The organism is Variovorax sp. GW822-FHT04A09 (genome assembly GCF_058801005.1).
The window spans coordinates 218,418-441,838 of record NZ_JBXAMV010000003.1; the positions used below are offsets into that span (position 1 = coordinate 218,418).

197 protein-coding genes (2 of these 197 cut by a window edge) are annotated in these 223,421 nt (G+C 69.0%); 98 read left to right on the top strand and 99 right to left on the bottom strand.

Annotated elements, in window-relative coordinates:
- Positions 1 to 553, top strand: partial view of a LysR family transcriptional regulator gene (locus AC1RLW_RS17510; RefSeq protein WP_493194181.1) — the 3' portion only. The gene continues 449 nt to the left of window position 1, outside the view; 553 of the gene's 1,002 nt are visible here — the last part of the coding sequence; its start codon lies off the left edge, out of view; the stop codon is at positions 551 to 553.
- Positions 554 to 557: 4 nt separating this feature from the next.
- On the top strand, positions 558 to 1,022 hold the full coding sequence (locus AC1RLW_RS17515) for a GNAT family N-acetyltransferase (protein ID WP_095744240.1): 465 nt from the start codon (positions 558 to 560) through the stop codon (positions 1,020 to 1,022).
- Positions 1,023 to 1,036: 14 nt separating this feature from the next.
- On the opposite strand, the gene AC1RLW_RS17520 is transcribed toward AC1RLW_RS17515, so the two are convergent.
- Both AC1RLW_RS17520 and AC1RLW_RS17525 read right to left on the bottom strand, forming a co-directional pair.
- Positions 1,037 to 1,381, bottom strand: coding sequence for a hypothetical protein (locus tag AC1RLW_RS17520; RefSeq protein WP_307637332.1), 345 nt, complete (start codon positions 1,379 to 1,381; stop codon positions 1,037 to 1,039).
- 76 nt (positions 1,382 to 1,457) lie between these two features.
- Positions 1,458 to 1,943, bottom strand: a complete 486-nt coding sequence (locus AC1RLW_RS17525; protein ID WP_493194183.1) for a DUF2165 family protein — start codon at positions 1,941 to 1,943, stop codon at positions 1,458 to 1,460.
- Positions 1,944 to 2,042: 99 nt separating this feature from the next.
- Here AC1RLW_RS17525 and AC1RLW_RS17530 point away from each other — a divergent pair, with 99 nt between their 5' ends.
- Positions 2,043 to 2,396, top strand: a complete 354-nt coding sequence (locus AC1RLW_RS17530) for a hypothetical protein (protein ID WP_493194184.1) — start codon at positions 2,043 to 2,045, stop codon at positions 2,394 to 2,396.
- A 6-nt stretch (positions 2,397 to 2,402) separates the two neighbouring features.
- On the opposite strand, the gene AC1RLW_RS17535 is transcribed toward AC1RLW_RS17530, so the two are convergent.
- The 6 genes from AC1RLW_RS17535 to AC1RLW_RS17560 form a co-directional block, all read right to left on the bottom strand.
- Positions 2,403 to 3,032 carry an FABP family protein gene (locus AC1RLW_RS17535; RefSeq protein ID WP_493194186.1) on the bottom strand — a complete coding sequence of 210 codons (630 nt, stop codon included), beginning with the start codon at positions 3,030 to 3,032 and terminating at the stop codon, positions 2,403 to 2,405.
- A gap of 79 nt (positions 3,033 to 3,111) precedes the next feature.
- Positions 3,112 to 3,537 (bottom strand): hypothetical protein, encoded by a 426-nt coding sequence (locus AC1RLW_RS17540; RefSeq protein ID WP_493194188.1) that lies wholly within the window; start codon positions 3,535 to 3,537, stop codon positions 3,112 to 3,114.
- 18 nt (positions 3,538 to 3,555) lie between these two features.
- Entirely contained in the window at positions 3,556 to 4,884 is a 1,329-nt protein-coding gene (locus AC1RLW_RS17545; RefSeq protein ID WP_493194189.1) for an adenylosuccinate synthetase, read from the bottom strand.
- Between the two features lie 10 nt (positions 4,885 to 4,894).
- The gene (locus AC1RLW_RS17550; protein ID WP_159274529.1) at positions 4,895 to 5,866 is read right to left on the bottom strand and encodes a VWA domain-containing protein; all 972 of its coding nucleotides are present in this window, start codon (positions 5,864 to 5,866) and stop codon (positions 4,895 to 4,897) included.
- Between the two features lie 40 nt (positions 5,867 to 5,906).
- A complete protein-coding gene (locus AC1RLW_RS17555) occupies positions 5,907 to 6,848 on the bottom strand; it encodes a protein kinase family protein (RefSeq protein ID WP_493194191.1) in 942 nt (313 codons plus the stop codon).
- A 16-nt stretch (positions 6,849 to 6,864) separates the two neighbouring features.
- Complete coding sequence (locus AC1RLW_RS17560) at positions 6,865 to 8,175, bottom strand: hemolysin family protein (RefSeq protein ID WP_095744233.1); 1,311 nt, start codon at positions 8,173 to 8,175, stop codon at positions 6,865 to 6,867.
- Between the two features lie 23 nt (positions 8,176 to 8,198).
- Here AC1RLW_RS17560 and AC1RLW_RS17565 point away from each other — a divergent pair, with 23 nt between their 5' ends.
- Positions 8,199 to 9,050 (top strand): symmetrical bis(5'-nucleosyl)-tetraphosphatase, encoded by an 852-nt coding sequence (locus AC1RLW_RS17565; protein WP_493194193.1) that lies wholly within the window; start codon positions 8,199 to 8,201, stop codon positions 9,048 to 9,050.
- A gap of 24 nt (positions 9,051 to 9,074) precedes the next feature.
- On the opposite strand, the gene AC1RLW_RS17570 is transcribed toward AC1RLW_RS17565, so the two are convergent.
- Positions 9,075 to 10,628: a M20/M25/M40 family metallo-hydrolase gene (locus AC1RLW_RS17570; protein WP_493194195.1), complete on the bottom strand. Its 1,554-nt coding sequence runs from the start codon at positions 10,626 to 10,628 to the stop codon at positions 9,075 to 9,077.
- Positions 10,629 to 10,756: 128 nt separating this feature from the next.
- Between AC1RLW_RS17570 and AC1RLW_RS17575 the strand changes: the two genes are divergently transcribed.
- A complete protein-coding gene (locus tag AC1RLW_RS17575; RefSeq protein ID WP_493194196.1) occupies positions 10,757 to 11,701 on the top strand; it encodes a LysR family transcriptional regulator in 945 nt (314 codons plus the stop codon).
- A gap of 2 nt (positions 11,702 to 11,703) precedes the next feature.
- Here AC1RLW_RS17575 and AC1RLW_RS17580 read toward each other — a convergent pair whose 3' ends face one another.
- Positions 11,704 to 12,219 carry a response regulator transcription factor gene (locus AC1RLW_RS17580; protein ID WP_493194198.1) on the bottom strand — a complete coding sequence of 172 codons (516 nt, stop codon included), beginning with the start codon at positions 12,217 to 12,219 and terminating at the stop codon, positions 11,704 to 11,706.
- A gap of 238 nt (positions 12,220 to 12,457) precedes the next feature.
- Between AC1RLW_RS17580 and AC1RLW_RS17585 the strand changes: the two genes are divergently transcribed.
- Positions 12,458 to 13,495 carry an AraC family transcriptional regulator gene (locus AC1RLW_RS17585; RefSeq protein WP_493194199.1) on the top strand — a complete coding sequence of 346 codons (1,038 nt, stop codon included), beginning with the start codon at positions 12,458 to 12,460 and terminating at the stop codon, positions 13,493 to 13,495.
- On the opposite strand, the gene AC1RLW_RS17590 is transcribed toward AC1RLW_RS17585, so the two are convergent.
- From AC1RLW_RS17590 to AC1RLW_RS17625, 8 genes are read right to left on the bottom strand one after another with little or no spacing between them, the layout of a single operon-like run.
- Positions 13,492 to 14,454 carry an ABC transporter substrate-binding protein gene (locus AC1RLW_RS17590; RefSeq protein WP_493194201.1) on the bottom strand — a complete coding sequence of 321 codons (963 nt, stop codon included), beginning with the start codon at positions 14,452 to 14,454 and terminating at the stop codon, positions 13,492 to 13,494. The genes AC1RLW_RS17585 and AC1RLW_RS17590 overlap by 4 nt on opposite strands.
- Positions 14,455 to 14,489: 35 nt before the next feature.
- Positions 14,490 to 15,632 (bottom strand): c-type cytochrome, encoded by a 1,143-nt coding sequence (locus AC1RLW_RS17595; RefSeq protein WP_493194202.1) that lies wholly within the window; start codon positions 15,630 to 15,632, stop codon positions 14,490 to 14,492.
- Position 15,633: 1 nt separating this feature from the next.
- On the bottom strand, positions 15,634 to 16,428 hold the full coding sequence (locus tag AC1RLW_RS17600; RefSeq protein WP_493194204.1) for an ABC transporter ATP-binding protein: 795 nt from the start codon (positions 16,426 to 16,428) through the stop codon (positions 15,634 to 15,636).
- The gene (locus AC1RLW_RS17605) at positions 16,422 to 17,489 is read right to left on the bottom strand and encodes an ABC transporter permease (protein ID WP_493194206.1); all 1,068 of its coding nucleotides are present in this window, start codon (positions 17,487 to 17,489) and stop codon (positions 16,422 to 16,424) included. Before AC1RLW_RS17605 ends, AC1RLW_RS17600 begins: the two co-directional genes overlap by 7 nt.
- On the bottom strand, positions 17,486 to 18,487 hold the full coding sequence (locus AC1RLW_RS17610) for an ABC transporter substrate-binding protein (RefSeq protein WP_493194207.1): 1,002 nt from the start codon (positions 18,485 to 18,487) through the stop codon (positions 17,486 to 17,488). Before AC1RLW_RS17610 ends, AC1RLW_RS17605 begins: the two co-directional genes overlap by 4 nt.
- A gap of 32 nt (positions 18,488 to 18,519) precedes the next feature.
- Complete coding sequence (locus AC1RLW_RS17615; RefSeq protein ID WP_493194209.1) at positions 18,520 to 19,344, bottom strand: class II aldolase/adducin family protein; 825 nt, start codon at positions 19,342 to 19,344, stop codon at positions 18,520 to 18,522.
- Positions 19,345 to 19,347: 3 nt separating this feature from the next.
- A complete protein-coding gene (locus tag AC1RLW_RS17620; protein WP_492734431.1) occupies positions 19,348 to 20,457 on the bottom strand; it encodes an LLM class flavin-dependent oxidoreductase in 1,110 nt (369 codons plus the stop codon).
- 33 nt (positions 20,458 to 20,490) lie between these two features.
- Entirely contained in the window at positions 20,491 to 21,489 is a 999-nt protein-coding gene (locus AC1RLW_RS17625; protein WP_493194211.1) for an ABC transporter substrate-binding protein, read from the bottom strand.
- 147 nt (positions 21,490 to 21,636) lie between these two features.
- Here AC1RLW_RS17625 and AC1RLW_RS17630 point away from each other — a divergent pair, with 147 nt between their 5' ends.
- The 4 genes from AC1RLW_RS17630 to AC1RLW_RS17645 are packed head-to-tail and all read left to right on the top strand — an operon-like array spanning position 21,637 to position 26,067.
- Complete coding sequence (locus tag AC1RLW_RS17630) at positions 21,637 to 22,869, top strand: acyl-CoA dehydrogenase family protein (RefSeq protein WP_493194213.1); 1,233 nt, start codon at positions 21,637 to 21,639, stop codon at positions 22,867 to 22,869.
- Positions 22,866 to 23,837, top strand: coding sequence for an ABC transporter substrate-binding protein (locus AC1RLW_RS17635; RefSeq protein ID WP_493194215.1), 972 nt, complete (start codon positions 22,866 to 22,868; stop codon positions 23,835 to 23,837). Before AC1RLW_RS17630 ends, AC1RLW_RS17635 begins: the two co-directional genes overlap by 4 nt.
- Positions 23,834 to 24,433, top strand: coding sequence for a cysteine dioxygenase family protein (locus AC1RLW_RS17640; RefSeq protein ID WP_390345733.1), 600 nt, complete (start codon positions 23,834 to 23,836; stop codon positions 24,431 to 24,433). The genes AC1RLW_RS17635 and AC1RLW_RS17640 overlap by 4 nt, the downstream gene beginning before the upstream one ends.
- On the top strand, positions 24,430 to 26,067 hold the full coding sequence (locus AC1RLW_RS17645; protein ID WP_493194217.1) for a rhodanese-related sulfurtransferase: 1,638 nt from the start codon (positions 24,430 to 24,432) through the stop codon (positions 26,065 to 26,067). The genes AC1RLW_RS17640 and AC1RLW_RS17645 overlap by 4 nt, the downstream gene beginning before the upstream one ends.
- A 71-nt stretch (positions 26,068 to 26,138) precedes the next feature.
- On the opposite strand, the gene AC1RLW_RS17650 is transcribed toward AC1RLW_RS17645, so the two are convergent.
- From AC1RLW_RS17650 to AC1RLW_RS17680, 7 genes are all read right to left on the bottom strand, one after another.
- Positions 26,139 to 27,608 carry a DEAD/DEAH box helicase gene (locus tag AC1RLW_RS17650; protein ID WP_062477554.1) on the bottom strand — a complete coding sequence of 490 codons (1,470 nt, stop codon included), beginning with the start codon at positions 27,606 to 27,608 and terminating at the stop codon, positions 26,139 to 26,141.
- Between the two features lie 130 nt (positions 27,609 to 27,738).
- The gene (gene ypfJ / locus AC1RLW_RS17655; RefSeq protein WP_062477550.1) at positions 27,739 to 28,626 is read right to left on the bottom strand and encodes a KPN_02809 family neutral zinc metallopeptidase; all 888 of its coding nucleotides are present in this window, start codon (positions 28,624 to 28,626) and stop codon (positions 27,739 to 27,741) included.
- Between the two features lie 112 nt (positions 28,627 to 28,738).
- Positions 28,739 to 29,305, bottom strand: a complete 567-nt coding sequence (dcd, locus tag AC1RLW_RS17660) for a dCTP deaminase (RefSeq protein WP_062477547.1) — start codon at positions 29,303 to 29,305, stop codon at positions 28,739 to 28,741.
- Between the two features lie 85 nt (positions 29,306 to 29,390).
- Entirely contained in the window at positions 29,391 to 30,677 is a 1,287-nt protein-coding gene (gene guaD, locus AC1RLW_RS17665) for a guanine deaminase (RefSeq protein WP_493194220.1), read from the bottom strand.
- A gap of 102 nt (positions 30,678 to 30,779) precedes the next feature.
- The gene (locus tag AC1RLW_RS17670) at positions 30,780 to 31,895 is read right to left on the bottom strand and encodes a BMP family ABC transporter substrate-binding protein (RefSeq protein ID WP_493194221.1); all 1,116 of its coding nucleotides are present in this window, start codon (positions 31,893 to 31,895) and stop codon (positions 30,780 to 30,782) included.
- Between the two features lie 132 nt (positions 31,896 to 32,027).
- Positions 32,028 to 32,861: an SDR family NAD(P)-dependent oxidoreductase gene (locus tag AC1RLW_RS17675; RefSeq protein ID WP_493194223.1), complete on the bottom strand. Its 834-nt coding sequence runs from the start codon at positions 32,859 to 32,861 to the stop codon at positions 32,028 to 32,030.
- A gap of 104 nt (positions 32,862 to 32,965) precedes the next feature.
- Complete coding sequence (locus AC1RLW_RS17680) at positions 32,966 to 33,913, bottom strand: GlxA family transcriptional regulator (RefSeq protein WP_493194225.1); 948 nt, start codon at positions 33,911 to 33,913, stop codon at positions 32,966 to 32,968.
- A 175-nt stretch (positions 33,914 to 34,088) separates the two neighbouring features.
- Here AC1RLW_RS17680 and AC1RLW_RS17685 point away from each other — a divergent pair, with 175 nt between their 5' ends.
- The gene (locus AC1RLW_RS17685; protein ID WP_493194226.1) at positions 34,089 to 35,354 is read left to right on the top strand and encodes an MFS transporter; all 1,266 of its coding nucleotides are present in this window, start codon (positions 34,089 to 34,091) and stop codon (positions 35,352 to 35,354) included.
- Here the strand turns inward: AC1RLW_RS17685 and AC1RLW_RS17690 are convergent.
- From AC1RLW_RS17690 to AC1RLW_RS17700, 3 genes are all read right to left on the bottom strand, one after another.
- The gene (locus AC1RLW_RS17690; protein ID WP_493194228.1) at positions 35,344 to 37,875 is read right to left on the bottom strand and encodes a penicillin acylase family protein; all 2,532 of its coding nucleotides are present in this window, start codon (positions 37,873 to 37,875) and stop codon (positions 35,344 to 35,346) included. The genes AC1RLW_RS17685 and AC1RLW_RS17690 overlap by 11 nt on opposite strands.
- Before the next feature lie 116 nt (positions 37,876 to 37,991).
- Positions 37,992 to 38,801, bottom strand: coding sequence for a helix-turn-helix domain-containing protein (locus AC1RLW_RS17695; RefSeq protein WP_493194229.1), 810 nt, complete (start codon positions 38,799 to 38,801; stop codon positions 37,992 to 37,994).
- An 88-nt stretch (positions 38,802 to 38,889) separates the two neighbouring features.
- Positions 38,890 to 39,843: a LysR substrate-binding domain-containing protein gene (locus AC1RLW_RS17700; protein ID WP_062477531.1), complete on the bottom strand. Its 954-nt coding sequence runs from the start codon at positions 39,841 to 39,843 to the stop codon at positions 38,890 to 38,892.
- Between the two features lie 106 nt (positions 39,844 to 39,949).
- Here AC1RLW_RS17700 and AC1RLW_RS17705 point away from each other — a divergent pair, with 106 nt between their 5' ends.
- Positions 39,950 to 41,263, top strand: coding sequence for an MFS transporter (locus AC1RLW_RS17705; RefSeq protein ID WP_493194231.1), 1,314 nt, complete (start codon positions 39,950 to 39,952; stop codon positions 41,261 to 41,263).
- Here AC1RLW_RS17705 and AC1RLW_RS17710 read toward each other — a convergent pair.
- The gene (locus AC1RLW_RS17710) at positions 41,224 to 42,291 is read right to left on the bottom strand and encodes an adenosine deaminase (protein ID WP_493194232.1); all 1,068 of its coding nucleotides are present in this window, start codon (positions 42,289 to 42,291) and stop codon (positions 41,224 to 41,226) included. The two genes, AC1RLW_RS17705 and AC1RLW_RS17710, sit on opposite strands and share 40 nt — an antisense overlap.
- Positions 42,292 to 42,525: 234 nt before the next feature.
- Between AC1RLW_RS17710 and fabA the strand changes: the two genes are divergently transcribed.
- The 3 genes from fabA to AC1RLW_RS17725 all read left to right on the top strand — a co-directional run bounded on the left by fabA (position 42,526) and on the right by AC1RLW_RS17725 (position 44,760).
- Positions 42,526 to 43,041 carry a 3-hydroxyacyl-[acyl-carrier-protein] dehydratase FabA gene (gene fabA, locus AC1RLW_RS17715; protein WP_056574156.1) on the top strand — a complete coding sequence of 172 codons (516 nt, stop codon included), beginning with the start codon at positions 42,526 to 42,528 and terminating at the stop codon, positions 43,039 to 43,041.
- A gap of 10 nt (positions 43,042 to 43,051) precedes the next feature.
- Positions 43,052 to 44,272, top strand: a complete 1,221-nt coding sequence (fabB, locus tag AC1RLW_RS17720; protein ID WP_493194233.1) for a beta-ketoacyl-ACP synthase I — start codon at positions 43,052 to 43,054, stop codon at positions 44,270 to 44,272.
- 95 nt (positions 44,273 to 44,367) lie between these two features.
- The gene (locus AC1RLW_RS17725; protein WP_493194235.1) at positions 44,368 to 44,760 is read left to right on the top strand and encodes a nuclear transport factor 2 family protein; all 393 of its coding nucleotides are present in this window, start codon (positions 44,368 to 44,370) and stop codon (positions 44,758 to 44,760) included.
- A gap of 6 nt (positions 44,761 to 44,766) precedes the next feature.
- Here the strand turns inward: AC1RLW_RS17725 and AC1RLW_RS17730 are convergent, their stop codons facing one another.
- From AC1RLW_RS17730 to AC1RLW_RS17780, 11 genes are all read right to left on the bottom strand, one after another.
- Entirely contained in the window at positions 44,767 to 45,144 is a 378-nt protein-coding gene (locus tag AC1RLW_RS17730; RefSeq protein WP_493194236.1) for a hypothetical protein, read from the bottom strand.
- Between the two features lie 84 nt (positions 45,145 to 45,228).
- The gene (locus AC1RLW_RS17735; RefSeq protein WP_062477516.1) at positions 45,229 to 46,398 is read right to left on the bottom strand and encodes a BMP family ABC transporter substrate-binding protein; all 1,170 of its coding nucleotides are present in this window, start codon (positions 46,396 to 46,398) and stop codon (positions 45,229 to 45,231) included.
- Positions 46,399 to 46,450: 52 nt separating this feature from the next.
- Positions 46,451 to 47,371 carry an ABC transporter permease gene (locus AC1RLW_RS17740; RefSeq protein WP_070061710.1) on the bottom strand — a complete coding sequence of 307 codons (921 nt, stop codon included), beginning with the start codon at positions 47,369 to 47,371 and terminating at the stop codon, positions 46,451 to 46,453.
- A 3-nt stretch (positions 47,372 to 47,374) separates the two neighbouring features.
- A complete protein-coding gene (locus AC1RLW_RS17745; RefSeq protein ID WP_062477508.1) occupies positions 47,375 to 48,538 on the bottom strand; it encodes an ABC transporter permease in 1,164 nt (387 codons plus the stop codon).
- Positions 48,525 to 50,072: an ABC transporter ATP-binding protein gene (locus AC1RLW_RS17750; RefSeq protein WP_095744201.1), complete on the bottom strand. Its 1,548-nt coding sequence runs from the start codon at positions 50,070 to 50,072 to the stop codon at positions 48,525 to 48,527. Before AC1RLW_RS17750 ends, AC1RLW_RS17745 begins: the two co-directional genes overlap by 14 nt.
- Before the next feature lie 99 nt (positions 50,073 to 50,171).
- Positions 50,172 to 51,569, bottom strand: a complete 1,398-nt coding sequence (locus AC1RLW_RS17755) for an NCS2 family permease (protein WP_062477503.1) — start codon at positions 51,567 to 51,569, stop codon at positions 50,172 to 50,174.
- Between the two features lie 76 nt (positions 51,570 to 51,645).
- The gene (locus tag AC1RLW_RS17760) at positions 51,646 to 52,641 is read right to left on the bottom strand and encodes a LysR family transcriptional regulator (protein ID WP_492745837.1); all 996 of its coding nucleotides are present in this window, start codon (positions 52,639 to 52,641) and stop codon (positions 51,646 to 51,648) included.
- Between the two features lie 94 nt (positions 52,642 to 52,735).
- Entirely contained in the window at positions 52,736 to 55,195 is a 2,460-nt protein-coding gene (gene xdhB, locus AC1RLW_RS17765) for a xanthine dehydrogenase molybdopterin binding subunit (protein ID WP_493194239.1), read from the bottom strand.
- A 2-nt stretch (positions 55,196 to 55,197) separates the two neighbouring features.
- Positions 55,198 to 56,811: a xanthine dehydrogenase small subunit gene (gene xdhA, locus AC1RLW_RS17770; protein WP_493194241.1), complete on the bottom strand. Its 1,614-nt coding sequence runs from the start codon at positions 56,809 to 56,811 to the stop codon at positions 55,198 to 55,200.
- Between the two features lie 186 nt (positions 56,812 to 56,997).
- Entirely contained in the window at positions 56,998 to 57,777 is a 780-nt protein-coding gene (locus AC1RLW_RS17775) for a sulfite exporter TauE/SafE family protein (RefSeq protein ID WP_083259231.1), read from the bottom strand.
- A gap of 273 nt (positions 57,778 to 58,050) precedes the next feature.
- Complete coding sequence (locus tag AC1RLW_RS17780) at positions 58,051 to 58,965, bottom strand: LysR family transcriptional regulator (RefSeq protein ID WP_493194242.1); 915 nt, start codon at positions 58,963 to 58,965, stop codon at positions 58,051 to 58,053.
- Positions 58,966 to 59,052: 87 nt separating this feature from the next.
- On the opposite strand from AC1RLW_RS17780, the gene AC1RLW_RS17785 reads away from it, so the two are divergent.
- The 4 genes from AC1RLW_RS17785 to AC1RLW_RS17800 are packed head-to-tail and all read left to right on the top strand — an operon-like array spanning position 59,053 to position 64,346.
- Positions 59,053 to 61,212: a thiamine pyrophosphate-dependent enzyme gene (locus AC1RLW_RS17785; protein ID WP_493194244.1), complete on the top strand. Its 2,160-nt coding sequence runs from the start codon at positions 59,053 to 59,055 to the stop codon at positions 61,210 to 61,212.
- Positions 61,213 to 61,229: 17 nt separating this feature from the next.
- On the top strand, positions 61,230 to 62,858 hold the full coding sequence (locus AC1RLW_RS17790; RefSeq protein ID WP_493194246.1) for an indolepyruvate oxidoreductase subunit beta family protein: 1,629 nt from the start codon (positions 61,230 to 61,232) through the stop codon (positions 62,856 to 62,858).
- Positions 62,859 to 62,889: 31 nt separating this feature from the next.
- The gene (locus tag AC1RLW_RS17795) at positions 62,890 to 63,879 is read left to right on the top strand and encodes a Bug family tripartite tricarboxylate transporter substrate binding protein (RefSeq protein ID WP_493194248.1); all 990 of its coding nucleotides are present in this window, start codon (positions 62,890 to 62,892) and stop codon (positions 63,877 to 63,879) included.
- A gap of 20 nt (positions 63,880 to 63,899) precedes the next feature.
- Positions 63,900 to 64,346 carry an acyl-CoA thioesterase gene (locus AC1RLW_RS17800; RefSeq protein WP_493194250.1) on the top strand — a complete coding sequence of 149 codons (447 nt, stop codon included), beginning with the start codon at positions 63,900 to 63,902 and terminating at the stop codon, positions 64,344 to 64,346.
- An 18-nt stretch (positions 64,347 to 64,364) separates the two neighbouring features.
- Here the strand turns inward: AC1RLW_RS17800 and AC1RLW_RS17805 are convergent, their stop codons facing one another.
- Positions 64,365 to 64,841 carry a low molecular weight protein-tyrosine-phosphatase gene (locus AC1RLW_RS17805; RefSeq protein WP_493194252.1) on the bottom strand — a complete coding sequence of 159 codons (477 nt, stop codon included), beginning with the start codon at positions 64,839 to 64,841 and terminating at the stop codon, positions 64,365 to 64,367.
- 199 nt (positions 64,842 to 65,040) lie between these two features.
- On the opposite strand from AC1RLW_RS17805, the gene AC1RLW_RS17810 reads away from it, so the two are divergent.
- The 5 genes from AC1RLW_RS17810 to AC1RLW_RS17830 all read left to right on the top strand — a co-directional run bounded on the left by AC1RLW_RS17810 (position 65,041) and on the right by AC1RLW_RS17830 (position 70,381).
- Positions 65,041 to 65,319, top strand: a complete 279-nt coding sequence (locus AC1RLW_RS17810; protein ID WP_235926727.1) for a hypothetical protein — start codon at positions 65,041 to 65,043, stop codon at positions 65,317 to 65,319.
- 289 nt (positions 65,320 to 65,608) lie between these two features.
- Positions 65,609 to 65,824, top strand: a complete 216-nt coding sequence (locus tag AC1RLW_RS17815) for a hypothetical protein (protein ID WP_493194254.1) — start codon at positions 65,609 to 65,611, stop codon at positions 65,822 to 65,824.
- A gap of 219 nt (positions 65,825 to 66,043) precedes the next feature.
- Positions 66,044 to 66,787, top strand: a complete 744-nt coding sequence (locus AC1RLW_RS17820; RefSeq protein ID WP_493194255.1) for a PA4824 family protein — start codon at positions 66,044 to 66,046, stop codon at positions 66,785 to 66,787.
- A gap of 23 nt (positions 66,788 to 66,810) precedes the next feature.
- Entirely contained in the window at positions 66,811 to 69,576 is a 2,766-nt protein-coding gene (gene mgtA / locus AC1RLW_RS17825) for a magnesium-translocating P-type ATPase (protein ID WP_493194256.1), read from the top strand.
- Between the two features lie 88 nt (positions 69,577 to 69,664).
- A complete protein-coding gene (locus AC1RLW_RS17830; protein ID WP_062480849.1) occupies positions 69,665 to 70,381 on the top strand; it encodes an MgtC/SapB family protein in 717 nt (238 codons plus the stop codon).
- Here the strand turns inward: AC1RLW_RS17830 and AC1RLW_RS17835 are convergent, their stop codons facing one another.
- From AC1RLW_RS17835 to xdhC, 4 genes are all read right to left on the bottom strand, one after another.
- Complete coding sequence (locus AC1RLW_RS17835; protein WP_062480847.1) at positions 70,382 to 71,824, bottom strand: NAD-dependent succinate-semialdehyde dehydrogenase; 1,443 nt, start codon at positions 71,822 to 71,824, stop codon at positions 70,382 to 70,384.
- Positions 71,825 to 71,999: 175 nt separating this feature from the next.
- Positions 72,000 to 73,340 (bottom strand): glycerate kinase type-2 family protein, encoded by a 1,341-nt coding sequence (locus tag AC1RLW_RS17840; protein WP_493194258.1) that lies wholly within the window; start codon positions 73,338 to 73,340, stop codon positions 72,000 to 72,002.
- Positions 73,341 to 73,409: 69 nt separating this feature from the next.
- On the bottom strand, positions 73,410 to 74,621 hold the full coding sequence (locus AC1RLW_RS17845) for a urate hydroxylase PuuD (RefSeq protein ID WP_159274485.1): 1,212 nt from the start codon (positions 74,619 to 74,621) through the stop codon (positions 73,410 to 73,412).
- Positions 74,622 to 74,837: 216 nt separating this feature from the next.
- Positions 74,838 to 75,644 carry a xanthine dehydrogenase accessory protein XdhC gene (gene xdhC / locus AC1RLW_RS17850; RefSeq protein WP_493194260.1) on the bottom strand — a complete coding sequence of 269 codons (807 nt, stop codon included), beginning with the start codon at positions 75,642 to 75,644 and terminating at the stop codon, positions 74,838 to 74,840.
- A 53-nt stretch (positions 75,645 to 75,697) separates the two neighbouring features.
- Between xdhC and AC1RLW_RS17855 the strand changes: the two genes are divergently transcribed.
- The gene (locus AC1RLW_RS17855) at positions 75,698 to 76,201 is read left to right on the top strand and encodes a hypothetical protein (RefSeq protein WP_062480839.1); all 504 of its coding nucleotides are present in this window, start codon (positions 75,698 to 75,700) and stop codon (positions 76,199 to 76,201) included.
- Positions 76,202 to 76,203: 2 nt separating this feature from the next.
- On the opposite strand, the gene uraH is transcribed toward AC1RLW_RS17855, so the two are convergent.
- Positions 76,204 to 76,554, bottom strand: coding sequence for a hydroxyisourate hydrolase (uraH, locus tag AC1RLW_RS17860; protein ID WP_070061690.1), 351 nt, complete (start codon positions 76,552 to 76,554; stop codon positions 76,204 to 76,206).
- 94 nt (positions 76,555 to 76,648) lie between these two features.
- On the opposite strand from uraH, the gene AC1RLW_RS17865 reads away from it, so the two are divergent.
- The 8 genes from AC1RLW_RS17865 to AC1RLW_RS17900 all read left to right on the top strand — a co-directional run bounded on the left by AC1RLW_RS17865 (position 76,649) and on the right by AC1RLW_RS17900 (position 86,324).
- Entirely contained in the window at positions 76,649 to 77,323 is a 675-nt protein-coding gene (locus tag AC1RLW_RS17865; RefSeq protein ID WP_056574067.1) for a GntR family transcriptional regulator, read from the top strand.
- 8 nt (positions 77,324 to 77,331) lie between these two features.
- Positions 77,332 to 78,294 carry an allantoinase PuuE gene (puuE, locus tag AC1RLW_RS17870; RefSeq protein ID WP_062480836.1) on the top strand — a complete coding sequence of 321 codons (963 nt, stop codon included), beginning with the start codon at positions 77,332 to 77,334 and terminating at the stop codon, positions 78,292 to 78,294.
- Complete coding sequence (uraD, locus tag AC1RLW_RS17875; RefSeq protein ID WP_159277981.1) at positions 78,291 to 80,078, top strand: 2-oxo-4-hydroxy-4-carboxy-5-ureidoimidazoline decarboxylase; 1,788 nt, start codon at positions 78,291 to 78,293, stop codon at positions 80,076 to 80,078. Before puuE ends, uraD begins: the two co-directional genes overlap by 4 nt.
- 23 nt (positions 80,079 to 80,101) lie before the next feature.
- Complete coding sequence (locus AC1RLW_RS17880) at positions 80,102 to 81,328, top strand: M20 family metallopeptidase (protein WP_493194263.1); 1,227 nt, start codon at positions 80,102 to 80,104, stop codon at positions 81,326 to 81,328.
- Between the two features lie 250 nt (positions 81,329 to 81,578).
- Complete coding sequence (locus tag AC1RLW_RS17885) at positions 81,579 to 83,072, top strand: NCS1 family nucleobase:cation symporter-1 (RefSeq protein ID WP_095946738.1); 1,494 nt, start codon at positions 81,579 to 81,581, stop codon at positions 83,070 to 83,072.
- A gap of 25 nt (positions 83,073 to 83,097) precedes the next feature.
- A complete protein-coding gene (locus AC1RLW_RS17890; protein WP_493194265.1) occupies positions 83,098 to 83,835 on the top strand; it encodes an aspartate/glutamate racemase family protein in 738 nt (245 codons plus the stop codon).
- A 14-nt stretch (positions 83,836 to 83,849) separates the two neighbouring features.
- Positions 83,850 to 84,611 (top strand): GntR family transcriptional regulator, encoded by a 762-nt coding sequence (locus AC1RLW_RS17895; protein WP_493194266.1) that lies wholly within the window; start codon positions 83,850 to 83,852, stop codon positions 84,609 to 84,611.
- Between the two features lie 222 nt (positions 84,612 to 84,833).
- On the top strand, positions 84,834 to 86,324 hold the full coding sequence (locus tag AC1RLW_RS17900; RefSeq protein WP_095946737.1) for a nucleobase:cation symporter-2 family protein: 1,491 nt from the start codon (positions 84,834 to 84,836) through the stop codon (positions 86,322 to 86,324).
- 17 nt (positions 86,325 to 86,341) lie between these two features.
- Here the strand turns inward: AC1RLW_RS17900 and AC1RLW_RS17905 are convergent, their stop codons facing one another.
- Positions 86,342 to 87,199 (bottom strand): aldo/keto reductase, encoded by an 858-nt coding sequence (locus tag AC1RLW_RS17905; protein ID WP_493194267.1) that lies wholly within the window; start codon positions 87,197 to 87,199, stop codon positions 86,342 to 86,344.
- Between the two features lie 273 nt (positions 87,200 to 87,472).
- Between AC1RLW_RS17905 and AC1RLW_RS17910 the strand changes: the two genes are divergently transcribed.
- From AC1RLW_RS17910 to AC1RLW_RS17950, 9 genes are all read left to right on the top strand, one after another.
- A complete protein-coding gene (locus tag AC1RLW_RS17910) occupies positions 87,473 to 88,564 on the top strand; it encodes a tartrate dehydrogenase (protein WP_070061680.1) in 1,092 nt (363 codons plus the stop codon).
- Positions 88,565 to 88,746: 182 nt separating this feature from the next.
- Entirely contained in the window at positions 88,747 to 89,697 is a 951-nt protein-coding gene (locus AC1RLW_RS17915; protein WP_493194270.1) for an ABC transporter permease, read from the top strand.
- Positions 89,694 to 90,578 (top strand): ABC transporter permease, encoded by an 885-nt coding sequence (locus AC1RLW_RS17920; protein WP_369644307.1) that lies wholly within the window; start codon positions 89,694 to 89,696, stop codon positions 90,576 to 90,578. The genes AC1RLW_RS17915 and AC1RLW_RS17920 overlap by 4 nt, the downstream gene beginning before the upstream one ends.
- Positions 90,579 to 90,584: 6 nt before the next feature.
- Positions 90,585 to 91,577 carry an ABC transporter ATP-binding protein gene (locus tag AC1RLW_RS17925; RefSeq protein ID WP_493194273.1) on the top strand — a complete coding sequence of 331 codons (993 nt, stop codon included), beginning with the start codon at positions 90,585 to 90,587 and terminating at the stop codon, positions 91,575 to 91,577.
- A complete protein-coding gene (locus AC1RLW_RS17930) occupies positions 91,574 to 92,401 on the top strand; it encodes an ATP-binding cassette domain-containing protein (RefSeq protein WP_493194274.1) in 828 nt (275 codons plus the stop codon). The genes AC1RLW_RS17925 and AC1RLW_RS17930 overlap by 4 nt, the downstream gene beginning before the upstream one ends.
- 52 nt (positions 92,402 to 92,453) lie before the next feature.
- Positions 92,454 to 93,947, top strand: a complete 1,494-nt coding sequence (locus AC1RLW_RS17935; RefSeq protein ID WP_493194276.1) for an ABC transporter substrate-binding protein — start codon at positions 92,454 to 92,456, stop codon at positions 93,945 to 93,947.
- Between the two features lie 7 nt (positions 93,948 to 93,954).
- The gene (locus AC1RLW_RS17940; RefSeq protein ID WP_493194277.1) at positions 93,955 to 95,355 is read left to right on the top strand and encodes an amidase; all 1,401 of its coding nucleotides are present in this window, start codon (positions 93,955 to 93,957) and stop codon (positions 95,353 to 95,355) included.
- A 36-nt stretch (positions 95,356 to 95,391) separates the two neighbouring features.
- Entirely contained in the window at positions 95,392 to 96,840 is a 1,449-nt protein-coding gene (locus AC1RLW_RS17945; RefSeq protein ID WP_493194278.1) for an aldehyde dehydrogenase family protein, read from the top strand.
- A gap of 4 nt (positions 96,841 to 96,844) precedes the next feature.
- Positions 96,845 to 97,741, top strand: a complete 897-nt coding sequence (locus AC1RLW_RS17950; protein WP_493194280.1) for an NAD(P)-dependent oxidoreductase — start codon at positions 96,845 to 96,847, stop codon at positions 97,739 to 97,741.
- 188 nt (positions 97,742 to 97,929) lie between these two features.
- On the opposite strand, the gene pyrF is transcribed toward AC1RLW_RS17950, so the two are convergent.
- Genes pyrF through AC1RLW_RS17965 form a run of 3 tightly spaced genes read right to left on the bottom strand, consistent with a single transcriptional unit; the run spans position 97,930 to position 99,582 of the window.
- On the bottom strand, positions 97,930 to 98,634 hold the full coding sequence (gene pyrF / locus AC1RLW_RS17955) for an orotidine-5'-phosphate decarboxylase (protein WP_493194281.1): 705 nt from the start codon (positions 98,632 to 98,634) through the stop codon (positions 97,930 to 97,932).
- A 41-nt stretch (positions 98,635 to 98,675) separates the two neighbouring features.
- Positions 98,676 to 99,002: an EthD family reductase gene (locus tag AC1RLW_RS17960; protein WP_492729014.1), complete on the bottom strand. Its 327-nt coding sequence runs from the start codon at positions 99,000 to 99,002 to the stop codon at positions 98,676 to 98,678.
- A gap of 37 nt (positions 99,003 to 99,039) precedes the next feature.
- The gene (locus AC1RLW_RS17965; RefSeq protein WP_493194282.1) at positions 99,040 to 99,582 is read right to left on the bottom strand and encodes a carboxymuconolactone decarboxylase family protein; all 543 of its coding nucleotides are present in this window, start codon (positions 99,580 to 99,582) and stop codon (positions 99,040 to 99,042) included.
- A 115-nt stretch (positions 99,583 to 99,697) separates the two neighbouring features.
- Between AC1RLW_RS17965 and AC1RLW_RS17970 the strand changes: the two genes are divergently transcribed.
- From AC1RLW_RS17970 to AC1RLW_RS17980, 3 genes are all read left to right on the top strand, one after another.
- A complete protein-coding gene (locus tag AC1RLW_RS17970; protein ID WP_206167852.1) occupies positions 99,698 to 99,964 on the top strand; it encodes a winged helix-turn-helix transcriptional regulator in 267 nt (88 codons plus the stop codon).
- Positions 99,965 to 100,104: 140 nt separating this feature from the next.
- Positions 100,105 to 100,551 carry a hypothetical protein gene (locus AC1RLW_RS17975; protein WP_493194284.1) on the top strand — a complete coding sequence of 149 codons (447 nt, stop codon included), beginning with the start codon at positions 100,105 to 100,107 and terminating at the stop codon, positions 100,549 to 100,551.
- A 144-nt stretch (positions 100,552 to 100,695) separates the two neighbouring features.
- Positions 100,696 to 102,825, top strand: coding sequence for a tripartite tricarboxylate transporter substrate-binding protein (locus tag AC1RLW_RS17980; protein ID WP_493194285.1), 2,130 nt, complete (start codon positions 100,696 to 100,698; stop codon positions 102,823 to 102,825).
- Between the two features lie 27 nt (positions 102,826 to 102,852).
- Here AC1RLW_RS17980 and AC1RLW_RS17985 read toward each other — a convergent pair whose 3' ends face one another.
- The 4 genes from AC1RLW_RS17985 to AC1RLW_RS18000 form a co-directional block, all read right to left on the bottom strand.
- A complete protein-coding gene (locus tag AC1RLW_RS17985) occupies positions 102,853 to 103,248 on the bottom strand; it encodes a hypothetical protein (protein WP_062479336.1) in 396 nt (131 codons plus the stop codon).
- A gap of 458 nt (positions 103,249 to 103,706) precedes the next feature.
- Positions 103,707 to 109,334 carry an alkaline phosphatase D family protein gene (locus AC1RLW_RS17990; protein WP_493194287.1) on the bottom strand — a complete coding sequence of 1,876 codons (5,628 nt, stop codon included), beginning with the start codon at positions 109,332 to 109,334 and terminating at the stop codon, positions 103,707 to 103,709.
- A gap of 30 nt (positions 109,335 to 109,364) precedes the next feature.
- A complete protein-coding gene (locus AC1RLW_RS17995) occupies positions 109,365 to 111,158 on the bottom strand; it encodes a hybrid sensor histidine kinase/response regulator (protein ID WP_493194289.1) in 1,794 nt (597 codons plus the stop codon).
- Complete coding sequence (locus AC1RLW_RS18000; protein ID WP_159277998.1) at positions 111,137 to 111,820, bottom strand: response regulator; 684 nt, start codon at positions 111,818 to 111,820, stop codon at positions 111,137 to 111,139. Before AC1RLW_RS18000 ends, AC1RLW_RS17995 begins: the two co-directional genes overlap by 22 nt.
- A gap of 208 nt (positions 111,821 to 112,028) precedes the next feature.
- On the opposite strand from AC1RLW_RS18000, the gene AC1RLW_RS18005 reads away from it, so the two are divergent.
- Positions 112,029 to 113,741, top strand: a complete 1,713-nt coding sequence (locus AC1RLW_RS18005; RefSeq protein WP_493194291.1) for a phospholipase D-like domain-containing protein — start codon at positions 112,029 to 112,031, stop codon at positions 113,739 to 113,741.
- Positions 113,742 to 113,909: 168 nt separating this feature from the next.
- On the top strand, positions 113,910 to 114,290 hold the full coding sequence (locus AC1RLW_RS18010; RefSeq protein ID WP_493194292.1) for a cupin domain-containing protein: 381 nt from the start codon (positions 113,910 to 113,912) through the stop codon (positions 114,288 to 114,290).
- Positions 114,291 to 114,419: 129 nt separating this feature from the next.
- On the opposite strand, the gene AC1RLW_RS18015 is transcribed toward AC1RLW_RS18010, so the two are convergent.
- Positions 114,420 to 114,653: an ATP-binding protein gene (locus tag AC1RLW_RS18015; RefSeq protein ID WP_095744159.1), complete on the bottom strand. Its 234-nt coding sequence runs from the start codon at positions 114,651 to 114,653 to the stop codon at positions 114,420 to 114,422.
- 176 nt (positions 114,654 to 114,829) lie between these two features.
- Complete coding sequence (locus AC1RLW_RS18020) at positions 114,830 to 115,948, bottom strand: hypothetical protein (RefSeq protein WP_493194294.1); 1,119 nt, start codon at positions 115,946 to 115,948, stop codon at positions 114,830 to 114,832.
- 465 nt (positions 115,949 to 116,413) lie between these two features.
- Here AC1RLW_RS18020 and AC1RLW_RS18025 point away from each other — a divergent pair, with 465 nt between their 5' ends.
- Entirely contained in the window at positions 116,414 to 116,911 is a 498-nt protein-coding gene (locus AC1RLW_RS18025; protein ID WP_493194296.1) for a hypothetical protein, read from the top strand.
- Positions 116,912 to 117,061: 150 nt separating this feature from the next.
- Here the strand turns inward: AC1RLW_RS18025 and AC1RLW_RS18030 are convergent, their stop codons facing one another.
- The 3 genes from AC1RLW_RS18030 to AC1RLW_RS18040 all read right to left on the bottom strand — a co-directional run bounded on the left by AC1RLW_RS18030 (position 117,062) and on the right by AC1RLW_RS18040 (position 120,574).
- The gene (locus AC1RLW_RS18030; RefSeq protein WP_493194297.1) at positions 117,062 to 118,834 is read right to left on the bottom strand and encodes a glycosyltransferase; all 1,773 of its coding nucleotides are present in this window, start codon (positions 118,832 to 118,834) and stop codon (positions 117,062 to 117,064) included.
- 111 nt (positions 118,835 to 118,945) lie between these two features.
- On the bottom strand, positions 118,946 to 119,224 hold the full coding sequence (locus tag AC1RLW_RS18035) for a hypothetical protein (protein WP_070061647.1): 279 nt from the start codon (positions 119,222 to 119,224) through the stop codon (positions 118,946 to 118,948).
- 462 nt (positions 119,225 to 119,686) lie between these two features.
- Complete coding sequence (locus AC1RLW_RS18040; protein WP_062472076.1) at positions 119,687 to 120,574, bottom strand: LysR family transcriptional regulator; 888 nt, start codon at positions 120,572 to 120,574, stop codon at positions 119,687 to 119,689.
- Between the two features lie 263 nt (positions 120,575 to 120,837).
- Between AC1RLW_RS18040 and AC1RLW_RS18045 the strand changes: the two genes are divergently transcribed.
- Positions 120,838 to 124,383 (top strand): indolepyruvate ferredoxin oxidoreductase family protein, encoded by a 3,546-nt coding sequence (locus AC1RLW_RS18045; protein WP_493194298.1) that lies wholly within the window; start codon positions 120,838 to 120,840, stop codon positions 124,381 to 124,383.
- A 25-nt stretch (positions 124,384 to 124,408) separates the two neighbouring features.
- Here AC1RLW_RS18045 and AC1RLW_RS18050 read toward each other — a convergent pair whose 3' ends face one another.
- Entirely contained in the window at positions 124,409 to 125,878 is a 1,470-nt protein-coding gene (locus AC1RLW_RS18050) for an HD domain-containing phosphohydrolase (protein ID WP_493194299.1), read from the bottom strand.
- A gap of 150 nt (positions 125,879 to 126,028) precedes the next feature.
- Here AC1RLW_RS18050 and AC1RLW_RS18055 point away from each other — a divergent pair, with 150 nt between their 5' ends.
- Positions 126,029 to 126,643 (top strand): DUF308 domain-containing protein, encoded by a 615-nt coding sequence (locus AC1RLW_RS18055; protein ID WP_493194300.1) that lies wholly within the window; start codon positions 126,029 to 126,031, stop codon positions 126,641 to 126,643.
- On the opposite strand, the gene AC1RLW_RS18060 is transcribed toward AC1RLW_RS18055, so the two are convergent.
- Together AC1RLW_RS18060 and AC1RLW_RS18065 are read right to left on the bottom strand one after the other, a co-directional pair.
- On the bottom strand, positions 126,612 to 127,586 hold the full coding sequence (locus AC1RLW_RS18060; RefSeq protein ID WP_493194302.1) for a metallophosphoesterase family protein: 975 nt from the start codon (positions 127,584 to 127,586) through the stop codon (positions 126,612 to 126,614). The genes AC1RLW_RS18055 and AC1RLW_RS18060 overlap by 32 nt on opposite strands.
- Before the next feature lie 97 nt (positions 127,587 to 127,683).
- Positions 127,684 to 129,474 (bottom strand): SulP family inorganic anion transporter, encoded by a 1,791-nt coding sequence (locus AC1RLW_RS18065; RefSeq protein WP_493194303.1) that lies wholly within the window; start codon positions 129,472 to 129,474, stop codon positions 127,684 to 127,686.
- A gap of 207 nt (positions 129,475 to 129,681) precedes the next feature.
- On the opposite strand from AC1RLW_RS18065, the gene AC1RLW_RS18070 reads away from it, so the two are divergent.
- From AC1RLW_RS18070 to AC1RLW_RS18105, 8 genes are all read left to right on the top strand, one after another.
- Complete coding sequence (locus tag AC1RLW_RS18070; RefSeq protein ID WP_493194305.1) at positions 129,682 to 130,923, top strand: 3-methyl-2-oxobutanoate dehydrogenase (2-methylpropanoyl-transferring) subunit alpha; 1,242 nt, start codon at positions 129,682 to 129,684, stop codon at positions 130,921 to 130,923.
- A 5-nt stretch (positions 130,924 to 130,928) separates the two neighbouring features.
- Positions 130,929 to 131,942, top strand: a complete 1,014-nt coding sequence (locus AC1RLW_RS18075; protein ID WP_062472230.1) for an alpha-ketoacid dehydrogenase subunit beta — start codon at positions 130,929 to 130,931, stop codon at positions 131,940 to 131,942.
- Positions 131,943 to 133,151: a dihydrolipoamide acetyltransferase family protein gene (locus AC1RLW_RS18080; RefSeq protein WP_493194307.1), complete on the top strand. Its 1,209-nt coding sequence runs from the start codon at positions 131,943 to 131,945 to the stop codon at positions 133,149 to 133,151. It begins immediately after the preceding gene.
- A 172-nt stretch (positions 133,152 to 133,323) separates the two neighbouring features.
- Positions 133,324 to 134,655: a C4-dicarboxylate transporter DctA gene (locus tag AC1RLW_RS18085; protein ID WP_493194308.1), complete on the top strand. Its 1,332-nt coding sequence runs from the start codon at positions 133,324 to 133,326 to the stop codon at positions 134,653 to 134,655.
- Between the two features lie 5 nt (positions 134,656 to 134,660).
- Positions 134,661 to 135,368 (top strand): GntR family transcriptional regulator, encoded by a 708-nt coding sequence (locus AC1RLW_RS18090; RefSeq protein WP_307637258.1) that lies wholly within the window; start codon positions 134,661 to 134,663, stop codon positions 135,366 to 135,368.
- Between the two features lie 161 nt (positions 135,369 to 135,529).
- Positions 135,530 to 136,639, top strand: coding sequence for an AI-2E family transporter (locus AC1RLW_RS18095; protein WP_493194310.1), 1,110 nt, complete (start codon positions 135,530 to 135,532; stop codon positions 136,637 to 136,639).
- A gap of 145 nt (positions 136,640 to 136,784) precedes the next feature.
- Positions 136,785 to 137,222, top strand: a complete 438-nt coding sequence (locus AC1RLW_RS18100; RefSeq protein WP_493194312.1) for a DUF2141 domain-containing protein — start codon at positions 136,785 to 136,787, stop codon at positions 137,220 to 137,222.
- Positions 137,223 to 137,234: 12 nt separating this feature from the next.
- Positions 137,235 to 138,734 (top strand): carotenoid oxygenase family protein, encoded by a 1,500-nt coding sequence (locus tag AC1RLW_RS18105; protein ID WP_493194314.1) that lies wholly within the window; start codon positions 137,235 to 137,237, stop codon positions 138,732 to 138,734.
- Between the two features lie 51 nt (positions 138,735 to 138,785).
- On the opposite strand, the gene AC1RLW_RS18110 is transcribed toward AC1RLW_RS18105, so the two are convergent.
- Positions 138,786 to 139,859, bottom strand: coding sequence for an aromatic ring-hydroxylating dioxygenase subunit alpha (locus AC1RLW_RS18110; RefSeq protein WP_493194315.1), 1,074 nt, complete (start codon positions 139,857 to 139,859; stop codon positions 138,786 to 138,788).
- A gap of 350 nt (positions 139,860 to 140,209) precedes the next feature.
- Between AC1RLW_RS18110 and AC1RLW_RS18115 the strand changes: the two genes are divergently transcribed.
- The 3 genes from AC1RLW_RS18115 to AC1RLW_RS18125 are packed head-to-tail and all read left to right on the top strand — an operon-like array spanning position 140,210 to position 142,621.
- The gene (locus AC1RLW_RS18115; RefSeq protein WP_493194317.1) at positions 140,210 to 141,238 is read left to right on the top strand and encodes an ABC transporter substrate-binding protein; all 1,029 of its coding nucleotides are present in this window, start codon (positions 140,210 to 140,212) and stop codon (positions 141,236 to 141,238) included.
- Positions 141,235 to 141,762 carry a nucleoside deaminase gene (locus AC1RLW_RS18120; protein WP_307586455.1) on the top strand — a complete coding sequence of 176 codons (528 nt, stop codon included), beginning with the start codon at positions 141,235 to 141,237 and terminating at the stop codon, positions 141,760 to 141,762. Before AC1RLW_RS18115 ends, AC1RLW_RS18120 begins: the two co-directional genes overlap by 4 nt.
- A gap of 28 nt (positions 141,763 to 141,790) precedes the next feature.
- On the top strand, positions 141,791 to 142,621 hold the full coding sequence (locus tag AC1RLW_RS18125) for an urease accessory protein UreD (protein ID WP_493194319.1): 831 nt from the start codon (positions 141,791 to 141,793) through the stop codon (positions 142,619 to 142,621).
- A gap of 20 nt (positions 142,622 to 142,641) precedes the next feature.
- Here the strand turns inward: AC1RLW_RS18125 and AC1RLW_RS18130 are convergent, their stop codons facing one another.
- From AC1RLW_RS18130 to AC1RLW_RS18140, 3 genes are all read right to left on the bottom strand, one after another.
- Positions 142,642 to 143,106 (bottom strand): hypothetical protein, encoded by a 465-nt coding sequence (locus AC1RLW_RS18130; protein ID WP_493194321.1) that lies wholly within the window; start codon positions 143,104 to 143,106, stop codon positions 142,642 to 142,644.
- 82 nt (positions 143,107 to 143,188) lie between these two features.
- The gene (locus tag AC1RLW_RS18135; RefSeq protein ID WP_493194323.1) at positions 143,189 to 143,608 is read right to left on the bottom strand and encodes a sel1 repeat family protein; all 420 of its coding nucleotides are present in this window, start codon (positions 143,606 to 143,608) and stop codon (positions 143,189 to 143,191) included.
- Positions 143,609 to 143,722: 114 nt separating this feature from the next.
- On the bottom strand, positions 143,723 to 144,775 hold the full coding sequence (locus tag AC1RLW_RS18140) for a YeiH family protein (protein WP_493194324.1): 1,053 nt from the start codon (positions 144,773 to 144,775) through the stop codon (positions 143,723 to 143,725).
- Between the two features lie 71 nt (positions 144,776 to 144,846).
- On the opposite strand from AC1RLW_RS18140, the gene AC1RLW_RS18145 reads away from it, so the two are divergent.
- A complete protein-coding gene (locus AC1RLW_RS18145) occupies positions 144,847 to 145,731 on the top strand; it encodes a LysR substrate-binding domain-containing protein (protein ID WP_492694334.1) in 885 nt (294 codons plus the stop codon).
- 52 nt (positions 145,732 to 145,783) lie between these two features.
- Here the strand turns inward: AC1RLW_RS18145 and AC1RLW_RS18150 are convergent, their stop codons facing one another.
- Together AC1RLW_RS18150 and AC1RLW_RS18155 are read right to left on the bottom strand one after the other, a co-directional pair.
- Positions 145,784 to 145,990 carry a YbdD/YjiX family protein gene (locus AC1RLW_RS18150; protein ID WP_062472123.1) on the bottom strand — a complete coding sequence of 69 codons (207 nt, stop codon included), beginning with the start codon at positions 145,988 to 145,990 and terminating at the stop codon, positions 145,784 to 145,786.
- A gap of 17 nt (positions 145,991 to 146,007) precedes the next feature.
- Positions 146,008 to 148,080, bottom strand: a complete 2,073-nt coding sequence (locus AC1RLW_RS18155) for a carbon starvation CstA family protein (protein WP_095744137.1) — start codon at positions 148,078 to 148,080, stop codon at positions 146,008 to 146,010.
- Positions 148,081 to 148,310: 230 nt separating this feature from the next.
- On the opposite strand from AC1RLW_RS18155, the gene AC1RLW_RS18160 reads away from it, so the two are divergent.
- The 9 genes from AC1RLW_RS18160 (at position 148,311) to AC1RLW_RS18200 (ending at position 158,401) form a co-directional block, all read left to right on the top strand.
- Positions 148,311 to 148,715: a type IV pilin protein gene (locus AC1RLW_RS18160; protein ID WP_492694332.1), complete on the top strand. Its 405-nt coding sequence runs from the start codon at positions 148,311 to 148,313 to the stop codon at positions 148,713 to 148,715.
- The gene (locus AC1RLW_RS18165; protein ID WP_493194326.1) at positions 148,709 to 149,269 is read left to right on the top strand and encodes a prepilin-type N-terminal cleavage/methylation domain-containing protein; all 561 of its coding nucleotides are present in this window, start codon (positions 148,709 to 148,711) and stop codon (positions 149,267 to 149,269) included. Before AC1RLW_RS18160 ends, AC1RLW_RS18165 begins: the two co-directional genes overlap by 7 nt.
- Positions 149,266 to 150,396, top strand: a complete 1,131-nt coding sequence (locus AC1RLW_RS18170; RefSeq protein ID WP_447741932.1) for a PilW family protein — start codon at positions 149,266 to 149,268, stop codon at positions 150,394 to 150,396. The genes AC1RLW_RS18165 and AC1RLW_RS18170 overlap by 4 nt, the downstream gene beginning before the upstream one ends.
- On the top strand, positions 150,393 to 151,010 hold the full coding sequence (locus tag AC1RLW_RS18175) for a pilus assembly PilX family protein (protein WP_493194328.1): 618 nt from the start codon (positions 150,393 to 150,395) through the stop codon (positions 151,008 to 151,010). The genes AC1RLW_RS18170 and AC1RLW_RS18175 overlap by 4 nt, the downstream gene beginning before the upstream one ends.
- A 26-nt stretch (positions 151,011 to 151,036) precedes the next feature.
- Positions 151,037 to 154,135, top strand: coding sequence for a pilus assembly protein (locus AC1RLW_RS18180; protein WP_493194330.1), 3,099 nt, complete (start codon positions 151,037 to 151,039; stop codon positions 154,133 to 154,135).
- Between the two features lie 16 nt (positions 154,136 to 154,151).
- Positions 154,152 to 154,676: a GspH/FimT family pseudopilin gene (locus AC1RLW_RS18185; protein WP_493194332.1), complete on the top strand. Its 525-nt coding sequence runs from the start codon at positions 154,152 to 154,154 to the stop codon at positions 154,674 to 154,676.
- 119 nt (positions 154,677 to 154,795) lie between these two features.
- Positions 154,796 to 155,644 carry a DUF6502 family protein gene (locus tag AC1RLW_RS18190; protein WP_493194334.1) on the top strand — a complete coding sequence of 283 codons (849 nt, stop codon included), beginning with the start codon at positions 154,796 to 154,798 and terminating at the stop codon, positions 155,642 to 155,644.
- A complete protein-coding gene (locus tag AC1RLW_RS18195) occupies positions 155,641 to 157,002 on the top strand; it encodes a DUF5666 domain-containing protein (RefSeq protein ID WP_493194336.1) in 1,362 nt (453 codons plus the stop codon). Before AC1RLW_RS18190 ends, AC1RLW_RS18195 begins: the two co-directional genes overlap by 4 nt.
- A gap of 106 nt (positions 157,003 to 157,108) precedes the next feature.
- Complete coding sequence (locus AC1RLW_RS18200) at positions 157,109 to 158,401, top strand: FAD-dependent oxidoreductase (protein ID WP_493194338.1); 1,293 nt, start codon at positions 157,109 to 157,111, stop codon at positions 158,399 to 158,401.
- A gap of 22 nt (positions 158,402 to 158,423) precedes the next feature.
- Here the strand turns inward: AC1RLW_RS18200 and AC1RLW_RS18205 are convergent, their stop codons facing one another.
- The 4 genes from AC1RLW_RS18205 to AC1RLW_RS18220 form a co-directional block, all read right to left on the bottom strand.
- Entirely contained in the window at positions 158,424 to 158,981 is a 558-nt protein-coding gene (locus AC1RLW_RS18205) for a C40 family peptidase (protein WP_354343237.1), read from the bottom strand.
- Between the two features lie 105 nt (positions 158,982 to 159,086).
- Positions 159,087 to 159,734, bottom strand: a complete 648-nt coding sequence (locus tag AC1RLW_RS18210) for a DUF938 domain-containing protein (protein WP_493194339.1) — start codon at positions 159,732 to 159,734, stop codon at positions 159,087 to 159,089.
- 160 nt (positions 159,735 to 159,894) lie between these two features.
- Positions 159,895 to 160,557, bottom strand: a complete 663-nt coding sequence (locus AC1RLW_RS18215) for a tRNA-uridine aminocarboxypropyltransferase (protein WP_493194341.1) — start codon at positions 160,555 to 160,557, stop codon at positions 159,895 to 159,897.
- Positions 160,558 to 160,902: 345 nt separating this feature from the next.
- A complete protein-coding gene (locus tag AC1RLW_RS18220; protein WP_493194343.1) occupies positions 160,903 to 161,115 on the bottom strand; it encodes a hypothetical protein in 213 nt (70 codons plus the stop codon).
- A 587-nt stretch (positions 161,116 to 161,702) separates the two neighbouring features.
- On the opposite strand from AC1RLW_RS18220, the gene AC1RLW_RS18225 reads away from it, so the two are divergent.
- Entirely contained in the window at positions 161,703 to 162,443 is a 741-nt protein-coding gene (locus tag AC1RLW_RS18225) for a Crp/Fnr family transcriptional regulator (protein ID WP_493194345.1), read from the top strand.
- Positions 162,444 to 162,455: 12 nt separating this feature from the next.
- A complete protein-coding gene (locus AC1RLW_RS18230) occupies positions 162,456 to 163,265 on the top strand; it encodes a Crp/Fnr family transcriptional regulator (protein ID WP_493194346.1) in 810 nt (269 codons plus the stop codon).
- Between the two features lie 19 nt (positions 163,266 to 163,284).
- Here AC1RLW_RS18230 and AC1RLW_RS18235 read toward each other — a convergent pair whose 3' ends face one another.
- Entirely contained in the window at positions 163,285 to 163,545 is a 261-nt protein-coding gene (locus tag AC1RLW_RS18235; protein ID WP_062472160.1) for a DUF1488 family protein, read from the bottom strand.
- A gap of 311 nt (positions 163,546 to 163,856) precedes the next feature.
- Here AC1RLW_RS18235 and AC1RLW_RS18240 point away from each other — a divergent pair, with 311 nt between their 5' ends.
- Entirely contained in the window at positions 163,857 to 164,147 is a 291-nt protein-coding gene (locus AC1RLW_RS18240; protein ID WP_157755132.1) for a hypothetical protein, read from the top strand.
- 800 nt (positions 164,148 to 164,947) lie between these two features.
- Here the strand turns inward: AC1RLW_RS18240 and AC1RLW_RS18245 are convergent.
- Together AC1RLW_RS18245 and AC1RLW_RS18250 are read right to left on the bottom strand one after the other, a co-directional pair.
- Positions 164,948 to 165,622 carry a response regulator transcription factor gene (locus tag AC1RLW_RS18245; protein ID WP_493194348.1) on the bottom strand — a complete coding sequence of 225 codons (675 nt, stop codon included), beginning with the start codon at positions 165,620 to 165,622 and terminating at the stop codon, positions 164,948 to 164,950.
- A gap of 5 nt (positions 165,623 to 165,627) precedes the next feature.
- Positions 165,628 to 166,992: a cache domain-containing protein gene (locus AC1RLW_RS18250; RefSeq protein ID WP_493194350.1), complete on the bottom strand. Its 1,365-nt coding sequence runs from the start codon at positions 166,990 to 166,992 to the stop codon at positions 165,628 to 165,630.
- Between the two features lie 158 nt (positions 166,993 to 167,150).
- Here AC1RLW_RS18250 and AC1RLW_RS18255 point away from each other — a divergent pair, with 158 nt between their 5' ends.
- Both AC1RLW_RS18255 and AC1RLW_RS18260 read left to right on the top strand, forming a co-directional pair.
- Positions 167,151 to 167,894 (top strand): LysM peptidoglycan-binding domain-containing protein, encoded by a 744-nt coding sequence (locus AC1RLW_RS18255; protein WP_139702767.1) that lies wholly within the window; start codon positions 167,151 to 167,153, stop codon positions 167,892 to 167,894.
- A gap of 125 nt (positions 167,895 to 168,019) precedes the next feature.
- On the top strand, positions 168,020 to 168,319 hold the full coding sequence (locus tag AC1RLW_RS18260; RefSeq protein WP_493194352.1) for a hypothetical protein: 300 nt from the start codon (positions 168,020 to 168,022) through the stop codon (positions 168,317 to 168,319).
- A 16-nt stretch (positions 168,320 to 168,335) separates the two neighbouring features.
- On the opposite strand, the gene AC1RLW_RS18265 is transcribed toward AC1RLW_RS18260, so the two are convergent.
- The 11 genes from AC1RLW_RS18265 to AC1RLW_RS18315 form a co-directional block, all read right to left on the bottom strand.
- A complete protein-coding gene (locus AC1RLW_RS18265) occupies positions 168,336 to 169,274 on the bottom strand; it encodes a VTT domain-containing protein (protein ID WP_062472168.1) in 939 nt (312 codons plus the stop codon).
- A 148-nt stretch (positions 169,275 to 169,422) separates the two neighbouring features.
- Positions 169,423 to 170,433 carry an aldo/keto reductase gene (locus AC1RLW_RS18270; RefSeq protein ID WP_095946666.1) on the bottom strand — a complete coding sequence of 337 codons (1,011 nt, stop codon included), beginning with the start codon at positions 170,431 to 170,433 and terminating at the stop codon, positions 169,423 to 169,425.
- A gap of 89 nt (positions 170,434 to 170,522) precedes the next feature.
- On the bottom strand, positions 170,523 to 172,073 hold the full coding sequence (locus tag AC1RLW_RS18275) for an alkaline phosphatase D family protein (RefSeq protein ID WP_493194354.1): 1,551 nt from the start codon (positions 172,071 to 172,073) through the stop codon (positions 170,523 to 170,525).
- Positions 172,070 to 172,747: a hypothetical protein gene (locus AC1RLW_RS18280; RefSeq protein WP_493194356.1), complete on the bottom strand. Its 678-nt coding sequence runs from the start codon at positions 172,745 to 172,747 to the stop codon at positions 172,070 to 172,072. Before AC1RLW_RS18280 ends, AC1RLW_RS18275 begins: the two co-directional genes overlap by 4 nt.
- 73 nt (positions 172,748 to 172,820) lie before the next feature.
- Positions 172,821 to 174,077 carry an MFS transporter gene (locus AC1RLW_RS18285; protein WP_493194358.1) on the bottom strand — a complete coding sequence of 419 codons (1,257 nt, stop codon included), beginning with the start codon at positions 174,075 to 174,077 and terminating at the stop codon, positions 172,821 to 172,823.
- Between the two features lie 109 nt (positions 174,078 to 174,186).
- On the bottom strand, positions 174,187 to 174,879 hold the full coding sequence (gene urtE / locus AC1RLW_RS18290) for an urea ABC transporter ATP-binding subunit UrtE (protein WP_493194359.1): 693 nt from the start codon (positions 174,877 to 174,879) through the stop codon (positions 174,187 to 174,189).
- Between the two features lie 262 nt (positions 174,880 to 175,141).
- Complete coding sequence (urtD, locus tag AC1RLW_RS18295) at positions 175,142 to 176,020, bottom strand: urea ABC transporter ATP-binding protein UrtD (RefSeq protein WP_354343221.1); 879 nt, start codon at positions 176,018 to 176,020, stop codon at positions 175,142 to 175,144.
- The gene (urtC, locus tag AC1RLW_RS18300) at positions 176,017 to 177,240 is read right to left on the bottom strand and encodes an urea ABC transporter permease subunit UrtC (protein WP_493194361.1); all 1,224 of its coding nucleotides are present in this window, start codon (positions 177,238 to 177,240) and stop codon (positions 176,017 to 176,019) included. The genes urtD and urtC overlap by 4 nt, the downstream gene beginning before the upstream one ends.
- Positions 177,237 to 178,784, bottom strand: coding sequence for an urea ABC transporter permease subunit UrtB (gene urtB / locus AC1RLW_RS18305; RefSeq protein ID WP_493194362.1), 1,548 nt, complete (start codon positions 178,782 to 178,784; stop codon positions 177,237 to 177,239). The genes urtC and urtB overlap by 4 nt, the downstream gene beginning before the upstream one ends.
- A 183-nt stretch (positions 178,785 to 178,967) precedes the next feature.
- The gene (urtA, locus tag AC1RLW_RS18310) at positions 178,968 to 180,236 is read right to left on the bottom strand and encodes an urea ABC transporter substrate-binding protein (protein WP_013543023.1); all 1,269 of its coding nucleotides are present in this window, start codon (positions 180,234 to 180,236) and stop codon (positions 178,968 to 178,970) included.
- A gap of 117 nt (positions 180,237 to 180,353) precedes the next feature.
- Positions 180,354 to 180,677, bottom strand: coding sequence for a nucleotide pyrophosphohydrolase (locus tag AC1RLW_RS18315; RefSeq protein ID WP_493194365.1), 324 nt, complete (start codon positions 180,675 to 180,677; stop codon positions 180,354 to 180,356).
- On the opposite strand from AC1RLW_RS18315, the gene AC1RLW_RS18320 reads away from it, so the two are divergent.
- A complete protein-coding gene (locus AC1RLW_RS18320; protein WP_260685005.1) occupies positions 180,660 to 181,355 on the top strand; it encodes a nucleotidyltransferase domain-containing protein in 696 nt (231 codons plus the stop codon). The two genes, AC1RLW_RS18315 and AC1RLW_RS18320, sit on opposite strands and share 18 nt — an antisense overlap.
- Positions 181,339 to 181,767, top strand: coding sequence for a hypothetical protein (locus AC1RLW_RS18325; protein WP_493194367.1), 429 nt, complete (start codon positions 181,339 to 181,341; stop codon positions 181,765 to 181,767). The genes AC1RLW_RS18320 and AC1RLW_RS18325 overlap by 17 nt, the downstream gene beginning before the upstream one ends.
- Here the strand turns inward: AC1RLW_RS18325 and AC1RLW_RS18330 are convergent.
- The 3 genes from AC1RLW_RS18330 to ppk2 form a co-directional block, all read right to left on the bottom strand.
- A complete protein-coding gene (locus tag AC1RLW_RS18330; protein WP_493194369.1) occupies positions 181,716 to 183,209 on the bottom strand; it encodes an MFS transporter in 1,494 nt (497 codons plus the stop codon). The genes AC1RLW_RS18325 and AC1RLW_RS18330 overlap by 52 nt on opposite strands.
- Positions 183,210 to 183,281: 72 nt before the next feature.
- Complete coding sequence (locus tag AC1RLW_RS18335; protein WP_070061595.1) at positions 183,282 to 184,316, bottom strand: extracellular catalytic domain type 1 short-chain-length polyhydroxyalkanoate depolymerase; 1,035 nt, start codon at positions 184,314 to 184,316, stop codon at positions 183,282 to 183,284.
- Positions 184,317 to 184,365: 49 nt separating this feature from the next.
- Positions 184,366 to 185,292: a polyphosphate kinase 2 gene (gene ppk2 / locus AC1RLW_RS18340; protein ID WP_174254434.1), complete on the bottom strand. Its 927-nt coding sequence runs from the start codon at positions 185,290 to 185,292 to the stop codon at positions 184,366 to 184,368.
- A 194-nt stretch (positions 185,293 to 185,486) separates the two neighbouring features.
- On the opposite strand from ppk2, the gene AC1RLW_RS18345 reads away from it, so the two are divergent.
- Positions 185,487 to 186,521 (top strand): transporter, encoded by a 1,035-nt coding sequence (locus AC1RLW_RS18345; protein WP_493194371.1) that lies wholly within the window; start codon positions 185,487 to 185,489, stop codon positions 186,519 to 186,521.
- Positions 186,522 to 186,534: 13 nt separating this feature from the next.
- Here the strand turns inward: AC1RLW_RS18345 and AC1RLW_RS18350 are convergent, their stop codons facing one another.
- Positions 186,535 to 187,476, bottom strand: a complete 942-nt coding sequence (locus AC1RLW_RS18350) for a LysR family transcriptional regulator (RefSeq protein ID WP_167394989.1) — start codon at positions 187,474 to 187,476, stop codon at positions 186,535 to 186,537.
- Between the two features lie 107 nt (positions 187,477 to 187,583).
- Between AC1RLW_RS18350 and AC1RLW_RS18355 the strand changes: the two genes are divergently transcribed.
- The 8 genes from AC1RLW_RS18355 (at position 187,584) to AC1RLW_RS18390 (ending at position 195,499) form a co-directional block, all read left to right on the top strand.
- Positions 187,584 to 188,570 (top strand): Bug family tripartite tricarboxylate transporter substrate binding protein, encoded by a 987-nt coding sequence (locus AC1RLW_RS18355; RefSeq protein WP_493194373.1) that lies wholly within the window; start codon positions 187,584 to 187,586, stop codon positions 188,568 to 188,570.
- 7 nt (positions 188,571 to 188,577) lie between these two features.
- Positions 188,578 to 190,152 carry a GMC family oxidoreductase gene (locus tag AC1RLW_RS18360; RefSeq protein WP_493194375.1) on the top strand — a complete coding sequence of 525 codons (1,575 nt, stop codon included), beginning with the start codon at positions 188,578 to 188,580 and terminating at the stop codon, positions 190,150 to 190,152.
- Between the two features lie 120 nt (positions 190,153 to 190,272).
- A complete protein-coding gene (locus AC1RLW_RS18365; protein WP_062482136.1) occupies positions 190,273 to 191,130 on the top strand; it encodes a 3',5'-nucleoside bisphosphate phosphatase in 858 nt (285 codons plus the stop codon).
- Positions 191,127 to 192,104, top strand: a complete 978-nt coding sequence (locus AC1RLW_RS18370) for a DMT family transporter (RefSeq protein ID WP_307694629.1) — start codon at positions 191,127 to 191,129, stop codon at positions 192,102 to 192,104. Before AC1RLW_RS18365 ends, AC1RLW_RS18370 begins: the two co-directional genes overlap by 4 nt.
- A 16-nt stretch (positions 192,105 to 192,120) precedes the next feature.
- On the top strand, positions 192,121 to 192,756 hold the full coding sequence (locus AC1RLW_RS18375; RefSeq protein ID WP_095744107.1) for an L-threonylcarbamoyladenylate synthase: 636 nt from the start codon (positions 192,121 to 192,123) through the stop codon (positions 192,754 to 192,756).
- A 43-nt stretch (positions 192,757 to 192,799) separates the two neighbouring features.
- Positions 192,800 to 193,471: a site-2 protease family protein gene (locus tag AC1RLW_RS18380; RefSeq protein WP_062482125.1), complete on the top strand. Its 672-nt coding sequence runs from the start codon at positions 192,800 to 192,802 to the stop codon at positions 193,469 to 193,471.
- 17 nt (positions 193,472 to 193,488) lie between these two features.
- On the top strand, positions 193,489 to 194,820 hold the full coding sequence (locus AC1RLW_RS18385; protein WP_062482122.1) for a tryptophan--tRNA ligase: 1,332 nt from the start codon (positions 193,489 to 193,491) through the stop codon (positions 194,818 to 194,820).
- Positions 194,821 to 194,896: 76 nt separating this feature from the next.
- On the top strand, positions 194,897 to 195,499 hold the full coding sequence (locus AC1RLW_RS18390) for a LuxR C-terminal-related transcriptional regulator (RefSeq protein ID WP_056578680.1): 603 nt from the start codon (positions 194,897 to 194,899) through the stop codon (positions 195,497 to 195,499).
- A gap of 73 nt (positions 195,500 to 195,572) precedes the next feature.
- Here AC1RLW_RS18390 and shkS read toward each other — a convergent pair whose 3' ends face one another.
- Positions 195,573 to 196,988, bottom strand: coding sequence for a surface-behavior sensor histidine kinase ShkS (gene shkS, locus AC1RLW_RS18395; RefSeq protein ID WP_070061585.1), 1,416 nt, complete (start codon positions 196,986 to 196,988; stop codon positions 195,573 to 195,575).
- Positions 196,989 to 197,186: 198 nt separating this feature from the next.
- Here shkS and AC1RLW_RS18400 point away from each other — a divergent pair, with 198 nt between their 5' ends.
- Positions 197,187 to 197,588 carry a phage holin family protein gene (locus AC1RLW_RS18400; protein ID WP_493194378.1) on the top strand — a complete coding sequence of 134 codons (402 nt, stop codon included), beginning with the start codon at positions 197,187 to 197,189 and terminating at the stop codon, positions 197,586 to 197,588.
- A gap of 63 nt (positions 197,589 to 197,651) precedes the next feature.
- Here the strand turns inward: AC1RLW_RS18400 and AC1RLW_RS18405 are convergent, their stop codons facing one another.
- Complete coding sequence (locus AC1RLW_RS18405) at positions 197,652 to 198,854, bottom strand: MFS transporter (RefSeq protein ID WP_493194379.1); 1,203 nt, start codon at positions 198,852 to 198,854, stop codon at positions 197,652 to 197,654.
- A gap of 144 nt (positions 198,855 to 198,998) precedes the next feature.
- Here AC1RLW_RS18405 and AC1RLW_RS18410 point away from each other — a divergent pair, with 144 nt between their 5' ends.
- Positions 198,999 to 199,940: a LysR family transcriptional regulator gene (locus AC1RLW_RS18410; RefSeq protein ID WP_095946654.1), complete on the top strand. Its 942-nt coding sequence runs from the start codon at positions 198,999 to 199,001 to the stop codon at positions 199,938 to 199,940.
- On the opposite strand, the gene AC1RLW_RS18415 is transcribed toward AC1RLW_RS18410, so the two are convergent.
- Positions 199,916 to 201,280: an amidohydrolase gene (locus AC1RLW_RS18415; RefSeq protein WP_493194381.1), complete on the bottom strand. Its 1,365-nt coding sequence runs from the start codon at positions 201,278 to 201,280 to the stop codon at positions 199,916 to 199,918. The genes AC1RLW_RS18410 and AC1RLW_RS18415 overlap by 25 nt on opposite strands.
- 182 nt (positions 201,281 to 201,462) lie before the next feature.
- Between AC1RLW_RS18415 and AC1RLW_RS18420 the strand changes: the two genes are divergently transcribed.
- From AC1RLW_RS18420 to AC1RLW_RS18435, 4 genes are all read left to right on the top strand, one after another.
- The gene (locus AC1RLW_RS18420) at positions 201,463 to 202,413 is read left to right on the top strand and encodes a LysR substrate-binding domain-containing protein (RefSeq protein ID WP_493194383.1); all 951 of its coding nucleotides are present in this window, start codon (positions 201,463 to 201,465) and stop codon (positions 202,411 to 202,413) included.
- Positions 202,414 to 202,610: 197 nt separating this feature from the next.
- A complete protein-coding gene (locus tag AC1RLW_RS18425) occupies positions 202,611 to 203,837 on the top strand; it encodes an efflux RND transporter periplasmic adaptor subunit (RefSeq protein ID WP_070061582.1) in 1,227 nt (408 codons plus the stop codon).
- Between the two features lie 9 nt (positions 203,838 to 203,846).
- Positions 203,847 to 207,011, top strand: coding sequence for an efflux RND transporter permease subunit (locus AC1RLW_RS18430; RefSeq protein ID WP_493194385.1), 3,165 nt, complete (start codon positions 203,847 to 203,849; stop codon positions 207,009 to 207,011).
- Positions 207,011 to 208,468: an efflux transporter outer membrane subunit gene (locus AC1RLW_RS18435; RefSeq protein WP_493194387.1), complete on the top strand. Its 1,458-nt coding sequence runs from the start codon at positions 207,011 to 207,013 to the stop codon at positions 208,466 to 208,468. Before AC1RLW_RS18430 ends, AC1RLW_RS18435 begins: the two co-directional genes overlap by 1 nt.
- Positions 208,469 to 208,480: 12 nt before the next feature.
- Here AC1RLW_RS18435 and AC1RLW_RS18440 read toward each other — a convergent pair whose 3' ends face one another.
- The gene (locus tag AC1RLW_RS18440; RefSeq protein ID WP_493194389.1) at positions 208,481 to 209,908 is read right to left on the bottom strand and encodes a short-chain fatty acyl-CoA regulator family protein; all 1,428 of its coding nucleotides are present in this window, start codon (positions 209,906 to 209,908) and stop codon (positions 208,481 to 208,483) included.
- 120 nt (positions 209,909 to 210,028) lie between these two features.
- On the opposite strand from AC1RLW_RS18440, the gene AC1RLW_RS18445 reads away from it, so the two are divergent.
- The 5 genes from AC1RLW_RS18445 to AC1RLW_RS18465 all read left to right on the top strand — a co-directional run bounded on the left by AC1RLW_RS18445 (position 210,029) and on the right by AC1RLW_RS18465 (position 216,326).
- The gene (locus AC1RLW_RS18445; RefSeq protein ID WP_070061578.1) at positions 210,029 to 210,430 is read left to right on the top strand and encodes an acyl-CoA thioesterase; all 402 of its coding nucleotides are present in this window, start codon (positions 210,029 to 210,031) and stop codon (positions 210,428 to 210,430) included.
- Positions 210,427 to 211,584, top strand: coding sequence for a bifunctional 2-methylcitrate synthase/citrate synthase (gene prpC / locus AC1RLW_RS18450; RefSeq protein WP_493194391.1), 1,158 nt, complete (start codon positions 210,427 to 210,429; stop codon positions 211,582 to 211,584). Before AC1RLW_RS18445 ends, prpC begins: the two co-directional genes overlap by 4 nt.
- Before the next feature lie 61 nt (positions 211,585 to 211,645).
- Positions 211,646 to 214,240, top strand: a complete 2,595-nt coding sequence (acnD, locus tag AC1RLW_RS18455) for a Fe/S-dependent 2-methylisocitrate dehydratase AcnD (RefSeq protein WP_493194393.1) — start codon at positions 211,646 to 211,648, stop codon at positions 214,238 to 214,240.
- 2 nt (positions 214,241 to 214,242) lie between these two features.
- The gene (prpF, locus tag AC1RLW_RS18460) at positions 214,243 to 215,433 is read left to right on the top strand and encodes a 2-methylaconitate cis-trans isomerase PrpF (RefSeq protein WP_493194395.1); all 1,191 of its coding nucleotides are present in this window, start codon (positions 214,243 to 214,245) and stop codon (positions 215,431 to 215,433) included.
- Positions 215,434 to 215,462: 29 nt separating this feature from the next.
- Positions 215,463 to 216,326 (top strand): isocitrate lyase/PEP mutase family protein, encoded by an 864-nt coding sequence (locus tag AC1RLW_RS18465; protein WP_095744092.1) that lies wholly within the window; start codon positions 215,463 to 215,465, stop codon positions 216,324 to 216,326.
- Positions 216,327 to 216,332: 6 nt separating this feature from the next.
- On the opposite strand, the gene AC1RLW_RS18470 is transcribed toward AC1RLW_RS18465, so the two are convergent.
- The 5 genes in view from AC1RLW_RS18470 to flhB are tightly spaced (at most 25 nt apart) and all read right to left on the bottom strand, a layout consistent with a single transcriptional unit that may run on beyond the window.
- Positions 216,333 to 217,067, bottom strand: a complete 735-nt coding sequence (locus tag AC1RLW_RS18470) for an RNA polymerase sigma factor FliA (protein ID WP_070061574.1) — start codon at positions 217,065 to 217,067, stop codon at positions 216,333 to 216,335.
- A gap of 25 nt (positions 217,068 to 217,092) precedes the next feature.
- Complete coding sequence (locus AC1RLW_RS18475) at positions 217,093 to 217,896, bottom strand: MinD/ParA family ATP-binding protein (protein ID WP_493194398.1); 804 nt, start codon at positions 217,894 to 217,896, stop codon at positions 217,093 to 217,095.
- Between the two features lie 5 nt (positions 217,897 to 217,901).
- Positions 217,902 to 220,223, bottom strand: a complete 2,322-nt coding sequence (gene flhF, locus AC1RLW_RS18480) for a flagellar biosynthesis GTPase FlhF (RefSeq protein ID WP_493194400.1) — start codon at positions 220,221 to 220,223, stop codon at positions 217,902 to 217,904.
- Positions 220,220 to 222,328 carry a flagellar biosynthesis protein FlhA gene (gene flhA / locus AC1RLW_RS18485; protein WP_493194401.1) on the bottom strand — a complete coding sequence of 703 codons (2,109 nt, stop codon included), beginning with the start codon at positions 222,326 to 222,328 and terminating at the stop codon, positions 220,220 to 220,222. Before flhA ends, flhF begins: the two co-directional genes overlap by 4 nt.
- Positions 222,325 to 223,421, bottom strand: the 3' portion of a protein-coding gene (flhB, locus tag AC1RLW_RS18490; protein WP_159274399.1) for a flagellar biosynthesis protein FlhB. It continues 46 nt past the right edge of the window; only the last 1,097 of its 1,143 coding nucleotides appear in the window; its start codon lies off the right edge, out of view; it ends in the stop codon at positions 222,325 to 222,327. The genes flhA and flhB overlap by 4 nt, the downstream gene beginning before the upstream one ends.

Here is a 223,421-nt window from a genome sequence, read left to right on the forward strand (position 1 = left end):
CATGAACCTGATCGTGCGCCGGCTGGTGCGCTTCGACATGGTAGTGTGCGCGTCGCCCGCCTACTGGGCGCAGCGCGGCATTCCGCAGGTGCCCGAGGACATGGCGCGGCACGACGTGCTGAGCTATTCGCCGATGCCCACCACGCACCTGCCTTTTGAAACCGACGGCCAGCCGCACGACGTGGCGGTGCACAGCCGCATGGAGGCCAACGACGCGGTGGCGCTGATCGAGCTGGCGCTGCGCGGCGTGGGCGTGGCCTACGTGCCCGAGCCGCTGGCGCAGTCGCACCTGGAGCGCGGCGCGCTGGTGCCGGTGCTGCGCGACCACATGCCGCACGAGCACTGGCTGTATGCCGCGTACTCGCAGCGCCGCCACAACAGCGCGGCGATGCGCGCGATGCTCGACTTTCTCGAAAAATCGATGGGGCCGGTGCCCGAACCCATGCCCGCGGCAGTGCCGGTGGCGTTGCCGGCCTGCCCTGTCAACGCCGCGACCACCGCCGCTGCCATCGCGGCGCGCAACACATCCGTGCCCAATGCAAAGGCCCCCTGACCTCATGACCACGCCCGCGCTCCTGATCCGCCCGCCCACGCCCGACGACTTCGCCGCATGGAAGCCGCTCTGGGACGGCTACAACGCCTTCTACGGCCGCGAGGGCCCCACGGCCCTGCCCGAGGCGATCACGCAGGTCACGTGGCAGCGCTTCTTCGATCCGTACGAGCCAGTGCATGCGCTGGTGGCCGAGCGCGAGGGGCAACTGGTGGGGCTGGTGCACTACCTGTTCCACCGCAGCACGACGCGCATCGAGCCCAACTGCTACCTGCAGGATCTGTTCACGCAATCGTCCGAACGCGGCCAGGGCGTGGGCCGGCAGTTGATCGAGGGCGTGTACGAACAGGTGCGACGCGCGGGTGCACACCGCGTGTACTGGCAGACGCACACGACCAATGCGGCGGGGCGGATGCTCTACGACAAGATGGCAAAGCACGAGGGCTTCATCGTCTACGCGACGATGGTCTGACCCCGTGCTGAAGATCAGTACTTGATGGTGACGCCGGCCTTCACGCCGGTGTTGGCCTTGCCGTCCGAATGCGCGCCGCCCGAGAAGGAGACGTCGCCGCCGGTCTTGGCGCCCACCGAATAGGTGGGCCGCTTGCCCGAGGTGTCGGTGCCGGCTTCGAGGGCGCTGCCGTCGGGGCGCTGCACGCCGACCGTGGCGCCGTTCGTGCGGGCCGAGGTTTCGGTGGAGTTCACATTGGGCGCGATGTAGGCCGTGCCCTTGTCGTCGCTGTCGACGGGCACTCTCACGGGCTCCGCGATGGCCGCCACGGCGGCAGCGCAGGCAACCCCACCCAGGAACGCAAGAATCACTCTGTTCATGAGGACCGATGGTGGATGCAGCGCGTCGCGCGGGCTGTGGGCGTGGCCTCACCGCGCGCGTAGGACGAAGGCGGCATCAGTGCCATGACAGGTTGAACAGGAAGAACGCCGCCAGCACCCACAAGAGCAGCACGAGGTGCGTGAGCTGCAGGCCCTCCTGCCGTATCCAGTAGCCGAACCACAGGCCGCCCAGGTGCATCGCGAAGAGGAAGGCAGCAAAGCCGGCCAGCCCCAGGTTGAGCCACGGCCGTGCGGCCGTCAGGTCGCCGCCGACCACCAGCATCGCGCTGCCGGCCCAGAACGCCAGCGCCGCCGCCAACTGCAGTGCCAGCACCACGCACAACGCCGCGCGGTGCAGCGCCACCGAGCGGATGGCGCGCGTGAGCAAGGGCGTGTCGATGGCCGGATCGACGCGCAACGGCGCCATCGACATCGTGCCGCCGACCGCAAACACCGAGCCCGCGAAGCCGCGCCAGTTGTTGCGCACGGCAATGGACAGCCACAGCGCCATGCCCAGCGCGTGGAGAGACTGGAACAGCCAGACGGAGGTAGGGAGATTCATCGGGGTGCCTGCGTTTTTAAATATCAAAGATTATTCTTTGATATTGACGCAACCGCCGGCCGGCGCTCAAAGTCCCTCAAGGAAGGTCGAACGAATGCCATGAACACCGCCACCACCCCACCCGGCCCCTCCCCCGAGGTGCTCGAGCGCCTGCTGGCCGCCGGCCGCGACGGCGCCCTGCTGCGCATGAGCCTGGCGCTGGCGCACCACCGGCGCGACGACGCGCCCACGGCGCTGATGCATGTCGAAAAGGCGCTCGCCTTCGACCCCGAGTTCACCGCTGCGTGGCGGCTGCAGGGCCTGCTCGCGCTGGCGCTCGGCGACGCAGCGAAGGCCGAAGCCTCGTTCGCGCAGGCGCTGGAGGTGGCGCAGCGGCGCGGGGAGCTTCAGCTGGTGAAGGAGCTCACCGTGCGGCTGCGGCGCCTGCGCACGCCGAAGCCGCCCGCCGCTTGACGGACCTCAGCCCATCTTCGCCAGCGGATTGAGCCCCGGCTCGCCGACGCGCGTGAGCGTGTTGCGGTCGGTGTGGTGAAAGGGCTCGGCCTGGCCCAGGATCTGCATCACGGTGTCCTGGTCGTACGACCAGGTGCCGTCGGCGTTGATCTTCACCGTGATGTTCCACGCCAGCGTGGTGAAGGCACGCTCCAGGAACGGGTTCGACACGATGCCGTTCACCAGGCTGCCGTGCTCGGCGCTGAGCGTGAACTCGGTGTCGCCGGGCTTCACGTGGCCGCTGGCCATGGCCACCTGCCCGCGCGGAATGGCCAGCGTGAGAAACACGGTGCTGGTGGCCGGCTCCCACAGCCAGTAGCCGACCTGGTCGTGGTACATCTTGGTGAGGCCGGGCTTGTGGATGTAGGTGTGGTAGCGCAGGCCGTACAGCAGCTGCGGGCCGTTGGTCTGCGCGTCGATGGGCTGCAGCTCGCAGTGCTCGACGTAGACCTGCGTCTTCGGGCCGTCTTTCTTCGGCTTGACGTCGACGCCCTTCGTGCCCTCCCAGATGCCCGCCATCGGCCGCAGCGGGCCCAGGTTGGCGAGCGTGTCGGGATCGGCGGGGGGTTCGGTGTAGATGTCTTCAGGAGTGGTCATGGTGTGTGTCGTGGGGGAAGGAAAACGGAGAGACGCTTGTCGGTTCTGATTCTGCTTGAGTGCCGCGGCGGCCAGATCGTCAGAGCGTGTCCCAGACCTGCGCGAGCCCGACGAGGTGCACCACGCCGTACACGAAGCACACGAGCGAGCTCCACACCCAGAAAGCACTGAGGCGGCGCCGGTCGAACAGCCACATCGCGACGGCGACAAGGCCGCGCAGCAGGTACACGGCGGTGATGGCAGGCAGCACCAGCGCCTGCAGCGGCAGTGGCTGCAGCACGCCGGCGCCTGCCAGCGCGTAGGCGGCCCACACGCCCAGCATGCCGGCGATGACCAGCGTGACGGCCACGGGGTACAGGTGGCCCGCCTCGGCGCTCGCGGCCATTCGCTCGCCCGCGCCGAAGAAGCGGTACCAGGCCGGGCCGCCGAAGATGACGCAGATGTGCAAGAGCGCGACGATGGCGCTCAGCACGGCACCGGCGATCAGGAAGAGGTTGGGGGTCACGCGGGCTTTCTCATCAGGTCAGCGCAGCAGGTCGCGCGCGCGGACGGCCTCGCGCACCGGGCCGAACGCACCGAAGCGCACGGGCAGGCCGCTGAGGGCTTCCACGCGCCGCACCCAATCGGGGGCGTGGGCGACGGATTGCGATTCGTACAAAGGTTGGGCGCCTTCCAGCAGGCGGGTGAGCGCGTGCTGGTGGTCCAGGTCGGTCGCATCGCCGAGTGGCAGCGACGACAGCGTGCGCCCATCGGCATCGCGGTAGCCGGCGCACCAACGCAGGTCCGCGTGCGTGAGCGCATCGAGGTGGCTGGCGAGCAGCCCGTCGAGCGGCCCGGCGGCGGCGAGCGCATAGCGCAGCAGCACCGCGTCGGGGTGGCCACGGCGGAACGCGCCCTGCCAGCCGTCGTCGGCGTTGTGCGGCTCGGCCAGCCGCGCATCGAGCGCGCGGTCGTGCGTGGGCAGCGGACCGGCGCCGTGCCGCGTGAAGTGGCTGCGCAGCACGCCCAGGTGCTGCACGGGCGCGGCGATGCCAGCATCACGCAACACCGCCTCGACGGCCGTGGTGGAGACGGTGCTCCAGGTCGTGTGCGGATGGAAGCCGCGCCACTCGTCGAGCAGCACGCCCTGCGCGCCTTCGAACAGCACGGTGCCGGCACGCGCGAGCCGTTCGCCGATGGCGTCGGCGCTCGCGGGCGGCGACTGGCGCAGGCAGGGCTGCACGGCGTCGAGCCAGCGTTGTGCGAGTGACGCGTCGGCGAGCACGGCCAGCTCTTGCGCGGCCTCGGTCGACGAAGGCAGCGCGTTCGCGAACTCGCGGTGCAGCGCGAGGCGCAGGGCTTCGAGTTTGTCGAGCGTGCGCGCGGGGTGAACAAGGTCGCCGTAGTGCAGCGTCATTTCAGGCGCGGCCAGCGCCTGCCGCACGGTCTCGCCCACGCCGACGCCGCAGCTGCCGTGCGCAGCGGTGCCGCGTGCCCATTCGCGCAGGCGGCCAGCAGCCTGGTGGAACGGCGTGGTCACGCGGCAGCGCGCATCGATGAACAGGCGCGCGAAGGCGTCGGGCACACCCGCGCGCTGCAGCACCTCGGCCTCGACACGCAACGCCGTCGGGTGCACCACCACCGGGCTGGCGAGCACGGTCGCCACGCCGGCATGGAAGCTGCCCGCGCCGAACTGCGAGAAGGTGTGGTGGCGGCCGTCGGCCAGCACCACGTTGTGGCCGGCCTGCGCGCCGCCGTTGAAGCGCACGACGGTGTGCGCGCCCCAGGCGCCGCACAGGAAGTCGGTGAAGCGGCCCTTGCCGCAGTCGCCGAAACCGAGGCCGAGCAGCGAGACGTAGCGCGTCGAAGTCAACGGCAGGCCGTCAGCCGAAGAGTCGCTTCCACCACGAGCTGCGCGCCCCGTTGCCGGCGGCCGGCGTGGCGCGGCGCGGTGCGGTCGGGTCGAGCAGCGCGGCGTAGCCGTCCAGCGCATGCAGCACGCCGCCCACGCGCTCCTTGGCCATGCCGGTGGCGGCCATCACCCCCGCCAGCGCGTCGAGGCTGGGCACGGCCTTCTCGGTGAGCGCGACGATGCCGGCCGCCACGGCGCAGGCGTCGTCGGGCGAGTCCATGCAGATCACGTGGTCGCCCAGCAGCTCGCGCCAGCGCGGCTCGCAGCGGCGACGGCGTTGCGCGTCGGGGATCAGGAAGAACAGGTGCGTGGTCTCGGCCGCGGCGGCGATGACTTCTTCGATGGGAATGTCCTCGTCGAGCTTCTCGCCGATGAGGCCTTCGACCTGGTGGCGCGACACGGCCGGGTACGGCAGCTCGTCGCCGGTGACGAACAGGTAGCCGCGCTTCTTGCGTTTCACCCAGCAGTCCATGTCGGTGTGCTGCGCCATGACGTAGAAGGCCAGCTCGTAGCTTTCTTCGCCGCTGCCCCCGCCGCCGCCTTCGAGGTAGCTCCAGGTGAGCCACTGGTCCATGAGGTTGGCGGTCGATTCGAACTGGCCCACCTGCAGCGGCGCCTGGTCGGAGGTGGCGTCGCCGATGGCCATGAACAGCAGCTGGGGGTCGGCCACGCCGCAGTCGGTCAGCAGCTTCATGAAGGTCGGCAGCTCGCGCCGCGCCAGGGTCTGCGGGATGTCGCCCATCGAGCCGGTGACGTCGAGCGCGAAAGCGATGCCCAGCGAGTTCGGGTGGTCGGCGTTGTCGCGCGACTCGCGCACCTTGAGCCCCTGCGGGTTCATTAGCGCGTGCGTGGCGGTCTGCGTGAAGACTTCGCTGCCGGACTTGGCGGCGCGGTCGGCCACGATGGCCGCGTGGGCGGCGTGCGAGTAGTTTCCGTAACCCATGGACGTGCTCCTTCGTGAGGAAAAAGTGAAAAGCTGGCGGCTAGCCGGCCGGCGCGGGGTCGAAGTGAACGAAGCGCGGCGGCCCGAAGGCCTCGCGCGAGGCGACCGACAGCGCCTGCTCGATGCCCTGCGCGCCCAGGCGCTCGCAGGCCACGGCGTCGTCGCTGCACTCGCGCAGCAAGGCGGCCAGCGGCGCGGAGGTGGCGCTGTCGGACAGCAGCGCGCGCACGCTGCGCGCCGACGCCATCAGGTCGCGCCCGATGGCGCCGCCCGACACGTCCTGCTTCGCCTGTGACCAGCCGATGAGCAGCACGCCGTGGTCGCGCGGATGCACGAGTGCGTGCGCGGGCACGAGCGCGCGGTGCGTCCAGCCGGCGCCGTGCACGAAGGCCAGCACCTCGAGCATGCGCCGCCAGAGCCAGACGGCATGGCGCGCATCGATGCCTTGCGGATTGGCCTGCTGCACTTCCTGCAGGCTGCCCCAGAAACCGGTCGGGTGGCGCAGCACGAGCGCCTGCCGTTCGCCATCGCCCAGGCCCAGCGCCACGCCCAGGCCCAGCGGCTGCGGCAGCCGCCGCGTGAAGTAGGCCGCGCCGGGCACCGACAGGGCTTGCAGCGCCTGCAGCACGGCGGCCTCGCGCGTCAGCACGACGTCGCCCGCCGCGTCGCGCGCGAGCTTGATCGTCACGCGCTCGGGCACGGCGCCCAGCCGTTCGGCCAGCAGAACCTCGCTGTGTTCGCCCTGGCCCAGCGGCGCGAGCACGCGGTAGTGCGCGCCGCGCCATTGCAGCAGCCGACCGGTGTCCGACAGCTGCGCCGCGTTGGCGCGGCGCCAGGCGGCGCGAAAGCTCTCGCGCTCGACGGTCTCGGTGCCGCGCGTGATGGTGGCGCCGCAGTAGCCGCAATTGACGGTGCGCCAGCGCGCCGCGCGCGGCAGCGGGGCCGAGCATTGGGGGCAACTCAGTGCAAGCAGCGACAGCATGGCCGCGCCCTCCTCTTCAGTCTTCTTGCGGCGCGGCCGGGTCCGGCGACGCCAGCACGCGGTCGATGCGACGCCCTTCGAGCGCCACGACCTCGAAGCACCAGCCCGCGCAGTCGATGTGCTCGCCCACGGCGGGCAGGTGGCCCGACACGGACATGAGCAGGCCCGCCACGGTGTTGTAGCGCCCGCGCTCTTCATCGGGCAGTTCGCGGATGCCCAGGCGCGCGCGCAGTTCCGACACGGGCATGAGGCCGTCGAGCTCCCACATGCCGTCGGCGCGCTGGTGGGCCCAGGCGTCGGCCTGCATGCCGGGCTGCAGCTCGCCCGTGATGGCCTCGAGCAGGTCGCGCGGGGTCATGAGGCCCTGCACCACGCCGTACTCGTCGACCACGAACACGAGCCGGCCGGCGCGCGTGCGGAACTGCTCGAGCAGCTCCATGCCGGTGAGCGTCTCGGGCACGAACACGGCGGGCGTGGCCTCCTGGCCGAGCACGCCCTTGTGGCCGGAACCCAGGCGCAGCAGGTGCGCCACGCTGATCACGCCGACCACGTCGTCCAGCGAGTTGCGGCACACGGGGTACCACGAATGCACGAGGTTGAGCGCCGCGGCGTCCGCCACCTTCTGCAGCGCCTGCGCCACGGTGTTGGAGGCATCGAGCCATTCGATGTCGGCGCGCGGGATCATGAGCGACGACAGGCGGCGGTCGTCCAGGTGGAACACGTTGCGCACCATCTGGTGCTCGTGCTGCTCGATCACGCCGGCGTCCACGCCTTCTTCGAGGCTGGCCGAGATTTCTTCTTCGGTGACCGAACGCGCGGCGTTGGCGTCGATGCGCAGCAGCTTCAGCGTGGTGGCGGTGGCGCCGGCCAGCAGCCACACGAAGGGCTTGGCGCCCTTGGCCAGCCCGCGCATGGGGCGCGACACGAAGCGCGCCACCGGCTCGGGGTACAGCTGGCCGATGCGCTTGGGCACCAGCTCGCCGAAGATGATGGTGAAGAAGGTGATGCAGGTCACCACCACCGCGGTCGACACGATGCTGGAGGTGCCGGCGCCCATGCCCAGGCCTTCCATCCACACCGCGAGCGGCGCCGCGAAGGCGGCCTCGCCCACGATGCCGCTGAGCATGCCGATCGAGGTGATGCCGATCTGCACGGTCGAGAGGAATTGCGTGGGCGATTCCATCAGCTTCAGCGCGGCCTCGGCCCCGGTGTCCCCCGTTTCGGCCAAGGCCGCGAGGCGTGCGCGGCGGCTGGTGGAAAGGGCCATTTCGGACATTGCGAACACCGCATTGAGGGTGGTCAGCAAGGCCAGCAGGAAGACATCCATGAACAGGGGGAGAGAATGAGGGAATGTCACTTTACTGTATCGGCGACGTCCAGGGCTGCGATGCCCCCCTGGGCCGGCTGCTCGACAAGATCGATTTCTCTCCCAGCCGCGACACCCTCGTGGTGCTCGGCGACCTGGTCAACCGGGGCCCCGATTCGGCCGCGGTGCTGCGCCGCCTGCAGGGCTACGGCGCCTCGGCGCGCAGCCTGCTGGGCAACCACGACCTGCACCTGCTGGGCGTGGCGCACGGCGTGCGCAAGGGCGGCCGCAAGGACACCGTGGCCGACCTGCTGGCCGCACCCGACAGCGAAGCGATGCTCGACTGGCTGCGCCAGCAGCACATGGCGCTGCACATGCAGATCGGCGGCGGCGACCTGCTCATGGTGCATGCCGGCGTGCTGCCGCAGTGGACGGTGGGCGACACGCTGGCGCTGGCGTCGGAGGTCGAGTCGGTGCTGCGCGGGCCCGCGCTGGGCGATTTCCTGCACGAGATGTACGGCAACACGCCCGACCACTGGGACGACGCGCTCACGGGCCATGCGCGGCTGCGCGTGATCGTCAACGCGCTCACGCGCCTGCGCTACTGCACGCCCGAGGGCGTGATGGAGTTCGAGAGCAAGGACGGCGCCATTCCCGGCCCCGAGGGCTACCTGCCGTGGTTCGACGTGCCGGGCCGCAAGACGGCTGCGGCCACGGTCGCCTTTGGCCATTGGTCGACGCTGGGCTGGCTCTCGCGGCCCGACCTGCTCTCGACCGACACCGGCTGCGTGTGGGGCGGCTGCCTCAGTGCGGTGCGCTTCGGCGCGACGCTGGACCAGCGCGAGCTGGTCCAGGTGAATTGCGAGCAGGCGCAGAAGCCCGGCAAGGGGGCCTGACGGGCACCCGCCCCGTCCGGGGGCTCAGAACCCGTGCGTCATCAACGCGTAGACCGTCTGCACGCCGGTCACGTAGTTGCCCATGCGCAGGTTCTCGTTCGCCGCGTGCTGGTTGTTGTCGGCGTTCACCAGCGGAATGATCGCGAACGGCACCTGCAGCACGCGCACGATTTCCGCCGTCGGCACGGTGCCGCCCATCATGCGGATGCGCACCGGCTCGGGCGTGGTGCCGAAGGTGTCGGTCAGCGCCTTGTAGGCCCACTGGCCGATGGGTGAGTTGATCGGCGAGCCTGCCGCGTCGGCGCCCTCGCTGCGGTAGCTGAAGCTGGCGATCTTGTCGTAGCGGGCGCGCTCCTCGTCGGTAGGTGCGCCCTTCGCGAGGTGGTAGCCCTGCTTGACGATGTGCGCCTCGATCAGCTTGCCCAGGTAGGGCGCATCGGAGTCGGGCGTGGTGCGCAGGTCCATCTCGGCCTCGGCCTTGTCGGGGACGATGTTCGCCACCTTGTCGCCCACGGCCGCCGAGGCCATGCCGCGCACGTTCAGCGAGGGGTACTGCATCGCCTCCTGGTAGTTGGCGCCGACCCGGTCGGTGCGGGCGATGCCCAGGCGGCGCTTGAGCGCGGCCTCGTCGTCGGGCACGGCGGCCATGATCTTGCGCTCGGCCTCGCCGATCTTCACGCGGTCGTAGTAGCCGGGCACGGTCACGCGACCCGTGTCGTCCTTCATCGTGGCCAGCAGGCTGGCCAGGCGCTGGGCCGGGTTGGGCGCGTAGTTGCCGTAGTGCCCGCTGTGCAGCGGCACCTTGGCGCCGTACACGGTGAGCCGCGCATCGGCCGCGCCGCGGTTGCCGAACACCAGCGTGGGCCGGTTGGTGGCGTGCATGGGGCCGTCGTGGATCACGATGGCGTCGCTGCGCAGCAGCTCGCGGTGCGCCTGCATGACCTGGCTGATGGACGGCGAACCCTTTTCTTCCTCGCTGTCGAGGATCACCTTCACGTTGACCGCCGGCTGGCCGCCGCCGGCCTTCAGCGCGTCGATGGCCGCCAGCAACATCATGATCGGGCCCTTGTCATCCGCCGAGGCCCGGCCGAACACGCGCCACTCGGGGTCCAGCGGGCCGCTGAAGAGCGGGGCCGCGTCGATCTCTTCCCACTCGCCCTTGTCCGTCCTGCGCTTGAGCACGGGTGTCCATGGGCTCTTTTGCGCCCACTGCGCGGGGATCACCGGCTGGCCATCGAGGTGCATGTAGAACAGCACCGTCTTGCGCGCCGGGTCGCTGCCCGGGAACTCGGCGTAGAGCATCGGCTTGCCGCTGTTGGGCAGCTGCTTTGTCGTGAAGCCGCGCTTGCGGAAGGCCTGCTCCAGCCAGTCGACGTTCTTGCGGATGTCTTCCGGCACGGTGGCGTCGTTGGGCAGGGCCAGCAGCTCGAAGTACTCGCGGTAGGTGCCCTGCGCATGGCGCTCGGCCTGGGCCGGCGAGAGTTCGGCCGACTGCGCGAGGCCGTGGCCCAGCAGCAGGACAGCCGTGGGCAGGAACGCCATCAGGCGGCGGGAAGAGCGGGAGGAAAGGTTGGACATGGATGGCGGCGCAGAAGGGAGCAGGACGGAGAACCGGGGATCTGCGCAGCATAAAAAGCGCATACCTTTTCAACAATTGCTATTTTCTTGAACTACCTTTGCATTCAGTGCAAACCTCACGTCACCCCATGCCCAGCCGCCGCCTGCAGGAAACCTCGCTGCGCTACTTCCTCGAAGTGGCCCGCACGGGCTCGCTCACCGAGGCGGCCGCGCGGCTGAACGTCAGCATCTCGGCCATCAGCCGCCAGGTGGCCGCGCTCGAAACGCTGGTGGGCGCGCCGCTGTTCGAGCGCCGCCCACGCGGCATGGTGCCCAGCGCCGCGGGCGAGCTGCTGGCGGCGCACGCGCTGCGCGGCGCACTGGAGGCCGAGCGCGTGCTGTCGGACATCCAGGCGCTGCAGGGGCCGCTGAGCGGGCGGGTGCGCATCGCCTGCTCCTCGGGTTTTGCCAACGAGTTCCTGCCGCGCACCATCGCGGCGTTTCGCGAACAGTACCCGGGCGTGCGCTTCCGGCTCGATGCCACCGGGCCGACGCAGGTGAGCGATGCCGTGCTGCTCGGCGAGGCGGACATCGGCCTGACCTACAGCCGCGCGGCGGTGCGCGGCATCCGGGTCGAGCATCGCCAGCCGGCGTCGGTGTTCGCGATCATGCGACCCGACCATGCGCTGGCGAAGTCGCGCAGCGTGACGTTGGCGCAGATGCATCCCTTCCCCATCGCGCTGGGCAGCCCCGAGAACACGGTGCGCCAGCTGTTCGACGTCGGCTGCAGCAACCGCGGCCTCGTGTTCGAGCCCGTGCTGGTGAGCAACCGTTTCGAGGCCCTTGCCAACTTCGTGCTGCAGGGCGGCGGACTGGCCATCACGGGCGAGATCACGGTGCGCGACCGCGTGCAGCGCGGCGAACTGGTGGCGGCCGAGATCCGCGAGCCCGGCATGCGCGGGCGTTCGGTCGAGCTGCAGACGCTGGCCGACCGCACGCTGCCCGAGGTCGTGCGCACCTTCCTGGCCTACCTGCGCGAGCAGTTGCCGCCGGCCGGTGGCACGCCCAGGGCACGCACGCGCAAGGCCGCCTGAGCTCAGCTGCGCGCGGGCCCGGACCCCGGGAAGCTGATCACCCGGCGCTGCGTCGCGCCCGAGGGGTGCAGCAGCCCGCGCCGCATGGCCTCGTGCACGGCCTGCGTGCGCGAATGGACCGACAGCTTGCGGTAGATGCTCTTGATCTGGCTGGCGACCGTGCTGTCGGAGCGGTGCAGCGCCTCGGCCACGCGCCGGTTGCTCCAGCCCTGGGCCACAAGCTCCAGCACCTTGAGTTCGCGCGGCGAGAGCAGGCCCTCGTCGCCGGTTTCTTCGTGCGTCCGGTCGAGCCCGTGCGCCGCCAGGGCCGCCTCCTCGATGTCGCACAGGATCTGCCGCGCCGTGCGCGCGGCCGCCCACACGTCGCCGCGCTCGACCGCCGTCATCAGGTTGGCCAGGTCCAGCTGGTTGGCCTGGGCAAAAAGCCGCGCCGCGGCGTTCGCGGCCACGGCGGGGCTCAAGGGCGGTGCGTCGTCCAGTTCCGAAATGGCACGCAGCTCGGCGCTTCCTTTGGACATGTCAATGCTCGCTCGGTCGATCAACGCTAGGGGAAAAAAGTAAACCCGGCGTCCCTCTGCCACGAAATGCGATGCAAGGACGCCTCTCGCGAGCCTGAGGTCGCTTTGTAAACAGCCTTGACCTTCCGTCTCAGTTCTTGGGAGAATTTCGCAAAATCTGTGATTTTTTAACGCTTGGTTAGTACTATTTGGCGGGCATGGACCCTCCAGCCCCTTGGCGCCGCTCCGACCTCGCCCTATGACGCACAGCGCCGCCACGGCCCCCGAACGCCCCCTCTGTCCTCCGGGCGTGGCGCACAGCCATTTCGACGTGCACGCAGAGCCGCCCGACCGGCAGTTCCTGGCCTGGCGCGCGCGCGTCGGCCATGTGATGGACGCCCTGCCCTCACGCGACGCACTCGAGCGCCCCTTCAACGCCGCGATCGACCGCTACGACGTGGGCGGCCTGGTCTTCACCGAATGCCGCTCCGACACGCTGGTGCTGGAGCGCTCGCTGGCCCGCGTGTCGACCGACAGCGTGCGCGACTTCGTGTTCCATGTGTTCGAGGAAGGCGGCGTGGACGACCTGCGGGTGCGCGCCACGCCGGGTGCACGCCGTAAGGGCGAACCGCCGCCCGCCCCCGCCGGCACGCCCACCATCCTTGCACTGGACATGAACCAGCCGGTGCGCATGCGGCGCCACGACTGCCGGGTCCACACCTTCTTCGTGCCCGGCACGCTGGTGCAGGAAAGCTTCCCCGACCCCGAGGCCATCCACGGGCGCATGCTCACCTGCACCACGCCGCTGGCACGGCTGGCGGCGGGGCACGCGATCTCGCTGGCGCGCCACATCGGCGGCATGACGCCAGCGGCGGCCCAGAGCGCGGTGCGCACGGGCGCGCAGCTCGTGGTGTCGGCCTTCGGCAAGCAGGCCGGCTTCGATGGCAACGCGCGCGCGGCGGCACGCGCCGCCATGTTCGACCGGGTGCGCCGCCATGTGCAGACGCACCTGCACCGCGCCGACCTCACGCCCGAGAGCGTGCTGGCCGCGCTGCAGCTGCCGCGCCCCACGCTGTACCGCATGTTCCAGCACGAGGGCGGGCTGGGCAGCTACATCCGCAGCCTGCGGCTGCGCCAGGCGGCGAGCGACCTGGCGCGCTACCCGCATGTGATGGTGACCGACATCGCCTACGGCGCCGGCTTTCGCAGCGCCTCGGACTTCAGCCGCGCCTTTCGCCGCGCCTACGGCATCGCGCCGCAGGACTTCCGCGTGCAGGCGCTCGAACGACGGTTCTAGGCCGCCGTGCCGAAGCCCGTGTCGAACGTGCCCTTCACGTCGAGCGGCTGCTTGATGAGCCCCACCTGCCGGTAGAAATCGGCCGTGCCCTGCTGGTCGGCGATGACCTGCGCGTCGATGGCCACCCACTGCTGCTGGCGGCGCTCGAACTGCAGCTTCGCCGCCTCGGGCGGAATGCCGATGATGCGTGCGAGCGTGGCCGAAAACGCATCGACGTTGCGGTACGACCAGCGCTGCGCCTTCACCACGCGCTGCAGAAAGTCCTGCAGCACCGGCCGCTTGGCGGCAATGGCCGCGTCGGTCGCGGCGAGGTAGCTCAGCCCCGGCAGCAGGCCGCGCCCGCTGACCAGCACGCGCGCATGGCGGCTGATTTCGGCCAACGCGGTGTAGGGCTCCCAGGTGGCCCAGGCATCGACCGAGCCCTGCGTGAGCGCGAGCTTGGCATCGGCCGGCGCGAGGAAGCGCAGGTTCACGTCCTCGGGCTTCAGCCCCGCCGCGGTGATCGCCTTCAGCGTGACGTAGTGGCCGATGGAGCCGCGGTTGGTGGCGATGCTCTTGCCCTTGAGTTCGGCAGCAGTCTTCAGCGGCGAATCGGGCCGCACCAGCACCGCCGTGCCGTACGCGTCCGAGCGGTTGGCGCCGATGGCCTTGACGCGCGTGCCGGCCGCCAGCGCGAAGATCAGCGGCGCATCGCCGATCGGGCCCGAATCGACCGCGCCCGCGTTGAGCGCTTCGGCCAGCGGCGCGGCGGCCGGGAACTCCGACCACTGGATGTCGTAGCTCAGGCCTTCGAGCCCGCCCGCCGCTTCGAGCAGCGCGCGCAGCCCGCCCTTCTGGTCGCCGGCCTTGAGCACCGGGCGGCCCTGCGCGCGGACGAAGGTGGGCAAGGTGGCGGTCGTGGCAGCGGCAAGGCCGCCGGCAAGCAGCTGGCGGCGCGATCGGTCGAGGTGCGAGGTCATGGGTTCGTTCTCCGTGGAAGCAGTGAAAAAAGAAATCAGTGGATGAAGCCGCCCTTGACGAAGCGCACCGGCTCGGCGTCCATGCGGGCGATGAGCGCGCCCAGGCCATCGGGTGGCAGCACGGCGCCTTTCGCCAAGGCCGCCGGCGGGCTGTCGCTGCGGCACAGCAGGTCGTCGTCGGACCAGCCGGCCTGCCCCGGCAGGCCGCGCACGCGCAGCCAGCCGTCGCGGTCGGCGATGAGCTGCATGCCCGCAAGCTGGTCGGTGCCCGCGATGAGCGCCAGCGCTTCCCACGCGGCCGGTGAATCGGCGACGCAATCGGCGGCAATGCCTGCGGCCTTCGCCCCGGGTGGCAGCAGCTGCACCGTCACCAGGCGCGGGTCTTCGCTCGGCGCGACCGCGCCCGCCACGACGCGCACGCGCTGCCCGCGCCACTGCGCGAGCGACCGGGGCGCCTGCGCGCCGCAGCGCACCGCCATGTCGGGCAGGCCCACGGGTTGCGGCCAGTGGCCCAGCGTACGAAGGCTCTGGCCCGCGCCCTGCGCCTTCATGTAGTCGATGAGCGCCCAGGCATCGGCCGCGTCGAGCGGGCCCTCAAATCCGGGCATGGCGGCGGTGCCGTGAAGCACGCGCCAGAGCAGGTCGCCATCGGCGCGGCGCCACAGCAGCGGGCCCGTGAGGTTCGGCGGCCACACGGTCAGCGAGGCGGCCAGCGGCCCTTCGCCCTTGCCGTCGGTGCCGTGGCAGCTCACGCAGTGCTGCGCGTAGAGCACGCGGCCTTGCGCGATCGATGTGGCCGTGAAGCCCGTCGGCGACGCGTGGAAGCTCGCCGGCGTCGCAGGCACGAGCACGACGTTCGCATGGGGCCAGGGCGCGGCGATCAGCAGCATCGGCACCAGCGCGAGCAGGTACCAGCGCGGGCGCCGCCAGAGCAACGCGATCAACAGCAGCAGCAAAGCAACGCCGACGCACGCCAGCGTCCACGCGAGGCTGCGCGCCTGCCCCAGGTCGATCAGCAGGTTCTCGCCTGACAGCCGGTGCGCCCACGGCCACGCCGGCTGGCCGTGCACATGGCGCACGAGGCCGAGCGCGTCGAACACGCGCAGCAACTGCAACTGGGCGCCCTGAAGCAGGCCGATCAGCAGGTTGAGCCAATCGGCCTCGGGCGTTGCGTTCATGTCACCAGGTGGCGTCGAGCCCCAGGTGGCGCAGCGCTTCGTGACGGAGTTCTGCCAAACGCGCATGGCCGCGATGGCGCGGGTACGGCAGGTCGACCACGAGCTCCGCCGCGATGCGCGCGGGCCGGTCGCTCAGCACGATCACGCGGTTGGCGAGGAACAGCGCCTCTTCCACGTCGTGCGTCACCAGCAGCGCCGAGAAGCCCGCGCGCTGCCACAGGTTGACCAGCTCGCTCTGCATCGCGATGCGCGTGAGCGAATCGAGCTTGCCCAGCGGCTCGTCGAGCACCAGCAGTTGCGGGTCGTTGACCAGCGCACGCGCCAGCGCCACGCGCTGCGCCATGCCGCCCGAGAGCTGGTGCGGAAAGGCTTTGGCGAAGTCGGTGAGGCCGACGAGCTTCAGCGCCTCGTCGACGCGCCCGCGCTGCGCCTTGAGCACGCCACGCGCCTGCAGGCCGAGCGCCACGTTGTCCCACACGCTGCGCCAGGGGTAGAGCGTCGGGTCCTGGAAAACGACGATGCGCGACGGGTCGGGCCGCGTGATGGGTGCGCCGTCCTGCGTGATGCGCCCGGCCGTGGCGGGCTCCAGCCCGGCCACGAGGCGCAGCAGCGTCGACTTGCCGCAGCCGCTCGGCCCGAGCAGCGCGACGAACTCGCCGGGCTTCACCGTGAGGTCGATGTCGTCGAGCACCTGCAGCGGCCCGGCCGGCACGTCGAACCAGTGGCTCACGCCCTGGATGTCGATCTGCGCGCCGGCCTGGCGCACACCCGCTTCGGCTTGCGCGGTGGCTACCATTTGACGGTCCCCTTCTGCCACGACAGCACGCGGTCGCGCACCTTGAACAGCAGCGTGATCAGGCCCGAGCACAGCAGCGCCATCACGATCAGCGCGGCGTACATGTTCGAGTACGAAGCCCAGCCCTGCGCCCACGAGAGGTAGAAGCCCAGCCCGGCCTTCACGCCCATCATCTCGGCCGTCACCAGCACCGAGAACGCGGCGCCCAGCCCCATGAACAGCCCCACGAACACCTGCGGCAGCGCGGCGGGAATCGCCACGCGCAGCACCAGGAAGCGCTCGCTCGCGCCCATGGTGCGCGCCACGTCGTAGTAGTTGCGATTGACGCCCGCCACGCCCGACCACGTCAGCACCGCCACCGGAAAGCCCGTGGCCAGCGCGATGAGGAACACGGCCGCCGCGTAGCTCGACGGAAAGAAGAAGAACGCCAGCGGCAGCAGCGCCGAGGCCGGCACCGGCCCCACGAAGCGCAGCACCGGATGCACCCAGTAGCCCGCGATGCGCGACCAGCCGATGGTCACGCCCGTGAGAAAGCCCGCGAGCGCGCCCAGCACGAAGCCGTGGGCGAGCAGCCGCGCCGAATGCGCCAGGCTTTCGCCGAGGCGCCGCCAGTCGTCGATGTAGGTTTCGATGAGACTCTGCGGCGGCGCGAAGAACGGCGTGGGCAGCAGCGCGAGCTTGGCGGTCGCGATCTCCCAGAGGGCGAACAGGACCGGCAGCGCCACCAGCCATGGCCCGGCCGGGCGCAGCGTGCGCGCCACGCGGCCGGCGCGCGTGCCGAGCAGCGCCACGAGCAGCAGCGCCGCGCCGATGGCGATGGCGGCAATGCCGAATTCGTCGGTGTAGGCCCAGTCGCTGAAGCCCACGGCCTTGTTGGGCCAGTAGACGGTGAGCAGGCCCAGCGCGACCCAGCCCGCGCTCGCGAGCGCGCCGGTGCGCCAGAAGCCTTCGGCGGGGCGCGCGAACACGGCGGCCGGCGCGGCCTTCTCGATGCCAGGGCGGCGCCAACTGCCCGGCGCCGGCGGCGGTGCCTCGAGCACCCGGTCAATGACGGCGCTCATGCCAGCGGATCAAAGGACACATGCTCCGCGAAGCGCACCGGATCGGTGGTCTTCTTGAGCACGCCGACACCGCGGAAGTCGCGCGCGTAGAACTCCACCTCGTCGCGCAGCTTGCGGCCCAGCGGGTGGTGGTTGTGCGTGAGCGTGCCCAGCAGCGCGCGCAGGTCTTCGACCGGCACCTTGGGCGAGTACTTGGCGAAGAGCTTGGCCGACTCGTTCGGGTTCTCGGCCACGTAGTCGGAGGCCTGCGCGATGGCGCGCACCAGCGAGGCGACGGTCGCCTTGTCCTTGCGCACCAGCTCGCCGCGCGCGCCGACGATGCAGCAGACCTTGTCCTTGTACTCGCCCGAGAGGTTGCTCGCGAGCTCGACGAAGGTGCCCTGGTTGCGCTTCTCGATGAGGTAGACGTTCGGGTCGCCGTCGGCAATGGCGTGGATCTCGCCCTTCTTCACCGCGATGTCGAGCAGGTCGGCCGGGTACTGGCGCCAGGTGACGTCGCGGTCGGCGTCGATGCCGTTCTTGGCCAGCAGGATCGAGAAGAAGTTCTTGCCCGGACTCGCGATGTCCGACACGCCGATGATCTTGCCCTTGAGGCTGGCCAGGCTGGTGGCGCCCGCGTCCTTGGCGCCCACCAGGCGCACGCAGCCGCCGTGCGAGCTGCCGACGATCTTCACGTCGAAGCCCGATTCGAGCGGCTTGAGCCAGCGGTGGATCATGCCCACGGCCGCGTCGGCCTTGGCGGTGGCGAGCGACTCGAGCAGCTGGTCGGTCGAGCCCGTGTAGTTGATGAGGTCCACCTGCAGGCCGTTGCGCTCGAAGTAGCCGCGCTCCTGCGCCACCACCACGGGCGAGAGGCAGAACGCGGCGGCGTTCCAGGCGAAGGTGAGCTTGCGCGCCTGCTGCGAGAAGGCCTGCGAGGCAATGAGGCCGCCCGAGGCGACCACGGCGGCGGCGGCGCCGGTGCGCAGCACGCTGCGGCGGGTAAGGGATGCGTTCATCGGGGAAAGGCTCCGGGGTTTCGTCGTCATCGTCAAAGCAGGAGTTCGGGTTCGGCCTCGACCAGGCCTTCGTACAGGCTGTCGAAGGAATGGATCGCGCCTTCGGGCCCGCCGATCTGGCCGTGCGTGTGGCGCGCGGTGGCCTCGTCGATCGGCTGCGGCGTGCCGGCCGCCTCGGCCAGCAGCTGCGTGTGGCAGGCGTTGTCCAGCGCGATGTACCACCACGCGGCGGCCTCCACGGTGGGGCCGGCCGTCAGGATGCCGTGGTTCTTGAGGATGGCGCCCTTCCTGTCGCCCAGCGCGCGGGCGATGCGATCGCCCTCGCTGGTGTCGACCACCATGCCGGTGAAGTCGTCGAACAGCGCCACGTCGTCGTGGAACACGCAGGCGTCCTGCGTGAGCGTGTCGAGTTGGCGGCCCAGCGTGGACCAGGCCTTGCCGTAGGTCGAGTGCGTGTGGGCAGCGGCCACGATGTTCGGGTTGTGCTCGTGGATCGCGGCGTGGATGGCGAAGGCGGCCTTGTTGAGCGGCCGGTCGCCGACGACCGTTTCACCCTTCGAATTGACGAGCAGCAGGTCGGACACCTTGATGCGCGAGAAGTGCACGCCCAGCGGGTTGACCCAGAAGTGATCGGTCAGCTCGGGGTCGCGCGCCGTGATGTGGCCGGCCAGGCCCTGCGCGAAGCCGAAGCGCGCGAACAGGCGGAAGGCGCCCGCCAGGCGCTCCTGCCGGTGGCGGCGCTCGGCCTGCACGGTGGGGCGCGGCGGGATGGGGTCGAACCAGTGCTTCTGCTGCGGGTTCGCGTGCAGCTTCAGCGGTTGGGCCGCGTGGCGGTCGATGGACAGGACGGCGCTCATGGCTCAGGCCGCCTTGCGCTGCGACTGCAGGCGCTGCGCGACCAGTTCGCGCGTGCGCGGAATCAGCGCGCGGCCGTAGTCCGCCGCGTCTTCGAGCGGATCGAAGCCGCGGATCAGGAAGGTGGTCACGCCCAGGTCGTAGTAGTCGAGCAGCGCATCGGCCACCTGCTCGGGCGTGCCGACCAGCGCGGTGCTGTTGGAGCGCCCGCCGATCTCCTGCGCGACCGCGGTCCACAGGCGCTTGTCCAGGCGCGAGCCCTTCTCGGCCGCGGCCAACAGGCGCTTGGCGCCTTCGCTCTGCTGCGGGCCGCCGCGGTTGTAGCCCTGCACCACGCGCAGGCGCTTCGTCTCCGCCAGGATGTTCTCGGCGCGCGCCCATGCCGCGTCTTCAGTCTCCGCCAGGATCGGGCGGAACGACACCGAGAAGCGCACGCTGCGCCCGTGCTTCGCGGCTTCGGCGCGCACGCGCGTCGTGAGCTCGCGCGCCTGGTCGAGCGATTCGCCCCACAGCGCGTACACGTCGGCGTACTTGCCTGCGACCGGGATCGCCGCCTCCGACGCACCGCCGAAGTACACGGGCACGTGCGGCTTGCCGTGGCGCGTCTGCACCGGCTTCACTTCGGAGAACGCGTTCTGGAAGCGGTAGTGCGCGCCTTCGTGGTCAAAGGGCTTCTCGGCCGTCCACACCTTGTGCAGCACCTCGAGGTACTCGTCGGTGCGGGCGTAGCGCTGGTCGTGGTCGAGCCAGTCGCCGTCGCGCTTCTGCTCTTCGTCGGAGCCGCCCGAGATGTAGTGCACGCCGAGCCGCCCGCCGCTGAACTGGTCGAGCGAGGCGAACTGGCGCGCCGCGAGCGTGGGCGCCACGAAGCCCGGGCGGTGCGCGAGCATGAAGTGGATGCGCTCGGTCACCGAGGCCGCGTAGGCCACCGTCAGCGTGGCGTCGGGGCTGGTGGAATGGTGCGGCACCAGCACGCGGTCGAAGCCGGCGTTCTCGTGCGCCTGCGCGAAGGCGCGCACATAGTCGCGGTCGATGGCCGGGCCCTTGGCGGCGTGGATCTCCGAGACCTTCTGGCCCTGGATCATGCCGATGAATTCAACGTCGTTCTGGCTCATGGTGTCCTCGTGGATGCGGATGGAATGAAGGGGTCAGGCGGCGGGCAACCGCAGCAGGTTCTCGAAGCGGCGGTCCCACAGCGGCTTCACGTCGGCCGGGCCGTCGAGCACGCCGATCTTCTGGAAGGTGTCGGCCACGTCCTGGTGGCTGCGCACCACGGCGTCGGTGACGGGGCCCAGGCTGTAGTCGCCGCTGCGGCCGTTGAACAGCTCGACCAGGTCGCCCACGGGGACGCGCGTCTCGGCCGACTGCGCGCGGGCGTAGGCCAGGAAGTTGCCGTTGATCCAGGCGAACGCGCGCTGCAGGCGCTGCAGCAGGTCGCCCAGCGCCGCGCGGCGCAGCGTGTCGTCGAGCGCGCGCGGGTTGGCGTAGATGGGGAAGTTGCCCGACAGGTAGCCCACGCCGGTCTTGAGCGTGCGCGCGCCGTACTGGGTGCGCGCGAGCTGGCCGTTGTAGCCATAGATGGCCCAGGCATCGAGGTCGCCGCGCGCGAAGGCCGAGAGGCCGTCGGCCGGCGTGAGGCTCACGGGCTGGATGTCGGCGAACGACAGGCCCGCCTCGGCCAGCTGCTTGGCCAGGTAGTAGTGCGAGGTGGTGGCACGCACATAACCCACGCGCTTGCCCTTGAGGTCGGCGATGCTGCGGATCGGCGCGTCCTTGCGTGCCAGCGTGGCCTGGTTGTTGAGGTCTTCGTGCGTCACGGCCACGAGCCGCACGCTCGACTTCTGCCGCGCCGCGAACACCGGCGGGATCTCGCTGCCCGAGCCCAGGTCGAGCGCGTCGCCGTTGATGGCCTCGATGTGCAGCACGCCGTTGTTGAGCTCGCGCCAGTCGATCCTGTAGGGCGTGTCGGCCTGGCCCGAGGCCGTGAGCAGCGGGCGCCACAGGCCCTTGTAGGTGCCCACGCGCAGCGTCACGCCCGACAGGTCACGCGAGGGCGCGGCGGCCTGCGCCACGCCCGAAGCCGCCACGCCCCATGCGGCGGCGGCCTGCAGCAGGCGGCGTCGGTCCAGCGGGAAATCGGGTGTCATGCCTTGTGTTCTTTCTTCTTCACTCACTCACGAGGAGAAGCGAGACCGTACCGAGACGGCCCCCGAAAACGAACGCAGAAAAACGAATTTGGATATGCGCGATGCATCCTTCGCGCGCTGGCAGCGGGCCTTTACCGTGCGGGCACCATGAGTGCACTCCCCTTGCGCCGCGCGCCGGCCGCTCCCGACACAGACACCCCGCCCTCCGTCGATTCCGCCGTGCTGGCCCGCCTGTCGGACCAGTTCGCGTCCACGGCGGCCGACCACGACCGCAGCGGCGCCTTTCCGCGCCAGAACTTCGAGGCGCTGCAGGCGCACGGCCTGATCGGCCTCGTCGCGCCTGCCGCATACGGCGGCGGCGGCGCCACGCTGGCCGCGGCGCGCCGCGTGATCGCGGCGGTGGCGCGCGGCGAACCCGCCACCGCGCTGATCCTCACCATGACCTACCTGCAGCACCAGGCGCTCGCGCGCCGCGAGAGCCGCTGGCCCGCGCACCTGCGCGAGCGCGTGGCGCGCGACGCGGTGGCGCACGGCGCGCTCATCAACGCGCTGCGCGTGGAGCCCGCACTGGGCTCGCCCGCGCGCGGCGGCCTGCCCGGCACCGTGGCGCGGCGCACGCCCGAGGGCTGGCGCATCGACGGCCACAAGCTCTACACGACCGGCATCGAGGGCCTGTCGTGGCTCGCGGTCTGGGCGCGCACCGACGAGGCCGCACCGCGCACCGGCGTGTTCCTGGTGCCGCGCGACGCGCCCGGCATCCGCGTGATCGCGAGCTGGGACCACCTGGGCCTGCGGGCCTCGGGCAGCCACGAGGTGGTGTTCGAGGACGTCGCCATTGCCGCCGACCACGCCGTCGACCTGCGCGCGCCCGCCGACTGGGCGCCCGGCGCCGGCAGCCAGACCGACATCGACGCCCATGCGGCGCAGCAGGCCTGGATGGTCGTGCTGCTGGGCAGCCTCTACGACGCCGTGGCGCGCGCCGCGCGCGACTGGCTGGTCGACTTCTTGAACCGGCGCGCGCCCGGCAGCCTCGGCACGCCGCTGGCCAGCCTGCCGCGCGTGCAGGAGCAAGTCGGCGAGATCGAGGCGCTGCTGCGCACCAACCGCGTGCTGCTCGACGACACCGCCACTGCGGTCGACAGCGGCCACACGCCGCCCGCCGCCGACAGCGGCCTGCTCAAGCACACCGTGACCACGCACGCCATCCGCGTGGTCGAGCTGGCGCTGCAGCTGAGCGGCAACCACGGCCTCACGCGCCAGAACCCGCTCGAACGCCATTACCGCGACGTGCTGTGCAGCCGCATCCACACGCCGCAGAACGACGCGATCCTGGTCGCGGCGGGGCAGCGTGCGTTGCAGGCGTCGGGAGGTGCCGCATGAGCGCGCTGCCCATTTCTCGCCGCACCTGGCTCGCGCAAGGCGCCGCGCTGTCGCTGGCCGTGGCCGGCCCGTTGCGCGCGGTGGCACAACCCCAGGCCACGCTGGTGCTCGGCGACCAGGCCGGTGGCCTGCGCTCGCTGTTCGAGGCCTCCAAGGCCCTCGACGACGCGCCCTTTGCCTACCGCTGGGCCAACTTCCAGGGCGCCGCGCCGCTGTTCGAAGCGCAGCGCAGCGCCGCGGTCGACACCGCGATGGCCGGCGACCTGCCGGTGCTCGCGGCGGCCGTCGGCAAGACGCCGCTGAAGATCGTCGCCACGCGCGTCGGCAAGGCCGAGTCGCTGGGCATCGTGGTGCAGCCCGACTCGCCGCTGCGCCGCGTGGCCGACCTGCGCGGCCAGACGGTGGTCGTCTCGTCGGCGCGCGGCAGCATCTCGCAGTACCAGCTCTACGGCGCGCTCGAAGAGGCCGGCGTGCGGCGCGACGAGGTCACGGTGAAGTTCGTGCTGCCCACCGACGCGGCGGCCGCGTTCGCGTCGAAGCAGATCGACGCCTGGGCCATCTTCGACCCCTACTACGCCATCGCGCTGCAGCAGGGCGGGCGCATCCTTCGCGACGGGCGCGGCATCAACACGGCGCTGGGCTTCATCACCGCGAGCGAGCATTCGCTGGCCGATGCGGCCAAGCGCGCGGCCATCGTGCAGTTTCTCGACCGGCTCGCCCGCGCGGGCGACTGGGCGCAGGCCAACCCCGAGGCCTATGCGCAGGCGTACAGCCAGCTCACGCGGCTGCCGATTGCGTCGGCACGCCTCATCACGGCACGCGCCTCGGTGGCGGGGCGGCCCGTGAGCGAGGCCGACATCGCCGCACTGCAAACTGTGGCCGACCGCTCGGCGCGTGACGGTATCCTTCCCACACGCGTGGATGTGCGCGCGATCACCGACACCCAACTCTGGAAACGCCCCGCATGATTGCTCCGCTGCGCGATTTCGTCGGCGCCTTCGGCCGGCTGCTCGACAGCCGGCCCGACGAGCCGCGCATCCTGTCCGAAGGCGGCGCGCTGCTGCGCACGCTGGTGGCGCGCGACGACTGGCTGCCCGACGCCTTCGCCGTGGCCGACCCGACCTACTACCAGCAGTTTTTGCTGCACGCCGACAGCACCGAGCGCTTCTCGGTCGTGAGCTTCGTCTGGGGTCCGGGCCAGGCCACGCCGATCCACGACCACACGGTGTGGGGCCTCATCGGCATGCTGCGCGGCGCCGAGTACAGCCAGCCCTACGCGCTCGACGCCGACGGCACCGCGCGGCCCCGGGGCGAGCCGGTGCGGCTCGATGCGGGCCATGTCGAGGCCGTGTCGCCCACCGTGGGCGACCTGCACCGCGTGCACAACGCGCACGCCGACCGCGTGTCGATCAGCATCCACGTGTACGGCGCCAACATCGGCGCCGTGCGCCGCCACACCTACCCGGCCGAAGGCGGGCGCAAGCCCTTCGTCTCCGGCTACTCCAACACGCTGCTGCCCAACCTGTGGGACCGCTCCGCCGAACTCCGAAACACTGCCGCATGACGACGACAACGACCGCCTCCTTTCCCCTGTTGCCCTTCGCCGCGCTGCGCGAACGGCTGATCGCGCGCGAGGAGACCGCGCTGCTCGACCTGCGCGAGGAAGACCCGTTCGCGCAGGAGCACCCGCTGTGGGCCGCCAACCTGCCGCTGTCGCGCATCGAGATCGAAGCGTGGCGACGCATCCCGCGGCGCGACACCTTCATCGTGCTGTACGGCGCGCACGACGGTGTCGATCTCGCCCCTCTCGCGGCACGCACCTTCGCCGCGCTCGGCTACACCAACGTGCACCTGCTCGACGGCGGCCTTGAAGGCTGGCGCGCAGCGGGCGGCGAGCTGTTCCGCGACGTCAACGTGCCGAGCAAGTCCTTCGGCGAACTGGTCGAGCACGAGCGGCACACGCCGTCGCTGTCGGCGCCCGAGGTGAAGGCGCTCATCGACAGCCGCGCCGACGTGGTCGTGCTCGACGCGCGTCGCTTCGACGAATACCAGACCATGAGCATCCCCTCGGCCACCAGCGTGCCGGGCGCGGAGCTGGTGCTGCGCGTGCGCGAGCTCGCGCCCGACCCGGCCACGCGCGTGATCGTGAACTGCGCGGGCCGCACGCGCAGCATCATCGGCACGCAGTCGCTCGTGAACGCGGGCATCCCGAACCCGGTCGCGGCGCTGCGCAACGGCACCATCGGCTGGAAGCTCGCGGGCCAGGTGCTCGACCACGGCGCGGGCCGGCAGGCACCGGCCACGGTGTCGGACGCGAACCGCGCGCAGGCGCAGGCCGACGCGCGCCGCGTGGCCGATGCCGCGGGCGTGCGCCGCATCGCCCTCGACGCGCTCCACACGCTCGAGGCCCCGGGCCGCACCGTGTACCGCTTCGACGTGCGCACGCCTGAGGAATACACCGCCGGCCACCTGCCCCGCTTCGCGAGCGCGCCCGGCGGGCAGCTGGTGCAGGAAACCGACCACCAGGTGCCGGTGCGCGGCGCACGCATCGTGCTGGCCGACGACAACGGCGTGCGCGCATCGATGAGCGCCTCATGGCTCGCGCAGATGGGCTGGGAGGTGTACGTGCCCGATGCGGTGCCGCCAGCCGCCGCGCTCAGCGAAACCGGCACGCCGACGTCGGTCTACCCGCCCGTCGCGGCCACGGTCGCCGAGATCGCACCCCAAGCCTTGGCCGAGTTGCTGAAGCAGCAGCCCGCCACCGCCGTGATCGACGTGACCACGAGCGCCAACTACGTGAAGCGCCACATCCCCGGCGCCTGGTACGCGATCCGCGCGCAGCTGGCGCAGGCGATCGACCGCCAGGCCCTTCCGTCCGCCCCGCGCTACGTGCTCACCTGCGGCAGCAGCCTGCTCGCGCGCTACGCCGCGGCCGACCTGCGCGCCCTGCTCGACGCACGCGGCCAGCGCGACGTGGAGGTGCAGGTGCTCACGGGCGGCAACACCGCCTGGTTCGCCGCCGGGCTGCCGGCCGAGACCGGCGAGACCCGCCTGGCCACGGCCCGCACCGACCGCTACCGCCGACCCTACGAGGGCACCGACGCACCCGCCGAGGCCATGCAGGGCTACCTGGATTGGGAGTTCGGGTTGGTGGAACAGCTGGGGCGCGACGGCACGCATCACTTTCGCGTGGCCTGAACGCGAAGAGCGCAGACGAAAAAAAGCCGGGCATGCCCGGCTTTTTGCTTTCGCTGTCGCGCAGCCCCGGCTCAACCCGGCTCGGCCGCCTTGAACAGTGCCGCGACCTTGCGCTTGCTCTTGATGTTGCTCGAGATACCGCGTGCGGGCGCGGCCTTGGCCGACGCTTCCCAGGCCGGCGCGGCTTCGCGCTCGCCGGATTCGTAGGGCTTGTCGAAGAACGGATCGCGCGGCGCGGACGGCGCGCGGTGCGGGCGGCCGCCACCGCTCATGCTGCGGCGGGTGTCGGCTTCGCGGCGTTCGCGCGGCTGGTCGAGCACGTCGCGTGCGTCGCCGGCTTCGCCTTCTTCGCGCCAGTGGCGGCGTCCGTCGTTGATGCGACCGCGCGGGCGGTCTTCTTCGAACTCGACGGGTTCGAGCTCGATCTTCTTCTTGATCAGCTTCTCGATGTCGGCCACCAGGCGTGCATCGTTGCCGCCGCTGGCGAAGCTCACGGCCAGGCCCGAGGCGCCGGCACGGCCCGTGCGACCGATGCGGTGCACGTAGTCTTCGGCGTTGAACGGGATGTCGAAGTTGAAGACGGCGGGCACGTCCTTGATGTCCAGGCCGCGGGCCGCGACGTCGGTGCACACCAGCAGGTCGACTTCGCCGGCCTTGAACGAGGCGAGCGCCTTCAGGCGTTCGTCCTGGCTCTTGTCGCCGTGCAGTGCTGTGGTACGCAGACCGTCGCGCTCCAGCGAGCGTGCGAGGCGCGCGCAGCCGAGCTTGCTGTTGACGAACACGAAGGCCTGCGTAATGCCGCGCTGCTTGACGATCTGCTTGAGCGCACGGCGCTTGTCGTCGTCGGAGACGCTATAGAAGTGCTGTTCGACGGTGGAGGCCGTTTCGTTCGGCCGTGCCACTTCGATGGTGACCGGGTTCTGCAGGTAGCTGCTGGCCAGCCGCTTGATCTCGGGCGAGAAGGTGGCCGAGAACAGCAGCGTGGTGCGCTGCTTGGGCAGGTAGCTCAGGATGCGCTGCAGGTCGGGCAGGAAGCCGATGTCGAGCATGCGGTCGGCCTCGTCGAGCACGACGTATTCGACCTGGTTGAGCACCGCGTTCTTGGCTTCGATGTGATCGAGCAGCCGGCCCGGCGTGGCCACGAGCACTTCGACGCCCTTCTTCAGCTCCAGCGTCTGGGGCTTCATGTCGATGCCGCCGAACACGACCGTGCTGCGCAGGTTGGTGTACTTGGCGTACAGCTTGACCTGTTGCGCGACCTGGTCGGCCAGTTCACGCGTGGGCAGCAGCACCAGCGCACGCACCGGATGCCGCGCGGGCGAGGTGGAGGCGTTTTCGTGCTTGAGCATGCGCTGCAGCAAGGGCAGCGAAAACGCTGCCGTCTTGCCGGTGCCGGTCTGCGCGGCGCCCATCACGTCCTGGCCTGAAAGCACGACCGGAATGGCCTGTGCCTGGATGGGCGTCATGGTCTCGTAGCCCATTTCGGCCACGGCGCGGGCCAGCGGTTCTGCCAGCGATAGATTGGAGAAGGACATTGTCATTGAGCCTTCTATTGTCGCATTGCCGCAAAAAACGGCAGTGACAACGAAACGACAACATCCGCGCAGGCCGAATTGCTATTTATTCAATAGCAAAGACCCCAATGAACTTGGGGCTCTCGGGAGACAATCTTTACAGATTGCGCGCGTTGAAGGTGTCGCAGGACTTCATTTCACCCGTCTGGTAGCCCGTGCCGAACCAGCGTTGGCGCTGTGCACTGGAGCCGTGAGTGAAGCTGTCGGGCACCACGGCGCGGCCTGCGGAGCGCTGCAGGGCGTCGTCGCCGATCTTCTGCGCGGCGTTCATGGCGGCCTCGATGTCGCCCGGGTCGAGCCACTTCTTCGACTCCTGCGAGTGGTGCGCCCACACGCCCGCGAAGCAGTCGGCCTGCAGCTCGACGCGCACGCTGACGGCGTTGTTCTGCGACTGGCTCAGGCGCCCGCGCATGCCGTCGACCTTGGCGGTGATGCCGAGTTCGTCCTGCACGTGGTGGCCCACCTCGTGCGCGATGACGTACGCCTGCGCGAACTCGCCCGGCGCGCCGAGCTGGTTCTTGAGGGTGTCGTAGAACGCGAGGTCGATGTAGACCTTCTTGTCGCCCGGGCAGTAGAACGGCCCCATGGCCGATTGACCGGTGCCGCAGGCCGTGGGCGTGGCGCCGCGGAACAGCACGAGCCGGGGCGCCTGGTAGTTGCCGCCACTCTTGCGGAAGAGATCGGTCCAGACCACCTCGGTGTTCTTCAGCACGGTGGAGACGAAGGCCGCCTCGCGGTCGCCGGTGGGCGGCTTGGGCGCGGGGCCTTGCTGCTGTTGCTGCACCTGGACCGGGTCGCCGCCGCCGCTGAGCAGGCTCAGCACGGTGAGCGGGTTGATGCCGAAGATCCAGCCGGCGATGAGCGCGACCGCGATGGTGCCGATGCCAATGCCGCGCCCACCGATGAAACCGCCGCCTCCGCCGCCACCCCCGCCGTCACGGCGGTCTTCGACGTTGTCGGATTGTTCGTTGCCTTCCCATCTCATCGCAGTCTCCTTGCCGGCTTGCTGAACGGCGTATTTGCCGGAACGTCGCAGGATGGTACTTGGCCCGGCCGCCCGGAACGTAACTGGCGGTCAGGATGCCTGTATCAGGCTGTCAGGTCTTGGGCAGCGTGACGCCGCGCTGGCCCTGGTACTTGCCGCCGCGGTCCTTGTAGCTGGTCTCGCAGACCTCGTCGCTCTCGAAGAACAGCACCTGCGCGCAGCCTTCGCCCGCGTAGATCTTGGCGGGCAGCGGCGTGGTGTTGCTGAACTCCAGCGTCACGTAGCCTTCCCATTCGGGCTCGAACGGGGTCACGTTGACGATGATGCCGCAGCGCGCGTAGGTGCTCTTGCCCAGGCAGATGGTCAGCACGTTGCGCGGGATGCGGAAGTACTCCACGGTGCGCGCCAGCGCGAAGCTGTTGGGCGGAATGATGCAGTAGTCGCCGTGCATGTCGACGAAGCTCTTCTCGTCGAAGTTCTTCGGGTCGACCACGGTGCTGTGGATGTTGGTGAAGACCTTGAACTCGGGCGCGCACCGGATGTCGTAGCCGTAGCTGGAGGTGCCGTAGCTGATGATCTTGTGGCCGTCGTTCTCGCGCACCTGGCCCGGTTCGAAGGGATCGATCATTCCTTCGTTCTCGGCCATGCGCCGGATCCATTTGTCGCTCTTGATGCTCATATGCGCTCGCTGATGCTGCTGCGGGGGAAATCGGGGCCGAATTGTGGCATGGGCGCCCTGCGCGCCCTCCCCCCGCAGGCGCCGCTCAGCCCGCCTGCGAAATCACCGTGCGCTCGACCAGCCGGTCGTCGCCCAGCACGATCATCGCGAACAGCAGCTCTTCGAGGTTGTTGGCCAGCGAGGTCTTGCGCGCCAGGAGCGGCGTGGCGGAGGGGTTGAGCACCAGGAAGTCGGCCTCGCAGCCCGGCTGCAGGTTGCCGACCACGCCGCCCAGCCCCAGCGAACGCGCCGCGCCGCCGGTGTGGTGCCACCACAGCCGCGAGGGCGCGATGCTCAGGCCGGTCTTGGTCTGGCCCTCGCGACCGACGTAGTAGGCGGCCAGCATGGTGTGGAAGGGGCTGAAGCTCGTGCCGCCGCCCACGTCGCTGGCCAGGCCGTAGGGTTGCTCGAGGCGGTCGGCCGCGCCGAAGTCGAAGAAGCCGCTGCCCAGGAACAGGTTGCTCGTGGGGCTCACGGCGGCGGCCGTCTTGGTCTCGTGCATGAGCGCACGGTCGGTGTCGTCCAGGTAGATGCAGTGGGCGTACACGGCGCGCTCGCGCAGCAGGCCGAAGTCGGCGTACACGTCGAGGTAGGAGCGCGACTTGGGGTACAGCTCGCGCGCCCACTTCACCTCGTCGCGGTTCTCGGCCACGTGCGACTGGATCCAGGTGTCGCCGTACGTCGCGGCCAGCTCGCCGGCGCCGCGCATCTGCGCGTCGGTGCTGGTGGGTGCGAAGCGCGGCGTGATGGCGTAGCCCAGGCGATCGACGTTGTGCCACTTGCGGATCAGCGCCTCGGTGTCGACCAGGCTCTGCTCGGTGTCGTCGCGCACGCCGTCGGGCGAGTTGCGGTCCTGCAGCACCTTGCCGGTGATCATGCGCAATTGGCGGCGCTGCGCGCTCTCGAAGAAAGCGTCGACCGAGGCGACGTGCGAGGTCGCGAAGGTCAGCGAGGTGGTCACGCCGTTGCGCAGCAGCTCGTCGAAGAACACGTCGGCCACCACGCGCGAGTGCGCGGGGTCGGCGAACTTGCTTTCGGCCGGGAAGGTGTAGTTCTCGAGCCAGGGCAGCAGGCCGGCGGCGGGCGCGCCGATGATGTCGGTCTGCGGGTAATGCACGTGCATGTCCACGAAGCCCGGCGCCAGGATGCGGCCCGGCAGGTGGGTGGTGTGGGCGCCGGCATGGCGCTGCGACACATCGGCATGGCTGCCGGCGTCGAGCACGCGCTGGCGGCCGGTGCTGTCGGGGGCGACGACCAGCAGGCCGTCTTCATCGAAGACGGGCAGGCCGGCGGCGTCGAATCGCAGGAGGGAGGCGCGGTAGGCTTTTTTCATCGTGGATGCGGAGGGTAATCCAGCCCCGGACGGCGGGAATTGCCCTGCGCGTATGAGTGCTATACGCGCAACGCTCTCTTCAGGCAGGGCAAAAGGCCGCGCTCAGCGCGCCACCCGCCCCTGCACGCCCTCGGCCAGCCAGTTCATCTGCAGGATCTGTTCGTCGCCCAGCTGCGCGCCCTTGGCGATCGCGACGCGGCCTTCGTTGTCGCGCACATCGGCCGCCACCGCGCGGAACGGCTGCAGTTTGCCCGCCGCGACGTCCTTCTGCCGCGCCAGCACCTCGTCCTGCACGGCCTTGGGTACCTTGGTGCCGAAGTCGCCGACGCGGATCATTCCTTCCTTCACGCCGCCCCAGAGGTTGCCGCTCTTCCAGGTGCCGTCGAGCACGGCCTTCGCGCGCTGCGTGTAGTAGCCGCCCCACTGGTGCGTGACCGCGACGATCTGCGCGTCGGGCGCGATCTTGCGCATGTCGGAGTGGTAGGCCACGGCCATCTTGCCGCGCTCCTGGGCGGCGGCCATCACGGCGGTGGAACCGGTGTGGAAGGCGAGCACGTCGGCGTTCTGGTTGAACAGCGCCATCGCCGCGTCGCGCTCCTTCGGCGGATCGAACCACTCGTTGAGCCACACCACGATCACCTTGGCCTTCGGGTTCACCGAGCGCATGCCGAGCGTGAAGGCATTGATGCCCTGCAGCACCTCGGGAATCGGAAAGCCCGCGACGTAGCCGGCCACGTTCGTCTTCGTCATGCGCCCGGCCGCGATGCCCGCGAGGTAGCGGCCTTCGTAGTAGCGGGCGTTGGCGGTCGCCACATTGGGCGCGGTCTTGTAGCCGGTGATCGATTCGAACTTCACGCCGGGAAAGTCCTTCGCGACCTTCAGCGTCGGCTCCATGTAGCCGAAGCTGGGCGTGAAGATCAGCTGGCTGCCCTGCTGCGCAAGGTCGCGGATCACGCGCTCGGCGTCGGCGCCCTCAGGCACGTTCTCGACGAAGACGGTGTTCACGCGGGGGCCCAGCGCGGCCTCGACAGCCTTGCGGCCTTCTTCATGCTGGCGCACCCAGCCGGCATCGGTGACCGGCGTGACATAGACAAAGCCGATCTTCAGCGCGTCCTTGGCCAGGGGCGGCTTCGGCGGTGCGGTCTGTGAAAAGGCGGGGGATAAAAAACAGGCGGTCACCCACGCCAGAACGGCGCGGCCCGCGAGGTTTTTGTACATGGTGGTCCTCTACATGGCCCCGGAAAAGCAAAACCCCGCAGCAGGCCGGGACGCCCTGCTGCGGGGTGGAGATTTTAAGCGCCGGGGCTCAGCGAGCCCTGCTCGCCGCCCACAGCCACGCAGGCACAGGTGTCATGCCCGCGCCGCCGCATCCGCTCCGTTCGCCCGGTAGCGCGCCGCCGGCGCCGTGCTCGACAACCGCCCCGACATCGCACGCCGCGCCGCATCGAACGCATCCCACTCGGCGAGGTCGGGCAGCGCCGGAATCGTGACCTGCTCGCCCTGGTCGAGCCCCGCGAGGGCCGCGTCGACCATGTCCTGCGCCGTCATCACGATCTCCTTGGGCAGGTGCGCCATCGGCACGCCCGCAACGCCCCAGAACTCAGTGGCTGTCGCACCGGGCAGCACCGCCTGCACGCGCACGCCCTTGTCCTTCAGCTCGTGCTGCAGTGACTGGCTCAGCGCCAGCACGAAGGCCTTGGTGCCGCCGTACACGCCGTTGAGCGTCTCGGGCGAGATCGCCACGATGGAGGCTATGTTCACCAGCGTGCCGGCACCACGTTCGACGAAGCCGGGCACGGCCGCATAGGTGAGCCGCGTGAGCGCGCTCACGTTGAGCTCGATCATGTCCTCCATCTTGTCGATGTCCGAGCCGAGCAGCGGCGCGGCGGCGCCGAAGCCGGCGTTGTTCACCAGCAGGGTGATGTCGCCGCGGGTGCGCAGCACGGCTTCCACGGACGCGATGTCCTTCCGGTCGGACAGGTCGGCCGGAAGGACATCGACCTTGCGCCCGGTCTCGTCCGAGAGCTTCGCGGCCAGCGCGGCGAGGCGCTCGCGGTTGCGCGCCACCAGGATCAGGTCGAAGCCGCGCCGCGCGAGACGGTCCGCGTACACGGCGCCGATGCCCGACGACGCGCCGGTGATGAGGGCCGTGCCCTTGTTCGGATTTGCTTGGGTTGCAGTCATGGAGTTTCCTTCGTCGCCACGGGTGTGTGGCCGTGGGGAGAAGTCTCTTCCTGCAAGGCGATGGCGTAAATGTCATATAAGCCACCTTTCAGGACATACGCTGCTCAAGCCGTCGCGGCCTCCCGACGGGCCACGCGGCGCACGCTCTGCGGCGGATGCCCCAGCGTGCGCAGGAAGGCGCGGCGCATGCGCTCGGGGTCGCCGAAGCCCGTTTCGCGCGCGACCACGCCGAGCGCGAGGCTGCCCTCGTCGATCAGCGTGCGTGCCGCCTCCACGCGCAGGTTCTCGACCGCGTGCGCCGGCGACTGCCCGGTCTCGGCCTTGAAGGCGCGGCTGAACTGGCGCGGGCTGAGGTGCGCGACCTCGGCCAGTTCGTCCACCGACAGTGTCTCGCGCAGGTTGGCGCGCGCATGCACCAGCGCCTTCTGGATGCGGTCCGACTTGGGCGCCAGCTCGAGCAGCGCGGAATGCTGCGACTGCCCGCCCGCGCGGCGGTGGTACACGACCAGCTTCCTCGCCGCGAACCGTGCCGCCTCCACGCCGAGGTCTTCTTCCACCAGGGCCAGCACGAGGTCGATGCCCGCCGTCATGCCGGCCGAGGTCCACACCGGCCCGTCGTTGATGAAGATGCGGTCGGGCTGCACCTTGACGGCAGGGTGGCGCTTCTGCAGCTCGCCCGCAAAGGACCAGTGCGTGGTCGCCCGGCGTCCGTCGAGCAGGCCCGCATCCGCCAGCCCGAAGGCGCCGGTGCAGATGCTGGTCACGCGGCGCGCGTTGCGCAGCCCCGCGCGCAGGAAGCGGCACATCTTCTCGGACGTGGGCGCGATGAAGAGCGCGCCGCTCATCACCAGCGTGTCGAACTTCCCCGTGCCGAAGCGCTTGCTGTCGGTGACCACGCCCGACGAGCTGGTCACGGGGCCGCCCTCTTCGGACAGCAGCTCGACCTGGTAGACCTGCTTGCCGGCATGGAGGTTCGCGAGCTCGAACGCGGCAATGGCAGCGAGGTCGAGGATCTGGAAACCGGGGAAGACGAGCATGCCGATGCGTTTCATGGCCATGTCCTGAAAAGAGGGTTGTTTGAAGCAGCAGACACAAGGCTAGACCAACCCGTCGCACCGCGCCAGCGGGAGGGATACGGCCTGCGCCCTTCCCGCGCCGCGATGGGTGCCCCCACCAATCGGCAAGCGCCAGCCCGCGCGGGTCGTCCCACAATGGGCGTTCCCCACCATGACCAACCCGACGACAACGACAACAGGTGCCCCCACAGCCGAACCGGGCGCCCACGCACACTGGCAGCGCAACCTCGCGGTCTGCATGTTCGGCTCCTTCACGACCATCATCGCGATGACGCTGCTGCTGCCCTTCCTGCCGCTGTACGTCGAGCAGCTCGGCGTGAAGGACCACGCGGCCATCGTGCAGTGGTCGGGCGCGGCCTACGGCGCCACCTTCCTGAGCGCCGCGCTGGTCGCGCCGCTGTGGGGCCGGCTGGCCGATCGCTACGGGCGCAAGCCGATGCTGATCCGCGCGAGCCTCGGCATGGCGGTGGCGATGGCGCTGATCGGCCTCGCGGCCAACGTGTGGCAGCTCGTGGGCCTGCGGCTGCTGGCGGGGCTGCTCGGCGGGTACGCCTCGGGCTCGATGGTGCTGGTCGCCACGCAGACGCCCAAGGACCGCACCGGCTGGGCCCTGGGCACGATGTCGTCGGCCATCATGGCGGGCAACCTCGTGGGGCCGCTGGTGGGCGGGGTGCTGCCGCCGCTGGTCGGCATCCGCAACACCTTCTTCGCGGCGGGCGCGATGATCTTCATCGCCTTTCTCGCGACGGCCTTTCTCATCCGTGAAGAGAAGAAGGCGCCTTCCGCAGCGAAGCAGCGCGGCGCCTCCGACGACACCGGCTGGGCCGCCGTGCCCGACAAGCGCCCGCTGGTCGCGATGCTCTTCACCGGCATGCTGCTGATGCTCGCGAACATGTCGATCGAGCCGATCATCACGGTCTACGTCGCCACGCTGCTCGACGACCCGCAGCGCGTGACGATGATGGCCGGCCTCGTGATGTCGGCCGCCGCGCTCGGCAGCATCCTCTCGGCCTCGCGGCTGGGCAAGCTGGCCGACCGCGTGGGGCACTGGAACGTGATCGTCGGGTGCCTCGCGGTGTCAGCGCTGCTGCTGATTCCGCAGGCCTTCGTCACGGCGGGCTGGCAGCTGGTGGTGCTGCGCTTTCTCATGGGGCTGTCGCTCGGCGGGCTGCTGCCCTGCATCGCCAGCGTGATCCGCCACAACGTGCCCGAGCGCGTGGCCGGCAACATGCTGGGCTACTCGACCTCGGCACAGTACGCGGGCCAGGTGGCGGGCCCGCTGCTGGGCGGCTTCGTGGGCGGGCACGTCGGCATGCGCGCCGTGTTCCTCGGCACCTGCGTGCTCATGGCCGCAGGCGCCGGGTGGAACTGGCTCGCGCAGCGAGCCGCGTCCCGCACGTCGTCCGCTACTCGCTGACGACCGCGCTGCGGTAGGCCGCGTCGCCCTTGATCTCCGCTTCGGAGAACGGCACCTTCAGCCACTGCCCCGCGCTGTAGGCCCGGGTGTAGTCGGCGTTGTGCGCCGAGGCCGGGTCGTCCGACAGCGAGAACGTCAGGAAGGTGTGGGCCTCCACGCCGCCTTCAGGGAACCGCACGATCTGCATGTAGCTGTTGCCGTTCGGGTTGCCGTCCATGGTGTAGCCGCCCTTGTCCAGACGGTTCTCCGAGCACGCGATGGTGAAATAGCCCGGGCCGTGGCAGCCGCCGTACAGCGGGATCTTCTGGCCGCCGCGCGTGGCGAACAGGTAGTCACCGCGCTGTGCATCGAGTGCAAAGCCGCTGGCCTCCACGCGCGCGACGGCTGCGCCAAAGGCCTGCTGCAGGGCACTCGCGGCGCCGGCCTTCAGGTCGCGCGGCGTGTGGATCGGATCGCTCGCGCTGAACGGCACGTTGTAGAGCGTGGCCGCGGATTGCAGCGACGCGCGGTTCCAGAACTCGTCCCAGATGTGCGCGCCGCGCGCGCCGATCGTGCCCGTGTTGTTCCAGGCCTTGAGCACCGCGCAGGCCGGGCCGGTGTCCACGTCGCGCCCGATGGCGGCGCCGCCTTGCGGATCGGTCGCCACGTTGATCGTCGGCGTCGCGCACACCATGGCCAGCGCCTGGTCCTTGAACAGTTCGGCCGTCAGCACGCGGCTGTTGAGCACCATCTGCTTGACGGTCTCGGGCGTGGCCGCCTTGCCGGCGTAGCTGTCGGTGCCGTCGATGCGCGCCTGCGCCATCAGGTTGCCCAGGCGCGTGCGGAAGCTCACGGCCTCCGTGCCCGCGGGCCCCATGATGGCCGGGTAGCCGGTCATCGGCGCCTTCGGGTTCGCGAGCCAGTAGCTGTCGTTCGAGTTCTCGACGTAGTCGTCGCGCAGCAGGCTCGGCAGCCGGGCCGCGCCGATGGCGCCCTTCTGCGCCGAGTCGGCATCGGTCTGCCAGTCGCATTCGCTCTTCGAGCCGTCGAAGAAGGGCACGCGCGGCAGCGAGGCGCCGGCCGCCGCGCCCAGCGGCGTCGTGCAGCTGGCCACCTGGGCGGGCGACACGTTGGGAACCGCGCCGATGTCCGCATACCAGGCCTTGGCCGCGCCGCGGCCCACGGCCACGGTGTTGACCCACGGAATGGCCGCTTCCTCGCGCTGGATGGCGATGAACTCGTCCAGCGACTTGGCCTGGTTCCAGCGCAGCCAGTTCTTGAAGGTGCGGTAGTTCTCGCCGTTGATGTCGCGGATCGCGAAGGCCGTGGTCTGGCTCCAGGCGAACGGCGCACCGAAGGTCGTGAGGTTGACCATCGGCCCGTACTCCGACTTGTAGAGCGTGCGCGTCACCGGCGCCACGCTGCCGTCGGTCTGCTTCACGTTGACGGTGATGTTGAGCGCCTGCATCTTCACGGGCTTGCCGTCGCGCATGTAGCTGGTCGGGTCGCCCGCCGCGAGCTTCAGTTCGTAGAAGCCGAAGCGGCGCGCGGTCGACACCGTGTGGCTCCACGCGATGTTGTCGTTGAAGCCGATGAGGATCACCGGAATGCCGAGGAACGAGGTGCCGCTGATGTTGAGCTGGCCCGGAATCGTGAGTTGCGCCTGGTAGAAGCGGTCCGGCCCGCGCCAGTACCAGTGCGGGTTGCCGAAGAGCAGCGGGCTGCTGTCACCGGTGGCGGCGGTGCCGAAGCCGATCATGTTGCTGCCCACGCCCTCCTTGCCGCCGACCTGCAGCTCGGGCACGTTGACGAGCGCCGCCACCTGCAGCGAGGCCTTCTTCGCGCCGCCGCGCGCAGCCATCTTGGTGGGCGCCGCCGGTGCGGGTGCGATCGCATTGGCGATGTTCGCCAGGAAGTTGCTGTAGCCGCCCGCGAGGTTGGCCGCGTACATGCGGCGGTAGATGTCCTCGGCAGTGATGGGCTTCACCCAGGCTTCGTTGCGGCAGGCCTGGTGCGCCGTGCCGCCGGCCTTCACGTCGCGCACGTAGCGGTTGTAGCCGGCGGCGAAGCCCTCGACCAGCTGCTTCAGGTTGTCGGGCTGGGCGGCGATCATCTTCGCGAGCACGTCGGCCGAGATCACCTGCTTGTGGAAGAAGTCGGAGTCGATGTTCTTCGGCCGCGCGATGGTGCTGCTGGCCACGAGCTGCGCATCGCCGCCGAGGTACTGCGAACGCTCGCCGCGATAGGTAAGGAAGGAATCGGCCATCGTGCACAGGTCGTCTTCCGCCTGCGCAAAACCGTAGCCGTAGCCCACGCCGGGCCAGTTGTCGGCCTTGATGTGCGGCACGCCCAGGGCGGTGCGGCGGATCTCGGCCTTGTAGCTGCCTTCGGCCGGCGGGTTGGTGGGCGGGGTGCCGCCGATGGGAAAGAACGGGAACCCGTTGCCGCCTCCACCACCGCCACCGCAGGCGGTGAGCGTGGTCGCTGTGACCAACGCGAGCAGGGACAGCGGCATGGCGCCGCGCGAGGATGTCTGTCTCATGGATGTCTCCGGTTGATGCTCTCTTGATGGAGCATCGCCAGCTTAGGCAGGCAGACCGGCTGCGGCTTGAACGCAGCCGCTGTCCTGCTGTGCCGCGCCTGGAGACCGCGGAAGACTCAGTGCGCCATCCCGCGCCCCCACGCGTGCGAGGCCTGCTCGTCGGCCGTCACGCGCACCTGGTTCGACAGGAAGGACGGCGACAGGCCGAAGTAGCGCTGAAAGGTGCGGCTCATGTGCGCCGCGTCGGTGAAGCCGCTGACCAGCGCCACGTCGGTCAGCGGGCGGCGCGCCGTGAACTGCTGCACCGTGCGGCGCACCTTGGTCCACAGCGCATAGCGCTTGATCGACACGCCCACCTGCTGCGCGAACAGGTGCGTGAGCCGGTCGGGCGAAAGAAAGGCCAGCGCCGACAGCTCGCGCAGCGGGATCTGCCCCGCATGCGTGCGGATGGCCTGCAGCACGCGGTCGATGCGCGGGTCGATGGCGGCTTCGATCTCGGGGCACTCGGTGATCGCGGTGACCAGCCTGGAGCTCAGTAGCTGCAGGCGCCGGTCGGACAGCGCGCCGTGCTGCGCCGGTTCGAAGTCGTCGCGCGCGCGGCCGAAGCGGCGCGCGTCGAGCGGCTGGATGCCGTGGCCGCCCAGGTGCCGCGAGAGCATGCGGTAGGCGCTGGAGGCCGGGTCGAGGTTGAGCGACAGCAGCCCGCAGCCGTCGACGTCGAGGCGGCGCGACACATGCGGTCCCACCAGCGCGGCGGTGCAGCGCACGCGCGTGCCGTCGACCGCCTCCAGCGTGAAGGGATGGCCGCTCACCGACGCCAGCAGCGTGGCCGACGAACGCGCCGTGAGCCCCGACTGGATCGCCGGCGTGATGTAGAGGAACCTGTCGTCCCACAGGTGCAGGGAGTTGTGCCGCGTGGTGGTCATGCCGTCTCGCTTGGGTCTTGTCTCTTGTACTTGTCTCCAGCGGCGGATTCTCACGCATCGCGGCGGCGGCCCGCGCAAGGGCCTGCGCTCAGCGGGGTTGCACGGTCTCGACCTGCAGATGCTGGCGCACGGCCTCCAGCAGCAGCGTGGCCAGCCGGCTCGCCGGGGCCTCGGCACGGGCCTGCGCGCGGTACAGCACGAGCGAGATCTGCGGCAGCGCCGGCAGCGAGAGCACCGCGCGGTCGAGCGCGCGCACATGCGCAGGCAAGCCGAACGGCGTGCGCACGGTCAGGCCCAGCCCGGCCGAGGTCGCGGCCCACAGCGCCGCCAGGCTGGCGCTGCCGAAGGCGCGGCGCCACGGCAGGCCGGCGCGGTCGAGCGCGGTGATGACGATCTCGCGCAGCGGGCACGGGGCGTCGAGCATGATGAGCGGCAGCGGCTCCTTGCTCTTCACGGCGCGAACGCCCGCGCGGTGCTCGCGCTCGGTCCACCAGGGCGCATCGACGCGTTCGGGCGCCGTGGGGCCGATCCACAGCAGCGGCATCCGCGCCACGCGCTCGGCATGCGGCGACAGCGGCTGGTCGCCCGCGTCCCACGCCAGCGCCAGGTCGAGCTGGCCCAGCTCGAGCCGCTCGCGCAGCTCGCCGCTGCGCGCCACGCAGGCCTCGATGCGCACCTTGGGATGGGCGCGCGCGAAGCGGCCGAGCACGGCCGGCAGCAGCGTCTCGCCGAAGTCTTCCTGCAGGCCCAGCCGCACCCAGCCCTGCAGGTCGGCACCGCGCAGGGCGGCGCTGGCCTCGTCGTTGAGCTCGAGCATGCGGTGCGCGTAGGCCAGCAGCGTCTCGCCCGCGTCGGTGAGCGCCAGGCCGCGGCCCTCCTTGCGGAACAGCACGGTGCCGGCCTGCGACTCCAGCTTTTTGAGCTGCGCGCTCACGGCCGAGGTCGAGCGGCCCAGCTTGTCGGCCGCGCGCGCGTAGCTGCCGAGCGCCATGCCGGTGGAAAAGGTGCGCAGCACGTCGAGATCGAACATCACCTGGGTCATCGCGGGTCCTTGCATGAGGCTTCTCGATCATCCTGAATTTCAGGACGATCCGCTCATTATTTTCTGATTTTCAAAACCTTTTCAGCGGCCGACACTGCGCTGCAACATGACCCAATCGCCCTCCTCCCCCCCGTTGTCGCCCCGCCACCGCTGGAAGGTGCTCGCCGCCGGCGTCGCCGCCAACGCGGCCTTCTCGGTCGCCTTCAGCGGCATCCCGATGACCGCCGTGCTCATGCGCACCGGCTACCAGCTGGACAACGCCGCGCTCGGCCTGGTGCTCGGCCTCATGGGCCTGGGCATCGCCGTGAGCGAGCTGCCCTGGGGCCTGCTGACCGACCGCTGGGGCGACCGCCCCGTGCTGCTGGCCGGGCTGGGCAGCACGGCGATCGCGCTGGTCGCGATGGCGCTGTGGGCCGCGCCGGGCGCCGGCCACGTGCCGGGCCTCGGCGTGCTGGGCGCGGGGCTGCTGCTGGTGGGCCTGCTCGGCGGCAGCGTGAACGGCGCCAGCGGGCGCGCGGTGATGACCTGGTTCGACGCCGGCGAGCGCGGCCTGGCCATGAGCATCCGCCAGACCGCCGTGCCGATGGGCGGCGGCATCGGCGCACTGGTGCTGCCCTTCGTGGCGCTGCACTTCGGCTTTGCCGCGCTGTACGGTCTGCTGGCGCTGCTGTGCGCGCTGAGCGCGGCGATGAGCTGGGCCTGGGTGCACGAGCCGCCCGTGGCGCCCCGCCATGCGAACGTGGAAGCGTCGGCGCCGAAGACCGGCCCGCTGCGCGATGTGCGCGTGTGGCGCATCGTGGCCGGCATCGGCATCCTGTGCGCGCCGCAGTTCGCGGTGCTGTCCTTCGGCACGGTGTTCCTGCACGACTTCGGCCACGTGGGCCTGGGCACGATCACCGCCGCCATGGTCTTCGTGCAGGTCGGCGCGATGGCGATGCGCGTGTGGAGCGGCTGCTGGACCGACCGCCGCCGCAACCGCCCGGCCTACCTGCGCGCCTGCAGCGCGCTCAGCGTGCTGCTGTTCGCGGGCCTGGCCGCGCTGGTGATGGCGGCGGGCACCGAGGCACCGCCCCTGCCGCTGCGCTTGGCGCTGATCGCGCTGCTGGCCGTGAGCGGCGTGTGCGTGTCGGCCTGGCACGGCGTGGCGTACACCGAGCTGGCCACGCTGGCCGGCGCGGCGCGCGCCGGCACCGCGCTGGGCATGGCGAACACCAGCGTGTTCCTCGTGTGCTTCGTCACGCCGTTCTCGATTCCGCACCTGCTGGCACTGCAGGGCTGGCCGGTCGTGTGGCTGGCGGCCAGTGCGTGTGCGCTGGTGGCCATGCCGCTGCTCGTGCCGCGCCGCAACGCCGGTCCCGGCGCCTGCACGGCCGAGCTGACTCAGAAGGTCGCGAAGACGGCGTTGAGCCGGTCGACGTAGGCGCGCTTGGCGGCCGCGTCGATGAAGCTGCCCTCGAAGCTGTTCGCCGCGAGCTGCCAGGCCTGCTGCACGCCCAGGCCGGTGGCGGCGAAGGTCTGCGTGAAGTTCTGGTTCATGTAGCCGCCGAAGTAGGCCGGGTCGTCCGAGTTGACGGTGGCGACCAGCCCCGCGTCGAGCAGCCCGCCCAGGTTGTGCTGCGACAGGTCGGGGAACACGCACAGCTTGAGGTTCGACAGCGGGCACACGGTGAGCGGAATGCGGTCCTGCGCCAGCCGCTTCATCAGCGCCGGGTCTTTCGCGCTTTGCACGCCGTGGTCGACGCGCTCGACCTTCAGCACGTCGAGCGCGCTCCACACGTAGGCTGGCGGGCCCTCTTCGCCCGCGTGCGCGACCAGGTGAAAGCCCAGTTCGCGGCAGCGCGCGAACACGCGCGCGAACTTCTCGGGCGGGTGGCCGACCTCGCTCGAATCGAGCCCCACGCCGATGAACTTGTCACGGTACGGCAGCGCCTGCTCCAGCGTCTCGAAGGCCTCTTCCTCGCTCAGGTGGCGCAGGAAGCACAGGATGAGCGAGGCGCTCACGCCCAGCTTGGGCAGCGCATCGACGCAGGCGCGGTGCAGGCCGTTCACCACCGTCTCCATCGCCACGCCGCGCGCCGTGTGCGTCTGCGGGTCGAAGAACATCTCGGTGTGCACCACGTGGTCGGCCGCGGCGCGCTCCAGGTAGGCCCAGGCCATGTCGTAGAAGTCCTGCTCTTTCAGCAGCACGCTGGCGCCGGCGTAGTAGATGTCGAGAAAGGTCTGCAGGTTGGTGAAGGCGTAGGCCTTGCGCAGGTCTTCCACGCTGGCATACGGGATCGAGACACCGTTTCGCTGCGCGAGCGCGAAGATCAGCTCGGGCTCGAGCGAGCCTTCGATGTGCATGTGCAGCTCGGCCTTGGGCATGGCACGCAGCAGCTCGGGCAGGCGTTCGGCGGGAATGCGCTGCGCGAAGCTGGGGTCGAAGAGGGGGCGGCTGGAATCGGTCATGGGGCGTGGGAAATCGACGTTGTGATCGCGCACAGCATAAGGGCAGACACCCTGCGCGGCATCCCCGAAAACGTATACGCTGCCAGCCCCATTTCCCCCAAACTGATCTGGGTCAAATCGGGCCATGGCGGATGCGCTAGGCTTGGACCCCGGCAGGCCCGGCATCGGGCGTGTTCCCTCCAATCCGCGCGCAGCGTGCATTCGTGCCCCTGGCGCCGTCCTTGATCGACTCGCATGACCCTACAAAACGCCTTCACCCGCGAAGACCTGCTGCGCTGCAGCCGCGGCGAACTGTTCGGCCCCGGCAACGCACAGCTGCCCGCCCCGAACATGCTGATGGTGGACCGCATCACCCACATCAGCGCCGAGGGCGGCACCTACGGCAAGGGCGAACTCACGGCCGAGCTCGACATCACGCCCGACCTGTGGTTTTTCGCCTGCCACTTCGAAGGCGACCCGGTCATGCCGGGCTGCCTGGGCCTGGACGCCATGTGGCAGCTGGTGGGCTTCTTCCTCGGCTGGCAGGGCCTGCCGGGCCGTGGCCGGGCCCTGGGCTCGGGCGAAGTGAAGTTCACGGGCCAGGTCCTGCCGACCGCCAAGCTCGTCACCTACAGCATCCAGATCAAGCGCGTGCTCAAGGGCAAGCTGAACCTGGCCATCGCCGACGGCTCGGTGAGCGTCGACGGCCGCCAGATCTACACCGCCGAGGGCCTGCGGGTCGGCGTGTTCACTTCCACCGACAACTTCTGAGGGTTTCGCCATGCGCCGCGTCGTCATCACCGGTCTGGGCATCGTTTCGTGCCTGGGCAACGACAAGGAGACCGTCTCCGCCAACCTGCGCGCCAGCCGCCCCGGCATCCGGTTCCAGCCGGCCTACGCCGAAATGGGCCTGCGCAGCCAGGTGGCCGGCTCCATCGACCTTCCCCTCGAAGACCTCATCGACCGCAAGCTCTATCGCTTCGTCGGCCACGCCGCGGCCTACGCCTACCTGGCCATGAAGGACGCCATTGCCGATGCCGGCCTGACCGAGGAGCAGGTGTCCAACCCGCGCACCGGCCTCATCGCCGGCTCGGGCGGCGCCTCCACGCTGAACCAGATGGAAGCGCTCGACCTGCTGCGCGAAAAGGGCGTCAAGCGCGTCGGCCCCTACCGCGTGACGCGCACCATGAGCAGCACCGTGTCGGCCTGCCTGGCCACGCCCTTCAAGATCAAGGGCCTGAACTACTCCATCGCCTCGGCCTGCGCCACCAGCGCGCACTGCATCGGCAACGCCATGGAGCAGATCCAGATGGGCAAGCAGGACATCGTGTTCGCCGGCGGCGGTGAAGAAGAGCACTGGACCCAGTCGTTCCTGTTCGACGCCATGGGCGCGCTGTCCACCAAGTACAACGACACGCCCGAAAAGGCCTCGCGCGCCTACGACGCCGAGCGCGACGGCTTCGTCATCGCCGGCGGCGGCGGCATGGTGGTGGTCGAGTCACTCGACCATGCATTGGCACGCGGCGCAAAAATCTACGCCGAAATCGTCGGCTACGGCGCCACCTCCGACGGCTACGACATGGTTGCGCCCAGCGGCGAAGGCGCCGTGCGCTGCATGCAGATGGCCCTGTCGACCGTCGACACGCCCATCGACTACCTGAACACCCACGGCACCTCGACGCCCGTCGGCGACGTCATGGAAATGAAGGGCGTGCGCGAAGTCTTCGGCGACAAGGCGCCGGCCATCAGCTCCACCAAGAGCCTGTCGGGCCACTCGCTGGGCGCCGCCGGCGTGCACGAGGCGATCTACTGCCTGCTGATGATGGAAGGCCGCTTCATGGCAGGCTCGGCCAACATCGAGGCGCTCGACCCCGAAGTGGCCGACATGCCCATCCTCACCGCCACGCGCGAGAACGCCACCGTCGACACCGTGATGAGCAACAGCTTCGGCTTCGGCGGCACCAACGCCACGCTGGTGCTCAAGCGCTGGCAGGGCGCGTAAGAACGCCTTCCGAGCTCCGTCGCGCCCGCGACGATGGGCCCGCGGGCGCTTCGCTAGACTGGGCTTCCCCATCCATCCACCGCGCGAGGAGACCCATGGCGATCGACACCCTTTCCACCTGGCACCGGCTCGTCAAGACACGCGACGTGGCGGGCCTCGACGCCCTGCTGGCCGACGACGCCGTCTTCCTCTCGCCCGTGGTGCACCGGCCGCAGGTCGGCAAGGCGATCACGAAGCAGTACCTGGCTGCGGCCTTCCAGGTCTTCTTCAACGAGAGCTTCCGCTACGTGCGCGAACTCCAGGGCCCGAACGACGCCGTGCTCGAGTTCGAACTCGAGCTGGACGGCATCGCCATCAACGGCGTGGACATGATGAAGTGGAACGCCGAAGGCCGGATCATCGAGTTCAAGGTGATGCTGCGGCCGTTGAAGGCGGTGAACCTGATCCATCAGAAGATGGCGGCGCAGCTGCAGGCGGCTGCGCAGTAAGCCGACTCAGGGGCAGGCCAGTTCCGTCCTGGCCACGGCGCACAGCCGGGCCTTCTCGGCTGCGGGCAACGTGAGCCCCGGCATCAGCCCGTCCAGCCGCAGCACCGCCGGGTAGAGGCGCGTGTCCTGCGGGTTCTTGCGGTAGGCCCGCAGCACCAGCTGCTGGCCTTCCTTGCCGCAATGCTGGCGCTGTTGGCGCGCCACTTCCTTGTCGTGCGCCGAACCGTCGCCGTTGAATTCGCCGGCGAAGTGAAAGCACATTTCCGCGTCGTCCACGGCCTGGCGCAGGCGCTGCTCTTCTTTCGAGAACGTCGGCGGTGCGGCGAACGACATCGACACGGCCAGCAGTGCCACGCCTGCCGCCATGACCCTCTGCAGCTTCATGGTGTGAATCCCTTTCCTGAATGAAAAAAGGGCCGTCCGCAGACGACCCTTCTCGTGGCAATCGCCGAAGCGATCGACCAATGATTACTTCTTGTCGCCGCCCGGCACCTTGCCTTCGACGCCCTTGACGTAGAAATTCACGCCCGACAGGAACTTGTCGTCGGCGACCGCGTCCTTGGCGATCAGCTCCTTGCCGTCCTGGCCGACGATCGGGCCCTTCCAGATCGAGAAGCTGCCGTCCTTCAGGCCCTTCTTGATTTCCTCGACCTTGGCCTTGGCTTCGGCGGGCACGTCTTCGGCGATCGAGACGATGTCGATCGCGCCTTCCTTCACGCCCCACCAAGTCTGGCCGGTGGCCCACTTGCCGTCCAGCGCGTCCTGCGTGGTCTTGATGTAGTACGGCGCCCAGTTGATGATGGCCGAGCCCAGGTGGGCCTTCGGGCCGTAGGCGGTCATGTCGGAGTCCCAGCCGAAGGCACGCTTGCCCTTCTCTTGGGCGGTCTTGAGCACGGCTGGCGAGTCGGTGTTCTGGAACAGCACGTCGGCGCCGCCGTTGATGAGGGCGGTGGCGGCTTCGGTTTCCTTGGGCGGGCTGAACCACTCGTTCACCCACACGACCTTGGTCGTGATCTTCGGGTTGACCGACTGCGCGCCCAGCGTGAAGCTGTTGATGTTGCGCAGCACTTCAGGGATCGGCACCGAGCCGACCACGCCCAGCGTGTTGCTCTTGGTCATCGAACCGGCAATCACGCCGGCCATGTACGCGCCTTCGTAGGTGCGGCTGTCGTAAGTGCGCATGTTCTCGGCGGTCTTGTAGCCGGTGGCATGCTCGAACTTCACGTCCTTGCTGTCGTTGGCGACCTTGAGCATGGGCTCCATGTAGCCGAAGGTGGTGCCGAAGATCAGCTTGTTGCCCTGGCCCACGAAGTCGCGGAACACGCGCTCGGCGTCGGCCGACTCGGGCACGCTTTCGACGAAGGTGGTCTTGATCTTGTCGCCGAATTCCTTCTCGAGCGCCTTGCGGGCGTTGTCGTGCGCGAAGGACCAGCCGCCGTCGCCCACGGGACCGACATAGGCGAATGCGATGTTCAGCGGGGCCGCCGGTGCGGGGGCCGGGGCGGCCGCGGGGGCCGGCGCCGGCGATGCTGCGGGGGCGGCCGCCTCTTCCTTCTTGCCGCAGCCGATGAGGGCCGCCGAAGCCACCGCGGTGAGGGCGGCGAGCTTGAGAAGGGAACGCTTGTTCAGATCATTCATTGTCGAAATCCTCGGAAGAAAAGGACGGGTTGGCAAAAAAACGAGAACGCGATTATGAGCCGGGGTAGAACGGTTTCCCCATCGATGCCGGCATGTTGATGCGGATGAAGGCGGGGTTGCGCGAGATCAGCGCCAGCACCACGATCGGCGCGATGTACTGGGCCATGCTGAGGAACTGCGAGGGCACGTCGACGCCGCTGCTTTGCAGGTGGAAGCCCAGCATCGAGACGCCACCGAACAGGTAGGCGCCGAGCAGCACGCGGATCGGGCGCCAGGTGGCGAAGGTGGTCAGCGCCAGCGCGATCCAGCCGCGGCCGGCGACCATGCCCTCGACCCACAGCGGCGTGTACACGGTCGACAGGTACGCACCCGCCAGGCCGCACAGCGCGCCGCCCGCGATCACCGCCAGGAAGCGGATGCGCCGCACCGGGTAGCCCAGCGCATGCGCCGACTCGGGCGACTCGCCCACCGAGCGCAGCACGAGGCCGGCGCGGGTGCGGTACAGGAACCAGATGAGCCCGATGGTCAGCAGCACGGCCACGTACACCATCGGGTGGTGCCGGAACAGCGCCGGGCCGGCCAGCGGGATGTCGGCCAGCACGGGAATGGCGAAGGGCGTGCTCTCGGGCAGCTTGGCCTGCACGAAGCTGATGCCCGCGAAGGCCGAGAAGCCGACGCCGAACAGGCTCAGCGCGAGCCCCGTGGCGTACTGGTTGGTGTTGAGCCAGATCACGAGCACGCCGAAGAAAGCCGCGAGCAGCGCACCGGCCGCCATGCCGGCCAGGAAGCCGAGCCAGGGGTTGTGCGTGATGACCACCGTCGCGAAGCCCGCGATGGCGGCGCACAGCATCATGCCCTCGGCGCCGAGGTTGACGACGCCGGCCTTCTCGTTGATCAACAGGCCCAGTGCCGCGATGGCGAGCACGGTGCCCGCGCTCAGGGTGGAGCCCAGCAGGAGTGCGTAGCTTTCCATGGTTCAGAGCCCTCCTTCGGTGGCACGCGCGGTCGGCGCAACGGGCGCGGTCGGCGCGGTGATCGGCGTGCTGACCTGCAGCGAACTCGTGGTCAGCGTCGCGGCCTTGGCGCCGGCCTTGCGGCGGATGCGGTAGGCGATGAGCGTGTCGCAGGCCAGCAGCGTGAACAGCAGCAGGCCCTGGAACACGCCGGTGAGCGACTTGGGCAGGCCCAGGCGCGACTGCGCGAGTTCGCCGCCGATGTAGAACATGCTCATCAGGATCGCCGAGAAGATCATGCCCACCGGGTGCAGCCGCCCGACGAAGGCCACGATGATGGCCGCGAAGCCGTAGCCCGCGGGCACGTACGGCGTGAGCTGGCCGATGGGGCCCGCCACTTCGAGCGCGCCCGCCAGGCCGGCCGCGCCGCCCGAGGTGAGCAGCGCGATCCACACCGCGCGGCGTGCCGAAAAACCGGCATAGCGCGCCGCCGCGGGCGCCAGCCCGCCGACCTGCTGCGCGAAGCCCGCGCGCGTGCGGAACAGGAACACCCACAGCGCGCCCGCGCCGACCAGCGCGATGATCAACCCGATCGACACGCGCGAGCCCTTCATGAGGCGCGGGATCTGCGTCACCGCCTCGAAGGTCTTGGTCTGCGGGAAGTTGTAGCCCTGCGGATCTTTCCAGGGCCCGAAGACCAGGTAGCTCAGCATCAGCGTGGCCACGTAGACCAGCATCAGGCTCACGAGGATTTCGTTGGCGTTGAACTTGTCGCGCAGGAACGCGACGATGCCCGCCCACACCATGCCGCCCAGAATGCCCGCCAGCAGAATGGCCACGACGATCCAGCTGCCGGTGCTCTTGTCGGCCAGCAGCGCCACGCCGCCCGCCGCGATGGCGCCGCACACGAACTGCCCTTCGGCGCCGATGTTCCAGACGTTGGAGCGAAAGCACACGGCCAGGCCGAGCGCAATGATGAGCAGCGGCGTGGCCTTCACCATCAGCTCGCCGATGGCGTAGCCGCTCTTGATCGGCTCGTAGAAGAACACCTGCAGACCCTTGACCGGGTCCTTGCCGAGCGCGGCGAACAGCGCCACGCCGATGAGCACGGTGATCAAGAGCGCCAGGATCGGCGAGCCATAGCTCCAGAAGCGCGACAGCTCCGGGCGGGGTTCAAGCTTGAGCATGCGCGCCCTCCTTCTTGTTGTTCTGGTGGGGCTGCGCCTGCGGCCACAGGCCGCTCATCCATTCGCCGATCTGCGGCAGCGTGGCCGCCGCGCGGTCGATCGAGGGCGACAGCCGCCCCTTGGCGATCACGTGCAGCCGGTCGCAGATGTTGAACAGCTCGTCCAGCTCCTCGCTGATCACGAGCACGGCGCAGCCGGCGTCGCGCAACGCGAGGATCTCGGCGTGGATGAGCGCCGCCGCGCCCACGTCCACGCCCCAGGTCGGCTGCGAGACGATGAAGAGCTTCGGGTTGGCGTCGATCTCGCGACCGACGATGAATTTCTGCAGGTTGCCGCCCGACAGCGAACGCGCCGCCGCGCCCGGGCCGCCGGCCTTCACCTTGAAGCGATCGATGATGGAACGCGCCTGCTTGTCGAGCTCGGCGGTGCGGATCCAGCCGCCCTTGCCCACCGCGTTGCTGCGCGTGAGCAGCAGGTTGTGCGCCAGGCCCAGCGTGGGCACGGCGCCGCGCCCCAGCCGCTCCTCGGGCACGAAATGCAGGCCCAGCGCACGCCGCGCGCGCGGGCGCAGCCGGCCGGCCGGCTGGTCGAACACCCGCACCATGGCGGGCTCGGCGCGCACGTCCTCGCCCGAGAGCGTGTACAGCAGTTCCTTCTGGCCGTTGCCCGAGACGCCGGCGATGCCGACGACCTCGCCTGCGCGCACGTCGAAGGAGATGCCGTCCAGGTCGACGCCGAACTGGTCTTCGCGCGCCAGCTTCAGGCCCTGCACGCGCAGCGCCACCGCGCCGGCATGCAGCGGGCGGTGCTGCAGCGGCGGCGGCTCGCTGCCGATCATGAGGCGCGAGAGCGATTCGGTGCTCTCGTTGCGCGGGTTGCACACACCCGTGACCTTGCCGCCGCGCAGCACGGTGCAGGCGGTGCACAGCTCCTGGATCTCGTGCAGCTTGTGGCTGATGTACAGGATGCTGCAGCCTTCCGAGGCCAGCTTGTTCAGCACGCCGAACAGGCGGATCACAGCCTGCGGCGTGAGCACCGAGGTCGGCTCGTCCAGGATCAGCAGCTTGGGGTTGGTGAGCAGCGCGCGGATGATCTCCACCCGCTGCATCTCGCCCACCGACAGCGTGTGCACGGGGCGCGAGGGGTCGATGTCCAGCCCGTACTCGCTCGCCTTGGCCGTGATGCTGCGGGCCACCTCGGCCAGCGCGAGCGACTTGTCCAGGCCCAGCCAGACGTTCTCGGCCACGGTGAGCGTGTCGAACAGGCTGAAGTGCTGGAACACCATGCTGATGCCCAGCGCGCGCGCCTGCTGCGGGTTGCGCAGGTTCACCGCCTGGCCGTCGAAGGTGACGGTGCCTTCGTCGGGCTTGACCGAGCCGTAGATGATCTTCATCAGGGTCGATTTGCCCGCGCCGTTCTCTCCGAGCACGGCATGGATTTCGCCGGGCTGCACGGCCAGGGAGATGTCGCTGTTGGCCACCACCGCGGGGTACCGCTTGGTGATGTGCGCCAGCTGGAGTCTGGGGGTTGTCATGCCGGGTTTCGTGGGTTTGTCTCGTTCAACATCAACAAGCGGGGACAGCTATAAGTTTAATAGCGTCCCCGCGACCATCGGCGCCCGACGGCGCGTCCTTCAGTGTCCGCCGATGTAGGCGAACTTGAACAGGAAGATCGCCGCGATCACCCACACCATCGCATGCACTTCCCGTGCCCGGCCGGTGCACAGCTTGAGCACCGCGTAGGTGATGAAGCCGAAGGCCAGGCCGTTGGCGATCGAGTAGGTGAAGGGCATGGCCAGCGCCGTGACGGCCGCCGGGATCACCTCGGTGGTGTCTTCCCAGTCGAGCTCGACCAGGTCGCGCAGCATCAGGCAGCCCACGAAGAGCAGCGCCGGTGCGGTGGCGTAGGCCGGCACCGAGCCCGCCAGCGGCGAGATCATCAGGCAGGCCAGGAACAGCACCGCCACCACCACGGCCGTGAGGCCGGTGCGGCCACCGGCTTGCACGCCGGCCGCGCTTTCCACGTAGGCCGTGGTGCTCGAGGTGCCCAGCAGCGAGCCCGCGAAGATCGCGCCGCTGTCGGCCAAGAGCGCCTTGTTCATGCGCTCCATCTTGCCCGGCACCAGCAGGCCCGCGCGCTTGGCCACGCCCATCAGCGTGCCGGTGGCGTCGAACATCTCGACCAGGAAGAACACCAGCACCACGTTCAGGATGCCGCCCTTGAGCGCGCTCAGGATGTCCAGCTGCATGAAGGTGGGTGCGATGGACGGCGGTGCGTCGAACACGCCGTGGAACTTGTTGCCGCCGAAGAAGAACGACAGCACCGTCACCGTGAGGATGCCGATCAGGATGGCGCCGCGCACCTTGAGCCGGTCGAGCGCCACGATCATGAGGAAGCCGATGGTCGCCAGGATCACGGGCGCCGAGTGCAGGTCGCCCAGCGTGACGAAGGTGGCCGGCGAAGCCGCGACCACGCCCGCGCTCTTGAGCGCGATGAGCGCCAGGAACATGCCGATGCCCACGGTGATCGCCGTTCGCAAAGACTGCGGTATGCCCGCGATGAACAGCTCCCGCAACCCGGTGACCGTCACGATCAGGAACAGGCAGCCCGAGATGAACACCGCGCCCAGCGCGGTCTGCCAGGTGTAGCCCATGCCGAGCACGACCACGTAGGCGAAGTAGGCGTTCAGGCCCATGCCCGGCGCCATGGCGATCGGGTAGTTGGCGTACAGGCCCATGATCAGCGTGCCGATGGCCGCGATCAGGCAGGTGGCGACGAAGACCGCGCCCTTGGGCATGCCCGCGTCCCCGAGGATCGAGGGGTTCACGAAGATGATGTAGGCCATCGTCAGGAAGGTGGTCAGCCCTGCGATGACTTCGGTGCGCACGGTGGTGTTGTGCTCGGTCAGCTTGAAAAAGCGTTCCAGCAGACCGGCGTTGGCCGGTGCGGTGGCCGCACGCAACGGCGCCGCCTCGGTGGCCCCGGCGGCCCGGGGAGTGGTGGCCTTGGGCACCTCTTCATACCTGTTCATTTCGCTTGTCTCCAGCTGTTGTATGTGGCGGTTCGTTCATCGTTGCCTCGGTCGCGACGCCGGCGCGACGGAGGGCTCAGGGAGGATCGGAAAGCGGCTCAGCCGGCAGGGTTCGGGCGGGGGCGGCAGGCGCGGCATCGAAGCCGGGCCGCAGCGACGCCGCCACGCCCTTGATGCATTCGCGCAGCCAGCGCGCGGAACTCGACGAATGGGTACGTTCGTGCCAGAGCTGGTAGTACATGAGGCGCGGCAGCGCGGCCGGGCACTCGAGGATCTTCACGGGCAGCCGTGCGGCAAAGCGCTCGCAGTACTGGCGCCCGGTGGTGAGCACCAAAAGGCTCGAGGCCACCATGTCCGGGATGAGGCTGAAGTGCGCGCAGCGCGCCGTGATGTTGCGCTGCCGTCCCAGCTCGTCGAGCATCTGGTCGATGATGCCGCGCCCGCCCGGGTGCATGGGCGTGGGCGCGATGTGCTCGGCTGCCAGCCAGGTTTCCAGGTCCCAGCCGCGGCGCACCGCCGGATGGTCCTGGTTGACCAGCGACACCACCTCGTCGCCGAAGAGGCGCGCCATGTGCAGGTCTTCCGGCGGCTTGAGCCAGTTGCCGATCACCAGGTCGACCTGCCCGAGCGCCAGGTGCCCGTGGTAGTCCGAGTCGGGCGAGAGCGCATGGATCTCGATCTGGCACAGCGGCGCCTCGCGCTTGACCTGCGCCACCAGCATCGGCAGGAACAGCGGGTCCATGTAGTCGCTGGCCGCGATGCGGAAGGTGGTGGCCGCCGACTGCGGCTCGAAACCCCGCGCATCCGAGAACAGCATCTCGGCCGCCCGAAGAATGCTGGCCGCGGGCTCGATCATGCGCAGCCCCGCATCGGTGGGCACCATGCCCGAGCCCGAGCGCACCAGCAGCGGGTCGCCCGACAGCTCGCGCAGGCGCTTCAGCGCGGCCGAGACGGCCGGCTGGTACATGCCCAGGCGGATGGCGGCGCGCGAGACGCTGCGGTCGGTCAGCACGGTATGAAGCACCCGAATCAGATGAAGGTCGATCTTGTCGAAAAGCGCCTGGTCTCTCATGGCTGTTCACACCTTTCTTGTCTGTGCGAACAGTTATACAGCGCAGCATTTGGAGAACGGAAGGACGCTCGGACCGTGCGAGCACGGCCGGTGCTCATTCGCCAGAGGCTGCCTGCACCGCGGTGAGGGCGCGGAGGATGGATTCGCTCGTGGCCGGCGCCTTCAGCGGCGGATCGACCCGGTGCCCGCCCGCGGCCGACACGGCATCGCGGATCGCGAAGAACACCGAGAACGGCAGCAACAGCGGCGGTTCGCCCACGGCCTTGCTGCGGTGAATGGAGTCTTCGACGTTCTGGCCCTCGAACAGGCGCACGTTGAACACCGGCGGGCAGTCGTTGGCCGTCGGGATCTTGTAGGTGCTCGGCGCGTGCGTGGTGAGCTTGCCGCTCGCCGGGTGCCACACCAGCTCTTCGGTGGTGAGCCAGCCCATGCCCTGGATGAAGGCGCCCTCGACCTGGCCGATGTCCACGGCCGGGTTCAGCGACTTGCCCGCGTCGTGCAGGATGTCGGCGCGCAGCAGCTTCCATTCGCCGGTGAGGGTGTCCACCACCACCTCGCTCACCGCCGCGCCGTAGGCGTAGTAGTAGAACGGGCGGCCCTGCATCTTGTCCTTGTCCCAGCTCAGGCCGGGCGTGGCGTAGAAGCCGTCGGACCACAGCTGCTTGCGGTCGAGGTAGGCCTCGCCCACCACGGTGCTGAAGGCCAGCGTGCGGCCGTTCACTTCGACCTGGTCGTTGGCAAAGCGCACGTCGGCGGCGTTGCCGCCATGGCGTTCGGCGGCGCAGGCGGCCAGGCGTTCGCGGATCTGGCGGGCGGCGTCCTGCGCGGCCTTGCCGTTCAGGTCGGCACCGGTCGAGGCGGCCGTGGCCGAGGTGTTGGCCACCTTGGTCGTGTCGGTCGCGGTGACGCGCACGCGCTCGAAGCTCACGCCCAGCTCGTGCGCCACCACCTGCGCCACCTTGGTGTTCAGGCCCTGGCCCATCTCGGTGCCGCCGTGGTTCACGAGGATCGAGCCGTCGGTGTACACGTGCACCAGCGCGCCGGCCTGGTTGAAGTGCTTCACGTTGAACGAGATGCCGAACTTCAGCGGCGCCAGCGCCAGGCCGCGCTTGAGCACCGGGCTCTTGGCGTTGAAGGCGGCGATCTCTTCGCGGCGCAGGCGGTAGTCGCTGGTTTCCTCCAGCTCGGCCACGAGTTCGTGGACGATGTTGTCGGTCACGGTCTGGCGGTACGGCGTGACGTTGTTCTCGCCCTTGCCGTAGAAGTTGACGCGCCGCACGTCGAGCGGGTCGCGCTTCAGTTCGCGCGCCACCGAGTCCATGATGTTCTCGATGGCGATGGCGCCCTGCGGGCCGCCGAAGCCGCGGAAGGCCGTGTTGCTCTGCGTGTTGGTCTTGCCCGAGAAGCCGTGCATGCTCACGTTGGGCAGCCAGTAGGCGTTGTCGAAGTGGCACAGCGCGCGCGTCATCACCGGGCCCGACAGGTCGGCCGAATGGCCGGCGCGCGAGACCATGGTGATCTCGGCGCCGAGGATGCGACCCTCGTCGTCGTAGCCCACGTCGTACTCGTACCAGAAGCAGTGGCGACGGCCGGTGATCATGAAGTCGTCGTCGCGGTCCAGGCGCAGCTTCACGGGGCGCTGCAGCTGGCGCGCGGCGATGGCCGCCACGCAGGCGAACAGCGCCGACTGCGATTCCTTGCCGCCGAAGCCGCCGCCCATGCGCCGGCATTCCACATGCACCTCGTTCGAGGACAGGTGCAGCGCATGCGCCACCAGGTGCTGCATCTCGCTGGGGTGCTGCGTCGAGCAGTGGATGTGCAGCGCGCCGCCCTCCTTCGGGATGGCGTAGCTGATCTGGCCTTCGAGGTAGAACTGTTCCTGCCCGCCCACGTCGAGCGTGGCGCTGTGGCGATGAGGTGCCTTCGCGATGGCGGCGCGCACGGCGGCCTCGTCGCCGCCGTTGGCGGCCCCGCCGCTGCGCACGATGTGCATCGGCGGCACCACGTACTGGCCGCGCGCATGCGCGTCCTGCGGCGTGAGCACGGGCGGCTGCGCCTCGATGGTCAGCGCGTCCTTGGCCTTGGCAGCGGCGCGGCGTGCGGCGTCGCGCGTCTCGGCGATCACGGCGAACACGGGCTGGCCGAGGTAGCGGATCTGGCCGCCGTCGTTCACGGGCAGCAGGATCGGGTCGTCGCGAATGATCGAGCCGCAGTCGTTGGTGCCGGGAATGTCGTCGGCGGTGATCACCGTGACCACGCCGGGCATGGCGCGGATGGCGTCGAGCGACAGCGCCGTCACGCGGCCGTTGGCGGCCGGCGACAGGCCCAGCGCGCAGTGCAGCGTGCCGGCGAGCTCGGGAATGTCGTCGATGTAGGTGGCTTCGCCGGCCACGTGCAGGTGCGCCGACTCGTGCGGGCGGCTGATGCCCACGCGCATGCCGCGGCCGTGCGCCAGCGCTTCGGCGCCCACGTCGATGCGGGCGGCGGTGTTCTTCAGGTAGTCGGCAAAGGCCTCGGCGGGCTGCAGCAGGCGGGCGTCGATGGGTTTGTTCATGGTCAGAGTCCTTCCGCCGCAACCTTGGCAACGACATGGGGCATCACGCTCCAGACGCTGGTTTCTTCGATGGACAGCGCGTCCTGCGTGCGGGTTTCGAGCCACAGGCGCTGGATCAGGTTCTGCGCCACCTGCAGGCGGTAGTCGGCCGAGGCCCGCATGTCGGAAAGCGGCTTGAAGTCTTGCGCCAGCGCCAGCTTGGCGGTGGCCACGCTGGCCTGCGTCCACGGTTTGCCGACGAGCGCGGCTTCGGCGTTGGCGGCGCGCTTGACGGTGGCGGCCATGCCGCCGAAGGCCAGGCGCACGGCCTTCACCGTGTCGCTGCCGGCTTCCAGTTCGATGGCGAAGCCCGCGCACAGCGCGGAGATGTCGCAGTCGAAGCGCTTGCTGATCTTGTAGGCGCGCACCTGGCGGCGCATGGCGGCCAGCGGCACGGCCAAGCCCTGCACGAACTCGCCGGGCTGCAGCTCGTTCTTCATGTAGTCGAGGTAGAAGTCGGGCAACGGCATGCGGCGAACCACATCACCGCGGCGCAGTTCGATCTCGGCGTCCAGCGACATCAGCACCGGCGGCGAATCGCCGATGGGCGAGCCGTTGGCGACGTTGCCGCCCATGGTGCCGGCGTGGCGGATCGGCGGCGAGGCAAAGCGCAGCCACACGTCGGCCAGGCTGGGCACGCGGGCCACCAGCGCGCCGAAGGCGGCTTCGAGCGAGGCGCCGGCGCCGATGTAGAGCTCGTCGGCGCGCTCTTCGACCGTCTTCATCTCGGCCACGTCGCCGACATAGATGATGTCGCCGAGGTCGCGAAACTGTTTGTTGACCCACAGGCCGACGTCGGTCGAGCCGGCCAGCAGCTGGGCGCGCGGCTTCTGCACGCGCAGTGCGGCGAGCTGGGCCAGGGTCTTGGGGGCGTGGAAGTGGTCGATGCGGGCGCCCAGCGGGGCGGCGTAGTCCAGGCCGTCGTTCTTCAGCGCGGTGAGCGCGGCCACCACGGGGGCGGTGTCCAGGCGCACGGCCGGCAGATCGAACATGCGCTGGCCGGCGTCGAGGATGGGGCGGTAGCCGGTGCAGCGGCAGAGGTTGCCCGACAGGTCGTCGGCCAGCTGCTGGCGCGTGGGCTGCGTGCCCTCGGCCTGGTGGTGTTCGTAGGTGGCCCACAGCGACATCACGAAGCCCGGCGTGCAGAAGCCGCACTGCGAGCCATGGCAGTCGACCATGGCCTGCTGCACGGGGTGCAGCGGATGGACGGCGTGCTTGGCCGGGGCGTCGGCCTTGGGCTTGCACTGCGACGCGCACTGTCCCTTGAGGTCTTCGACCGTGAACAGCGCCTTGCCGTGCAGCGTGGGCAAAAACTGGATGCAGGCGTTGACGGTCTGCAGCTGCAGGCCATCGACCGCGCCGGGCGCGTGGGCGTCGGTGGCCAGCTCGCCGATGACGACGGTGCAGGCGCCGCAGTCGCCTTCGTTGCAGCCTTCCTTGGTGCCGGTGCAACGCGCGTCCTCGCGCAGCCAGTCGAGCACCGAGCGGGTCGGATGGACCCCGCTGACGTCGACGATCTTTCCGCGATGGAAGAAGCGGATCGGTTGAATCGGATTGCTGCTGCTCTCGGTGCTCATGCTTTTTCAGGCTCGTGGGCGGCCCGTCGTGGGCCAGTCATGGACGTTAGCGGCTTGCGTGGGGTCTTGCATACGGGCACGCCCATAACGCGTATGTGAGGGTCGGTATGCCACGTCCGGGGAAACCCTTGGATTGACGTTGCAATTCCCGGGCCACGCCGGAAACCGAGGGTTTTCAGCCGTTTTTCAGCCGTGTGCGATGGCGGTCCAGGCGGTGGCCAGCAGCGTCACGCCGGCCACGAAAAGCAGCCCGGCGACCAGCCATTGCAAGGTGCGCGGCTGCAGCTTGTTCGGCAGGCGGTGGTGCAGCCGCGTCGCGGCGTAGACCACGGGCATGGCGCAGCCGGCCAGCAGCGCCGAGTGCCACGAGAAGTGGCCGGTCGGCACCACGATGACGAGCCGCACGAGCGAGTTGAAGGCGAACATCAACAGCAGCGCGCGGCGCACGAGTTCGCGGTCCAGCGGCTGGCGGTACATGTGGAAGACGATGGGCGGGCCCGAGGCCGAGAACAGCCCGCCCAGCACGCCCGAGAGCCCGCCGATGAGGGCGAAGCTGGTGCGGCCCGACACGGCCGGCAGCGGCTTGCCCTGCAGCAACAGCAGCACGGCGCAGATCAGGATCGACACGCCCAGCAGCCCCCGCAGCCACGACACGGCGCTGCCGCTGAGCCACACGAGCAGCATGAGCCCGACGATGACGCCGACGGTGCTGCCGTTGAGCGCGGGCTTCATCAGCTGCCAGGGCACGGGGCCGGGGCGCGCGCGGAAGTAGGTCCAGGCGTTGATGAGGCTCAGCACGGTCGCGGCATTGGCGGCGTCGTTCACGCTGGCGATGTCGAACACCGACACGAGGCCCAGCAGGATGAGGCTGAACGCAAAGCCCGTGAGGTTCTGCGCGTAGGTGGCCAGGCCCACGCAGGCCATGAAGATCAGGACCGGGACGGCCCCGGAAAGAATCGCTTGCACCGGGGGTGTCGTCAGCGCGCGCCGAAGCTGGCGGGACGAAGGAAGGAGGCGGGGGAAAGGGGATGCGGGACGGACATGCGGACGGGGATCGGGGGACTTAGGCGCGAGGCGGGAACGTTTGAGAATAACGCGTGTGTCCGGGGCGCGTGCCCAGGCCACCGGGTACTTCCCTCCGCGAATGTCCCCCGGGCTTCGCCCTCCTCCTTGATTTCGCTGCGGGAAGCACCCAGTGCCCTGGTCACGGGGCACGCTGCGGGTGTTCGGCGGTCGCGGTCAGCCGCGCTCCGAGAACAACGCCACGATCACCTGCCGCAACCACCGGTTGCCCGGGTCGGCCTCGAAGCGCTTGCTCCAGTGCAGCGACACGGTGAAGTCGCGCAGCGGAAACGGCGGCTCGACGATGGCGTAGCCGCCCTCGGCCGCGAAGCCGCGCGCGATGTTGCGCGGCATCACCACCGCCAGGTCGGTGGCGCGCACGATGGCCGGCAGCACCATGAAGTGCTCGGTCGTCAGGCGCAGGCGGTCTTCGAGGTTCAGCAGCTGCAGGATGCGCAGCGTGTCGGCGTGGGTGCGCACGGCCACGTAGTCGAGCTCGTGCAGCGCGGCGAGCAGCGTCTGGCCGCTGCGCCGGCGCTTCACGAAGGGGTGGTCGTGGCGCAGCAGCACGATGTAGCGGTCTTTCAGCAACTGCGTGCGCTGGGTGTCCTCCACGTGCGGCAGGAAGCCGAAGGCGAAGTCGACCCTGCCGCTGTCCAGCGCGGTGGCGATCTCGCCCGGCGCGAGCGGCATGGTCTCCACGCGCACGCCCGGCGCCAGCTCGCGCAGCCGCGCCATCAGCGCGGGCAGAAAGCGCCCCTCGCCGATGTCGCTCATGTGGATGCGAAAGAGCTTGCGCGACGCGGCCGGGTCGAAGCGCTCGGGCTCGGCCAGCGCCTGCTGCAGCATCGCCAGCGCCGACTGCACGGGCACCGCCAGCCGCTCGGCGCGCGGCGTGGGCGCCACGCCGCCGAGGCTGCGTGTGAACAGCGCGTCGCCCAGCAGCAGGCGCAGCCGCGTGAGGCCATGGCTGGCCGCCGGCTGCGTGAGGCCCAGCGCCTCGGCAGCGCGGCTCACGTTGCGGGTGCGGTAGACGGCGTCGAACAACCGGAGCAGGTTGAGGTCGACCGAATCAATATGCACCCCATTCATATTCGATAGCTGGCTCATTGCATTGAAGTATGACGCAGGTCCGCCCACACTCCCGCGTTCTCCCCACGACAAGAAGCACGAGACACGATGGAAGTTTCATTCAGCAAGGAAGTGGAAATGCTGCGCCTGGGCGCGGGCGACACCTTCCACGGCGAGGGCATCCTCGCGATCACCAAGGGCCTGCTGCAGTCGGGCGTGGCCTACGTCGGCGGCTACCAGGGCGCGCCGGTGTCGCACCTGCTGGACGTGATGGTGCAGGGCAAGGCCTACATGGACGAGCTGGGCGTGCACGTCGAGGCCTGCTCCAACGAGGCCTCGGCGGCGGCGATGCTCGGCGCGTCCATCCACTACCCGCTGCGCGGCGCCGTGACCTGGAAGTCGATCGTCGGCACCAACGTGGCGGCCGATGCGCTGTCCAACCTGTCGTCGCCCGGCGTGACCGGCGGCGTGCTGATCGTGGTGGGCGAAGACTACGGCGAAGGCGCCAGCGTGATCCAGGAGCGCACGCACGCCTACGCGCTCAAGTCGAGCATGTGCCTGCTCGATCCGCGGCCCGACCTGGGCGTGATGGTGCGCATGGTCGAGCAGGGCTTCCAGCTCTCGGAGGCCTCGAACATGCCCTGCCTGATGGAGCTGCGCATCCGCACCTGCCACGTGCGCGGCAGCTTCGACTGCAAGGACAACATCGCGCCCGCCGTGTCCACGCGCGCGCTGATGGACGAGCCCGCGGGCTTCGACTACATGCGCCTGGCGCACCCGCCCGTCACCTTCCGCCACGAGAAGCTCAAGGGCGACGAGCGCATGCCGGCGGCGCGCCGCCACATCGTGGCGAACGGCCTCAACGAGCTGATGCCCGGCCGGCGCCACCCCGACCTGGGCATCGTGGTGCAGGGCGGCCTGTACAACGCGTTGATCCGCAGCCTGCAGCAGCAGGGCCTGGCCGATGCCTTCGGCGACACCGACATCCCGATCCTGGTGCTCAACGTGACCTACCCGCTGGTGCCCGAGCAGGTGGCCGACTTCTGCGTGGGCAAGCGCGCGGTGCTGGTGGTGGAAGAAGGCCAGCCCGAGTACATCGAGCAGGACATCGCCACCTTGCTGCGCCGGCGCGACATCCAGACGCCGCTGCACGGCAAGGACCTGCTGCCGCAGGCCGGCGAGTACGGCGTGGAGGTGCTGTCGGGCGGCCTCGCGGCCTTTGCCGAGCGCTACCTCGGCGCGAGCGAAGCCGCCACGTCGGCGCAGGCCTGGCTGGCCGGCAACCGCGAACGCCGCGAGGCGGTGGCGCGCCGGCTCGACGCGCCGCTGCCCAACCGCCCGCCGAGCTTCTGCGTGGGCTGCCCCGAGCGGCCGGTGTTCTCGGCCCTCAAGCTGGCACAGCAGGAGACGGGGCCGGTGCACATCGCGGCCGACATCGGCTGCCATGCCTTCGGCACCTTCGAGCCCTTCTCGATGGGCCACTCGATCCTCGGCTACGGCATGAGCCTGGCCAGCCGCGCGGGCGTGGCGCCGATGATGAACCGGCGCACGCTGTCGATCATGGGTGACGGCGGCTTCTGGCACAACGGCCTGCTCACGGGCGTGCAGAGCGCGCTGTTCAACGACGACGACGCGGTGCTGCTGATCTTCAAGAACGGCTACACCTCGGCCACCGGCACGCAGGACATCATCTCCACGCCCGACGACGAGATCAAGGAACGCGCCGTCGACAAGCAGCAGAGCCTGGTCGACAAGAACCAGACCATCGAGGCCACGCTCACGGGCCTGGGCGTGAAGTGGATGCGCACCGTCACCACCTACGACGTGGAACGCATGCGCAAGACGCTCACCGAGGCGCTCACGAGCGACTTCAACGGCCTGAAGGTGGTGATCGCCGAAGGCGAGTGCCAGCTCGAGCGGCAGCGCCGCATCAAGCCGTGGATCGCCGGCCTGCTGAAAAAAGGCAAGCGCGTGGTGCGCGTGAAGTACGGCGTCGACGAGGACGTGTGCAACGGCGACCACGCCTGCATCCGCCTGTCGGGCTGCCCCACGCTCACGCTCAAGGACAACCCCGATCCGCTGAAGGTCGACCCGGTGGCCGTCGTCATCGACGGCTGTGTGGGCTGCGGCCTGTGCGGCGCCAACGCACACGCGGCCACGCTGTGCCCCAGCTTCTACCGCGCCGAGGTGGTGCAGAACCCGAAGTGGCACGAACGCCTGCTGCACGGCCTGCGCAGCGCGATCGTCGGCGCCCTGCGGCCCGCCTAAGAAGAAAGAACCGAGACATGGAACAGAACCGTCCCACCACCCTGCTCGTGTGCGCCCTCGGCGGCGAAGGCGGCGGCGTGCTCACCGAATGGCTGGTCGACGCCGCGCGGCACGCGGGCTACGCGGCGCAAAGCACGTCGATCCCCGGCGTGGCGCAGCGCACCGGCGCGACCACCTACTACCTCGAAGTGTTCCCGGTGCCGATGGCGCAGCTGGGCGGCCGGCGCCCGGTGTTCAGCCTGGGCCCGGTGCCGGGCGCGCTCGACGCGATCGTCTCGTCGGAGCTGCTGGAGACCACGCGCCAGATCGGCAACGGCATGAGCGCGCCGCTGCGCACGCTGGTCATCAGCTCGTCGGCGCGCGTGCTCACCACGGCCGAGCGCATGGTGCCCGGCGACGGCCGTGCCGATGCGCAGCGCCTGCTGGACGTGGTCAAGGCCTTCAGCCGCGAGCACCACGTGCTCGACATGGGCGCCATGGCGCGCGAGGCCGGCACGGTGGTCAGTGCCGTGATGCTGGGCGCGATCGCGGGCAGCGGCCTCTTCCCATTCCCGCGCGAGGCCTACGAGCGCGCGGTGCGCGGCGGCGACGAAGCCGCGCCCGACAAGCTCGGCAAGATGGCCGCGGCCAGCCTGCGCGGCTTTGCCGCCGCCTTCGAGGCCGTGCGCGCGCCGCGCGCGCAGGCCGCCTTCGTGCAGGGCGTGCTGGCCGGCGACGACACGCGCGACGCGCCCCCGCCCCCGCCGCCGCAGCCCCTGCCCGACGACGTGGCGCGCCGCTTTCCGCCGGCCGTGCACGACATGCTCACGCTCGGCCATGCGCGGGTGCGCGACTACCAGGACAGCGCCTACGCCGCGCTGTACGCCGATCGTCTCGCGCGGGTGCTCGAGGCCGAGCGCGCCGCCGACCCGTCGGGCGCGCAGGGCTTCGCGGTCACGCGCGAAATGGCGCGCTGGCTGGCGCTGTGGATGGCCTTCGACGACATCGTGCGCGTCGCCGCGCTGAAGGGCCGCGCCAGCCGTGCGCAGCGCGTGCGCCAGGAAGTGCGCGCGGGCGACGACGACCTCGTGAAGGTCTACGACCACTTCAAGCCCGGCGCGCCCGAGTTCGCGGCGCTGCTGCCGCCGTCGCTCGCGCGCCGCGTGACCGCCTGGGACCGCGCCCGCCAGTCGCGCGGGCGCGCGCCGTGGGCGCTGCCGCTGCAGGTGGGCAGCCATTCGGTGCTGGGCATGGCCTCGCTGCGCGTGCTGGCCTCGCTCACCTGGCTGCGCCGGCGCGGCAGCCGTTTTGCCGAAGAGCAGGCGCTGATCGAGCGCTGGCTGGCCGCCGTCGAGACCGGCACGCGCGCGCACTGGGCGCTGGGCCGCGAGCTGGCGCTGTGCGGCCGGCTCATCAAGGGCTACGGCAGCACCAACGAACGCGGCAAGCACAACCTGCTGCACGTGATCGACGAGCTCGCGGGCCGCGCCACGCTGCAGCCCGCCGCGCGCGCCGAGGCGATCGCCGCGGCCCGCGAGGCCGCGCTCGCGGACGAAGGCGGCAAGGCGCTGGACGCCGCGCTCACGCGCCACGGCGCCGCGCCGCGCCCGGTGCAGGCGCAACCCATCCGCTGGATGAAGCGGCCCAAGACAACGACCACGATCTGACAACGACCACGATCTGAGGAGACAAAGAACCATGAACCCATCCACCCCCGCTTCATCGCGCCGCCTGCTGCTGGCGCTCGCGTTGGCCAGCACCGCCTTGTGCGCGTCCGCCGTGCATGCCGACACCTGGCCCTCCAAGCCCATCAAGGTGATCGTCAACTTCCCGGCCGGCGGCGCGGCCGACCAGCTCGCGCGCGCCGTCTCGCAGCCGCTGCAGGAAGCGCTGAAGCAGCCCGTGGTGATCGAGAACCGCGGCGGTGCCAACGGCAACGTCGGCGGCGAGGCCGTGGCGCGCGCGGCGGCCGACGGTTACACGCTGCTCATGAGCTCGGGCGGCATGGTGTCGGTGAACCCGCACCTGTATGCACGCATGAGCTTCGACCCCGCGAAGGACCTGGTGCCCGTGGCCGCCGCCGCGCGCGTGCTGGTGTTCCTGGTCACGCGCCCTTCCCTGCCGCCGACCGACGTGAAGTCGTTCATGGCCTACCTCAAGGCCAACCCCGGCAAGCTGTCGTACGGCTCGCCGGGCAACGGCAGCTCGCCGCACCTGGCAGGCGAAATGTTCAAGAGCCAGGCCGGCCTGTTCGCGCTGCACGTGCCCTACCGCGGCGCGGCGCCCGCCTTGCAGGACCTGCTGGCCGGCCAGATCGACTACGCCTTCGACCCCGGCATTGCCCTGAACCAGGTGCGCGCCGGCAAGCTCAAGCTGCTGGCCGTGGGCAGCCCGCACCGCTCGTCGCAGTTCCCCGACGTGCCCACGCTCGACGAGGCCGGCCTGCGCGGCTTCGACGCCGACACGGTGTTCGGCTTCTACGCACCGGCCGGCACGCCGCCCGAGGTGGTGGCGCAGCTCAACACGCAGGTCAACCGCGCGCTCGCGCTGCCGGCGGTGAAGGAGCGCATCGCGGCCATCGGCGGCGAGCCGGCGCCGGGCACGCCGGCCGACTTCCAGCGCCGCGCGGCAGCCGATTCGCAACGCTTCGGCGCGCTCATCCGCGAGCGCGGCATCAAGGCCGACTGAGCAGCCGGGACAATCGACGGATGAGCAGCACTCCATCTCCCCAAGACGCTTCCGGCAAGGAAGTCGTCTACACCGCACGCGTCGAGTTCGGCGACTGCGACCCGGCCGGCATCGTCTGGTTTCCCAACTTCTTCCGCTGGATCGACGCGGCCTCGCGCCACTTCTTCGCCGAGTGCGGCGTGCCGCGCTGGGAAGAAACGGCCCAGACCCTCGGCGTGATCGGCACGCCGCTGGTCGACACGCACACGCGCTTCGTCAAGGCAGCCAGCTACGGCGACACGCTGCAGATCGCGGTGCGCATCACCGAATGGCGCGACAAGAGCTTCGTGCAGACCTACCGCGTGACGCGCGGCGACGACCTGATCCTCGAATGCGAAGAGGTGCGGATCTTTGCCGCGAAGCGCGAAGGCGGCGGCATCCGCGCGGTGCCGATTCCGCCGACGATCCGCGCGCTCTGCACGGGCTGAACCCCAAAGCCTGCCCGTTCAGGCCGCGTCGCGACGCAGCTGCGTGAGCAGGCCTTCCACGCCGAGGTCAATCAGGTCGAAGGCCTCGATGAAGGCCTGGTGGCCGCCGTACCACGGGTCGGGCACGTCGCCGCCGATGGCCTCGGCAAACTCCGAGAGCAGGCGCACCTTGCGCGCCGCCTCGGCGGGCGCACGCCGGCGCAATGCGGCGCAGTGCTGCTGCGTCATGCCGATGAGCCAGTCGAAGCGCTCGAAGTCGGCCGCATGCACCTGGCGTGCGCGGTGCGCGGGCATCGCGATGCCGCGCCGCAGTGCCTCGGCCACCGAGCGTGGATCGGGCGGATTGCCGCGCTCCTCGTCGGAGATGGCGGCGCTGTCGACCTCCACCGCGAAGCCTGCGCGCTGCGCCTTGTGGAGCAGCAATGCGTGCGCGGTCGGCGAGCGGCAGATGTTGCCGGTGCACACGAACAGGATGGCGGGGGTGCTTGGTTTCATGCGCGTCGACTATAGGCACAGAGGGCAGGCATTCGGCATAGGCCGCCCTACCCCTGGCATCCCCCGGTCGGGGGATGCCACGAGGGAGCGAGGGCGAATCGCACCCCCTCTCCAATGGACAGCTCCCATATCTTCGGTATCGCCTGACACAACTCCTTGCGCTTCACTACGGCCCATGGTCAGTGCAAAGGAGGTCACGATGCCCCGACCCAGTCTTCACAGCGCGAGCATCACGCTGAAACTTCCCTTCGACATGAGTGCCGCGCAAGAGGTCGAGGCCCTGCGCGCCGCGGGCATTCCGGTGGACGACCTGGGCAATGCCATCTCGGGCTTCCTGTTCGTGCGCTTCAGCAACGGCTGGCGCAGCGACTCGAACATCTTCCGCTGGTTTCCGGCCCCTATCGAACGCAGCGCGAACGAGGCCCGGCTCCACGCCACGCAGCCCCGACGCAGCCTGTTGCTTCATGCCAAGGGTTGACGCTGCCAATGATGCGGTGCAACAATCCGGAAATCATCATTTCGGAGCCCCGTGCGTGGACAGTGCCAGTTGGATCAGTGACAAGACGCGTGCCTCGGCAGGCGTGACACCCCCGGCCCTCTAGCGCAGGCAGCTCCCGCGCTGGCGGCCGCCGTGTCCGCAGCGCGAACCCCTTGCCCCTCGGGCAAGCGGCTCCCCCTACCGATTCCCGTTGTTCTTCGTCGCTGACTTTGTCAGTCAGCTTGCGTGCGTCCGTGCGCGAGGCCCTTCAGCGTGAAGGAGCCTTGTCATGCGCCAGTTTCAAATTCGTCCGCTGCATCCGCAGGTGCGACCGTCGCACGGTCGTCCGTCGGCGCACGCCGGTGCGCCCGCGCGCGTGAACCCGGCCCCGCACGTCGACGACGAGCAGGCCCTGGACCGCGCCGCCGCGCTGTGGACCACGCGCCGCATCCGCAGCTTCTTCCTGCTGCTCGACCCACCCGGCCACGGCACCACGCGCCGCTGAAGCCCGCCCCTGCCACCCCCACAGAACAGGAGGCCCTCATGGACCCGGACCCTTGCTTGCGCCGCTGTGCGCCGCCTTCACTGCCCGATCGATCCCCCATTCACCTCGCAGCCTGCCGCGCTGCGGAGGAGCCCCGCCGGCTGACTGCTGAGTAATTAAGCAAGTCGTCACGGGCGTTTCCTTCCTTCGCGGCGCGCCGCACCCGAAGGAGAAACGCCCATGACCCGCGAACGCCTGCGGCGTGTCGTGCGGACGGCCACGGCCGCCCGTTCCACCGCCCGCCCCTTGGCCCCCCGCCGCCCCGCGCCAAGCCGCGCCTGGCTGGCCACCCTTTGCGGCCTGGCCGCCACGCAGACCCACGCCGCCGGCGGACACCACTCGGTGGACGACGCCGCCATCCTCGATCCGGGCCAGTGCCAGATCGAAACCTGGGCCGGCCAGCGCCTCGTGCACCTCGGCCCGGCCTGCCGTGTCGGCCCCATCGAGCTGGGCCTGAACCTCGAACGCGAGCGCGGCGCCGATGGCCGCACCGTGCGCGCCGGCCCGCAGATCAAGTGGGCCTTCGCGCTCACCGACACGCTGAGCACCGGCGTGCTCGCCTCGGCCACGTGGCAACGCAGCGATGCCGGCCACGCCTCGCTGCGCCTTACCGACAGCAGCGTGGTGATCCCCGTCACCTGGCAGTTCGACGACGCCTGGCGCGCCCACCTGAACCTGGGCCGCGACTTCCATCGCGCGCAGCCGAGCACCAGCCACTCGGGCGCGGCGCTCGAATGGGCCGCCCTGCCCGCGCTGTCGCTCGTGGCCGAGCGCTTCCGCGAAGGCGGGCGCAACGCCTGGCGCGCCGGCCTGCGCTGGACGGCCACCCCGTCGGTCAACGTCGACCTCAGCCACGCACGCGACCTGCGCCACGACGGCCCGCGCGGCTGGACGCTGGGCCTCACCTGGGCGTTCGCTCGCTGAGCGCCCTCACACAGGAGAAAAACATGAAGAACGTCCTGAAGTCCTTTTTCGAAAGCTTCCTGCGCAGCCGCCATATGCGGCATCACTTCGAGCGCTGGCAGACGCTGCTGAGCGCCAAGCCCAGCAGCCTGGGCTCGGCCGCGATGCCGGCCGAGATCGCCAAGGCGCTGGCCGCCGCCTCGCACACCGACGCGGGCGAGGTGCTGGTGCGCATGAACAGCTCGTCGCAAGGCCTCACCGAAGCGCACGCGCTGGCGCTGCGCAAGCGGCTGGGCAGCAACGAGGTGCGCCACGAGCAGCCGCTGCCGTGGTGGAACCACCTGTGGCAGTGCTACCGCAACCCCTTCAACCTGCTGCTGACGGTGCTGGCGCTGGTCTCGTACGTCACCGAGGACACGAAGGCCACGGTGGTGATCGGCAGCATGGTGCTGCTGTCGACCGTGCTGCGCTTCCTGCAGGAGTCGCGCTCCAACAAGGCCGCCGACCGGCTCAAGGCGATGGTCAGCAACACCTCGACGGTGCTGCGCCCCGCGCCCGGCGAGAAGGCCGGCCGCGCGGGTGACGACGGCTTCGACCTCGCGCACGCCGGCACGCAACGCATCGAAGTGCCGATGCGCGACCTCGTGCCCGGCGACGTGATCGCGCTGTCGGCCGGCGACATGATCCCGGCCGACGCGCGCCTGCTCTCGGCGAAAGACCTGTTCATCAGCCAGTCGGCACTCACCGGCGAATCGATGCCGGTGGAGAAGTTCGCAGCCACCGCCGCCGACCACCAGGCCGGCGTGCTGGAGCGCGACAACCTGCTGTTCATGGGCACCAACGTGATCAGCGGCACCGCCACGGCCGTGATCGTGCACACGGGCGAACGCACCTTCTTCGGCGCGCTGGCGCAACGCGTGAGCTCGACCGACCGCGGCACCACCGCCTTCCAGGCCGGCATCAACCGCGTGAGCTGGCTGCTGATCCGCTTCATGCTGGTGATGGCGCCGTTGGTGCTGGTGATCAACGGCGTGACCAAGGGCGACTGGTGGGAGGCCGCGCTGTTCGCGCTGTCGATCGCGGTCGGCCTCACGCCCGAGATGCTGCCGATGATCGTGACGGCCACGCTGGCCAAGGGCGCGGTCGTGATGTCGCGCCGCAAGGTGATCGTGAAGCGGCTCGAGGCCATTCACAACTTCGGCGCGATGGACGTGCTGTGCACCGACAAGACCGGCACGCTCACGCAGGACCGCATCGTGCTCGAACGCCACACCAACGCCTGGGGCGAAGACTCCGACCACGTGCTGCAGCAGGCCTACCTCAACAGCTTTCACCAGACGGGGCTGAAGAACCTGCTCGACAAGGCCGTGCTCAGCCACGCCGAGGTGCAGCTCGACACGCAGCTGCAGACAAGCTGGCGCAAGGTCGACGAGGTGCCCTTCGACTTCTCGCGCCGTCGCATGTCGGTGGTGGTGGCGCACGGCGAGGACGAGCACCTGCTGATCTGCAAGGGCGCGCTCGAAGAGATCCTGTCGGTGTGCACCTCGGTCGAGCGAGGTGCCGAGGTGCTCGCACTCGACGCCGACGTGATGGCGCGCATCCACCGCGTGGCCTCGGAGCTCAATGCCCAGGGCCTGCGCGTGGTGGCCGTGGCCAGCCGCACGCTGCACGCCGACGCGCGCAAGCCGGCCTACGGCGTGGCCGACGAAGCCGGGCTCACGCTGCTGGGCTACGTGGCCTTTCTCGATCCGCCGAAGGAATCGACCGCGCCCGCGCTGCAGGCGCTGGCCGCGCACGGCGTGGCGGTGAAGGTGCTGACCGGCGACAACGAACTGGTCACGCGCAAGGTCTGCGGCGACGTCGGCATCGACGCCGGGCGCATGGTGCTGGGCCACGAGGTCGAGCGCATGAACGAGGCCGAGCTGCGGCAGGTGGTGGAAATGCGCCAGGTGTTCGCCAAGCTCACGCCCGCGCACAAGGAACGCATCGTGCAGGCGCTGCATGCCAACGGCCACGTGGTCGGCTTCATGGGCGACGGCATCAACGACGCGCCCGCGCTGCGCGCCGCCGACATCGGCATCTCGGTGGACGGTGCGGTGGACGTGGCCAAGGAATCGGCCGACATCATCCTGCTGGAGAAGAGCCTGATGGTGCTGGAGCAAGGCGTGGTCGAGGGCCGCCGCACCTTCGCCAACATGCTCAAGTACATCAAGATCACGGCCAGCTCGAACTTCGGCAACGTGTTCTCGGTGCTGGTGGCCAGTGCGTTCCTGCCCTTTTTGCCGATGCTGCCGCTGCACCTGCTGGTGCAGAACCTGCTGTACGACGTGTCGCAGATCGCGATCCCGTTCGACAACGTGGACGAGGAGTTCCTGAAGACGCCGCAGCGCTGGAACCCGGCCGACCTGGGCCGCTTCATGGTGTTCTTCGGGCCGCTGAGCTCGGTGTTCGACATCCTGACCTACACCGTGATGTGGTTCGTGTTCGCGGCCAACTCGGTGGAGCACCAGACGCTGTTCCAGTCGGGCTGGTTCATCGAGGGCCTGCTGTCGCAGACGCTGATCGTGCACCTGATCCGCACCCGCAAGATTCCGTTCCTGCAAAGCCGCGCGGCCTGGCCACTGCTGGCGATGGGCGCGGCCATTGCTGCGGTCGGCATCTGGCTGCCGATGGGACCGCTGGCGCACTACTTCAAGCTGCAGGCGCTGCCGCTCGCGTACTTCCCGTGGCTGGTGCTGATGCTCGTCGGCTACGCCACGCTGACGCAGGCCGTGAAGGGCTGGTACGCGCGCAAGTACGGCTGGCAGTAAGACAAGAACCACCCGGCGGACGCAGGGTCGCGGCTGTCACACAAGGCCGCTACCCTGCTTCGCACACAGAGGATCAGGAGGATCACGCATGGAAGCCATTCGCCACATCAACCTGCCTTCGCTGCTGGACACCCTGGTCAGCGTGGGCGCAGCCTTTCTGCTGGGCTCGCTGATCGGCTTCGAGCGCCAGGTGCGCCAGCGCACCGCGGGGCTGCGCACCAACACGCTGGTGGCCGTGGGCGCCGCCGTGTTCGTCGACATGGCGGCCCGCCTGGGCGGCCCCGACGGCGCGGTGCGCGTGGTCGCCTACGTGGTCTCGGGCATCGGCTTTCTGGGTGCCGGCGCGATCATGAAGGAAGGCGCCAACATCACGGGCCTGAACACGGCCGCCACGCTGTGGGGATCGGCCGCGGTGGGCGCCTGCGCGGGCGCCGATCTGCTGGGCGAAGCATTGATCGCCGCGCTCTTCGTGCTGGCGAGCAACACGCTGCTGCGGCCGGTGGTGAACCGCATCAACCGCCGCCCGGTGCACGAGGAATCGAGCGAGGCCACCTACACGGTGCGCGTGATCTGCTCACGCGCGGCGCGGCCCGAGGTGATGGACCAGCTGCTGGTGCAGCTGGAAGCCGCGAACTACCCGGTGCGCGACATCGACCAGCACGCCTTCGGGCAGGCCGACACGGAGATTGCAGCAACGCTGTATGCCACCGCGGTCGAGCCCGAAGAGCTCGACCAGGTGATCGCGGAGCTGGAAACGCTGGAAGGCGTCCAGCAGGCGTTCTGGAACGCCTCCGCCGAAGATTAGTTAGACGCCGAGGATCGACACCGCCTTGGTGTTCAGGTAGGCCTCGATTGCCTCCGGGCCACCTTCCGAACCGTAGCCCGAATCCTTCACGCCGCCGAACGGCATTTCCGGCGAAGGCGTGGCGGGCTGGTTGATCCACAGCATGCCGAGCTCGAGCTTCTGGCTCAGCAGGTGCGCGCTCTTGATCGACTTGGTGAAGGCATAGCCGGCCAGGCCGAACGGCAGGCGGTTGGCTTCGGTGATGGCTTCTTCGAGCGTGTCGAAACCGCGGATGGCGGCGATGGGGCCGAAGGGTTCGTTGTTGAACACGTCGGCGTCCAGCGGCACGTCGGTGATGACGGTGGGCGCGAAGAAGTTGCCGGTGTCGCCGACACGTTCGCCGCCGGTCGCGACCGTGGCGCCCTTCTTGCGCGCGTCTTCCAGCACATGGGCCATGGCCGTGAGGCGGCGGGCGTTGGCCAGCGGGCCGAGGTTGGTGCCTTCGACCAGGCCATCGCCCATCTTCAGGCCTTCGGCGTGCTTGACCAGCAGGCTCGCGAACTCATGGCGCAGGCTGTTGTGCACCAGGAACCGGGTCGGCGAGATGCAGACCTGGCCCGCGTTGCGGAACTTGGCGGCACCGGCGGCCTTGACGGCCAGCGCCACGTCGGCGTCTTCGGCCACGATCACCGGGGCGTGACCGCCCAGTTCCATCGTGACGCGCTTCATGTGCGAACCGGCCAGTGCGGCCAGCTGCTTGCCCACCGGGGTCGAGCCGGTGAAGGTGACCTTGCGGATGATCGGATGCGCGATGAGGTAGCTCGAGATCTCGCCCGGGTTGCCGAACACCAGGCCCACCACGCCGCCCGGAATGCCGGCGTCGACGAAAGCCTTGAGCAGCGCGGCCGGCGAGGCCGGGGTTTCCTCGGGCGCCTTCACCAGGAAGGAGCAGCCGGTGGCCAGCGCGGCGCCGAGCTTGCGCACGATCTGGTTGACGGGGAAGTTCCACGGCGTGAAGGCCGCGACGGGGCCGACCGGCTCCTTGATGACCAGCTGCTGCGCGGCCAGGTTGCGCGAGGGCACGATGCGGCCGTACACGCGGCGGCCTTCGTCGGCGAACCACTCGATGATGTCGGCGGCGGCCATCATTTCGACCTTGGCCTCGCCCAGCGGCTTGCCTTGTTCCTGCGTCAGCAGCTTGGCGATGTCCAGGGCGCGTTCGCGGATCAGGCCGGCGGCGCGACGCATCACGGCGGCGCGCTCGTTGGCGGGCGTGTCGCGCCAGGCTTCGAAGCCGCGCTGGGCGGCGGCCAGGGCACGGTCGAGGTCGACGATGCTGGCGTGCGCCACCTTGCCGATGGCCTTGCCGGTGGCGGGGTTCAGCACGTCGAGCGTCTTGCCGTCGGCGGCGTCGACCCATTGGCCGTCGATCAGCAGGCGGGTGTCGGTGTAGGTGGCGGTCATGGCGAACTCTTTCCTTCGAGGACTGGATGGTGAAAACGAAACGGGAAATCGGGCGCGCGGCGCGGCACCCCGTGGGGGTGCGCATGCGACAACGGCGGCCAAGTGCCGCCGGGGCCGTAGATTAACCTGAGTTCACAAAGCTTGCCGGCGGCCCCCGCCAGGGGCCGGGGCGCGCCTACAGCACGAGGATCGCGCGGAAGTCGTTGACGTTGGTGTTCGTCGGACCGGTCACGAACAGGTCGCCGATGGCGTCGAAATAGCCGTAGGCGTCGTTGCGGTCGAGGTGGTCGGACAGCTTCTTGCCCTGCGCCGTGGCGCGCACCAGGGTGTCGGGCGTGACGAAGGCGCCGGCGTTGTCTTCCACGCCGTCGATGCCGTCGGTGTCGGCGGCCAGCGCCCACACCTGCGGCTGGCCCATGAGCGCGCCGGCCAGGCCCAGGCAGAACTCGCCGGCCCGTCCGCCGCGGCCCTTGGCCTGGCCGGGCTGGCGCGGGCGGATGGTGACGGTGGTTTCGCCGCCCGACAGGATGACGCAGGGCCGGGCGAAGGGTTCGCCGCGCAGGGCCACGGCGCGGGCGAGCGCCGCGTGCACCTTGCCCACTTCGCGCGATTCGCCTTCCATTTCGTCGCTCAGCACGTGCACGCCAATGCCGGCGGCGCGCGCGGCCGCAGCGGCGGCTTCGAGCGACTGCTGCGGCGTGGCGATGAGGTGGGTGCTGTGGCCGGCAAACACGGCGTCCTCGGGCTTGGGGGTTTCGAGCGCGCCGCTTTCGAGCTGCGCACGCACGGGCGCCGGCACCTCGATGCCGTAGCGGTCGAGGATGGCCAGCGCGTCGGCGCAGGTGGTGGCGTCGGGCACGGTGGGGCCGCTGGCGATCACGGCCGGGTCGTCGCCGGGCACGTCGCTGATGGTGAGCGTGACCACGCGCGCCGGCGCGCAGGCCGCCGCGAGCCGGCCGCCCTTGATGCGCGACAGGTGCTTGCGCACGCAGTTCATCTCGCCGATGTGGGCACCGCTGTCGAGCAGCTGCTTGTTGATGCGCTGCTTGTCGGCCAGCGTGAGGCCCTCGGCCGGCAGCACCAGCAGCGACGAGCCGCCGCCGGAGATGAGGCACAGCACGAGGTCGTCGGCCGTGAGGCCTTGCGTGAGCGCCAGGATGCGCTCGGCCGCCTGCTGGCCGGCCGCGTCGGGCACGGGGTGCGCGGCCTCGACGAGCTCGATGCGCTGCGGCACGCCTTCGGGGCGCGGCGGAATGTGGTCATAGCGCGTGACGACCAGGCCCGACAACGGGGCGTCGGCCGGCCACAGCGCCTCGAGCGCCTGCACCATCGAGCCGCCGGCCTTGCCGGCGCCCAGCACCACGGTGCGGCCCTTGGGCGGCTGGGGCAGGTGGGCGCCCAGCGTGGACAGCGGCAGTGCGCGGTCCACCGCCACGCGGTACAGGTGTTCGAGGAAGGCGCGCGGGGCTTCGCGCGGATCGGGAGCTGTTGCTGAGGGCGAGGTCGATGCGGTCATGGCTTGCGTGTTGTCTCCATTCGGCGATTGTGCGACGACCGGTGGCCCGCCCTCGCAGGCCACGGTCTTCTAGTTCGTCTTGGCGCCGGCCTGGAACCAGCGGCTGATGAGCGCCCGCTCTTCGTCGGTGATGTTGGTCGCGTTGTTCATCGGCATGATCTTGGTCACCACGACCTGCTGGTAGATCGCCTGGGCATGCGCCGTCACCTGGTCGGGCGTGTCGACGCGCACGTTCTTCATCTGCACGGCCGCGCCGTGGCACATGAAGCAGCGCTGCTCCAGCACCTTCTGCACGTCCTGGTAGGCCACGGCGGGCGCGGCCTGGGCGGCGGTGGCCGCCACGGGTGCGGCCGGCTCGGGCTTCATCCACACGATGGTGAGGCCCAGCACCGCGATGCCGACCATGGCGTAGGGCAGCGGGTTGCCCGCGTTGCCCAGCTTGAAGCGGTGGCGCACCACGAAGAACTGCCGGATGGCCGCGCCGCCGAGCATGATCAGCAGCAGCACGATCCAGTTGTACTTGTGCGTGTAGGTGAAGCTGTAGTGGTTGCTCAGCATCGCGAACAGCACCGGCAGCGTGAAGTAGGTGTTGTGCACGCTGCGCTGCTTGCCGCGCTGGCCGTGCACGGGGTCGACCGGCCGGCCTTCGCGCAGCGCCTTCACGTTCTTGCGCTGGCCCGGGATGATCCAGAAGAACACGTTGCCGCTCATGGTGGTGGCCATCATGGCGCCCACCAGCAGGAAGGCCGCGCGGCCCGCGAACCACTGGCAGGCCAGCCAGGTCGCGAAGGCGATGAAGACCGCGATCAGCACGCCGACGATGGTGTCGCCGTGCTTGCGGCGCCCGAAGATCTGGCAGATGCCGTCGTAGACCATCCAGAACACGACGAAGAAGGCCAGCGCCACGGCAATGGCGGCGCCGGGCTGCCAGTCCATCTTGCTCTTGTCGATGAGGTACGTGCTCGCGTTCCACAGGTACGACATCGTGAAGAGCGCAAAGCCCGTGAGCCACGTCGAGTAGCTCTCCCAGTACGACCAGTGCAGATGGTCAGGCAGCTTCTTGGGCGCCAGCGCGTACTTCTGGCTGTTGTAGAAGCCGCCGCCGTGCACGGCCCATTGCTCGCCGCCTACGCCCTTGTCGAGCGATTCCTGGTCCTGCGGCTTCTCGAGGCTGTTGTCCAGCATCACGAAGTAGAAGGAGGCGCCGATCCAGGCGATGGCGGTGATGACGTGGACCCAGCGCAGCAGCAGGTTGGCCCAGTCGAGGTAGTAGCTTTCCATATAGCGCTCTCTCAACCCTGTTGGCGCGTGGGGGCGCCAAGGAGGGGTTTCAGCCTGCTCACCACCGCGGGCGCTGTAAGCAGAGAAAGTGCCGCGAACGCAGGTCCGTTGAAAAGGACCTCGCTCCGCTGCGGCTTGTTGTGGACCGAAAGTGTATACAGTTTTGGCACGAGGCGGGATGCTATTTGCGGCGTCGCCGCCAAGGGAAAACCCTGTTCAGCCCAGCGATTGCAACAACTGTGCCGCCACGGCGACCGCGATCACCTCGGGTTCCTTGCCCGTGATGCCGGGCACGCCGATCGGGCAGGTGACGCGCGCCAGCTCGTCGGCCGTGAAGCCGCGCGCCTCCAGCCGGTGGCGGAAGGTGGCCCACTTGGTCTTGCTGCCGATGAGGCCGATGTAGGGCAGGTCGTTGCGCGCGCGCAGGCGCTTCAGGCAGGCGATGACGATGTCCAGGTCTTCGGCGTGGCTGAAGCTCATGATCAGCACGCGGCTGCCGGGCGCGAGCGCGGCCACCGCATCCTGCACGGGCTCGGAGTGCTCGGTGTCGATCTGTGCGGGCAGTGCGTCGGGGAACACGCCGTCGCGGCTGTCGATCCAGCGCACCGAGAACGGCAGCACGGCCAGCAGGCGCGCCAGCGCGGCGCCCACATGGCCGCCGCCGAACAGCGCCACGGGCTCGAGCTGCGCGACCAGTTCCTTTTGCAGCGCGGGCGCGTCGGCCGCGCCGATGCGCCGGTAGGTGAGGAACATCACGCCGCCGCAGCACTGCCCCAGGCTCGGGCCCAGCGGGTAGCGCTGCACGCCCTCGAGGCGGCGGGTGCCGGCCAGGATTTCGCGCGCTTCCTGCGTGGCCTGGAACTCGAGCTGCCCGCCGCCGATGGTGGCCGTGAGGCCGTCGGCCCAGACGGCCATCCAGGTGCCGGCCTCGCGCGGGGCCGAGCCCTGCGTCGATTCGACGCGCACCAGCACGGCGTCTTCATGGCGAAGACGCATCAGCAATTGATCGACCGCACCGTTCATGCCCGAAACCTTCGGTTGCCGAGGCAGCAACAACTCACGGTATAACCCCGGCGATGATGACGAACCGCCAGCTTACGCCGCGCCGCCTCGCCTGGGCCGCCACTGTTCTTTCCGCCTTGTGGCTCGCCGGCTGCGGCTCGACGGGCTCGGTGCCCGGCCAGCTGAGCGGTGCCAGCAGCGCACAGGGCAGCGGGCCCGCGCCGCGTGCCTCCAGCGCGACCACCGCGCGCGAGTACCGCCGCGACGCCGCACGCCACATCTACAACGCCAACGCCTCGCGCATCTACAAGGGCCAGATGCCGCCCCTGCTGTACGCGGTCGGCACGCTGCAGGTGAACCTGGACACTGGCGGCAAGGTGGTCTCGATGCACTGGCTGCGCGCGCCCAAGCACGCGCCCGAGGTGATCGCCGAGATCGAGCGCGCCGTGCTGCAGGCCGCGCCCTTCCCGCCCGCCCAGCGCCTGGGCGCGGTCACGTGGACCGACACCTGGCTGTGGGACAAGAGCGGGCGCTTCCAGCTCGACACCCTGACAGAGGGACAGCAACAAGGGGACTGACCTCAGGAGCCCCGATAGGTGGAGTAGCTCCACGGGCTCACGAGCAAGGGCACGTGGTAGTGCTGGTCGGTGTGCGCCACGCCGAAGTCCAGCGCCACCTTGTTCAGGAAGTTCGGCTCCGGCAGCGTCACGCCGCGGGCCTTGAAGTAACCCGCCACATCAAACACCAAGCGGTAGGTGCCGACCTTGATCGAGTTGTTGTCGTAGAGCGGGCCGTCGCTGCGGCCGTCCGAATTCAGCGTGAAGCGCTTCACCAGCGTCGCGGCGTCGCCGTCGGTGGTGTACAGCGCCACCTCCATGCCGGCCGCGGGGCCGCCGTGCATCGTGTCCAGTACGTGAGTGCTCAAGCCCATGGGGCCTCCTTCAAAGGGTGTCGGATCGGTGAGATCGGGGTGCGGGAAATTCCAGTGGACAAAAGTGTATACAGTTACCGGCTTTGGGTCTATCATGAAAAACATGGAGTCCTCCACCACCCGTTCGATCGTCGATGCCCTCACGAAGGCCATCGTCGAGCACCGCCTTCAGCCCGGCACCAAGCTCGCCGAGCAGAAGCTGGCCGACCACTTCGGCGTGTCGCGCACCTTGGTGCGCCAGGCGCTGTTCCAACTCTCGCAGAACAAGCTGATCCGGCTCGAGCCGGCGCGCGGCGCCTTCGTGGCCGCACCCGCCGTCGACGAGGCCAAGCAGGTGTTCGCCGTGCGCCGCATGCTCGAGGCCGAGATGACCCGCGCCTTCGTGCGCAGCGTCACGCCCGCCAAGATCAAGGCGCTCAAGGAGCACGTGGCGCTCGAGAAATCGGCCGTCGGCGGCGAAGACGTGTCGGGCCGCACCGAACTGCTGGGCGACTTCCACGTGCGCATGGCCGAGCTCATGGGCAACCAGGTGCTGGCGCAAATCTTGGGCGAGCTGATCTCGCGCTGCGCCCTCATCACGCTCATGTACCAGAGCACCAGCGCGGCCGAGCACTCCAACGACGAGCACGCCGACATCGTGAAGGCGCTGGCCGCGCGCGACGAAGAACTCGCCGTGCGCCTCATGACCGAGCACCTGGAACACGTCGAGGCCAACCTCACCTTCGACCGCAAGGTTCCCACCAACGACATATCCCTCGCGCTGTCCTGATCCACACCATGACCGTCTACGACACCACCCTGCCCTACCCGCGCGACCTGATCGGCTACGGCCGCAACCCGCCCCACGCCCGCTGGCCCGGCGGCGCGCGCGTGGCGGTGCAGTTCGTCCTCAACTACGAAGAAGGCGGCGAGAACGCCACGCTGCACGGCGACGCGGGCTCCGAGCAGTTCCTTTCCGAGATGTTCAACCCGGCGAGCTTCCCCGACCGGCACATCAGCATGGAAGGCATCTACGAGTACGGCTCGCGCGCCGGCGTGTGGCGCATCCTGCGCGAGTTCGAAAAGCGCGGCCTGCCGCTCACCGTCTTCGGCGTGGGCATGGCGCTGCAGCGCTACCCCGAGCTCACGGCCGCCTTCAAGGAACTGGGCCACGAGATCGCCTGCCACGGCTGGCGCTGGATCCACTACCAGAACCTCGATGAAGCCACCGAGCGCGAGCACATGCGCCTGGGCATGGAAGCGATCGAAAAGCTCACCGGCGAGCGCGCCCTCGGCTGGTACACCGGCCGCGACAGCCCGCGCACGCGCCGCCTCGTGGCCGACTACGGCGGCTTCGAATACGACAGCGACTACTACGGCGACGACCTGCCGTTCTGGATGAAGGTGCAGAAGACCGACGGCAGCGTCGTGCCCCAGCTCATCGTGCCCTACACGCTCGACTGCAACGACATGCGCTTTGCGCTGCCGCAGGGCTACTCGCACGCCGACCCGTTCTTCCAGTACATGAAGGACACCTTCGACGCGCTGTACGCCGAAGGCGACCCGAACGGCGACGACAGCCCCAAGATGATGAGCATCGGCATGCACTGTCGCCTGCTCGGCCGCCCCGGCCGCATCACGGCGCTGCAGCGCTTTCTCGATCACATCGCCACGCACGACAAGGTCTGGGTCTGCCGCCGCGTCGACATCGCACGCCACTGGAAGCAGGCACATCCTTTCGAAGCCGGAGCCGCATCATGAGCACCCCTCTCCTCACCCTTGCCCAACTCAACGCCGCGGGGCCGGCCGCTGCCGTCGCCATGCTCGACGGCGTGTACGAACACTCGCCCTGGATCGCGCAGCGCGCGCTGGTGCAGCGCCCCTTCCGCTCGCTCGCGCATCTCAAGCACGCGCTGGTGCAGGCGCTGGCCGCGTCGTCGGCCGACGAGCAGATCGGCCTGATCCGCGCCCACCCCGAGCTCGCCGGCAAGGCCATGGTCAGCAAGACGCTCACCGCCGAGTCGACCAACGAGCAGAACAAGGCCGGCCTGACCGACTGCACGCCCGAAGAGTTCGCGCAGATCCAGAAGCTCAACGCCGACTACAACGCGAAGTTCGGCTTCCCGTTCATCCTGGCCGTGCGCGGCCCGCGCGGCACGGGCCTTGCCAAGCGCGAGATCATCGAGACCTTTGCGCGCCGGCTGCACAACCACCCGAGCTTCGAACTTGGCGAGGCGCTGCGCAACATCCACCGCATCGCCGAGATCCGCCTGAACGACAAGTTCGGCGCCGACATCACGCTCGGCAACGACGTGTGGGACTGGCAGGAACAGCTGTCGGTGCACACCGACCCCGGCTATGCCGAGAAGGGCCAGCTCACCGTCACCTACCTGACCGACGCGCACCGCGCCTGCGCCGCGAACATCTCGGGCTGGATGCGCGACTGCGGCTTCGACTCCGTGCACATCGATGCCGTGGGCAACGTGGTCGGCCGCTACGAAGGCGCCACGCCCGACGCCAAGACCCTGCTCACCGGCTCGCACTACGACACCGTGCGCAACGGCGGCAAGTACGACGGCCGCCTGGGCATCTTCGTGCCCATGGCCTGCGTGCGCGAACTCAAGCGCCAGAACCGCCGCCTGCCCTTCGCCTTCGAAGTCGTCGGCTTCGCCGAAGAAGAAGGCCAGCGCTACAAGGCCACCTTCCTCGGCTCGGGCGCGCTCATCGGCCACTTCGACCCGCGCTGGCTCGACCAGAAGGATGCCGACGGCATCACCATGCGCGAGGCCATGCAGCACGCCGGCCTGAAGGAAGAAGACATTCCGAAGATCCAGCGCGACCCGGCGCGCTACCTCGGCTTCGTCGAGGTGCACATCGAACAGGGCCCTGTGCTCACCGAGCTCGACCTGCCGCTGGGCATCGTCACCTCCATCAACGGCAGCGTGCGCTACGTGGGCGAAGTCATCGGCATGGCCAGCCACGCCGGCACCACGCCCATGGACCGCCGCCGCGACGCCGCCGCGGCCGTGGCCGAACTCATTCTCTACACCGAGCAGCGCGCCGCCAAAGACGGCGACTCGGTCGGCACCGTGGGCATGCTCGAAGTGCCCAGCGGCTCGATCAATGTCGTGCCCGGCCGCTGCAAGTTCAGCCTCGACCTGCGCGCGCCCAACAACGCGCAGCGCGACGCACTGGCCAACGACGTGGTCGCCGCGCTGAAGGACATCTGCGAACGCCGCGGCGTGCGCTACGAGCTCGAGGAAACCATGCGCGCCGCCGCCGCGCCGAGCGCACCGGCCTGGCAGCAGCGCTGGGAACAGGCCGTCGACGCACTGGGCATTCCGCTCTTTCGCATGCCCAGCGGCGCCGGCCACGACGCCATGAAGCTGCACGAAGTGATGCCGCAGGCCATGCTCTTCGTACGCGGCATCAACTCGGGCATCAGCCACAACCCGCTTGAGTCGAGCACCAACGACGACATTCAATTGGCCGTGCAGGCCTTCCAGCTCCTGCTGGACAACCTCGCCACCGAACAAGCCCACTGACCGCCCCCACAAGAACAACCACCATGACCGACTACGCCAAACTCGACGCCTGGATCGACGCCCACTTCGACGAGGAAGTGCAATTCCTGCAGCAACTGGTGCAGGTGCCCACCGACACCCCGCCCGGCAACAACGCGCCGCACGCCGAGCGCACCGCCGAGCTGCTGAAAGACTTCGGCCTCGACGCCGAGAAGCACGCCGTGCCCGCGCAAGAGGTGAAGGACTACGGCCTCGAATCGATCACCAACCTGATCGTGCGCCGCAAGTACGGCAACGGTGGTCGCACCGTGGCGCTCAACGCCCATGGCGACGTGGTGCCGCCCGGCGAAGGCTGGACGCACGACCCGTACGGCGGCGAGATCGAGGGCGGCAGCCTGTACGGCCGCGCCGCCGCCGTCAGCAAGAGCGACTTCGCCAGCTTCACCTTCGCGCTGCGCGCGCTCGAGGCCGTGGCCAAGCCCACCCAGGGCAGCATCGAGCTGCACTTCACCTACGACGAAGAGTTCGGCGGCATCCTCGGCCCGGGCTGGCTGCTCGAGAAGGGCCTGACCAAGCCCGACCTGATGATCGCGGCCGGCTTCAGCTACGAAGTGGTCACCGCGCACAACGGCTGCCTGCAGATGGAAGTGACCGTGCACGGCAAGATGGCCCACGCCGCCGTGCCCACCACCGGCATCGACGCGCTGCAGGGCGCCACCAAGATCCTGAACGCGCTGTACGCGCAGAACACGCTCTACCAGAAGGTCACGTCGAAGGTCGAGGGCATCACGCACCCGTACCTGAACGTGGGCCGCATCGAGGGTGGCACCAACACCAACGTCGTGCCCGGCAAGGTCGTGTTCAAGCTCGACCGCCGCATGATCCCCGAAGAGAACCCGGTCGAGGTCGAAGCCAACATCCGCCAGGTGATCGCCGATGCCGCCGCCGAAAGCGCGGGCATCACGGTCGAGATCAAGCGCATGCTGCTCGCCAACTCGATGAAGCCGCTGGCCGGCAACAAGCCGCTGGTCGACGCGATCCAGAAGCACGGCGGCGAGCTGTTCGGCGAACCCATCAAGGCCATGGGCACGCCGCTGTACACCGACGTGCGCCTGTACGTCGAAGCCGGCATTCCCGGCGTGATCTACGGCGCCGGCCCGCGCACCGTGCTCGAGTCGCACGCCAAGCGCAGCGACGAGCGCGTGGTGCTCGAAGACCTGCGTCGCGCGACCAAGGTGGTGGCGCGCACGCTGAGCGACCTGCTGGCCTGAACGCGCAGAAGGCGGCGGCTAAGTAAGCCGCGTGCCCTCATCCCCCGGCCCCTCCAAGGCGCCATGTCCCTCCCGGGGCATGGCGCTTTTTCTTTGCCCCGGCTCGTCCGCATCAGGGAATCTACGGATATATGATTCCTCGCATGGTCTTGATTGGGTTCAATTTTTGTATACAAATAACGCACCCATAAAGACGGCGCGAAATTTGCGTCAAAAAGTCCCTCATCCCAACCAAGTACGAGGAAAGACCATGAGCACAGTCGCCAGCCATGCCCCCGCGGGGGCCAGCGAAGCCGGCATCGCGCCGCACGCGGAATCGAACGCCCTCATCAAGCCGGGCTACGACCCGCGCCTGACCAACGAGGACCTCGCCCCGCTCAAGAAGCAGACCTGGGGGCAATACAACATCTTTGCGTTCTGGATGTCCGACGTGCACAGCGTGGGCGGCTACATCACGGCCGGCAGCCTGTTCGCGCTGGGCCTGTCGAGCTGGCAGGTGCTGGTGGCACTGCTGGTGGGCATCGTGATCGTGCAGGTCTTCTGCAACCTGGTGGCCAAGCCCAGCCAGGTGACGGGCGTGCCCTACCCCGTGGTGTGCCGCGCCTCGTTCGGGGTGCTGGGCGCCAACATCCCGGCCATCATCCGCGGGCTGATCGCGGTGGCCTGGTACGGGGTGCAGACCTACCTGGCCTCCGCCGCCTTCATGGTGCTGGCGCTGCACATGGCGCCGGGCCTGGCGCCGTATGCCGACGTGGCGCAGTACGGCTTCGTCGGCCTCTCGGCCCTGGGCTGGGTGGCGTTCATGGTCATGTGGGTGCTGCAGGCCTTCGTGTTCTGGCACGGCATGGAAGCGATCCGCAAGTTCATCGACTGGGCCGGCCCGGCGGTGTACGTGGTGATGGCGGTGCTGTGCGGCTGGCTGGTGTGGAAGGCCGGCTGGAGCAACATCGACCTGAACCTGGGCGGCATCAAGTTCCAGGGCTGGGACGCGCTGCCGGTGATGCTCTCGGCCATCGCGCTGGTGGTGAGCTACTTCAGCGGCCCGATGCTCAACTTCGGCGACTTCTCGCGCTACGGCAAGAGCTTCGACGCGGTGAAGAAGGGCAACTTCTGGGGTCTGCCCATCAACTTCGTTTTCTTCTCGCTGCTCACCGTGATCACCACGGCGGCCACGTTGCCCGTTTTTGGTGAACTGATCACCGACCCGGTGCACACCGTGGGCAAGATCGACAGCACCACGGCCGTGGTGCTGGGCGCGCTGACCTTCATGATCGCCACCATCGGCATCAACATCGTGGCCAATTTCGTGTCGCCGGCCTTCGACTTCTCGAACGTGGCGCCGCAGCACATCAGCTGGCGCACGGGCGGCATGATCGCCGCGGTGGGCTCGGTGTTTCTCACGCCCTGGAACCTTTACAACAGCCCCGAAGTCATCCACTACACGCTCGATGTGCTGGGCTCGTTCATCGGCCCGCTGTTCGGCATCCTGATTGCCGACTACTACATCGTGCGCAAGCAGCAGATCGACGTCGACGCGCTCTACACCATGAGCAAGCAAGGCAAGTACTGGTACAGCGGCGGCTACAACCCGAAGGCGATCCAGGCGCTGGTGCCCTCGGCCCTCGTGCCCATCCTGTGCGTGATGGTGCCGACGCTGCGCGGCGCCGCCAACTATGCGTGGTTCATCGGCATGGGTCTGGGCTTTGTCCTGTACGTGCTGCTGAACCGCAACAACAAGACCTGAAATAGAAAAGAGAAGGGACCGCGCCGTGCGCATCAAGATCATCAACCCCAACACCACCTGGAGCATGACCGAGAAGATCGGTGCCTGCGCCCGCGCGGTGGCGCACGCCGGCACCGAGATCGTGGCCGTGAGCCCGGCCATGGGGCCGGTCTCCATCGAGAGCCACTACGACGAGGCGCTGGCCGTGCCGGGGTTGCTGCAGGAGATCGCCGCGGGCGAGCGCGACGGCATCGACGGCTACGTGATCGCCTGCTTCGGCGATCCGGGCCTGAAGGCGGCGCGCGAGCTGGCGCGCGGCCCGGTGGTGGGCATCGCCGAGGCCGCGATGCACCTGGCCAGCATGATCGGCAGCCGCTTCAGCGTGGTGACCACGCTGGGGCGCACCATGGGCCAGGCTTGGCACCTGGCCGAGATCTACGGCATGGAGCGCTTCTGTGCCAACGTGCGCGCCTGCGAGCTGCCGGTGCTCGAACTGGAAGAGCAGGGCTCCAACGCCCGCGAGCGCATCGTCGACGAATGCCGGCGCGCGCTCGAAGAAGACGGTGCCGACTGCATCGTGCTCGGCTGCGCCGGCATGACCGACCTGTGCGCGCACATCGAGCAGGTGCTCGGCGTGCCGGTGATCGACGGCGTGGCCGCGGGCACCAAGCTCATCGAATCGCTGGTGGCCCTGAAGCTGCGCACCAGCAAGCGCGGCGAGCTGGCAAGGCCTTTGCCCAAGCCCATGATCGGCGCGCTCGAGGCCTTCACGCTCACGCGCTGAGCCACAATCGACGGATGCCCCGCGCCAGTTCCAAACCCCCCGTCCCTTCCGCCGCCCCCGTTGCCGCACCGGCCGAGAACGGCGCGGCGCCGGCCGACAAGAACAGTTCCATCGAAAGCATCGCCAACGACATCGCCACCGCGATCGTCGAGAAGCGCCTGCCGCCGGGCACCTGGCTGCGCGAAGAGGCGCTGGGCCGCGTCTACTCGGTGAGCCGCACCAAGGTGCGCGCGGCGCTCCTGATGCTGTCGAAGGACAAGCTCATCGAGATGATTCCCGACAAGGGCGCCTTCGTCTGCCAGCCCACGGTGGACGAGGCGCGCGAGGTGTTCGCGGTGCGCCGCATCCTGGAGCGCGAGGTGGTGCGCCTGTTCATCGCCAATGCGCGGCCACGTGACTATCAGACGCTCGAGCAGCACATCAAGTTCGAACGCACCGCGCTGCGCCAGAGCACCACCATGGGCACGGTGCGCGAGAAATTGCTGGGCGACTTTCATGTGGCGCTGGCCGAAGCCACCGGCAACCACACGCTGGCCGAGATGGTGCGCGAACTGGTGGCGCGCAGCTCGCTGATCGCGATGCTCTACCACTCGTCGAACGACCCGCACTGCTCGTCCGACGAGCACTCCGACTTCCTGCGCCTGTGCCGCAAGGGCGACGTGGAAGCGGCCGTGACCTGCATGATCGAGCACCTCGAACGCATCGAGGCCAGCCTCGAACTGGGCACCGAGAAGCCCGACCGCCAGCTCGACCTGGTGAAGGCGCTGCTGGCCTGAACCCGCGTCGCTGACGCACCCCACTCCCAACACCTGAGCGCCGGCCGAACCGCCGGATGCCCCGGCGCGCGCCTCCTACAGCGCTTCTTCGCCGGATTCGGGTTTACCTGAATCCGGATTGCCGCATAAATTGTATACAGTTTCGCGTACACAACTGGTGTGCGCGACGGCTCTGCGACGCGCATCACTGCTCCGTTCCCCTCGCCGCGCCAGGAGACAACGATGACGGCAGATTCCCTTTCCAGCAATGTCCATCCCGTGGACCAGCGCCTGCCTTCGGGCAAGCTCGCGGCCCTCGGCCTGCAGCACGTGCTCGTGATGTATGCGGGCGCCGTCGCGGTGCCGCTCATCGTGGGCCGTGCGCTCAAGCTCTCGCCCGACGAGGTCGCGCTGCTGATCTCGGCCGACCTGTTCTGCTGCGGCATCGCCACGCTGATCCAGGCGCTGGGCGCCACGCAGTGGTTCGGCATCAAGCTGCCCGTGATGATGGGCGTGACCTTCGCCTCGGTGGCGCCCATGGTCGCCATCGCCAACGCCAACCCCGGGCAGAACGGGGCGCAGTTGCTGTTCGGTGCCATCATCGGCGCGGGGGTGATATCGATACTGATCGCGCCATTGGTGAGCCGCATGCTGCGGTTCTTCCCGCCCGTGGTGACGGGCACGATCATCGCGGTCATCGGCATCAGCCTGATGCGCGTGGGCATCAACTGGATCTTCGGCAACCCCGTGGGCCCGACGGCGCCCGCGCTGGTCGACCCGGTGTACGCCAAGTGGCTGGCCGAGGTCACCTCGCCGGGCAGCTCGATTCCTGCGGTGCCCAAGGGCTTCGCGATCATGCCCACCGTGCCCAACCCCAAGTACGCCGACCTGTCGGGCTTCGGCGTGGCCGCGCTGGTGCTGGTGTCGATCCTCCTGATCGTGAAGTACGCCAAGGGCTTCATCGCCAACATCTCAGTGCTGCTGGGCATCGTGATCGGCGCGGTGGTGGCCTCGCTCACCGGCCTCATGACCTACGAAAAAGTCGGCAAGGCCGCCTGGGTCGACGTCGTGCTGCCCTTCCACTTCGGCATGCCGCTGTTCGACCCGATCCTGATCCTCACGATGACGCTCATCATGATCGTCGTGATGATCGAATCGACCGGCATGTTCCTCGCGCTCGGCGAAATGACCGACCGCAAGATCAGCCAGCAGGACCTGGCCAAGGGCCTGCGCACCGACGGCCTGGGCACGCTCATCGGCGGCATCTTCAACACCTTCCCGTACACCAGCTTCTCGCAGAACGTGGGCCTGGTGGCCGTCACCGGCATCAAGAGCCGCTACGTGTGCGTGGCCGGCGGCGTGATCCTGATCGTGCTGGGCCTGCTGCCGAAGATGGCCGCGCTGGTCGAGTCGCTGCCCACCGTGGTGCTCGGCGGTGCCGGCCTCGTGATGTTCGGCATGGTGGCCGCCACCGGCATCCGCATCCTGTCGGGCGTGGACTTCAAGACCAACCGCCACAACGCCATGATCGTCGCCGTGTCGATCGGCGTCGGCATGATTCCGCTGATCGCCCCCAACTTCAAGCAGTGGATGCCGCACTCGATCCACTCGCTGATCGAGTCGGGCATCCTGCTGGCGTCGATCACGGCCGTGCTGCTGAACCTGTTCCTCAACGGTGCGAAGCACGACGAAGAGGCGGTGATCGCGGCGGCCAAGCACGCCGACGCGCACTGAGCCGAACCGTGCGCTGACTAGATCATCGCCAACGGCGTCTTGCGCTTAGGCACCGGATAGATCCGGTCCAGCGCCGCCAGGGTCGTCGCATCGAGCTGCAGCTCGGCGGCGGCCCTGTTTTCTTTCAGGTGCGCGCTGCGCACCGCCTTCGGAATCGCCGCCACGCCCGGGCGCGCGATGACCGCGGCCAGCGCCAGTTGCGCGGCGCTCACGCCGTGTTCGGCCGCCAGCCGGCCCAGCGCCTCGTCGCCTGCCAGCGCGCCTTGGTCGATCGGGCTGTAAGCCATCAGCGGCATGCCGCGTTCGCGCTGCCAGGGCAGCAGGTCGAACTCGGGGCCGCGCTCGCCGAGCGACAGGTACACCTGGTTGGCCGCGCAGGCCGGGCCCTGGCCGATGAGCTCCGCCAGCTCCTGCATGTCGTCGGTGTCGAAGTTGCTCACGCCCCAGTGGGTGATGCGGCCGGCCGCGACCAGTTCGTGCATCGCCTCGACCGTGTGCGCCAGCGGGTGGTTGCCACGCCAGTGCAGCAGGTACAGGTCAATGCGCTCCAGCCCCAGCCGCGCCAGGCTGCGCTCGCAAGCCTGCCCCGTGCCGCGGCGGCTCGCGTTGTGCGGGTAGACCTTGCTGACGATGAAGAGCGCGTCGCGCTGCACATCGCCCGCGCGCAGCGCCTCGGCCACGGCCTGGCCGACCACGGTCTCGGCGCCGCCTTCGCCGTACATCTCGGCCGTGTCGATCAGGCGGTAGCCCAGGCCGATGGCCTCGCGCACCGCGGCCACCTCGGCCGCGCGGCGGGTGGCGTCCTCGCCCATGCGCCAGGTGCCGAGACCAAGAACCGGCATCTCGCCGCCGGTGGGGAGTGGAAGTGTTCGCATGGGCACGATGGTACGCAGGCCCTCGCGGCGGGTGCCCGGGTGCGGGCTTTCCGCCCCCGGCGCCTTCTAATTTTTCGAAGCTCAAGTCAGTTCGATGACCATCAATTGCTTATCTTCCGCCGTGTTCTGGCGTTTTTGCCTTCGCTTTTTGTCAATGCCCGGTGGGTGCCAACCCCCATCGCGCGCGCCCCACCCGCTCCTAGAATTTTTTGACGGCCCGGTGTCACAAGCGTCGGCGCTCTTATCGAAACGGTTCAGGAACAGGTTGAGTCAATGCAGCAGAAGCAAAAGCACAGGATTGCCGTCATTCCCGGAGACGGCATCGGCGTCGAAGTCATGCCCGAGGGCCTTCGCGTGCTCGACGCGGTCAGTCGGCGCTTCGGCATCGATTTCGCGTACGACCATTTCGACTGGGGCTCCGACCACTACGTGCGCACCGGCCTGATGATGCCGGCCGACTGGGCCGACAAGATCCAGGGCCACGACGCCATCTACTTCGGCGCCGTGGGCGATCCTGCCAAGGTGCCCGACCACATCGCCGTGTGGGGCCTGCTCATCAAGATCCGCCGCGACTTCGACCAGTACGTCAACCTGCGCCCCGTGCGCCTGATGCCCGGCGTGCCCGGCCCGCTGGCGCACCGCAAGCCCGGCGACATCGACTTTCTCGTCGTGCGCGAGAACACCGAAGGCGAATACACCTCGGTCGGCGGGCGCCTGTTCGAAGGCACGCCGCGCGAGATGGCGATCCAGGAAGCCGTGTTCACCCGCGTGGGCGTCGACCGCATCATCGACTACGCGTTCCAGCTCGCCAACCGCCGCAAGCGCAAGAACCTGGTGGCCGCCACCAAGTCGAACGGCATCTCGATCACCATGCCCTACTGGGACGAGCGCCTGGCCGAGATCGCCACGCGCTACCCCGACGTGGCCACGAGCAAGTACCACATCGACATCCTGTGCGCGCACTTCGTGCAGCACCCCGACTGGTTCGACGTGGTCGTGGCGTCCAACCTGTTCGGCGACATCCTCTCCGACCTGGGCCCGGCCTGCACCGGCACCATCGGCATCGCGCCCAGCGCCAACCTGAACCCCGAACGCAAGTTCCCGTCGCTGTTCGAACCCGTGCACGGCTCAGCGCCCGACATCGCGGGCAAGGGCATCGCCAACCCCATCGGCCAGATCTGGTCGGCCGCGCTCATGCTCGACCACCTGGGCGACAACGACCCCGTGTACGCACAGGCCTCGGCCGCCGTGCTCTCGGCGATCGAGACCGTGCTCAGCGAAGGCCCGCGCACGCGCGACATGGGCGGCACCGCCAACACGGTGGACGTGGGCCGCGCGATTGCCGAGTGCATCGCTTCGGCATGACGCCTCCCGGCCTTCCTTGTCGCGTTGGAAAAAACGCGCTGCGTCCCGGTGCCCAGGGCACTGGGTGCTTCCCGCAGCGAAATAAAGGAGGAGCCCGAAGGGCGGGGGACATTCGCGGAGGGAAGTACCCGGTGGCCTGGGCACACGCCCTGAACAGCGACAAACAACGGAGCCACTGAACCATGGGCCTGTTCCTGCTCAAGCGCACCTTGACGCTCATCGGCACGCTGATCGGCGCGTCCGTCATCGTGTTCCTGGTGCTCGAAATTCTCCCGGGCAATGCCGCGCAGATGCTCATGGGCCCCGACGCCTCGCCCGATGCCGTCGCCGCCCTGGCCACCAAGCTCGGCCTGGACCAACCCGCCTGGACCCGCTACTGGCACTGGATCGGCGGCCTGCTCACCGGCAACCTCGGCGACAGCTACGCCTACAGCTCGCCCGTCATCGACCTGATCCTCGAGCGCCTGGCCCTCACCGTGCCGCTGGCCGTGATGGCGATGAGCCTGACCGTCGTGATCGCATTGCTCGTCGGTGTGACCGCCGCCGCGCGCCACAACAAGCTCGGCGACGTCGGCCTCATGGGCATGGCCCAGGTCGGCATCGCCATCCCCAACTTCTGGTTCGCCATCCTGCTGATCCTCGTGTTCTCGGTGCAGCTGCAGTGGTTCTCCGCGGGCGGCTTCGAGGGCTGGGGTGAAGGCATCTTCGCGGGATTGAAATCGCTGCTGCTACCGGCGCTCTCGCTTGCGGTGGTGCAGGCCGCGATCCTCGCGCGCATCACGCGCTCGGCCGTGCTCGAGGTGATGCGCGAAGACTTCGTGCGCACGGCGCGCGCCAAGGGCGTGTCGCAGCGCATGGTGCTGTGGACCCACGTGCTGCGCAACGCGATGATCCCCGTCATCACGGTGATGGGCATGCAGTTCTCCGAACTGCTGGCCGGCACCATCGTGGTGGAGAACGTGTTCTACCTGCCCGGGCTGGGGCGCCTGATCTTCCAGGCCATCAGCAACCGCGACCTGATCGTGGTGCGCAACTGCGTGATGCTGCTCGCGGCCATGGTGGTCATCGTGAACTTCGTGGTCGACGTGCTCTATGCCGTGATCGACCCGCGCATCAAGGCGAGCGACGTATGAGCGCCATCCTCTCCCCTTCCGTGCCCGCATCCGCCGCGCCCCTCGCGCCCGGCTTCTGGCGCCGCGCGGTCAAGCACCGCAGCTTCGTCATCGGCGGCGTGTTCGCGCTGCTGCTGTTGCTGGCGGCCTTGCTCTCCTTCGTCTGGACGCCGTGGTCGCCCTACGCGATGGACATGGCGAACAAGATGCAGGGCCCTTCGGCCACGCACTGGCTCGGCACCGACGCGTTCGGTCGTGACGTGGCCTCGCTGCTGCTCGTGGGTGCGCGCGCCTCCATCCTCGTGGGCGTGATTGCCGTCGGCATCGGCCTCGTCGTCGGCACCGCGCTGGGCCTGCTCGCTGCAGCAAGACGCGGCTGGGTCGAGGAAGCGGTGATGCGCCTGTCGGACTTCACGCTCGCCTTCCCCGCGATCCTGTCGGCCATCATGATGACCGCCGTGTTCGGCGCCGGCATCGTCAACGCGATCATCGCGATCGGCATCTACAACATTCCGACCTTCGCGCGCATCACGCGCGCCTCGGCCAACGCCATCTGGTCGCGCGAGTACGTGGCCGCCGCACGCGCCTGCGGCAAGGGCAGCTTCGCGATCACGATGCAGCACGTGCTGCCCAACATCTCGGCCGTGCTGATCGTGCAGATCACCATCCGCTTCGCCATCGCGATCCTGGCCGAAGCCGCCCTCTCCTACCTCGGCCTCGGCACGCAGCCACCGCAACCGTCGTGGGGCCGCATGCTCAGCGAAGCCCAGACCCTCATGTTCCAGCAACCGCTGCTGGCCGTCTTCCCCGGCATGGCCATCGCCTTCGCGGTGCTCGGCCTGAACCTGCTGGGCGATGGTCTGCGCGACCTGCTCGATCCGCGCCTGGCCCGCGCAAGGTAGACCGCCATGCCCCTCCTCGAAGTCAACGACCTCCACATCGGCCTGCAGACCCAGCGCGGCCCGGCCGAAGCCGTGCGCGGCATTTCCTTCTCGCTGGAGCGCGGCGAAACGCTGGGCATCGTCGGCGAATCAGGCTGCGGCAAGTCGATCACCGTGATGTCGCTCATGGGCCTGCTGCCCTCCACCGCCAAGGTCACGGGCAGCATCAAGCTCGACGGCCAGGAACTCGTGGGCCTGCCCGAAAAGCAGATGTGCCAGCTGCGCGGCAACCGCATCGGCATGATCTTCCAGGAACCGATGACGGCGCTGAACCCCGTGCACACCATCGCGCGCCAGGTCGGCGAACCGCTGATGCTGCACCGCGGCCTCACCAAGGCGCAGGCGCGCAAGGAAGCGCTCGACCTGCTCGACCGCGTCGGCATTCCCGATGCCGCCTCGCGCCTCGACGCCTACCCGCACCAGTTCTCCGGCGGGCAACGCCAGCGCATCGGCATCGCGATGGCGCTGGCCTGCGGACCTGACCTGCTGATCGCCGACGAGCCCACCACCGCGCTCGACGTGACGATCCAGAAGCAGGTGCTCGACCTGATCCAGGGCCTGGTCGCCGAAATGGGCATGGCGCTGATCCTCATCTCGCACGACCTCGGCGTGATCGCCAGCAGCGTGCAGCGCATGCTCGTGATGTACGGCGGCAGCGCCGTGGAAAGCGGCCCGACCGAGACGGTCTTTGCCGACCGTGCCCACCCCTACACGCGCGGCCTGTTCGCCGCGCGCCCCGCGCTCGGCGCCGTGCGCGCGGGCCGGCTGCCCACCATCCGCGGCAGCGTGCCCGAGCTGGTCGACATTCCGCGCGGCTGCGGCTTCGCGGGCCGCTGCGACTTCACGACCGACGCCTGCCACACCACGAAACCGCCGGTGGCGCGCCAACCCAACGGCCATGCGGTGAGCTGCCTGCACCTCGACGCCGTCGCCGTGCACGCCACGCTGGCCGCCGCATGAGCACCCCGATGACTTCGACGTCTTCCTCTTCGACCCCGCTGCTGCAGGTGACCGACCTCGTACGGCATTACGCCTTGCCGCGCGAAAAGCTCTTCGGCCCGCCGCCCACCGTGAAGGCGCTCAACGGCGTGAGCTTCGAGGTGCAGGCCGGCAAGAGCGTGGGCATCGTCGGCGAATCGGGTTCGGGCAAGTCGACCATCGCGCGCCTCGTGATGGCACTGGACACACCGACCTCGGGCAGCGTCGCGCTCGAAGGCCGCAACCTGCATACGCTCTCGAAGGCTGAGCTGCGCACCGCGCGGCGCGACTTCCAGATGGTCTTTCAAGATCCGTACGGCTCGCTCGATCCGCGCCAGACCGTCGCGCGCATCGTCGCCGAACCGCTCGAAGCGCTGGCCGAAACGCGCCGCGCCGAGCAGCGCGAACGCGCCGCCGAAGCGCTCGCGGCCGTCGGCCTGCGCACCACCGACCTCGACAAGTACCCGCACGAGTTCTCCGGCGGCCAGCGTCAGCGCATCGCCATCGCACGCGCGCTCATCACGCGCCCCAAGCTCATCGTCGCCGACGAACCCGTGAGCGCACTCGATGTGTCGGTGCAGGCCCAGGTGCTCAACCTCATGCAGGACCTGCAGCAGCAGTTCGGCATCAGCTACCTGCTCATCAGCCACGACCTCGCCGTGGTGAACCACCTGTGCGACGAGGTGTGCGTGGTGTTCAAGGGCCAGATCGTGGAACGCGGCCAGCCCGCCGAACTTTTTGCCCACGCGCAACACCCATACACACGCACCTTGCTGTCGGCCGTGCTGCACACGCCATCGCGGTAGGCCCGAACGGGTCGAACCGGCAGCCTCTTTTTTCTTCCAGGAGAACCCCCGAATGTTGAAGCGACGCACCCTCATGGGCACCGCCATCGCCGCCGCGATCCCCGGCGCCTTCCCGCTGTTCGCGCAGGCCCAGACCGGCAAGAACATGCTGACCATCGGCATGCCACTGGAACCGCCGGGCCTGGACCCGACGATCGCCGCCGCCTCGGCCATCGCCGAGATCGCGCACTACAACATCTTCGAAACGCTGACCAAGATCAACGCCGACGGCAGCGTGACGCCGCTGCTGGCCGAAAGCTGGACCGTGTCGCCCGACCTGAAGACCCATACCTTCAAGCTGCGCAAGGGCGTGAAGTTCGAGAACGGCGAGGCCTTCGATGCGGCCGCCGTCAAGTTCAGCTTCGAGCGCGCGGCCGGCGAGAAGAGCACCAACAAGGACAAGCGCTTCTTCAGCGAGATCAGCCTGAAGACGCCCGACGCCGACACGGTGGTCATCACCACCGCGCAGCCCAACCCCGACCTGCTCTTCATGCTCGGCCAGGCCACCGCCTGCATCGTCGAGCCCAAGAGCGCCGACACCAACGCCACCAAGCCCGTGGGCACCGGCCCCTACAAGCTCGACAGCTGGCAGCGCGGCTCGGCCTGTTCGCTGGTGAAGTCGCCGACGTACCGCAACCCGGCGCTGGCCAAGGTCAACAAGTTCGTCTTCAAGTTCATGTCCGACTCGGCCGCGCAGACCGCGGCGCTGATGGCGGGCGACATCGACATCTTCCCGCGCGCCGGCACGCGCAGCGTGGGCCAGTTCCGCGCCAACCCGCGCTTCCGCGTGCTCGAAGTGGGCACGCGCAGCAAGGTGATCCTGGCGATCAACAACAAGCGCAAGCCGCTGGACGACGTGCGCGTGCGCCGCGCCATCCTGGCCGCCGTGGACCGTAACGTGGTGATCCAGGGCGCGGCCGACGGCTTCGGCAAGGCCATCGGCAGCCACTACCCGATCGGTGCGCCGGGCTATGTCGACACCACCGGCATCAACCCCTTCGACATCGCCAAGGCGAAGAAGCTGCTGGCCGACGCGGGCGTGAAGACGCCGCTGGAACTGCGCATGACGCTGCCGCCGCCTTCGTACGCACGCCAGGGCGGCGAGGTGATCGCGGCCCAGCTCGCGGCCATCGGCATCAACGTGAAGATCCAGAACGTCGAGTGGGCCCAGTGGCTCAGCGGCACCTTCGGCGGCGGGCACGACTTCGACCTGAGCATCGTGGCGCACGTGGAGCCCTTCGACCTCGTGAAGTACACCGAGCCCGACTACTACTGGGGCTACGACTCGAAGAAGTTCCGCGACCTGTACGCCTCGGTGCAGAGCGAGCCCGACGAGAAGAAGCGCAACGCGCTGCTCGGCGAGGCGCAGAAGATGCTCGCGAACGATGCCGTCAACGGCTTCCTGTTCCAGGCCGTGTTCCCCACGGTTGCGCGCAAGGAAGTGAAGGGCCTGTGGCCGAACATGCCGATCGTCGCGAACGACCTGGCTGCGATCTCGTGGGGTTGATGCGGCCATGACGAAACCTCTTTACGCCCTGAGCGTGCAGGAACTGCACGCCGCCTACGCCACCAAGGAACTCTCGCCGGTCGAGGTGACCCGCGCGGTCAATGAACGCATCGCGGCCTGCGAGCCGCAGCTGCGCGCCACCTGGCTGTTCCGCCCCGAAGCCGCGCTCGAACAGGCGCGCGCTTCCGAGGCACGCTGGCTCGCCGGCGCGCCGCGCGGCACGCTCGACGGCGTGCCCGTGACCATCAAGGAAAACCTCGCGACCGAGGGCGACCCGATGCCGCTGGGCACCGCCGCCTACGAACTCGTGCCGGTGACCTACGACTCGCCCCCCGCCGCGCGCCTGAAGGCCGACGGCACGGTGATGGTCGCCAAGACCACGATGCCTGATCTGGGCATGCTGTCATCGGGCCTGTCGAGCTTTCACGACCTCTCGCGCAACCCGTGGGACACCTCGCGCACGCCGGGCGGTTCCAGCGCGGGCGCCGGTGCGGCTGCTGCGGCTGGCTATGGCCCGCTGCATGTGGGCACCGACATCGGCGGCTCGCTGCGCCTGCCGGCGAGCTGGTGCGGCATCTTCACGCTCAAGCCCAGCTTCGGCCGCATTCCGCTGAGCTCACCCTACATGGGCCGCTGCGCCGGCCCGATGACGCGCACCGTGGCCGACGCGGCGCTGATGATGGCCTCGGTCGCGCAGCCCGACGACCGCGACTATTCCGAACTGCCGCCGCCCGTGATCGACTGGAACGCCTTCGAGGTCGATCCGTCGTTCCTCAAGGGCAAGCGCGTGGCGCTGCACATGGACGCAGGCTGCGGCCTGCCGCTCGATCCGCAGATCGCGCAGGCCGTGCGCGATGCCGCCAAACGCATCGAGGCGGCCGGCGCGCACGTCGAGGAAATCCCGGCCTTCATGACGCCGCAGATGCTGCAGGGCATGGACCACTTCTGGCGCATGCGCTCGTGCCTGGACATGCAGGCCATGAGCGCCGAACAGCGCGCGAAGATCCTGCCGTACATCCGCGAATGGGCCGAAAGCGCGGCCGGCTTCTCGGGCGCGCACGTCTTCGACGGCTACAGCCAGTTCGTCGCCACGCGCGCGGCCACGGTCGCCGCCACCAAGGCCTACGACTTCGTGATCTCGCCGGTGTCGCCGAACATGCCCGCGCCCGCGGACCATGCCTCGCCCACCAACGACCCGATGCGGCCGCTGGAGCACATCGGCTTCACGGTGCCCTACAACATGTCGGAGCAGCCGGCCGCGTCGGTCAACTGCGGCTACTCGACCGAAGGCCTGCCCATCGGCCTGCAGGTGGCCGGCCGCCGCTTCGACGACCTGGGCGTGCTGCAGTTCAGCCGCGCCTTCGAGCAGATTCGCGGCGCACAGAAACCCTGGCCTGAGCTGGCCTGAATTGATCTGACCCGCCACACGGAGACACACCTTCTCATGACCGCCACCCACTACATCGACGGCCGCCGCGTGGCGTCCGAAGGCAACGCCACCATCGACGTGATCGACCCGAGCGACGGCCAGAAATTCGGCGCCATCGCACGCGGCGCCGCCGCCGACATCGACGCCGCCGTGCGCGCCGCGCGCCAGGCCATGGGCGAGCACTTCGACGGCCCCTGGGGCGCCACCACGGCGCTGGAGCGCGGCCGGCTGCTCGCCAAGCTCGGCGCCGCCGTGATGCAGCACCACGAAGAGCTGGCCCAGCTCGAGGCGCGCGACACCGGCAAGGCGCTGCGCGTGGCGCGCAACGACGCGACCGCGCTGGCGCGCTACTTCGAGTACTACGCCGGTGCCTGCGACAAGCTGCACGGCGACACCCTGCCCTACGAGCGCGGCTACACCGTGCTCACGGTGCGCATTCCGCACGGCGTGACGGGCCACATCATTCCCTGGAACTACCCGATGCAGATCGCGGGCCGCAGCGTGGGCGCCTCGCTCGCCGCGGGCAACGCCTGCGTGGTCAAGCCGGCGGAAGACGCGAGCCTGTCGCTGCTGCGCCTGGCCGAGATCGCGACCGAGGTCGGCTTTCCGGCCGGTGCGCTCAACGTGGTCACGGGCTACGGCAAGGAAGCCGGCGCCGCGCTGTGCGCACACCCGGGCATCGACCACATCTCGTTCACCGGCTCGACCATGACCGGGCGCAGCGTGGGCCTGGCCGCGGCCGAGCGCCACTGCCCGGTGACGCTGGAGCTGGGCGGCAAGTCGCCGCAGATCGTGTTCGCCGACGCCGACCTCGACGCGGCCGAGCCTGTGCTGCTCAACGCCATCATCCAGAACGCCGGCCAGACCTGCTCGGCGGGCAGCCGCGTGCTGGTGGAGCAGTCGATCTATGAAGAAGTCGTGCAGCGCCTCGCCAAGCGCTTCACGGCCGTGCGCGCGGGCACGCCCGCCGAAGACCTGGACATGGGCCCGCTCATCAACGAGAAGCAGTTCCGCCAGGTGCGCGACATGGTCGCGACCGCCGAGGCCAGCGGCATGAAAGTGGCGGCGCGCGGCACCGTGTCGCCGCAGGCACCGTCCACCGGCTACTACCAGGAAGCCGTGCTGTTCCGCGATGTGCCGCATGACAGCGACCTGGCCCAGCGCGAAGTCTTCGGCCCGGTGCTGGCCGTGATGCCCTTTGCCGACGAGGCCGAGGCGGTGCGCCTGGCCAACGGCACGGACTTCGGCCTGGTGGCCGGCGTGTGGACGCGCGACGGCGCGCGCCAGCTGCGCATGGCGCACAAGCTGCATTGCGGCCAGGTGTTCGTGAACAATTACGGGGCGGCGGGTGGTGTAGAACTGCCCTTCGGCGGCGTGAAGTCGAGTGGCTTCGGCCGCGAGAAGGGCTTCGAGGCCCTGCTCGGCTTCACGACCCTCAAGACCATCGCCATCAAGCACGGATGAATTCATGACCACCACTGAACAGCAACCACAAACCTCGCGCAAAGTCGGCCTCGTCGGCGTCGGCCTGATGGGCCACGGCATCGCCAGCAACATCGTCAAGCATGGCCACCAGCTCACCGTGTTGGAGCACGCGGGCAACCAGCCGATCGACGACCTGCTGAAGGCCGGCGCCACCTCGGTCAAAGACGTGGCCACGCTGGCCGCGCAGGTCGATGTGCTGATCCTGTGCGTGACCGGCACGCCGCAGGTCGAGGCCGTGATGCTGGGCGACAACGGCGCGCTGAGCACGCTGCGCCCCGGCACCGTGGTCATCGACTGCTCCACCGCCGTGCCCGCCTCCACCGCCAAGGTCGCGCAGGCCGTGCACGCCAAGGGCGGTCGCTTCCTCGACACGCCGATGACCCGCACCGCCAAGGAGGCCGCCGAAGGCCGGCTGAACCTGCTGGTGGGTGGCGACGCCGAGGTGCTGGCCTCGTGCCTGCCGCTGCTGCGCTGCTTCGCCGAGAACGTCACGCACGTCGGCGATGTGGGCGCGGGCCATGCGATGAAGCTGCTGCACAACTTCGTGTCGCTGGGCACTGTGGCGCTGCTGTGCGAGGCCGCGGCCTGCGCGCAACGCGCCGGCGTGAAGCCCGAGGTGTTCGTGGACGTGCTCGCCAAGGGCGGCGGCAACGGCGTGGCGCTGGAACGCCTCAAGCCCAAGCTGCTGACGGGCAGCACCGATTCGCTGAAGTTCTCGATGGCGAATGCGAAGAAGGACCTGGGGTATTACAACGACATGGCGGAACAGTCGTCTTCGAGCCATGGCATCGCGCAGGCTGTGGATGCCTTGCTGGCGCACGGGGTCGAGGTCTTCGGGCCGGATCGCATGGTGCTGGATCTGGTCGAAGCGCTGCGCTGAAACTCTTCAGGGCGCGTGCACAGGCCACCGGGTACTTCCCTCCGCGAATGTCCCCCGGGCTTCGCCCTCCTCCTTGATTTCGCTGCGGGAAGCACCCGGTGTCCTGCGCACGATGGGCGTGGCTGTGGTGCTGGCCGTTCAGGCGCTGCGGCGAAGTGCCAGCCCCAACCCGCCTGACCGCGCCAGTGTTATTGGATGGCGCAAGCCAGTTCAGCGCGCACGGCGGCGAACACGGCTGCAGGATCTGGGGCACGCGATATCGGGCGGCCGATGACCACGTGCGTCGCGCCAGCCCCGATGGCCTGCGAGGGCGTCGCAGCCCGCGCGTGGTCATTCTTTTCATCGCCTGGGAGCTGCGTGCCTGGCGTCACGATCAGGGCATCGGGCGGCAGGATCTCGCGAAGCAGCCTCACCTCCAACGGCGACGAAACAACGCCATGGCAACCGGCTGCGGCGGCCAGACGGCCCAGCCGTGCGACCTGCTCTGGAACCGTCGAGGCGACGCCCACCTCTTTCAGATCCTGGTCACTCATGCTGGTGATGACGGTGAGCGCAAGCACCTTCAGTTGAGGGAACGGGCTCGCGGCCTCGACGGCCGAACGAAGCACGGCGGAACCGCCTGAGGCATGCACAGTCACCATCGACGCACCCAGATGTCCGGCTGCGGTGACCGAACCCGCCACCGAGCTGGGGATTTCCAGCAGCTTGAGGTCGAGGAAAACGCTCTTCCCCGCCTCTGCGAGCTCGCGGACGACCGAAGGTCCCGCCGCGGTCAGCAGCTGCAGGCCGACCTTGTAGTGCGTGGTCGCTGCGCCCAGCTGCTTCACGAGGTCCGCCGCCAATGCGGCGGCTGGGAAGTCGAGCGACACGATGATGCGGCTGTCCGTACTCATTGGCTTGTTCTCCATGCCGACGCCCCGTGCTCCGAGGGAACTCAGGCCTCCGAACGCTCCACGACCACCTCGCTGATCTGCACCATGGGTTGAATGTCCGTGTAGTTGGCGATGTCGCCCCGGATCTCCTCCTGGTGCTGGGCAGAGGCTGCCCGGTACGCGTCGACGGAAGTGCAGACGAAGTCGCACTTGGCGATGTACGCAGGGTCGGTGCCCACACCACGCCCCGAGATGCCCTTGTCCACCATGTAGTACAGGCACGCAGCGCCGAGCAGTCGTTTCATCATGGGCATGTGCCTCTCGCGGTAGTACGCGTGATCGAACCGCGCGCCTGCGGCGTAGGGGTACATGACACTGACCTTGATCATCGAGATTTCTCCTGGGGTTGCACGCTGGTTGACAGCCTCAAGCGGGGAATCGCGCGCCCGACGCTTCCAGAGGCAGGCGCAGCCCGTTCGTGAGGTAGCTGACGGTGCGATAGAAGCCCGCCAGCATCAGCAGTTCGATGATGGCTTCTTCGCTGAAGTACGTTCGCAACGCGTCCCACAGTCCATCGTCGATGTCGGCGTGCGCGTGCAAGGAGTCGCACAGGCGCAGAAGCACCTGGTCCTCGGCCGACCAGCAGGCATCGTTCGCCGAAGCCGTGACACTCGCCTGAACCTGCTCTGGCGTCAGGCCGGCGAGCCTCGAGAAGACCGCGACGTGGACGCCCCATTCGTATTCGGATTTGCACAATGCCGTTGTGCGGTGAATCACGACCTCGCGCTGTCGGATGCTCAGGTGGCCTTTGTCCAGCAACCCGCCGGCAAAGAACTTCTGAAACAGACGCGGGTCGCGTGCCAAGGTCGTGAACAGCCGCAAGGGGGGCTGTCCCTTCATCACCCTGTCGAGTGACCTGGAAATGTCCTCACCGAATGGTGGCGTTGCTGGCTCGATGCGTGCGGGCATGCAGACTCCTGATTCAAGGGCCACGCCATCGTAGGTCCGTTGCTGTATAAAGTAAAGCATGACGACACCTCGCATCGGCCACCCAGTTCGCGGCTCCACCACCGGCCGCCCCCTCATGGTCGCGCTGGACCTGCTGGGCCGGCGCACGGCGCTGCGCGTGCTCTGGGAACTTCGGGAGGGCTCGCTGACCTTCAGGGCCCTGCAGGACGCGTGCGAGACGAACACCCGGTTGCTCAACACGCGGCTCACTGAACTGAGGGAAGTCGATCTGGTCGAACATGCCGAGGGTGGCTATCGACTGACGGACGAAGGGCGGCGGCTTTCGAAGGCGCTGAAGCCGTTGTCAGCCTGGGCGGACCAGTGGGGGCGCGGAAAGCGATGAGAAGCGGAGCATCCGCGGCGAATGGCTCCGCCTATGATCAGAAACGTTTTTGTGGAGGAGCCTGTGACCGGCATGTTCGCGCTGCCCAGCCTGTCTCGCAGCTCGTGCGGGATGCATCGCGTCAATGCCTTGGAAAACCTATGAGAAAAATCTTTCCTCTCTGCGCCCTCGTGTTGCTGTCCGCCCTCTCGGGTCAGGCCCTCGCAGGTGCCAATACCGCACGACTGAAGTGCACCGGAAGTCACGCGGGGCAGGCACTCACCTTGGTGGGTGATGTTCCCGCCTCCATCGTGGAGGTCGATCTGAAGCTCTCCTATGGCGGGCAAACCATGCGCCTGGCTTCACCCCAGGCGGAAACCTCCGAGTCCACTGATTTCCGCCATGGCGTCTTCAGGTTGGAGGCTGCGCTGTCCGGTTCGAACAAGCTCCAGCTTCAAGCCAAGCCCAAGAGCATCAAGTACAAAGGCAGCATGGGTGCCGGCAAACTCAACGCCAGCTTTGGCGCCATCCTCAAGAATGCGCCCGAGCCCTTTCAATCCGCGCTGAAAGGGGCCGAGCTCACTTGCATCTATGCATACGAAGTTTGAGCGTGGGCCCACAAATCGTTCAAGCAGGCAAACAGCCGCCGCGCGTTCAACCGCGAGCGCCTCGGCGAACCGCGATGCCTGCGATGGAATGGCCTCCATCTGCGGCCACGACCCGAGGCTGAACCCTTGTTTCTTGCTCGCCCGATGAAGCGGCTGCGTCTCTTTGCCGCCCTGCTGTGGCTCGGCATCGCCCTCGGTCCGGCCCGCGCAGCGCCACCAACCTACCAGGCGCTGTACGCCAACCCGGAACGCGCGTTGCCGATGCAGCCGACCTGGCAACTGCAGCCAGTGGATGCACAGGCGCCACCGTGGGAAGACATCTTCACCTTCACCATCGGCATCGCCCCCAACCTGATCGAACGGGCGCGTTGGCTGAGCCTGAATCCGGGCAAGCACAGCGAGCGCGCCCCCGCGTTGTTCGACGCCCTCGACGGGCGCGTGCTTTTCCTTTCGCCGACGGCGCGCAGCTTCTGCGACGGCCGCTGGCAAGTCGTGCGGCAGGAATACATCTCCGTCAATCCCGCACTGCAGCCGCTGCACCGGGTGTGGCTGGTGGAGCGAAAGCCCGGCGGCGGACTGCGCACCACCACGGCCAACGGGCGCATCGATGCGCAAGGCCAGTGGGCCGTTCCGCCCGTGAGTTGCGATGGCAAGGACACGATCTCCGCCGACTCCCCCGCCGCCCTCTCTTACCTGATGCCCGAAGGATCCAGGCCCATGCCTTCCGAGCTGCAGGTGGACACGGTGTTCGCACAGCCCGGCCTGCGCGATGCACGGGGACAGTGGCGCCCCCCCGCCCCGCCGCGGGACATCACCACTGCACGGTGGATGGACTACAAGCGGCAGATGGTGACGCCTGGCTCCACCGGCTCGGGCCTGATCGACGCGCGAGGACGCATGGTGATCCCGTTCATCTTCGGCGAGCGGCCCGATGCCACAGCCCAGCGGCGCATCCAGCTGTGCACCGCCGCCGGGCTGGATCTGCAGCGCAACGCCGGCACGCCGCAGGTGTGTCGCTGGCAACGACTGCATGGCAGCAGCAATGCCGGCGCCGCGCTGCGGCCGGTCAAGGACGCGGTCACCGGCCGATGGGGCTACCAGAACGCGCGGGGCCAATGGGCGATCGCGCCGCAGTTCGAATCGGCGCGCCGGTTCCGTCATGGCTACGCCGTCGTCTCGGGTGCGTTCCCGGAGGACTGGCGGCCGCCCGGGTGGCAGGACGAACGGCCGATCATCCGGCAGTTCCACCGCGTGGGCCGCCATTGGGTGGTCGACGCCCTGGTGCGCAACGCGTCCACGGGCGGCGCGTGGGAATTACGCTATGGCCTGATGAACGATGCAGGGCAATGGCTTGCCGCCGTGCCGCAGCCCGCGCTGCACGTCACCGTGCTGGTTCCGCCCGGTGGCCGCAGCGGCCACTATGCCGAGATGCTGGCCAGCCACTTGCCCACCCTGCTGGGACGCAGCGTGCAGGTCGATCACGTGCCGACAGCCACCGAGGCCGACTATCGCCGGCTGATGACGGAGGGCGGCAACGAGAAGGTCTTGCTCGCGGCGTTGCGGCTGCCGCGCGGAGGCATCGAGGGCGTGCACCAGGCCGCGCCGATCGATGCGCTGATGCATTCCCTTCGCCCCGTCACGCTGCTGGCATCGGAGCCTCTGGTGCTGGCCATCGACAGCACGAAGGCCGACACGCTGGGCATCCGCAGCACGGACGACCTGCTGGCCTACGCACGGGCCCACCCGGGCAGCCTGCGCATCGGCACGGGCGACGACGGCTGGACGGGCCACCTCGCCTTCGGCCAGTTCCGCGCAGCGAGCGGCGTCGACGTGCAGCGCGTGGTCTTCAAGGGCATGTACCCCGACTCGGACGTCATTACCAAGGCGCATGCGGTGGACCTGCTGTTCGCGCCCGTGAACGGCGTGGCGGTCGCCGTGCGGCGCGGCCAGTTGCGTGTGCTGGGCACCACTGCCGACCCGGCGCACCCGCAAAGCTTCGAAGGTGTGCCATGGCCGACGCTGGGCTCGAGCGCGCCCTTGAGCGGCTACACGACCTACGACCACTTCAGCCTCTGGGCACCCGCGAATTCGGAGGCCGCGTCCAATCGCACCCTGCAGGAAGCCGTGGCCCAGGTGCTTGCCAAGCCCGAGGTGCGCAAGCAGCTGCAGGACCTTCGCGTGGTCGGCGGCGGCGGTTCGCCGGAGCGCCTGCTGGCGCTGGAAGACGAAGAGCGCGAACGCTGGATGCGTGCGCTTTCATCACCGGCGCGTTGAGGGCGTTGAGGGCGCTGCCCCGCACCATCACTCGAACCGTATCTCGGCCACGGTCGGCGCATTCGGCTCCCTGGTCCTGGCATTCGCAATGGCACCGTCTTTTTCGTTCCTGAACCAGTAGCGGCACCCGGTTCGAGAAATCATCGTCACGCACATCGAGCCGTCGGCGTTGAGAACCCATTTGCCCGACGCCTTGCCGGGCCCGCTCTGGTTGACGAAGTCGACGCGGCCATCCGTATAGAACTGCCAGCGCGAGACCATGCCGGTCGACAGATTGCTCGAGACGATGGGTTTGCCGATCAAGGTGCTCTCGACCTCGGCTTTGCTCAGGAACACGCGGCCATGGATGGGTGCGGGCTCCTCCGAGATGGCCGGCACGACGGCGATGCACAGCAGCGCACGGATGGCGTAACGGGTGAACATGACATGCCCCTCTGACGTCGCGCAGTCGGCATGCGTTCAGCCGAGCGCGTGCGTCCAAGCGCCTGATTGGCCTGTCGGTAACGCCCGATGGCGTTACATGGCATTAACTAAAAAGCGCTACTTTTCTGTGCGCCAGATCCAGCCGGCGTACGCGAACGAGGCCTGCTTCTTCCTGCGCGCCACGGCCACGCCGGGAGGCGGTGGCCCGAGGTCGAGACGAGGAAGGCGGCGTTCTTTTTCTGCGACGACACGGCTTGTGCTCCGATGGCCCCTCGGCAAGGTGGCCGAAGGGCGTTGTGGGTGGCCTACGCAAACTCCGTGGCAACGGCGCCGGCGACGGCGGAAGAGCATTGTGAAGGCAACTGTGCAGTGGCTTGTATGGCACTGTGTCGTGCGTACGGTGCCTGTAAACGGCCTGTCGATTTCGCGGGCCCGTTTCTTCTGCCTGCTGCCGTGAATCACAGGCGCTGCTTGCGTGCGAAGCGCGCCGGCCCCTGCACCGTCCAGCCACCGCCGGCCGGATCGAGGTCGCGAAGGCACTGCGTGAGCCCGTCGTCCAGGTCGAGGGTGACGCCGATCCGCCAATGCCCGGTGGCGCCGCGCTCCACCTGCAGCACGGCGAAGCCGTTGCCGGTGCCCACGGCCGCCGTGACCATGGTGGCGCCGAAGGCACCCGGCACGGCGCCGAGCTCGACCTGGCCGTCGAGCCAGAACGCGTCGGGCCGCGCATTGACGAAGGTCCAGGGTGCATACAGGCCCGAGGACACGACCGAGATCACCTCCACCGGCCCGCCCGCCGCCTGCAGCCAGAGGCTCGACACGCTCGACATGTGGCGGTCGCCCGACAGCACCACCACGTGGCGCGCGGTGGTGTCGCGCAGCAGTTCGAGCAGCGCGCGCTGCGAGGCCGGGTAGCCGCTCCAGTCGTCCATCCCCAGGCGTTGCGCCGGGTCGCCGAAGACCGCCGCGCGCGGCATCGGGAACAGCGCCACCGGCGACACGATGAACTTGGGCAAGTCGGCGGGCGCGGCCTCGAGCCACTTCTTCAGGTCGCCCATGCCGGCCTCGGCACGGATCGCCGCCTGGTCCAGCGGCGTGGCTTGCGCGTCCGTGCGCAGCGCCCGCCGCTGTCGCGTGCTGCGCGTGTCGAGCATGTAGAACGGAAAGCCGGCCGGCGCCATGCGGTAGTCGAAGGGACGCGGGTCGCGCTGCGGGCCGATGCCCCGCACCAGCTTGTGCTGCTGCGCGACGTAGCCGTCGAGCGCGGCGCGCACGGCCGGCGTTCGGTAGGGGTCGGGGCCCGGCTCCCAGTCGTCCATCACCTCGTGATCGTCGAGCAGCGGACAGGTCGGCAGCGAGGCCATCACCTGCCGCAGCGCCTCCAGCCTGAAGGTGAGCGCATAGGCCTGGCCGACGTCGTCGCCGCCGGCCGGCACGAAGAGCCCCGCGGTCTGGTCGACATACACCTGGTCGCCGGCCAGCACCAGCAGTTGCGGCTTGTGCGGTGGCGCGAGCACCTCGAGCCGCTGCGCGAGCCGCCGGTACGACGCCTGTGCGGGCACCCGGTCGACCAGGCCCGGCACGTACTGGCAACTGGCGAGCACGAAGCACAGCGAGGCCTGTGCGGGCTCGCCCTCGCGCTGCACGGCGCCGGTCCATGCGGGGTCGAGGCGCACCACGGCGCGCTCGCGCTGCGCGTCGGTGGCCGCGTCCAGTGTCTTCATCACCTGGTTGCGGATGGGCTCGATGGGTTCGTCCTGCGGCTGCGCGAACAGCCCGGCCGGCAGCCGCCGGCCCAGCACCTCGAGGGGGCCGCGCGCCATGGGCAGGTCGTCGTGCGCCGTCAACACCGCGAAGCCCTGGTAGTCGGCGAGCCGGTCGTCGAACAGGTCGATCTCCACCGCCTCCTGCAGGAGCTTTTCGCGCGTGGTCTCCAGGCCCACCATCCATGCGAAGTCGAAGCACCAGCGCCCGTCGCGGCGCCACGCGGGCACGAAGACCACGGCGCGCGCCGACACATGCGCAGGCGGCGGGCGCAGCGCCAGCCGGCAATGCAGCCGGCCCGCATTGTTCGCCGCGCGGCTCGCGTGACCGAGCCATGGGCCGGTCCACGGCAGGCTGGCCCGCCAGTCGGGCGGCACCGGATGGCCACGGCCGGGCTTGTGGTCGAAGGCTTCGAGGAAGCGCACGATGTGCGGGAACACGTCGATGCAGGCCTTCTCGCCGATCAGCGTGTCCTGGTGCCCGTAGTCGCCGAGCACCAGCAGCTGGTGCGGGGTACCTTCGCCGAGGAACAGGTCGCCCCCGGAAGGCTTCGAAGCGTCCGACGGCTCCGGCAGCTGCGGAGGTTCCCGCGGCAGGCCTTCGTCCTTGCCGAACACGCGCTTGAGCAACCAGAAGCTGTCGTACGAGCCGCGCCAGTCGAACACCGCGTTGCGCTGCCCGTGCAGCATGAACACCGGAAAGCCGAAGCGCTGGCCGACCTGCTCGAAGCCCACCGCATGGCCCTGCCCGCCGGCATCGGTCAGCACCTCTTCGCGGGCGTAGCTGCCGACCTGGGCGAGGCCGCGCACCTTCACGAAGCCGTAGATCGAATCGAGCGCATCGAGCGTGTCCTTGCCGATGTTGTGCAGCCGCATGGTCTGGCCGAAGATGGCGTCGGCCCGGTGCCGCACGGCCGCGAAGCCCGGCGCCTCGCGCAGACGCTGCGCCTCCCCGTCGTCGTCGGGGTAGGGAAAGGTCGCCAGCAGGCCGTCGACGAGCAGGCGCTTCATGCGCGTGAGCGTGGGTCGCGTGTCGAACTCGTCGATGCCGATGAACTGCTGCAGGTAGCCCGCCACATAGCCCCGGAAGCGGTTGAAGGCCGTGGCGCGCAGCAGCGGCCCCACCTGCGACAGCACCACCGCGCCGATGGAGGCATGCAGCTCCGGCAGGCGCAGCACCGCCACGCTGAACATGGCGGCGCCGATGCAATGCGCCACCACGTCGACCTGGACGGGCGCCGCTTCGTCGGGTGTCGCATATGCCGCCTGCACGGTGCGCAGGGCGTCCGGAATGTCGGTCTCGGCCACCTCGTCGAACGACCAGTAGCGCCGAGGCCGGTTCGGGAAGCCGATGCTGGTGCGCAGATCGAGCACCCAGACCTCGCGCCCGGCCGCGAGCAGGCTGTGCACCAGGTTGCCGGGGATGCTCCTGTGCGCGAAGGTGGAGCCGCTCGCGCCGTAGCCGTGGATCAGCATCACGGGCCGCGTGCCCGCGCGGCGCACCGGCGGGTGGTAGCGCGACAGCAGCCGCGGCGGCGCGCTGCCCGGGCCGGCCGCGGTGACGAGCTCGACCCGCTCGGGCCGCACGCCGTACACCTCACCGGGCAGGCGCTCCCAGTCGCGCTGCGGCGAGTCAGGCGGCGGCACGAAGTGCAGCAGGTGAACCTGCAGCACGATGCGCAGCACCCACAGCGCCAGCTCGGCCAGGTCCGCCAGCTGGTTGGGCATGTCCTGCTGGTGCTCGATGCGCAGCAGGGGTTGCAACGTCTCGACGAAGTAGGAAGGGTCCAGCACCAGACGGCCCAGCGGCTTCGGCGCATCGGGGCCGAGTTGATGCAGCTCGCCCTCGCTCAGCTGCCGCCACGGGTTGCCGCCTTCGACGAACGCGATGCGCTTGGTGAGCCGCAGCCGATCGCCCTCCTTCAGCGGCGCGCCGTGCGCGACGCGCGCCACCGTCCAGTCGTACTCGATGAGGCGCACCTGCCCCAGGTGCGAGCACAGCGCCAGCAGGTCGGCCATGGCGGGGCCCTCGAAGACGGCATCGTCCTCATCGATCGCGCCGCCGGCCGATGCGGCGCGCGCGTCCAGCAGGCTTTGCACCAGCGCCAGCAGCTTCTTGCGGGCCAGTCCGTGGCTGCGCAGGATGCGTTCGATGCTGTCGCTCTTCTCGCGCACCAGCATCGATGCGGTGCCGGTGCAATGCGCGACGGGCGCGTCGTCGCCCTTGCCGAAGCGCAGGACCACTACCGGCTGGGACAGCACGCGCGGCGTCGCGCGCAGGGTCGGCACGTCGAACGGCTCGAATTCGACTTCGGCGCTCAGCGCGAAGGCCTGGCCGTCGATGTGCACGCGGCCCGTCATGCGTTCGCGCAGCGAGACGCGCGTGGGCGCGGGCGCGCGGGGACGGGTCAGGTCGCGCCGCAACGGGCGCTGCGACGGCGGCGGCTGCGGCGAACCGGCCAGCGCCAGGCCCCAGTCCTCGGCCAGCACGGGCACCGCGCGCTCGGCCAGCGCGGCGATGGTGAGCGAGGGGTTGATGCCGAGCGACACCGGCACGATCGATCCGTCGAGCACCGCCAGGCCCGGCAGCAGCGACGGCACAGCAGAAGCACCCGCAGCGCCGTCGTAGACGCGGCCCCAGCTGTCGACGACGCCGCGCTCGCACCGGTCGGCCATGCGGCAACCGCCCAGCGGGTGCACGGTCAGCACCGAGCCCACGTCCTCCAGCTGGCCGACCAGGTCGGCAAGGCTGCCGAACGGCGGTATCGGTTTCCACAGCGGATTGGCCAGCACGCGCCCGCCGAGTCCGCCCGCGCCATCGTGGGCCGCATGCAGTGCGCGCATCTGCGCCTCGAACACGGGCAGTGCGGCCACCTTCGGCCACGCCACGCGCACCTGCGCGTCGGCCAGCACGGCGCCCTCGCCGCCATGACCGACGAAGCCGACCTGGCCGGCCGCCCCGTCGTCGCCCATCATTCCGTAGACCGGCGTGCGGCGCAGCATGTCGTCGTCCACGGCCAGCGGATCGCGCCCTTCGTCCGGCGCGTGCAGGTCGAGGTCCATGTGCGCGAGCGCCTGCAGCGCGTCGGTGGTGGTCACCACTTCGGCCAGCAGGCGGCGCAGCGGCGCGGGAATGGCGAACTCCTCGATCACCAGCGGGCGCTCGCCCTGCGTCGCGCAGGTGCGCAGCAACCCGGTGATGGTCGGCCCGATGCCGCGCTGCGCCGGCGCCTCGCCTTCGGGCGCGCTGGACAGCGCTTCGTCGCTCTGTGCCGCCGCCACCGCGATCATGTCGCCGTTGGCCGAGAAGCCGCGGCCCACCGCCAGCGAAACGGGCAGGCCCGGGCCCCTGGAGCGCAGCAGCAGCTCGGTGGAGCCCAGCGTGCCGGCAGCCACCACCACCCGCCGCGCGCGCACCACGTAGGGCCGGGCGTTGTCGGTGCGTGCCTTGCGCCGGTCGGTGAAGAAGAACTCGACGGCATAGCCGCCCCCTCCCGGCAGGGCCGCGATGCGGTGCGCGGTGCCGCCGGTGAACAGGCGTGCGCCCCGTGCATGGGCCAGCGCCAGGTAGTTGGTGTCCAGCGATTTCTTGGCGCGGTGGTTGCAGCCGCTCACGCAGTCGCCGCAGCGCAGGCAGCGGTGCATCGCCACCTGGGCCGGCGTGCGCGTGCCGTCGGCGAAGGCGATGGCGACATGGGCCTTGCCGCTCGCCGCATGCAGCCGCGCGCCGGCCTTCAGCAGGGAGTCGAGCTTCGACACGCTCTCGGGGATCTGCTCCGGCGCCAGCATGGCTTCGGCCTTGCCATAGCCCTGCGCGAGCGCGGCAAGGTCGAGGCCCTCCGGCCAGGCACCGCCCTCGAAGGCATCGGGCGTGGCGCGCTCCATCACCGCCGCATTGATGAGCGACCCACCGCCCAGCCCGTTGCCGAGCAGCGCATTCACCTCGCCGCCCAGGCGCAGGTCGAACAGCCCAGAGGCGTTGCCGCGCGCGGGCCGGCCGTCCTGCATGCTGAAGCGCACGTGCCCCGGCAGCTCGGCGAAGGTGGCCGGAAATTCGCCCGGCAGGTATTCGCTGCCGCGCTCCAGCACGTAGACCTTGATCGGCACGGCGCCCGGTGCGATGCCGGGCGCTGCATCCAGCGACAGCGCGCCCGCCAGCCGTGCCGCGGCCACCGCGCCGCCGTAGCCGCTGCCGATGACCAGCACATCGCAGTGCAGCGCGTCGGGCGGCGCCGCGGCGATCTCGCGCACCAGCACCTCGGCGCCCTGCGAGAGCAGGCGGTCGCCGGGGGCATCGTCATCGTCGCGGCCACCGTCGTTCATGTTCGGCTCCTCGCGGAATGGATCGCGGATTCAGGAATGCCCGATGGCTGCGGCCAGCGCGCGGCCGAGCGTCTGGTCGTCGACAGGTTTGCGCAGCAGCGGCAGCGCCTGACGCCGCGCCGCCTCGACCACCGCCGGGTCGGTGTCGGCAGTGACCATGACGATGGGCAGCGCCGGCTGTGCGGAGCGCTGCGCGCGCAGGCGCTCGACAGCATCGAAGCCCGAGACGCCGCCGCCGAGCCGCCAGTCGAGCACCACCGCGTCGGGCTCGTCGACCTGCGCCAGCGCCTCGTCGAGCGTGGCGGCGGACAGCACGCGGCAGCCCATCGCGCCCAGCGCGTTGAGGTAGGCGCCACGCACCATCGGGTCGTCCTCCAGCACCAGCACGCAGCGCCCGGCCAGGCTCCACGGCGCGCCGGCGCCCTCACCCTCGCAGCCGTCGGCACCGACAGGCGCGGCGCGCGGCAGCCGCAGGCGGAAGCAGGCGCCCGCGCCGAGGCGGGACTCGAGCTCGACCGGCACGTCCAGCAGCTCGGCCATCCGCCGCACGATGCCCAGGCCCAGGCCATGCCCCGCGGCAGGCGTGGTGCCGGAGCCCGACGCCTGGAGTTGCACCAGGTCCTCGAACACGAGCCGGTGGTTCTCGGGTGCGATGCCGGGGCCGCTGTCCTGCACGGTCAGCTCGACCCCGGCATCCGATGCATCCAATGGGTCCTGCGTACGAACCCGCACCTCGACCTGCCCGCCCGCGGGCGAGAACTTGATCGCGTTGTCGACGAGGTTGGCCAGCATGCGGCGCAGCAGGTCGGGGTCGGTGCGCACCGCCAGGCCGGGCGGGCAGTCGGTGTGCAGCGCGACACGGCGCGCCGCCGCCGCGGCGCCGAAGCTGGCCATCACGGCGGTCAGCAGCCGGTCGATCTGCACGCGCTGCGGCTGGGCCACCACCACGCCGGCGTCGAGTTTCGAGACGTCGAGCAGCGCGTCGAGCATGGCGCGCAACTGCTCCAGGCTGCTGTCGACCACCTCGACGATCGCGCGCGCATCGGGCGCCATCGCCACGTGGCGCAGCGCCCCCACGTTGAGCGCCATCGCCTGCAAGGGTTGGCGCAGGTCGTGGCTGGCGCCGGCCAGAAAGCGGCTCTTGTCGTTGTTGGCGCGCACCGCCTGGTCGCGCGCGATGGCCAGCTGCGCGCGCTCGAACTCCAGCGAGGTGGCCAGCGCCTGGTTCTCGGCGCGGATGCCGAACGACTCCTCGAAGGTCTGCAGGTTGCGCCGGGCAAAGCGCGTCTGCACGCCGAAGAACATCAGCACCAGCGCGGCCACGCCCCCGCCGAGCCAGCCGCCGGCCGCCAGCCACATGGCCGCCGTGGGCACGAAGAGCAGCCCTGCGTAGGCCAGGAAGGCGGGCATCACTGTCGCGCTGGTCGACACGGCGCCCGCGCCCCAGGACACCAGGATCATCGTGAGGACCGCGTCCAGCGTCGGGTCGAGCCGGGCCATGAACAGTGCCGCGGAGCCGTTGCAGGCGCCGATCAGCACGTTCCAGCGCACCGTGGCGCGCAGCCGCGCGGCGATCGGGCGGGCGCGGTCGGCGGCCATGCGCGCGAGTGCGGCGGCGCGCCACTCGCGGCTGGCGATCACTGCCGCGAACCAGCCGAGCACCCAGGGCGTCGGCACATCGCGCCAGACGATGGCCGCGACGACGACGGCGGTGAGCAGGATCTGCCAGCGCAACCCCACGGCCTGCTCGGCGACCACCTGCAGGCGCCGTTCGTCCAGATCGTCCAGCGCGGCCGGCATGCTCACGCCGCCTCGAGCGCCCATGCCGCCTGCGCGTCGAAGACGCGGCACATGGCATCGGTGCGGTTGCGCGCGCCGAGCGCCCGGTAGACCATCGACAGGTGCACCTTCACGGTGCCCTCGGCAATGAGCAGCTGGCGCGCGATCAGCTTGACCGGCATGCCCCGCATCGCCAGCGCCAGCACCTCGCGCTGGCGCGGCGACAGCTCGACGCGCAGGAAGCCGGCGAGGTCCTCGCGCGGCAGCTCGTCGGGGTCGCGCGCGCGGGTCACGTCGTCGGCCAGCACGAACTCGGCCGGCAGGTAGATCTTGTGGCGCAGCACCACGCGCAGGGCGGCCTCCATGTCCTCGAGCCGGTACGACTTGGGAATGAAGCCGGCCGCGCCGGCCTCGATGACCTCGCGCACGCGCTGCGGCGAGCTTTCCGCCGACTGCATGCACACGGGCGTGGCCTCGAAATGCGCCTTCACGGCCTTGAGCGCCGCCAGCCCGGACAGTTGGGGCAGGTGGTAGTCGAGCAGCAGCAGGTCGATGCCGACGGGGTCGCGCTGGCAGGCCTGTTCGGCGTCGCGCACGGCGTCGAAATGGAAGGGACGGCCGGGTTCGATCTCGGCGGCCATGCGCTCCAGCAGGAGGCGCGTGCCGTTCCAGACGATCTCGTGGTCATCGACCAGCAGAACCTTCATACAGGCCTCTCGTCTACGGTGACCCTCCCCGTCCTGAATGCAGATTAGCGCAAAGCCCCCCAAGAAGCGAGCGTGCGCACCTACACCAAAGGCCTAGTCGGATGGCCACGCCGGGGACTAGGCGCTGCGCGCAATGGTTGCGGCGGGCGCCGCGCGGAAAACTGGCTGCATCGATCGCCACTTCGCATCCGATGCACCGAGGTCCGCCATGAACACCCCCCCATCTCTTGCCGCGCTGCGTGCCGCATGGGAGCCCCTTGCGTGCCGCTGGTGCATCCTGGCGCTGCAGCATGCGGCGCTCGCCCGCTGGCTGTGCGCCGCGGCCATGCTCGCCGTCTCGCTGCTCGCGGGCTGCGCTGCATTGCCCAACGAGGTACCCCGTGTCGCGTCGCACGCGCGCACCGACCTCGGGGACAGCCCCCTGGCGCGCATCGCCGCCGCGTCGCTGCCGGCTGCGGACAGCGCGATGTCCGCGATGCCCGATGCATCCGGCGTACGCCTGCTGCCGGGCGGCGACCAGGCCTTCGACGCACGCATCGCACTCGCGCAGGCCGCACGGCACACCGTCGACGCGCAGTACTACGTCGTGGCCCCAGACAGCGCGGGGCGGCAGTTCCTGCGCGAGCTGCGCGACGCGGCGCAGCGCGGCGTGCGCGTGCGCCTGCTGGTCGACGACCTGTACACGGGCGGAGACGACGAGATGCTGGCCGGGCTGGCTGCGCACGCCAATGTCGAGGTGCGCGTCTTCAACCCGCTGCCGGTGCGCAGCGGTGGCCTGCGCACGCGCGTGCTGCTGTCGCTGCACGAGATCGGCCGCGTGAACCGGCGCATGCACAACAAGCTCTTCATTGCCGACAACAGCTTCGCCATCACCGGCGGACGCAACATCGCCGACGAGTACTTCGGGCGCAGCAAGCCGGCGAACTTCATCGACATGGACGCGCTGCTGGCCGGGCCGGCGGTGCGCGCGCTGTCGGCAAGCTTCGACGCCTTCTGGAACGGACCGTTGTCGTACCCCTTCGAAGCCATTGCGGCCGAAAGCGCCCCGGCAGCGGCTCCTGCGCGCGAACGCTTCGCCGCGCTGGTGCGCGACCTCGCGCACTTCATGCCTCCTGCCGACGAACCCGATGCGCTGGGACGCGGCCCGGTCGGCGCGCAGCTGGCGCAGGGGCGCGTCGCGCTGGTGCCTGCGCAGGTGCGCGTGGTTGCGGACGCGGCGGTGCCAGGCCGCTTCGCTGATGATGCCGGCGGCAACGTCGAAGAAGCCGCAGCGCCGCAAGGCCGCGAGGGCGCGGTCATGGCCGCGAACCTCGACCTGTTCCGGACCGCGCGCTCGGAGGTGCTCGTCGTCTCGCCCTACTTCGTGCCCATGCCCCGCATGATCGAGGCCCTGAGCCATGCGAGCCGCGAGGGCGCGCGCGTGTCGGTGATGACCAATTCGCTCGCCACCACCGACGAGCCGCTGGTGCACTATGGCTACGCGCGCTACCGCAGCGCCCTCTTGCAGATGGGCGCCATGCTGTATGAGCTGATGCCGGCCAGCGAAGCGCATCCCGCCTGGAGCGACACCGAAAGCAGCCGCGGCTCGCTCGGTCGCCTGCACGCCAAGCTGGCGGTGGTCGACCGGCGCTGGTTCTACGTGGGGTCGATGAACATGGACCGGCGCTCGGCGCACTGCAACACCGAACTGGGCCTGATCGTCGACAGCCCCGCGCTGGCCAGCGAGCTGGCCGACCTGATCCAGCGCGTGCGCATGCCCGCGAGCTTCACCGTGAGCGAGGTACCTCTGCGAGGCGGCCTGCAATGGAGCTTCCTGCGCGACGGACGCCGCTGGGTGCTTAACCGGGAGCCCGAATCGAACTGGGCCCAGCGACTGCGTTGGTCCGTGCTGTCGCTGGTGGTGGACGAAGATTTTCTGTAACCCGGCTTACGCAAACTGCCACATGACGCTCTTTGAAAGGGCGGCGCTTTCGTGCAAGAAATAGATCACTGCAAGCGTGGCCCAGGACTACCATTCCATCGTTCACGTGCGGTTCGGCACGAGACTGCCGCGGACTGTTTGCTCACTCGTGTCGCAAGGAGAGTCGCGATGGCAAGTCCGATGAACGTCAACAAGCTTCAGACGAAATCCCATGACGAACCGGATGAGGTTCGGGAGCCCGAGAAGACCCGGGTCGAAGTGGTCCGCCTTGAGGGCTACACGCTCGGACGCTTCAAGTTCGAGCCCGGGTGGCGCTGGTCGAAGTGCATCAAGCCGGTCGTGGGCACGGACAGTTGCCAGGTGGCTCACGTCGGGTACGCGGTCTCCGGCCGGGTCACCGTGCAAATGAATGACGGCTCGCAGACCGTCATCGAGGAAGGCATGTCGTACACCATTCCGCCGGGTCACGACGCATGGGTCGAAGGCAACGCGCCGTTCATCGGCCTGGAGATGATGAGCGCAGAGGAATTCGCAAAGCCCCAAAGCTGAGCCGGGGTGAGAGGCCTCGGGAAGAGACTTCTTCGGGATGGTCGAACGGGGCGTGACACCCGCGACCGTCCGGCTCACGCGCCCGGGTCTGCGGAGTGCCTGGGCGGCGAGCCGGGCGCCGGGGGCGTTTCAGCCCTTTCGCATGGTGATCGCATGAAAAGGGCAAGTCACTGCGCAATCGCTGCAGCCCGTGCACCGATCCGCGTCCTGAAGCGTCGACAACTTCTTCCATTGCTCGACTTCGAGACTGAGAAGGTGAAGGTCGCACGCGGCGACGCACCAGCCGCAGCCCGTGCAACGCGCGGCGTCGACAACGGGCAGCCAACCGGGTCGGTGCGGGCGGCGAAGCTGATGTACGTCCATCTGTGATTCCAACGAGCCGTATCGGTCCGGAAGGTAGCATGCTGCTGGCTCCAGTCGGCCAGTAGCAGACACTTGCCGCCATTTCCTGTCAGACCCATTGGGCGACTTCTTGGTCGCGCCGTGCCGCGCCGATCATTCGACTCAGCGCGGCAAGACCTGTTGCTCCAGATAGGCTTTTAGGGGAATGCGAACCCGCCGACGTAGTAGTTGTTTTGCGGGTTACCCACGACGACGGTGGCGGGAATGGTCGAGCCGTTTTTCAGTGCGCTTGCACCATTGATGATGTATGCGGAATTGATGGCTCCGACATAGAGCCGATCGTGCGCCGGGTCGAAGGTGGTCGAGTGCGCTGGGATGCTGAACGACTGAATGAGTGTGTTACCCGCGGCCGTGCTTGCGCCATCGACGACGCCTAACTGCCCAGTGCCCGCAATGTAGAGGCGATCGCGCGCTTGATCGATGCTGAGACCTGTCATGACGTTAAGTGCCGGAATGGTCATGACACGTACAGCCTGATTGATGGTGGGGTTGGCGCCAACCATTTCTTGCAGCCCAGTCAGGTCGAAGACAAACACCGCAACGGTCGATCCCAATCCATAAAGCAACTTTCGTTGCGTATCGATGGTGAAGCCTCGCGAGCCGCTCGCGATGGCATAGCTGTGATCCGGTGCCACGGCGCCGGACGTGGTACTTGCATTTCCAATGATGGCCAGCACATCCTGGTACTGGGCACTGCCGGCGAGGAATAGCGTATCCGCGGCCCTGTCCAGGACGATGTTAGAAAAGTGCGTGATGCCTGTGCCGCTTGTCTGGATGGTTCTGCTTGGCTGGGCGACTCCGCTAAGCGTGCTGGCTTTGTCGAACACGAGGATGTTCGGACCGGTGCTTGCATAGAGCCGGTCGTTAGCAGCGTCGTAGGCAAGCGCCTCCCCTAGGAAGCCTTGGATGCCGGTGATAGCTTTGGCTTGCAGCGTCGTGCCGGGCGTCGGGTTCTGGGTTTGGAACGAAAGAATCGATTGCGCACCAGGGATGGTCGCGAAAAGAAATTCGGGCTTCGAAACGACGGGCTCTTGAGGGTTGTTCGTGTTGGGCTCGCTGGGTGCGACGTTTGTGTTCCCCGTTGGCGTACTGTTCGAGTTGCTTGGCGAAGGGGGCGCCGAGCTTGCTGGGCCGGGCGTTGTCATCAGACCAACAGGAAAGCCTCCACCACCGCCCCCGCCGCCTCCACCACCGCACGCAGACAGTGCGGTGACCACGAAAATCCCCGCCAGCCATCGCGACAAATTCAAGCGCATGATTTCCCTCTTTGATAGTTATTGATCGGTATGCCTGCCACCTCCATGACAGGGCGCTACGAGAATAGGCATGGTAGAAAAACCTGGCAATCCAGCTGTCGCGGACTACATACACTCCTCCCCTCGAAAATCGATGTTCTCTCAACTCCTAAGCAAGGCATCCACTACCGGGAACTTCAGAAGGCCATCGAATTTCTTCCTGCGAGGACCGAGTCGATACTCTTGTCCATAGATGGTCAGACGCACATCCATGAAGACCGCGAAGATTGAAGCGTCTGCTCTGGAGCAATTTCTAGAGCCCTCACGCGACGACGGCGCCAGGTCGGATGCGCCGCAAGACTTCATTCGGACTTCATCAAGCTCGAACCCACCCGCGATAGCCTGCGGCAGCAATGTCGCTTTTCGTACGTAGGCTCAAACCAAATGGCACAAGCTCGGCAAGTTGAGGGCAACCGAACGCCGATCTTGGCACGCCTGCTGGAGCTCCTTTGCGTGGCGATCTCTTGGTTCGCTCTGATCCTCGCGGCACCGATTTTTTTCATCGCGTGTTTTGATGCCACGCACCTGACGCATCGCATCAGCCCCTCCGAGCAAGATCACATCGAAATCGTTTCCCGTTACGCACGGACTTTCATCGATCAGAACAAAAGGCTCCCGGACCACGACGAGTACCGAAATTGGGTGGTCGCCACTGACAAACAGCAAGGGACGCATCTCGATGGGCTCGGGTACTCCTTGCACACGGAATGCGCAAAAGAGGTCTGGGACTTCTGTGTGGGCTTCCTGGCCGACGATGTCTGGGTGACCTACAGGTCAGGGCAGGCAAGCCGTGCGGAGGTGGCGATCGATGGCCGTCTGGGCGAGGCATGGCTCGAAGGAGTTGCCTTTGCGGGACTGCTGGCCATCGCCGTCTTCTTCAGGCGGGCTGCCAGTGTCAGGCGGAGGTCTCCGCAAATTGAATGACTTCTTCAGAGATGCTGCTATGTCTCTTGTGGGCCCACAAGAGACACTCCAGCATCTCCAAAGCAGGCACTCATCAGCGCGGCTCAAGCCCGCTGCTTGACAGCGTCATGAGTCGATCGCATCAAGACTTGATTGCTGCGCCTCGACTGCTCAGAGACTCGCGTCTGTGAGTGTGTTCGCTTCACGATGACGTGCGATCTCACGGACATCGGCCCACCATTTTGACCATCGCTGCGCCACCTTGTCCGCAGTGAAGCGCTCCGCGGACGTCAAAGCGCCGAAGCGAAGGTCATAGGCTTTCTCGGGGTCCTCCAGCAGCGCGACGATCGCATCGGCCATCGCGTCGACGTGCCCGGGGGGAATCAGGATGCCGGCATTCCTGCCTTCCAGCAAATCCTTCGGGCCGTACTTCACGGAAAAGGCGACCAACGGACGTGCGTGGGCCAGGCATTCCAACCCGAACAGCGAGAACCCCTCCTCGTTGGACGCCATCACGCCGAGACTCGACTCCTTGAAGAGGGTTGCAACATCATTTGCATAGCCGTGGATGTGGATGCTCCCCGCCAGACCGGAGGCGTCGACGCGGGCCTGGAGCGTCGCTTGCAAAGGGCCCACGCCGTGGGTGTGCAACTGTGCGTCCGGAACCCTTTTGAGGACGCGCTCGAACACCTGGAAAAGCAGTTCATGCTGCTTCTCCGGCGTGTAGCGCGCCAGATAGATCACCCGCTTCTCCTGCAAGGAAGCAGATTCGACGATCTCGGGCACACCAGGCAACGCGTGAGGAATCACGTTCAGCTTCGTCGCCGGCATACCGGACTCGAGCAAGTCCCGATGTTGCTCCTCCGTGGCAACGATCAGGCTGTCGCAGGAGTCCGCATCTTCGAACAGATGCCGATAGCTGGTTTTCAGTTGCCCATTGGGAAGCCGATGGGTGCTGTGCAAGAAGGCACTGACAGTGTGGCGAAACCGGCGGCTCGCCGTACTTTGCCGGAGCTTGCGATACATCTTGTTCTTATCCACGAGGAAATGCCAGGTGACGTCTTCCTCCAGATTGGCGGCCATCATTGCGCAGACAAAATCGCTCTCGGTCGCGTGGGTGACCGCAGTGCCCTGCGCATCGCGCAACTCGATGGCTTGAAGATCCGCGCCGCTTCGGCCCGACTTGAATGTCTTTCGCATCAAGATCTGACCGTTCGCCAGCCCGAACTCTTCACACCCGACCTGTGTCGAATCCCAGGCTGCGGGGTGGCTGACCTTTCGCAGCGAAGGCTTGGCAGCGCTGGCAGAAGATGAACTGCCTGGTGAACGTGATGGCCGTGATGAAGCGAGCGGGGTCAGCAAGCCCTGAGAGCTCATGTCCACCAGCCATTCGTAGACATTGAGCACCTTCGTTTCCGAAGGCAGCATCCCTTTGTCCTTCAAGCTCGCTTCGTTCTCACGCAGGCGAGGAGAGAAATTGCTGGTCAGTATCCACGGCGTGATGCCGAGCTGGCCGTGGAAGAGATGGGCGCGGCGGATGCCTGCGACCTCAATGCCGTTGCCGATCTGACGCAAGTTTTCCTGCAGGAACAACACGCGCTCTGTCGGGGAGGATTTCTGACTTCCTGCAGCCCCATCTGCAAGGGGCGTCGATGTCTTGAGTGCGGGCCGGACCTGCTGGAACAGATCGCCCCCTTGAGTTTTTCCTTGCTTGCCTGTGGATGCAGTTGGAGCGACCGAAATATCGACATATTTCATCTCTGCAGCGCTTTCTTCTTCGTTGGCAAGGCGCTGAAGATAGCTGACCAGAACCTGACTTACAACAGAATTAGGAATCGGCCATGGCTTTGGGTAATGACAAAGTACTGGATTTGAAGCCGGCCGATCTGGCATTTCCACGCAGAGTTCTGCTGCCAGTGCGCCCATGAACGGCTGCGACTGCATGCCGCATTCAACGTTGAAAACGCAAGCGGATGCTGGCTGGCGAGTGGAGCGACACGCGTCCAGCCGAACTTGATGACGCCCGACTCGCAGGGAATCTCGACGGTGTTGAGGTCAGCGTCGATGGCCATCTTCAAGCGCTCCGCGCCGCGCCCTCTCACTCGCCTGAAACAACTCCCCCGCCTTGCGCGCCAGTTCCGCCGCAAGCCAAAGCAGGTTGTCCAATTGCCGGGGGCCTTCGCCGCTGCACCAGTCGATGTCTTCCCCGTGGCAGACCCACAGCAAGGCTTCGAGTTGGGCGAGTGTGTTTTCGAGGAGGTTCGCCGGGTCTTCGTGGGCGCTTCCGGCGGGGGATACCGGCGTGCGAGGCCGGGCTATAGTCTTGGTAGCCATTTTTGTGCGCTCCTTTAGAGGTGGTTGCACGTCTTTGGTTAGACGGCCGGGGTGCTCGTAACACCCTGGCCGTCGCCTTTTGATACCTCGCATTTGCATCGCTGCTTTCGCACCGACAACCTGCCGCGAGGCAAGCAGCCTTTCAACATTTCAACGGCTGTGTATGCAGCGCCTTCCGAGTCCCCTTGTTGGGGTTTTGAGTGACAGGGGCAGCTACTTTAGAGAAGAGCGCAGCGCAGTGGCGCTTTCGTGCGGCACGAAGTCCCGACGAGCGCCAACAAATGCAGCTTCCGCAATGCGCCGCACGCGGGCCTTACGAGCGCCGTGCCAATCCGCAGCAGCGCTGAACACGCTCACGTCGATGGGGTGCCTTGCGCAGCGAAATCAAGGAGGAGGCCGAAGGCTGGGGGACATTCGCGGAGCAAGGTGCCCCATCGGCGTGAGCGTCGCCCCGAATGACTCTTAGGGCATCCCTCGCGCCAGCAGATGGTCCACCAACCGACGCTGCGGAAAACTCAACGCCTCCTGCCGCGTGCACAGGTACATCCGGCGTGACGCCCACGCATCGGTGAGGTTGATGAAACGCAGCTTCATCTCCTTGCGGTAGGTCACCGCCGCCCCCTCGGGCAGGATGCCCACGCCCATTCCCGCTTCGATCATCCGGCACACGGCCTCGAAGCTCTTCACGCGCACACGCAGGCGCAGCACCTTGCGCGCGCTCATCGCGGCGTCTTCCATGGTGCGGGAGATGGCCGAGTCGTCTTCGAGCCCCACGAAATCGAAGTCGAGCAGTTCTTCGAACGACACCTCGCGCCCGCGCCACGGATGCTTCTGGCGCACGATGGCCACGAGCCGGTCGGTGCGGTACGGAATGAAGTGCAGCGCCGGGTCGACCGCCTCGCTGGTGATCACACCCACGTCGGCCTGACGGTCGCGAATCGCCTGCACGATGTAGACGCTGCGGTGCTCTTCCACGCTCACGCGGATCTCGGGGTAGCGCAGCCGAAAGCTGGCCACGTCGTCGGGCAGGAACTGGCCCATGGCCGACGCGTTGGCGTGCAGCCGCACGCGGCCGGTGGCGCCCTGCGCGTAGTCCGACAGGTCGGCGCGCATGCGGTCCACGTCGCGCAGGATCTGGCGCGCATGCATGGCCAGCGACTCGCCCGCACCCGTGGGCGTGACGCCCTTCGAGGTGCGGTTGAGCAGCCCCACGCCGAGCTGGCTCTCGAGGATGGCCAGGCGCCGGCTCGCGGCCGACAGCACCATGTGGCTCTCGGCGGCCGCCTTGGACAGGCTGCCGTGCTCAATGGCGCGCAGGAACAGCGCCAGCGAATCCAGGTCGGGTCTCATCGGGTCCTCGGTCGATCGGGCGGACATTGTCGGGCCTGTGCGGTTGTGAGCGCATGGCCGAAGGCCTTTCGGCGAATCGACGGCGCCGGCGATGGTTCTTCCGGAATGCGGGTTTCCCCGTCGAAACGAAGAAGCACTTTCGGGCCAGGGTGCGAAAGAATCGTCGCTGTCTCGGCGGCAACCCCGGCGAGGCGTTTCGCGGGCTGGCCCTCTACCGGGGCCTCGCCCGCATTCCACGAGTCCTACCCGGAGTCTTTTCTCTCATGGCAACCCACGAACTCGCCAGCGTTGCGCTGGACGACAAATACACGGCCACCGAAGGCCGGATCTACCTCAGCGGCATCCAGGCGCTGGTGCGCCTCATGCTCGTGCAGAAATGGCGCGACCAGCAGGCCGGCCTGAACACCGCGGGCTTTGTCTCGGGCTACCGCGGCTCGCCGCTCGGCGGCCTGGACGAGGCGCTGTGGAAAGCCCAGCTCCAACTCGAGGCCAACGCCGTCAAATTTTTGCCCGGCGTGAACGAAGAGCTGGCCGCCACCGCCGTGTGGGGCACGCAGCAGGTGCACCTGACCGGCGAGAGCGCGGTCGATGGCGTGTTCGCCATGTGGTACGGCAAAGCGCCCGGTGTGGACCGCTGCGGCGACGTGTTCAAGCACATGAGCCACGCGGGCACGTCGCCCAAAGGCGGCATCCTGCTGGTGGCAGGCGACGACCACGGCGCGTCTTCCTCTACCCTGCCCAACCAGAGCGACCACCTGTTCGCCGCCTCGATGATCCCCATGCTCTACCCGCAGAGCGTGGAGGAATACATCGAGCTGGGCCTGCACGGCTTTGCGATGTCGCGCTTTGCCGGCCTGCCGGTCGGCTTCAAGGCGCTGGCCGACACGGTGGAGTCGTCGGGCTCGATTGCCGCCGGCGCGCTCGACGTGCACACGCGCCTGCCGAAGGACTTCGCGTTCCCGCCCGGCGGCGTGCATGCGCGGCTGTCGACCGACACGCTCGGCGTGCAGGCGCGCAAGCAGGAAGCGCTGATGCAGGACTACAAGATCTACGCCGCCATCGCCTACGCGCGCGAGAACCGCCTGAACCGCGTGACCATCGATTCGCCCCAGGCGCGGCTGGGCATCGTGGCCTCGGGCAAGTCGTACCGCGACGTGCTCGAGGCGCTGGAAGAACTGGGCATCGACGCCGACGAGGCCGCGCGCATCGGCATCCGGCTGTTCAAGGTCTCGATGCCCTGGCCGCTGGAGCCCGACTCGATCCGCGAGTTTGCCGACGAGCTCGAAGAAATCCTGGTGGTCGAGGAGAAGCGCCAGATCGTCGAGTACCAGCTCAAGGAGCACCTGTACAACTGGCGCGAGAACGTGCGCCCGCGCGTGATCGGCAAGTTCGACGAGCAGGGCGAATGGGGCGCGCACCCGCGCGGCCAGTGGCTGCTGCCGGCCACGGCCGACTTTTCGGTGGCGCAGATCGCGCGCGTCATCGCCGGGCGCGTGGCGCGTTTTCACACCAGCGACCGCATCCGCATGCGGCTGGCGATCCTCGACGCGAAGGACGTGGTGCTCGGCAAGGCCGTGGCCACGCCCTCGCGCCCGGCCTGGTACTGCGCGGGCTGTCCGCACAACACCTCGACCAAGGTGCCCGAAGGCAGCCTGGCGCTCGCGGGCATCGGCTGCCACGTGATGGCCACCGCCATCTACCCCGAGCACAACCGCACCACCACGCACATGGGCGGCGAAGGCGCGCCGTGGCTGGGGCAGGCATGGTTCTCCAAGCGCAAGCACGTGTTCGCGAACCTGGGCGACGGCACCTACTACCACTCGGGTTCGCTGGCGATTCGCGCGGCCGTGGCGGCGGGCGTGAACATCACCTACAAGATCCTCTACAACGACGCGGTCGCGATGACGGGCGGGCAGCCGGTCGACGGGCCGATCACCGTGCCACGCATCGCGCACCAGGTGGCGGCCGAAGGCGTGAAGCGCATCGCGCTGGTGGCCGAAGACCCGACGCGCTGGGCCGACCGCAGCCTGCTGCCGCCCGACCGCGACGGCCTCTTTGCACTGAGCGTGCACCACCGCGACGACATGGACGCGGTGCAGCGCGAGCTGCGCGGCTTCGAGGGCGTGTCGGTGCTGATCTACGACCAGGTGTGCGCGGCCGAGAAGCGCCGCCGCCGCAAGAAGGGCGAGTTTCCGCAAGCCGCGCGGCGCGTGTTCATCAACGACGCGGTGTGCGAGGGCTGCGGCGACTGCGGCGAGCAGTCGAACTGCACCGCCCTCCTACCGAAGCAAACCGACCTGGGCCTGAAGCGCAGCGTGGACCAGAGCGCGTGCAACGCCGACGAGTCGTGCATCAAGGGCTTCTGCCCGAGCTTCGTCACGGTCGAAGGCGTGAAGCCGCGCAAGCACGCCCCCGTGGCCGTGAAGGCCGCCGAGGAACCCGCCCTGCCCGCGCCGGTGCCGCTCGCGCTGGACGGCATGCACAACATCCTCATCACCGGCATCGGCGGCACGGGCGTGATCACCATCGGCGCGCTGATCGGCATGGCGGCGCACCTCGAAGGCAAGGGCGTGAGCGTGCTCGACATGACGGGCATGTCGCAGAAGAACGGATCGGTCACGTCGCACGTGCGCATCGCGCGCGACGCGGCGCAGCTGAAGGCGCAGCGCATTCCCACCGGCGAGGCCGACCTGATCCTGGGCTGCGACATGCTCACGGCCGGCGCACCCGACGCCATCGCGCGCATGCGGCCGGGCCGCACCTACGCGCTGGTCAACACCTTCGAGCAGCCGACGGGGCACTTCGCGCAGCAGCCCGACTGGCAGTTCCCCGCCGCGCAGGTGCGCGCGCTCATCGAGGAATCGGTCGAAGGCCGCGCCGACTTCATCGACGCCACGCAACTGGCCACGCGCCTCATGGGCGACGCCATCGCGGCCAACCTGTTCCTGCTGGGCTTCGCGTTCCAGAAGGGGTTCGTGCCGCTGTCGGCGCAGGCGCTCGACAAGGCCATCGAGATCAACGGCGTGGCCGTGAAGGCCAACCAGGCCGCGTTCCGCTGGGGCCGCAAGGCGGCGCTCGACCTCGCGGCCGTCACGCGCCAGGCTGCGCCGGCGCAGGTGGTGTCACTGCAGAAGCCCCAGAGCTTCGAAGCGCTGGTGGCGGACCGCACCGCGTTCCTGACCGCGTACCAAAACGCGGCCTACGCACGCGGCTACGCAGACCTCGTCGAACGCGTGCGCGACGCCGAACAGCGCACGCGCGGCAGCACGGTGCTGGCCAAGGCCGTGGCCTCGGGCCTGTTCAAGCTCATGGCCTACAAGGACGAGTACGAGGTGGCGCGCCTGTACGCCGACCCGCGCTTCATGGAGAAGCTCGGCGAGCAGTTCGAAGGCAAGCCGGTGCTGCGCTTTCACCTGGCACCGCCGGTGCTGGGCCGGCGCGACGCCGAAGGCCGCGCGGTCAAGACCAGTTTCGGCCCGTGGATGCTCGGCGCCTTCCGCATGCTCGCGAAGCTGCGTGGCCTGCGCGGCACGGCGCTCGATCCGTTCGGGCGCACCGCCGAGCGCCGCATGGAGCGCCAGCTCGTCGCCGACTACCGCGCGATGGTCGAAGACCTGCTCGCGCGCTTCGAGCGCATCGACTTCGACACGGCCCTGTCGCTGGCGCGCCTGCCGGAGCAGATCCGCGGCTTCGGGCACGTGAAGGAAGAAAGCATCGTGTCGGCGCGCGTGCGGTGGGAGATGCTGCGCGGACAGCTCGATGCTGTGGCGCCTGCGCGGGCCGCTCGGGCGGAGCCGGTGGCCGCCTAGTCGATGGAGCGGCCGGCGCGGCCCGCTACAGCAGGCCTCTGGCAGAGGCCTTCAGCGTGGCGGCCGCGCGGGTCGAGCAACCGAGCTTGCGGAACACACGCTCGACGTGCGTGCGCACCGTGCTCGCACTGATGCCCAGCGCACGCGCGACCTGCTTCGTGTTGTCGCCCTGGCTGATGCAACGCAGGACGTCCAGCTCGCGCTGGGACAGCGACGCGTCGTCCTGCGCGGGCACCACGGGCTTCGCAGGCGTGCCCGAGAGCGCGCAGGTGAGCAGCGCGCCGACGACCTCCGCGTCGAAGCGGCCGGCCTCGACGTCCGCCTGCATGCGATCGCGTGCCTGGGCGTCGGTCAGTTCGGGTCGCCACGGACGGCGGGTGCGGTGCGACACCCACTGCTCGGCCGCCGCGACGACCTGCCCTTCGAGCGGCATCGACGCGCCGGAGCGACCACGGAAATAACCGGAACCATCGCGCCGCTCGAAGGCGAACGAGGCGACCTCTGCTTCTGCCGCGAGACCGTCGATCTGCCCCGCCGCGCGCGACGTCCAATACGGCACGAGCCGCAGGCGCTCCATCGACGCGGCCGGCAGCGGCTCGGGCGCATTCCAGATGACGTTGGGCACCGCGGCCCGCCCGATGCCGTGGATCAGGCCGGCCCGGTGGATGCGATGGCACATCGCTTCGCTCATGCCCAATTGGGCGCCGCAGTCGCGCGCCAGGCGGGCGACGCGCCGCGAGTAGCCCGTCATCCACGGCAGCTTGAGGTCGCTCACATCGCCGACGAGTTCCAGCCCGACGCGCCGACGCATCGACACCGGCGGATCGGCGGCTTCGCTCCACGGCGCGGGCGACGCATCCAGCCGCTTCAACCACGCCGCAGCATGCGGTGCGCAGGCGTCGACCAGGAAGCCGGGGTAGAGGCTGTCGGCGCGCCCCCGCGCGAGCGTGAGGGCTTCGTCGAGCCCGTAGAGGCGACTGAAGATTTCCAGATCGCTCGCCAGGGCTACGACGTAGGTCGCCAGCGGCACGCCCTCGCCCTGCAGCAGGCCAGGGACGCCGCTGCCGTCGTAGGCCTCGAAGACGGCGCGCAGTGCGGCTTCGGCCTCGGGCCCCAGGCCGAGCATGTTCGCGATGTCGCCGGCAATCTCGCAGTGGATCTGGGCCATCGCCACGACGGCCCCGGGAATGGACGCCTGGTGGGGCTGGCGCAGGCGCGGTTGAGCAGAGGCCAGAAGGGCTCGCCGACCCAGCACGTCGTCTTCCAGGAAGTCCGCGAACTCCTGCGCGTTCGCCGTGCAGCCCGACCAGCGCAGCAGCGCCACGTGTTGCGCGACCTCGGCCTGCGCCGCGTTGCAGCCGGCCTGCGCCGCGATCACGCCGGCCAGCCAGGCGGTGCGCAGCGAATGGTCGATGGGCTGGCCCATGCTCAGGTCGCCGATGAAGGCGAGCGCGCGGGCCGCGTCGAAAGCGGTGAGGGTGGTGTCTTCGGGCATGGGATCGCGGAGGCGAGCGCGCAGCATCGCACAGCCGCCGGTGGGGCGCGTGTCGGTCATTCGACCGATACCGTGGTCCGGGGGAACGCAGAAGAATCGTTGCACCCGCCTCGTGCGAGGCGCGCCCCCTCCTCCTACCCCCACCCCTTCATGTCCGACATCATCCGACCCCCTCTGCAGCCAGCCGCCTGGCTGCGCAAGCTCTACTTCACCCGCGCGGCCTTTTCCTTCGTGTGGGTCGCGCTGGCCTTCAGCGTCGCCAGGCAGTCGCCGGTGCTGACGGCGATCCTGCTGGTCGTCTATCCGGCGTGGGACGCGCTGGCGAACCTGGTGGACGCCCGGATGACCGGCGGCCCCTGGGCCAACCCCAGCCAGATGCTGAACACCTGGATCAGCGCGCTGGTCACCGTGGCCGTGGTGGCCTCCCTGGTGCTCGGACTCCAGATCGGCCTGGCCATCTTCGGCGCCTGGGCCATCGTGTCGGGCCTGCTGCAGCTGGCGACGGCCGTTCGCCGCCGAAAGCGCCACCGGGGGCAGTGGGTGATGATGCTGAGCGGCGCGCAGTCTGCGCTGGCCGGCGGCCTCTTCATCGCACGGCAAGGCACCGACGCCCCGGTCCTGCAGACGCTCGCAGGCTATGCAGCGGTGGGCGCCGTGTACTTCCTGATCTCCGGCCTCGTGATCCTGCTTCGCAAGCCGCAGGAGCGGCCCGTGAACCCGCTCCCGGCCGCGCCTACAGCATCTTCCACTTCTTGCGGTCGATGACGCGGCGGCGCGTGTCCATGTTCAGCTGCGACAGCTCGATGTTCACCTGGTCCTTCGTGATGTCGACCAGCCCCCAGTTGCATTGCAGCGCGCCGACGGTGACGGCCGTGCGCAGCGCGGCGCCGGAGGACGTGGCCTCGAACAGGCTCCAGGGGCCGGCCGGCCACGGCACGGCGAAGCGGTTCTCGTGCACGTCGCCGCTGAGGATGAGGATGCGGCGCTTCTCCGCGAGCTTGAGGATCGCGGCGTGCTCGGCCGCGCAATCCATCCAGGTCTCGCCGTGGCGGGCTTCGAAGGTGAGGCCGCTGGCGATCAGGTGCACGGTCTTCTCGTCCGAGTCTTCGATGGCCTTCTTCAGTTTCTTCATCTGCGCGCTACCGAGCACCGCCGTCGCGCCGCCCTTGGTCTTGTAGCTGCGGCCGTCGGTGAGGTGCAGCATCACCGGACCATCCGCATCGCCGACATTGCTCAGCATGAGGGGCCGGTAGCCAGGTTCGGGAACGCCCGAGGCCCAGGGATCGCCGGCCTTGGGAAAGGTCTTCGGATCGTTTGAATCCAGCGCCTTGCGGTATTCCTGGAACGCCGCGCGGGTCGGGTCCAGCAGGTGCCGGTAGGACGGCTGTCCCTCGATCTGCGCACCGCAGGCGCCGTTCCACAGAAAGTCGTGGTCGTCCCAGATCGGATGGATCTGCAGGTCGGTCTTGCGCACGAGCTTGGCGAACTCCTTCTGGTTCAGCTGGTCGCGCAGCCGGCCGAAGGCGTGGACCGCGAAGTCGTTCGCGCCCATGGCCTTGACCGCACCCATGCTGGAGCCGTCCGCGTCGTAGTAGGCCGAGTCGCCCAGCAGCACCAGGTGCGTGGCGCCGGACGCGCCCACCTGGGCCCAGACAGGTTGTTCCTTGAAGGTCTGGGCACTGAAGCAGGAAGTAAAGGCGATCTTCATCGGGAGGCTCCTCGTTGTGGGTGCGCGGATGCTAGGAGCCGCCCCGAAACGTCGCCTCCCCCATCCATGGGAGGCGCATGCCGCGGGCCGCAAGGGCTCAGCGCCCCTCGTCTTCCCAGTCGACCCACTCCACCGGATGGGTCTTGAGGTACCCGCTGACGGCGGCACCGACGGTCGGAAAGAACGCGGCTTCGCCCAGCCGCGCGAAGAGCCCGAAGCGCTTCAGCTTGTCCTTGACGGGGTCCTTCATCTCGGCAAAGCACAACTGGATGCCGGCGTCGCGCAAGCTGTCGACCAGCTCGGCCAGCATGTCGGCGGAGGTCACGTCCACGCTGGTGACGGGCTCTGCCGCGACGACCAGCCAGCGCACCGGCACGGGCGACGACGCGATGGCGTCGCCCACCCGGTCGCGGAACAGCTCGGCATTGGCGAAGAACAGCGGCGCATCCCAGCGAAACAAGACCAGGCCCGGGATGAGGCGCGCGTCGGGATAGCGCGTGATGTCGTGGTAGCCCTTGACGCCGTCGGCACGCCCCAGCACCGCGGAATAGGGGCGCCAGGCATCCCACAGGAATTCGATGACCGCGATCACGATGGCCAGGCCGATGCCCTCGACGGCGCCCAGCACGACCACGCCGACCGTGCAGGCGATCGACAGCCAGAACTCCCAGCGCTGGATGCGGTAGATCCGCCGCAGGTCGGCAATCTCGATGAGGCCGATGGCCGATGCGATGACGACCGCGGCCAGTGCGCTGGTGGGCAGGTTCTTCAGCAGGTCCGGCGCCGCCACCAGCAGCAGGGCAACGGCCAGCGCGCCGACGACGCCGGTCAGCTGGGTCCTGGCGCCCGCGGCCTCGGCCACGGGGGTGCGCGACGAACTGCTGCTGACGGCAAAGCCCTGGAAAAATCCGGCCGCCAGGTTGGCGGCGCCCAGCGCCACCATCTCCTGGTTCGGGTCGACGTGCGTGCGGGTGCGCGCCGCATAGACCCGGGAGAGCACGCTGGTGTCGGCGAACGAGACGAGCGCGACGGCGCAGCCGCCGATCAGCACGGGGCCGATGTCGGCGGCCGTGATCCATGGGATGCCGAACGCCGGCAGGCCCTGCGGGAGGGCGCCGAGCACCGGCACTCCCTCGCGAGCTGCCAGGCCCAGCACGCCAACAACGACGGTCGCGCCCACCACGGCGATCAGGATGCCCGGCACGCGCCGGCGGCCCTTGAGCAGCAGGATGACGGCCAGGGTGCCCGCGCCGACCATGAGCGTGGTCGCGTGGGTCTTGCCCTCCATCACCGACACGGCGATGGCCTTCAGGGTCGCCAGCGGTGCGTCGCCCTCGACCGAAAAACCCAGGAGCCTGGGCAGCTGGCTGATCAGCACGGTCAACGCGATGCCGTTCATGTAGCCGTAGCGGATCGGCTTGGAAAGCAGCTCGGTGACGAAGCCCAGGCGCGCAACGCCCGCGAGGATGCACACCGCGCCCGACACGATCGCCATCAGGCCCGCCAGGGCGATGGCGCGCTGCGGGTCGCCGCCCGACAGCGGAAGGACGACGGCCAGGATGAGGGCCGCCAACGAGGAATCCGGGCCCAGCACCAGGATCCGGCTGGGGCCGAACACGGCGTACGCGAGCAGCGCGACGATGGTCGCGTAGAGGCCGTGGATGCCGGGGACACCCGACGCCTGCGCATAGGCGATGCCGACGGGCACCAGCATCGTGGTCAGCACCAGCCCGGCCACGATGTCGTGCCGCAGCCAGGCCAGCTCGTACCCGCGCAGCGTGCGCAGTCCCGGCAGCCAGCGGCGCCACCCGGCCGCATCGGCGGCCTTCGCCCGCGGCGCACCGCGGCCGGGTTCGGAAAGAGGAGGTGGAGGTTCCAGGTTGTTCATGCGCCGCGGGCCACAGGGTGGACGGACAGTGCAGAGGCGCGCCGGGAAAGGCAAGGGGGAAGACACGGGTGCCGGCGCGGGCCGCGCGCCCCTCCCCGCCCCTGCGCCTAGGGCGCCCGCGAAACACGCGCTTGACCGGCTGCGCCCGCGCCCGAAATTCGCTAGGCTGTGGTGGCGCGCGATGCCATCGAGCGCGGAGACAACGCGATGAGCCAAGGCACATCTCTTCGTCTGCATGTACCGGAGCCCACCGGGCGGCCGGGGCACGAGACCGATTTCTCCTACCTGCACCTGTCGCGTGCCGGCGAGGTGCGAAAACCCCCGGTCGACGCATCGCCGGCCGACACCAGCGACCTGGCCTACACGCTGGTGCGCGTGCTCGACGACGAAGGCCGCGCCGTCGGCCCGTGGGCGCCGCCGGCCGACCCCGAGCTGCTGCGCCGCGGCCTGCGCGCGATGATGAAGACACGCGCCTTCGACGCCCGCATGCTGATCGCGCAGCGGCAGAAGAAGATCTCCTTCTACATGCAGTGCCTGGGCGAAGAGGCCATCGCCACCGGCCACGCGCTGGTGCTGCAACAAGGCGACATGTGCTTTCCCACCTACCGCCAGCAGGGCCTGCTGCTGGCGCGCGACGACGTGACGCTGCTGGAGCTGACCTGCGAGCTGATGTCCAACGAACGCGACCCGCTCAAGGGGCGTCAGCTGCCGGTGTGCTATTCGATGAAGCGGGCCGGCTTCTTCTCGATCTCGGGCAACCTGGCCACGCAGTTCATCCAGGCGGTGGGCTGGGGCATGGCCTCGGCGATCAAGGGCGACACGCGCATCGCCTCGGGCTGGATCGGCGACGGCGCCACCGCCGAGTCCGACTTCCACACGGCGCTGACCTTCGCGCATGTCTACCGCGCGCCGGTGATCCTCAACGTGGTCAACAACCAGTGGGCGATCTCCACCTTCCAGGCCATCGCCGGCGGCGAGGCCACCACCTTCGCGGCGCGCGGCGTGGGCTGCGGCATCGCCTCGCTGCGCGTCGACGGCAACGACTTCCTCGCGGTGCTGGCGGCCTCGCGCTGGGCGGCCGAGCGCGCCCGCAGCAACCTGGGGCCGACGCTGATCGAGTGGGTCACCTACCGCGCCGGCGCGCATTCGACCTCGGACGACCCGTCGCGCTACCGCCCGGCCGACGACTGGGCGCATTTCCCGCTGGGCGATCCGGTCGCGCGCCTGGCACAGCACCTGACGGCGATCGGCGCCTGGTCGCAGCAGGAGCACGCGCAGACGCAGGCCGACATGCAGGCGCAGGTGAACGCCGCGGTGAAGGAGGCCGAGCGCTTCGGCTCCATGGCCGACGGGCATGTCGCGGGCGACGCCGCCCTGTTCGAGGACGTCTACAAGGACATGCCCGAGCACCTGAAGCGCCAGCGCGAACAGCTGGCGTCCGAGGGGTGACGGCCATGGCCTCGATGACCATGATCCAGGCCCTGCGCTCCGCCATGGACGTGATGCTCGAGCGCGACGACAACGTGATCGTCTACGGCCAGGACGTGGGCTACTTCGGCGGCGTGTTCCGCTGCACCGAAGGCCTGCAGGCCAAGTACGGCCGCTCGCGCGTGTTCGATGCGCCGATCAACGAGGGCGGCATCGTCGGCTCGGCCATCGGCATGGGCGCCTACGGCCTGCGCCCGGTGGTTGAAGTGCAGTTCGCCGACTACGTCTATCCTGCCTACGACCAGATCGTGTCGGAGGCGGCGCGCCTGCGCTACCGCTCGGCGGGCGATTTCACCGCGCCGATCACCATCCGCATGCCCTGCGGCGGCGGCATCTACGGCGGCCAGACGCACAGCCAGAGCCCGGAGGCCCTGTTCACGCACGTGTGCGGGCTGCGCACGGTGATGCCTTCCAATCCGCGCGATGCCAAGGGCCTCCTGATCGCCTCGATCGAGAACGACGACCCGGTCATCTTCCTGGAGCCCAAGCGGCTGTACAACGGCCCGTTCGACGGCCACCACGACCGGCCGCTGGTGCCCTGGTCGGCGCATCCGCTGGGCGAGGTGCCCGAGGGCTACTACACGGTGCCGCTGGAGTCGGCCACGGTGTTCCGCCCCGGCGCCGACCTGACGGTGATCAGCTACGGCACCATGGTCTTCGTCTGCGAAGCGGCCGCGCGCGAGACCGGCATCGACGCCGAGATCATCGACCTGCGCAGCCTGTGGCCGCTGGACCTGCAGACGCTGGTCGCCTCGGTGAAGAAGACCGGCCGCTGCGTGATCGTGCACGAGGCCACGCGCACCAGCGGCTTCGGCGCCGAGCTGACGGCGCTGGTGCAGGAGCATTGCTTCCACCACCTGGAAGCGCCGATCGGGCGCGTGGCCGGCTGGGACACGCCCTACCCGCATGCGCAGGAGTGGGCCTACTTCCCCGGCCCGGCGCGCGTCGGTGCGGCCTTGCGCCGCGCCATGGAGAACTGAATGGGCACGCTCACGATCAAGGTGCCGGACCTGGGCGAAGGCATTGCCGAGGTGGAGCTGGTGGCGTGGCGCGTGCAGCCCGGCGACACGGTGGCCGAAGACCAGGTGCTGGCCGACGTGATGACCGACAAGGCCACCGTCGAGATTCCCTCGCCGGTCGCGGGCCGGGTGCTCGCGCTCGGCGGCGAAGTGGGGCAGCAGATCGCGGTGGGCGCGGAGCTGATCCGGATCGACGTGGCGGGTGGCGGCGAGGCGCGGGAGGCGGTGCCGACCGTATCGGCGCCGGCGCCTGCAGTGCCTGCACCGGCACCGGCCGAACGCGCGCGCGCCTCAGGCAGCAAGCCGCTCGCCGCGCCCGCGGTGCGCCATCGGGCGGCGGTCCTCGGCATCGATCTGCGGCAGGTGCCGGGCAGCAGCGCGGACGGCCGCATCCTGCACGAGGACCTCGACGCCTGGCTGCTGCGCCGGCCCGGTCCGCCGGCGCCGGATGCCGCGCGCTACGCCGAGCGCCACGACGAGGAGGCCGTGCCCGTGACCGGCGTGCGCCGCCGCATCGCGCAGCGCATGCAGGACGCGATGCGCCGCATTCCGCACTTCACCTACGTCGAGGAGGTCGACGTGACCGAGCTGGAGCTGCTGCGCGCCCGGATCAACGAACGCTGGGGCGGCGAGCGGGCGCACCTGACGCTGCTGCCGCTGCTGGTGCGCGCGGTGGTGCTGGCGGTGCCGCGCTTCCCGCAGATCAATGCCCGCTTCGACGACGAGGTGGGCGTGCTCACGCGCCACGGCGCGGTGCACGTCGGCATCGCGACCCAGACGGCGGCCGGCCTCATGGTGCCGGTGCTGCGCCACGCGGAGGCGCGCGACCTCTGGTCGAGCGCGACCGAGATCGCCCGGCTGGCCGACGCCGCGCGCGCGGGCCGGGCCACGCGCGACGAGCTGAGCGGCTCGACCCTCACCGTCACCAGCCTGGGCGCGCTGGGCGGCATCGCCTCCACGCCGATCATCAATGCGCCCGAGGTGGCGATCGTCGGCGTCAACCGCATCGTGCAGCGCCCGGTGATGCTGGGCGGCGCTGTGGTCGCGCGCCGCATGATGAACCTGTCCTCCTCCTTCGACCACCGCGTGGTCGACGGCCAGCTGGCGGCCGAATTCGTGCAGGCCGTGCGGGCTTCGCTCGAATGCCCGGCGCTGCTTTTCATCGAGTAGCCGCCCCGCACAGGCCTCACCGCCCCGGCGCGCGGCGGGGGTACCCCGTCGACCGGAACGCCCCGGGAATACCCTCTGAACCCCCTGCAATCTTCTTGCCTACAGTTCTTGTATGCAAGAAAAAGCGATCCTTGCATGCAAAACCTCGACACGACAACGACAGGAGATTTCCATGCCTCGCTTTGCCAAATCGCTCTTCGGACAGGTGGTCATCGCACTGGTGATCGGCGTGCTCGTCGGCCTCTTTGCGCCCGAGTTCGCCGCCAAGCTCAAGCCGCTGGGTGACGGCTTCATCAAGCTGATCAAGATGATCATTCCCGTGCTGGTGTTCTGCGTGGTGGTGCATGGCATCGCCGGCGCGGGCGACCTCAAGCGCGTGGGCCGGGTCGGCGTGAAGGCGCTGATCTACTTCGAGGTGCTGACCACCATCGCGCTGGCGATGGGCCTGGTGCTGGCCTTCGTGTTCGAGCCGGGCGTGGGCATGAACGTCGACCCCAAGGCGCTGGACGCCAGCGCCATGAGCGCCTACGCCTCCAACGCCGACAAGCTCACGAGCGGCGGCACGGTCGAGTTCCTGATGAAGCTCATTCCCACCACGGTGGTGGCCGCCTTCGCCACCGGCGACGTGCTGCAGGTGCTGCTGTTCGCGGTGCTGTTCGGCTGCGCGCTGTCGCTGCTGGGCGATCGCGGCGCGCCGGTGGCGGCGGTGGTCGATGCGCTCTCGCTGGTGCTGTTCAAGATCATGGGGATCATCATCAAGCTGGCGCCGCTGGGCGTGCTGGGCGCCATTGCCTTCACGGTCGGCAAGTACGGCATCGGCTCGCTCAAGCAGCTGGGCATGCTGGTCGCCCTCTTCTACGGCGCGGTGCTGGTCTTCGTGTTCGTGGTGCTCGGGCTGGTGATGCGCATGTCGGGCTTCAGCCTCTGGAAGCTGCTGCGCTACCTGCGCGAAGAGCTGGCCATCGTGTTCGCCACCACCTCGTCGGACAGCGTGCTGCCGCAGATCATGGCCAAGCTGCGCCGCATGGGCATCCGCGATTCGACGGTGGGCCTGGTGATTCCCACGGGCTACTCATTCAACCTCGACGCCTTCTCGATCTACATCACGCTGGCGGCCGTGTTCATTGCGCAGGCCACCAACACGCCGATCTCGATGGCCGACCTGCTGACCATCCTGGCGATCGCGCTGGTCACCTCCAAGGGCGCGCACGGCGTGCCGGGCTCGGCCATCGTGGTGCTCGCGGCCACACTGCATGCGATTCCGGCGATTCCCGCCATCGGCCTGGTGCTGGTGCTGTCGGTCGACTGGTTCATGGGCATCGCCCGCGCGCTGGGCAACCTGATCGGCAACTGCGTGGCGACGGTGGCCATCGCGGCGTGGGAAGGCGACATCGACCGCGAGCGCGCACACGCGGTGCTCAACGGCACCTATTCGCCCGACGACGAGCCGCTGGCCGAGACGCCCGTGGTAAACACCGGCACCGCCGCTTCCACCGCTCACTGAAAAAAATGCCCGCCGACGTCAGCCCCACCGCCATCGCCGAACGCGTCGTCGAGGCCATCCTCGCGCAGAAGCTCGCGCCCGGCGACCGGCTCGGCGAGCAGGCGCTGGCCGAGAACTTCTCGGTCAGCCGCACCATGGTGCGCGAGGCGTTGATGCAGCTGCAGGCGCGCGGTTTCGTCGAGGTGCAGTCGCGCCGCGGCTGGTACGTGGTGGAGCCCTCGGCCGAAGAAGCGCGCGACGCCTTCTCGGCGCGCCGCATCGTCGAGGCCGGCATCCTGGCCGCGAGCGAAGGCCGGCCCCTGGGCCAGGTGATCCGCAAGCTGCGCGACCACATCGCCGACGAGCAGCGCGCCATCGAAGGCGCCGACGCCGCCACGCGCGCCTTCCTGCTGGCCGACTTCCATGTCTGCCTGGCCGAGCAGATGGGCCACCAGCTGCTGGTCGACGTGCTGCGCGACCTCACGGCACGCACCACGCTGGCGGCCACGCTCTACCAATCGAAGCACGAGGCCGGGCAGTCGTGCGCGGAGCACGGCGCCATCGTTGAGGCGCTCGAGGCCGGCAACATCGAGCAGGCGCGCCAGCTCATGCTCGACCACATCGGCAATGTCGAACGGGCGCTGGAGGTCGACGCCACCGCCGAGCCCGACGCGCCGAGCCGGCTGCGCGCCACGCTGGCGCCGGTGGCGCTGCCGCGCGCGGCCAGGCGTTGAAGCTGTGCATTTGTGCCGCCATCAGCTATCGATTGCATAGCTGACACCCGCCGCCGGCCTTGCGCCCGCGGCGTTTTTCCTTGGCAACCCTGCTGCGCCGCACAAGGGCGCGCCGGCTGACACGGCGGCGGGTTCCGGCTCGGCTACAGTCCGAGACACTTATGAACTCTCCCCAACTCCAGCGCGGCGTCTTCCTCGCCCTGCTTGCCGCCGTCACCGTCGCCTTTCTGTGGGTGCTGATGCCGTTCTTCGGCGCGGTGCTCTGGGGGGTGGCGCTGGCGATCCTGTTCACGCCGCTGTTCAAGTGGCTGCTCAAGAAGATGCCCGGCCGGCGCAACGTGGCCGCGATGTCCACGCTGGCGATCTGCCTCTTCATCGTGATCCTGCCGCTGGCGATGGTGGGCGTGTCGCTGGTGCAGGAGATCGCGCTGATCACCCAGAGCATCCGCTCGGGCCAGATCAACTTCGCGGCCTACTTCCAGCAGATCCTGAATGCCACGCCGCAGTGGCTGCTGAACATCGTGGAGCGCTTCAACCTGGGCGACATGGCGGCCTGGCAGGCGCGCGTCTCGGCCATCGCGGGCCAGGCCAGCCAGCTCATCGCCAGCCAGGCGCTGGCCATCGGGCAGAACACCTTCGACTTCGTGGTGAGCTTCTTCGTGATGCTCTACCTGCTGTACTTCCTGGTGCGCGACGGCACGTCGCTGTCGAAAACCATGCGCGACGCGCTGCCGCTGGCCAAGCCGCACACGCACTACCTGCTGAACAAGTTCACCACCGTGATCCGCGCCACCGTGAAGGGCAACGTGGCCGTGGCCATTGCGCAGGGCACCATCGGCGGGCTGGCCTTCTGGTTCCTGGGCGTGCAGGGCGCGCTGCTGTGGGCGGTGCTGATGGCCTTCCTGTCGCTGCTGCCGGCCGTGGGCGCGGCGCTGATCTGGGGCCCCGTGGCCATCTACTACCTGGCCACCGGGCACTTCTGGCAGGGCGGCGTGCTGATCTTCATCGGCGTGTTCGTGATCGGCCTGGTCGACAACATCCTGCGCCCCGTGCTGGTGGGCAAGGACACGCAGATGCCCGACTACATCGTGCTGATGTCCACCATCGGCGGCATGGCGATCTTCGGCATCAACGGCTTCGTGATCGGACCGGTGATCGCGGCGCTGTTCATGGCGGCCTGGAGCCTCTTCGCGGACTCGGGCCATGTGGGCACGGGGCACGCGACCGAAGAGGCCGCGCAGGCCACGAAGGACGGGCAGGACAAGGCCTGACACGGCGCCGCGACCCTCTCGGGTCGCGGCGTTCACTCCCTCTGCGCGCATTTCGCGCGCGCATTCGCGCATTCCGTCGCATGACGCTGGGCACCGCCCGGCGACTGCGGGATCGTCGGGCCCTCCACCCACCACGAGGCCTGCCATGCACCTTCCCGCTTTCCTCTCCCGCCCCGCCGCGCGCGGCCTGATCGCCGCTGCCGCGCTCGCCCCGCTCGGCGCCCTGGCCGCCGACCTGAACCTGCGCATCGCCGACGGCCCGGCCGCCGGCGCCACGCTCTACGTCGCGCTGTACAACGACGCCGCCAGCTACGCCGACAGCAAGGCCTTCGCCTCGCAGACCGCGCCCCTGCGCGAAGGCAAGGCCCGCTTCGTCTTCACCGACCTGGCGCCGGGCCGCTATGCGCTGCGCGTGTTCGCCGACGAGAACGGCAACGGCAAGCTCGACACCAACCTGGTGGGCATGCCGATCGAACGCTACGGCTTCTCGAACGACGCCAAGGGCAACCGCGGCGCACCCGACTTCGAGGCCGCGGCGCTGCGCATCGACGCCGACGCGCAGGCCGTCATCCACCTGCGCTGAGGAGACACGGCCATGGAACGACGCGAACTCCTGCGCCTGCTGGCCACAGCCGGCGCCCTGCCCCTGCTCGCCCCGCTCGCACGCGCGGCCGGCACCACCGACGACTGGCAAGCCCAATTCGAAGCCGCCGACGCGCCCTGGAAGATCGGCTTCGCCACGCCCCCGGGCGACCTGCCCCTGACCCGCGCCACCGTGCGCGGGCGCTTTCCCGACGCCGTCGCCGGCACGCTGTTTCGCATCGGACCGGCCGGCCACGACCTGGGCGGCGAGCGCTACCACCACTGGTTCGACGGCGACGGCATGGTGCATCGCTTCGTCATCGAAGGCGCCGACGTGCGCCACCAGGGCCGCTACGTCGCCACGCCCAAGCGCCTGGCCGAGGTGAAGGCCGGCCGCCACCTCACCGAAGCCTTCGGCACCATGCCGCCGGGCGTGGAGCCGCCCACCTCGGCCGACGCCATCAACGTCGCCAACACCAGCGTGCTGCCGATGCAGGGCGAGGTGCTGGCGCTGTGGGAAGGCGGCTCGGCCACGCGCATCGATGCGCGCACGCTCGACACGCTGGGCGTGAAGACCTGGCGCACCGACCTCGCGGGCATGCCCTTCTCGGCCCACCCCAAGGTCGACCCGGACGGCACGGTGTGGAACTTCGGCGTGAGCTCGGGCCAGAGCCTGCTGGCGCTGTACGAGATCGCACCCGGCGGCGCGCTGCGCCGCGCGGCCGTGGTGCCGGTGCCCGAGCTGCCGATGGTCCACGACTTCGCCGTGACCGCGCGGCACCTCGTGTTCCTCATGCCGCCGCTGGTGTACGACAGCAAGCGCAAGGAGGCCGGCGCGAGCTTTCTCGACGCCCACGTCTGGCGGCCCGAACTCGGCATGCGCGCGCTGGTGGTCGACAAGCAGGACTGGGACAAGCGCCATCTGCTGGAGCTGCCGGCCGGCTTCCTGTTCCACGTCGGCAATGCGTGGGAAGAAGACACGCCGCGCGGTGCGCGCATCCACATCGACTACGTGCGCACGCAGAACGCCGAGTCGGTGTTCACCAGCAACCGCGAGGTGATGCGCGCACGCCGCGTGCGCCGCAACGAACCGCGCCTGACCGTCGCCACGCTCGACCTGGGAACGGGCAAGGCCACGCAGCGCGAACTGCCGCTGGAAGCCGAGTTCCCGCGCATCGACCCGCGCCGCGTCGGCCTGCGCCACCGCCAGGTCGTGCACGCCACGCAGACGCGCGCCGACGTGCCCGGCTTCGGCGCCGTTGCGCGCACCGACATCGAGAGCGGACGCAGCCAGCGCTTCAGCTACGGCGCGCAGGCCATCGTGGAAGAGCACGTCTTCGTGCCCGACGGCGCCAAGGCCGGCTGGGTGCTGGGCACGGCGCTGGACTTCGGCCGGCAGCGCACGGTGCTGTCGTGCTTTGCCGCCGACCACCTGGCCGCCGGGCCGGTGGCGCAGGCGACGCTGCCCTACGCGCTGCCGTTGGGGTTGCACGGTGCCTTCGTGAAGGCCTGAGCGTCCGACCGCTGCGGGCCACGCGCACATGGGTCCGCAGCGGTAGCCCGTTCAGGCGGCCTTCGCGATCGGGATCGTCATGCCCCGGTGCACCTCCGCCTCGCCGTGCCGGGCCAGCAGCTGCATCAGGTGCTTGCGGATCAGCATGCCCGGCCGGTCGGACTCCATCGAGTACTCCACGCCGCGCCGGCGCGTGTCGACCAGCGCATCGGGGTCGGTCGATTCGAGGATGTCCTTGTCCTCGCGCGTGATCTCCTCGTCGAAGTCGATCAGCATCTGCGCCGCGCAGTCGGCCTCGGTGTCGTTGCGGAACAGCCACTGGCACAGCTGCATGCGCCCGTCGTCGATGGGCGTGAAGCAGTTGATGATGATGTGGCGGATGCCGCTCGGGTACTCGATGTCGAGGCGGCGCGCGAACGGCAGGAAGTAGGCGTTGCGCATGTGGCGCGTGGTGATCGCGTCGGTCACGCCGCTGATGGCGTGGAACTTCACCGGGTTGGTCGCTTCGATCACCGTTTCGGCATGGAAGCCCGATTCGTTTTCCACCAGTTCGTATTTGCTGGGCTTCGGGCTTGCGGCCACGCCGAAGGTGGCGCGGTGCACGAAGCTGAAGTGCGAGTTGTCGAAGGAATTTTCGAGCGCGCGCATCGGGCTGGTCTGCCACTCCTCGTAGAACTGGAAGATGGTGCGGTAGCCCGGATCGTCGAACTCGGGAATGACCGGGATGTCGGCGATGGGCGCTTCCAGCGCCACCCAGGCGTAGCCGTAGCGCGCGGTGCAGGGGTAGGCTGTGGTCTTGTACTCGGGAGAAATCTTGCGGTCGGGCTCGTACTGCGGAATGCGCACCACCTGGCCGCTGCGGTCGTAGGTCCAGCCGTGGTAGCCGCACTGGATCGCGCCCTGCCCGCAGGCCTTGCCTTCGCCATCCACGCACCAGCCCTTCGAAAGCTTCGCGGTGCGGTGGCAGCAGCGGTCGCGCAGCGCGGCCGGCTGGCCATCGGCGTCGAGAAACAGAACGATGTCTTCGCCCAGCAGCCGGAAGGGCTTGGGGCCGTGGGCCAGTTCGGTGAGCGGCATGACGGCATGCCAGAACTTGCGGAAGACGGGTTGTCGGGTGACGAGCATGGGCGAACTCCTTCGTTGTTGCGTGGGGGGACGAACGTGAAAGAGCAATTTCCTGCTTCGTCGGCATGCCTGATGAAAGGCATGCGCGAGGCTGAACGCTTCTACTCTGCGCCGATCGACTTGCAATTAGCGCGCCCGGATTGTGGCCCGCCCTTGTCGCGCGTCCAACCCCCACGCTGCCATGCCCGAGCGCCGCACCCTGGCATGCCTCATGCAAGACAGCGAGCAAGAGTAGAAGCGTTCAGCAGCGCACGCACCAACCCCGTGCGCCCGCCCGGAAATTGCTCTTGAGGCGCCTCCCGCCCCCGGTGGGAGGCATCCGTCAAGACCACCGACTCCGAGGCCCCACCATGCAACGCCGATCCTTCCTTGCCGCCGCTGCCGCCACCCTCGCCGCCCCTGCCGTGTTCGCGCAGGGCGGCAAGCTCACACCGCTCAAGTTCACGCTCGACTTCCGCATCAACGGCCAGACCGCGCCCTTCTTCCTGGCGCAGGCCAAGGGCTACTACCGCGACGAGGGGCTGGACGTGACGATCGACACCGGCGCCGGCTCGGTCGCGTCGATCACCCGCATCGCGAGCGGCGTCTACCAGCTGGGCCTGGGCGACATCAGCTCGCTGGTCGAGTTCAACGCACAGAACCCGGGCACGCCGGTGGTGCAGGCCGTGTACCAGTACTACAACCGTGCACCGTTCGTGATCATCGGGCGCAAGGACCGCGGCGTGACGACCGACTTCAAGAGCCTCACGGGCAAGAAGGTGGCGGCCGCTGCCGTCGAGTCCACGCGCCGCGCCTGGCCGATGGTGGCGCGCAAACAGGGCATGCGCGGCGACGCCTTCCAGTGGCAGACCACCGACTTCAGCGCGCGCGACAACGTGATGGTGCGCGGCGACGTCGATGCCGCCACCTACTTCCACGACTCGGCCGTCTCGCTCTTCGCGCGCATGAAGGCCGACGAGCTCTCGGTGCTCAAGTACGCGGACGCGGGCGTCAACCTGTACGGCAACGCGATCCTGGCGAGCAGCAACCTCATCGCGCAGAACCCGAAGGTGGTGGCGGCTTTCTTGCGCGCCACCAACCGCGCCATCGTCGAGACCTTTGCCAACCCGGTGCCCAGCATCGCGGCCATGCGCCAGCGCGAACCGATCCTGGACGAGAAGGTCGAACTCGAACGCTGGGGCCTCACGGCGCAGTACGTGGGCGCGGCGGACACGCGCGGCCACGGGCTGGGCGACATCCGCAAGCTCACGCTCGAACAGCAGGTCGACGAGGTGGCCGACACCTTCGGCCTGAAGATGCGGCCCTCGGCCGACGCCCTCTTCAACAGCTCAATGCTGCCTGCGCGCAGCGAGCGCCTTCTTCCCGCACCCAAGGCATGAACCTTCCTGACAGCCCCATCCCCGCCCTCCCCGAAGAAACCACGCTCGACGAGCGCGACGGCCGCTACCTGCGCAAGGCCATCGTGTGGTCGCACGCCGCGCGCCGGCGCGGCAACCGGCCCTTCGGTTCGGTCATCGTCTCGGCCGCCGGCGAAGTGCTGGCCGAGGCCGCGAACAGCAACGCCGAAACCGGCGACTGCACCGCGCACGCCGAAGTGAACGCGCTGCGCGCGCTGGCCGGCCGCGGCCTCACGCGCGAGGAGCTGGCGGGCGCCACGCTCTATGCCTCGGGCGAACCGTGCGTGATGTGCGCGGGCGCGATCTTCTGGTCCAACATCGGCCGCGTGGTGTTCGGCATCGACGCGCAGCGGCTGCGCGTGTTCCGCGGCGAGCGGCAGGACCAGCGCGACGCTGAGTTGTCGTGCCGCGACGTGTTCCGCGCCTCGCCGCATCCGATCGAGTGCATCGGGCCCGCGCTCATCGATGAAGCGGCGGCAGCCCACGACGGCGCTTGGAAGACCTGAGCCTGTGACGGCGCACTAGACTCCCCGCATGCCCTGGCACGCCCGTCTCCACCTCGCCTACCAAAAAGAAGCCGACCGCAGCGTCGCCCGTTTCCGCCACGACGGCCCGCTGCGCATCCTGCAGAGCCTCTACCCCGAGGGCGATGCGGTGTGCCACAACGTGCTGGTGCATCCGCCCGGCGGCCTCGTGGGCGGCGACACGCTCGACATCGACATCGAAGCCGCCGACGGCAGCCACGGCCTGATCACCACGCCTGGCGCCTCGCGCTTCTACCGCTCCGAAGGCGAGACCGCGCTGCAACGCACGCGCATCCGGCTCGCCCCCGGCGCACGGCTCGAATGGCTGCCGCTCGAAGCCATCTGCTACAGCGGCTGCGAGGCCGAGAACCGGCTCACCCTCGAGGTCGCACCGGGCGCCGAGATGATCGGCTGGGACGTGTGCGCGCTCGGCCTGCCGAATGCCCACCAGCCCTTCGAACGCGGCACCTACCTGCAGCACATCGAGGCGCCCGGCGTGTGGCTGGAGCGCGGGCGCATCGACGCGAGCGACCACCGCCTGCTGCAAAGCCCGCTGGGGCTGGGCGGCCACCGCTGCCTCGCTTCGCTGTTCGTCGTGACGGGTTCGCCGATGGCCAAGGCACGGCGCGAAGCCCTGCTGGCGCAGGCGCGCGGGCTGCTCGAAGCGCACGAACTGCACGAGAGCGCGGGCGCGACCAGCCCGCATGCGGAAGTGGTGGTGCTGCGCGTGCTCGCGCCGGTGGTCGAGCCCGCGATGCAGCTGCTGCGGCAGGTCTGGCAGGCGTGGCGCGGCGAGCTGTGGCAACTGCCGGCGGCCACGCCGCGCATCTGGGCGACCTGAGACGCAGGCGGCCGTCGCCGCTACTGTCGTGTCTTCAGGCGGTAGGTGCCGTTGAACGGATACGGGGACGAACCGTTCTGCCCCACCGCCTGCACGTCGACCGTCAGCGTGTGGCCCGAGAAAACGAGCGCGCCCGTGAGGCGCGGCCTGCGCTCCTTCTCGTAGTGCTCCCGCAGCCGGAGGTCGACAGGGTGCCTGGAAGGCGCCTTCTTCTCGGCCGCCTTGTCGAACTCGCTCACCTCGTACACCGAGGCGTCGGCTGCGTCGACGCGCCCTTCGATCGACGGCACCCGGATGCGGGATTCGAGTTCGTAGCTGCGGTGGAAGATCAGCGACACAGGGTCATGCACCATCAAGCCCCGGGTGGCGTAGAGCGTGACCTCGTAGCCGTCGGCGGTCCGGGTGACGGTCGCATCGGGCTTGTTGCCTGTTGCCGTGCACCCGGCGAGCGCGAGCACGAACAGGAGCGAAGACACGGTGCGCATGCGTCGGTTCGCAGCAGAAGAAGTGGGCATGCAACGGCGCGCTCGTGAAGGAGCGCCGAGTATGGCCGCACCGCGCCCGCCATCAGCCGCAGGCGATCTTTCCGGACGGCGCGCTGCGCAGCCTGTTGAGAAACGCCAGCTGCACCCTGGCCGTCTCGCTGCCCTGCCCGGCGGCGCGCAGCATCCACGTGCGCGCCTCGCAGCGGTCGGCCTTCACGGCCGATCCGTACAGCGTGGGCCCCGTCAGCAGCACCATGCCCAGCATCTCCTGCGCCTCGGGATGGCCTTCGGTGGCGGCCTGGCGCAGTTGCTCGAGCATCGTGCGGTAGTCGCGCGCGGCCTGCGCTTCGAGGGCGAGCTGGTAGCGCTGCTCGGTCTGCAGGTCGGTGTTCACATCGAAGGGCTTCGCCGCGGCGATGGCGGCGACCAGGCACAGCACGCCTGACAGAAAGATGCGCCAGCGCAGCGACCAACTGGCGATCTGGTTGAGTTCGGATGACATCGGTTTTTCTCCACGAATTGCGTGGCACCGATGGTCCCGCGAAGGCGCGCGCAGGAGAAACTGGAATTCACGCAGGACGCCTCAGGCGCCGCCTGAGCCCTGCGCGAAATTCGTTCAGAACATCGCCAGCACGGCCGCATTCACCGCATAGCCACCGGCCGTCAGGAACACGAACAACAACGCCCCCAGCTTGAGCGGTTGCGCCCCCGCCTTGCGCAGGCTCGCGGCGCTGGTGCGCAGGCCCATCGCGGCCATGGCGGTGGCGAGCAGCAGCGTGTCGAGCTGCACGAGCCCGGCGACGAGTGCGTGCGGCAGCACGTCGAGCGAATGCACGGCGCTCACGGCGATGAACAGCACGGCGAACCATGGCACGCGCACCTGACGCCAGCACGCGCCCAGGCTCGCCGCGCCCGGCGTCGAGGCCGCCACGCGGAACGACAGGCCCATGAGGAACGGCGCCAGCATCATCACGCGCAGCATCTTCTCGACCACGGCCGCGTTGGCCGCGCCCGGGCTCACGGCCTCGCCCACCGCGACCACCTGCGCCACCTCGTGGATGGTGGAGCCCGCGAAGAGACCGAAGGCATGTTCCGTGACCCCGAGGTACGGATAGACCAGCGGGTACGCCACCATCGACAGCGTGCCGAACACCACCACCGTGGCGACGGCGATCGACACCTTGTGCTCCTCGCCGCGCACCACGGGCTGGGTCGCCATCACGGCGGCGGCGCCGCAGATGGCGCTGCCCGCGCCAATGAGCGCGGCGGTCTCGCGGTCCAGCCCCAGCCAGCGCGTGCCGATGCGCACGGCGAGGCCGAAGGTCAGCGCCACCATCGCCATCGCGATCAGCACGCCGGGCCAACCGACGGCGCCGATGTCGCTCAGCGAGATGCGAAAGCCGTAGAGCACGATGCCCGCGCGCAGCAAGGCGCTGCGCGCGAAGTCCACGCCAGCGCCGGTGCGCTGCGACACCGCGGGGAACACCGTGTTGCCCGCCACCATGCCCAGCGCGATGGCCAGCGTGAGCGCGCTCAGGCCCAGGTGCACCATCGGTGGCCATTCGGCCAGCAGCGCGGCGGCGGCCGCCAGCAATGCAGACAGCAACACGCCGGGGCCGCAGCGGCGAACGAAGGAGAAACCGGGCAAGGAGGCGGCAAGGGAGGACATGGACCCGAGCTTAGGAATCGGCACCCCCATGAGTCAAAGACATAAACTTCACCGATGCATGAAGTTAAGTTATGACCTTGAACCTGCACCTGGTGCGCCTGTTCGTCGCCGTGGCCGAGGCGGGCAGCTTCTCGCGCGCGGCCGAGGGCCTGTGGATCAGCCAGCCGGCGGTGTCCAAGGGCATCCGCGAGCTGGAGCACCAGCTCGACCTGACGCTCATCGAGCGTGGCGCGGGCAAGGGCTTCCGGCTCACGGAGGCGGGCGCGTCGCTGCTCACGCATGCGCGCGGCATCTTCGCGATGGAGCGCGCGGCGCTGGACGACGTGCGTGCGCGCGTCGGCGTGCAGCGCGGCAGCCTCACGCTGGGCGCCAGCACCACGGTGGCGAGCTACTGGCTGCCGCCGCAGATCGCGGCCTTCTGCGCGGCTTATCCGGCGGTGGTGCCGCGCGTCACGGTCGGCAACACGCAGTGGGTGTGCGAGCAGCTGCTCGAATGCCGCATCGACCTCGCGCTGGTCGAGGGCCGGGTGGACGAAGAACGCGTGGAGGTGCGCGAATGGACCACCGACCCGCTCGCCATCGTCGCGCCGCCCGATGCCGCGCTGCCCCGGCGCGGCGTGACGGCTGCGCTGCTGGGCCGGCAGCACTGGATCCTGCGCGAGCCGGGCTCGGGCACGCGCCAGGCCACCGAAGCGCTGTGCGCGGCGCACGGCATCGACGCGCCGCCGTGGATGGAAATGGCGAGCAACGAAGCCATTGCGCGCACCGTGGCCAGCGGGGTCGGCATCTCGATGCTGCCGCGCGTGGTGGTGGCCGACATGCTCGCGCTGGGCACGCTGCGCGAGCTGAAGCTGCCAGGCGCGGTGCTGTCGCGGCCGCTGTACCGGCTGGCGCTGAAGAACCGGCCGCTCTCGCCGGCGGCGCTGCGGATGGCGCAGATCCTCGACGCCTCGTGACATGAAAAAAGGGCGCACCGTGTGCGCCCTTTTTTCCTTCAACCGCTACCCGTCAGCAGCAGCGGCCCTTGCCCGCGCCGTAGCGCGCCTCGAGCCGTTCGCGGAAGAACTCCTCGTAGCTCATCGGCGCCCGGTCCGGGTGGGTGGCCGCCATGTGCGTCAGGTAGACGTCGTAGTCGGGCAGCCCGACCATGAGCCGCAGCGACTGCTTGATCGAGCGGGCGATGTAGCGCCCGGCTTCCGGCATGGCGAGGCCCATGGCGTGCTTTCGCTCGGTCAGTGGGCGGCGGACGAAGCCGCGCCCATCGCCTCGAACGGCGTCTCCTGCGTGGTCGGCCGGTTGGCCGCGCGGGCCGCCAGGCAAGCCTTGATGCTGTAGACCAGCACGCTCAGCACCACGAAGATGAACAGCGCGCACAGCGCCGCGTCGAGCCGGTCGTTGAAGACGATGCGCGACATGGCTTCGGGCGTCTTGGCCGGCGCGATCAGCACGCCGTTGGCCAGGCCGTCGGCGTACTTGGCCGCGTGCGACAGGAAGCCGATCTTCGGATCGCTCGAGAAGATCTTCTGCCAGCCCGCCGTCAGCGTGCAGGCCAGCAGCCACACGGCCGGCGCCGCCGCCACCCAGGCGTAGCGCTCGCGCTTCATGCGGAACAGGACGACCACGCCCAGCATCAGCGCCACCGCGGCCAGCATCTGGTTGGAGATGCCGAACAGCGGCCACAGCGTGTTGATGCCGCCCAGCGGATCGACCACGCCCTGGTACAGGAAGTAGCCCCAGGCCGCCACGCACAGCGCGGTGGCGATCAGGTTGGCCGGCAGCGAGTCGGTGCGCTTGAGCGCGGGCACGAAGCTGCCCAGCAGGTCCTGCAGCATGAAGCGGCCGGCGCGCGTGCCGGCGTCCACTGCCGTGAGGATGAACAGCGCCTCGAACAGGATCGCGAAGTGGTACCAGAAGGCCATCATGGCCTGCCCGCCGATCACCTGGTGAAGGATGTGGGCCATGCCCACGGCCAGCGTCGGCGCGCCGCCGGTGCGCCCGAGGATGGTGGTCTCGCCCACGTCCTTGGCCGTCTGCAGCAGCATCTCGGGCGTGACCACGAAGCCCCAGCCGGAGATCGTTGCCGCGGCCTGTTGCACCGTGGTGCCGACCAGCGCGCCCGGGCTGTTCATCGCGAAGTAGATGCCCGGCTCGATGCACGAGGCCGCCACCAGCGCCATCACGGCGACGAACGATTCGGCCAGCATGCCGCCGTAGCCGATGAAGCGCGCGTGGCGTTCGTTGTCCAGCATCTTGGGCGTGGTGCCCGAAGAGATCAGCGCGTGGAAGCCCGAGACGGCACCGCAGGCGATGGTGATGAACAGGAACGGGAACAGGCTGCCCGACCAAACCGGGCCGTTGCCTTGCGCGAACTGCGTGATGGCGGGCATCTGCAGCGTGGGCATCACGACCACGATGCCGATGGCCAGCGCGATGATCGTGCCGATCTTCAGGAAGGTCGACAGGTAGTCGCGCGGCGCCAGCAGCAGCCACACCGGCAGGCTGGCGGCCACGAAGCCGTAGCCCACGAGCATCCAGGTGAGCGCCTTGCCGTCGAAGGTGAAGGCCGGGCCCCACACCGGGTGCTGGCTGACCCACTGGCCGCCGAAGATGGCCGCCATGAGCAGCACGAAGCCGATCACCGACACCTCGCCGATGCGGCCCGGGCGGATGTAGCGCAGGTACACGCCCATGAACAGCGCCACCGGAATCGTCGCGGCCACCGTGAAGCTGCCCCAGGGCGATTCGGCCAGCGCCTTCACCACGATCAGGGCCAGCACCGCCAGGATGATGATCATGATCATGAAGGTGCCGAACAGCGCGATCATGCCGGGCACCACGCCCATCTCCTGCTTGACCAGGTCGCCCAGCGAGCGGCCGTCGCGGCGCGTGGAGATGAACAGGATGATGAAGTCCTGCACCGCCCCCGCGAACACCACGCCCGCCAGCACCCACAGCAAACCGGGCAGGTAGCCCATCTGCGCCGCGAGCACCGGGCCCACCAGCGGGCCGGCGCCCGCAATGGCCGCGAAGTGGTGGCCGAACAGCACGTTCTTGTCGGTCGGCACGTAGTCCAGGCCGTCGTTGTGGCGGTGCGCGGGCGTCTTGCGGTTGGCGTCCAGCCCCAGCACCTTGTCGGCGATGAACAGGCTGTAGTAGCGGTAGGCGATCAGGTAGGTGCAGAGCGCGGCGGTCACGACCCAGAGGGCGTTGATGCTTTCCCCCCGGCTCAGGGCGACGGTGCCCAGCGCAAAAGCGCCGAGCACGGCCACGGCCAGCCACACCAGATGGCGGCGAATGTTGGGCATGCGGATGTCTCCTCGATATGAACCGGGCGAGTGTTCCCCGCCCGCCGCCGGGCCGCATCCGTCGAACTGCGCGGGCCGGGCGGGTGGAATTGCCTAATGGATAACCCCTATCCGCGCCCGGATCGCCTTCGCCGGACGGCCATCAGAAGCGCCGCAAAACCGTTGCGCTCACATTAGATGTGATAAATTCACATTCACTAACAATGTGAAACATCTCTGACGAGTCCACGATGACCCAGCATTCGCAGGCACGCGCCCCCCGCGGCTTCACATTGATCGAGGTCATGATCACGGTGGCCATCGTGGCCATCCTGGCGTCGATCGCCCTGCCCAGCTACCAGCAGTACATCGTGCGTTCGAAGCGCTCGGCGGCCCAGGCGCAGATGATGGACATCGCCAACCGGCAGCAGCAGTTCCTCATTGCCAACCGCGGCTACGCCGACAAGACGGCACTGACTGCCAGCGGCTACAGCCTGCCCGCCGAAGTCAGCAGCAACTACAGCTACGACGTCGCGCTGCAGGAGTCCGGCCCGCCCACCTTCGCGATCACCTTCACCGCAATCGGCAGCCAGGTGGGCGACGGCAACCTCGGGCTCACCAGCGAAGGCGTGAAGACGCCGGCCAACAAATGGTGAGCCCCGCCCTGCGGCGCCAGCGCGGCGCCACGCTGATCGAAGTGCTGGTCACCCTGCTCGTGTTGGCCTTCGGCCTGTTCGGCCTCGTGGGGCTGCAGGCCCGGCTGCAGGCCTCCGAGATGGAGTCGTACCAGCGCTCGCAGGCGCTGATCCTGCTCAACGACATGGCCAACCGCATCGCCATCAACCGCCGCGTGGCGGCCAGCTACGCCACCAGCGCACCGCTGGGTGGCACCGATGCCTGCCCCACCGGCACCGGCACGCGCCAGCAGATCGACGCCAGGGAGTGGTGCAACGCGCTGCAGGGCGCGGCCGAGTTCTCGGGCAACGACAAGCTGGGCACCGTGATCGGCGGGCGCGGCTGCGTGGAAGACATGGGCAACAACGAGTACCTCGTGACGGTCGCCTGGCAGGGCCTGGGGCCGATCTCGGCGCCGCCGGCCGGCGTGGCCTGCGGCAAGGACCTCTACGACGGCGGCACCGGCTCCAAGTGCATCAACGACCTGTGCCGCCGCACCGTGACCACGCTCGTGCGCATCGGATCGCTCTCATGAACCCGCGCCCCACCGCACGCCGCGCCCAGCGCGGGCTGACGCTGATCGAGCTGATGGTGGCCATCACCATCATGCTCATCGTGATGGCCGCGCTGCTCACGCTGTTCCTCAACGTGAGCGGCTCCCAGCGCGAGATGGAACGCGTCAACCGCCAGATCGAAACCGGGCGCCTGAGCATCTTCGTGCTCGAGAACGAGATCTCGCACGCGGGCTTCTGGGAAAACTACATGCCCGAGTTCGACGACCTCACGGTCAGCGCCGCGCCCACGCACGTGCCCACCGGCAACGTGCCCGACCCGTGCCTGGCCTACTCGGCGGCGAACTGGACCGAGGACTACAAGCGCCAGCTGCTCGACCTGCCCGTGCAGGTCTACAGCAGCGTGCCGGCCACCTGCACCGACCTGCTGACGCACCACAAGACCGGCACCGACATCCTCGTGGTGCGCCATGCCGAAACCTGCCTGCCCGGCACGCCCCATTGCGACGCCGACGTGGCCGGCGCGATGTACTTCCAGTCGTCGCTGTGCGGCACGCAAAAGCCCTCGTCGTTCGACCTCTCGACCGGCGCCTTCGACCAGATGTTCCTCAAGGACTGCACCACCCCTTCGCCCAAGCGCAAGCTGGTGGCCGACATCTACTACGTGCGCGACTACGCCGAGGCCGAAAACGACGGAATTCCCACGCTGGCACGCTCGCGCTTCGACCTGGTGGGCGGCACGCTCGCGCAGCAGCCGCCCACGGCGCTGATCGAAGGCGTCGAGGGCTTTCGCGTCGAGCTCGGCCTGGACACGCTGAGCAAGACCGGCGCCGCCGTCAACTATGCCCAGGCCATCGCCTGGGCCGACCCGGCGAACAAGTCCACCCCGTCCAACCGCGGCGACGGCAGCCCCGACGGCGCCTTCGTGCACTGCGGCGCGACCTGCACCGCCGACCAGCTGGTCAACGCGGTGGCCGTGAAGCTGTATGTGCTCGCGCGCGCCACCACCATCTCGCCGGGCCACACCGACACGCGCAGGTACCAGATGGGCGCCGCCACGCTCGCGCCGTTCAACGACCACTACAAGCGGCACGCGTTCGCGACCACCGTGCGCCTGACCAACGTCACCGGCCGGAGGGAAACGCCATGAAGCCACGCGCGCACGCCGGCCGCTCCACCCAGACCCAGCGCGGCGCCGCGCTGATCATCGGGATGATCATGCTGCTGCTGATCACGCTCGTGGTCACCGCCGCCTTCAACCTCAGCGGCGCCAACCTCAAGGCCGTGGGCAACCTGCAGACCCGCAACGAAGCCGTGGCCGCCGCCAACCGCGCGATCGAGGAGGTCGCGGCCAGCCTGCTGGTGCCCGGCAGCGACGGCACCCCGTCGCTCGCGCCGCCGCAGGGCACCGTGAGCATGGTCGACATCAACAACGACGGAGTGGACGACTACACGGTCACCGTCGCCCCGCCCGTGTGCGTGCGCGCCACCAAGGCGGTCGACAGCAGCGGCGGCGGCAGCACGGGCCCGGGCGGCATCACCGGCGGCGCGTCCAGCAGCGGCTCGGGGCTCGCGGCCCTGCCCGACCAGTACAACACCGTGTGGGACATCAGCACCACCGTGACCGACACCGCCCCCGGCACCACCGGCACCACCACCTCCGTGCGCCAGGGCGTGCGGGCGCTGCTCAACAAGGCGCAGTTCGAAGCGCTGTGCGCGCCGCCGCCGGTCGCGCCAGCCGAACCCGCGCCGGCCGCCTCTTGAACCACGACGATGAACGGGTCCCCGCCATGACAAGGAAACTACTCACCACGCTGTGGGCCGCCGTGCTGCTCGCGCTGCCGATGCAGGCTGCGCAGGCGGAGGACATCGATCTCTTCGCGGGCTTCAACCCCAGCGCCGCCCAGGCTCCGAACGTGCTGTTCGTGCTGGACAACACCGCCAACTGGAACCAGCCCTTCACCGACGAGATGAAAGCGCTCGCCGACGCCTTCGGCAAGCTGAAGGACGGCAATTTCAAGATCGGCCTGATGATGTTCACAGAGACCGGCCAGGGCAACTCGAACAGCGACGGCGGCTACGTACGCGCCGCGGTGCGCACGCTCGACGCTGGCACCAAGGACACGTACCGCGACATGATCCGCAGCCTCGACAAGCTCGGCGACAAGTCCAACGGCGGCAAGGCCGGCAAGACCATGGCCGAGGTCTACCGCTACCTGGCCAGCGCCGCGCCCATCGCCGGCAACGGCAAGCTCAAGGCCGACTACAGCGGCAACGTGAACGGCACCGCGGCGTCGAAGGCCATCTACGGCCTGCCGCGCAATGCATTGGACGGCTTCAACGGCAGCAGATACGTCGGTCCGAGTACCGAGAACTGCATCGGCACCTTCGTCATCTACATCAGCAACGGTGCGGCGCAAGACAACAGCAGCGACAACCAGCTGTCCAACGCGGCGCTGCGCGCCGCCGGCGGCGACACGACGCAGATCACGTTCAGCCCCAGCGGCTCGCAGGACAACACGGCCGACGAATGGGCGCGCTTCCTGCAAACCAGCATGGGCGTGAAGGTCTACACCATCGAGGCCGCCAAGGCCGACAAGGGCCAGGGGCCGGGCTGGACCGCGCTGATGCAAAGCGTCGCCAAGCAGGGCAAGGGCGCTCACTACGATCTCACGGATCGCCAGGCCGAGCCCGATCTCGGCAAAGCGCTTGCCGAGGCGTTCGACGACATCTTCAGCAAGATCCAGTCGGTCAACAGCGTGTTCTCCTCGGTGAGCCTGCCCGTGAGCGTGAACACCCAGGGCACCCACCTGAACCAGGTGTTCGTCGGCATGTTCCGCCCCGACGGGAACGCGTTCCCGCGCTGGAACGGCAACCTCAAGCAGTACAAGCTCGGACTGGACGGCAGCAGCCAGCTGGTTCTGCAGGACGCGAACAGCAATGACGCGATCGAGAGCGGCTTCATCGCCCCCTGCGCCCGCAGCTTCTGGTCACCCTCCGCCAACGACAACGACGCCTACTGGAGCTTCCGGCCATCCGGCGATTGCATCGGCAAGGAAGCCGCGGACGGCCCCGACGGCAACGTGGTGGAAAAGGGCGCGCAAGCCCGCATGCTGCGAGGGAGCCTGCCGGCCAGCCGCAACATGAAGACCTGCACGGCCGGCAACTGCACAGCGCTCACCGCATTCAACGACGACGCTGTCACCAACCTTGCACTCGGCGTAGCAACAGACGCTGACCGCACCCGGCTCGTCAACTGGGCGCGCGGCCTCGACAACAAGGGCGATGACCGGGCCCTGGCTGACGGCACGCTGGTGACCACGGACGGAATGCGTCCCTCCGTGCACGGCGATGTGGTTCATTCACGGCCGGTCGCCATCGACTACAGCACCACGCCCGCCACCGGCACCACCAGAACGCCCCAGGTGGTGGTGTTCTACGGTGGCAACGACGGCGTGCTGCGGGCCGTCAACGGCAACCGCAACACCGCCATCAACGGGATCGCCGCGGGCGCCGAGCTGTGGTCCTTCATGCCGCCCGAGTTCTATGGCAGCCTCAAGCGGCTGTACGACAACACCACGCGCATCAATTTCCCCGGCCTGCCGGTCAGCCTGGGCGCGGTGGCCCCCAAGCCCTACGGCATGGACGGTCCGGTCTCGGCCTACCGCCAGGGCAGCAACACCTGGCTTTTCGCCAGCATGCGCCGGGGCGGCCGACAGATCTACGCCTTCGACGTTTCCTCCCCCACAACGCCCACGCTGAAGTGGCGCAAGGGCTGCCCGAACCAGAACAACGACACCGGCTGCGACACCGGCTTCGAAGGCATCGGCCAGACCTGGTCGGCCCCGAAGGCTTTGCGGGCCAGCGGCTACGGCGGCGGCAACAGCCCGCTGCTGATCTTCGGCGGTGGCTACGACAAGTGCGAGGACGCCGACGTCGGCCCATCCGACACGGCTGTCTGCGGCGCGAACACCAAGGGAAACGGGATCTACCTGCTCGACGCCGATACCGGCGCGCGGATCAGTGTGTTCGCCACCGCGCGCCCGGTGGTCGGCGAAGTCACGGTCGTCTCCGACGCGCTCGGTATCGCCAAGATCGCCTACGCCGCCGACCTGGGCGGCAACGTCTACCGCATCAAGATCGGCACCGCGGCACCGTCCGCCTGGGAGTTCAAGAAGATCGCCTCGCTCGGCTGCGACACCGTGACCACCTGCACGCCCAACCGCAAGTTCATGTTCGGCCCCGACGTGCTGGAGGACACCGGCTCCTACGTCGTGCTGCTGGGCTCGGGCGACCGCGAGAAGCCGCTGCGCAGCTACGCTGCGGCGCTCAGCGTGGCCAATCGCTTCTACATGCTGGTGGACAAGCCCACCGACGACAACTGGCTGACCAGCGAGGGCATCCTCACCCGCTGCGGCACCGGCACCAGCAACGAACTGCTGTGCCATGCCTCGCTGCAGGCCATCACCCCTACCAGCAACCCGACTTCCGCCGACCTCGCCACCAAGAAGGGCTGGTACCTCACCCTCGCTCCCGGCGAGCAGGTCGTGACCGGCTCGGTGACCGCCTACGGCAACACCACCTTCAACACCCACACGCCCACCGTCCCCAGCACGCTGACGTGCAAGCCCGACCTCGGCACCGCGCTGGTCTACAACGTCTCGTACGTCAACGCCGCGGCCCAGAGCCCCCTCGGACGCTTCCAGAACGTGGTGGGCGGCGGCCTCGCGCCCACGCCAGTCGTGGGCCGGGTCGAACTCGACAACGGCAGCATCCGCGACGTGGTGATCGGCGCCAGTCCCAATTCCTTCCTCAGCCCCAAGGGCACCGCCCCCAAGGCCGCCTTCAAGCAGCCCAAGGGCCGGGTCTACTGGTTCATCCAGAAGTAAAGCCGTGCACCCGCGCATGCGCAACCACCACCCCAGGCAGGCCCGCACCCGGCCGCGCGGCTTCACGCTCATCGAGCTGATGGTCACGCTGGCCGTGCTGGTGGTGCTGATCGCCATTGCCGTGCCCTCGTTCGACGGCATCCGGCTGTCCACCCGCCTGAGCAGCTACAGCACCGCGCTGGTCGCGGGCAGCCAGCTGGCGCGCAGCGAGGCCATCAAGCGCAACGCCCCCGTCACCCTGTGCGCCTCGGCCAACGGCACCAGCTGCAGCACCAACGGGCAGTGGGAAGCAGGCTGGATCGTGCGCAGCGACACGCAGGTGCTGCGCGTCGAGCCCGCGGCCGCCAGCGGCTACCGGCTGCGCGAGGCCGATGGCGCCAGCGCCATCGTGTTCCAGGCCACCGGCCTGGGCGCCGGCCGGAGCAGCATCACCATCTGCCGCGCCACCCCGAGCGCCGACCAGTCGCGCGCCGTGAGCATCAGCGCCACGGGGCGCACCACCGTCACCCGGGCGAGCGGCGGCACCTGCGCCACGACCTGACCCCGGCCGGCCGAGGGGGTCCGCCGGACGAACGACAATAGCGCCCTGTGGCAAGCCCGGGCGCCGGTCCCGCCTCTCTTGCCTTGACGACCATCACCAGGAACAACGCTCCCGCATTCATGGAACACCGGCTGGACTGGGCCCTTGCCGCCTGCGCTCGCATCCTCAGGCCCGTCGTCCGGCTGGCGCTGGGCATGGGCGTCAAGCACCCGCACCTCGAAGCCCTGCTGCGCGACCTGCTCATCGAGGAAGCCCAGCGCACCTGGCGCGCCCAGGGCGTGACCAAGCCCAACCTCAGCCAGATTTCGGTCACCACCGGGCTGAACCGCAAGGTCGTCACCGCCAAGGTCCGCGCCACCGTCGACCCGCTGCCCCACACCGAGCTGTCAGCGGCTGCCAAGACTTTTACGTTGTGGTTACAGATGACCACCGACGACGACACCCTGCGCCGCCTGCCCGTCGTCACCGAGGGTGACGGGCCGTCGTTCGAGCGCGTGGCCCGCCTGGCCAGCCGGGGCAACGTGCACCACCGCACCATCCTCGACGAGCTGGTGCGCCTGCAGATGGTGGCCGAGAGCGACGGCACCGCCGAACTCACGGCCGACGGCTTCGTGCCGGTGGAAGACCTGCAGTCGATGCTCGCCTTCCTGGGCGACAACGGCCGCGACCACCTGCTGGCCGCCGTCTCCAACACCCTGGGCGAGACGCCCCGCATGCTCGAGCGCGCCGTGTACGCGCGCGGGCTCACGCTGGCCGACTGCACGGCCATCGAACGCCTCGTGCGCGAACGCTGGGCCGGCCTGCACCACGAGCTGGCCCGCGAGATGACCGAAGCCGTCGACCGCGTGCCCCCCGAGGCCAAGGCCTCCGCGAAGGCGCGCATCCGCGTCGGCATCTACACGTATTACGAAGACGAAGAAGGCGCGCCCGCCCCCGGCGCGCCCCAGCACAACGAGTCCCCCCGATGAACACGCCTCCCCTCTCCTTGCGACTCGTGCGCGGCCTGCTGATGGCCGGCGCCATGGCCCTGCTTCTGTCCTGCGGGGGAGGCGGCGGTGGCGGCGGCACATTGGGTTTCGGCACCGCCGGCACCACGGCCACCGGCAACGGGGGTGGGGGCGGTGACGGCGGCTCGGGTGACGCCGGCTCCGGCAGCGGCACGGGCAACGGCAGCACCGGAAGCACGGGCGGCGGCGACAGCACCGCCAGCAACACCAACGGCGACGGCTCGGGCGTGGGCTCCGGCGGCACCGGCGTGACCGCCGACGCCGCCGGCATCGGCGCGGCCGACGGCCTGGGCAGCGTGATCCTCAACGGCCTGCGCTACAACACCGACAGCGCCACCTTCAGCCTCGAGGACACCACCGAGCTGCAGATCGGCATGAGCGCGCGCATCGCCGGCAAGGTCGACGCCGACTTCAACAACGGCATCGCCGCCACGGTCGTCTCGGCCGCCGAGTTGCGCGGCGCCGTGTCGGCCATCGACCTGAAGGACGGCAGCTTCACCGTCATGGGCGCCCGCGTGACCACCGACAACGCCACCGTCTGGGGCGACGCCAAGGGCGCCGCCGACCTCGTCGACACCGCCGTGGTGCAGGTGTGGGGCCTGCCCGCCGCGCCGGGCATCCTGCGCGCCACGCGCGTGCAGGTGGCGCCCACCACCACCGCCCCGCTGGTGACCGGCACCGTGCAGAACCTCGACCGCGGCGGCCAGCAGTTCACGCTCGGCCTGCTGACCGTCGACTTCGCCAGCGCCGCCTTCGGCCCCGGCATCGACGCCGCCAGCCTGGCCAACGGCGCCATCGTGCGCGTGCGCGGCACGGCGGCACCGGCCGCCGGCCGCTTCACCGCCACCCAGGTGCAGGGCTGGTACGCCATTCCCTCGGCCGACGGCATCGCGCTGCAGCTGGCCGGCGTAATCACCGACTTCGCCGCGCTCGGCGACTTCCGCGTCCTGGGCAACAAGATCGACGCGCGCAACGCCCAGATCACCGGCGGGCCCAGCGGCTCCATCGGCAACGGCGTGAAGGTCGAGGTCGACGGTTTCCTCTCGGGCCAGGTGCTCGTGGTCAAGAAACTGCGCATCCGCCACGTGCCCGGCACCGGCGGTCCGGTGTCGTTCACCGTCATCGGCGCCATCGGCGGCTACGTGTCGGCCGCCGACTTCACCGTGCGCGGCCAGCGCGTGGATGCCAGCGGCTCCGGTACCATCTTCGAAAACGGCACCGCCGTGGACCTGGGCAACGGCAAGCGCGTGACCGTCGTCGGCGACCGCGTGGTCGACGGCGTGCTCATCGCTCAGCGCGTGAGCTTCACGCAGCCCTGAGGTCCGGGCCCCGGCGGTCCGGCCGCGCAGTGCGTGCACCCAGGGTGCACGCACCGCGCACCCCACAGGCCACGCCACCCATGGCGCGACCGGATCGATCGGAGCCATGGACACCCACACCACCTCTGCGCCCGCTCCTGCCACGTCGCCCCGCTGCTGCATCGCCGGCGGCGGCCCGGCCGGCATGGTGCTGGGCCTGCTGCTTGCGCGCGCGGGCGTGCCCGTCGTCGTGCTCGAGAAACACCTCGACTTCCTGCGCGACTTCCGGGGCGACACCGTGCACCCCTCGACCCTCGAAGTGCTGCACGAACTCGGCCTGCTCGACGCCTTCCTGCAGCGCCCGCACAACCGCATCGAAGAACTGCGCGGCACCTACGAAGGCCGCGGCGTGACCATTGCCGACTTCAGGCGGCTGCCCACGTACGCCCGCTTCCTGGTGCTCATGCCGCAGTGGGAGTTCCTGGACTTCATGTGCGACGAGGCGCGGCGCTACCCCGGCTTCGAGCTGTGGACCGACGCCGAGGCCGTCGGCCTGCTGCAGGACAAGGGCCGCGTCAACGGCGTGAAAGTGCGCGTCGGCGCCCGCAGCCCCGACAGCGGCGGCCCGAAGGACATCGAGCTGCACGCCTCCCTCATCGTGGCCGCCGACGGCCGCCACTCCACCCTGCGCGACGCCGCGGCGCTGCCGCACATCAGCTACGGCGCGCCCATCGACGTGCTGTGGATGCGCATTCCCAAGCTCCCCGGTGACCCCGAAGCCACTGGCGGCCACATCGCGGCGGGCCACCTCCTGGTGACGCTCAACCGCGGCGACTACTGGCAGTGCGCCTTCGTCATCCGCAAGGGCGGCAGCGCCGAACTGCAGTCGCGCGGCATTGCCGCCTTCCACGCCGAGATCGCACGCATCGCGCCCTTCTTCGCCACGCGCCTGCCCGAGGCCCTGCCCGACTGGGAGGCCGTGAAGCTGCTCGAAGTGACCGTCGACCGGCTCGAATCGTGGTCGTGTCCCGGCCTGCTGTGCATCGGCGACGCCGCGCACGCCATGTCGCCCGTGGGCGGCGTCGGCATCAACCTCGCCGTGCAGGACGCCGTGGCCGCCGCCAACCTGCTGGCCGCGTCGCTGGCTGGCAGCGCCACCGACAAGGAGATCGACAACCTGCTGCCCCAGCTGCAGCGCCGCCGCGAATGGCCCGTGCGCGTCACCCAGGCCGCGCAGCGCCTCGTGCAGGACCGCGTGCTGATGCCCGTGCTCAGCCGCAAGGCAGCTGCATCGACCGCGCCCCGCCCCATGCCCTGGGCCCTGCGCCTGCTGGGGCGCTGGCCGTGGCTGCGCACCCTGCCCGCGCGCGCCGTGGGCATCGGCGTGCGGCCGGAACACGTGCGGTCGCCGCGCGCGTAACGCGCGAGCCGGGTTCGCCGGATCAGCCGGGCCGGCGCGCCTGCGTCGGCTGGCGCGACCAGTACACGCCGTCGAGCCGGTCGAGCCGCACCTCGCCGCCCGTGGACGGCGCGTGCACGAAACGCCCGTCGCCCACATAGATGCCCGCATGCGTGGGCGACGCCGAGCCGAACAGCACCAGGTCGCCCGAGCGAAGCTCCGACATCGGCACCGGCCGGCCGAAGCCCGCCATGCGCGACACCGTGCGCGGCGGCACCTGTCCCACGCTGTGGCGGTACACGTAGCCGATGAGCCCGCTGCAATCGAACCCGCCTTCGGGCGAGTTGCCGCCATAGCGGTACGGCGTGCCGACCAGCCCCAGCGCATGGATCGTGATGCTGTTCGACTGCTCCGACGTCAGCGGCGGGATGTTGCTGCTGGGCACCGAGCCGCCGGGCGTGCGCGCGGGCGGCGGGCTCGCGCAGCCGACGGCCAGGAGGCAGGCGGTGACGGCGGGGATCAGTCGGAACAGGAGCCGCTGCTGCAGCAGCGACAGCGATGCGGGGGAATGAGGAGGCGTCGGCAATGGTGTGTCGAGCATGGGCGCAGGCCGGTCTTGTGGACGTGGCCCGACTCTAGCGCGAGTGGGCCGGATCGCAATGCAGAGCCCCTTGGCGGGCGACAACGCCCTCGCCCGTCCTCGTCATCAACTGAAGCCGAAGACCAGCAGCAGGTTGTTCGCAGGCAGCGCGTGCCGCTCGCGCAATGCGAGGCCGACACGGCGCGCTTCTGCCACCACGTCGTCGAGCCGGCGAATGCCCCACGCGGGATTGCGCGCGCGCAGGTCTTCGTCGAATGCCAGATTGCTCGGCGCCGTGGGGCCGTGCTGCGCTTCGTCTTCGAAGTAAGGCCCGTAGGTGATCAGCACGCCGGTGCCGGCACGCAGATGCCGCGCGGCGCCGGCCATGAGCGCGGCGCAAGTGGGCCAGGGTGCGATGTGCAGCATGTTGGCGCAGTAGATGGCGTCGAACTTTTCCTCTTCTTTGCCTTCTTGAGCGAACGCGGGACCTTGCGACGGCCACTGCGGCGCCATCACGTCGAGCAGCAGCGGTGGACGCAGATTGGGCAGCGCGGCTTGCTCGACGCGACTGGTGATCGCGGGGAGCGAGCGGGCGTCTGCGTCGGTGGGCTGCCAGGTCCATGAAGGCATGGTGGCGGCGAACCAGGCGGCGTGTTGGCCTGTGCCGGAGGCGATTTCCAAGGCGGTGCCGCGCTCACCGAGGATGCGGGTCAGGGCATCGAGGATGGGTTGCTTGTTGCGGTCGGCGGCGGGGCTGAAGGGAAGGTCGGGCATCACGAGAAGCTTCGGGCAGGTACAACTTACAGGGTATCAAAGCAAGATCGCTCAGATCCGTTTCGTAGTTCCGCAATGTCGGCAATGCAGCGATTGCCGTCGTTGGCGCCTGCGAGACGAATAGGTACTACCGGCCAAAACCGGCCATTCACCTGGTCGCTTAAATGAACCCTGTATCCCTTGATCGAGGGCAGGGCTTGTCGGTTTGCGCGTTTCGCTGCCCGCCAGCCTGCTCCAAGTACTCGACAAACCCGTCGAAGGCATTCAACAAGGGCTGGAACCGCGCCGCACCGCCTTCCAGTTGGCACAAGGCGGAGCAGGTCGCCTCCAGCGTGGACAGTTGGTCGGGCCCATGGGCTTTGCGGATACGGTAGTGCGAAGGCGGCAGGTTGTGCAGGGCCAAGCGGGGCAACTGTTGCAGTGGCGGGCTTTGGTAGAGCATCTTTCGGCTTTTGCGCCAGGTGCCGTCCAGCACGACCAGGCGCAGGCGCGACGGGGCTTGCGGCCACTCGGGCGGTAGCGGGGGTGGGACTCGCAGGTCCGGGGCGGTATCTTGCAGACTGTCCGGGTACAGCAGCAGCGTGTGCTTGCCGTCCTCCGGCCAGACGGGTACGGCAAATGCCTCACCCACCACCAAGCGGCAGTGCGCCAAGCTGAGGTGCAGCAGGCGGGCACTGCCTTTGGCCTGGTGTACCTCCAACGGGTGCTGCAGCACTAGTACCTCCACCGTGTGGGCAGTGGGCGCGACCCAGCGGCAAATGCAGGCGCTGAGCGGGCGCAGGCAAGCGGTGCACTGGGGGCGTGGGACTACAGCGGCGGACATGGTTGGGTTTTATTCAGCGTGCCTGGCTAGACAATGCGTGGAAGGAGATGTCTCTTAGTGGCGCGACGACCGGCAGCTTTGGACAATGTCGGAAGACCGCAGTGGGCCCTATGCCGTCCTACAACCAGCAGTCGGGAAAGTCCGCTTCGCAGCGATTGTAGAAATCGACTGCGAAGCGACGGACGTCTGCTTTGAGTTCAATGGCGCATCACACTCGCATGAGCCCATGTGCCCCCCAATCAAGATCGCCGGCCGTAAGCAAGGGGTAGCCTCCCGCGTCAGAAAAATCTACCCCCGAAAATCCCTGCTGCCATTCGCCGCCGACGTAGAGATCAATGCAGCCTCTCAGGGTTTTGAGAACTTCTTGTTGGGAAACCACCGGAAGATGTTGTCGCAGCGGTTGTTGGCGAGCCTCACGAACAGGTAGCCAGACTCTGCGTTGCCGAGCGCATCAACGGGGATTCCTGCGCCGCGAAGGGCTGCGACTTCGGCGTCCGCGTCAATGTCGAAGGGCAAGCTGAGAGTCACCGTCGCTATGTGCACGAGAAGCTTGGCCATGCTACGGGCTCAATGCGCTTGTTCCGATGCAGCATGCCTTTTGAGCGTCACGCGCATCACGGTGGCCCGGACTGAACAGACGACTCGCCCACGTGGGTACAACCGGGGGAGCAGAGATTCAGCCTCGATCAACCCCGCGCTGCGCAGCACTCCGCGCATTCGAGTCTCCTCCAGATCATCGGTCGGCACAGGCGGTCGCGCGCGGCAAAAGCGGCGGAGCAGATGTATAGGCATTGGATTTCCCGGGTCTGTGTTGAGCGGCAGTGTTGACTGCTGAGAACTTGCGGCCACCCAACCATGTGCCCGAAACCTGCGCACCGGTCGGTGCAGGATTCGGGGCAATTGACGGCCGTACAAGCAAGTGCGCGCCAGGTTCTCGGTGTCGATTTCCGCGGGGCTCATGGCGTACATGGGGTTGCTCTCCAAAGCGAGGTTCTGGGGGGCCCACGCTAGCCAGAAAGTGAGTCCCTGACTGTTCGCTGGCGCACCAAGCCCCCCCAAAAAAATGTCCCGGCGATTGGTACGCCAGCGCACAGACGCCGGATTTCAGTCGCAGAATCATGAAAATTTGGAAGCAGATCTCGCCCATGGCATTGCCTCCTCATTCTTCTTCGTTGCGTCGGGCCGCTGCACACAACGAACTGCTGGATGCCATCCCTCTCGAGGTGATGGCCCGAATGGAGCCGTTCCTGGAATTGGTGCCGCTGCGTCTCGGGGAGGTGCTCTACGAGTCGGGGGTGGTGCAGCGACACGTTTTCTTCCCCGTCGATTGCATCGTCTCGCTGCTGTACGTGCTGGAGAACGGGCAGTCGGCGGAGATCGCGGTCGTCGGCTTCGAAGGCATGGTGGGCGTGTCGCTCCTGATGGGCGGAGGTAGCACCCCCAATCGTGCCGTGGTGCAAAGTGCTGGCAAGGCCTTCAGGCTGAGTGCCACCCACGTTCAGGAGCTGACGGAAAAGGGAGGGCCGTTGCTTCACCTCTTGCTGCGCTACACCCAATCGCTCATCACCCAGATGTCGCAAACGGCGGTGTGCAACCGGCATCATTCGCTCGAGCAGCAGCTGTGCCGCTGGCTGTTGTTGAGCCTGGACAGATTGCCGGGCAATGAACTGGTCATGACGCAGGAACTGATCGCCAACATGCTCGGCGTGAGACGCGAAGGCGTGACGGAGGCGGCAGGCAAATTGCAGCGTCTGAACCTGATCAAGTACGCGCGAGGTCACATCACGGTGCTCGACCGCCCGGGCCTGGAACAGCAGGTGTGTGAATGCTATGAGGTCGTGAAGCGCGAAACGGATCGGCTGCTGCCTCGCCAAGTGGCAAGCTGATTCGCCGCGCCGATGCTCACGCTCGGTGCGCCGCCGCACAGACGTGAGCCATCGCATCGGCAACAATGCGGCGGGTCACGCATTTTCGCGCTGGCCCCTCTCAACAGGGGCTCTGTGACATCCCATCCGACCCGCCCCATTCACAACCGTCTGCTCGAAGTGCTGCCGCCGATGGTCAGGGCGCGTCTGCTCGAAAAATGCGAGAGCGTGCCACTGGCCGCGGCCCAGACGCTCTATGAGCCGGGCGATGTCATCCACCACATTCACTTTCCCACGAGCGCCTTTGTTTCGCTGGTTTCCACGGCGGATGGCCACGACGGTCTGCAAACAGGCTTGGTGGGCAACGAGGGCGCCTTGGGCTACGAACTGTCGCTGGGTGTTCAGAGCGCACCGTTGCGAGCGTTCGTTCAAGGCGGCGGTCTGGCCTGGCGCCTGACAGCGCAGTCCTTTGCTCAGGAACTGGAGCACAACACGATGCTCAGGCGTGTTCTCAACCGCTACGTCTGTGTGCTGCTGATGGAGCTGGGTCGCTCGGGCCTGTGCAACCGCTTCCATCTGATCGAGGAGCGCCTGGCGCGCTGGCTACTGACCACGCAGGATTGCGCGCACTCCGCACACCTGGCACTGACTCATGAAGTACTGGGTCGCATGCTGGGGGTGCGCCGGGTCGGCATCACCAATGCAGCGACGGCACTGCACGAGCGTCGGCTGATCGAATACCGCCGCGGCGCCATCACGATCACGGATCGCCAGGGACTGGAAAATGCGGCGTGCGATTGCTATCGGGCCAACCAGCGCAACTACGCACGGTTGATCTCATGACAGGCGGCCTTCCTGCCATTCACACGGCAGGAACATGAAGATCGTTCTCTCGCAGCATCACCGGCTCCATGGCTCCCTGTGAGAGACGCCGCCGCACCGCAGCTTCAATCTCTTCGACATGGTGGCCGAAGGTTTCAAGCGGATCGGCGCTCTCGGATGTGTGAAAGTGATAGCGCAGCGCTTGGCTCCCGACGCTGGCACTCACGAACCGGTTGCCTTCCAGGTCCACCCAGAAGCGGACGGAGCCAGAGGCATCATGAAAGTAGGGAGCATCGGACATTGCGAGAATCTTTCTTGGGGGCGGCTGTGCACTATCACACGCTTGGCGCTTCGCGGCCGTAAGACAACGGGAGTTGATCGCTCCGCAGGCCCAAGTGCTTGGCCTTTGCCATGAAATCCAGCGAGGTGACGGCCCGCCGGCATCGAGGCGCCGCTCTTGATGGGCGGGTGCTTAAGCTTCCTCTACCAGCGCCGGATGGCCGTCAACCAGATCATGGCGCGCCTTCTGTTTTCGGTCTGTGCGCCAGCGCACGGTCGAAAAATCTCCTGCGCGGTAGTGTGGCGGCTTCAACTTCTTCAACGGAGGGGCCCATGACACCTTCCCAGTTCACCGCCGAGTCGCTGCTTCGGACTTACCTCAGTGGGCGCAGCATGCCGAAAATCCTTCGTGACGCCATTGTGTGGTCGATCGAAGTTCGACTGGCCAGGGGCGACACGCCGACGCTCGACGAGACGCTGCGAACTGACATCGACAACCATGCTGTAGAGCCTCCTGGGCAACCGACCGTATGTGCCTTGTTGCGTCGCTTTGGCGAGACTGAAGACACAACGCATGCGCGCAGTCGCCCAAGCCACAGAGCGTTTGGAACCTCCGTTTATTGACACGAGTGCACCGGCTGGTTCGTATCTACTTCAGTCAGACGGCCCGGGCAGATTTGCGAGGTGGAAGTCCGCGCCGGGTCGCAAAGCCGCCCTCGATGCATATCGCCCCGAGCGGCAGCAATCAGTCTGAAGCAGCCACCCCGGTATCCAATACCGGCGCCAAACTCTCACCCTCCCCCACTCTCCTGAAACAACGCCGCCGCATCCCGCGCCAGATCCGAAGCGATCCAAAGCAGGTTGTCCCGATGCCCTGCCCCCGCATCTTCGAACCATCCATCGCCGGCGCCGTGGCAGCACCACAGCAGTGAGTTCAGTTGCTCCAGCTTGCACTCCAGCAGGTCCGCTGCGCTAGGGGTGGTCGCGTGGGGAGGGGTCGCCCCGGTAGCCCGGGCCATAATTCGTTTAGCCATTGGTGTGCTCGCTTTCCAAAGTTTGTGCACGTCATTTGGTTAGACGGTCATGGTGTTCGCGCACCGTGGCCGTCGCCTTTTGTGCCTCACGTTCGCATCGATCGATCTGCATCGATGGCCCGCCGTGAGGCGAAGCGGTTCATTCATTCACTCAATCAGTCAGTCAGTCAGTGGTCCGTGGTGTGGTGTGTGCTGCCCTCCTCGCCCACATGGCGGGTCGTTTCGTCACAGGGGCATTCACTGTAGAGAAGTCCTGCCCGGCACAGAGAGAAATTTCGCCGAGGAATGCGCGGTTCGCGCAAGTAATCGCGCTGCGGCAGCGGCGATTCACAAAGCCCTGACAGTCAGGCCCTGAAGGCAGGGCCCAAGCCCCGCATCGACAGCAGCGCCTCAGCCCTGCCCGCCGAACTCCCGCGCGTGCTCCACCGCGTACTTGATGAGCTCCGCCTGCCCTTCGATGCCCAGGCGCCGCTTGATGCTCTGGCGGTGCGCCTCCACGGTGCGCACGCTCAGGCCGAGGTCGCGCGCGATCTGCTTGCTCGATTCGCCGCGGCCGAGCGCGCTCAATATCTCGCTCTCGCGCGGCGTGAGCAGCGGGCGCGGGGTCTGGTTGCGAAAGAGTTTCTTCGACACGGCCGGGCTCAGGAAGGTGCCGCCCGCCGACACGGCCTCGATGGCCGCCACGATCTCCGCCGCCGGCGCGTCTTTCAGCACGTAGCCGCGCGCGCCGACCTGCAAGGCCTTCTGCACGTACTCGGGGTTGTCGTACATGCTGAGCATCACGATGTGCGGCGCGGGCTGGTGCTGCTGTTGTTGCAGCAGCAGCGCCGCCAGCTCGATGCCGTTCATGTCCTTCATGCCCACGTCCATGAGCACGAGGTGCGGCTGCGCGGGGCCGATGAGTGCCAGCGCCTCGGCCGCGCTGCCGGCCTCGCCCACGATCTCCAGGCCGGGCATGGCGCCCAGGCGCGCACGCAGGCCGTCGCGCACCAGCGGGTGGTCGTCGACCAGGAACAGGCGCACAACCACGGGGGCAGCGGGAGCAGCGGCGGAGTCTTCTTTCATGGCCGCTATTCTGGCTTTGCGCGCCGCACGGGCACTTCGGCCACGATGGACGTGTGGCCCCGGCCCGAGCGCATGCGCAGCCGGCCTTCGATGGACTCCATGCGCTCGCGCATGTTGCGCAGGCCGATGCCGCGCTGCGGGTCGAGCTGCATGGCCTCGACGTTGAAGCCGACGCCGTCGTCGCTGATCTCCAGGCGCACGGCCTCTTCGTCGAAGCCCAATGCAATGTGCACCTGCTGCGCACGCGCGTGTTTGCGCACATTGGTCAACGCTTCCTGCGTGACACGAAAGAGCGCGGTCTTGGCTTCTTGCGACAGCTCGAAGGGTTCGCCCTCGACCATGATCGATGCGTCCACGCCGCCTTCTTCACCGAACTCGGCGCCCAGGCGCTCCAGCGCGGCGGGCAGGCCCAGGGTGTCGAGCAGCGCGGGGCGCAGCCGGTGCGAGATGCGGCGCACCTCGGTGAGCGAATCGTTCAGCCGCTGCAGTGCCTTGCCGAGCGCGGGCGGCGGCGACTGGTGCGCGCGGTCGAGTTGCTCCACGGCCGATTCGATCAGCAGCTTGGCCGACACCAGCGTCTGGCTGGTACCGTCGTGCAGCTCGCGCGCGAGGTGGCCGCGCTCTTCTTCCTGCGACTGCACCACGCGGCGCGCGAGCAAGCGCAGCTTGGCTTCGGCCGTGCGGTGCTCGCTGAGGTTGAGCAGCAGCCCGGCCGCGCTGACCACGCCCAGGCACAGCGCAGCGATGCCGGCGATCCACAGCAGCGTGGCGGTGACGTTGGCGTTCATCTGCCGGTCGAGGGTGTCCATGGTCGACTGGATGTCGTCCAGGTACAGGCCGGTGCCGACCATCCAGTTCCAGCGCGGCAACGCGGTGACGTAGCCGAGCTTGGGCGCCATCTGCGCGCTGGAGGGCTTGCGCCATTCGTACTCGACATAGGCGCCGCCCTTGTCGCGCGCGCCCTTGATCAGCTCCTGGATGGTGAAGCGGCCATGCGAATCGCGCAGGCCCCACAGGTTCTGGCCGACCAGCTCGGGCTGGCGCGAGTGCATGAGCGAGTTGCCGTCCATGTCGTAGACGAAGAAGTAGCCGTCGTCGCCGTAGTTGAGCGTGGCCAGGCGGCGCAGGGCTTCGGTGCGCGTGGCCTCGTCGTCCAGGCCCGACTCGTACAGCGGCAGCAGGTTGCTCACGGCCAGGTCGACATAGCTGCGCAGCTCGCTGCGGCGCTGGGCCATGTAGCTGCGCTCGATGAGCGCCCGCTCGCGCTGGGCGAGGTCGTGCTCCTGGTGACGCACAGCCAGGGCCACGAGCACCAGCGCGACCAGCAGGGGCGCAACGGCCAGCGCGACGATCTTGGTGCGGAGGTTCATCGGGGAGGGAGACTACCACCGGGGGTGGGCGGGGAGCTGACCTCGCGGCTTCGCGGAGAAATTCCGGGGAAGAAGGACCGGGTGACGTTGGGTGACAGTGTGCAGCGCCGAACCGGCCTACAACACGGGGACATCAACAAACGGAAGAGGGAGCACGTATGCGCAAGACGCAGAAGACGACGGCAGCCGAGACAGAGAATGAAGGCTGGAAGCGCGGCATCGACAACGCCGACGACAAGTGGAACAGCCACGACTGCGAGATCCGCTCGGCCGTCCATGAATACGACATGCACCTCTCTCGAACCAAGGGCTACGTCCCGTTGGACTGGCGCCTGGTGAAGGCCATGCTGTGGGTCGAAACGGGGGCCAAACGGCCGCAGTGGAAGACCCGCCCGATGCAGATCGGCAATACAGGAGATCTGGGCCTCCAGGCGCTGCTGGGTGGCAAGGACGGCGGTGACCTGATCCTCCCGCCCTCTTACCGCAGAAGCCTCTCCGTCGACGGCGTGCGCCGCGCGCCTGCCGACAACATCCGGGCGGGCATCGGCTATCTGCTGCTGCGCATGGCCAATTTCTCCTTTCAGAGCGTGCCCGATGCAGACACCCGCACCCATCAGGTCGTCGTGAAAGCTGGCGATACCCTGAACAGCATCGCCAGAGCGAAAGGCAGCACGCCAGAGGTGATGAAGCGGCTCAATCCGTCCGCACACATGCTTCGGCCCGGCGAGGTGCTGCACTACCAGAGGGCCTCGGTTCAGAGGGTCATCACAGGCTGGAAGCCCATCACGGTATCGGGAGCGGCAACTTACTACAACGTGGATGGCGATGCGACGTATGCAGACAAGCTCGGCTATGCCTTGGCGGCCGTTCGCAGAGGCTCCGAGGCAACCGCATGCAAGTAGGCCGAAACATCGGGCGGCGTCTCCTGGCACTCGCCTGCTCAGCAGTTATGGCTGGTCCCGCGCACGCCCACACATTCACCGGGAAGTTCACCGGCACGGGCCGGGCATGCAACGGCGTACTCCACGTGCGCAGCCAGACCATCGAATGGCGTTCGAGTTTCAGCCGCTGCGCACGCAGCAGCTACGAGGTGCTGGACACGAGCCGCCCCGGCGAACCCGGGCGGATGGCCTTTCGCTTCAAGGCACGCGACGCCAAGTGCCTGTACGAAGTGGTCGCGCTCGAACAGGTGGACGGCACCGACTGGACGGCGGACGGCTATCCCTCGCTGGAGGCCTACCGAAAGAAGGACGTCCCCGGCTGGCAGAACTCGCCCCTGCCCGCCCGACTCGTTCTGCAGTGCCCGATGACACAACAGCTGCGATGAGCAGCTGCGAAGCGGGTCAGTGCAGGCTCGTCGGCCGCCCCGAAGCCACCCACGCATCGAGCCCCCCCGTCAGCGGCAGCGCCCGCCGCGCCCCGCGCGCCAGCAGCACGCGCGCGGCCTGCGCGGCCGAGACCTCGTTGGGGCAGTTGCAGTACAGCACCACGTCGCGGTCGGGGTCGATGGTGAGGTCCAGGTTGCGCTGCTGCAGCGCCTTGAGGGTGTACGACAGCGCGCCCGGAATGCGGCGCGGGTCGACCTGCACGCCGGCTTCGCCGCGCACGTCGATCACCAGCGGCGGCACGTCGCCGCTCATCAGGTCGAACAGCTCGTCGACGCTGATGCGCGGCATGCCGGTGAGCCGCGCGAAGGCGCGGCGGCGCCAGTAGCGCACGGCGAGCATCACGAGCAGCACCACGCCCAGCGCAGCGGTGGCGATGCCGCCGGCCTGGGCCAGCACGGCGAGCACCTGCTGGATCTGGTCGCGAAAGAGCCAGCCCAGGCCGAGGAACAGGCCCGTCCAGACCAGCGCGGCCACGATGTCGAAGCCGACAAAGCGCCGCACCGACATGCCCAGCGCGCCGGCCATGGGCGGCGCCACCACGGACACGCCGGGCACGAACTTGGCGGCCACCAGCGACATGCCGCCCCAGTCCGAAATGAGCGACTCGCCGCGCCGCACGCAGGAGTCCTGCGACAGCGAGATGCGGCACAGCAGCCGCATGAAGCGGTAGCCGAAGCGGCGCCCGGCGTAAAACCACGCGCCGTCGCCCAGCAGGTTGGCGACCACGGCGGCCAGCACCACGCCGACCACCGACACGTCGCCCGCCGCCAGCAGCGCGCCGGTGACGACCAGCACGGCCGCGGCCGGCACGGGCAGGCCCAGGCGCGCGGCGAAGCTGGCGGCAAACACCACCAGGATCGCGTTCTGCACCAGCAGCGACATCAGCTGCGCCATGCGGGCCGCCGTTCGGTCGTTGCCGGGGGCCGCAGGGCGGCGCGCCGGGAAGGGGTGTGGGATGTGGTCATGCCGGGCGCGATTCTCCCGCATGGCCCAAGCACGTACTGCGCGCAGGCCATCCGGGGGCCGGCACGCATCCTTTCGCTCAGCGGGGTGCGTCGCCCTTGCGGTACTCGGCGGTGAGTGCGTCGAGCTTCTGCTTGAGCGCCGGGTCGAGCACGTAGCTGGCGGCGGCCACGGTGGCGTCGAGCTGCTCGGGGCGGCTAGCGCCCAGCAGCGGCGCGGTGATCAGCGGGTTGGCCATGACCCACGCCACGGCCAGCGTGGCCAGCGGCACGCCGGCTTCGTCGGCCAGCGCGTGCAGCTGGGTCACGGTGTCGAAGCTGCGGTCGTTCCAGTAGCGGTCCTGGTACATGCCGCCGGCGGTGCCGAGGGTGAAGCGGGTGTTCTCCTCGGGCTTGGCGCCGGGCTTGTACTTGCCGGTGAGCAGGCCGCCGGCCAGCGGGTTGTAGGGAATCACGCCCAGGCCCTCTTCGGCCGCGAGCGGCAGCAACTCGCGCTCGATCTCGCGGAACAGCAGGCTGTAGCGCGGCTGCACCGACACGAAGCGCGTGAAGCGGTGCAGCTCGGCCTTGCCCAGCGCGCGGGCCAGGCGGTAGGCCAGGAAGTTCGACACGCCGATGTAGCGCGCGCGGCCCGACTTGACGATGACGTCGAGCGCCTCGAGGCTTTCTTCGAGCGGGGTCTCGCGGTCGTCCATGTGCAGCTGGTACAGGTCGACGTGGTCGGTCTTCAGGCGCTTGAGCGAGAGGTCGATGGCGTCGAGCAAATGCTTGCGCGAGGCGCCCTGGTCCCAGGGGTTGGGGCCGACCTTGTTGACGGCCTTGGTGGCGACCACGAAGCGGCGGCGGCCGGCGGGGCCCTGCTTGTCGAGCCAGTTGCCGATGATCTCTTCGGTGCGGCCGGTGGTCTCGATGGTGCCGCCCAGCGGGTACACGTCGGCGGTGTCGAGGAAGTTGATGCCGGCGTCGGCGGCCTTGTCCAGGATCTGGTGCGACACGGCCTCGTCGGTCTGCAGGCCGAAGGTCATGGTGCCCAGGGCCAGGCGGGACACGGTGAGGCCGGTACGGCCCAGGCGGGTGGTGGGAATGCTCATGCAGGCTCGCTCCGAGAAGGTGGGAGAGGGAGGGAAAGAGGCGGCGGCCATCATAGGCACGGCCGCGCATTCCTGCAGGCGCTGGAGATTCAGGTGGATTCGAGGTGCACGCCGGGCGCGCCGCGTTCGACCGAGAAGCGGGCCATGGCCGCGACGGCGGAATCGGCGTTCTTCTCGTCGTCCACCGCGCGGAACTCGACGGCGCAGCCGCGCGCGTCGAGCGTCATGAGGCCGTAGCCGCGCTTGTCGGCGCGGCCGTAGCGCAGGTGTTCGTTCTTCGCGCGCATGTGGGCCACGCTGGCGGCGCTGGGCCCTTCGGAGGTGATGGCGCCGCCGACGAACTCGGTCGCGACGACGGGGCCCTGCGGCTCGCGGCGCAGGTCGGCGGCCCAGAAGGCGTGCACGTCGCCGCCGAGCACCAGCGCATCGCCGCCGCGCGACGGGTTGGCGGTCAGTGCGTCGAGCAGGCGCGTGCGCGCGGCGGCGTAGCCGTCCCAGCCGTCCATCCAGTAGCCGTGGCCGGGGCCGCGCTGGCGGTCGGCCTCGGCGAGCAAGGTCGGTTGGGCGATGACGGTCCAGCGCGCCCGCGGCGTGGCGAGTTCGTTCGCGAGCCAGGCTTCCTGCTGCATGCCGAGCAGGCTGCGCTCCGGCGCCAGCCGGTCGGCACAGTCGGCCAGCGGCTTGGTGCTGCGGCCCGGGAGGCAGGCGTGGTGCGAACGGTACTGGCGGCCGTCGAGCAGCATCACGTCGAGCATGCGGCCGAAGCGATGGCGGCCGTAGATGGTCGCGCCTGCACCGCGCGGGCGCATGGAGGCGGGCACGGGCATGTGCTCGTACCAGGCCTGGTAGGCGGCGGCGCGGATCGCGAGGAACTGCGCCGGGTCGGGCGTGCGCGGCGAGACGTCGTCGGTGTAGTCGTTGGCGACCTCGTGGTCGTCCCAGGTCACGAGCCAGGGAAAGGCGGCGTGCGCGGCCTGCAGGTGCGGGTCGGTCTTGTAGAGCGCGTAGCGGTTGCGAAAGCCGGCCAGGTCGGTGGGAATGCCGCCCTCGTGCCGGCGCACGTTGTGCGAACCGCGCGTGCTTTCGTAGATGTAGTCGCCCAGGTGCACGACGAAGTCGAGCGGCTGCGCGGCCATGTCGCGGTAGGCGGCGTAGTAGCCCTCCTCGTACTGCTGGCACGAGGCGAAGGCGAAGCGCAGCGGCTGCACGGTGGCGTCATCGGCGGCCGGCGCGGTGCGCGTGCGGCCGACGGGGCTGCGCACGCCGGCGGCGGTGAAGCGGTACCAGTACGGGCGGCCCGGGCGCAGGCCCTGCACGTCGACGTGCACCGAGTGCGCGAGGTCGGCTTCCGCGCTGGCCATGCCCTTGGTCACGATGCGGCGAAAGCGCTCGTCCTCGGCCACCTCCCACTGCACCGCCACGGACGCCTCGCCCATGCCGCCGCCCTGCACCGGCTCGGGCGCGAGCCGCGTCCACAGCACCATGCCGTCCGGCCGCGGCGCGCCCGAGGCGACGCCCAGCGTGAACGGATCGCGCGCCGCCAAGGGCTGGGCGCGCAGGTGCAGGAAGGGATGGCCGAGCGCGGCGGCGGCGAGGCCGGTGTGGAGCAGGCGTCGGCGGGTGAAAAGCGGGGGTGTCATCGAGCGTCCTTCTTGGCGCGTCGTTCGGCGATCTCGAGGTCGATCGATGCCTGCAGGCGCGCTTGCCGGTCGAGCTCCCTCTGCCGGGTGTCGACGCTCGTGTACTCGCGGTCGATCAACGCCTGCAGGCGCGCCAGCTGCGTGAGATCCATCTCGCGGGTGTTGGCGCTCGCGTGCTCGAAGTCGATCGACGCCTGCGGGCGCACTGGCCGCTCGGGCTCTTTCGGATGGGTGTCGACGCCCCTCGTGCGCAGGTCTTCGCTCGACTGCGAAGAAGCACCACCGGAGGGGCCCACCCAGATCGCCACTGCGATTCCGAGAAGAAGCAGCGCGATCATGAATTCCCCGACGACGTGGTTCAGGTCGTCCTTGAGGATCGGCTTGAGCGTGCCGTCCAACCGATCTTGCGGAGGCAGCAGGACCGCGACCTTCTTGCCCACGGGGCGTGGATCGAACTTGCCGCCGCTGCGTGCGTACAAGACAGCCCGTTGGCCGTCGAGCCGGACGTAGTCGACCCGGACCTCTGTGTTGCCGGCGCCGGTGACGACACCCTCGACCTTGTCGTAAGAAGAAAGAATGACCGCGGCATCAAGCGCCGACAGCAGCGCGACACACAGCATGGCGACGCCCATCGCCGCGAGGCACACCGCCACAAACACTCGAAGGATCTGCATGGACTCCAGCCGTCAGGAACGTGCCTGATTCTGGCGCCCTTCTCTTACAGCACCGCCACTGCAGAACGGCGTCTCAGCCCGCCGACCCTTCGCAAACCACCGCCACCGGCCGCCGCGCATCCGCACGCGCACTCGCCACCGCCCAGGCAAAGATGCCCACGCCCGCCAGCGCCAGCAGCGCGCCGACCCAACCGGTCGAGGTCCAGCCCAGGCCGGCCGCAATGGCCACGCCGCCGAGCCAGGCGCCGAGGGCGTTGGCCATGTTGAAGGCCGAGTGGTTGAGCGCGGCGGCGAGCGTTTGCGCGTCGCCGGCCACGTCCATCAGGCGGATCTGCAGGGCCGGGCCGATGGCGACGGTGGTGCCGATCAGGAACACGGTGAAGGCCGCCGTCACGACGTGGTGCGCCGCGAAGGTGAAGCTGGCGAGCACCAGCGCCGCGTAGACGAGCACGCCGCCGATGGTGCGCATGAGCGACTTGTCGGCCAGCCGCGAGCCCACGAGGTTGCCGGTGACCATGCCCAGGCCGAACAGCGCGAGCACGAAGGGCACGCCGCCCAGCGGCAGACCGGCCACCTCGATCAACGTGGGCTTGATGTAGCTGAACACGGCGAACATGCCGCCAAAGCCGATGGCGCCGATGCCCAGCGTGAACCACACCTGCTTGCGCTTGAGCGCGCCAAGTTCGCGCCAGGGGCTGGCGCCGGCGGCGGGTGCGATGTCGGGCACGTCGCGGCGCAGCAGCACCACGGCGACAAGCGCGATGACGCCGACGAACACGAAGGCCGCGCGCCAGCCGAACAGCTGGCCCAGCCACGCCGCGATGGGCACGCCGACCAGCGTGGCGCCGGTGAGCCCCAGCATCACGAGGCCGACGGCGCGTGCGCGCCGCCCCGGTGGCGCGAGCGTGGCGGCCACGAGCGCGGCCACGCCGAAGTAGGTGCCGTGCGGCAGGCCGGTGGCAAAGCGCAGCAGGTTGAGCGACAGGTAGCCGGGCGCCATCGCGCTGGCGAAGTTGCCGGCCGCGAACACGGCCATCAGCGCGATCAGCAGTGCGCGTCGGCCCCAGCCGGCGGCCAGCACCGCGAGCACGGGCGCCCCGACGACCACGCCCAGCGCATAGGCGCTGATGACGTGGCCGGCCTGCGGGATGGTGACGGCGATGTCTTTCGCGACCTCGGGCAGCAGGCCCATGATGACGAACTCGCCGGTGCCGATGGCAAAGCCGCCGACGCCGAGCGCGAGCACCGCGCGCAGGAACTGGGCGGACGAGACGGACGGTGCAATGGCGGTGGTTTCCGCGCCTTCGCGGGCGGACGGTGAGGCGTTCAAGGCCGGGCTCCTGGGGGGTGCCCGGCGGACGCGGGCAAGGCCCGATTCTAGGGTAAACCCTTAAATTGTGAAGATGCTCTCGTGCGGCGCGTCGGTACCGTCTTGCAATTCAGATGGCAACCAACTGCCGCACGCCCTGCGCCTCCATGTCCTTGCCCAGGCCGCGCGCAATGACTTCGCCGCGCTCCATCACGAGGTAGTCGTCGGCCAGCTCCTGCGCGAAGTCGTAGTACTGCTCGCACAGCACGATGGCCATGTCGCCCCGGTCGGCGAGCATGCGGATGACGCGACCGATGTCCTTGATGATGCTGGGCTGGATGCCTTCGGTGGGCTCGTCGAGGATCAGCAGCTTGGGCTTGGGCGCGAGGGCGCGGGCAATCGCCAACTGCTGCTGCTGCCCGCCCGAAAGGTCGCCGCCTCTTCTGTTGATCATCTGCTTGAGCACGGGGAACAGCTCGAACAGCTCCGCAGGAATGGGCGTGCCGCCGCTCTTGTAGGCCAGGCCCATGCGCAGGTTCTCCTCGACCGTGAGCCGCGCGAAGATCTCGCGGCCCTGTGGCACGAAGCCGATGCCGGCCCTCGCCCTGTCGTAGGGCGTGGCCTTGTGGATCGGTTTGCCTTCGAGTTCGATCCTGCCGCTCTTGATGGGCACCAGGCCCATGAGCGACTTCAGCAGCGTGGTCTTGCCGACGCCGTTGCGGCCGAGCAGGACCGTGACCTTGCCGAGCGTGGCCTCGAAGCTCACGTCTCGGAGGATGTGGGAGCCGCCGTAGTACTGGTGGATGTTCTTGACTGTCAGCATGGTGGATGCCTTCCTTGGTCTTTATCGGGGGCGCCCGGTGGGCGGCACGGCGCGGTCGGCCCCACTGTGCCGGCCCTTCGGGCTGCCCTGCGGTGCTCGCGTTTCGCGGGGTCTCGCAGAACTCGCTGCGCTCAAACAGCTGCGAGCCCTGATCCGCGAAACGCTGCGCTCCTCGGCGGCACAGAGGGGCCGCCCACGCCGCACCGCATACCGGGCGCTGGTCGTCGCGTTGATGCCGCCGGCTCTGGCTGCGACGACAAGTTCACCGGCCAAGGTAGACCTCGATCACGCGCTCGTCGGCCTGCACCTCATCGAGCGTGCCTTGCGCGAGCACCGAGCCATCGCACAGCACGGTCACGATCTCGGAAATGGTGCGGATGAAGCTCATGTCGTGCTCCACCACCATCAGCGAATGCTTGCCCTTGAGCGTGAGGAACAGCTCGGCCGTGCGCGCGGTTTCCTCGTCGGTCATGCCGGCCACGGGCTCGTCGAGCAGCAGCAGCTTCGGGTCCTGCATCAGCAGCATGCCGATTTCGAGCCACTGTTTCTGGCCGTGGCTCAGGTTGCCGGCCAGGCGCGAGACGCTGTCGGCCAGGTGAATGGTCTCCAGCACCTCGGCCAGGCGGTCGCTCTGCGCCGAGTCGAGCTTGAACAGCATCGACGCGCGCACGCCCTTGTCGGTCTTGAGCGCCAGTTCAAGGTTCTCGAACACGGTGAGGTGCTCGAACACCGTCGGCTTCTGGAACTTGCGGCCGATGCCCAGCTGGGCGATGTCGGCCTCGCGGTGGCGCAGCAGGTCGATGGTGCTGCCGAAGAACACGGTGCCCGAATCGGGGCGCGTCTTGCCGGTGATGATGTCCATCATCGTGGTCTTGCCCGCGCCGTTGGGGCCGATGATGCAGCGCAGCTCGCCCGGCGCGATGTCGAGCGAGAGTTTGTTGATGGCCTTGAAGCCGTCGAAGCTCACGCTCACGTCTTCGAGGTACAGGATGCGGCCGTGGGTGATGTCGACCTCGCCCGGCGTCGCAATGCGGCTGAAGCCTGCGGTGCGGCCGCCCGATTCGGTCTGGCCCGTGGCCGCGTGCAGGCCGGCCGCGCGTGCGGCCCGCTCGGCGCCGGCTTCCATCAGGTCGGGCGTCATGCGCGGGCTCCCTTCACATCGGCGACCAAGGGCGCCTGCACGGTCGCTTCGGGCTCGGCGTGCGAGGCGGCGGGCTCGCGCCGCGCTTCCTTCGCGGCCGGCGCCGCGACCTTCTGCGGCTTCTCGCGCGAGAGCCACTTGCGCACCAACCCCACGATGCCGTTCGGCAGGAACAGCGTGACAGCAATGAACAAGGCGCCCAGGAAGTACAGCCAGTACTCGGGGTAGGCCACGGTGAGCCAGCTCTTGGCGCCGTTGACGATGAAGGCGCCGATGATCGGACCGATCAGCGTGGCGCGCCCACCGACTGCGGCCCACACCGCGATCTCGATGGAGTTGGCCGCGCTCATCTCGCCCGGGTTGATGATGCCCACCTGCGGCACATACAGCGCGCCGGCCACGCCGCACATCACGGCGGAGATGACCCAGATCGTGAGCTTGTACGGCAGCGGGTTGTAGCCCGAGAACATCACGCGCGTTTCGGCATCGCGAATGGCCTGCAGCACGCGGCCGAACTTGCTGCCGATGAGCCACTTGGCGAAGAGGAAGAAGCCCAGCAGCGTGAGGCCGGTGAGCGCGAAGAGCGTCATGCGCATCTCCTGCGTGGCGATCGGGATGTTCAGGATGCGCTTGAAATCGGTGAAGCCGTTGTTGCCGCCGAAGCCGGTCTCGTTGCGGAAGAACAGCAGCATGGCCGCGAAGGTCATGGCCTGCGTGATGATCGAGAAGTACACGCCCTTGATGCGCGAGCGGAAGGCGAAGAAGCCGAACACGAAGGCGATGAGGCCGGGCACCGCCACGATGAGCAGCAGCGTCATGCCGAAGCTGCCGCTGAAGGTCCAGTGCCAGGGCAGTTCCTTCCAGTCGAGGAACACCATGAAGTCGGGCAGGTCGCTCTTGTAGTTGCCGTCGCGGCCGATCTGGCGCATGAGGTACATGCCCATCATGTAGCCGCCCACCGCGAAGAACAGGCCATGGCCGAGCGAGAGGATGCCGGTGTAGCCCCAGATCAGGTCCATGGCCAGCGCGCAGATGGCGTAGCACATGATCTTGCCGACGAGCGCCACGGCGTAGTCGCTCATGTGCAGCGGGCTGTCGGCCGGCACCCACATGTTGAGCACGGGCGCCACGGCGCACACGACGATGAGCGCGACGAAGAAGGCCGTCCAGCCCTTGCCGCTCAGCAGCGGCCCCTTGGTGGGAAGTACGACCTTGCTCATGCCTCAGCGCTCCGGCCTTTCATTGCGAAGATGCCTTGTGGCCGCTTCTGGATGAAGATGATGATGAAGACAAGCACCGCGATCTTCGCGAGCACCGCGCCCGCCCAGCCTTCGATGAACTTGTTGAGAATGCCCAGCCCCAGCGCCGCATACACGGTGCCCGCGAGCTGGCCGACGCCGCCCATCACGACCACCATGAAGCTGTCGACGATGTAGCTCTGGCCCAGGTCGGGGCCGACGTTGCCGATCTGGCTCAGGGCGCAGCCCGCCAGGCCCGCGATGCCGGAGCCAAGCGCGAAGGCGTAGGTGTCGATGCGTGCGGTGTTCACGCCCATGCACGAGGCGATCGGGCGGTTCTGCGTGACGCCGCGCACGAACAGGCCCAGGCGCGTCTTGCCGATGAGCCAGCCCATCGCCAGCAGCACGAGCGCCGCGAAGACGATGATGCAGATGCGGTTCCACGGCAGCGTGACGTTGCTCAGCATGGTGAAGCCGCCGCTCATCCAGCCGGGGTTTTCGACACCGACGTTCTGCGCGCCGAAGAGCGATCGCACCAGCTGCTGCAGCATCAGGCTGATGCCCCAGGTGGCGAGCAGCGTCTCGAGCGGACGGCCGTACAGGAAGCGGATCACGCCACGTTCGAGCACCGCGCCCACGAGCGCCGAGGCGAGGAAGGACACGGGAATCGCGGCCACCAGGTACCAGCCGAAGGCCGCCTCGGGCATGTACTTCTGGAAGATGCCCTGCATCACGTAGGTGGCGTAGGCGCCGATCATCATCAGCTCGCCGTGCGCCATGTTGATGACGCCCATGAGGCCGTAGGTGATGGCCAGGCCGAGCGCGGCGAGCAGCAGCACCGAGCCCAGGCTGATGCCGCTGAACACGGCGTTGATGCGGTCGCCCCAGACCAGCGCGCCGTCGATGTTGGCGATCGATGCGGTGATGGCCGCCTTCACGTCGGCTTCGGTCTCGTCGGCCAGGCGCTGGTTGAGCAGCAGCTTGGTGTCGGGGCTGCGGTTGTTGCCCAGCTCCTTGGCGGCGGCGAGGCGCTTGGCCTTGTCGGCGCTGGTGAGCATGCTGGCGGCGCGCACGAGTTCGAGCTGCGCCTTGATCTTCGGGTTGGTCTCGGCGGCCAGCGCCTTCTCGACCATCGGGATGCGCGACTCGTCGGGCTCCTTGAAGAGCGCCTGCGCGGCTTCGGCGCGCACCGCGTCGTCGGTGCTCGTGAGCTTGAGCGCGGCCTGTGCGGCATCGAGCGCGCCGCGCATGAGGTTGTTGTTGACGACGTCTTCGGCGGTGTCGGGCACCTTCAGCTCGACGCCCGTCACGGGGTCGTAGCCCTTGTCGTCCTTCATCACGAAGACCTTGTCTTCGGTGTACTTCACGGCGTCGTCGGACATGGCCTGGATGAAGGCGGCGGTCTTGTCGTCGGCGGTGAGGACGGCCTTGTTGAGTGCGGCGATGCGGGCTTCGGATTCGCCGGAGGCGATGGCCCGGGCTTCGTCGGCGGTCAGCGCGTGGGCGGCCGTTGCCATGAGCAGCATGGCGGCGAATGCGCAGTGAAGGGTTCGTCGAAGCATCATGAACTTGGAAGTTGGGTTGGCTCCCTCCCCTTCCGGGGGAGGGTTGGGGTGGGGGCACGCGGCGCCAACAAGGACGCAGTGACCGAATCGACCGCCGCTTGCCCCCACCCCTGCCCTCCCCCAGCGGGGGAGGGAGAAACACACTTACATCGACTTGCCGGCGGGGTAATCGGGCTTCTTGTCGTTGCCTTCGATGTACGGGCTCCACGGCTTGGCCTTGACCGGGCCCGGCGTCTTCCACACCACGCTGAACTGCCCATCGGCCTTGATCTCGCCGATGAACACGCTCTTGTGCAGGTGGTGGTTCTTCTCATCCATCTTCGAGACGATGCCCGAGGGGGCCGTGAAGGTCTGGCCGGCCATCGCCGCGATCACCTTGTCGGTGTCGGTCGACTTGGCCTTCTCGACCGCCTGCTTCCACATGTGGATGCCGATCCAGGTCGCTTCCATCGGGTCGTTGGTGAGCGGCTTGTCCTTGTGGCCGGCGATGTTCTTGGCCTTGGCGTAGTCGCTCCACTGCTTGATGAACGCCGTGTTGGTCGGGTTCTTGATCGACATGAAGTAGTTCCATGCCGCTAGGTGGCCCACGAGCGGCTTGGTGTCCACGCCGCGCAGTTCTTCCTCGCCGACCGAGAAGGCCACCACCGGCACGTCCTTGGCCTTCAGGCCCGCGTTGCCCAGTTCCTTGTAGAAAGGCACGTTGGAGTCGCCGTTGATGGTCGAGACCACCGCCGTCTTGCCGCCGGCCGAGAACTTCTTGATGTCGGCGACGATGGTCTGGTAGTCGCTGTGGCCGAAGGGGGTGTACTTCTCGTCGATGTCCTTGTCGGCCACGCCCTTGCTCTTGAGGTAGGCGCGCAGGATCTTGTTGGTCGTGCGGGGGTACACGTAGTCGGTGCCCAGCAGCACCCAGCGCTTGGCGCCGCCGCCTTCCTTGCTCATCAGGTAGTCGACGGCCGGAATGGCTTGCTGGTTGGGCGCGGCGCCCGTGTAGAACACGTTCTTGGAGAGCTCTTCACCCTCGTACTGCACCGGGTAGAACAGCAGGCCGTTCATTTCCTCGACCACCGGCAGCACGGACTTGCGCGACACCGAGGTCCAGCAGCCGAAGATCACCGAGACCTTGTCCTGGCCGAGCAGCTGCTTGGTCTTTTCAGCGAACAGCGGCCAGTTGGAGGCCGGATCGACCACCACGGGCTCCAGCTGCTTGCCCAGCACGCCGCCCTTCTTGTTGATGTCGTCGATGGCCATCAGCACCGTGTCCTTCAACACGGTTTCCGAGATGGCCATCGTGCCCGACAGCGAGTGCAGCACGCCGACCTTGATGGTGTCGGCGGCGAATGCAGGCGCAGCAGAAATGCTGGCCAGCGCGACGGCGGCGGTGAGCGCCTTGAGTGTGAAACGACGTTGCATGTGGACTCCTGCTCCGGGTGGGTTGAACCTTGTCGACAGCGCGGGGCTGGCGATGGAGAGGAGTCTGCGGAACGCACCACAAAGGGGAAATACGCCGGGTGGCGTACACGGAGGTACTCAGGCGGATGGCGGGGCCGGGTACTTCTGGGCGTTGGCGAGCATCTTGTGCTTCGCCGCCTCGACCGGGTCGATGCCGAGCTTGTCGGCCAGCTGCAGCAGGTAGAGCAGGACGTCCGCGATCTCGGTGCCGATCTCGGCCCGCTTGTCCGTGGGCAGCGCCCGGCTTTGCGCTTCAGTGAGCCACTGGAAATGCTCGAGCAGTTCGGCAGCCTCGACCGACAGCGCGGCGGCGAGGTTCTTGGGGGAGTGGAATTGCTCCCAGTCGCGGGCTTGTGCGAAGTCGCGCAAGGCCTGGGTCAGCGATTGGAGGTCATCGGCCATGGCATTCCTGTAGGGTTGGAAAAACCCATTTTGGGCATTAACATGCCCAAAATGGGTAAATTGAAATCACCGGCACCGGTTGTCGAGAAGTCCGCCAGCCTGGCGGACGCCTTGTTCACGACCACGCAGCAACGCGTGCTGGGCTGTCTCTTCGGGCAGCCGGACCGGAGCTTCTTTTCCAGTGAATTGATCAAGCTTACCGGCGCGGGCTCGGGCGCGGTGCAGCGAGAACTCCAGCAGCTGACCGACAGCGGGCTGCTCACGACGTCGCGTGTCGGGAACCAGAAACACTACCGCGCGAACGCGGACGCACCGATCTTCGAGGAGCTGTGCAGCATCGTGCGCAAGACCTTCGGGCTCGCGGGCCCGTTGCGCGACGCACTGGCGCCCGTGGCCGACAAGATCGAAGCGGCCTTCGTCTTCGGCTCGGTGGCCAAGAAGAGCGACACCGCTGCCAGCGACATCGACCTGCTGCTGATCAGTGAAGAACTTGCCTATTCGGACCTCTTTCTCGCCCTCGACGCCGTCTCGGCGCGCCTCGGCCGTACAGTGAACCCGACCCTGTTCACGAGGAAAGAACTGATGCGAAAACTCAAGGACGGCGAAGCGTTCGCCACCCGCGTCATGGCACAGCCCAAGCTCTGGGTGATCGGCGACGCGCATGCCCTCCCCGCTTGACAACCTGTGCGGCCCCTCGAGGCCGCTGACGGCCGAAGCACCCGATGCGCGCGAGTTCGCGGGCCTGCTTCGCTCCGGACTGGCGCGCCTGGCCGATGCGCAGGTCGCCCAGCTCTCGCTGGAAAGCCGCTTCGATCTGGCCTACAACGCGGCACACGCCTTGTGCCTCGCTGCACTGCGAGGGCACGGCTATCGATCGGGCAACCGCTTCATCGTCTTCCAGGTGCTGCCGCACACCCTGGCGCTGGGGCCGGAAGTCTGGCGCGTGCTGGCCAAGGGGCACGAGATCCGCAACCTCGGTGAATACGAAGGCGACATGAATATCGACGAACGCATCGTTCGCGACCTCATCGTCGCCTGTCAGCGCGTGGCCTCGGCGCTGTCCGACTTGCCCCCGCCTGCCACCACCTGACGCTGTCGCACGCCTGTGCGATGCAACACGGCCACCAGCAAGGCCGTGCCCATCAGGTAGAGCAGCGCGACGCCGAGCGCGCTCGCATGGCCTGCGGCGTCGCCGCCGTGCCCCAACTGCCCATAAAACAGGATCCCCACCAACGCCACCCCCAGCGCATTGCCCGCCTGCTGCACCATCGACAGCACGCCCGACGCCACGCCCGCGTGCTGCGGCGGCAAGCCGGCCAGCACGGTGGACACCAGCGGCGCCATCACCATGCCGAGCCCCGCGCCCTGCACGAACAGCAGCAGCGGCACCATCCACGCCACGACATGCGTGTGCCCCGGCCAGCCGGCCACGTTGGCGCACTGCAACGCATGCCCCGCCGCGAGCACGAGGGCGCCGAGCGCGATCGGTGGCGTGCCGCCGAAGCGGCGGGCGATGCGGGCGCCGGCCATCGAGGTCGCGAAGAAGCCGACGGCCAGCGCGGTGAAGACGATGCCCGAATGGAGCGCACCCAGCCCCATACCCTGCTGCAGATAGAGCGCGAGCACGAAGTAGAACGAGGCGTTGCCGGCGTAGAAGGCCAGCGTGGTGAACAGCCCGGTCACGAAGCAGCGGTTGGCGAGCAGCACCGGCGCCACCAGCGGCGCACCGCCGCGTGCCGCAAGGCGGCGCTGCTGCCCCGCGAAGAGGCCCCACAGCGGCACGGCGGCGGCCAGACACAGCCAGCTCCACAACGGCCAGCCCTGCTGGCGCCCTTCGACCAGCGGCAGCACCACGGCCACCGAACCGGCCGCGACCAGCGCCATGCCGGCGAGGTCGAGCCGGCTGTCGCCCCGGCCCTGCGCCAGCGGCGGCACCACGCGCGGCGCGAGCACCAGCGCCAACAGGCCGATGGGCACGTTGATGAGAAAGCAGCTGCGCCAGCCGAGCCCCGCGAGGTCGGCATGGATCAGCGCGCCGCCCACCAGCTGCCCCAGCGTGGCCGCCAGGCCCAGCGTGAGGCCGTAGGCCGCGAAGGCGCGCGTCCGGTCTTCGCCCGCGTAGGCCAGGCCGATCATCGCGAGCACCTGCGGCTGCAGCAGCGCGCCGGCCAGGCCCTGCAGCAGGCGCGCGGCCACGAGCAGCCCGGCGTTCGGCGCCACGCCGCAGGCGGCCGAGGCGAGCGTGAACAGCAGCAGGCCGAGCATGAACATGCGGCGCCGGCCGAACAGGTCGCCCAGCCGCCCGCCCGTGACCAGGCCCGCGGCAGTGGCCAGGCCGTAGCCCGCCACCACCAGCTGCAGCGTGCCCGCGCTGGCCTGCAGGTCGTGCTGCATCGATGGCAGCGCGACGTTGACGATGAAGAAATCGAGCACCACCAGGAAGGTGCCGCTGAGCATGACCCACAGGCCCAGCGGGCCCGGTGCGGCGGACGTGATCGACGAGGCAGGAACGGCAGGGTTCGACGAGGGCATGGCCCCCACTGTCGGCACCGGCCGGCATCGCGACAATGACCTGCGAGGTCATGCGCGCAGGGCGCCGCGCGTTCAGCGCTTGTCGAACTGCGCGGACGCAAAGGCCCACGTCATGCGCGTGGCGTCGGGCCCGAGCGGGTCGCTGAACAGCTGCCCCCGCGACCCGCCGCTCCACGAGTGGCCGAGCCCCGCGATCTCGCACAGCGTGACCAGGGTGCGGCCCTGGCGCTTGAAGTCGGTCACGCGCATGGCGCGGCGCTGGCCGCGTTGCAGGTCGCGCGCCATGCCGGCGTGCGCGCCCACGGCGGTGGCCCAGACGGCCGCGCTGCTCATGGCATTGCTGGGCGCCACCACGGCGTCGGCGTCGCCGTGCAGCACCAGCATCGGCGGCAGCGTCGTGAAGACGGCCGCCGCGCCCATGGCCTTGCCGACCGCGGTGACGGGCATCGGCGGCACGTGCTGTCCGCGCATGGCGCCGAGCGCGGTGGCCGACGACTTCGCGGCGCCGGGCGCCACGCCCGAGTGCATGACCACGGCGCGAAAGCGGTTCGGGTAGCGCGTGGCCAGCAGCGCCGCCATGCTCGCGCCCGCCGACAGGCCGGCCACGGCCACGCGGTCGCGGTCGACGGGGTACAGCATGCAGGCCTGGTCGACGGCGGCCATCAGCGTGGCGGCCTCGGCGTCGGCCTTGCCGGAGCGGCGCTCGTACCAGTTCCAGCAGCCCTGCGGATGGGCGATGCGGTCCTGCTCGGGGTAGAGCACGAGAAAGCGCTGGCGCACCGCGAGCGCGTTCATGCGCGTGCTGGCCGCGAAGTCGCGACCGGTCTGGCCGCAGCCGTGCAGCATGACCATGAGCGGCAGCTTCTCGCCGGGCTGCAGCACCAGGTCGGCCGGACGGAACAGGTGATAGCCGCGCGCCCCGCCCGCGCCCATCGCCATGCCGCTGATCCAGTCGCCCTTGCCGGGCGGCGGCTTGAGCCGCTTGGCGGTCGCGCGTTGCACCTGGCCGGCCACGCGCTTGCCGTTGCTCAGCGTGAGCTTGGTGAGCGCCTTCAGGTTGCGCTCATAGGCGCGGGCGAAGAAAGAAGCGGTGGAGCGACGGGCCATGGCGCAGTGTGCAGGCAAAGCGCCGGGCGGCCAAACGGCCGCGAAGCCTTCAGTAGATTTCCGGGACGATCATGCTGGCAGGGACGGGTTGGCGCAGGTAGTCGTCATGCCGCTCGCGCGCCGGCAGCTCGACCGGCGCGTGCGCCACCTCCTGGTAGGGCAGCTGGCCCAGCAGGTGGCTGATGCAGTTCAGACGTGCCTTCTTCTTGTCGACGGCCTGCACCACCCACCACGGCGCCTCGGGGATGTGGGTGCGCTCCAGCATGATCTCTTTCGCCTTGGTGTATTCCTCCCAGCGGCGGCGGCTCTCGAGGTCCATGGGGCTGAGCTTCCACTGCTTGAGCGGGTCGTGGATGCGGCCCAGGAAGCGCATGTGCTGCTCGTCGTCGGTGATGGAGAACCAGTACTTGATGACCTTGATGCCCGAGCGCACGAGCATCTTCTCGAACTCGGGCACGGTGCGGAAGAACTCCTCGTACTCGTCGTCGCTGCAAAAGCCCATCACGCGCTCGACGCCGGCGCGGTTGTACCAGCTGCGGTCGAACAGCACCATCTCGCCGGCGGCCGGCAGGTGCGCCACGTAGCGCTGGAAGTACCACTGCGTGCGTTCACGGTCGTTGGGCGCGGGCAGCGCGGCCACGCGGGCCACGCGCGGATTCAGGCGCTGGGTGATGCGCTTGATGACACCGCCCTTGCCCGCCGCGTCGCGGCCTTCGAAAAGAATGACCACCTTCTGCTTGCTGTGCTGCACCCAGTCCTGCAGCTTGACCAGCTCGCCCTGCAGGCGAAAGAGCTCCTTGAAATAGGCCTGGCGCGCCGCCTTGTCGGACACGGAAGACGCCGCCGAGGCGGGGTCGAGCCCGTCGAGGTTGCGGTCTTCGATCTCCAGTTCGAGCTCTTCGTCGTAGCTGTCGATCAGGTCGCGGGCGATGCGTTGCATCAGGTCTTCGTGGTCGGGAAGTGCGCTCGTCAGCATGATGAAAAGGGGCAAGAGTGGCGGGTAGACAAAAAGCATGCTGCACCCGCCGCATGACGGCGGCGTGACGGTTTTGCGGCTGTTTTCTGTAAGCCGACACGCCGTTGTCACATGGCACGAACACCATCCGGGGCATGCTGGCAGCCCGCCAAACGGGCGTCTGCCTGTTCACATGTCTTTTCTGACCACGCACCTTGTCGGTATTTCATGACCTCGCCGCGCAGTCCTATGGCGGCGACGAAGCCGGGCTGATCTGCGGCTACCTGTTCGACGCCGCGGCGCCGGAACCCGCGCGGGCGATCGATTCGGCACAGGCCGCCGCGTGGCTGGCGGATGCCGGCCAGCTCGGCGACAGCAACGCCTACGTGTGGCTGCACTTCAACCTGAGCCATGCGCACGCCGAACGCTGGCTGGTGCGGCACGCCGCCCTGTCGGACACCTTCTACGAGACGCTGCACGAAGGCCTGCCATCCACGCGCATCGAGCGCGCCGACAACTCGCTGATCGCGGTCATCAACGACGTGCACTTCGAGTTCAGCTTCGAGCCCTCGGACATTTCGACGCTGTGGATCAGTGTCGGCCCGCGCCTGGTGGTCACGGCGCGCACCAAGCCGCTACGCTCGGTCGACGCGCTGCGCACGGCCGTGAAGGCGGGCGAGGCGCCGCGCTCCAGCACCGAACTGCTCGAGCACCTGCTGCGCGCGCAGGCCGACGTGCTGGTGAAGATCGTGCGCGGCGTCACCTCGCGCATCGACCGCATCGAGGACGAACTGCTGGCCGGGCGCCTGGACCACAAGCGCGCGCGCCTGGGCGTGCTGCGCCGGTTGCTGGTGCGGCTGCAGCGACTGCTGGCGCCCGAGCCGGCCGCGCTGTTCCGCCTGCTGCAGGGTCCGCCGGCCTGGATGGCCGAGCCCGACGTGCAGGAGCTGCGCGGCTCGACCGAGGAGTTCTCGGTGGTGCTGCGCGACATGCAGGCGCTGCAGGAGCGCATCAAGCTGCTGCAGGAAGAAATTGCCGCCAACGTCAACGAGGACAACAACCGCAGCCTGTTCGTGCTGACGGTGGTCACGGTGCTGGCGCTGCCGATCAACATCCTGGCCGGCCTGTTCGGCATGAACGTGGGCGGCATTCCGCTGGCGGAGCACAGGCACGGGTTCTGGATCGTGGTGGCGATCGTCGCCACCTTCACCGCCGTGGCCGCCTGGACGGCCTTCCGCAAGAAGCGCTGAGGCGCGCCCGCGCTCAATCCGACGGCAGCGGCGCGGCGGCCGCGTCCTGCATGCATTGCAGGAAGACGCGCGTGGGCGTGTTCATCGCCTCGCTGCGCAGGCGGAAGGCGCACATGGGGCCGCGCAGCAGCTCGCCCGGCATGGCGATGCGGCGCACGAGCCCGCGCCGCTCGAAGTCTTCGGCGTAGTGATTGGCGGTGGCCCACAGCAGGCCCGAGCTGCGCACGAGGTGCAGCGCGAGCGGGGCCGAGTCGGCCTGGATGTCGGCCGGGTGCGGGCCGCCCGGGCGGCGGTGCACCGACAGCATGCGGTCCAGCTTGGGCCGCAGCGGCGTGCGGTGCGGCGGCAGCACCCAGCGCTCGTTGGCGGCCTCGGCCCAGGTCGGCGCGCGCTTGAGCGCCAGCCGGTGCCGCGGCGCCGCCACGATGCTGCTGAACTCCTCGTACAGCGGCGTGACCTCGACGCGGTTGAGGTCGACCGTCCACTCCGCGTGCGCGAGCATGAGGTCGATGCGCCCATCCTGCAGCGCACCGTGCAGGTCTTCGATCTCCAGCGTCTGCACCATCGGGCGCACGTGGGGCAGCATCTGCGAGGCCTGCAGCAGCGCGGCCGCGAGCCGCTGCGCCGAGAACACGGGCAGCACGCCCAGGCGCAGCTCGCCGCTCACGCCCACGCGCAGGTCGCGCAGCGACTCCTCGGCCAGCATCAGCTCGCCCAGCACGCGGTCGGCATGCCGGACCATGCTCAGCCCCGCCGCCGTGGGCGAGATGCGCTTGGTGGTGCGCTCGAACAGCCGCACCTGCAGCGTGGCCTCGAGCTGGGCCAGCGTGCGCGACAGCGCCGGCTGGGTGGTGTTGAGCAGCTCGGCCGACTTGCTCAGGCTGAGCGTGCGGCCCAGCTGGCTGAGCAGCCGCAGCTGGCGCAGCGTGAGGTTTCGTTCCAGGAAGGAGGCCATGGCCATTTATATCGGCAACGGTATGAGTACGCTCGGATTTCTCATTTGTCGCCCTCCCCCGGCCTGCCCAGAATCCGCCCACCGCCCTGGCACCCCGGAGACCCGCGATGACCGAACCGACGAAGCGATCCCTTTGCGCCGCCCTCATGGCCGCCGCCCTGCTGACCGGCCTGCTGCCCGCCGGCGCCGCGGCCCAGGCGTACCCGTCCAGGCCCGTGCGCCTGATCGTGCCGTGGGCGCCCGGCACGCCGGCGGACGTGGCGGGCCGCGTGGTGGCCGAGCGCATGGCGGGCGGGCTGGGCCAGACCGTGTTCGTCGAGAACCGGCCGGGCGCGGCCGGCACCGTGGGCCTGGGCGAGGTGCTGCGCCAGCCGGCCGACGGCTACACGGTCTACATGCTGTCGTCGGCCTCGCTGGTGGCGCCGCTGCTGTTCCCGGGCCAGTCGCTGGACCTGCTCAAGAGCCTGGAGCCGGTCGGCATGACCGCCTGGAGCTACAACGTGCTGGTGGCGCCCGCCGCCTCGGCGCTGGGCTCGCCGCGCGAGCTGGAGGCCGCGGCCAAGGCGCGGCCGGGCACGCTGAGCTTCGGCTCCGGCGGCAACGGCACGCCGGCGCACCTGGCGGGCGCGCTGTTCGCCCAGCAGACCGGCAGCCAGCTCACGCACGTGCCGTACAACCAGTTCCCGATGGCGGTGGGCGACCTGCTGGCCGGCCGCCTCGACACCATGTTCCTGACCGCGTCGGCGGCGCTGCCCCACATCCAGGCCGGCAAGCTGCGCGCGCTCGCGGTGACCGGCGCGCACCGCCTGCCGGCCCTGCCCGCCGTGCCCACGATGATCGAGCAGGGCTACGCGGGCTTCGAGCTGCGCTCCTTCGACGGCATGACGGTGCGCAGCGGCACGCCGCGCGAGATCGTCGAGCGGCTCGGCGACGCGCTCGGCAAGGCACTGGCCGCCCCCGAGGTGCGCGAGCGCCTGGCCACGCTGGCGCTCGAGCCGGAGCCGATGACGCCGGCGCGCTTTCGCACCGTGCTGGCGGCCGAGTCGGACAAGTGGCTGCGCCTGGGCCGCGGCGCCGGCATCAAGGCCGACTGAGCGCGCGATGCAGGCAGACATCGTGATCGTCGGGGGCGGCTCGGCGGGCTGCGTGCTGGCCGCCCGCCTGAGCGAAGACCCCGCGCTGCAGGTGGTGCTGGTCGAGGCGGGACAGCCCTCGCGCAACCCCTGGCTGCGCATTCCCATCGGCTACTTCAAGACGGTGGGCCACCCCCGGCACGACTGGTGCTTCGAAACCGACCCCGAGCCCGACATGGCGCAGCGCCGCCTGCCCTGGCCGCGCGGGCGGGGGCCGGGCGGCTCCAGCCTCATCAACGGCATGCTGTACCTGCGCGGCCACCGCGCCGACTACGACCAGTGGGCTGCCCTGGGCAACCCCGGCTGGGACTGGGACAGCGTGCGCCCCTACTTCGACCGGTCGCAGCCCGCGGCCGATGGGCCGCTGTGGGTGTCCGCGCTGCCGCGCGATGCGCTGTCGGATGCCTTCATCGCCGCGGCGGCGCATGCCGGCATCGCGCCCACGGCCGACTTCAACGGCGGCGACAACAGCGGCGCCGGCTACTTCCGGATGACGACGCGCCACGGCCGGCGCATGGACACCGGGCGGGCCTTCCTGGCGCCGGTGCGGGGCCGGCCCAACCTGCGCGTGCTGTCGGGCTCGCAGGCGACCCGCGTGTGCTTCGAGGGGCGGCGCGCCGTCGGCGTGGACTGTGTGCGCGACGGCAAGGTCGAACGCGTCTCGGCGCGGCACGAGGTGATCCTGAGCGCCGGCGCCATCCAGTCGCCGCAGCTGCTGCAGCTCTCGGGCGTGGGGCCGGCCGGGCTGCTGGGCCGCCTGGGCCTGCCGGTGGTGGCGCCGCTCGAGGGCGTGGGTCGCAACCTGCAGGACCACCTGCAGGTGCGGCCCAGCTACCGCTGCCACGGCATCGAGACGCTCAACGACATCGCCCACAGCCGCTGGCGCAGCGCGCGCGAGTTCATGCGCTACCTGCTGACGCGCGGCGGCGCGCTGAACGGCGGCGTCTACCGCGCCGGCGCCTTCTTTGCAGCGGGCGACGAGGCCGCGGGGTGGCCCGATGCACAGATCCACTTCGGGCTGGTGAGCTTCGAGCGGCCGCACCAGCCGCCGCATCCATTCCCGGGCGTGACGCTGTCGGCCTGCCTGCTGCGCCCGCACAGCCGCGGCGAGATCATGCTGCGCTCGGCCGATCCGCTGGCAGCGCCGTCGATCCAGCCGCGCTACCTGTCGCACGAAGCCGACCGCGCGCTGGCCGTGCGGCTGGTGCGCAAGATGCGCGAGATCGCCGCCGCGCCGCCGCTGGCGCGCTACCTGGCGCAGGAGCACGAGCCCGGGCCCGCGCTGGCCAGCGACGCGCAGCTGCTGGACTGGGTGCGCCGCCGCGGCGGCAGCATCTTCCATCCGGTGGGCACCTGCGCCATGGGCCCCGCCGGCGATGCCGCCGCGGTGGTGGATGCCCGCCTGCGGGTCCATGGCCTGCAGGGGCTGCGCGTGGTGGACGGCTCGGTGATGCCGCGGCTGGTGTCGGGCAACACGAACGCGCCGATCATCATGATCGCCGAGCGTGCCGCCGACCTTGTCAGGCACGACCTGCGCGCCTGAGCGCCCACGGGACGGCGCGCGCCAAGCCGCTTGGGCGATGAGGTTAATGCTATTTATCTAGTAGCACCGCGAAGCATCCACACGCCGGTGTCGGCGGGCGAGAGCGCCTAGAATCGGCCGGTGTCTTCTACTCTCAATGCCGATCTTCACTGCCACTCCGTGGTCTCCGACGGCACATTGACGCCCGAAGCGCTGGCCGCCCGCGCCGCCGCCAACGGGGTCGAGCTCTGGGCCCTCACCGACCACGACGAGGTCGGCGGCCAGCACCGCGCCGCCGCGGCCGCGCGCGAAAACGGCATGCGCTACCTCACGGGCACCGAGATCTCGGTGACCTTCGCGAACGAAACCGTGCACATCGTCGGCCTGGGCTTCGACCCCGACGACGCCGCCATGTCGCAGGGCCTGTACGACACGCGCGGCGGCCGTGGCAAGCGCGCGCAGGAAATGTCCGAGGGGCTGGCCAAGGTCGGCATCCACGGCGCCTACGAAGGCGCGCTCAAGTTCGTCGGCAACCCCGAACTGATTTCGCGCACGCACTTCGCGCGCTTCCTGGTCGAGCAGGGCCATTGCCGCGACACCCCCGAGGTGTTCCGCAAGTTCCTCACCGAAGGCAAGCCGGGCTACGTGCCGCACCGCTGGGCCTCGCTGAAGGACGCCGTGCACTGGATCACCGCCGCCAAGGGCATGGCCGTGATCGCGCACCCGGGCCGCTACAAGTTCACGGCCAACGAGGAGTACGCGCTGTTCCTCGAATTCAAGGCGCACGGCGGCCAGGCGATCGAGGTCGTCACGGGCAGCCACACGCCGGCCGAATTCGTCGAGTACGCCGACAAGGCGCTCGAGTTCGATTTCGCCGCCTCGCGCGGCAGCGATTTCCACAGCCCCGACGAGAGCCATTGCGATCTCGGCAAGCTGCCACCGTTGCCCGGCAGCCTCACGCCGGTGTGGGAACTGCTCGGCCACCGCATCCAGCAGTGAGCCAGAGCCCCGGGCCCGGCATCGACAGCGCGGCCACCGCCGCGCTCGCCCAGGCACGCGCCGCAGCGCAAACCCGCCGCCGCACCGAATCCGAACGCATCCTCGCGGGCATCGGGCTGGTCATCCTGGCGGTGGCCTGCTTCGCCACGCTCGACACCGCCACCAAGTACTCGACGCTCGCCGTGCCGATCCTCATGGGCGTGTGGTTCCGCTATGCCTTCCAGGCCGTGGCCACCACGCTGGTGCTCTTGCCGCTGCGCGGCACGGCCCTGCTGCGCACGCAACACCCGCGCTACCAGGCGCTGCGCGGGGCGCTGCTGCTGGGCTCGAGCCTCTTTGCCTTCCTGAGCCTGCGCTACATGCCGCTGGCCGAGTTCACGTCGATCGTGCTGATCGCGCCGCTGGTGATCACGCTGCTGGCCGCCACCACGCTCAAGGAGCAGGTGTCGCCGCTGCGCTGGACGCTGGTGGCCGGCGGCTTCATCGGCACGCTGGTCATTCTTCGGCCGGGCGGCGGCAGCTTCAGCTGGGCCGTGCTGCTGCCGCTGGGGCTGGTGCTGACCAACGCCTGGTTCCAGGTGCTCACGAGCAAGCTCGCGCAGACCGAGAACCCGCTGACCATGCACTTCTATACGGGCTGGGTCGGCACGCTGCTGGCTTCGGTGGCCGTGCCCTTCGCCTGGACTGCCCTGCCCTCGTGGGAATGGTGGGCGCTGCTGTGTCTCATGGGTTTCATGGGCACGGTGGGACACTTCATGCTGATCCTGGCCTACCAGCGCGCGCCGGCCTCCACCCTCACCCCGTACCTGTACGCGCAGATCGCCTTCGCGATGCTGGGCGGCTGGCTCATCTTTTCCCACGTGCCCGACCGCTTCTCGCTGATCGGCATGGCGATGATCGCCGTGTGCGGCGCCGCCGGCGCGTGGCTCACCGTGCGCGAGCGGCGTGTGCCGATCGAGCCTGCGGAATCCTGATCAGGAGCAATTCACCATGGCCCAGTACTTCGAAGTCCACCCCGAGAACCCCCAGCAGCGCCTGCTGAAGCAGGCCGTGGCGCTGCTCGCGCGCGGCGAGGTCGTGGCGGTGCCCACCGACTCCAGCTACGCGCTGGCCTGCCACCTGGACGACAAGGACGCGGTCGACCAGCTGCGCCGCATCCGCCAGGTCGACGACAAGCACCACCTCACGCTGCTGTGCCGCGACCTGAGCGAGCTGGCCAACTACGCGCGTGTCGACAACAAGCAGTACCGCCTGCTCAAGGCCGCCACGCCCGGGCCCTACACCTTCCTGCTCGAAGCCACCAAGGAAGTGCCGCGCCGCGTGAGCCATCCGCAGCGCAAGACCATCGGCCTGCGCGTGCCCGACCACAAGGTGCTGCTGGAGCTGCTGGAACTGCACGGCGCGCCGCTGCTGGCCACCACCCTCATCGCCCCCGGCGAGACCGAGGCGCTGAACGACGCGCAGGAAATCCGCGAGCGCTTCGAGAAGCAGATCGGCGCCGTCATCGACGCCGGCGCCTGCCCGTCACAGCCGACCACCGTGGTCGACCTCACGCCCATGGGCACGGGCGACGACCCGGTCGTGGTGCGCCAGGGCCGGGGTGCGCTCGCGGTGCTTGGCCTCTGACGAACGGCTCGGCCGCCTCTTTCCTCTCTGACACAATCGCGCAGTGGATATTTCCAATCTGATACAGACGGTTCTGATTTACGCACTGCCGGTGATCTTCGCGATCACCGTGCACGAAGCGGCGCATGGCTACGTGGCACGCCACTTCGGGGACAACACCGCCGCCATGATGGGCCGCGTGACGCTCAATCCCATGAAGCACATCGACCCCATCGGGACCATCCTGATGCCGTTGATGCTGTACTTCGCGACCTCGGGCGCCTTCCTGTTCGGCTATGCCAAGCCGGTGCCGGTCAACTTCAACCGCCTGCGCCATCCCAAGCGCGACATGGTGTGGGTCGCGCTCGCGGGCCCGGCCTCCAACTTCATCCAGGCCATCCTGTGGGCCGTGCTGCTCATCGTGATCGTCGCAGCCGGCGTCAGTGAAACCTTTTTCATCAAGATGTGCCAGGGCGGCGTGCTGGTCAACCTCGTGATGTGGGCCTTCAACCTGTTCCCGCTGCCCCCGCTCGACGGCGGCCGCGTGCTGGCCGGCCTGCTGCCCAGCGGCCCGGCGCAGAATTTCCTGGCGCGCATCGAGCCCTACGGCTTCTTCATCGTGATGGCGCTGGTGCTCGCCGGCATCGTCAGCAACTACTGGCTGCGCCCGCTGATGGATGCCGGCTACTTCGTGGTCAATCTGCTCATCACGCCGCTCAAGGCAATGCTGCTCTAAGTTTTCTCTTTCGTCCCATGGCTTCGTCTTCTCCAGCTCCCCTGCGCGTCCTGACCGGCATCACGCCGTCGGGCACGCCCCACCTCGGCAACTACGTCGGCTCCATCCGCCACTCGGTGCGCCAGAGCGTCGCGGCCGGCGTCGAGAGCTACTTCTTCCTGGCCGACTACCACGCACTCATCAAGGTGCAGGAGCCCGCGCTCATCCAGCGCTCCACGCTCGAAATTGCGGCCAGCTGGCTGGCCTGCGGCCTCGACCCCGAACGCGTCACCTTCTATCGCCAGTCGGACATCGCCGAGATCACCGAGCTCACCTGGTTCCTCACCTGCGTCACCGGCAAGGGCGTGCTCAACCGCGCGCATGCCTACAAGGCCCAGCTCGACAAGAACATCGCCAAGGGCGAGGAGCCCGACGCCGACGTGACGGCGGGCCTGTTCATGTACCCCGTGCTGATGGGCGCCGACATCCTGATGTTCAACGCCCACAAGGTGCCCGTGGGCCGCGACCAGGTGCAGCACATCGAGATGGCGCGCGACATGGCGCAGCGCTTCAACCACCAGTACGGCGAGCACTTCACGCTGCCCGACGCCGAGATCGACGATGCGGTCGCCACCTTGCCCGGCCTCGACGGCCGCAAGATGAGCAAGAGCTACAACAACACGATCCCGCTGTTCGCGCCGCGCGCGCAGCTGCAAAAGCAGATCGCCAGCATCGTCACCGACTCGCGCGCGCCCGGCGAGCCCAAGGACACCGAGGGCTCGGCCCTGTTCCAGATCTACCAGGCCTTCGCCAGCGCCGAGGAAACCGAGGCCCTGCGTAAGGCGTATGCCGACGGCATTGCCTGGGGCGACGCCAAGCAGGTGCTGTTCGAGCGCATCGACCGCGAAGTGGCGCCGCTGCGCGCGCGCTACGAGGCGCTCATGAACGACCCGGCCGAGATCGAGCGCATCCTGCTGCTGGGCGCCGAGAAGGCGCGCAAGCTGTCGCGCCCCTTCATGACCTCGCTGCGCCACGCGGTCGGCCTGCGCAACCTCGCGGCGGGCCGCGACGGCGCCGGCACCAAGGCCGCCAAGGTGGCGAAGCCCAGCTTCAAGCAATACCGCGAGAAGGCCGACGGCCTGTTCTATTTCAAGCTGCTCGATGCGCGCGGCGAAACCCTTTTGCAAAGCCGTGGATTCGCGTCACCGCAAGAAGCCGGCCGTACCATCGCCGACTTGCAGGCGCAACGCGGCGCGGCGCTCACGGCACTGGCCGCGCAGCTCGAACCGGTCGACGCGCAACAGGCTCGCGCCGCCACCGAGGCGCTGGAGGCACTGGCGGAGGCAACGTCCACCACCCAGGGACATTGATCCGGCAACAACCCGCGGGCCATCCGCCGGCGGGTGTGACAAGAGAGAAGACGGTGCGATCACAAAGGAAGAAAACATGAGCATTTATGTCATCGACGACCACCCCCTGATGCGCGACGCGATCGTGATGGTCCTGCGTCGCCTGCGCCCCGCCGAGAACATCGTCGAGCTCGAGCGGCTCGACAAGCTCGCCAGTTCGGTCCAGCAGCGTGGCGCGCCCACTCTCTTCTGCCTGGACCTGAAGCTGCCGGACACCAATGGCGTCTCGGGCGTGATCGCGGTCAAGCAGGTCTATCCGAACGTGCCGATCGCCGTGTATTCGGCAGCCCCGGCTGCCGACATGGAAGACGCCTGCATCGAGGCTGGCGCTGATACCTACATCGAGAAGTCGGCCAGCTCCAACGAGCTGGCAGCCGCCCTGCGCGGCCTGCTGATGGCCGGGTCGGAAGACGACACCGAGGAGATGCCCGCCGCCAACAGCGGCAAGCTCTCCAAGCGCCAGACCCAGCTGATCGCCATGCTCGACAAGGGCATGAGCAACCGCGACATCGCGACCGACCTGGAGATCAGCGAACACACGGTGAAGGTGCACCTGTGGCGCCTGTTCCGCCGTCTGGGCGTGAAGAGCCGTACGCAGGCCTTGCACTATGCACGCACGAATGGGCTGCTCTCGGGCTGAGCCCGGAATAGCGCCAGCTTGATCAGGAACCGCGCCTCGTGCGCGGTTTTTTCATGGGCGGCGCGCGCGCCGCTCAGCCGCCCGACGCACTCACCCGCGCCTGCGCCACCGCCTCGTCGGCATCGTGCAGCGCCACGCGGAACACGCTGCCGCTGCCCAGGCGCGAGCGCACGCTGACCGGGTGGCCCAGCACGTGCGACAGCCGCGCGACGATGGCCAGGCCGAGGCCGAAGCCGTCGGAGGTGCCGGCGTGGTCGGCGACCTTGTAGAACTCCAGGAACACGTCGCGCAGGTGCTCGGGTGCGATGCCGATGCCGGTGTCCCACACCTCCACGCGCATGCCCTCGCGGGTCTGGCGCGCGGCCAGCAGCACGCCGCCTTCGGTCGTGTACTTGATGGCGTTGGCGAGCAGGTTGCCGATCATGCGGCGCACGCGGATCGGGTCGGTGAGGAACGAGCCCTCGGTCACGTGCACCCGGAAGTCCAGCCCCCTGCTCTCGGCCACGGGACGGTACTGCAGCTCCAGGTCGTGCAGCAGCTCGGCCACGTCGACGCGCTCGATGTGCAGGCGCACCTGGCCCGCGTCGATGCGCGCCAGGTCGAACATGGAGTCGAACAGCGCGTTCACCGCGTGGGTGGCGCGCACGATCTTCGGGGCCAGTTCGAGCACCAGCTCGGGCTCGTTGCGCAGCCAGTCGGCGTACAGCGACAGCGCCAGCACGGGCTGGCGCATGTCGTGCGCGGCGCTGGCCAGGAAGCGGTTCTTCATGGCCACGGCCGACACCGCCGCCTGTCGCTGCTGCGTGAGCGACTTGATCAGAATGTGGTTGTGGAACAGCAGCTCCAGGCTGTTGCGCGCGGTCTCATGGATGTTGCGGCCGGCGCGCAGCAACAGGAACCAGTGCAGCGCCGGCAGCAGCGGCATGAGGTAGCCGTACTGGAAATGCGGGTGCTGCATGGTGACGGCCACGAGGCGCACCAGCACCGCGCCGAGCATGGTGATGAACAGCGTGTTGACGTAGCGCTTGAGCAGCGGCGGGTGCAGTGCCAGCCCGTTGAGCGGGAAGGTGCCCACGCCGGCCACGATGAGCCAGCTCATGAACTGGTTGACCTGCGGCGTGCGCTCGAAGAACAGCAGCACCGAGCAGCCCCAGACCACCGCGCTGGTGCTCCACACGAAGCCGTAGCGGTCGGTGAACTGCTGCTGCGCGACCGCGCTGCGCCCGGCATAGCGCACGGCGTACACGCGTGCGCCCCAGGCCCGGCAGGCGGTGGCGATGATGCCGGCGGCCAGCCAGGTCAGCAGCTCCCAGCGGGGCACGTGGCCCCAGCTCAGGCCGACCATGGCGGGCATGAGCGCCGCCGAGACGAGGTAGGAGCCGCGCGCCGAGCGCATCAGGCTGCGGATGAGTTCCCCGCGCACCCACGACTCGGCCTCGTCGGCCGACGCCGGAGCGGGTGTCACGCTTGCGATCGACGCATTCGCCATGGATGCATGACCGTGGTGGATTCGGCCAAACCAGAGAAAGATGGAGACAGGCGCCTGCGCAGGCGCCGGAAGTTCGCGATCTTAACGGCCTGTCGGCCATCGTTTCGGGAAGTAACCGCAGAAAATCCGCCCGCCCCGCGCAGCGGTCCGCCGCGACGCCCCGTTTACCATGCGGGCTGCCGACACACACCGCACGCCATGCTGAACAACATCACCCCTTTCCTCGTCCACTGGGCCATCACCGGCATCTCGCTGTGGGTCGCCAGCCATCTCTTCAGGGGACTCAAGTTCGACAGCACCTCGGCGCTGATCGTGTCGGCGCTGCTGCTCGGCCTGGCCAACGCCATCGTCAAGCCGCTGCTGATCTTCCTCACGCTGCCGCTGACGCTGCTGACCTTCGGCCTGTTCCTGCTGGTCATCAACGCGCTGATGATCCTGCTGGTGGCGGCGCTGGTGAAGGGCTTCAAGGTCTCGGGCTTCTGGACCGCGCTGTTCGCGAGCATCTTCGTCTCGCTGCTGAGCATCGTCATCGGCTCGTTCGTGACGGGCGGCGACCCAGCCGAGCAGATCCAGATGCCGCAGGGCGGCAACTGGCTCTGAGCAAGCCCCCGCCTTTCTCGCGGGCCCCACCCGTGCGCGCGAAATGCTCCGCGCCCTTCGGAATCAGTGGGACGACCGGTGCGGCTTCGCGGGAAACCCGTGCGCACGCGATGTCCAGGCAATCAGAAGGCCGGGAAGCAGCAGCACCAGCAGTGCCCATGGAAAAGCGCCGACGCCCAATGTCTCCAGCAACACGCCACCGACGATGCCGCCGCCCGCAATGGCGATGTTCCACACCGTGACGAGGATGGATTGCGCCACGTCCGCGCCGGGGCCGGCTGCTTCGGCCGACGCGGTCTGCAGCAAGGCCCCGGAGCCGCCGAAGGTCAGCCCCCACGCGGCCACCGCGACATAGACCACCACCGGCTGCGTGCCGGCGACGCCCAGGGCCAGCGACGCCAGCGCAAAGCCCGCGAGGGCGAGCAGCACCAGCGAGCGCAGCATGCGGTCGATGAGCAGCCCGCTGATCCAGATGCCGGCCAGCGATGCCACGCCGAAGACCAGCAGCACCGCATCGACCCGATCGGACAGGCCGGCCGGCGCCAGGAACGGCATCACGTAGGTGTAGAGAATGCTGTGCGCCAGCACCCACAGCGCAAGCACGGCCAGCACCGGTCGCACGCCGGGCGTGACGAAGATCCGGCGCACCGGCGCGCGCTTTTCGGCCGCCTGCCCCGGATAGTCCGGCACCTGCAGGAAGACCCAGGCCATCACCGCCAGCGTGAGCAGTGACATGCCACCGAACGCGGTGCGCCAGCCCAGCGTGGCGCCCATCAACGTCCCCAGCGGGACGCCCAGCGACAACGCCAGCGGCGCCCCCAGCCCGGCCACTGCCAGCGCGCGCCCCTTGAGGTGTTCGGGCACCATGCGCCGCGCATAGCCCGCCAGCATTCCCCAGATCAGGCCGCCCGCCATGCCGGCCATGAAACGCGCAACCAGCGCGACGGCATAGCTCGACGTCAGCGCCGTGAGCGTGTTGAAGGCCAGCACGGCGACCAGCGCCGCGATCAGCAACGGTCGGCGCCGCCAGCCCAGCGTGGCCGCCGTCAGCGGGATGGCCGCAACCAGCGAGCCGATGGCATAGAGGGTCACGAACTGGCCCGCGAGCGCTTCCGACACGCCCAGGTCCTGGCTGATGCGCAAGAGCATGCCGGCCGGCATCGTCTCCGTCAGCAGTGCCAGGAAGCCGGTCATCGACAAGGCCAGCAAGGCGGCCACGGGCAGTCGTTCAGTGCGCTCGCCCCCGGTGGCGGTTGTGGTGGTCATTCAGTTGTTTTCCATCGTCTGTGCCCGCGTTGGCCGGGTGGCCCGCGTTGGCGTTCACCGCAGTGTGGGCGGGAATGCATCAATGAAAAATGGGCTAACGTTTCAAATACATATGACTCTCCAGTCATCAATCAAAGTCGCTCCATGGAAAACCTGGGTTCGCTGAACGTCTTCGTTCGCGCCGGCGAAACGCGCAGCTTCACGGCCGCGGGGCAGCAGTTGGGCATCTCGGCCTCGGCCGTCAGCAAGGCCATCGTGCGGCTCGAAGAACGGCTGGGCGTGCGGCTGTTCCATCGCTCCACGCGCACCGTCCACCTGACGCCGGAAGGCGCGCTGTTCCTGGAGCGCTGCCGGCGCATCCTTTGCGAGGTGGAATCGGCCGAAGCGGAGCTGCTGCAGACACAGAGCGCGCCGCGCGGCAAGCTGCGCATCAGCCTGCCATCGGTGGGCACGCTGTTCATGCCCAAGCTGGCGGCGTTCAAGCGGCTCTACCCCGACATCGAACTGGACATCGACTACGCCGACCGGCTGGTGGACGTCATCGAGGAAGGCTTCGACGCGGTCATCCGCACCGGCGAGCCCAGCGATTCACGGTTGATGGCGCGCCGCATCGGCTCGTGCCGCAAGGTGATCGTCGGTGCGCCAGCCTACTTTCGCCGGGCCGGCGTGCCGCGCGAACCGCAAGACCTGGCAAGCCACGCCTGCCTGCTCTATCGCTTTCCCAGCACCGGCAAGCTGGACGTGTGGCCGTTGGGCCTTGCGGCCGGCGCGCCCGCCATCGACCTGCCGGCCAGCATGGTGACCAACACGCTCGATCCGCAGGTCTGCTTTGCCGAGCAGGGGCTGGGCATTGCCTGCGTGCCGGAGATCGCCGTGCGCCAGCAATTGGAACAGGGCCGCCTGGTCACGGTGCTGGACGACCACAACCGCGAACACATGATCTTCCACGTGCTGTGGCCGTCGAGCCGGCAGCTGTCGCCCAGGATCCGTGTGTTCGTGGACTTCATCGCGCAGCACCTGTTTCCGCTTTCGGATGCGCTGGAGCAGCCGATTCGCTCAGGTCAGCGCTGCGCGCCTGCCATGTAGTCCACCGTGAGCTGCGACAACGTGCGCACGCCCACCAGCAGACTGGCCTCGTCGACGAAGAAGCGCGGCGAGTGGTTGGGCTCGGCCTTGTTCGCGTCGCGGCCGGGCGGCGTGGCGCCGATCATCACGAACAGGCCGGGCGCCTTCTGCGCGAAGAACGAGAAGTCTTCGCCGCCCGTGCCCTTGGGGATCACGATCGGCGTGGCGCCGGGCACGCGCTGCAGGCTGGGCACCATCTTGGCGGTCAGGGCCGGGTCGTTCACGGTGGGAGCGTAGCCGTCGGCCTCGACACGGACCTCGGCCGTGCCGCCGCCGCTTTGCGCGATGTGCGAGGCGGTCTCGCCCATGCGCTTGATGATGAACTGGCGCATCTCGTCGTCGTAGGTGCGCAGCGTGCCGCTCATCTCCACGCTGTCGGGAATGATGTTGTAGCGCGTGCCCGCGTTGAAGGTGCCCACGCTCAACACGGATGGCTCCTTGGTCACGTTGACCTGGCGGCTTGCGATGGTCTGGAAGCCCAGCACGATCTGCGAGCCCAGCACGATCGGGTCGACCCCGCTCCAGGGCTGCGAGCCGTGCGTCTGGCGGCCCTTCACGCTGACCTTGAAGGTGTCCGAGCTCGCGGTGATGGGGCCGCTCTTGTAGCCGATCTGCCCGGTGTTCAGCGCCGAGACCAGGTGCAGGCCGAACACCGCGTCGGGCTTGGGCGCGTCGAAGGCGCCTTCGGCCAGCATGCGGCGCGCGCCGCCGATCTCGGCATTGGGCAGCTTCTCTTCGGCCGGCTGGAAGATCAGCTTCACGGTGCCGGGCAGCTGCGCCTTCATCGAGGCCAGCACCTCGGCCACCCCCATGAGGATCGCCACGTGGCCGTCGTGCCCGCAGGCGTGCATCACGTCGACCGTGGCAAAGCCCCACTGGGCACGCGCCTTGGAAGCAAAGGGCACGTCGACCTGTTCCTTCACGGGCAGCGCGTCCATGTCGGCGCGCAGCGCCACCACCGGGCCGGGCTTGCCGCCGCGCAGCGTGGCGACCACGCCGGTCACGGCCACGCCCTCGCGCACCTCGTAGCCCAGCGCCTTCAGGTGGGCCGCGACCAGCGCGGCGGTGCGCTTTTCCTGGTTGCCCAGCTCGGGGTGCTGGTGGATGTCACGGCGCCAGTCGATCACCTTCTGCTCGATGGCCTTGGAACGCTCGGCGATCAGCGGGTACAGCGGCACGGCGGCGGCCGGTGCGGGCGGCGTGGCCGCAGCAGGCGCCTCTTGCGCCGAAGCGCACAGGGACGAGACGGCAAGGACGATGGGCAGGCACAGGCGCGTGGCCGGACGGAATCGGTGGGACATGGTGATGTGTGGTCAGAAAAGCAAGAAAGGGAAGGACCCGCCGGGCGGGAGCCCTTCGTCCGCACGGCCCCGTCGGGCCGGCAGCCGATGCGCCCTTGTCTGCCGCCCGACCCCCTGAGCGTAGGAAGGCCACCGATTGGCGTCCAATCGCTTTTGCATCGACTGATAATGATTGCCTATCGATGGCTGCCGACACGCCCACACCCTCCTCCGTGCTGCACGAGCGGCTGCTCGCGCGCCTGCGCCTGCGCCACCTGAAGCTCATCGACGCGCTGGCCGCGCACTCGCACCTGCGCCGCGCGGCCGAGGCGATCCACATCAGCCAGCCGGCGGCCACGCAGATGCTGCAGGAGGTCGAGGGCCTGCTCGACACGCCGCTGTTCGAGCGCCACGCGCGCGGCATGCGCATCACCGAGGCCGGGCGCCTGCTGGCGCTGCACGCGCGCATGGTGATCGACGCCATGCAGGTGGCCAGCGACGGCCTCGCGGCGCTGGCCGCGCAGGAGACCCGCGCGCTGCGCATCGGCGCCATCGAGGCGGCCATCGCCAGCGTGCTGCAGCCCGCGCTGAACCTGCTGCATGCCCAACACCCCAAGCTGCGCCTGTTCATCGAGGAAGGCAACATCGAGCGGCTCACGATCGGCCTGCGCGCAGGCGCCTTCGACGCCGTGCTGCTGCGCCAGCCCGCGCGCGTGCCCGACGCCCACCGCTTCGTGCCGCTGCGCAGCGACGAGGTGGTGGTCATCGCCGGCATCGGCCACCCGGCCGTGCAGCGCAAGCGCCTGCGGCTGCGCGACCTCGCCGAGTCGCGCTGGGTGCTGCCGCCCGCGCACTTCGCGGTGCGCCAGGTGATGGAGGCCGCCTGGGCCGCCGAGCGGATCGTGCCGCGCCCGCATGCCATCCAGGTGCTCACGCCGCAACTGGTGCGCGCCCTGCTCTCGCAGCCCGACGTGGTGGTGCCGGTGCCGCGCACCGTGCTCGACCAGCTCGACCGCACGGCCGTGGCCGAGCTGCCGCTGCGCATGAACGCGCCCATCGCGCCGCTGGGCATCCTCTACCGCACCGACAACGAGGTCGGCCCGCTGCAGCTGCTGGTCGATTTCCTCGTCGCGCAGGCCAGGAAGAAACCGTAGCCGGCGGGTTTTTCATGCGGGCAATGCCCCGCTTCACACCCGCTTAACTGTGGGGCCGCACACTCGACGCCACCCGCCCGTCCCCTCGGGACATGGCACGGTTTCCGCTCTGTAAAGTTCGCCGCCCCCGCGCCGCGGCATTGAACTCGACGGCGCGAGCCCGCTCCATCTTTGGCTTTCGTTACTTCTGCCTGTCCATGCCCGTCCACTTCGCCTCCCGCTCCGCCCCGCTCCTCACGGCCCTGTGCATCGCCGCCGCCCTCGCGGGGTGCTCGCGCACCAATGTGGAGGCTCCCGGCGCGGCCAAGGCGGCCAACGCCCCGGCAAAAGAAGTCGGCATCGTCACGCTCAAGTCCGAGGTGCTGGCCCTGAGCACCGAGCTGCCCGGTCGCACCGCGGCCCCGGTGATCGCCGAGATCCGCCCGCAGGTCGGCGGCATCCTCAAGGAGCGGCTCTTCACCGAAGGCTCGCAGGTCAAGGCCGGCCAGGTGCTCTACCAGCTCGACCCCGCCTCGCTGCAGGCAGCCCACGCCAGCGCGCAGGCCAGCGTGCGCAAGGCCGAGTCGGCCCTGGCCACGGCCCGCACGGTCGCCAAGCGCAATGCCGAGCTGGTGAAGATCGACGCCATCAGCCGCCAGGTGTTCGACGAGACCCAGGCCGCCGAGCAGCAGGCCGAGGCCGACCTCGGCGTGGCCCGCGCCGCCGAGCAGACCGCGCGCATCCAGCTGGGCTACACGCGCATCACCTCGCCCATCACCGGCTGGGCCGAGCTGTCCACCGTCACGCCGGGCGCGCTGGTCACAGCCAACCAGGCGGCGGCCATGACCACCGTGCAGCAGCTCGACCCGATCCACGTGCACGTCACGCAGTCGAGCAGCGAGCTGCTGCGCCTGAAGCGCGAGCTGGCCAGCGGCCGGCTGCAGCGCGCCAGCGAGGCCGAGGCGCGCATCCAGCTGCTGCTGGAAGACGGCAGCCCCTACCCGCACGCCGGGCGCCTCACCTTCAGCGGCGTGACGGTCGATGCCGGCACCGGCAGCGTCACGCTGCGCGCCGTGGTGCCCAACCCCGACAAGCTGCTGATGCCCGGCATGTACGTGCGCGCCGTGCTGCAGGAAGGCGTGAACGACGCCGCGCTGCTGGTGCCGCAGCAGGCCGTCACGCGCGCGCCCGACGGCAGCGCCTCCACGCTGGTGATCGACGCCGAGGACAAGGTCCAGAAGCGGCCCATCCGCATCGGCCGCGCCATCGGCACGCGCTGGCAGGTGATCGACGGACTGGCCGCGGGCGACCGCGTGCTCATGGAAGGCTCGCAGCGCGTGAAGGTCGGCGACAAGGTGCGCACGGTCGACCTGGGCGCCAGGCCGGCGGGTGCCGCCGTGGCAAGCGCCACACCCGACGCCGCCTCCGCCACCGTCGCGCGCTGAGGCCCCGCCATGGCCCAGTTCTTCATCGACCGCCCCATCTTCGCGTGGGTGCTCTCCATCGTCGTCATGCTCGCCGGCCTGATGGCCATCCGCACGCTGCCTCTCGAGCAGTACCCCGACATCGCGCCGCCGCGCGTGTCCATCAACGCCACCTACACCGGCGCCTCGGCCAAGACGGTCGAAGACTCCGTCACCCAGGTCATCGAGCAGCAGATGAAGGGGCTGGACAACCTGCTGTACATGCAGTCGACCAGCAACTCGTCGGGCGTGGCGCGCCTGTCGCTCACCTTCAACGCGGGCACCAACATCGACGTGGCCCAGATGCAGGTGCAGAACAAGCTGCAGCAGGCCATGTCGCGCCTGCCGCAGCAGGTGCAAAGCCGCGGCGTCACCGTCACCAAGGGCGGCAACGACTTCCTGCTGATCGTCTCGATGTTCTCCGGCGACGGCAGCGCCTCGGCGGTGGACGTGGGCGACTACATCAGCAGCAACCTGGTCGACGTCATCAGCCGCGTCGACGGCGTGGGCGAGGTGCAGACGCTGGGCACCGGCTACGCCATGCGCCTGTGGCTGGACCCCGACAAGCTGCGCAAGTACGCGCTCATGCCCTCCGACGTGGGCAGCGCCATCACCGCGCAGAACGCGCAGGTTTCGGCCGGCCAGCTCGGTGCGCTGCCGGCCGGCGCGCAGCAGCAGCTCAACGCCACGATCACGGCGCGCAGCAAGCTGAAGACGGTCGAGGAGTTCGAGAACGTGGTGCTGCGCGCCACGCCCGACGGCGCCGTGGTGCGCCTGCGCGACGTGGCCCGCGTCGAGCTGGGCGCCGAGAACCTCACGGTGCGCTCGGTGCTCGGCGGGCGCCCGGGCGCCGGCATGGGCATCGTGCTGGCCGACGGCGCCAACGCGGTGCAGGTGGCCGAGGCCGTGAAGGCCAAGGTGGCCGAGCTGCAGCCGCTCTTTCCGAACCAGATGCAGACCTTCGTGAGCTACGACACCACGCCCTTCGTGAGCGCGTCGATCGACGAGGTGGTGAAGGCGCTGGCCGAGGCCATGGTGCTGGTCGTGCTGGTGATGTACATCTTTTTGCAGAACTTCCGCGCCACGCTGATCCCGGCCATTGCCGTGCCGGTGGTGCTGCTGGGCACCTTCGGCGTGCTTTCCGTGGCGGGCTACTCGATCAACACGCTCACCATGTTCGGCATGGTGCTGGCCATCGGCCTTCTGGTGGACGACGCCATCGTGGTGGTGGAGAACGTCGAGCGCGTGATGCACGAAGAGGGCCTGTCGCCCAAGGAGGCCACGCGCAAGTCGATGGCCGAGATCACGCCCGCGCTCGTGGGCATCGCGCTGGTGCTGTCGGCCGTGTTCATCCCGATGGCCTTCTTCGGTGGCTCGACCGGCGTGATCTACCGCCAGTTCTCGATCACCATCGTCTCGGCCATGGCGCTGTCGGTGTTCGTGGCGCTCACGCTCACGCCGGCGCTGTGCGCCACGCTGCTCAAGCCGGTCGCCAAGGGCGGCCACGCAGCCCCGCGCAAGGGCGTGCTGGGCGCGGTCGACCGCTTCTTCGCGGGCTTCAACCGCCGCTTCGACCAGGGCGCCGACCGCTACCAGGGCATCGTCGGCGGCATCGTGCGGCGCGGCAAGCGCAGCCTCGTGGTGTACCTGCTGATCGCAGCCGTGATGGCGCTGCTGTTCATGCGCCTGCCCACCTCCTTCCTGCCCGATGAAGACCAGGCCTTCCTGCAGGTTCAGGTGACGCTGCCGCCGGGCGCGTCGGATGCGCGGCTGCAGCCGGTGGTCACGCAGATGCAGGACTACTTCACCAAGCAGCCCGAGGTGGTGAGCGTGAACGTCATCACCGGGCAGAACGGCGACCAGAGTTCGGCGCGCGCCTTCGTGAAGCTGAAAGACTGGGCCGAACGCGAAGGCGCCGGCCAGTCGGCCGCCGAACTCGCGCGGCGCGCCAACAAGGAACTCTCGACCATCCGCGACGCGCGCATCTTCGTGCTGCTGCCGCCGGCGGTGCGCGGGCTCGGTGCCAACGCGGGCTTCAACTTCCACCTGAAGGACATCAACGGGCTGGGCCACGACGCGCTGGTGAAGGCGCGCGACCAGCTCATCGACCTGCTCTCCAAGCGCCCCGAGGTGGCGAACGTGCGCAGCAACAACCTGGACGACACGCCGCAGTTCGCGGTGGACATCGACGACGCGCGCGCCGGCGCGGCCAGCCTGGCCACGTCCGACATCGACAGCACCCTGTCGAGCGCGATGGGCGGCACCTACATCAACGACTTCCTGGACAACGGCCGCGTCAAGCGCGTGTACATGCAGGGCGACACGGCCTTTCGCATGCTGCCCACCGACATCGACCGCTGGAGCGTGCGCAACAGCCTGGGCCAGATGGTGCCGTTCCCGGCCTTCTCCAGCTCGCGCTGGACGTATGGCTCGCCGCAGCTGCAGCGCTACAACGGCAGCCCCAGCTACGAGTTCGTCGGCGATGCCGCGCCCGGCGTGAGCTCGGGCGACGCCATGGCCGCCGTCGACGAAGTGATGAAGCAGATGCCCGCCGGCATCGGCTACGAATGGACCGGCGCCTCGTTCCAAGAGCGCCTGTCGGGCGCGCAGGCGCCGGTGCTGTATGCCATCTCGATCCTGTTCGTGTTCCTGTGCCTTGCGGCGCTGTACGAGAGCTGGTCGGTGCCGTTCTCGGTGATCCTGGTGGTGCCGCTGGGCATCGTCGGCGCGCTGCTGTTCACCAGCCTGCGCGGCCTGAGCAACGACGTGTACTTCCAGGTCGGCCTGCTCACCACCGTGGGGCTGTCGTCGAAGAACGCGATCCTGATCGTGGAGTTCGCCAAGCAGCTGCAGGAGCAAGGCAAGGGCGTGCTCGAGGCCACGCTGGAGGCCGTGCGGCTGCGGCTGCGCCCCATCCTCATGACCTCGCTGGCCTTCGGCTTCGGCGTGCTGCCGCTGGCCATCGGCACGGGTGCAGGCGCGGGCGGCCGCCAGTCGATCGGCACCGCGGTGCTGGGCGGCATGGTGGTCGGCACGGCACTGGGCATCTTCTTCGTGCCGCTATTCTTCGCGATGATCCGCGGCTGGCTGGAAGGCCGCCGCAAGCCGGCCGAAACGCCGCCGGATGCCTTGCCCGCAGAGCAGGGAGCCCAGTGATGACGCGCACCACCCTGCCCCGCCTTCCCCTGCGCGCACTGGCCTGCGCCGCCCTGGCCTCGGCCGTGCTCGCCGGCTGCGTCAACCTCGCGCCCGCGTACGAAACGCCCGCCTCGCCAGTCCCATCGGCCCTGCCCTCGGCTGGCGTCACGACGACCACACCCCTGGACATCGGCTGGCGCGACTTCTTCGTCGACAAGCAGCTGCAGGGCGTGATCGAACTCGCGCTCGCCAACAACCGCGACCTGCGCGTGGCGGCGCTCAACATCGAGCGTGCGCGCGCCCAGTACGGCATCGCGCGGGCCGACCTGTTCCCCACCGTCAACGCCGGCGCCGCCGGCACGCGCTCGCGCACGCCGGGCAGCCTGTCGACCAGCGGCGAATCGCGCATCGCCTCGCAGTACAGCGCCAACCTCGGCATGACGGCCTACGAGCTCGACCTGTTCGGGCGCGTGCGCAACCTCGGCGAATCGGCGCTGCAGGGCTACTTCCAGACCGAGGAGACGCAGCGCAGCACGCAGATCAGCCTCGTGGCCTCCGTCGCCACGGCGTGGCTGCAACTGGCCGCCGACGCGCAGCGCCTGCAGCTGGCGCGCGGCACGCTCGAGAGCCAGCGCAAGTCCTTCGAGCTGGTGCAGCGCAGCCATGCGCTCGGCGCGCAGTCGGGCCTGGCGCTGGCGCAGGCACAGAGCACCGTCGATGCCGCGCGCGCCGACGCGGCGGCCTTCGACAGCCAGGTCGAGCAGGACCGCAACGCGCTCGCGCTGCTGGTCGGCGCCACGCCGCCGCCCGAGCTGCTGCCGACCGCCGCCACGACCGCCGACGTCGCGCAGCTGCTCGTGCCCCCGGCCGGCCTGTCGTCGAGCGTGCTGCAGCAGCGACCCGACGTGCGCGCCGCCGAGCACGCGCTGCGCGCGAGCAATGCCGACATCGGCGCGGCGCGCGCGGCTTTTTTCCCGCGCATCGCGCTCACCGCGTCGGCCGGCACCGCGAGCAGCACGCTCTCGGGCCTGTTCACCAGCGGCAGCAAGGCCTGGAGCTTCGCGCCGTCGATCAGCGTGCCGATCTTCGACGGCGGCGCCAACCGCGCCAACCTGCAGGTGGCGCAGGCGCAGCAGAAGATCCAGGTCGCCACCTACGAAAAGGCCGTGCAGACCGCCTTCCGCGAAGTGGCCGACGCCCTGGCCGAACGCCGCACGCTGGCCGAACGCCTCGACGCACAGCGCTCGCTGCGCGCCGCCACCGCGCGCAGCTTCGAGCTCTCGCAGTCGCTCTTCAAGAGCGGCGCCGCCAACTACCTCGACGTGCTGGACGCGCAGCGCAGCGACTATGCGGCGCAGCAGACGCTGATCGGCCTGCAGCTCACGGAGCAGACGAACCGGCTGGCGATCTACAAGGCGCTGGGCGGTGGGTGGAGCGAGGCGTCCGGCACGCAGCAGCCTGCGCAGGGCGACTGACGCACCACCGCCCTACGCGCCGGCCACGGCGTAGGGCGTGAACCTGCTTTCGTTCTCGTTCACATCCAGCGGCCGCCCGATGAACGGGAACGCCCGCTGCGGGCAGGCCACGCGTTCGCACACCTTGCAGCCCATGCCGATGGGCGTGGGCACGTCGGGGTCCTTCAGATCAAGGCCCTTGGCGTAGACCAGGCGCGGGGCGTGGCGGATGTCGCAGCCCAGGCCGATCGAGAAGGTCTTGCTCGGTGAGCCGAAGCCGCGCTGGCCGTGCGACACGGTGCGCGCGATCCACAGGTAGGCGCGGCCGTCGGGCATGCGCGCCAGCTGCGGCAGCACACGCCCGGGCTGCGCGAAGGCCTCGTACACGTTCCACAGCGGGCAGGTGCCGCCGGTCTTCGAGAAGTGGAAGTGCGTGGCCGATTGCCGCTTGGAGATGTTGCCGGCCCGGTCCACGCGGATGAAGAAGAAGGGCACGCCCGACGCGCCCGGGCGCTGCAGGCTGCTCAGGCGGTGGCACACGGTTTCGAAGCCGACACCGAACTGGCGCGCGAGCAGATCGATGTCGTAGCGCAGCGCCTCGGCCGCCTGCAGGAATGGGCCGTAGGGCAGCAGCACGGCGGCCGCGAAGTAGTTGGCCAGCCCGATGCGTGCCAGCGCGTGGGCCGGGGCGTCGCCGAAATCGGCCTGCACGACCAGCGACTCGATGAGCGCGGCCTGCTCCAGCAGCGCCAGCTGCGTGGCCAGCTGGAAGGCCTGCTGGCCCGGCTCCAGGCCGGCCGACAGGCGCAGCACGCGGCGGGCCGGGTCGTAGCGGCGCTGGCTGTCGAGCACGCCCTCCCCTTCGTCGCCCGGCACCACGCGCACGCCGTGCGCCGAAAGAAGCCGCTGCTGGAGCCATTCGGCGAGCGGTCCGCCGTGCGCGCGAGCCTCGGCCGCGAGCGATTCAGCGGCCGTGTCGAGCGGGTCGAAATGGTTCTGGTGCGCAAAGAAGAAATCGCGCACCACCTCGAAGGGCATCGGCCGGCTGCGCGAGATGTCGCCGCGCCCGTCGCCCAGCTCGGCGGCCATGAGCTCCAGCCGCTCCTGCGCCTCCTGGTGGCGGCGGTGCAAGGCGAGCAGCGCGCGCGCCACGGCCGGCATCTGCGACGCCACCTCGCGCAGCTCGGGCAGCGCCACGGCCTCGCCGCCGGGGTTGTCCGCCAGCGCCTCGCGCATGCTGGCCACGAGCCGCGCCTCTTCGTCCTCGGAGAACTGCTGCACGTCGACGCCGAGCGTCTTGCTGATGCGCAGCAGCACGGCCACGGTGAGCGGGCGCTGGTTTTGCTCGATCTGGTTCAGGTAGCTCGGCGACAGGCCCAGCATCTGGGCCAGCGCCACCTGCGTGAGGCCGCGTTCGGCGCGCAGCGTGCGCAGGCGCACGCCCATGAAGGTCTTGCTCATCGGGTCACCTCGTGGGTCTTTGCGATATTCGCAATATTTGCAAAATCAGCCGTCTTCATTCGCAATGATTCGCCAATTCAGGCCTTCATTATGGGCGTTGGATTGCGTAAATTGCGAAGCATGACCAACCGATCCGCCGCCATCGAGCTGACCGACATCGTGTTCCCCGAGCACGCCAACCACTACGGCACGCTGTTCGGCGGCAACGCCCTGCTGCTGATGTCGAAGGCCGCGTTCCTCGCCGCGCGCGCCTTCGCGAAATCCGACGTGGTGATGGCCAGCCTGGGCGACGCGCAGTTTTTGGCGCCCGTGCCCGTCGGCCATGTGCTGCGCCTGCGGGCCTGGGTGACGCGCGCCGGGCGCAGCTCGCTCACGGTCTGCGTCACCGGCGCGGCCGAGCCGCCCGACGGCGAAGCCCGCCCTTCGCTGAAAGGCCTGTTCGAGATGGTGGCCGTCGATGGCCGCGGCCGTCCCGCGCGCCTGCGCAACACCTACCTGCACACCGACAAGGAACCCGCATGAACGACATCGCTACTCCCCCCGGCTTCAAGCCCAAGAAATCCGTCGCCCTGTCGGGCGTGACCGCCGGCAACACCGCCCTGTGCACCGTGGGCCGCACCGGCAACGACCTGCACTACCGCGGCTACGACATCCTGGACATCGCCGAGGTCTGCGAGTTCGAGGAAATCGCGCACCTGCTGGTGCACGGCAAGCTGCCCACGGCCGCCGAGCTGCGCGCCTACAAGGCCAAGCTGAAAGCCATGCGCGGCCTGCCCGCAAGCCTGAAGGAGGCGCTGGAACAGCTGCCCGCCAGCGCCCACCCGATGGACGTGATGCGCACCGGCGTCTCGTCGCTGGGCTGCCTGCTGCCCGAGAAGGAAGACCACAACCTGCCCGGCGCGCGCGACATCGCCGACCGCCTGATGGCCTCGCTCGGCTCGATGCTGCTGTACTGGTACCACTGGTCGACCCAAGGCCGGCGCATCGAGGTCGAGACCGACGACGACTCCATCGGCGCGCACTTCCTGCACCTGCTGCACGGGCGCAAGCCCAGCGCGCAGTGGGAGCGCGCGATGCACACCTCGCTCAACCTCTATGCCGAGCACGAGTTCAACGCCTCCACCTTCACGGCGCGCGTGGTCGCGGGCACGGGCTCCGATGTGTATTCGGCCATCACCGGCGCCATCGGTGCGCTGCGCGGCCCCAAGCACGGCGGCGCGAACGAGGTGGCCTTCGAGATCCAGAAGCGCTACGACGCACCCGACGAGGCCGAGGCCGACATCCGCCGCCGCGTCGCCGCCAAGGAAGTCGTGATCGGCTTCGGCCACCCCGTCTACACCGTGAGCGATCCGCGCAACGTGGTCATCAAGGGCGTGGCGCGCACGCTGTCGCAGGAGGCTGGCTCCACCAAGATGTTCGACATTGCCGAGCGGCTCGAGGCCGTGATGTGGGACGTGAAGCAGATGTTCCCCAACCTCGACTGGTTCAGCGCCGTGAGCTACCACATGATGGGCGTGCCCACGGCCATGTTCACGCCGCTGTTCGTCATTGCGCGCACCTCGGGCTGGGCGGCGCACATCATCGAGCAGCGCATCGACAACAAGATCATCCGGCCCAGCGCCAACTACACGGGCCCCGAAGACCTGAAGTTCGCGCCGATCCAGGATCGGAAGTAAAAACACGAGAAGAAGAAAAAGCGCCCGTGCCTGCGCGCGGGTGCCGAGCGACAAGCGCCCCATGAACACCGACTACCGCAAGAACCTTCCCGGCACCGCGCTGGACTACTTCGATGCGCGCGCAGCCGTCGAGGCGATCCGCGCCGGCGCCTGGGCCCCGATGCCCTACACCGCGCGCGTGCATGCCGAGAACCTCGTGCGCCGCTGCGACCCGGCGATCCTCGTGCAAAGCCTCACGCAGCTCATCGAGCGCCGGCGCGACCATGACTTTCCGTGGTTCCCCGCGCGCGTGGTCTGCCACGACATCCTCGGCCAGACCGCGCTGGTCGACCTGGCCGGCCTGCGCGACGCCATCGCCGAACAGGGCGGCGACCCCTCGCAGGTGAACCCCGTGGTGCCGGTGCAGCTCATCGTCGACCACTCGCTGGCCGTGGAGTGCGGCGGCTTCGACCCCGATGCCTTCGCGAAGAACCGCGCCATCGAGGACCGGCGCAACGAAGACCGCTTTCACTTCATCGAATGGACGAAGCGGGCCTTCCGCAACATGGAGGTGATCCCGCCGGGGAACGGGATCATGCATCAGATCAACCTGGAGCGGATGTCGCCCGTCGTGCATGCGCAGGACGGCGTGGCCTACCCCGACACGCTGGTGGGCACCGACAGCCACACGCCGCACGTCGATGCGCTGGGCGTGGTCGCCGTGGGCGTGGGCGGGCTCGAAGCCGAGAACGTGATGCTCGGCCGCGCCTCGTGGATGCGGCTGCCCGACATCGTCGGCGTGCGCCTCGCGGGCCGGCCGCAGCCGGGCATCACGGCCACCGACGTCGTGCTCGCGCTCACCGAGTTCCTGCGCGCGGCGAAGGTGGTGGGTGCGTACCTGGAGTTCCACGGCGAAGGCGCCGCCAGCCTCACGCTGGGCGACCGCGCGACCATCTCCAACATGGCGCCCGAGTACGGCGCCACCGCCGCGATGTTCGCCATCGACACGCAGACGCTCGACTACCTGCGCCTCACGGGCCGCGCCGACGAGCAGGTGCGCCTCGTCGAGATCTATGCGAAGCAGGCGGGCCTGTGGGCCGACACGCTGAGCGACGTCGAATACGAGCGCGTGCTGCACTTCGACCTCTCGAGCGTCGTGCGCAACATGGCCGGCCCCTCGAACCCGCATGCGCGCGTCGCCACGGCCGACCTTGCGGCGCGCGGCATCGCCGCCCCGTGGGACGACGTGCCCGGCCTGATGCCCGACGGCGCGGTGATCATCGCGGCCATCACCAGCTGCACCAACACCAGCAATCCGCGCAACGTGATCGCCGCGGGCCTGCTCGCGCGCAACGCCAACCGCGTGGGCCTGGCGCGCAAGCCGTGGGTCAAGACCTCGCTGGCGCCCGGCTCGAAAGCGGTCACGCTGTACCTGGAAGATGCCGGCCTGATGCGCGAGCTCGAACAGCTCGGCTTCGGCGTGGTCGCCTATGCCTGTACCTCGTGCAACGGCATGTCGGGCGCGCTCGACCCGGCCATCCAGCAGGAGATCGTCGATCGCGACCTGTACGCCACGGCCGTGCTTTCTGGCAACCGCAACTTCGACGGGCGCATCCACCCGTATGCGAAGCAGGCCTTCCTGGCCTCGCCGCCGCTGGTGGTGGCCTACGCCATCGCAGGCACGGTGCGCTTCGACATCGAGAAGGACGTGCTCACCGTCGTCGACGGCAAGGAAATCCGCCTCAAGGACCTCTGGCCCAGCGACGAAGAGATCGACGCCATCGTGAAGGCCAGCGTGAAGCCTGCGCACTTCCGGCAGGTGTACGAACCGATGTTCGCGATCCAGCCCGACACGGGCGAGCAGGTGGCGCCGCTGTACGACTGGCGCCCCGCCTCCACCTACATCCGCCGCCCGCCGTATTGGGAAGGCGCACTGGCCGGCGAACGCACGCTCACGGGCATGCGGCCGCTGGCGATCCTGCCGGACAACATCACGACCGACCACCTGTCGCCGTCGAACGCGATCCTGCTGGACAGCGCAGCCGGCCAGTACCTGCAGCGCATGGGCCTGCCCGAGGACGACTTCAACTCCTACGCCACCCACCGCGGCGACCACCTCACGGCGCAGCGCGCCACCTTCGCCAACCCGACGCTGAAGAACGAGATGGTGCGCAAGGCCGACGGCACGGTGCGCGCCGGATCGCTCGCACGCGTGGAGCCCGAGGGCGAGGTGATGCGCATGTGGGAAGCCATCGAGACCTACATGCTGCGCAAGCAGCCGCTGATCATCGTGGCCGGCGCCGACTACGGCCAGGGCTCCTCGCGCGACTGGGCCGCCAAGGGCGTTCGGCTGGCCGGCGTGGAAGCGATCACGGCCGAGGGCTTCGAGCGCATCCACCGCACCAACCTGATCGGCATGGGCGTGCTGCCGCTCGAATTCAAGCCGGGCACCAACCGCCTCACGCTCGGCCTGGACGGCACCGAGACCTACGATGTGACCGGCGCGCGCACCCCGCGCGCCGACCTCGTGCTGGTCGTGCACCGCCGCAACGGCGAACGGCTCGACGTGCCCATGACCTGCCGCCTCGACACCGCCGAGGAGGTCTCCATCTACGAAGCCGGCGGGGTGCTGCAGCGCTTCGCGCAAGACTTCCTCGCAGCCACGAAAGCCGACTGACGATGCCGCACCTTCCGCAGATCAAGATCCCCGCCACGTACATGCGCGGCGGCACCAGCAAGGGCGTGTTCTTCCGCCTGCAGGACCTGCCCGAGGCCGCGCAGGTGCCGGGCCCGGCGCGCGATGCGCTGCTGCTGCGCGTGATCGGCAGCCCCGACCCCTACGGCAAGCAGATCGACGGCATGGGCGCCGCGACGTCGAGCACCAGCAAGACCGTGGTCCTCTCGAAGAGCGAGCGGCCCGGCCATGACGTGGACTACCTGTTCGGCCAGGTCTCGATCGACCGGCCCTTCGTCGACTGGAGCGGCAACTGCGGCAACCTCTCGTCGGCCGTGGGCCCGTTCGCGATCAGCAACGGCCTCATCGATGCCGACCGCGTACCGCGCGACGGCGTGGCCGTCGTGCGCATCTGGCAGGCCAACATCGGCAAGACCATCGTCGCGCACGTGCCGATGACCGGCGGCGCGGTGCAGGAGACCGGCGACTTCGAACTCGACGGCGTGACCTTCCCCGCGGCCGAGGTGCAGCTCGAATTCATGGACCCCGCCGCCGAAGAAGATGGCGCAGGCGGCGCGATGTTCCCGACCGGCAACCTCGTCGACGCCCTGGAGGTGCCCGGCCTCGGCACGCTGCAGGCCACGATGATCAACGCCGGCATCCCCACCGTCTTCGTGAACGCCGAGGCCATTGGCTACACGGGCACCGAGCTGCAGGACGCGATCAACGGCGACACCGCCGCGCTCGCCCGCTTCGAAGCCATCCGCGCGCATGGCGCACTGCGCATGGGCCTCATCCGCACGCTCGACGAAGCGGCCAGCCGCCAGCACACGCCCAAGGTCGCCTTCGTGGCCAAGCCGGCCGGCTACACCGCCTCGAGCGGCAAGGCCGTGGCGGCCGGCGACATCGACCTGCTCGTACGCGCGCTGTCGATGGGCAAGCTGCACCACGCCATGATGGGCACGGCGGCCGTGGCCATCGGCACGGCCGCCGCCATTCCCGGCACGCTGGTGAACCTCGCGGCCGGCGGCGGCGCGCGCGAGGCCGTGCGCTTCGGGCATCCCTCGGGCACCTTGCGCGTGGGCGCGCAGGCGCTGCAGGTCGAGGGCGAGTGGCAGGTGACCAAGGCGGTGATGAGCCGCAGCGCCCGCGTGCTGATGGAAGGCTGGGTCCGTGTGCCCGGCGACACCCTTTGAGCTTTCAGATTCATTCACAGGAAATCCCGATGTCGACTCGCAAGACCCTCCGTTCCCTGGCCGAGGCCCGCCGCGGCGTGCTGGTGCCGGGCGCCTTCAACGCGCTGTCGGCGCGCGTCATCGAAGACCTGGGCTTCGAAGCCATTTACGTCACCGGCGCGGGCGTCACCAACATGTGGTTCGGCCTGCCCGACCAGGGCTTCATGGGCCTGCACGAGATCGCCGACCACACGGCGCGCATCCGCGACGCGGTGAACCTGCCGCTGATCGTCGACGCCGACACCGGCTTCGGCAACGCGCTGAACGTGCGCCACACGGTGCGCGTGCTGGAACGCGCGGGCGCCGACTGCATCCAGTTCGAGGACCAGGTCGCGCCCAAGCGCTGCGGCCATTTCTCGGGCAAGGAGGTGATCTCCACCGAGGAAGCCGTCAACAAGATCAAGGCCGCCGTCGATGCCCGCACCGACCCCGACCTGCTCATCATGGCCCGCACCGACGCGGCGGCCACGCTGGGCTTCGAGGCCGCGATCGAGCGCGCACAGAAGTTCAGCGAGGCCGGCGCCGACATCCTGTTCGTCGAAGCCGTCACCACGGCCGACGAGATCCGTGCGCTGCCGCAGCGCCTGCACAAGCCGCAACTCATGAACATGGTGATCGGTGGCAAGACGCCGATCTTCGGCGCCGAGGAACTCGGCGGCCTCGGCTACGGCATCGTGCTGTATGCCAACGCCGCGCTGCAGGGCGCGCTGGCCGGCATGCAGAAGGCGCTCACGGTGCTGCGCGACACGCGGCGCATGGACGAAGACCCGTCGCTGGTCGCGCCCTTCGCCGAACGGCAGCGGCTTGTGCGCAAGCCCGAGCTCGATGCGCTCGACGCGCGCTACGCCAGCTGAGTTTCTCTACAGAGAATCCTTCAGCTTCGCACGCAGCCGGCTCACCGCCTGGCCGTGCAGCTGGCACACGCGCGACTGGCTCACTTCGAGCACCGCGCCGATCTCGCGCAGGTTCAGCTCTTCCTCGTAGTAGAGCTTGAGCAGCAACTGGTCGCGCTCGGGCAGCGCGCCAATGGCGTCCACCAGCTGATGGCGAAAGCCGCTTTCGAGCAGGCGCGCGAGCGGGTCGTCGAAGTCGCCGCGCCCCTTGCGCGCCTCCTGCGCATGCAGGTCGAGAAAGGGGTTGTCGGGGTCGCCCTTGGCGAAGTCTTCCACGTACAGCAGCTGGCAGCCCTGGATGTCCTGCAGCATCGACTGGTAGGTGTCCAGGTCGACCTTCAGCTCCTTCGCGATCTCGCCTTCGGTGGGCGCGCGGCCCAACCGGTGGCCCAGCGCCTGGATCGCTTTTTCAATGCCGCGCGCCGACTGGCGCAGCCCGCGCGAGCCCCAGTCGCTGGCGCGCAGTTCGTCGAGCATGGCGCCGCGGATGCGCTGGCTGACGAAGGTCTCGAACTGCGCGCCGCGGTGGTCCTGGTAGCGGCTCGACGCATCGAGCAGGCCGAGCATGCCGGCCTGGATCAGGTCGTCCAGCTCCACGCTGGCCGGCAGCCGCGCCATCATCTGCAGCGCGATGCGGCGCACCAGCGGCTGGTGCTGTTCCAGCAGATGCGATTTCTCGATGGTGCCCTGTGCGGTGTACACGGCCGTCCGTCCTCGTGGTCGTGTCTCAGGCCGCGAGCGCTTGCGGGAACACGGCCGGCCGCGCGGGCGTGCGCCAGGTCCAGCGGCCCATGTCGTCGGCGATGGCCCGGAAATCGACCGCCGCCGCGCTGGCCGGAAAGGCCTCGACCACGGTCTGGCGCAGCCGCGCCGCCTCAGCCAGCCACGGGTCGGTGCGCACCCAGCCCACGGGCAGCAGCGACAGCGCGAGGTAGTGGCTGGCGGCCTGTGCGAGGTTGTGCATGACCTGCTGCGCCGTGCCCGCATCGGCCACGCCGTTGAGCAAAAAGCGCAGCTGTTTCAGCGCATGCGCGCGGTGCAGGCGCTTGATGCCCGCGTAGGCCGAGGTGATGGCCGCCGGGTGCGGCTGCAGCACGAGCAGCAGTTCGTCGGCGCCCTGCGCCAGCGGCGACAGGCAGCCTTCGCCGTCGAAGGCCGCATCGACGAGCACGATGCCGCGCGGCCACAGCGTGCGCGGGTCGATGGTCGCGCCGGTCGGTGCGGGCAGCACCTGCACGCTGCACACCGCGCTCGCTGCGGCCTGGTCGATGCGCAACCGCCGCCCCGCCACATCGGCCAGCGTGCCGCGCGGGCCAAGCGCCCACACATCGCACACCGAGCGCACCTTGGGGTGGTGTTCGTCGAGCAACAGCACGTCCTTGCCCTGCTGCGCCAGCGCCGCGCCCAGGCTCATCGCGGCCGTGGTCGCGCCCGCGCCGGGGCCCATGCCCGCGACGGCGACGACGCGCACCGGCGCCTGCCCGAGCAGCCGGCGCAGCCCGTCGGCCTGGTCCGTGACGCGTGCGCTCATCGCCTTCAGCCCAGGCGTTCCAGCGCGCGCGGCGCTTGCGCAGGCGCTGCCGATTCGGTGCCCAGTGCATCGAGCAGCAGGAACAGCTTGCCCACGCCCGCGTACAGCGCGCCGCCCGTCAGCGCGCGGCCGGCGCGCGTGGCGCGTCCCGTGAGCTGGCCCAGCAGCAGGCGCGTGCGGTCGGCCCACTCGCCTTCGGCCTGCAGCAGGCGCCACACGGTGGTCGTGACCTGGCCGGCAACGATCAGGCGCTTCATCATGTGCGGATCGCCGGGCTCGCCCATGCCGCCCACGAGCTGCACGCCGTCGCGCAGCAGGCGGAAGCACGGCTCGGCGTCGGCGGCCCAGCCCTGCCATTGCGCGAGCTGCGGCGCGCTCACGTCGTCACCCAGGTTGGTGAGCACGCAGGTGTGTGACAGCAGCTTGCGGCTGCGCGCGTCGACCACGCGCACGGCAACACAGCGCAGCGTGGGCAGGGTGTCGCGGTCGATGGCGGTGCGCGGCAGCACCTCGACCTGCGCTTCGCATTGCAGCGCGGCCTTGCCGCGATAGCGCACGGGCCGTTCGGTCGCATCGTCGAACGCGAAGGCCAGGCGCGCGAGCGTGGTCGCGGCGCCGGTGCGCACGTCGGTCACGGCCGTGCTGCCGGGCGCGCGCGCCAGCCACCTCGAGCCTTCGGCCTGCCACGTCAGCATCTGCTCGACCGTCGGTGGCTTGCCCAGCACATGCACCAATCGTTTGCCGAAATCCTGTTGCTGCAACCACTGCGCCTGACGCGATCCCGGCTGCGCCGACTGGCGGGCCGCAGCAGTCGAAAGCCACTGGTTCGGCGCAGCCAGAGGCAGGCCGCTGCAGTCCGACAGCAGCAGGCTGCCGTGGCACACGTAGGCATCACCGCTGTCGGTCGCGCGCAGGCCCACCTGCCCGGCCAGTGCGAGCACATGGGTGTCGCATCCCGCGGCTACCTCGCCACGCGCGAACGCCGACAGGTCGCTCAGCACGGCCTTGGCATCGACGGCCTCGTCACCGGCCTGGCGCCACAGCGTGCGCGCGCCATCGAAGCCGATGTGCGCACCCGCCAGTGCGCCGGCAGTCGTCGCCAGCTCCTGCGCGTCGTGCGCCATCGCGCGGATCAGGCTCTGGTAGCGCAAGCGCAGGCGATCGGTCTCGCCCTGCGCTTGCGGCGAAGGCGCAGCCTCGTCGGGCAGGTCGGCCTCGGCCGGCACGAAGAGCGGGCTGTGCTGGCGCGGCTGGAACACGCTGTCCACCAGCTGCACGCGGTCGGCGCGCAGCAGGTTCTCGGGCACCTTCTGGCCGCCCGAGATGTAGTGCACGGGCAGGCGGTGGCGGATCACGGTGTCGATCAGCGCGCCTGGGTGCGTGGCCTCGTCGACCTTGGTGAAGATGCAGCCCGCCAGCGCATGGCCCTGGCGGTAGGCGTGCACCACCTCGTTGAGCGTGTCGCCGTGGCTGGTGGCGTTGAGCAGCAGCAGCCGCTTCACCGGCCGCTGGCTGCTGCCGAGCATGGCGATCTGCTCGGGCACGGCGCGGTCGCGCTGGCTCATGCCGACGGTGTCGATGAGCACCATGTGGCGGTCGCGCAGGTCGTGCAGCACCAGCTGCAGGTCGGCCGCGTCCTTCACGGCATGCACCGGCACATTGAGGATCTGGCCGTAGATGCGCAGCTGCTCGTAGGCACCGATGCGGTAGCTGTCGGTGGTGACCAGCGCGAGCTTGTCGGCGCCGAAGCGCATCACGCAGCGCGCCGCCAGCTTGGCGGTGGTGGTGGTCTTGCCGACACCGGTCGGGCCCATCAACGCGTAGACGCCGCCCTGCGCGAACAGCGCGTCTTCGTCCTCATGCACCGGCACCGCGCGCACGAGCTCGGAGCGCACGAAGGCCATGCCGTCGGCGTAGCTCTGGCCCGTGGGCAACTTCTCGAGCATGGCCTTCGACAGGCGCGCGCTGAAGCCGGCGCCCAGCAGCGTGCGCAGCAGGCGACCGCGCACCGGGTCGCGGCGCTGGCTGTCGCTCCAGACCACGCTGGCGAGCTGTTCTTCGATCATGCCGCGCATCGAATGGAGCTCGCTGAGCACGGTGGGGTCGGCGGAAGCGGTCACAGGCGCCACTGCAGGCACGGCGGCCTGCACCGTCTGCTGCACATCGCCCTCTGCCATGGCAACGATCTCGACGCCCTGCGCCGTGGCGCGATGCGTGAGCACGATGGCCTCGGCGCCGAGCGATTCGCGCACCAGGCGCAGGGCCTCGCGGCCGGTGGCGGCGACGAATTTGCGTGCGGTGGTGCGCACGTCGGTCTGTGGATTCAAACGGCTCGTCCTCCAATGGCGGCGGTGATCTTGATGGTCCGGGCGTCAGGGATCTCGGCGTGCGAGAGCACCTTGAGCTGCGGCAGGCTGCGCCGCAGGAAGCGCGACAGCAGCACGCGCAGCGCGTGCTGCACGACCAGCACCGGCGCCAGCCCCATCTGCTCCTGGCGCACCATGGCGGCCTGCGCCTGCTTGAGCAGGTTGTCGGCAATGCCCGGCTCGATGCCGCTGCTGTTGTTCAGGGCCTGCTGCAGCACGCTGTCGAGCGAGCCGTCCAGGCCGATCACCTGCATCTCCTCGTCGCCCGGGAACAGCTGCTGCGTGATGGCGCGGCCCAGCGCCAGGCGCGTGAGCGTGGTGAGCTCGGTCGGGTCTTTCACCGTGGGCGCGTGCTCGGCCATCACGTCCAGGATGGTGCGCATGTCGCGGATCGGCACCTCTTCGTCGAGCAGGTTCTGCAGCACCTTGTGCAGCGTGCTCAGCGACAGCACCTTGGGCACCAGGTCTTCGGTGAGCTTGGGCGCGCTCTTGGCGATCTGGTCCAGCAGCTGCTGCACTTCCTGGCGGCCCAGCAGCTCGGCCGCGTGGGTGTGGATCAGGTGGTTCAGGTGCGTGGCCATCACGGTGCAGGCATCGACCACGGTGTAGCCGTACACCTGCGCCTGCTGGCGCAGGCTGGCGTCGATCCAGGTGGCCTCCAGGCCGAAGGCCGGGTCGCGCGTGGGCGTGCCGGTCAGCGCGCCCGTCACCTGGCCGGGGTTGATCGCCATCCACTGGTTGGGGAAGGCCTCGCCGCGGCCGATCTCCACGTCCTTCAGGCTGATGACGTAGGCGTTGGGCTTGATCTCCAGGTTGTCGCGGATGTGGACCACCGGCACCAAAAAGCCCAGCTCCTGCGCGATCTTCTTGCGGATGCTCTTGATGCGGCCCAGCAGCTCGCCCTGCTGCGACTGGTCCACCAGCGGAATCAGCCGGTAGCCGACCTGCATGCCCAGCGGATCGACCATGGCCACGTCGTCCCAGGTGGCTTCGGCCTGCTCGGCCGAGGCCGGCACGCCCGCCCCTTGCGTGGCGGCGGCCGCGGCGGCCTGCTGCGCGGCCGCCTGCGGCTTGCGCTGCACCAGCCGCTTGCCGAGCCACACCAGGCCGCCCGCGATCAGCAGGAAGGCCAGGTTCGGCATGCCGGGGATCATGCCCAGCAGGCCGACGATGCCGGCCGTGAGGAACAGCACCTGCGGGTTGGAAAAGAGCTGGCCCGTGAGCTGGCTGCCCACGTCTTCGTCGGTGGTCACGCGCGACACGATCACGCCGGCCGCGGTGGAGATCACCAGCGCCGGAATCTGGGCCACCAGGCCGTCGCCGATGGCCAGCAGCGTGTAGGTCTTGCCGGCCGTGGAGAAGTCGAGCCCGTGCTGCAGCATGCCGACCACGAGGCCGCCGATGATGTTGATCACCATGATGAGCAGGCCCGCGATCGCGTCGCCGCGCACGAACTTGCTGGCGCCGTCCATCGAGCCGTAGAAGTCGGCCTCCTGCGCCACCTCGGCGCGGCGCTTGCGGGCGATCTCCTCGCCGATCAGGCCGGCGTTGAGGTCGGCGTCGATCGCCATCTGCTTGCCCGGCATCGCGTCGAGCATGAAGCGCGCGCCCACCTCGGCGATGCGGCCCGCGCCCTTGGTGATCACCATGAAGTTGATGAGCACGAGGATGATGAACACCATCACGCCCACCGCGAAGTTGCCGCCCACCAGGAAGTGGCCGAAGGCCTCGATCACCTTGCCGGCCGCGTCGGGCCCGGTGTGGCCGTGCATCAGCACCACGCGCGTGGAGGCCACGTTGAGCGACAGGCGCAGCAGCGTCGAGAACAGCAGCACCGCCGGGAAGGCCGCGAAGTCCAGCGCCTTCATGGTGTACATGCTCACCAGCAGCACCATCACCGACAGCGCGATGTTGAAGGTGAACAGCAGGTCGAGCAGGAAGGGCGGCAGCGGCAGCACCATCATGCTCAGGATGAGGATGATGAGGATCGGGCCCGCCAGTCCCTTGAACTGCGAGCCGGAGAAGATCCGCGCCGGCAGGCGCATCAGGTCGTTCAGTCCGTTCATGCCACCGCCGGCGAATACTGCAGGTCGGCCGGCACCGGCAGGTCGGTCGGCGTGCGCGGCGCCTCGCCGCCTTCGCTGTTCCAGCGCTTGAGCTGGTACACCCAGGCCAGCACCTCGGCCACGGCGGTGTAAAGCCCGGCCGGAATCTCCTCGCCCAGCTTCGTGTGGCGGTAGAGCGCGCGCGTGAGCGGCGGCGCCTCGAGGATCGCGACCTTGTGCTCCCTGGCCATCTCGCGGATGCGCGCGGCCACCAGCTCGGTGCCCTTGGCGACCACGCGCGGTGCGCGCATGTCGCTGTCCAGGTACTGCAGCGCGACGGCGAAGTGCGTCGGGTTGGTGAGCACGATGTCGGCCTTGGGCACCTCGGCCATCATGCGGCGGCGTGCCATCTGCTGCTGTTGCCGGCGGATCTGCGCCTTGATGTGCGGATCGCCTTCGCTTTCCTTGTGCTCCTGGCGCACGTCCTCGCGCGACATGCGCAGCTTGCGGTAGTAGTTCCAGAGCTGAAACGGCACGTCGACGAGCGCGACGAGAAAGAGCGTGGCGGCGATGAGCGCGCAGTGCTTGGCCACCAGCACGAGCGCATGCGGCAGCGCCTCGTGCGCGGGCTGCGACATGAGCGCCATCACGGCCTCGATGTCGTCCACGATGACCCACCACGCCACGCCGCCGATGAGCGCCGACTTGGCCAGCGCCTTCACGAGTTCGGCCAGCGCCTGCGCCGAGACCATGCGGCCGATGCCGGCCAGGGGATTGAGCTTGCCGAAGTTGGGCGCGACGGCCTTGCCGGAGAACATCCAGCCGCCGAGCATCAGCGGCGCGGCCACGGCGGCCACGACCATCATGGCGAACAGCGGCCCGATGGCCATGAGTGCATGCAGCACCATGAGCCCGCTCTGCGAGAGCATGTGCGCGGGGTCGAAGGCGCTGGCGCGTTCGAACTGCAGGCCGCGTCGCAGCGCGCCGCTCAGGCTCGCGCCGAGCGACTCGGCCGCCAGCCACAGGCCGGCGCTCGCGGTGGCGAGCATGACGAAGGTGGTGAGCTCGCGCGAACGGGCCACGTTGCCTTCCTCGCGCGCCTTCTCCAGGCGCC

Excerpts from the sequence above, each read along its gene's own strand:
- AC1RLW_RS17515 (WP_095744240.1), top strand. The coding sequence starts at position 558 with ATGACCACGCCCGCGCTCCTGATCCGCCCGCCCACGCCCGACGACTTC.
- AC1RLW_RS17520 (WP_307637332.1), bottom strand. The coding sequence starts at position 1,381 with ATGAACAGAGTGATTCTTGCGTTCCTGGGTGGGGTTGCCTGCGCTGCC.
- AC1RLW_RS17525 (WP_493194183.1), bottom strand. The coding sequence starts at position 1,943 with ATGAATCTCCCTACCTCCGTCTGGCTGTTCCAGTCTCTCCACGCGCTG.
- AC1RLW_RS17530 (WP_493194184.1), top strand. The coding sequence starts at position 2,043 with ATGAACACCGCCACCACCCCACCCGGCCCCTCCCCCGAGGTGCTCGAG.
- AC1RLW_RS17535 (WP_493194186.1), bottom strand. The coding sequence starts at position 3,032 with ATGACCACTCCTGAAGACATCTACACCGAACCCCCCGCCGATCCCGAC.
- AC1RLW_RS17550 (WP_159274529.1), bottom strand. The coding sequence starts at position 5,866 with ATGGGTTACGGAAACTACTCGCACGCCGCCCACGCGGCCATCGTGGCC.
- AC1RLW_RS17555 (WP_493194191.1), bottom strand. The coding sequence starts at position 6,848 with ATGCTGTCGCTGCTTGCACTGAGTTGCCCCCAATGCTCGGCCCCGCTG.
- AC1RLW_RS17560 (WP_095744233.1), bottom strand. The coding sequence starts at position 8,175 with ATGGATGTCTTCCTGCTGGCCTTGCTGACCACCCTCAATGCGGTGTTC.
- AC1RLW_RS17565 (WP_493194193.1), top strand. The coding sequence starts at position 8,199 with ATGTCACTTTACTGTATCGGCGACGTCCAGGGCTGCGATGCCCCCCTG.
- AC1RLW_RS17570 (WP_493194195.1), bottom strand. The coding sequence starts at position 10,628 with ATGTCCAACCTTTCCTCCCGCTCTTCCCGCCGCCTGATGGCGTTCCTG.
- AC1RLW_RS17575 (WP_493194196.1), top strand. The coding sequence starts at position 10,757 with ATGCCCAGCCGCCGCCTGCAGGAAACCTCGCTGCGCTACTTCCTCGAA.
- AC1RLW_RS17580 (WP_493194198.1), bottom strand. The coding sequence starts at position 12,219 with ATGTCCAAAGGAAGCGCCGAGCTGCGTGCCATTTCGGAACTGGACGAC.
- AC1RLW_RS17585 (WP_493194199.1), top strand. The coding sequence starts at position 12,458 with ATGACGCACAGCGCCGCCACGGCCCCCGAACGCCCCCTCTGTCCTCCG.
- AC1RLW_RS17590 (WP_493194201.1), bottom strand. The coding sequence starts at position 14,454 with ATGACCTCGCACCTCGACCGATCGCGCCGCCAGCTGCTTGCCGGCGGC.
- AC1RLW_RS17595 (WP_493194202.1), bottom strand. The coding sequence starts at position 15,632 with ATGAACGCAACGCCCGAGGCCGATTGGCTCAACCTGCTGATCGGCCTG.
- AC1RLW_RS17600 (WP_493194204.1), bottom strand. The coding sequence starts at position 16,428 with ATGGTAGCCACCGCGCAAGCCGAAGCGGGTGTGCGCCAGGCCGGCGCG.
- AC1RLW_RS17605 (WP_493194206.1), bottom strand. The coding sequence starts at position 17,489 with ATGAGCGCCGTCATTGACCGGGTGCTCGAGGCACCGCCGCCGGCGCCG.
- AC1RLW_RS17610 (WP_493194207.1), bottom strand. The coding sequence starts at position 18,487 with ATGAACGCATCCCTTACCCGCCGCAGCGTGCTGCGCACCGGCGCCGCC.
- AC1RLW_RS17615 (WP_493194209.1), bottom strand. The coding sequence starts at position 19,344 with ATGAGCGCCGTCCTGTCCATCGACCGCCACGCGGCCCAACCGCTGAAG.
- AC1RLW_RS17620 (WP_492734431.1), bottom strand. The coding sequence starts at position 20,457 with ATGAGCCAGAACGACGTTGAATTCATCGGCATGATCCAGGGCCAGAAG.
- AC1RLW_RS17625 (WP_493194211.1), bottom strand. The coding sequence starts at position 21,489 with ATGACACCCGATTTCCCGCTGGACCGACGCCGCCTGCTGCAGGCCGCC.
- AC1RLW_RS17630 (WP_493194213.1), top strand. The coding sequence starts at position 21,637 with ATGAGTGCACTCCCCTTGCGCCGCGCGCCGGCCGCTCCCGACACAGAC.
- AC1RLW_RS17635 (WP_493194215.1), top strand. The coding sequence starts at position 22,866 with ATGAGCGCGCTGCCCATTTCTCGCCGCACCTGGCTCGCGCAAGGCGCC.
- AC1RLW_RS17640 (WP_390345733.1), top strand. The coding sequence starts at position 23,834 with ATGATTGCTCCGCTGCGCGATTTCGTCGGCGCCTTCGGCCGGCTGCTC.
- AC1RLW_RS17645 (WP_493194217.1), top strand. The coding sequence starts at position 24,430 with ATGACGACGACAACGACCGCCTCCTTTCCCCTGTTGCCCTTCGCCGCG.
- AC1RLW_RS17650 (WP_062477554.1), bottom strand. The coding sequence starts at position 27,608 with ATGACAATGTCCTTCTCCAATCTATCGCTGGCAGAACCGCTGGCCCGC.
- ypfJ (WP_062477550.1), bottom strand. The coding sequence starts at position 28,626 with ATGAGATGGGAAGGCAACGAACAATCCGACAACGTCGAAGACCGCCGT.
- dcd (WP_062477547.1), bottom strand. The coding sequence starts at position 29,305 with ATGAGCATCAAGAGCGACAAATGGATCCGGCGCATGGCCGAGAACGAA.
- guaD (WP_493194220.1), bottom strand. The coding sequence starts at position 30,677 with ATGAAAAAAGCCTACCGCGCCTCCCTCCTGCGATTCGACGCCGCCGGC.
- AC1RLW_RS17670 (WP_493194221.1), bottom strand. The coding sequence starts at position 31,895 with ATGTACAAAAACCTCGCGGGCCGCGCCGTTCTGGCGTGGGTGACCGCC.
- AC1RLW_RS17675 (WP_493194223.1), bottom strand. The coding sequence starts at position 32,861 with ATGACTGCAACCCAAGCAAATCCGAACAAGGGCACGGCCCTCATCACC.
- AC1RLW_RS17680 (WP_493194225.1), bottom strand. The coding sequence starts at position 33,913 with ATGAAACGCATCGGCATGCTCGTCTTCCCCGGTTTCCAGATCCTCGAC.
- AC1RLW_RS17685 (WP_493194226.1), top strand. The coding sequence starts at position 34,089 with ATGACCAACCCGACGACAACGACAACAGGTGCCCCCACAGCCGAACCG.
- AC1RLW_RS17690 (WP_493194228.1), bottom strand. The coding sequence starts at position 37,875 with ATGAGACAGACATCCTCGCGCGGCGCCATGCCGCTGTCCCTGCTCGCG.
- AC1RLW_RS17695 (WP_493194229.1), bottom strand. The coding sequence starts at position 38,801 with ATGACCACCACGCGGCACAACTCCCTGCACCTGTGGGACGACAGGTTC.
- AC1RLW_RS17700 (WP_062477531.1), bottom strand. The coding sequence starts at position 39,843 with ATGACCCAGGTGATGTTCGATCTCGACGTGCTGCGCACCTTTTCCACC.
- AC1RLW_RS17705 (WP_493194231.1), top strand. The coding sequence starts at position 39,950 with ATGACCCAATCGCCCTCCTCCCCCCCGTTGTCGCCCCGCCACCGCTGG.
- AC1RLW_RS17710 (WP_493194232.1), bottom strand. The coding sequence starts at position 42,291 with ATGACCGATTCCAGCCGCCCCCTCTTCGACCCCAGCTTCGCGCAGCGC.
- fabA (WP_056574156.1), top strand. The coding sequence starts at position 42,526 with ATGACCCTACAAAACGCCTTCACCCGCGAAGACCTGCTGCGCTGCAGC.
- fabB (WP_493194233.1), top strand. The coding sequence starts at position 43,052 with ATGCGCCGCGTCGTCATCACCGGTCTGGGCATCGTTTCGTGCCTGGGC.
- AC1RLW_RS17725 (WP_493194235.1), top strand. The coding sequence starts at position 44,368 with ATGGCGATCGACACCCTTTCCACCTGGCACCGGCTCGTCAAGACACGC.
- AC1RLW_RS17730 (WP_493194236.1), bottom strand. The coding sequence starts at position 45,144 with ATGAAGCTGCAGAGGGTCATGGCGGCAGGCGTGGCACTGCTGGCCGTG.
- AC1RLW_RS17735 (WP_062477516.1), bottom strand. The coding sequence starts at position 46,398 with ATGAATGATCTGAACAAGCGTTCCCTTCTCAAGCTCGCCGCCCTCACC.
- AC1RLW_RS17740 (WP_070061710.1), bottom strand. The coding sequence starts at position 47,371 with ATGGAAAGCTACGCACTCCTGCTGGGCTCCACCCTGAGCGCGGGCACC.
- AC1RLW_RS17745 (WP_062477508.1), bottom strand. The coding sequence starts at position 48,538 with ATGCTCAAGCTTGAACCCCGCCCGGAGCTGTCGCGCTTCTGGAGCTAT.
- AC1RLW_RS17750 (WP_095744201.1), bottom strand. The coding sequence starts at position 50,072 with ATGACAACCCCCAGACTCCAGCTGGCGCACATCACCAAGCGGTACCCC.
- AC1RLW_RS17755 (WP_062477503.1), bottom strand. The coding sequence starts at position 51,569 with ATGAACAGGTATGAAGAGGTGCCCAAGGCCACCACTCCCCGGGCCGCC.
- AC1RLW_RS17760 (WP_492745837.1), bottom strand. The coding sequence starts at position 52,641 with ATGAGAGACCAGGCGCTTTTCGACAAGATCGACCTTCATCTGATTCGG.
- xdhB (WP_493194239.1), bottom strand. The coding sequence starts at position 55,195 with ATGAACAAACCCATCGACGCCCGCCTGCTGCAGCCCGCCGAGGCCTTT.
- xdhA (WP_493194241.1), bottom strand. The coding sequence starts at position 56,811 with ATGAGCACCGAGAGCAGCAGCAATCCGATTCAACCGATCCGCTTCTTC.
- AC1RLW_RS17780 (WP_493194242.1), bottom strand. The coding sequence starts at position 58,965 with ATGAATGGGGTGCATATTGATTCGGTCGACCTCAACCTGCTCCGGTTG.
- AC1RLW_RS17785 (WP_493194244.1), top strand. The coding sequence starts at position 59,053 with ATGGAAGTTTCATTCAGCAAGGAAGTGGAAATGCTGCGCCTGGGCGCG.
- AC1RLW_RS17790 (WP_493194246.1), top strand. The coding sequence starts at position 61,230 with ATGGAACAGAACCGTCCCACCACCCTGCTCGTGTGCGCCCTCGGCGGC.
- AC1RLW_RS17795 (WP_493194248.1), top strand. The coding sequence starts at position 62,890 with ATGAACCCATCCACCCCCGCTTCATCGCGCCGCCTGCTGCTGGCGCTC.
- AC1RLW_RS17800 (WP_493194250.1), top strand. The coding sequence starts at position 63,900 with ATGAGCAGCACTCCATCTCCCCAAGACGCTTCCGGCAAGGAAGTCGTC.
- AC1RLW_RS17805 (WP_493194252.1), bottom strand. The coding sequence starts at position 64,841 with ATGAAACCAAGCACCCCCGCCATCCTGTTCGTGTGCACCGGCAACATC.
- AC1RLW_RS17810 (WP_235926727.1), top strand. The coding sequence starts at position 65,041 with ATGCCCCGACCCAGTCTTCACAGCGCGAGCATCACGCTGAAACTTCCC.
- AC1RLW_RS17815 (WP_493194254.1), top strand. The coding sequence starts at position 65,609 with ATGCGCCAGTTTCAAATTCGTCCGCTGCATCCGCAGGTGCGACCGTCG.
- AC1RLW_RS17820 (WP_493194255.1), top strand. The coding sequence starts at position 66,044 with ATGACCCGCGAACGCCTGCGGCGTGTCGTGCGGACGGCCACGGCCGCC.
- mgtA (WP_493194256.1), top strand. The coding sequence starts at position 66,811 with ATGAAGAACGTCCTGAAGTCCTTTTTCGAAAGCTTCCTGCGCAGCCGC.
- AC1RLW_RS17830 (WP_062480849.1), top strand. The coding sequence starts at position 69,665 with ATGGAAGCCATTCGCCACATCAACCTGCCTTCGCTGCTGGACACCCTG.
- AC1RLW_RS17835 (WP_062480847.1), bottom strand. The coding sequence starts at position 71,824 with ATGACCGCCACCTACACCGACACCCGCCTGCTGATCGACGGCCAATGG.
- AC1RLW_RS17840 (WP_493194258.1), bottom strand. The coding sequence starts at position 73,340 with ATGACCGCATCGACCTCGCCCTCAGCAACAGCTCCCGATCCGCGCGAA.
- AC1RLW_RS17845 (WP_159274485.1), bottom strand. The coding sequence starts at position 74,621 with ATGGAAAGCTACTACCTCGACTGGGCCAACCTGCTGCTGCGCTGGGTC.
- xdhC (WP_493194260.1), bottom strand. The coding sequence starts at position 75,644 with ATGAACGGTGCGGTCGATCAATTGCTGATGCGTCTTCGCCATGAAGAC.
- AC1RLW_RS17855 (WP_062480839.1), top strand. The coding sequence starts at position 75,698 with ATGATGACGAACCGCCAGCTTACGCCGCGCCGCCTCGCCTGGGCCGCC.
- uraH (WP_070061690.1), bottom strand. The coding sequence starts at position 76,554 with ATGGGCTTGAGCACTCACGTACTGGACACGATGCACGGCGGCCCCGCG.
- AC1RLW_RS17865 (WP_056574067.1), top strand. The coding sequence starts at position 76,649 with ATGAAAAACATGGAGTCCTCCACCACCCGTTCGATCGTCGATGCCCTC.
- puuE (WP_062480836.1), top strand. The coding sequence starts at position 77,332 with ATGACCGTCTACGACACCACCCTGCCCTACCCGCGCGACCTGATCGGC.
- uraD (WP_159277981.1), top strand. The coding sequence starts at position 78,291 with ATGAGCACCCCTCTCCTCACCCTTGCCCAACTCAACGCCGCGGGGCCG.
- AC1RLW_RS17880 (WP_493194263.1), top strand. The coding sequence starts at position 80,102 with ATGACCGACTACGCCAAACTCGACGCCTGGATCGACGCCCACTTCGAC.
- AC1RLW_RS17885 (WP_095946738.1), top strand. The coding sequence starts at position 81,579 with ATGAGCACAGTCGCCAGCCATGCCCCCGCGGGGGCCAGCGAAGCCGGC.
- AC1RLW_RS17895 (WP_493194266.1), top strand. The coding sequence starts at position 83,850 with ATGCCCCGCGCCAGTTCCAAACCCCCCGTCCCTTCCGCCGCCCCCGTT.
- AC1RLW_RS17900 (WP_095946737.1), top strand. The coding sequence starts at position 84,834 with ATGACGGCAGATTCCCTTTCCAGCAATGTCCATCCCGTGGACCAGCGC.
- AC1RLW_RS17905 (WP_493194267.1), bottom strand. The coding sequence starts at position 87,199 with ATGCGAACACTTCCACTCCCCACCGGCGGCGAGATGCCGGTTCTTGGT.
- AC1RLW_RS17910 (WP_070061680.1), top strand. The coding sequence starts at position 87,473 with ATGCAGCAGAAGCAAAAGCACAGGATTGCCGTCATTCCCGGAGACGGC.
- AC1RLW_RS17915 (WP_493194270.1), top strand. The coding sequence starts at position 88,747 with ATGGGCCTGTTCCTGCTCAAGCGCACCTTGACGCTCATCGGCACGCTG.
- AC1RLW_RS17920 (WP_369644307.1), top strand. The coding sequence starts at position 89,694 with ATGAGCGCCATCCTCTCCCCTTCCGTGCCCGCATCCGCCGCGCCCCTC.
- AC1RLW_RS17925 (WP_493194273.1), top strand. The coding sequence starts at position 90,585 with ATGCCCCTCCTCGAAGTCAACGACCTCCACATCGGCCTGCAGACCCAG.
- AC1RLW_RS17930 (WP_493194274.1), top strand. The coding sequence starts at position 91,574 with ATGAGCACCCCGATGACTTCGACGTCTTCCTCTTCGACCCCGCTGCTG.
- AC1RLW_RS17935 (WP_493194276.1), top strand. The coding sequence starts at position 92,454 with ATGTTGAAGCGACGCACCCTCATGGGCACCGCCATCGCCGCCGCGATC.
- AC1RLW_RS17940 (WP_493194277.1), top strand. The coding sequence starts at position 93,955 with ATGACGAAACCTCTTTACGCCCTGAGCGTGCAGGAACTGCACGCCGCC.
- AC1RLW_RS17945 (WP_493194278.1), top strand. The coding sequence starts at position 95,392 with ATGACCGCCACCCACTACATCGACGGCCGCCGCGTGGCGTCCGAAGGC.
- AC1RLW_RS17950 (WP_493194280.1), top strand. The coding sequence starts at position 96,845 with ATGACCACCACTGAACAGCAACCACAAACCTCGCGCAAAGTCGGCCTC.
- pyrF (WP_493194281.1), bottom strand. The coding sequence starts at position 98,634 with ATGAGTACGGACAGCCGCATCATCGTGTCGCTCGACTTCCCAGCCGCC.
- AC1RLW_RS17960 (WP_492729014.1), bottom strand. The coding sequence starts at position 99,002 with ATGATCAAGGTCAGTGTCATGTACCCCTACGCCGCAGGCGCGCGGTTC.
- AC1RLW_RS17965 (WP_493194282.1), bottom strand. The coding sequence starts at position 99,582 with ATGCCCGCACGCATCGAGCCAGCAACGCCACCATTCGGTGAGGACATT.
- AC1RLW_RS17970 (WP_206167852.1), top strand. The coding sequence starts at position 99,698 with ATGGTCGCGCTGGACCTGCTGGGCCGGCGCACGGCGCTGCGCGTGCTC.
- AC1RLW_RS17975 (WP_493194284.1), top strand. The coding sequence starts at position 100,105 with ATGAGAAAAATCTTTCCTCTCTGCGCCCTCGTGTTGCTGTCCGCCCTC.
- AC1RLW_RS17980 (WP_493194285.1), top strand. The coding sequence starts at position 100,696 with ATGAAGCGGCTGCGTCTCTTTGCCGCCCTGCTGTGGCTCGGCATCGCC.
- AC1RLW_RS17985 (WP_062479336.1), bottom strand. The coding sequence starts at position 103,248 with ATGTTCACCCGTTACGCCATCCGTGCGCTGCTGTGCATCGCCGTCGTG.
- AC1RLW_RS17990 (WP_493194287.1), bottom strand. The coding sequence starts at position 109,334 with ATGAACGACGGTGGCCGCGACGATGACGATGCCCCCGGCGACCGCCTG.
- AC1RLW_RS17995 (WP_493194289.1), bottom strand. The coding sequence starts at position 111,158 with ATGGGCGCTCGAGGCGGCGTGAGCATGCCGGCCGCGCTGGACGATCTG.
- AC1RLW_RS18000 (WP_159277998.1), bottom strand. The coding sequence starts at position 111,820 with ATGAAGGTTCTGCTGGTCGATGACCACGAGATCGTCTGGAACGGCACG.
- AC1RLW_RS18005 (WP_493194291.1), top strand. The coding sequence starts at position 112,029 with ATGAACACCCCCCCATCTCTTGCCGCGCTGCGTGCCGCATGGGAGCCC.
- AC1RLW_RS18010 (WP_493194292.1), top strand. The coding sequence starts at position 113,910 with ATGGCAAGTCCGATGAACGTCAACAAGCTTCAGACGAAATCCCATGAC.
- AC1RLW_RS18015 (WP_095744159.1), bottom strand. The coding sequence starts at position 114,653 with ATGGACGTACATCAGCTTCGCCGCCCGCACCGACCCGGTTGGCTGCCC.
- AC1RLW_RS18020 (WP_493194294.1), bottom strand. The coding sequence starts at position 115,948 with ATGCGCTTGAATTTGTCGCGATGGCTGGCGGGGATTTTCGTGGTCACC.
- AC1RLW_RS18030 (WP_493194297.1), bottom strand. The coding sequence starts at position 118,834 with ATGCAGTCGCAGCCGTTCATGGGCGCACTGGCAGCAGAACTCTGCGTG.
- AC1RLW_RS18035 (WP_070061647.1), bottom strand. The coding sequence starts at position 119,224 with ATGGCTACCAAGACTATAGCCCGGCCTCGCACGCCGGTATCCCCCGCC.
- AC1RLW_RS18040 (WP_062472076.1), bottom strand. The coding sequence starts at position 120,574 with ATGAGACCCGACCTGGATTCGCTGGCGCTGTTCCTGCGCGCCATTGAG.
- AC1RLW_RS18045 (WP_493194298.1), top strand. The coding sequence starts at position 120,838 with ATGGCAACCCACGAACTCGCCAGCGTTGCGCTGGACGACAAATACACG.
- AC1RLW_RS18050 (WP_493194299.1), bottom strand. The coding sequence starts at position 125,878 with ATGCCCGAAGACACCACCCTCACCGCTTTCGACGCGGCCCGCGCGCTC.
- AC1RLW_RS18055 (WP_493194300.1), top strand. The coding sequence starts at position 126,029 with ATGTCCGACATCATCCGACCCCCTCTGCAGCCAGCCGCCTGGCTGCGC.
- AC1RLW_RS18060 (WP_493194302.1), bottom strand. The coding sequence starts at position 127,586 with ATGAAGATCGCCTTTACTTCCTGCTTCAGTGCCCAGACCTTCAAGGAA.
- AC1RLW_RS18065 (WP_493194303.1), bottom strand. The coding sequence starts at position 129,474 with ATGAACAACCTGGAACCTCCACCTCCTCTTTCCGAACCCGGCCGCGGT.
- AC1RLW_RS18070 (WP_493194305.1), top strand. The coding sequence starts at position 129,682 with ATGAGCCAAGGCACATCTCTTCGTCTGCATGTACCGGAGCCCACCGGG.
- AC1RLW_RS18075 (WP_062472230.1), top strand. The coding sequence starts at position 130,929 with ATGGCCTCGATGACCATGATCCAGGCCCTGCGCTCCGCCATGGACGTG.
- AC1RLW_RS18080 (WP_493194307.1), top strand. The coding sequence starts at position 131,943 with ATGGGCACGCTCACGATCAAGGTGCCGGACCTGGGCGAAGGCATTGCC.
- AC1RLW_RS18085 (WP_493194308.1), top strand. The coding sequence starts at position 133,324 with ATGCCTCGCTTTGCCAAATCGCTCTTCGGACAGGTGGTCATCGCACTG.
- AC1RLW_RS18090 (WP_307637258.1), top strand. The coding sequence starts at position 134,661 with ATGCCCGCCGACGTCAGCCCCACCGCCATCGCCGAACGCGTCGTCGAG.
- AC1RLW_RS18095 (WP_493194310.1), top strand. The coding sequence starts at position 135,530 with ATGAACTCTCCCCAACTCCAGCGCGGCGTCTTCCTCGCCCTGCTTGCC.
- AC1RLW_RS18100 (WP_493194312.1), top strand. The coding sequence starts at position 136,785 with ATGCACCTTCCCGCTTTCCTCTCCCGCCCCGCCGCGCGCGGCCTGATC.
- AC1RLW_RS18105 (WP_493194314.1), top strand. The coding sequence starts at position 137,235 with ATGGAACGACGCGAACTCCTGCGCCTGCTGGCCACAGCCGGCGCCCTG.
- AC1RLW_RS18110 (WP_493194315.1), bottom strand. The coding sequence starts at position 139,859 with ATGCTCGTCACCCGACAACCCGTCTTCCGCAAGTTCTGGCATGCCGTC.
- AC1RLW_RS18115 (WP_493194317.1), top strand. The coding sequence starts at position 140,210 with ATGCAACGCCGATCCTTCCTTGCCGCCGCTGCCGCCACCCTCGCCGCC.
- AC1RLW_RS18120 (WP_307586455.1), top strand. The coding sequence starts at position 141,235 with ATGAACCTTCCTGACAGCCCCATCCCCGCCCTCCCCGAAGAAACCACG.
- AC1RLW_RS18125 (WP_493194319.1), top strand. The coding sequence starts at position 141,791 with ATGCCCTGGCACGCCCGTCTCCACCTCGCCTACCAAAAAGAAGCCGAC.
- AC1RLW_RS18130 (WP_493194321.1), bottom strand. The coding sequence starts at position 143,106 with ATGCGCACCGTGTCTTCGCTCCTGTTCGTGCTCGCGCTCGCCGGGTGC.
- AC1RLW_RS18135 (WP_493194323.1), bottom strand. The coding sequence starts at position 143,608 with ATGTCATCCGAACTCAACCAGATCGCCAGTTGGTCGCTGCGCTGGCGC.
- AC1RLW_RS18140 (WP_493194324.1), bottom strand. The coding sequence starts at position 144,775 with ATGTCCTCCCTTGCCGCCTCCTTGCCCGGTTTCTCCTTCGTTCGCCGC.
- AC1RLW_RS18145 (WP_492694334.1), top strand. The coding sequence starts at position 144,847 with ATGACCTTGAACCTGCACCTGGTGCGCCTGTTCGTCGCCGTGGCCGAG.
- AC1RLW_RS18150 (WP_062472123.1), bottom strand. The coding sequence starts at position 145,990 with ATGGGCCTCGCCATGCCGGAAGCCGGGCGCTACATCGCCCGCTCGATC.
- AC1RLW_RS18155 (WP_095744137.1), bottom strand. The coding sequence starts at position 148,080 with ATGCCCAACATTCGCCGCCATCTGGTGTGGCTGGCCGTGGCCGTGCTC.
- AC1RLW_RS18160 (WP_492694332.1), top strand. The coding sequence starts at position 148,311 with ATGACCCAGCATTCGCAGGCACGCGCCCCCCGCGGCTTCACATTGATC.
- AC1RLW_RS18165 (WP_493194326.1), top strand. The coding sequence starts at position 148,709 with ATGGTGAGCCCCGCCCTGCGGCGCCAGCGCGGCGCCACGCTGATCGAA.
- AC1RLW_RS18170 (WP_447741932.1), top strand. The coding sequence starts at position 149,266 with ATGAACCCGCGCCCCACCGCACGCCGCGCCCAGCGCGGGCTGACGCTG.
- AC1RLW_RS18175 (WP_493194328.1), top strand. The coding sequence starts at position 150,393 with ATGAAGCCACGCGCGCACGCCGGCCGCTCCACCCAGACCCAGCGCGGC.
- AC1RLW_RS18180 (WP_493194330.1), top strand. The coding sequence starts at position 151,037 with ATGACAAGGAAACTACTCACCACGCTGTGGGCCGCCGTGCTGCTCGCG.
- AC1RLW_RS18185 (WP_493194332.1), top strand. The coding sequence starts at position 154,152 with ATGCGCAACCACCACCCCAGGCAGGCCCGCACCCGGCCGCGCGGCTTC.
- AC1RLW_RS18190 (WP_493194334.1), top strand. The coding sequence starts at position 154,796 with ATGGAACACCGGCTGGACTGGGCCCTTGCCGCCTGCGCTCGCATCCTC.
- AC1RLW_RS18195 (WP_493194336.1), top strand. The coding sequence starts at position 155,641 with ATGAACACGCCTCCCCTCTCCTTGCGACTCGTGCGCGGCCTGCTGATG.
- AC1RLW_RS18200 (WP_493194338.1), top strand. The coding sequence starts at position 157,109 with ATGGACACCCACACCACCTCTGCGCCCGCTCCTGCCACGTCGCCCCGC.
- AC1RLW_RS18205 (WP_354343237.1), bottom strand. The coding sequence starts at position 158,981 with ATGCTCGACACACCATTGCCGACGCCTCCTCATTCCCCCGCATCGCTG.
- AC1RLW_RS18210 (WP_493194339.1), bottom strand. The coding sequence starts at position 159,734 with ATGCCCGACCTTCCCTTCAGCCCCGCCGCCGACCGCAACAAGCAACCC.
- AC1RLW_RS18215 (WP_493194341.1), bottom strand. The coding sequence starts at position 160,557 with ATGTCCGCCGCTGTAGTCCCACGCCCCCAGTGCACCGCTTGCCTGCGC.
- AC1RLW_RS18220 (WP_493194343.1), bottom strand. The coding sequence starts at position 161,115 with ATGGCCAAGCTTCTCGTGCACATAGCGACGGTGACTCTCAGCTTGCCC.
- AC1RLW_RS18225 (WP_493194345.1), top strand. The coding sequence starts at position 161,703 with ATGGCATTGCCTCCTCATTCTTCTTCGTTGCGTCGGGCCGCTGCACAC.
- AC1RLW_RS18230 (WP_493194346.1), top strand. The coding sequence starts at position 162,456 with ATGCTCACGCTCGGTGCGCCGCCGCACAGACGTGAGCCATCGCATCGG.
- AC1RLW_RS18235 (WP_062472160.1), bottom strand. The coding sequence starts at position 163,545 with ATGTCCGATGCTCCCTACTTTCATGATGCCTCTGGCTCCGTCCGCTTC.
- AC1RLW_RS18240 (WP_157755132.1), top strand. The coding sequence starts at position 163,857 with ATGACACCTTCCCAGTTCACCGCCGAGTCGCTGCTTCGGACTTACCTC.
- AC1RLW_RS18245 (WP_493194348.1), bottom strand. The coding sequence starts at position 165,622 with ATGAAAGAAGACTCCGCCGCTGCTCCCGCTGCCCCCGTGGTTGTGCGC.
- AC1RLW_RS18250 (WP_493194350.1), bottom strand. The coding sequence starts at position 166,992 with ATGAACCTCCGCACCAAGATCGTCGCGCTGGCCGTTGCGCCCCTGCTG.
- AC1RLW_RS18255 (WP_139702767.1), top strand. The coding sequence starts at position 167,151 with ATGCGCAAGACGCAGAAGACGACGGCAGCCGAGACAGAGAATGAAGGC.
- AC1RLW_RS18265 (WP_062472168.1), bottom strand. The coding sequence starts at position 169,274 with ATGGCGCAGCTGATGTCGCTGCTGGTGCAGAACGCGATCCTGGTGGTG.
- AC1RLW_RS18270 (WP_095946666.1), bottom strand. The coding sequence starts at position 170,433 with ATGAGCATTCCCACCACCCGCCTGGGCCGTACCGGCCTCACCGTGTCC.
- AC1RLW_RS18275 (WP_493194354.1), bottom strand. The coding sequence starts at position 172,073 with ATGACACCCCCGCTTTTCACCCGCCGACGCCTGCTCCACACCGGCCTC.
- AC1RLW_RS18280 (WP_493194356.1), bottom strand. The coding sequence starts at position 172,747 with ATGCAGATCCTTCGAGTGTTTGTGGCGGTGTGCCTCGCGGCGATGGGC.
- urtE (WP_493194359.1), bottom strand. The coding sequence starts at position 174,879 with ATGCTGACAGTCAAGAACATCCACCAGTACTACGGCGGCTCCCACATC.
- urtD (WP_354343221.1), bottom strand. The coding sequence starts at position 176,020 with ATGACGCCCGACCTGATGGAAGCCGGCGCCGAGCGGGCCGCACGCGCG.
- urtC (WP_493194361.1), bottom strand. The coding sequence starts at position 177,240 with ATGAGCAAGGTCGTACTTCCCACCAAGGGGCCGCTGCTGAGCGGCAAG.
- urtB (WP_493194362.1), bottom strand. The coding sequence starts at position 178,784 with ATGCTGCTCATGGCAACGGCCGCCCACGCGCTGACCGCCGACGAAGCC.
- urtA (WP_013543023.1), bottom strand. The coding sequence starts at position 180,236 with ATGCAACGTCGTTTCACACTCAAGGCGCTCACCGCCGCCGTCGCGCTG.
- AC1RLW_RS18315 (WP_493194365.1), bottom strand. The coding sequence starts at position 180,677 with ATGGCCGATGACCTCCAATCGCTGACCCAGGCCTTGCGCGACTTCGCA.
- AC1RLW_RS18325 (WP_493194367.1), top strand. The coding sequence starts at position 181,339 with ATGCCCTCCCCGCTTGACAACCTGTGCGGCCCCTCGAGGCCGCTGACG.
- AC1RLW_RS18330 (WP_493194369.1), bottom strand. The coding sequence starts at position 183,209 with ATGCCCTCGTCGAACCCTGCCGTTCCTGCCTCGTCGATCACGTCCGCC.
- AC1RLW_RS18335 (WP_070061595.1), bottom strand. The coding sequence starts at position 184,316 with ATGGCCCGTCGCTCCACCGCTTCTTTCTTCGCCCGCGCCTATGAGCGC.
- ppk2 (WP_174254434.1), bottom strand. The coding sequence starts at position 185,292 with ATGCTGACGAGCGCACTTCCCGACCACGAAGACCTGATGCAACGCATC.
- AC1RLW_RS18350 (WP_167394989.1), bottom strand. The coding sequence starts at position 187,476 with ATGGCCTCCTTCCTGGAACGAAACCTCACGCTGCGCCAGCTGCGGCTG.
- AC1RLW_RS18355 (WP_493194373.1), top strand. The coding sequence starts at position 187,584 with ATGACCGAACCGACGAAGCGATCCCTTTGCGCCGCCCTCATGGCCGCC.
- AC1RLW_RS18360 (WP_493194375.1), top strand. The coding sequence starts at position 188,578 with ATGCAGGCAGACATCGTGATCGTCGGGGGCGGCTCGGCGGGCTGCGTG.
- AC1RLW_RS18375 (WP_095744107.1), top strand. The coding sequence starts at position 192,121 with ATGGCCCAGTACTTCGAAGTCCACCCCGAGAACCCCCAGCAGCGCCTG.
- AC1RLW_RS18385 (WP_062482122.1), top strand. The coding sequence starts at position 193,489 with ATGGCTTCGTCTTCTCCAGCTCCCCTGCGCGTCCTGACCGGCATCACG.
- AC1RLW_RS18390 (WP_056578680.1), top strand. The coding sequence starts at position 194,897 with ATGAGCATTTATGTCATCGACGACCACCCCCTGATGCGCGACGCGATC.
- shkS (WP_070061585.1), bottom strand. The coding sequence starts at position 196,988 with ATGGCGAATGCGTCGATCGCAAGCGTGACACCCGCTCCGGCGTCGGCC.
- AC1RLW_RS18400 (WP_493194378.1), top strand. The coding sequence starts at position 197,187 with ATGCTGAACAACATCACCCCTTTCCTCGTCCACTGGGCCATCACCGGC.
- AC1RLW_RS18405 (WP_493194379.1), bottom strand. The coding sequence starts at position 198,854 with ATGACCACCACAACCGCCACCGGGGGCGAGCGCACTGAACGACTGCCC.
- AC1RLW_RS18410 (WP_095946654.1), top strand. The coding sequence starts at position 198,999 with ATGGAAAACCTGGGTTCGCTGAACGTCTTCGTTCGCGCCGGCGAAACG.
- AC1RLW_RS18415 (WP_493194381.1), bottom strand. The coding sequence starts at position 201,280 with ATGTCCCACCGATTCCGTCCGGCCACGCGCCTGTGCCTGCCCATCGTC.
- AC1RLW_RS18420 (WP_493194383.1), top strand. The coding sequence starts at position 201,463 with ATGGCTGCCGACACGCCCACACCCTCCTCCGTGCTGCACGAGCGGCTG.
- AC1RLW_RS18425 (WP_070061582.1), top strand. The coding sequence starts at position 202,611 with ATGCCCGTCCACTTCGCCTCCCGCTCCGCCCCGCTCCTCACGGCCCTG.
- AC1RLW_RS18430 (WP_493194385.1), top strand. The coding sequence starts at position 203,847 with ATGGCCCAGTTCTTCATCGACCGCCCCATCTTCGCGTGGGTGCTCTCC.
- AC1RLW_RS18435 (WP_493194387.1), top strand. The coding sequence starts at position 207,011 with ATGACGCGCACCACCCTGCCCCGCCTTCCCCTGCGCGCACTGGCCTGC.
- AC1RLW_RS18440 (WP_493194389.1), bottom strand. The coding sequence starts at position 209,908 with ATGAGCAAGACCTTCATGGGCGTGCGCCTGCGCACGCTGCGCGCCGAA.
- AC1RLW_RS18445 (WP_070061578.1), top strand. The coding sequence starts at position 210,029 with ATGACCAACCGATCCGCCGCCATCGAGCTGACCGACATCGTGTTCCCC.
- prpC (WP_493194391.1), top strand. The coding sequence starts at position 210,427 with ATGAACGACATCGCTACTCCCCCCGGCTTCAAGCCCAAGAAATCCGTC.
- acnD (WP_493194393.1), top strand. The coding sequence starts at position 211,646 with ATGAACACCGACTACCGCAAGAACCTTCCCGGCACCGCGCTGGACTAC.
- prpF (WP_493194395.1), top strand. The coding sequence starts at position 214,243 with ATGCCGCACCTTCCGCAGATCAAGATCCCCGCCACGTACATGCGCGGC.
- AC1RLW_RS18465 (WP_095744092.1), top strand. The coding sequence starts at position 215,463 with ATGTCGACTCGCAAGACCCTCCGTTCCCTGGCCGAGGCCCGCCGCGGC.
- AC1RLW_RS18475 (WP_493194398.1), bottom strand. The coding sequence starts at position 217,896 with ATGAGCGCACGCGTCACGGACCAGGCCGACGGGCTGCGCCGGCTGCTC.
- flhA (WP_493194401.1), bottom strand. The coding sequence starts at position 222,328 with ATGAACGGACTGAACGACCTGATGCGCCTGCCGGCGCGGATCTTCTCC.